This window comes from Prevotella aff. ruminicola Tc2-24 (genome assembly GCF_900110895.1).
Lineage (GTDB): Bacteria > Bacteroidota > Bacteroidia > Bacteroidales > Bacteroidaceae > Prevotella.
The window spans coordinates 57672-288357 of record NZ_FOIQ01000004.1 but is presented as its reverse complement, the minus strand read 5'-3'; the positions used below and the strand labels follow the sequence as shown (position 1 = coordinate 288357).

Sequence of the window (230686 nt, the reverse complement as noted above, 5' to 3'; positions counted from 1 at the left end):
CATCACGGTGACCGTCGCCGCGAACGGCACGCCCATGGCGTCGAACACGAAGCGCTGCAGGATCATGCACACCACATAGAAGCGGGCCACGGCGCCCGTCATCTTCGACAACAGGAAGAACGAGGCGCCCGTCTTGTACGACCGGGGCCCGAGGCGTTGTCCCAGATAGGCGTAGATGGTGGTCAGGTTCAGTCGGTAGTACAGCGGCAGAAGCACGAACGCCACGACGACATAGCCGAGGATGAATCCCAGACAGGTCTGCATATACGTCATATCGACCCGCGTCACCATGCCCGGCACGGAGATGAACGTCACGCCCGAGATGCTCGCCCCGATCATGCCGAAGGCCACCAGATACCACGGTGACTGACGGTTAGCACGGAAGAAGGTGTCGTTGTCGGCACGGTGTACCGCCAGTCGGCTGATGCCATACAGAATGGCAAAATAGACCAATATGATAACAATCATCCACATAATAGCTGCAAAGGTACACATTTTTATGAAATTCTTAATTCCCTGTTCTTAATTCTTAATTAAAAAGTGTACCTTTGCATGCGGAGAGAACAATCCTAAAACATTTAATTATGACTAAACAGAAAAAATTCATCCTCCAAGAGAGTGAGATCCCAACACAGTGGTACAACATTCAGGCAGACATGCCCAACAAACCTATGCCCCCCATCCATCCGGTCACGAAGCAGCCCTTGGGCGTCGACGACCTCGCCCACATCTTCCCCCGCGAGTGCTGTGTGCAGGAGCTCGACACCGAGCATGCATGGATAGACATTCCCGAAGAGGTATTAGAGAAATACAAATACTACCGTTCGACGCCGCTGGTACGCGCCTACGCCCTCGAGGAGGCGCTCGGCACCCCGGCCCATATCTATTTCAAGAACGAGTCCACCAACCCCCTCGGCTCGCATAAGATCAACTCAGCCCTGCCGCAGTGCTACTATGCCAAGCAGGAGGGCACGACCAATGTGACCACGGAGACGGGTGCCGGTCAGTGGGGCGCTGCCCTGAGCTATGCCGCCAAGATCTACGGTCTCGACTGTGCCGTCTATCAGGTGAAGATCACCATGCAGCAGAAGCCCTACCGCTCGTCGATCATGCGCACCTTCGGTGCTGTCGTCGAGGGCTCTCCCTCGATGTCCACCCGTGCAGGTAAGGATATCCTGACGCGCGACCCCAACCACTCCGGCTCTCTGGGCACCGCCATCTCCGAGGCCGTCGAACTGGCCACCACCACCCCCAACTGTAAGTACACGCTCGGTTCGGTGCTCAACCATGTGGCCATCCACCAGTCGATCATCGGTCTGGAGGCCGAGAAGCAGATGGCCATGGCCGGCGAGTATCCCGACATGGTGATCGCCTGCTTCGGCGGTGGCAGTAACTTCGGTGGCATCGCCTTCCCCTTCATGCGACATAACATCCTCGACGGGAAGAAGACGGAGTTCATCGCTGCCGAGCCCGACAGCTGTCCGAAGCTCACACGCGGTCAGTTCCGTTACGACTTCGGTGACGAGGCCGGTTACACGCCGCTGCTGCCCATGTACACGCTGGGCCATAACTTCAAGCCCTCCAACATCCATGCCGGTGGTCTGCGCTACCACGGTGCCGGCATGATCGTCAGTCAGCTCATCAAGGACGGCTTCATGAAGGGTGTCGACATCCCGCAGCTCGAGACCTTCGAGGCCGGCATGCTCTTCGCCCGCACCGAGGGTATCATCCCTGCGCCCGAGAGCTGTCACGCCATCGCCGCCACCATCCGCGAGGCCAACAAGTGCAAGCAGACCGGCGAGGAGAAGGTCATCCTCTTCAACCTGTCCGGTCACGGTCTGATCGACATGCCGTCGTACGACTCGTATATCAAGGGCGACCTGCAGAACTACACCGTCACCGACGAGATGATCGCAGCCAACCTGGCTGAGATCGACCAATAAAAGCCTATCGGCGAGAGCATCCTGTCAGAGGGATGCTCTCACCTTTTTGGAAAAACTACATCATGCACATCAACGAGGGTATCATCGAACAACTGGCAGCTGGCAGTCAGGAGGCTTTCCACACCGTGTACAAAGTCGCCTACCCCCAGGTACGGGCCTTCAGCAAAGGTCTGGTGAAGAATGATGCCGATGCCGACGATATCACCCAGTTGGTGTTTATCAAGCTATGGACCAAGCGGTCCATGCTGAAGGAGGTAAAGAACTTTAACACCTACCTCTACACCATCACCAAGAACACCGTTCTCAATCACCTGGCCACCCGCAAGGCCTTCACCGTCGATATCGCCGGTATGGGCGATAGGGTCACAGGCAGTGCGACGCCACAGGAACAAGTCGAGGCCCGCGACCTGCAGCTCCTGATCGACATGGTGGTCGAAAATATGCCGCCGCAACGGCAGACCATCTACAAGCTGAGTCGTGAGGAGGGCCTGAGCAACGACCAGATAGCCGAGCGACTGGGACTCCAGAAGAAAACGGTCGAGAATCACCTCAACCTGGCCTTAGGCGATATCCGGAATATGCTAAAAATTCTTATTTTATTGCTCTACGGTTGGGGGAAAAGCGGACCTTGGTGGTCTTTATTATAAAAACAGAGATATAGCGTGAGTCGATACATGCCACAGATCGTCAAGTATTTCTTCCGCCATCAGGTGTCGGACGAAATAGCTTCAAAGGTACAGGACCGTCTTGTACACACATCCCATGACCTCGATCCCGTACTCCGGGAGCTCTGGGACGAGTGCGAGGAGGCCACTGCCGACGACGCATCTACGGAGACAGCCTACCGACGGCTCCTGTCGTCGCTGCCTGGTTCATCGGGCAGCGGACGTCTGCCATGGCTGAAGATCGCGGCCATCTGGATCATCCCGTTCACGCTGATGGGTCTGGCGGCCTTCTTCTACGCCTCAGGTCTCAAACAGTCGAGATCCCTGTCCGAGGTGGTGTTCATGCATCAGTTCACGGCCTACGGCGAGCGCTGCATGGTGACCCTGCCCGACAGTTCGCGGGTATGGCTCAACGGCGGCAGCTCCCTCATCTATCCGTCGCGCTTCGTTTCGGCCGAGCGGAATGTCTGTCTCACTGGCGAGGCCTTCTTCGAGGTGACGAAAGACGCCAGTCGTCCGTTCACCGTCGATGTGAACCAGATGAAGCTGAAGGTGCTGGGCACCACGTTCAACGTGTTCTCCTACCCCGACAACCCGAAGGTCGTGGCCACCCTCGAGACGGGTAAGATCGAGATCAGCGTGGCCAACCAGAAGAAGCCCTATGTCCTGTCGCCCGACAACCAGTTGGTGCTCGACACCAAGACAGGCGACGTAGAGGTGCACGATGTCCGTGCGGCCGACTTCTCCGTCTGGCGCATCCCGGCCCTCCATTTCGACGAGGTCGAGCTCATGTATGCGTTCCAGCAAATTGCGCGCACCTACGATGTGAAGATTCATATTCAGAACAGCCGATATAATCATCAGACCATCAGAGCACACTTCAATGCCGGCGAGAGCATCGAAGGTATCATGGCCGTCATCAAGATGCTGATACCCTCGCTGAACTACGAGATCGACGGCAACGACATCTTCATCAGGTAACATTTCTTTTTACTTTATTTAACATAAACGGATTGGGTGTACACTTCACATTTATTGTCCTTTGGGTACATTAACTATTATTATTTCAATCTAATTTCAACCTAAAATGAAGGAAAGACAAAACCGAATTCTGAGACTAGCTGCTATGTTGCTACTTGGAGGCTGCCTCTCGCTTCAGGCCCAGAACGTATCGTTCAACAACGAACGGGTAACCCTGAAGAAGGCATTTGAGAAAATCGAGTCTGTAAGTAACTACCGTATTGCTTACAATGCGACGAAGTTGAACGTCAACCAGCAGGTTGTTCTGAACCAAAAGGACAAGACCGTGCCCCAGATCATGGACGAGCTGCTCAAGGGCACCGACTACACTTTCGAGATCAAAGGCCATCAGATCATCATCGTGCCGAAGAGACAGACCAAGTCGGATGCCAGGCAGAAGATCACAGGTATCGTGACCGACGAGAACGGTGAGGGCATCATCGGCGCCAGCATCACCGAGAAAGGCACAGGCAACGGAACCGTTACCGACATCAACGGCCGCTACGAGCTGACCGTACCGAAGGGAAGCACCATCCAGATCAGCTATATCGGCTATCTGACACAGCATATAAAGGTCAACAAGAATCAGATCGACATCCGTCTGACCGAGGACGCCCACAGCCTCGACGAAGTGGTGGTGGTGGGCTACGGTCAGATGAAGAAAAGCGACTTGACCGGCTCCGTATCTTCAGTGGCCGTCGACCACGACAAGGCCATCTACAATTCAGGTATCGACCACCTGCTGCAGGGTAACGCCCCCGGTGTGTATGTCAACGGCGGCGACTCGCAGCTGGGTGGACTCGTCAACGTGCGCATCCGCGGTACCTCTACCCTCAACGGTAACAAGGAACCGCTGTACGTGATCGATGGTATTATCATGAACGACGCTACCGAGGACGTCGGCAACCCCAACAGCGGTGGTGGCACAGGTAGCGACCCCGTGCAGACCACCCAGAGCGGTCTGACAGGTATCAACCCCCAGGACATCCAGAGCATCGAGGTGCTGAAAGACGCCTCTGCCACAGCCATCTACGGTAGCCGCGCCTCCAACGGTGTCGTGCTCATCACCACCAAGCAGGGTAAGAGCGGCAAGGCCAAGATCAACCTCACCACCGGTATCTCTTTCGACCGTGCCAGCAAGCACATCAACGTGCTCAACGCCGAGGAGTATATCGCCTACAGGAACGAGAAGGAAGAAGACTTCTACAAAGCCGACTTCCACCCCGAGAACCGCGACTGGCAGCGCGAGCTGTTCCACACTGCCATCACCCAGTCCTACCGTCTGTCGGCCAACGGTGGTAACGACAAGGCCAACTACTACGTGGCTGGCGGTTACCTCGACAACAAAGGTATCATCCGCAACACCGGTCTGTCACAGGCCGACCTCCGTGTGAACTACCAATACAAGCTCAACAACAACCTCGCGCTGAAGGGTACGTTCAGCATGATGCGCCGTGTGAACGACATGACCACAGGTACCGACGGACAGGGTAACCAGCGCACCAGTCTGACGCGCCATGCCGTCCTGGCCAAGCCCTTCGCCAATGTCGATCCCGAGGACGACGACGATACCGGTCTGCAGCTCACGCCGACCAACTGGCTCACCGACTATGAGGACCACTCCGAGGAGAACCGCACCATGGCGTCGATCGCCCTCGACTATAAGATCATCAAGGGTCTCACCTTCCACCTGATGGGCTCCTACGACAACCGCGACAAGACCCGTTCACGCTGGTACAGCACAGGTGTGTACACCGGCATGAAGGTGAACGGTCAGCTGGGCTACAGCGAGCTGAGAAGTCTGAAGAAAGGCCTCGAGGCCCTGTTCTACTACGACTACACCCTGAACCACGTCCATCACCTCTCAGGAACCGCCGGTGTCACCTACGAGCGTCGCGATGCCAACCGCTACGGCATGCTGGGCGAGGACTTCTCGATCCTGAGTCTGGGCATCGACGGTATCGGCTATGCCAACAAGACCTATACCAACAGTCACTCGATGACCAACGAGACCACCGCCTCATCGCTGGTCCGTATGAACTACAACTACCTCGACCGCTACCTCGTCACCCTGACAGGCCGTGTCGACGGCTCGAGCAAGTTCCAGAAAGGCAACCGCTACAGCTTCTTTCCCTCGGTGGCCCTGGCCTGGCGCGTGAACCAGGAGCAGTTCCTGAAAGACAGCCAGTGGCTCAGCAACCTGAAGGTGCGTCTGGGATGGGGTATGACCGGTAACCAGAGTATCTCAGCCTACGCCACACAGAACACCTACGGCAATGTGGAGTACTCCACAGGCTCAGGTCAGAACATCGTCGGTCTGGAGCCCAGCAAGATCGCCAACCCCGACCTGAAGTGGGAGGCCACCACACAGGTCAACGCCGGTATCGACTTCGGTGCCTTCAACAACCGCCTCACCTTCAGCATCGACGCCTACCATAAGGAGACCAACGACATCCTGCAGTCGATGAACACCGCCGTATCAACAGGCTACAGCTCGATCTACGTGAACTGCGGCTCGATCCAGAACAACGGTATCGAGGTGGCAGTCAATGCCGTGCCCGTGAGCACCAAGGACTTCACCTGGACCATCGGCGCCAACCTGTCGCACAACAAGAACCGCATCACCGACCTCGGTCTGCCCCTGACCAAGTACGGCACCGAGTTCTACGAGGCCTACTACGGCACCAACCTGTCGTACTACGCTTCGGCCGCCTTCCCTGTCAACATCTTCATCAAGGGCAAGCCCATCGGACTGTTCTGGGGCTACAAGACCAACGGTATCTTCCAGAGCGACGAGCAGGCCAACGGACTGGTGTACAACGGCGACGCCCTGAAGGCAGGCGACATCGCCTATGTCGACACCAACGAGGACGGCGTCATCAACACCGAGGACCGCGTGATCCTGGGCGACCCGAACCCCGACTTCACCTTCGGCTTCAACACGTCGCTCACCTATAAGGACTTCACCCTGTCCGCACAGTTCCACGGCTCAGTGGGCAACGAGGTGGTCAACGCCAACAAGCTCGACAATACCAATACCTACTACGACTACAACATCCTGCGCGAGGCCTACTTCGACGCATGGCGCGCCGACAAGCCCAGCACCACCTATCCGCGCATCGGTGTACCCCTGAGCGAGCTGACCGACCGTCTGATCGAGGATGGCAGTTTCCTGCGCCTGGGCAGCCTGAGCCTGACATGGAACGTGCCCGTGAAGCGCGTGAAGCTCATCAACGCCATGCAGCTCACCCTCACAGGCCGTAACCTCTTCACCATCACCAACTACTCAGGCTACAACCCCGACATCAACAGCTTCTCCAACGACCCGAAGCGTATCGGCATCGACTACGGAAGCGCACCTATCACACGCTCATACAGCTGTACACTCAATGTTACATTCTAACCCTATAAACACAGCAACAATGAAAAAGATCAATATACTGCTGGGAGCAGCACTATTCACGATAAGCAGCACCCTGTTCACGTCATGTGACGACATCCTGGAAGAGAACACCGATTCGTTCCCCTCGCAGGCAGTCATCTACTCCAACGACAAGAGTGTGGAGGCAGCCCTGACGGGATGCTACCACGGTCTGATCAGCTACAACGTGTTCCAGTCCGACTACCACACCATCTTCTGCACCGCAGGAGGCACGATGAACAACACCAGTTCGTCGTACAACGACTCCAAGGCCCAGAAGACCGAGCCCGACAACAAGTACGTCGGCCGTCACTTCAAGACCTGCTACCGTGTCATCGCCGACTGTAACGACCTGCTCAGCAAGATCGACGGCAGCGGTGCCTCCGACGTGCTCAAGACCCGTGCCAAGGGCGAGGCCCATTTCCTCAGAGGCATGATCTACTTCAACCTGGTGCGCGCCTTCGGCGGTCTGCCCCTGCGCCTCACCCCCATCACCAGCACCACACTCGACATGCCGCGCTCTACCGTCGAGGAGACCTATCAGCAGGTGGTCGCCGACCTCCAGGAGGCTGCCGAGCTGCTGCCCGAGGTGAACCCCACCGACGGCCGTCCCAACAGCTATGCCGCCCATGCCCTGCTGGCAAAGGTGTATATCACCCTGGCCAACGGCGAGGAAGGCTCCCCCTACTGGCAGAAGTGCATCGACGAGTGCATGAAGGTGTATGGCCACTACCAGCTGGTACCCCTGCAGACCCTGTACAACGCACAGAACCGCAATACGGCAGAGTCGATCATCGAGATCCAGTTCTCCGACATCAACGGCAGCACCTGGACCCAGGGCATCGCCCCCGATGTCAGCGACTTCACGCCCAACTCATCGAGCAACCCTTACGGCCGCTACCGCCCGTCGAAATATATCTTCGACACCTGGCGTGAGCAGTATCCCGGCGATCCCCGCATCGAGGAAGGAATCATCTACAACTACTACACAAAGAACGGCGGTGTCGACACCGTTGAGATCTATCCTGCCTACACCAGCGATACGGGTAGCGGCCGCATGTGGCCTTACCTCAAGAAGTTCCTCGACACCCGCTACGTGGCCCAGTACACCGCCCAGAACTTCATCTACCTGCGCTATGCCGACGTGCTGCTGATGCTCGCCGAGGCCATCAACGAGGTGAGCGGTCCCGACCAGGCCTACCAGTATGTCAACGAGGTGCTGGCCCGTGCCCGCAACAGTGCCGAGCCCGCCGCTGCGCAGCCCGCCGACTGGAGCGGCATGACCAAGGCCGAGTTCCGTCATCGCATCATGTACGAGCGTTTCTTCGAGCTGCTCGGCGAGGAGACCGAGTATTTCGACATGCGTCGCCGCGGTCCTGAGTTCCTGCTCGAGTACTGGAAGGCCCACAATGCCCATCCGGCCAACTGTCCCGAGCCGTCGTCGACCAAGTATAAGGAAGACTACTTCATCTGTACGCCGGAGATGGCCCAGCGCGCCATGCTGCTGCCCTTCCCCACGCTGGAGATCAACTCCAACAACGCCATCACCGATGCCGACCAGAACCCCGGCTACTAATCACGGAAAAAGTTTTCACATCATACATTTATGATTGATTGGTTAATGAAGGCTGCACCCCGACGATGGGGTGCAGCCTTATATGTTCACCCCCCACCCCACACGGCAGGCGCGAGGGGGTGAAGCTAGAAAATTAAAACACAGATAATCAGTTACTTATGGTGTATGCATGCAGTGCATGCACTGCATGCATACACCTAATTCCCGATTTTATTTTGTATCTTTGTTCCCAGACTTATATTGATAGCTCATGGACCAAGTACATCACATACATTTTCGCCCCCCTCCTGTGTGACAGATGGTACAGATGACAGATGGGTCCTGAATACACATGCGCGTGTACGCAGGAACTTTTGGCGGCTCGAGAGTTCCTGCGTACACGCGTGAGAAATCTTATAACCCATCTGTCATCTGTACCATCTGTCACAAATAAAAGCAGAAGAAGATTATGGAAGGGGCACGGTTGCTGAGCCTGTCGAAGCAAGGTAGTGACCCTTCCACGCCCTACTACGAAAAAGTGCTCTTTGAAATGTTGTACCTTGATAAGCGACCAGACAAGTGTGGCGCCCCCCCCAACTATGGGTGAAAGAGATAATCCCTTTCGGTGAAAGAGACGTCATCTACGACTGATGGAGATAATCCCTATAGGGGTATAGGCCCTATCTCCATGACTCGTAAACCCTATCTGAATGACTCATAGGAGGCATCTCTTTAAGCCAAAGATCCCCCCATCCACAGGAACCGTATGTGGGAGGGGGAAAAGAAAAAAGAGAGGGTTTCCCCTCTCTTCTTGTCAAACAATAACTAAAAACCTTGCATTTATACGATGTCGATCTGCCTGGAGACCTTGACTTTCTCTTCAACAACCTTCGGGAGCTCGACGGTGAGGACACCGTTGTCGACCTTCGCTGTGATCTCCTCGCGCTTGACGTCGTCGGGCAGGATCAGGGTCTGCTCGAACTTGGTGTAAGAGAACTCACGACGCAGATAGCGGGTGGTCTTGTCCTCGTCTTTCTTCTCGTTCTTGCTCTCCATCTTGATCATGAGGTTGCCCTCGTCGTTGATGTGTACGTTGAAGTCCTCCTTTTTCATGCCCGGTGCAGCAAGTTCTACGGTGTAGGACTTGTCGTTTTCTTTCACATTGATAGCTGGTGCTGTGAAGTTGGCCTTCGGCATCAGATCAACATCGAACAAATCGTTGAATACACTGGGAACCCAGTTGTTACTTCTCATCATTGGCATCATAGTTGTTACCTCCTCGTTATACTTTTAAGTTGTTAATACTATTCATTCTGAACGCGGCCTCGTTGGAGGCGTTGTTCACTGAACAGGAAGCAAGAAAAATGCCAAGGGGAAAAGATGCGTCAATCTGTCAGAATCTTACGACAGATTGACAGCGCAGCCTCGACGGAGGCGACGGACGAGATGACCACGGAACGCTTGCCGCCGGCCTCACGGAAGTTGCACTGGCGGGCATGGGTGGACACATACTGCAGGATGCGGCCGAAGGCCTCGCTCTGATAGTAGGGGCTGTCGGGGTTGCTGACGAAGTAGAAGTACATCTTCTGCTGCTTGAGCATGAGCTTCTCGATGCCCAGCTGGCGGCCACAGACACGGAGGGGAACGACACGGATGAGCTCTTCGGCGACATCGGGGATCGCGCCGAAGCGGTCTCTGAGACGACTGCGATAGGCCTCGAGCGAGGCCTCGAGGTCGTGGCGGTTGGCCAGGTTGTCGAGCTCTCGGTAGAGGAGCATACGCTCGGAGTCGTTGGGCACATACTGGTCGGGGAAATACATCTCGATGTCGGACTCGAGGGCACAGTCGTCGACCCACTGGGCGTTGACCATCGAAGACTGATCATTCTTATCTGCTGCGCTCTCGGCCTTGACAAACTCGGGTTCCTCGCTTCTCAGCTCGGCCATGGCCTGGTTCAGGATCTTCTGATAGGTCTCGTAGCCGAGGTCGGAGATGAAGCCCGACTGCTCGGCGCCGAGGAGGTTGCCGGCGCCACGGATATCGAGGTCTTGCATGGCGATATTGATGCCGGAGCCGAGGTCGGAGAAGTTCTCCAAGGCCTCGAGACGGCGGCGCGACTCGGGGTTGAGGGCGGCCAACGGGGGTGCCAGCAGGTAGCAGAAGGCCTTACGGTTGCCACGGCCCACACGGCCTCGCATCTGATGGAGGTCGGAGAGGCCGAAGTTATGGGCGCCGTTGATGATGATCGTGTTGGCATTGGGGATATCGATACCGTTCTCGACGATGGTGGTGGAGAGCAGCACGTCGTAGTCGTAGTTGGAGAAGTCGAGGATGATCTGCTCGAGCTCCTCGGGCTTCATCTGACCGTGACCGATGGCAACACGCGCGTCGGGGATATACTTATGGATCATCTCGGCGATATGGGTGAGGTCGGAGATGCGGTTGTTGACGAAATAGACCTGACCGTTGCGCGACATCTCGAAGTTGATGGCGTCGGTGATGATCTCGGCCCCGAAGGTGTGGATCTCGGTCTGGATGGGATAACGGTTGGGCGGCGGTGTCTGGATGACACTCAGGTCGCGGGCACCCACGAGGGAGAACTGCAGGGTGCGGGGGATGGGCGTGGCCGACATCGTGAGGGTGTCGACGCTGGACTTCATCTGGCGCAGCTTCTCCTTGGTGGAGACACCGAACTTCTGCTCCTCGTCGATGATGAGCAGGCCGAGGTCCTTGAACACGACGCTCTTGCCGATGAGCTTCTGGGTGCCGATGAGGATATCGATCTTACCGTCGGCCAGGTCCTTGAGCAGGGCCGTGGTCTGCTTGGTGCTCCGCGCACGGGTGAGGTAGTCGACCCGCACGGGCATGTCCTTCAGACGACCGGCAAAGGTGCGGAAGTGCTGGTAGGCCAGTACGGTGGTCGGCACGAGCACAGCCACCTGCTTGCCGTCGGTGGCGGCCTTGAAGGCGGCACGCACGGCCACCTCGGTCTTGCCGAAGCCCACATCGCCACAGACGAGGCGGTCCATCGGACGGGCGCGCTCCATGTCGGCCTTCACATCCTGGGTGGCCTTCAGCTGGTCGGGCGTATCCTCGTAGAGGAAGCTGGCCTCGAGCTCGTGCTGCATATAGGTGTCGTGACTGAAGGCGAAGCCTTTCTCACGGCGGCGCTTGGCGTAGAGCTTGATGAGGTCGCGGGCGATATCCTTGATATGTTTCTTGGTGCGTTCCTTCAGGCGCTCCCACTGACCGGTGCCCAGGGTGGAGAGACGGGGTGGCTCACCATTGTCCTGCGACTTGTATTTCGCCACCTTATAGAGGGAGTGGATAGACACGTAGATACTGTCGCCTCGCTGGTACAGGATCTTGATCATCTCCTGATAACCGTCGCCCTGCGGCATCCGCACCAGACCGCCGAACTTACCGACGCCGTGATCGACATGCACGACATAGTCGCCGATCTCGAACTGCTGGATCTCCTTCAGCGTCAGCGCCATCTTACCACTGCGGGCCTTGTCGCTCTTCAGACTGTACTTATGGAAACGGTCGAAGATCTGATGGTCGGTGAAGACACAGACGCGCAGGTCGTCGTCGACGAAGCCTTCGTGGAGGGTCTTGTCCACCGGCGTGAACACTTCTGTCTGCGGGCGCTCACCGCCCTTGGAGGGGTCGGCGGAGGTCAGGATCTCCTTCAGGCGCTCGTTCTGCTTCTGACTGTCGGCAAGGACGAAGATACGATAACCCTGAAGGAGGTAGTCGTCGAACGCCTTCGTCAGCAGCTCGAAGTTCTTATGGAACAGCGGTTGGGTGGTGATATTGAAGCGGACCGTGGACTGGGACTGGGATGACGGACGATGGCCGAACTCCACCCGACGGAACGTCTCGGCATCAGTCATGAACTGTGCCCCCGTGATGAGCTGCGACTCCTTCCGGAACTGGCGCTCGATCTCGCGCTGCTCCATCTCCGTGGCGGCCTCCAACTGCTCCAGTCGGGCCTGTGAGGAGAAGCCTTCCTGATAGGCACGGTCGATGGCATCGCGCACATAGAGATAGTCCTTGACCACCAAGACCACCTGTCTGGGCACGAACGAGAGGAAAGGCTCCTTGTTCTCGGTGGAGACGGCCAACTCGGGCACGATCTCGATACGGTCGCGCCGGTCCTTCGACAGCTGGTCCTCGACCTCAAAGGTACGGATGGAGTCGATATCGTCGCCGAAGAAGTCGATACGGTAGGGATACTCACAGCTATAGGAATAGACGTCGAGGATGGAACCGCGAAGGGCGAACTGACCCGGCTCATAGACGTAGTCGACCTCCTTGAAGCCGAAGCCACGAAGGGTGGTCTCGATCTCCGACACGGCGATGGTCTGGTCTTTCTCCAGGACGAGAGTCCGGGTGTCGAGGGCCTGTTTGGATACCACCATCTCGGCCAACGCCTCCGGATAGGTCACGATATACAGGGCGGACGACTCCTGACTGTCGGCAGAGAGGCGCGCCAGCACTTCCGTGCGGAGGATCTCACTGGCCGCATCGCGCTGGGCGTACTTGATGGAACGGCGGTAACTGGAGGGGAAGAACAGCACGTCGCGGTTGCCTAACAACTGGGTGAGGTCGTGGTAGAAATAACCGGCCTCCTCGGCATCCTGGAGGATGAAAAGCAGCGGGGCCTTGACCCTCGGTGCCAGACAGCCGAAGAGCATGGATGACGAGGAGCCCAACAAGCCCTCGAGGAAAATCGTCTTCACCGAAGATTTCCCTAACAGATCTACCACCGCCGACACCTGCGGCAAACGGGTATAGACACTTTCTAATTCCTGTATATTCATCAGAACCGACTGCAAAGGTACGGAGAAAATAAGAATTAAGAGTTAAGAATTGAGAAAAAAAGTAGGACGACCGTAAAAAAACGCGACTCGTTGACCTTTATTCTAATTTAATTCGTATCTTTGCAGCACCAAACCATTAAAAACGATGTACGAAAGCGACAGCATAGTCATCATACCAACCTACAACGAGAAGGAGAACATTGAGAAGATCATCCGCGCAGTGTTTGCCCTTGACAAATGTTTCCATATTCTTGTGATCGACGACGGCTCGCCCGACGGGACGGCAGCCATTGTCAGAGGACTCATGGCCACGGAGTTCGGCCCCCGGCTCTTCCTCCTGGAACGGAGCGGGAAGCAAGGGCTCGGCACCGCCTATATCACCGGGTTCAAGTGGGCTTTGGCACACGACTATGAATATATCTTCGAGATGGATGCCGACTTCAGTCATGACCCGAACGACCTGCCCCGGCTCTATGCGGCCTGCCATGACGAAGGTAACGACATGGCCATCGGCTCACGCTATGTGACAGGTGTCAACGTGGTGAACTGGCCCATAGGCCGGGTGCTGATGAGCTACTTCGCATCGAAATACGTGCGTCTCGTCACCGGCTTCCTGGTTCATGACACCACCGCCGGCTTCGTGTGCTACAAACGGCGGGTGCTGCAGACCATCGAGCTCGACAAGATACGCTTCAAGGGGTATGCGTTCCAGATTGAGATGAAGTACACGGCCTACAAGATCGGATTCAAGATCAAGGAGGTGTCGGTGATCTTCGTCAACCGTCAGGAGGGCACCAGTAAGATGTCGGGCGGCATCTTCGGTGAGGCTTTCCTGGGTGTGATGAAGCTGCGCTGGGACGGATGGACACGGAAATACCCCAAACCCATTGAAAACTGAACCATATGATGACCTTTCTATATAGGATTTATCAGTTACTGATCGGTCTGCCTATCGTGGTGATCCTGACGATCATCACCGCCCTGACAGTGGGTATCGGCACGACCATCGGCGACGGTCATTTCTGGGGATACTATCCCGGACGCTGGTGGGCGAAGCTCATCCTGAAGGTGCTGCTGATACCCGTCAAGGTGGAGGGGCGCGAGCACCTGGAGAAAGACCAGAGCTATGTGTTCGTGGCCAATCACCAGGGATCGTTCGACATCTTCCTGATCTACGGTCATCTGGGACGTAACTTCAAATGGATGATGAAGCACCAACTGAAGAAGATGCCCTTCGTGGGCTTTGCCTGTCAGAAATCCCACCAGATATTCGTGGACAAACGGGGACCGAGTAAGGTACGCAAGACCTACGAGGACGCCCGTGAGATTCTGCAAGAGGGTTACAGTGTGGTGGTCTTCCCAGAGGGATCGCGCACCTTCACCGGGCATATGGGTCTGTTCAGGAAAGGGGCCTTCGCCCTGGCCGACGAGCTGCAGCTGCCCGTCGTACCGCTGACCATCAACGGCTCGTTTAACATCCTTCCAAGGATGCGCGACGGCAAATGGATCAAATGGCACCCGCTGTGTCTGACCATCCACCAGGCCATCTACCCTGTGGGCAAAGGACCGGACAATGTCAATGCCACCTTGCGACAGGCCTACGACTCGGTGATGTCGGCGCTGGTGCCTGAATACCAAGGATACGTGGAAAACCCTGACCAGTAATCGCGTTCATGATTGCCAGAGCTCCTTATCTCTTTCTGCTGCTGATCATCGTTCCGGATCTTTATCTGGACTATCATTACTGGCGTCGCAGACACACCATGTGGCAACGCCTACTACGCTGGTTGCCCACCATCGTACTGGTGGCCTATACGCTGTTCCTCACCTACGAGAAGAGCTTCATCCCCGACAACCCGATCATCGTCTATATATACATCCTGCTGCTAGGTCTGATTGCCATCCCGAAGCTGGTGTTCGTGCTGTTCTCCATGGCAGGCCTAGGACTCTGTAAGCTGCTGCATCGGCGTATCAACATCGGCAATCTGATCGGTGCGCTCTGCGTGCCGCTCATCTGGTATGTGGTCATCTACGGCAGCTTCGTCGGTTTCGGGAAGCTGGAGGTCAACCGCACCGTGTTCGTCGCGCCGGACCTGCCGGAGGCCTTTGACGGTTACCGACTGGTGCTGTTCGCCGACGCCCATGTGGGCACCTACGCGAAAGGGAGACAGTGGATACTCAAACAGGCCATCGACAGTATCAACGCCCAGCGCCCCGACCTGATCGTGTTCGCCGGCGACCTGCAGAACATACACCCGCAGGAGGTCTACCAGCACCTGGACATCCTGAGTTCGCTCAAGGCCAAGGACGGTGTCCTCTCGGTGCTGGGCAACCACGACTACGCCGAATACCTGGCGTGTGACGAGGTGACGAAGGTGGCCAACTGCCGTGAGACCAGGAGTCTGGAACAGCAGATGGGGTGGACCCTGCTGCTGAACGAGAACCGTACCATCGCACGAGGCAACGACCAGATCACGATAGCCGGCATGGAGAACGACGGCGACGGGAAGCGGTCGCCACGGAAAGGAGATATCACCAAGACACTGGACGGTGTGGCCGACGGTGCCTTCATCGTCATGGTAGAGCATGACCCTTCGGCCTGGCGACGGAAGATCATCCCTGACCACCGGGCTCAGCTGACCCTCAGCGGTCATACCCACGCCGGACAGATCAAGTTGTTCGGATGGTGTCCGTTGTCACTGACGGGAAAAGAGGTCAACGGCTGGTATCAGGAAGGACGGCAGTCGCTCTTTGTGACAGCCGGTCTGGGCGCTCTCGTCCCCTTCCGTTTCGGAGCCACGGGCGAGATCGTCGTGATCACCCTGAAGAAAGGTTAGAGGTTAGATGCGAGGAAGCGACGGACGACCTCAACAGGAAGACCACGGCGGGAGGCATAGTCGCGGAGCTGGTCTTCGCCGATCTTTCCCAGATTGAAATAGCGGGCCTGGGGATGAGAGAACATGAAACCGCTGACACTGGCATGGGGCTTCATGGCCCCACTCTCTGTGAGACGTATCCCGATCTGTTTCATATCCAACAGTTCATCGAGCATGAAGTTCAGACTGGTATCCGGTAAGGACGGATAACCGACAGCCGGACGGATGCCCTGGAACCTCTCTATCTGCATCTCCGCAATCGTCAGGCACTCGTCCTTGGCATAGCCCCAATACGTCTTTCTCACCTCCTCATGCATACGCTCGGCGGCCGCCTCGGCCAGACGGTCGGCCAGGAGCTGTACCATCATCTTCTGATAGGGATCGTTATCAAAATCGGTCTCCAGTCCCATATCCACGGACGTGGCAAAGACCCCGAGACGGTCTTTCACGCCGGAGGAAAGCGGACGGAGGAAATCAGCCAGACAGAGATTAGGTTGTCCGACAGACGTCGGACGTTGTTGGCGCAACAAAGGGATCCGGGAACGCCCGATGACAATATCATCGCCATCGCCATTGGCATCGCATATCTCGAACAAGGCATACACATGATAACGGTCTTCCAACTCGGTGAGACAGGTCTCTGCCTCATGCTGCAAGCGGGCCTTCTCCGTGGGATCCTTCACCTGCCAGGCGAAGAAGAAATAAGGCCAGTTGACATAAGGCGTCAACGTTGAGATATCGTAAACCAGTCTCATCTGTCAACGCCATTGTCGCCTCGTTCCCTGGAGAACAGCACCGGTTGACCGACATAGTCTGTATCCACCTGTCCCTGTCGGTAAACGGTGTGTCCATTACACAGGGTCTGTTCTACACGCCACAGATACATGTGACCTTCCATCGGACTCCAACCGCATTTGCTCTGGATATGCTCTTTCGTCACCGTCCAACCGGTATTCGGGCGGACCAGTACGATATCCGCCTGATAGCCTTCACGCAGGAACCCCCTGCGCTGCACATCGAAGAGACGTGCGGGATGATGACACATCAGTTCTACAAGTCGTCCCAGACTGAGTATCCCCTGGTCCACCAGCTCTAACATGGTGACCAACGAGAACTGGATCATGGGCATGCCACTGGCTGCTTTCACGCAGCCGCCCTCCTTCTGCGAGAGCAGATGAGGCGCATGGTCAGTCCCAATGACGGCGATCCGTCCATCGCTCAACGCGTCGCGTAAGGCATCACGGTCACGCTGGGTCTTGACAGCCGGATTACACTTGATACGTGTTCCAAGAGAGACATAGTCTCTGTCGCAGAAATACAGATGCGAGACCGTGGCCTCGGCGGTGATCTGCGGGCATCGGGCGCTGTTCACCGTCCACGGCTCAAACAGCGACAGCTCCCTGGCCGTCGTCACATGAGCGACATGAAGACGGGTATGATGCTTCCTGGCCAGTTCGACAGCCAGACGGGTACTCTCATAGCAGGCCTCCTCACTACGGATCTCCGGGTGATGGGTCACCTTCGGGTCATCGCCATACTTCTCGACCGCCAGTGCCATATTCCGGTTGATCATCTCTGTATCCTCGCAATGCGTCATGACTGGAAGCGCTGCCGACGCGAAAATACGGTCTAACGCATCCCGACGGTCGACCAGCATATTCCCCGTCGAACTGCCCATAAAGAGTTTGATACCGGGAATCCGGGTCGGGTCGAGACGGTCGAAGAGCGCCACATTATCGTTGGTCGCACCAAAGAAGAACGAATAGTTCACATGACTCTTCGCTGCCGCCAACACGAACTTTTCCTCCAGAGCCTCCAGCGTGGTGGTCTGCGGAACCGTGTTCGGCATATCGAAATAGGTGGTCACCCCGCCCGCTGCTGCCGCACGACTCTCGGTGTCGATATCGGCCTTGGCCGTGAGTCCCGGCTCACGGAAATGGACATGATCGTCGATCACACCGGGCATAACGAAACATCCCGAAGCATCGATCACGTCGTCGAACGATGCTTCGGGAATTGTATGTCCTTGAACAACACGGGCTATCCGCTCATCCTCTATGATCAAGGAGCCTTCGAATATCTTCCCCTCGTTGACGAGGGTTCCCCCGTGTATGAGTATCTTCATTTCTGAGGCAGATTGAGAGACGGCATCTGCAATGAGTCGGGAGCCTGCGGGGGCGTCTGCGACGCCGGAGCCTGAGAAGTAGCAGCATCCTCTACCAGCCCATTCTGACGGGCCTGTATCTCGTTCGCCGTCTGGTAGTACTGCTTCACGTATGGGTCGTCCTTGAATTTCTTCGTGGCCTTGCTCATGATATCCTCGATCTGTGGGGTCAGCACAGGATAAGCATAGCTGCTGGTCATCATCATGAAGACCCCAGGACCCAATATATTGTCAAAGTTCTCTACGATGAAATTCGTGACCAGACTGTCTTCCTGTTGTGACAGGCGGGCTGCCTCGACAGAGAGCTGACGGTTGATGACGGCCTCGTCGACGCCATCAAGCAACATACGACTCTGCTTATGGGAAAGCTCGTTCATCTCACTGCCCAACTGATCGTGACGATGGATAAACTCATATAGCTTGTCGTTCAGAGGCGTACCACTGACCACCCGACTGGTATTATCAATACGGATCTCAATCTCGCCTTTCTCGATGACAACCGGCATCATCAGCGGTTCGTCATCCATATACAGATTGGCTAACTTGACGGTATCCAGAATACCAGAGAAATGGAACTTGCCATGCACGACATCGCAGGAATCCATATTCTTCAGTTCCTGATCCTTTACCGTCTTCAGATAAAGCTTACTGCCATCGAGAGACGACACAGAGGAAGAACCCTGGATAGAATAGGACTCAGCACAGGATGCGAACGCAACTATGACGACGAATGCATATAGAATCTTGCTCATAAATATTTATTTCGTGGCGCAAATGTACAACGATATATTGAAGTAGAAAAAAAAATTTGCGCATTTTAAAACAAATGCGCAATCTTTTATAGTTTTTTTGCCTCTTTAGCCAGCTCTTGGTCTATTCTGTGCATAGAATACAACTGCAGAATGGCTGCAACCAAAAGCGTGATAACCCATTTGTTATAAATATACTGAACGTATGCAAACTGACTCAAACCGAAAAAATTTGTTAAATTGGCGAACATCAGAAGGGCGGTCAGCAGGAACAGGAAATCACTGAGAAGCATCATCCGACGCAGACGACGGATCACGAAATTGTTTCCCTCATAGCGCTGCAGCATCTGCATGGACGTAAAGCAGACAGCTCCCACCGCATATATGTATGGTGCACTCTTCCATGCCAACAGACTGGTGCCGGCACCGATCACCATCAACACGGCGCCCAACAGGAACACCGCATTCAGTATATTATTCAGTTTCCTCATGATCATTAATGGATTCAGGAGTACGATCGTCATCGCTCAATACAAAGATATCCTCGTCGTCGGCTTTCATGAAATAACGCTCACGGGCGATCTTCTCCATCGCCTTAGGATTGGTCTCCAACTCCCGGATCTGCGCCTGATCGCGCTGGAATTCAGCGTTGTACCTCTCCGTCTCCTCCGTCAGTTCGTCGATACGCTGGAGATTCTTGATGTGACTCCAGACACTGTTCTCGTCAAGGAAGCCGACAATCAATACACCAGCGACACACACCACCGAATATTTCAGGAACTGCGACCGCCAGACACGTAACAGGAAAGTCTTTATACGACCCAATACTTTCATTCTCCTACTATTTTGATGGCAAAGGTACATAAAAAAGAGTGAAATGCAAAAAGGTTTTATCTTTTTTTGCTACATAAATACTAATATGTTTGTTAGTTTAAAAATAAAATACATATCTTTGCACAAGAAACGTCAATTGATAAAAGAAATGAAAATCAGAACGATACTTGGGTATTCTTATCGGGTGATAGAGGTTTTGTTTATACTCTATATTTCCGCTTGTGTGTTTGCTGGGTGCAAAGGCTCTTCGAAAAAGAATCTGTTAAAGATTGCGGCAATGACAGAAGAGGACTACAGACTGAGTGATGAACAAAAGATAATGGTTCGTAACAGCAATGAATTCGCTGTCAATCTTTTCAAGAAAATTTGCGAGGAAAGAGAAGATTCGAATGTCTTCGTCTCGACTACTGGCATGTTATATTCATTGAACATCATCAACAATGGTGCATCAGGTCAAACCCAACAAGAGATATGCCATGCCTTAAACATTGTACCAACTGATGTGGAGCGTATTAATAATCTCTGCCGCAGATTCATGATTGGTCAGGCAAAAGTGACAGAGCACGAATTCCTTGGTCCCACATCGTACATGAGAACCGCCACTCTATTCCAAGCAGGGGAGGACATAGACATCAGCAAATCCTTTCAAGAGGTTTTGGAATATGACTATTTTGCAGGTATCATCAAAGGCAAAATAGATAATGCCATGAAGCAGAAAATAAAAAAATGGTGCGCAGAAAAGACAGAGGGATTGATTAAAGACTTCAATATCAAAGAGAATGGCAAAGACTCAGCTACCTTATTGGTAGCGAACTATTTCAACGGAAGATGGGTTCAGGAGTTTGATAAAGGAAGCACGAAAGAAGAACCTTTTTACGGTGGAACCAGTCCGAAGGTAAACATGATGAATATGAAGGAATGTGAGAAAGTTTTCAGTTATGCAAAACTCGACGACTATTCCATGCTGAAGATACCTTATGTAGGAGGCTACGCGCTCTACATAATTCTTCCTGACAAGGCAGACGGACTTACTGCATTGCTGCAATCTCTTGAAGGGAGAAAAATCCGATATGCCATGTCTTGTTTGAAGTCGTATGATCACGTTTATATAAAAATCCCCAAATTTGAGGTTGACTATACGTTCAAGGCAAACGAATGTCTAGCATCGTTGGGCATCAAGAAGCTGTTTAGTAATGATTCTCAATTGACCCGCATTCAATCACGTCCGATGAAGGTAATAGAAATCTTACAAAGCAGCAAAGTCATTCTGGACGAAGACGGAACGCGAGCTGGTGCCATTACATCTACTTCATTTGCAACTTTGAGTTCGCTCATGCATCCCACAGAGGCCTATTTCTATGCCGACCATCCCTTTGCCTATATCATAGCCGATCCCTTTGGCAACTACTGCTTTATGGGCACCTTCTGGGGAAATGAATAAAAGTACAATCATTATAAGAGCTTATATGAAGAGAATCGGGCTTGTTACTATATCAGTGTTACTGGGCATAGGAATATTTGCCCTTTCATTACAAGGCTGTAAGAATAAAAAGAAATCAGATGAAGCAAATGATCTTGTAGTCAACAAAAAGCCCCAAATAAAGGTAACAAAAACTTTTCATACGATAAAAAATAGTCACGGAGAAATCTCATATCAATGGAAGAAATCCGACAGCTTATATGCCCATGCTTCTACTAAGGAGCTAATAGAACTTGCTGCGAATCATGATGATAAGATCGAACGCTTGGTAGCTTTTCGTGCTCTTTTAATGAAGAATCCACATGAGGCAGTTAACTTGGCCATTTCTGAGATAGATGACACTACTAATGTGACAACGACAGACGGCAATTGCGGACAAGAGGATATTGTATCTAATGTAAGAATCGGTATGATACAATATGAAAGAAATCATTATAAAGTATCTCTGGCAGATTCTATGCGCATTGATAGTGCACTACTGTTTTCAAATCATTCTCCAAAATTTGGTTACATGTCTCATCTTTACCACAAGCTACCTGCAAAGCCAGAATTTGAGAAACGCCTGCTACAATTACACGAGCAGGATCAATATGCATTGATAGCTTTGGCAAGATATCATAGAGAAGATATAAAACAAGAGATTATCCGATTGATTTCCCAAATAGACAAAAAGATTAATATCTCTAATCGTGATACTATCCGCACTGCATTAGATGCTGTTACAGCATGGCCGTCGGAATCATACAAGCAACAAGTACGAAAAAAATGTCAGTATATACTTAATAAAGCTGATACATATGGTTGCTATCGTAGCGCTTTGGGAGCTTTAATGGCCTATAATGATAAGTGGAGCTACAATTTTATAGACAAGACTTTGTCAAAAGCCAAACAAGATAAACAAGTATTCTACGGCATTAGATTGGATTTTCTTATGGCATATAAAGACAATCCTCTTCCATTATTCAAACCATTGATACAGAAATATAACATCACAAAGGATTAGAAATATTTAAAATAAAAAAGGAAAAGGCAAAGTGGTCAAAATGACCATTTTGACCACATTTTATCACCCCCACCCCATGCCCGAAGGAAAATGGAGGTTTGAATAAAATAAAGCAGGACTTTGCTCGGAGGAAACTGTATTCGGGGCCGGATGCCGAGGAATAAAAAGCACCACGACGGCATAACACGCATGATTCAGCCCCAAACATCATAGTGACGGATGGGGTTTGATGGGGAAAGTGAAATAGGTATCGGGGAAAGGCTCGTCCTTCAGGGTAAAGTGCCACCACTCGGTGTCGAAAGGCTTGAAGCCGTGACGGAGCATGGCTTGACGTAGGATCATGCGGTTTCTGAACTGCTGCTCTGTGATGCTGCGTTTCGGATTGGCAGGACTCTTCGAATTGTCGCCTGTGTATTCGCCCGTCTCAGGATTGCCGCAGAAGTCGGGATGACTCTCAGGACCGAACCAGTCGAAGGTGCCGCCCATATCGATTTCTTTCTCCGTATTCATGTCGAAGAGCGTCAGGTCGAGGGTAGAGCCACGGGTATGACCACTCTTCAGACAGATGTAGTCTTGAGGAAAGAGTACGCTCTTGTCGAGGTCGGGATAGAAGTAGGGCTTCATCAGTGTGTCGGCGATGTCCTCGGCCCAGCGCACGAAGTGGTCTACACCCTTCTGCGGGCGGTAGGCATCGTAGATCTTCAGTCGATACCCTAGTTTCATAACGTCATCACTCACAGCCTTCAGACTGTCAGCAGCCTGCTTGGTGAGCAGTGCTATCGGTTCGTCATAGCCATCGATACGGGTACCCACAAAGTTGTACGTTCCAAAATAACGTATCTCCAGAATGGCATCGGGTACCACATCCGTAATTGTCACAAACTGACTGGCATCGTCAGTCGCGCTGACCGTCGTACTTTTCTTCGTGTCCGAAAAGCAGGACACCATCGTCATGCCGCAGATTGTCAGGATGGCGGCGATCATCCATCGCTTTGTCTTATTCATCTCCATATTCTCGCATGCTTTTGTGTGCAAAGATACAAATAAAAATGAGAGAAAAGGCATAAGAAATAAGTGAACTTATTTTGTTCTGCGCTCATTTTTATGCAACTTTGCGACAAAAGTCGCGAAGTTACATGCACTCGGCATAAAAAAATAAGTGAACTTATTTTGTTCTGCGCTCGTTTTTATGTAACTTTGCAGGGAAATTAAATCTGCAATTCATGGAATATATCGTTTCTGCCAGGAAATACCGCCCGATGACCTTCGACGCGGTTGTCGGGCAAGCCGCCCTGACAACGACGCTCAAGAATGCCATCAAGAGCGGGAAGTTGGCACACGCCTATCTGTTCTGCGGACCACGAGGCGTGGGTAAGACCACCTGCGCCCGTATCTTCGCCAAGGCCATCAACTGCCAGAACCCGACAGCTGAGGGAGAGGCATGTAATGAATGTGAGAGCTGTCAGTCGTTCAACGAGCAACGCTCACTGAACATCTTTGAGCTCGACGCTGCCAGTAACAACTCCGTGGAGCACATCAAGACGCTCATGGAACAGACCCGGATCCCACCGCAACTGGGCCGTTACAAGGTGTTCATCATTGACGAGGTACATATGCTCTCCACAGCAGCCTTCAACGCTTTTCTGAAAACCCTTGAAGAGCCGCCCGCACACGTCATCTTCATCCTTGCGACGACCGAGAAGCATAAGATTCTGCCAACCATCCTCAGTCGTTGTCAGATATACGACTTTGAGCGGATGACCATCAGGAACACGGTCGACCACCTGAAGCATGTTGCCGAGAAAGAAGGTATCACCTACGAGGAACAGGCCCTGGCCGTCATTGCAGAGAAGGCCGACGGTGGTATGCGCGACGCCCTGTCGATCTTCGACCAGGCCGCCTCTTTCTGTCAGGGTAACATTACCTATGATAAGGTGATCGAAGACCTGAACGTGCTCGACTCGGAGAACTATTTCAAGATCATAGACCTGAGCATCGAGAACAAGGTCGGCGACATCATGATACTGCTCAACAGTGTGATCAACAAAGGCTTTGACGGTGGTCTGCTCATCCAAGGCCTCGCCAAGCACGTGCGTAATGTGCTGATGGCCAAGGATCCACAGACGCTCTCATTACTGGAGGTCAGCGACCAGCAGCGCCAGCGCTATCAGGAGCAGGCCAAACGATGCGAGACACCGTTCCTCTACCAGGCACTCCGACTGATGAACCAGTGCGACATCAACTACCGCCAGTCGTCTAACAAGCGGTTGCTGGTGGAACTGACACTCATAGAGATCGCCCAGATCACACAGTCGGATGACGACGGTGCCAGTGCGGGGCGCCGCCCCAGAAGATTAAAAACCCTGTTTAAGAACCTGATACGACAGTCTCAGTCCAAGGCAGCAGCTCCGCAGGTGGCTGCGGCTGAGCCTGTCGTGTCTCCCCAGACTGTTGTCTCCCAAGTCTCGGAAAAGTCCGAGCAACCCAAGAATGCCTCTAACCCCGTAAAGCCAGGCATCTCCCTGAAAGGGCTCGGTTATTCATGGAGAAACCTTCGTCAGCAAGGTAAGCCGACGAAGATGAATATCATCCCTGGAACCGTTAACACGACCATCAAGCAAGAGACAGATGCCGTCTTCTCTCAGGAAGACCTGGAACTGCAATGGATGTCTATGTGCAATCGCATGCCTCAGAAATACAGCAGCATTGCCACACGCATGAAGAACATGACACCTGTCGTCTCCGACACGTCTCAGGTAACCGTCACCGTTGACAATGATCTCATCAAGGACGAGATGGAGCAATTCAAGAATAGGATTGTCAGAACACTGGCGGATAATCTGCATAACAGTCAGATCACCCTGACCATCCTCGTTGCCGAGCGTCCTGAGCATGTAAAGGTGCTCACCCGTCGTGAGCAGTTCGAGCTGATGAGCAAAGAAAATCCTGCCGTAGAGAAACTACGGCAGGCATTCGGATTGGAACTGGCCTGACAGAGGCCCGTTCCTTATTCCTTCAGATACTTCTTAATAGTCTTCAGACAGACCTCTCCGCTGACAGGCTTTGAGAGGAAATCATCACACCCTGCTGACAAGGCCAACTGACGGTCGCTATCGAAAGCATTAGCCGTCAAGGCGATGATCGGGAGATCAGGATGCTTCTCCTTGATGATCTTCGTGGCCTCCAGACCGTCCATCAAAGGCATCTTCACATCCATCAGCACGATATCGAAACCACCTGCCTCGATCATGTCAACAGCCTCCTGACCATTCTTGGCCCTTTCATACTGATAGTCCTTCTTCAAGATGTACGACATCAGGATGAAGTTGCTGTCATTGTCTTCTGCTACTAATATTCTCTTCATATGGTTTTGCTTTGATTAGTTTTTCTTCCACAACTTGCTCATATCCTCCAAGGTCTTTCCCTTTGTCTCAGGAACAAGACGCCATACGAACAGGGCGGCGATCACACAGATAATGCCATACAAACCATAGGTGAACCAGTGGCCGAAGTCATCACCTGCCGTCAGATGCATATTGAACATCGGAACGAACGTCGAGCTGACGATGAAATTGAAGATCCACTGGAAAGCGACGGCAATGGCCACCGCAGCGCCACGAATGGTATTGGGGAAGATCTCTGCGATAAGCACCCAGGTGATGGGGCCCCATGAGAACATAAACGATGCCGAGTAGATAAGCAGTGAGGCGGCAGTCACCAACTCCAGTCCTGCGTGACCAAATGTCACCGCAACACCGAAAGCACCAAGAGCCATACCTAACGAGCCACAGATGAGCAGCGGCTTACGACCCAGCTTCTCAACGGTGAAGATGGCGACAAGCGTAAACAGGATGTTGATAACACCCATGAACACGGTGATAACCATCGGGTTCTCCATACCCATATCGCCGAAGATACGCGGAGCATAATAGAGCACAGCATTAATGCCGACAGCCTGCTGGAACACGCTGAGCATGATACCGATGAAGATACACATGGCACCATAGGTCATCAGCTTCTCGGTCTTCACGACCATCGTATCCTTGATGTCCTGCAGGATCTGGACAGCCTTAGCCGACCCATTGATCTTTGCCAAGATCCCCTCAGCCTTCTGATCCTGACCGATGCTCACGAGGTAACGCGGCGTCTCAGGCACGAAGCAGATGAGCAGGGCGAAGAGTCCGGCGGGAACAGCCTCGGAACCGAACATATAGCGCCAGCCTGTCGTCACCGTCCACTGAGCGGCGGGATTGATGGATGCAATACCTTTTCCCATCTCCTCTACCAACGGCTGGATATGATCGCCAAGGATGAAGAAGTTCACGAAGTAAACGACCAGCTGACCGAAGATGATAGCGAACTGGTTCCAGCTGACAAGCATACCACGTATATTCGAAGGGGCAACCTCACCGATATACATCGGGCAGATGGCAGAAGCCAGACCGACACCGATACCTCCGATCACTCTATATATATTAAAGGTAATAAGCAGTGAGTAGGTGGGCACTCCATGTTTGAAAAACAAGAACTCAGGTTCCATGCTTCCCAAAGCAGAAATGAAGAATAACAGGCCTGCGACGATCAGTGACTTCTTACGTCCCAGGTTAGTAGCCAGGAAGCCAGAGAGGGCAGAACCGATGATACATCCGATGAGTGCCGAAGCCGATGTGAAGCCGTGCCATCCGTCTGTATAGGTGAAATCCTTTGATTCCATGAAGAAAGCCTGAAGTCCCTTCTCGGCGCCAGAGATCACCGCCGTATCATATCCGAACAACAGACCGCCCAACACGGCGACCATCACAATTGAAATAAGGTAGGCCTTGCTACCTTGTTCTGTTTTTTGATTAATCATATCTATTTGTTTTAAGTTTATCTTCTCCCCCTCTTCTTTCAATTGTTTGCAAAAATAAGCCTTTTTGATGAAATCACCAAAATAAATCGCCTTTTAACCTTATTTTTTTGATAAAATTTTCGCACATCAGGTTTTTTACGTAATTTTGTAGCCACTAGCAACTAATCAAAAACGATATGAGGAAATTAACAACAATCTCACTGCTTGCCATCAGTCTGACCGCAGCAGCACAGACACATGTCATAGACGTCAACACTAAAAAACTTGGAGCACCCATACAGCCGACCATGTACGGACTCTTTTTTGAAGACATCAACTACGCCGCCGACGGAGGTCTGTATGGCGAACTCGTCAAGAACCGTTCTTTTGAATTCCCCGACAGGCTGATGGGCTGGGAGGCCTTCGGTACCTTCGAGGTAAAAGATGACGGCCCATTCGAGCGCTGTCCACACTACATTGAACTGCGTGATCCCCGTCATGGTGATCGCCGTTCAGGCATCAGCAACAACGGATTCTTCGGCATCGGTCTGCACGAGGGAGAAGACTACCGTTTCTCCGTCTGGGCCAAGACGCCACAAGACAGTGCACGGATCATCGTACAGTTCATCGATCGTGCCACGATGGAGGAGCATCAGGAGTTTGCAGAAGCAAGACTGACCATCAAGGGTAACGAGTGGAAGCAATATGAGCTCGTACTGAAGTCGCCCCGTACCATCCAGAAGGCACAACTGCGCATCTTCCTTGACGGAAAGAACACGGTAGACCTAGAGCATATATCACTCTTCCCTGTCAACACCTTCAAGAACCGCAAGAACGGCATGCGCCGTGACCTTGCCCAAGCTCTTGCCGACGAGAAGCCCGGGTTGCTGCGCTTCCCCGGTGGTTGTATTGTAGAGGGTGTTGATCTCGCCACACGCTACCAGTGGAAGAACACCATCGGTCCGGTGGAGAACCGTCCTCTGAACGAGAACCGTTGGGAGTATAGTTTCCCTTATCGTTTCTTTCCTGACTATTTCCAAAGCTACGGACTGGGCTTTTTCGAGTTCTTCCAGCTTTCAGAAGATATCGGAGCAGAACCGTTGCCCGTGCTCAATGTGGGTATGGCCTGTCAGTTCCAGAACTGGAACGATGAGAGTGCCCATGTTCCCTTGGATCAGTTGCAGCCATACATCCAAGACTGTCTCGACCTGATTGAGTTCGCCAACGGTCCTGTCGATTCTGAATGGGGAAAGAAGCGTGCAGAGATGGGGCACCCGGAACCATTCAACATGAAATACATCGGTGTGGGTAATGAGCAATGGGACGATATGTACTTCAAGCGTCTGGAGCCCTTTGTGGCGGCTATCCGTGCCAAATATCCCCATATCAAGATTATCGGTACCAGCGGTCCCGACTCCGAAGGAAAGATGTTCGAGAAAGGATGGGAGGCTATGAGGAAACAGAAGGCCGACCTCGTCGACGAGCATTTCTACCGTAACGAAGACTGGTTCCTTGGTAATGCAGCTGGCAAAGCCAGATACGGCGACAATTGCGGTGGTCTGCGCTACGAGAACTACGACCGCAAGGGGCCGAAGGTCTTTGCCGGAGAATATGCCTGTCATGGAAAAGGCAAGAAATGGAATCACTATGAGGCCTCTATCCTTGAGGCTGGTTTCATGACCGATCTGGAGCGCAATGCCGACGTGGTCTATATGACAGCCTATGCCCCACTCTTCGCACATGTTGAGGGTTGGCAGTGGCGTCCCGATCTCATCTGGTACGATAACACCCGTATGTTCAAGTCGTGCAGCTACTACGTGCAGCAGATGTATGCGACGAACAAAGGTACCCATGTGTTGACGACGACCATGGACAAGCAGTTTGTGGCCGGTCAGGAGGGACAAGACGGTCTTTTCGCCAGCAGTGTGTTCGATAAGAACACCGGTGAGATCATCGTAAAAGTCATCAACACCTCCAAGCAGACACAGTCTGTCGCATTGAATCTTCTGGGGCTCAAGGGTGAGCATACCGCGAGAACCATCACCTTATGCCACGATGGTATGGACGACGAGAATACGCTTGACAATCCCGAGTTGATCACCCCCCAAGAAGGCACCATTCTGTGTGAGGCCGGCAAAAAGAACACCATACTCAACGACCAACTGCAACAGATGTCCTTCCGTGTTTACAAGATTAAATAGCTTACACTATGAATACTAAGTTTTTTTCTTTACTTCTGAGTCTGCTGTTCTGCTGTGCCGTTGCCCATGCACAGGAAGCGCAGAAGAGTGCCCTACAGCAACGCGCTGAGGCCGACAATGAGAAAGGCGATATCGCCAGTGCCCGTTTTCATTTCATCCGTGCCTTCGAAGATTATGCCGGCAAGGGACAGATCAGACAAGGTGTAGAGTGTGGTACAAAGGCGACAGCCCTGTACTACAAAGAGAACTATTACAAGGAAGCCTTCGACTTGCTGCAGCGTATCGAACAAGCCATCCAGTCAAAAGAACAGGATGGTTCTAAGAAGGCAGCACTGAAATATCTGACCGTCAAGGAGCGTCTGGAGATGTATATCAGGATGAGACGTAGCGCCAACGCACTCGACCAGATTAACGCCATGGAAACCCTGGCCAATGCGACAGGAGATGAGAGCGTCAAGAACGACCTGCTCTATAATAAAGCGATCTACTATTACACCTTCGGACAGAATGCGCAGGGTAATGCCGTCTTTAAGGAGATGGCCGACAAGTTGACCGCCTCGAAAGAGTACGACAAGGTTGATCAGGTTTACCAGACACTTATCGCCAACGGGCGCAAAGCCGGCAACGCCAATCTCGTGGCACAGTCATATAGCAGTTATCTCGCTTGGAAAGACTCTGCCAACGCCCTGAAGCATGCCGACGAGATCGGGGCTCTGAAGAAACAGATTGCCGACAACGAAGCCGCTATCTCAGAGAAAGACAGTTCGCTGACCTCACGTCAACTGATTATCATCGGACTCTGCATTCTGGCTGCCGCACTGGCTGCCGCATTGGCGATAGGTGCTGTCGTACTCCTCCGTTTCATTGCCCTGACCCGCAAGCAGAAGAAAACGATCCGTCAGGCAAACGAGAACAACGCACTGAAGGCTAAGTTTATCAGTAACATCTCCGCCCAGTTGGACCCGACCCTCCAGAAACTCGACAGTCGAGCTCCAGAAGTAAAGGCACTGATGGACTTCTCCAAACATATCCAGACACTATCGGAGTTGGAGAATACAGCCGGAGAGGTGGAGTTGGAAGAAACCCAGGTTCAACCGTTCTGTGAGAGTCTGGCCGACAAAGTGCGCGACAAGGTTAAGAGTGGAGTCACCCTGACAGTGAACGCGCCAAGCATGAGTGCCATGATCAATCAAGATTACGTATCCCACATCCTGTTGCATCTTCTGAACAATGCCGCCGAATATACGCCAGAGGGCGGAAAGATATGGCTGGACTACAAGAAGCGTGGCGCACATGTACACCAGTTCCTTGTGTCGGACACAGGACAAGGCATACCAGAAGAGAAACGAGAAGAGATATTCAAGCCTTTCCGTGAGATCAGAGACCTGACGACCGGCGACGGTCTTGGGCTACCGATCTGTAAGCAGATGGCTATCAACATGAATGGAGACCTTGATATCGATCCTGAGTTCACCAAAGGAACCCGTTTCGTGCTGAACCTGCACACCTAAGATCTCAGACAGATATTGATATGATACTCGCCAATCAGCAGATGACTGATTGGCGAGTCTTTATTTATCCAGATTCTTTCTCCTATACTCCCATAGTTCCAGAGAGTTGATAATGTTCTGCCATAACACGTAGCACCCGGCACCGACCGAAGCAACAGGGTTCAGATACATATAGGCCACCCATATACTCAAGGCCGTATTCTTCTGGAAGAGAGCCTGTCCACTATTGATTTCCTCACCAAGATGTCGCCCGATACCACGTCCTACCAGGAACTGTACGAAACAGAGTATCAAGCTGAGCACGGCAATCATCACAAGCAGTGTCAGGGTGGCCTGACTATGAACGATATTACGAACCGTGACGCCCGACGTGATACATAATGAGACCGACCATAGATAAAAGGAGAGATCTGGTATCGAGACAATCCACTGACAAAGCCGTTTGGCGTAATGCTGCACCAGCCAACCAAGGATAAGCGGTAGAACAAGCACGATTGCCACTTTCTCAAGAATAATAGCAAAAGCGCTCCAGAAGTCAACATGAGCCGTATGTTCTAACAACGGGAACACTGCAGGAATCATAACAGCGGAAGTCAGTGAGGAGATAACGACAAACGCCGTCATCGTATTGATATTGCCTCCTAATTTGCCCGTCACAACCGGTGATGCGGAAGCCGTCGGACCAATGATACAGGTAAGCACACTCTCCCATAGGATTTTCTGTTCCGGAACGGCATCGACAAGGAATACGATCCAACAATTTATGGCAACAAGCAGCATTTGGGCCACTAACACACCGACATGCCAACGATGGGGCTTCATCTGATGGAAATCCACCCGGCAGAAAGTAGAAAACAAGGTCAGGAAGACCGCCATGGGAAAGACGGCATCAATGACTGGTCCCATGATGTTACCCACGGTATCGAGTTGAGGAACCCAGTAAAAGATAAGATAGACCAACGAGCCGACGGCTATCGCCACAGGCAGGGTCCAGTTCTTAATAAATCGTATTATACTCATAAAACCGATTGCAAAAGTACGAAAATTAAAGAACTTACATTCAGAAACAACAGCTTTTTCTTTGTTTTACCTTCCTTTTTTTTCGTAACTCTGCGGTCTTCGACCGCGAAGTTACTACGTCTCGGCAAAAAAAGAAACAAGTTTCTTTGTTTTGCGCTCGACTTTTAGCAACCTTGCCATCAGAGATGGCGAAGTTACATGCACTCGGAAATGAAAAGAAAACAAGTTTTTCTTTTGCATTTCTCTCGTTTTTTCGTAACTTTGCACACAAATATACATTTCCACAAATGAGCGTAACAGGATTTATCCACCAAGATATAGACAGTCGGCGTTTTTCTTTTGAAGTGCTTCCACCCCTGAAAGGGACAGGCACGGAGAAGTTGTTTACCGACATTGATAAGCTCAGGGAGTTTGACCCTGCTTACATCAATATCACTACACACCACTCTGAGTTTGTTTACAAAGAACTGGCTAACGGACAGTTCGAGCGCCATCGCGTTCGCCGTCGACCAGGGACAGTGGCCATTGCTGCTGCCATACAACAGAAATACGGGATTCCTGTACAACCACATGTGATCTGTAGCGGTGCCACCATCGAGGATATCGAATACGAGTTGCTCGACCTGCAATTCCTCGGCATCAGTGATCTGCTGTTGTTAAGAGGCGACAAGGCAAAGGAAGACAGTCGTTTTATGGTTACCCCCGGTGGCCATGCCCATACGACAGACCTCATACAACAGGTCGTGCGCTTCAACGAGGGTTTCTTCGCAGACGGCACACCAATCAAGAATCCTGGGAAGCCCTTCGATTATGGCGTTGCCTGCTATCCTGAGAAGCATGAAGAAGCGCCCAATCTGGAGATGGACATGCAATATCTGAAAGAAAAACAGGATCTGGGGGCGCAATACGCAGTAACCCAGTTGTTTTACGATAACGACAAGTTCTTCGCCTTTGTGGAGAAAGCCAGAGCTATGGGCATCACCATTCCCATTATCCCCGGTATTAAGCCCTTTGCCAAACTCAGTCAGCTAACAGTTGTGCCAAAGACTTTCCACTGTGATATCCCCGAGCCGCTGGCCAAGGAGATTGTGAAGTGTAAGACTGACGAGGATGCCAAACAGTTGGGCATTGAATGGACCACGGCACAATGCAGAGAACTATATGACCACGGCATCCATAACATACATTTCTATACCGTCTCGGCAGTAGACAGTGTATGCGAGGTTGTCAAGGAACTAAACAAGCGATAAGCCTGATGAAATTCTGTGAGGTGATCGGTCAGAAAGAGGCGCAGAAGCGACTAATACAGATGGTTGAAGAAGGCCATCTGCCACATGCCATGATGCTCTGCGGTCCACAAGGAAGCGGAAAACTGGCATTGGCAACGGCCTTTGCCTGTTATCTGCTGGAACAACCGACGATCAACGGGCAACAGGTCTCTGACAGCACCAAGGCGATGCTGGCAAAATTGGAGCACCCTGATCTGCACTTCACATACCCCACCATCAAACTGTCCTCGATGAGCACCGAACACAAACCCGTGAGCGATGACTTCGCAAAAGAGTGGCATGAGCTGATCATGGAAAGTCCCTATTTCACTATGGATGCATGGATGCAGGCTATGGGTGGTGAGAACCAGCAGGCCATCATCACCGCCGGCGAAAGCGATGATCTGGTGCGCAAACTGAGTCTGAAATCCAGTCAAGGAGGCTATAAGGTGAGCGTCATCTGGTTACCAGAACGCATGAACATCGAATGTGCCAACAAACTGTTGAAACTCATTGAAGAGCCACCACAGCAAACCGTATTCATTATGGTCTGCGAGGAACCAGACAAGCTCCTAGAGACAATCCGTAGTCGCGTTCAGCGCATTGACATCCGCAGGACCGACAATGAAGATATCCGTCAGGCACTCATCACGCAAAGAGGCATTGGCGAAGAGGCTGCCCTCCGCATCAGTCGGTTGGCTAACGGTGACTGGCTAAAAGCACTGGAAGCGCTGCAGGCAGGGGCTGAGAACGAACTGTTCCTTGACATGTTTATCATGCTGATGCGACTGGCATACCTGCGTAAGATCAAAGACCTACGCAAATGGAGTGAGCAAATGGCAGGTATGGGGCGTGAGAAACAGAAACGATGGCTCAGTTTCTTCCTTCGCATGACAAGGGAGAATTTCATGTATAACTTCCAGAACGAGGAACTGTGTTACATGACCCAGCGGGAGGAGGAGTTTGCGAAGAACTTTGCACGTTTTATCAACGAGAAGAATATCCTGCCCATCAGCGATCTGGCCAATCTCGCTATCCGTGACATCGGACAGAATGCCAATGCGAAGATTGTGTTTTTCGACTTCGCACTACAGATGATCGTCCTGCTCGTACAAAAGTGATAATATAATTATATCGATATATATGACAGAAAAGACAAAGGAATTGCCCGTCAAGGTCGGATGTGACCGAGGACTGTGCCACGCGGCAGTTGGCCGCCAAGACCGCCAGTTGAACACCTACGACTGGTTGGCTGATGTACCAGGCAATGCCGATACCACCGATCTGGTGGAAGTACAATTCAAGCACACCCGCAAGGGATACTATCATAATGTTAACAACCTGGAACTGAAGAAAGGCGACATCGTAGCCGTGGAAGCCAGTCCCGGACATGATATCGGTGTGGTGACCCTGACCGGACGACTTGTGAAGCTACAGTTGAAGAAGGCCAATCTCAAGTCGGCCGACGACATCAAGCGAATCTACCGCTTGGCTCGGCCTGCTGACATGGAGAAATACCACGAGGCCAAGGCGCGTGAGCATGCGACCATGATTGAGAGTCGTCAGATTGCCAAAGGTCTGGGGCTCGACATGAAAATTGGCGACGTGGAATATCAAGGCGATGGCAATAAAGCCATCTTCTACTATATCGCAGACGAACGAGTTGACTTCCGTCAGCTCATCAAAGACCTGGCTGCCGCCTTCCACGTACGAATTGAGATGAAGCAGATCGGTGCCCGACAGGAAGCTGGTCGTATCGGAGGTACAGGTCCCTGTGGACGTGAGCTCTGTTGTGCCACATGGATGAAGAACTTCATCTCAGTAAGCACAAACGCAGCTCGTTTTCAGGATATCTCCTTGAATCCACAGAAACTGGCGGGAATGTGCGCCAAACTGAAATGCTGTCTGAATTATGAGGTCGATGATTACGTTGAGGCAGGCAAGCGACTTCCCAGCAAAGAAGTGATCCTCCAGACACAGGATGCCGACTACCACCTATTCAAGAGCGACATTCTCGCAGGGCTGGTCACCTACTCCACCGATAAGAACATTGCTGCAAACCTGGAAACGATTTCTGCCCAGCGTGCCAAACAGATTATCGAGATGAACCGCAGAGGCGAGAAGCCACTCTCCCTACAGGAAGATGGTGGAAAACCAGCGGAAGCAAAACATCATATTGATCTTGCCGGCGGCGACATCAGTAGATTTGACAAGGCCAAGAAAAAGAAAAAGAAGAAGTCTGGCAACGGCCGTCCTAATAATGGTAACAACGGCAATAACAGAAGAAGAGACGACAGAAGAGAGCACGGGCAGCGTCATGACAACTCATAGATACCGGACGGTCTTTCTAGTCCTTGCGGTTGCCTTGTGCACGATTGCCTGCAACCGCAGGACAGTCTACAGCCACTATGAGCATACCCCCATCAGCGGCTGGGAGAAGAACGACACACTTCACTTTAGCATCAGTCCTCTGGAAGAACCGGGCACCTATCACGAAGAGATCGGACTTCGTATCGACAACTCCTATCCGTTCATGAGCCTCTGTCTTGTTGTCGAGGAAACGGTTTTTCCTTTAGGATATACCACAAGACATGTCGTCAACTGTAACCTGATAGACAAGAATGGGACCATCAAGGGAAACGGTGTCAGCTATTTCCAATACAACTTCCCCGTCAACGACTTACAACTCAATAAAGGTGACTCGCTCCATATCTGTGTGATGCATAACATGAAACGTGAGATCATGCCAGGCATCGCCGATATCGGCATCAGTCTGACAAGGAAATAGCAGAGAAGGTATTATGTTCGTATCAGATTCCTGCCCGCATCAATACGTAGGAAGATAAAGAGCAACAACGTGAATCCCCATAGGGAGGAACCGCCATAACTAAAGAATGGCAGTGGAATGCCAATTACCGGTGTCAAGCCCAGCACCATGCCCACATTGATAAAGACATGGAAGAGGAAGATGCTCAACACACAATAGCCATAGACACGTCCAAAGCGATGGTTCTGTCGCTCTGACAGATGAATCAGTCGTAGGATCAGAGCCAGGAAGAGCAATAAGACCCCTGCAGACCCAACGAAACCTTCCTCCTCACCTACCGTACAAAAGATAAAGTCTGTATCCTGCTCCGGCACGAACTTTAGTTTCGTCTGCGTTCCATTCAAGAACCCTTTTCCCTCTAGTCCACCAGAGCCGATGGCTATCTCACTCTGATGCACATTGTAGCCAGCTCCTTTCAAGTCTTCCTCCAGACCCAGCAGCACGTTGATACGTACACGCTGATGCGGCTCCATGACCTCGTTCAGCATATAATCGGCCAGATTGAAGAACACCATAGAACCGAGGGCAAACAAAGCGATCCAGGCATAGTTCCTGATGCGGGTAGCCAGCGCCAACCAAAGCAGATAACCAATCAACAGCACACAAACCACCAACTCAATATATGTGACATCAAAAGGTATCACATATATAGAGAAGAGGAGTCCCACAACGGTCACCCCTAAACATATGGAGAAGAGTCGGATCGCATTGCGGTTTTCCTTACAGTATATCCATACCATGGCGGCAGAGAATAACTGGATCAAGAGAAGAACGACGAATTTTCCAACTGAAGTAGGTGTCTGCCACAACATCGTATCAGCATATCGGATACCAACCACGAAATAGATCACCATCGCCAATCCTGTGAACAACACACTCCCAGGCATCCCCTCACGATAGAACATCAAGAAGAATGCCAGATAGACAAGAGCCGAACCCGTCTCACGCTGCAGCACGATAAAAAGCATCGGCACCAATATCACAGCCAGCGTAGCAGCAAAATGCCGCCAGTTCTGGATATTATAGCCATAGGTACTCATCAACTTCGCCAACGCCAACGCTGTGGCAAACTTGGCGAACTCCGCCGGCTGCAGACGGAGAGGTCCAAGCACCAGCCACGATCGGGAGCCCTTGATAGAATGAGGGTTGAAGATTGTGGCAAAGAGGAGTAGTAGCATGACCCCGAAGATGATGAAGGCAAACATATCATAATAACGATCATCAAGCATCAGCAGCACAAATCCCAGTACGATCGACGTACCGATCCATACAATCTGCATGCCAGAACGGGTGTCAAGACTAAAGATGTCTGCATCACCATAGGTATAGCTCGCACCACAGACACTGACCCATCCGAAGGTGAGCAGGGCTATATAGATAATGATTGTCCACCAGTCAAGAGAGCGTAACACCCCTTTCTGCTTATCTGTCCGTTGTACCATATGCTATTCTGCGCTCCTGGATAGACTTCGCCTTTGCCTGCGAGGCCTCCGAGAGCTTACCTTTAAGATATTGTTCCATGATCAAGCCACCGATAGGTACTCCATAGGTAGCACCCCAGCCGCCATTCTCCACATAGACCGCCACGGCAATCTTCGGCTGATCCATCGGAGCAAAACCCATAAAGACAGAGTGGTCATGCCCACGGTTCTGAGCCGTTCCGGTCTTACCACATGCCACAAAATCATACTTACCCAGTTCGTGACATGTACCGCCAAGCACCGACGACCGCATACCCTGTACCACATAGTCGTAGGCTTTACGATCAGCCTTGGTGACATGACGACGCGTGTAGGTCGTATCAAGAGGTTCCCCCTGTACCTTCCGCACAACGTGAGGTACATAGTAATATCCACGATTGGCAATGGTAGCACCAAGATTGGCGATCTGCAAGGGAGTTGCCGTCACCTCACCCTGACCGATGGCGATACTGATAATCGTCAGTCCGTTCCATGAACCCTTATATGCCTTATCGTAGAACATGGCATTAGGAATCATACCACGCTTCTCACTAGGCAGGTCTATGCCAAGCTTATAGCCGAATCCCATGCTCACCATATAGTCACGCCATGTGTTCATGGCATTCTGCACCGACCCGTATTTCGCCTTATTGCCAATCATGTGATAGAGTCCCCAGCAGAAGAAACCGTTACAAGAGGTACTCAGAGCCGGCACAAGAGGCAGAGGAGCAGCATGACCGTGACAACCGACATGCAGTCCCTTGAAGTTAAAGCCATGGGAACAAGGATACATCGTCGACTGAGTGATGATACCCTCCGACATAAATGTCAGTCCTTGTGTCGTCTTGAAAGTAGAACCAGGAGGATACTGTCCCATCACACTACGGTTCAGAAGTGGTTTCCACACATTCTGACTGAGTTGACGATGATTCTTACTGCGCTGGCGACCTACCATCATGCGAGGATCATACGACGGCGACGAGACCATACAAAGCACCTCACCAGTAGACGGTTCGATGGCCACGATACTGCCGATCTTGCCCTCCATCAGGCGCTCTCCCAACTCCTGCAGACTGGCATCGATACTAAGCGTCAGGTTCTTTCCTGGTACGGCACGATGATCGAGTTCTCCGTTCTTATATCTTCCTTGGACACGGCCATGCGCATCACGGAGCAGAATCTGGATGCCCTTCTCACCACGCAGTTCCTTTTCATACCTACGCTCCACGCCCGACTTCCCGATATAGTCACCAGGCTGGTAGTAGTCGTCCTCCTCGATATCCGCAGGAGAGGCCTCAGCCACGTCGCCCAGCACATGAGCCGCCATGGGATACTGGTACTGTCGCACGCTACGCTTCTGCACATAGAAACCAGGAAAGCGGAACATCTTCTCCTGAAAGACACTAAAGTCCTTGTCGCTAAGCTGACTGATAAACAACTGCTGAGTGAAACGCGAGTAACCAGGATTACGGTTACGATCCTTCATGATGGTCATCCGACGATCGAACTCTTCCTTTGTAATGCCCAACGCATGACAGAACTCCGTCGTATCAATCCTGTCCTTTGCCTCGTTCATCACCACCATAATGTCATAGGATGGTTGGTTATACACCAGCAGTTTCCCATGGCGGTCAGTGATATTACCGCGTGAAGGATACTCGATCTTCTTCAGGAAGGCATTGGAGTCGGCACTCTTCTTATAATCGTCGCTCGTAATCTGGAGTGTGAACAGACGGATGATATAGATGACCACAATCAGTACAGCCACCCCGCCAATCACATAACGCCTATACCCAAGACCGTAATCCTTCACTTCGAGCGAACACTTTCAATAGCTACAATCAATACTAACGTCAGGATGGCACTGCCGGCGGCACGCATAAGCCAATGTGCCCAATTGAAGAAGTTGAATGTCTCCAAGGCATAGAACACAAGACAATAAAGCGATACCATGACAGTACAGAGAATAAAAAACTTGCCCACACCTAAGGTTGCTGCCGACGAGGCCAGGTTATCCGCAGAATCCCTCGGGACAAACAGTTCCAACAAGTATGGCTGGACAACAGCCATCAGTGTCATCGAGCCCGCAGCCAGTCCCGGTGTGTTAGAGAACACGTCGATGAGCAGTCCGAGGGCAAAACACCATAGCAAGATCTGCCATTTCGGAGAACTGCGCCGAAAGGTAATGACAAAGAACACATAGAGCAACGGTGTTGCCACATCAAACAGATGAATACGGTTCAGTATCAGCACCTGAGCCAGCCACAACGCCACAAACATGATCAACCGGTTAAGTAATTCTATGGCCATGCTATTTGTCTATTTCTGTTTGATATTGATAGAATCACGAGCGGCCTGCATCAGTACAGCACGCTCAGCAATACTCTTGTCACTGATCACACAGACATCGCGTACACAGCCGAAATCAGTGCTGAGTCGCACCTTCAACTTATACGACAGTCCGTCATGAGAGTTATATACCTGCTCGATCTTGCCAACCAGCACACCAGAAGGGAATATCGACGAGAAGCCGCTGGTGACGACCCACTCACCCAGACTGAACTTCGCATGACGAGGCACATCCTCCACATATGCCACAGAAGGATCGCCGCCATACCAGCGAAGATAACCGAAATAGCCGCGGTTACGGATCGAACAACTGATGCGCGACGAAGAAGCGTTCAACACGGGGATGACCACTGAGTAGTGCTCTGAGACGAGATAGACCACGCCTACCACACCGTTTCCGCAAGCCACTCCCATATCCACCTCTACACCGTCGGCACGGCCCTTATCGATGGTCATCAGGTTTTCTTCCCTGTTCAGGGAGTTGTCAACCACTTTAGCAGGAATCAGTTTATACTGACTCAGGAACTGAAGCTCATCGCGCTCCATCACCGTTGTATCCTTCGTCAGATCCGTATACAGTCGCCGTAACTGGTCTACCTGACGTTCCAGATAGATGTTACGGAGTGCCAGTTCCTTATTGGCCTTTGACATAGAGAAGAACGAGGTCACCTCACTCTCCCACTGATAGATTTTGCCGACCATGGCATTGGCCGACGACAGCCAGACACTACCCTGATAGCTGTTGTACTGAAACAACAGAACACCACTGGCCACTTCCAATAAGATGAAAATAAACCAGTGATGATACTTTCTCAGGAAATCCAGCAGGTTGCGCATTTCCGGATTATCTCATCAAGAACGAGAACCTATCTACATTCTTCAATGCGATACCAGCACCCTTAGCCACGCTGTGGAGAGGATCCTCAGGTACATGGAACTGGATATGCATCTTATCGGTGAGACGTTTGTCAAGACCACGCAACAGAGCGCCACCACCTGCCAGATAGATACCGTTCTTCACGATATCGGCATAAAGCTCGGGAGGTGTGTTCTCCAATGCCGACAGTACAGCGTTCTCAATCTTCGAGACCGTTTTGTCAAGACAGTGAGCAATCTCCTGATAGCATACAGGCACCTCCATAGGCAGGGCTGTGATACGGTTAGGACCGTGTACCACAAAGTCCTCAGGAGCATCCTCACCCAGATCGGTCAAGGCAGAACCCACATGAATCTTGATACGCTCGGCCATACGCTCACTGACCTTCACGTTATGCTGACGATACATATACTCCTGAATGTCGGCTGTCAGGTCGTCGCCAGCCGTACGGATGGAGTTATTGCTGACGATACCACCGAGTGAGATCACGGCGATCTCCGTCGATCCACCACCGATATCGACAATCATATTACCTTCTGGAGCCTCCACGTCGATGCCAATACCGATAGCAGCAGCCATCGGCTCGAAAATCAGATAGACGTCACGCCCATCGGCATGCTCCGCAGAGTCGCGCACAGCACGGAGCTCCACCTCGGTAGAACCAGAGGGGACACCGATTACCATACGGAGTGAAGGTGAGAACAGACGGCTACCCGTGTGCACCATCTTAATCAGGCCACGCATCATCTGCTCACAAGCAGAGAAGTCGGCAATCACACCGTCGCGCAGCGGACGGATGGTACGAATGTTCTCATGAGTCTTCTCATACATCATCTTTGCCTCATTACCGACAGCAATCATCTTATCGGTACGGCGGTCAAGAGCAACGACCGACGGCTCGTCAACCACGATCTTATCATCGCTGATGATAATCGTATTGGCAGTACCCAAGTCCATTGCAATCTCCTGGACAAAACTAAAAAATCCCATTATAGTCTTTATATTTCTATTCTAAATACTTAATCTCAATTATTTTGCGAACCAGCTATGGATGGCCGTATCGTAATGTGAGCTCACGCCGAAGGCACGGGTGGCAAACATTCGACGATCCTCGATGTCTGTCTGAGCACCCTTCTTGTTGAGGATATCGAGGAGTACACTGTATTCAGCCTTGCTCGGTACGATCACCACGTCCTTGAAGTTCTTGGCTCCAGCACGGATCAGAGAGATGCCACCGATATCGATCTTCTCGATGATGTCAGCCTCAGAAGCACCACTGGCAACCGTCTGCTCGAAGGGATAGAGATCCACGATGACCAAGTCGATCTCAGGAATCTCATACTGCTTCATCTGCTCGATGTCACCCTCGTTCTCACGACGTGCGAGAATACCTCCGAACACTTTCGGGTGAAGCGTCTTCACACGTCCGCCGAGGATAGAAGGATAGGTTGTCACATCCTCTACCTTCTGGCACTCATAGCCGAGTGACTCTATAAACTTCTGTGTACCACCGGTTGACAGGAACTTCACGCCCTCATCATTCAGTTTCTTAAGCAACTCATCAAGTCCGTCTTTGTGGAATACCGACACCAATGCGGTCTTAATCTTCTTTGTATCAGCCATATTTTTTCTTATAACGTTATAATAAAATGCGCTATTTTAATTTCGCGTGCAAAGATACAAAAAGAAAACGGATTAATCCTCATTTTCAGTATGAAAAATAGATTAACCCGTGTTAAAAATAAGATACGTCAATCAGGCCACAATGCTAATCAAGATGGAACACCTCCTGAATGGGTATCGTGACAGGCGAATTGTCTGGATTCACCTCCATGATATCGGCCATCATATCCCACCATTTCTGCGTGATGGGATCCACATTATCCGTATCCTGAGAATTACCATCACCACTACATTCCTGATAGCCGAAGAGGATGTTAGTGTCCTTATCCCAATAGATGGAATAATTGCTCACTCCGCCGTCCTTAATCATTCTGACCAGTTCGGGCCAGATGGCCGCATGGCGCCGTTCATACTCTTTCTCACAACCAGGTTTCAGGTACATCTTAAACGCGAATCGTTTCATATCTATTATCTCTTTTGATTGTTTTCTGCTGCCTACAGGCCTCATCTAATTCCCGTCAGGTTTCGTCATATCCATTCTATCGGCAGGGTACCAGATAAAAGCTCTAGAACTGTCAGGATATTTTGGGCTGTAATCTATCCAATCCGACCGAAGATTCCTCACGATAGGGAGCGCCAATTGCCTCATCCCCATCACCACCATCTTCGACACCTCATAGGCACCATAAGGATTAAAATGCGTATTGTCTGCCAAAGCCTGATCCTGCCCAGGGAATGTTCCGGCCGGATAGTGCACCAAGGCCCTTTTGCTGCCCTCGTAACCCAGTGTCTCAAAGAAATCGCGCGTCATCTCATGTAGTTCTATCACCGGAACGCCCTCACGCTGAGCCACAGCACGCATCGCATCAGGATAGTCAAGGTGTGTTTCCTGAATCCGACTTCTGGTCGTCTCGTCAAAGAAACGACGCTGAGTTGGCGTTACGAACACCAGGTGTCCGCCCTTCTCCCTGACCCGATCCACGAAGATCTTCAACTGATAAGAGAAATGGTAATATGCGCCATCGCCCGGCCCTTTCTCCTTCTGGTCATTATGTCCGAACTCACAGAACACATAGTCATCTTTTTTCATCATAGAAAGAACCTTCTCCAGACGATTACCTGCAATAAACGTACGAGCACTCAGTCCACTCTCCGCATGGTTGGATATAGCGACCTTATCTGTAAACCAGCGGGGAATCATCTGTCCCCAACTGGCATATGGCTCCTGCTCCTGATCGACCACCGTGGAGTTTCCACATAGGAAGACGGTGACAGCCGTGGTGTCACGTTCTATACGAACAGATCTTACCGCAGGTCTTGCGCCATTGAACTCCAGCGTCAGCTGGTCGTCCCAGTTCAGATACGTCAGTTCACGAGGCTTCAGTCTCACCCTCATCGCATCCGTAATCCTTGGCGATCGTTTGTTCACGATGAAGCTATAAGTCTCGTATTCCCCTTTCCGCGTTACGGCGCTCTCCACCATCAGGCGACGCGACTCAGCCCTTACCACGGTCTGCGCCGCCCTTTTCCGAGAGCCCAGCGTCACCGTCACCTTGTAGTTTCCGTCCTCCACAGGCACGGAGAAGTAGAATGGCTTATCGCTCACCTTATTCAATATGCTATCCACGATTGTCTGAGCATACGTCCCCATCGGACACGCCAATACCAACAGACACAGCATTGCAGGTCGTGTGATCATCCTCACACCCCTACAATGCCGTCTGCCATCAAAACCTAAACGTTTCATTCCGTTATCTCACTCATCATAACAATTCATGGCAAAGATACATCATATCCGCAGAAACGAACTTTGTTTTTTGATATTCTAACTCGAAACTTTGTTCCGATTGACATTTCCTCATGGTTGGCCACTCCACGAAGCATCACAAAAAAAGCCCCACACTCACCAAGGAGTGTGGAGCCTTTCTTCTTTATGGCTTATGTAATTAATATCCAGGATTCTGCATAGCCTGTTTCTGTTCTGCAGTCAGACTAGAACCATCCTCGTTTGTAATATCATTGAGGAACGACTGCGGAATAGGACGATAGTAGTGCTTTGAGGGATCGAAGTTACCAATACCCTGACCTGCGCCATCGTTGAATGCATGCCAACGGGCATCGAGCGTACGAGTACGTACGAGATCCTCATAACGGTGTCCCTCGCCGATCAACTCACGGCTACGCTCGTCGAGCAGGAAGCACATCATCTTCTCGGCATTAGAGTTACAGTTAAGAGCCTTGTAGATACGCTGCTCGTTAGGCATGTTATAGACATCATCAACACTGTTCAGATGCATCACGCTCTTAGTCTCTGCCGTGGTCTCTGCAATATTGTTCGACTCATAGTAGGTATTCTCGTCAGTGTAGATGGCACCATCAAGATTGGCGACACCTGTTCCAAGAGAATTATTCTTATAAGCCTGACCACCATCAGGACTCTTCGAACGATCTTCGCCAGCATAGTATCCAGCACGGTCGCGAAGCATGTTCAGATAAACGAGAGCATTAGCATACTGAGCCTCTCCCTGACGGATATAGGCCTCGGCAACCATCAAGGCGTCCTCTGCCGAACGGGCTGTGATGGCATCACGACAACCGAACTGAGAGTTATAACCATTACGAGAACCGTCACGATACTTTGAGAGAGCCACACTGCGGTTATGAGGATAAAGCGTGTAGTAGTTACCTGTACGCTCCTCCTTCTTAACGTTCCAGCTGAACGACTCGTCAGCATAGTAACGGATGAAGGTATGGGTATTCTCCAGCTTACCCTCTTTCAGCACACCGAGTTGAGAACGCGTTCCGTCAATATCGGTGAAACGCTTATCCTCAGGAGCATTGACGATATACTTGATGCCGATCTCGCCACCCTTGAAACGCCCTTCACTGGCCTGAGCACCTTCAGGGAAATAGGCAGCCTGCGAGGCATCCCACTTAGGAGCGTCACCACTCTTGTTGCAGCCGTAGCAAGTGATGAACGACTTCCAGAAGCGAGAGTCGTTCACACGGTCAAACACTTCCATGGCATATTCCGTAGCACTGACATAGCAGAACTCACGACCACCAGAGATATCACGAACACAACCTGCGAGGTTCTGGTAAACAGAAGGATAGCAGAGGCTCATCTGGTTACCGAAACGTCCCCATGAGTCGCTGTTATCAGAGAACTGGGCAGCCAGCACCACCTCACTGACGCTCTCATTGACATCATTGGGCTTGGTGTAGTTCCACAGATCGAGGAAATTAGCACACAAGGGATGAGCAGCAAGCACCTCCTTACCATACTTGATCACAGCTTCGAGGTCACCACTCTTATAGGCGCCATTCCAACTGTCGCAGCCCTCAGAGGCACGGAAGAGGTGAGCCTTTGCCAGGAAGTGGGCGGCAGCACTCTTGGTGATACGACCGATCTGACTGGCAGTGGTAGGCAACAGATTGTAAGCCTGCTCAAAGTCTGAGATAATCTGTTTGTAGCACTCCTCCTCAGAAGCACGTGTGAAGTAAGTCTGGATCTTTCCGTTGGCTGGTTCCACTTTCAGGGGAACACCACCGAAAAGCTTCACAAGCTCGAAGTAGCCATAGGCACGCAGGAAGTAACCTTCACCCAGACGGGTGTTATAGTTTGCGTTCGACTGATTATAATACAGAGGCGTATTCTGAATAACGATGTTAGTCTGCTCTATCAGTCCATAATAGGTGTTCCATACCGTAGCCAGATCACCCTGAGTAGAGTTCAAGGATGAACTATAGTGGTTGTAGTCGGCCATATCGTTGTTACCGCCTGTAAACTCGTCGATACCCATGTGCCACATCTTATAGGCCCACTGGTACTCATAACGGAACTTCAAGGTCTGATAGGCACCTGTCACAAGGGCATCGATGCCATCCTGTGTCTTGAAGTACTCAGTATCGTGCTGAGTAATCTGTGTCTCATCGAGGAAATCCTCCTTACAAGACGACACCCCCACCGTACCGGCAATCAGTGCCGCAAGAAAAATTTTATTGAGTTTCATATTGCTATCTTCTTTTAGAATCCAATGTTAAGACCAAACACCCAGCTTCGGATAGTAGTTGTAGTACCAAAGTGTCTGGCATTGTTATCATAGTTCATCATATCTGTATCCAGCCAGTCGCACTTTGAATAAATTGTGAATGGGTTCATGGCCTGGACATAGAGCTTCAAAGAGTTGATGCCAAGGGGAGCCAACTGCTTTCCGGTGAAGTTGTAGCCCAGGGAGATGTTACGCATCTTAATGTAAGAGCCGTCCTGATAGTTCATAGAACTAGCATAGGTATCCTGTGACTGACCATTAGTACCAGGTCCATAATACTCTGCGTTCTCGTTTTCACCGGCTACCCAGTAGTCGAGCTTACGCATGGCATAACGACCGTCGAGGTTAACTGAACCCTGAGGAACGGTGAACTTCCAGCGAGCGAAGATGAAGCAAGAGAGTTCCCACTCCTTATAAGTGAAGGTGTTGCGCCAACCGCCTGACCAACGAGGACGAATCTTACCTACAATAGTACGGTCGTTGTTACCATCGATCTTATCATCTGTATTCAGATCCTTAACTCGGATCTGACCAGGCTTACGGCCATACACAGCAGCCTGCTCAGCCTCAGAGGTCTTCCAAATGCCATCATAGACATAGTCATAATAGACACCGATTTCCTCACCGACAAACCAGTTTTTGTTGATATTCTCAGTTACGCCGTTAGCCAGTTTCTCGATCTTATTGCGATCAAGCGACCAAGAAAGAATGGTGCTCCACTCGAAGTCCTTGGTCTTCACGGGCAGGGCATTAATCTGCAGGTCGATACCCCAACCAGAAGTCTCACCGACATTAGCCATTGTTGCGAGATAACCATTGGGTGAAGGAATGCTGGTTGCCATCAGCAGGTCCTTTGTCTTCGTGGTATACACGTCAACGGCACCACCCAGACGTCCGGAGAGGAAGCTATAGTCAAGACCGAAGTTCCACTGATAAGTCCTCTCCCAGCTCAGGTTCTTGTTAGCCATAAGAGCAGGATTCTTCGCGTTCGGGTCAGAAGGAACATAGCCAACATCCGTCTTATCGCCCCACGTATATGTGAGGTCCTGAACAGAGCCCTTCGTAGCATAAGGAGTAATGGCAGCATTACCAGAGACACCCCATCCGACACGGAATTTCAACTGGTCGATCCATTTTATGTTCCGCATGAACTTCTCCTGTTCCATGCGCCAACCAAGAGATAGTGATGGGAAGCTAGCCCACTTGTGACCCTCAGACAACTGAGAGGCACCATCCCAACGCATAGAAGCAGTAAGCAGATAACGGTCCATCAGCGAATAGTTGATACGAGCCATATAAGAAGTCATCGAAGACTCTGTCAGACCTGTAGAATAGTCAGTAGGATCATTCTTGGAGTGAGCATTGTACCAGAGTTCCTCTGCAGTAGCCACGTTAGCACGGATATTACCTCCCTCATAATGATAGTCGGAAGCCGACTGCAACAGAGTAACACCAATGCTGTGGATGTCGGCGATCGTTTTGTTATAGCTGACGATATTATCAAGCGTCCATGCCACACGCTGATAGGGATTATAGACAATCTGGTTGCGACCTGCGCCGTTAATACCCTCAGCGGCATTCGCTGTACCAAGACGGAAGTACTGGAGTTCAGGTCCGAACTGGATACGATAGCTCAGGCCCTCTAATGGCAACCAGATCTTACCGAAGTCGAGCTGAGCATATGCACTACCGTTGATACGGAAGTTCTTACGCTGGTTCTTGGTATAGTTCAACTCGTCAATGGGGTTCTGGATATTCACATCACCTGTAGGATACTCGATGAAATTGCCATTCGCATCGTAAGGCACAGACCAAGGCAGCATACCACGCAGGGCGTTGTAGTAGTCACCTGCACCAGTGGTCGACTTCGTGAAGCTATAACCATACTCCTGCGTACCATAAGAAGCATTCATCGTCATACCCATGGTGAAGTAAGGCAGGACCTTACCCTCGAACGAGGTGTTGAATGTGAAGCGCTGGTAGCTCTGACCAGGTGTTACACCCTTCTCGTTCAGATAACCAAATGAGCCATAGCCCTTGAACTTATCCGTACCACCTGAAGCACTCAGTGTATGCTCCTGGGCAATACCCGTGCGCTTACCTTCGCTCTCCCAGTCATAAGAACCCACCTTTGAGTAGTCGAAAGAAGAGTGGTCTGCACTCCAGCCCTTCTCGATATTGGCCCAAGAAGCAGGCACATTACCATAGAGCTTATAGTCAAGATCGTAGTTAGGTGTACCGTCGCCATATGCACCACTATTATAATAGGCATAGCGAGAGTACTTCAGCCATTCGGCTGCGTTCATCATCTCAGATACATTATGAAGTGAGGAGACGGTCAGAGTTCCTGAATAGTTCATAGTCACCTTACCCTCCTTACCTTTCTTGGTCGTCACGAGCACCACGCCGTTAGCACCACGGCTACCGTAGATAGCTGTTGAGGAAGCGTCCTTCAACACCTCGATCGACTCGATGTCGGCAGGGTTGAGATTCTCGATACCAGCGTTCTGGATGATCATACCATCGACCACATAGAGCGGGTCGTTTTTTGCACCATCAGATCCACCGATGGAACGCTGACCGCGAACCGTAATGGAGCCCACCTCACCAGGACGCTGGCTATTGGTGATATCCACACCGGCAGCCTTACCCTGCATAGCCTGCAAAGCATTGCTCACAGGCATCTGGGTCAGTTCCTTGGAATCGATGTGTGCCAGCGCACCTGTCACGTCGCTTTTCTTCTGGACACCGTATCCTACCACGACGACCTCGTCGAGCAGCTGACGGTCTTCCTCAAGCGTCACGTTGATCTGTGTCTTTCCTGCCACGGATATCGTCTGGTTGCGATACCCCACATAGGAGATCAAAAGGTTAGCATTCTCGGGTGTGTTCTTAATGATAAAGTTTCCGTCAAGGTCGGTCACTGTACCAGTAGAAGTTCCCTTCACAATGACGCTGGCTCCGATAATCGGTTCACCGGCAGCATCAACTACAGTTCCCGACACCTGCTTCTGGGCGAATGCACTAGACGTGCAGAGCACCATCAAGGCCAAGAACATCAGTCGGTGGAGCACAGATACGCCCCTCCCGAACTTGTCTGTAACATAAAGTTTTCTCATACAGTTAATGGTTAGTAAAATTAGTAAGAGTTGTTAAAGTGAAGGCAAAGGTAACATTTTCTCCCAATTTCCATATACAATATTTCTGCAAATACCCAAATAAATCAAAAATCAAAGAAGAAAATCAAAAATTAGGGGTCGGCTCCTATGAACCGACCCCATTTGGTCTCTATACCTGATAATGATGATGCCTAAATCAGGTTCATTCCCAGCTTCTTGCAGGCCTGACGCATATCGTCGGGCCAGATGCTGGCCTGTATCTCACCGATATGTCCTTTATGGAGCAACACCATGCACAGACGGCTCTGTCCGATACCGCCGCCGATGGAGAGCGGCAGCTTGTCGTTGAGCAGTTGCTGATGGAAGTAAAGCTGTTCGCGCTCCTCCTTGCCCTCCATCTTCAATTGACGGAGCAGGGAGTCCTTGTCGACACGGATACCCATCGACGACAGTTCGAACGAGCGTCCCAGCACAGGATACCATATCAGGATATCACCGTTCAGGCCCTGCTTACCGTTCTCGGCCACCGTCGACCAGTCGTCATAGTCTGGTGCACGTCCGTCGTGCTTCTCGCCATTCGACAGTTTACCGCCTATACCTATTATAAATACGGCACCGTAAGCCTCACAGATGGCATCCTCACGCTCCTTTGGCGATTTATCCGGATACATCTTCAACAGTTCCTCGGCATGGATGAAGTGGATCTTCTCAGGCAGGAAAGGCTTGATCTGCGGATACGTCTCACAGGTGAGATACTCCGTACGACGGATAGCCGCATAGATACGCTCTACCACATTCTTCAGGAAGGAGAGCGTACGATCCTCCTTGCGTATCACGGCCTCCCAGTCCCACTGATCCACATAGAGCGAGTGCAGGTTGTCGAGTTCCTCATCGGCACGGATAGCATTCATATCTGTATAAATGCCGTAGCCAGGTTCTATCTTGTATTCGGCCAGACTCAGCCGCTTCCATTTGGCCAGCGAGTGAACCACCTCAGCCTGTGCGTCACCCAGATCCTTGATAGGGAACGACACTGCCCGCTCCACGCCATTCAGGTCGTCGTTGATGCCAAGTCCCTTAAGCACGAACAGAGGAGCCGTCACGCGGCGCAGTCTCAGTTCTGTAGAAAGGTTCTGCTGAAAGAATTCCTTGATTAGTTTGATACCCTGCTCAGTCTGCTTCATATCAAGCAGCGCCTCATATTTCACAGGTTTGATGATTTGTCCCATATTTTAGATGATACTTAATTCTAGTTTATAGCTGTGGCATTTGCCGCTGCAAAGGTACACATTTATTATTAAAACGCAAGCGAAAAGAAACAATTATTTTGCAAAATGACACAAATTGATAATATCCGCTAACATTTTGCACGAGCGGAAGCCCGTTAACAAATCATAATTCTTAATTCCTTATTCTTCATTCTTAATTAATAGTCGTACCTTTGCATACGCTTTTCAAAAGCAGGGTCCCGTAGCTTAGCTGAATAGAGCGTCAGATTCCGGTTCTGAAGGTCTTGGGTTTGAATCCCAACGGGATCACGAAGGAAAAAGGAGAATTAAATATGAAAGTTCACTTTCAAATATTTAAGGCTCCTTTTTTCTTTGTAGGATGGCAGGCGCCAGCCTACGGGAAAGACGAAGTCAATCCCAACGGGATCACATAGGATGGCAGGCGCCAGCCTACGGGAAAGACGAAGTCAATTCCAACAATGAAACCTATTTCTTCAATTTCTCTACCACTTCCAAATCCGCTGGCAACCACTTCACACTATCAAGTTCATCTTTCGACAACCACCGTGCCGCTTCATGCTCGTTCAGATGCAGCGCCTCCATTAGTAGCGAACAAAGATAGCAGTGCATGGTTAGAGAAAAATTTGGATAATCATACTCCACCATACAAAGAAACTCATCCACGCTGATCTCCGTAGACAGCTCCTCTCGGATCTCCCGTATCAGAGCCTTCTCCGGCGTTTCCCCGGCCTCCATCTTTCCCCCAGGAAACTCCCACCAGTCCTTCCACTCACCATATCCCCGCTGAGTGGCGAATATCTGATCTCCCTTACGAATAATTGCAGCTACTACTTCTATTTGTTTCATTACAGTTCATATTTTATCAATTAGAAAGATAGAACACCGTATCCATCAGGCTGTGATAGGCATAATAGATTCCATTGAGGATATTCCAGTTAGAGGTCTTTTCTACATTCATATGGAATTCTTAAATTATACATATTCTTCTCTTGTAAAACTCCATTTACGTTCACACTTTCTCCCCTCAATAGGCTTATATTCCAATTCCGATTTTGATAGAAATACATTTTGACGTGTTTTTCCTGGATTTATTCTTGATTCTCGTGGAGAATCTACCCATTTTATATCATTGCTATTTCCAAGAGGGAAGCCATTTAATAATGTATAAAGATAGGTAGATTGTGTATTATACCTATAATCAGTATACTTTCTAAACATACTTTTGGCATCTTTTGAATCATCAACTTTTTCCCATTTTAAATACGAGCCATCGTTGGCTATTATTTCATAGGATCTAATCAAAGCTGATGCTCTATATTCTCCTATTTCGCTTTCAAAGGAGATATCAAAGCCTGAAGAATGTGCATGTAAAAACATAAGAGGGAAATATGGAACCTCTTCTAAATCTCTTCCATTTCGATGATATACAATGGGGTCATGTATTCCGTTTTCCTTCTCGCTATGAAAATAGAATTCAACAGTCCTAATATACACCTTGTAATCATTACGAACGTTAATATAACCGCCATAAAGAAATACAGGAGCAAGTCTTTCAAAAAGGCTCTGAAGTTCTGTTTCATTTGAGACTTTGTTAGCTGTAGTCTCAAAGTCTTTTAAGGCATCAATTAATCTTGTCATATTTATTATTGATAATTATTTACTAATGAGTTGTTAGAATTCTGTGCAAAGGTACAGTCGAAAATACCCTGTGACCAAAAATTTTTAGTTAAGACTTACAAATAATTCCGAAATAGCTATTTATGACTGATAGTTGTTATGAATCGAGCCAAGCACAGCCAGAGGCTTCTCTTGCAGAAACTCCTTAATAGTTGCTATATACAAACATCTATTTACTTGATTATTGTTCGGCATAATTCGATGAGTATATTGCTGCAAAAATACAAATTTCATTTCAGAATATCATACTTTTTCTGCCTTTTCTAAATCATGGAGGCGACAAAGGTACATCAACGCCCTTCAACGGGGTCATTTGGCAGTCGGCCGAGGTGAAGGCTTCAAGCCCCCATACGTACTTCTCTCATCGAGAGAGAAGGTAGTATGAGGGGCGGTTTGAAGCGACCTTCACCGAGGCCCCAACCAACGAGAACGGCTAAAAAGCGTTTTTTATCATTCGACGACGGTTTTCCTATGACTTGGCCGGTTTCAACAGCCCGACAGGGGCTCTTGGAGGGGGTCAGAAGGGGTCCAATTGTTAAACTTTGCTAACAGAAATGAAAGTTTTCGGGTTTCTTGCCATTTTCCGTGATAACTGTTGTCACGGACCCTATTTTTGTTTGTTGTATCTTTGCAGCGTGAACAGAATAGCTATGCTGTCTAACAACAAAAAATGGGGGTGATGACAACCGGGGCAGAAAAGCGATGTTTGACATTCTGAGACAATATCCATATGACTTAGGGGATGCAACCCTATGACTTAGCAAGCCTAAATCTATGACTTAGGGGATGCAACCCTATGACATAGCTGGCCTGACCCTATGACTTAGGGGACGCAACCCTATGGCATAGCAGGCCAATACGCGACGGTTACAATCATTTCATTCCATTGACGAATCACAACATGCGCTCCGAGCACGAGCCTCGTCGTTCCCACGCTCATCTGCCTGCTGTTCTTCGCCCTGCTGAACCACTGGCTGGCACGACAGTACCACCAGAAGGGTCACGCCTGATGTCAAGAAAAAGTTCATTTTCAGTTCAGTCGCAATAGACTTTTAGTTTGCCCGGAGTAACGATTGGGTTTACTCCGACCAAACCCGCCTCTTTATAGTTGACGAGATAATCTCCAAGACTGTAAGGAATGGCACTTACGAGAGAAAGAGATAATCCCTTATAGGGTATAGAGATAATCCCTTTCACTCGTAAACCCTATCTCCACGACTCATAGACCCTATCTCTTTGAGGGAAAGATCCCCCCTCTTTCTTACATAGGCATAACCGCCTCATTATCAAGCTAATAGCAAAATCACCCCAAACTCGCGCCTACGCTCTCATCTCCGATGTTCTTGACCTCGGCCCAAGTCATAAGCAACACTTTGTCGGGGAAATTCTAAGTAATTTCCCCTTTCCTAAGATATTATGTACACAAAGATTCTTTATTTCACCAAAAAATTTGTATATTTGCGATGATTTTCACGAGTTGATCCTAAAACATATATCATAACACATGTCAACAGAAGATTTACAGAAACGAACAACCGTCAATATACAGGAGAAGGCCAACCTCATTTGGGCCATAGCCGATAAACTGGTGGGAACCTATAAACCCCACGAGTATGGCAATGTCATCTTGCCCATGTGTGTCATCAAGCGCTTCTCTGATACGCTGGCCCCCACCAAGGAGGCGGTGCTGAAGGCCAATGACCTTTGCGAGCAGCGGGGACTGGCCGTAAGAAAGGGCTTTCTGACTACTGCCTCCGGCTATGACTTTTATAATGTCTCTCCCTTTACGTTTGAGGGGTTGCTGTCAGATGCAGATAATATTGCCGACAACTTCCGCAGTTACCTGAACCATTTTTCTGAGAATGTGGTGGATATCATCGAGAAGTTCGATTTCGACAAGGAAATCACAAAACTCGACCACAACGGCATCCTCTACAATGTGATTCAGGAGTTCTGCTCAAAGAAAGCCTATATGGGTGCCGACGAGATCAGCGCGGTCGATATGGGATACATCTTCGAAGAACTGGTACGCAAGTTCTCTGAGAGTTATGACGAGCAGGCAGGAGCCCACTTCACCGCTCGCGACATCATCTATCTGATGGCAGAGATGCTGGTGGCTCCGCAACGCGACCAACTTGAAAAAGAGGGTGTAACGGCTACTGTCTACGATATGGCGATGGGTACCAGTCAGATGCTCGACTGTCTCTCTGAAAAGTTGTTGGCGATCGACCCTGAGGCACAGATCACCGAGTTCGGACAGGAGCTAAACGAGCAGACCTTCGCCATTGCCAAGGCCAATGTGCTGATCAAGGGTGGCGATGCAGAAAATATGCGTCACGGCAACACCCTGAGCGATGATAAATTCGAGGGCTACACCTTCGATTATATCATCTCGAATCCGCCCTTTGGCATTGAGTGGAAGAACGAGAAGAGCAAGGTGGAGGAAGAGCACAAGCGTGGCGATGCAGGTCGCTTTGCCCCTGGCTTGCCTGCCATTGGCGACAGTCAGCAGTTGTTTATGCTCAATGGCATTGCCAAGCTGAAAGATACGGGGCGTATGGCGATTATTCAGAACGGCTCACCATTATTCAAGGGTGATGCTGGTAGTGGCGAAAGCAATATCCGTGGTTATCTGCTCGACAACGACTGGCTGGAAGCCATCGTGCAGATTCCCAACGATATGTTCTACAACACGGGTATTGCCACCTACATCTGGATTGTCACCAAAGACAAGCAGCCAGAGCGCACAGGCAAGGTGCAGTTGATTGATGCCAGCAAGTGCTGCGAGAAGCGTCGCAAGTCGTTGGGCAACAAGCGCAATGAGTTTACCGACCGCTGCATCGACCTGATAGCCAATGCTTATATGGCTTTTGAGGATGGCGTGTATGAAGACGGTGAACTGACTGTAGAAAGCAAGGTGAAGGACTGCGACGACTTCAAGTTCACCAAGGTGGCTATCAAACTGCCAGAAAAAAAGAAAGACACAGAGAATGTGCCCTTCAAGGAAGACATCGAGGCCTATATGCAAAAGAATGTCTATCCCTACGCACCAGAGGCAAAGGTGGACATGAAAGCCAGCAAGATAGGCTACGAAATTCCTTTCACCCGTGAGTTCTATAAATATGTGGCACCTCGCAAGAGCGAAGAAATCTTTGCCCATCTGCAGGAGCTGGAGCAGCAGGAGAGTGCGTTAATGGCTAAAATCATGGGACGATGAGCTGGGAAATGAAACATAGCGGCATTGAGTGGATTGGCGAGATTCCGAAGGAGTGGAAATACTCTTTCCTTAAATATATTTACATATTTGAAAAAGGAAAGAACGCTCAACAATATACAAAAGATTATATTGGTATTCATCCAGGTGTATTTCCTGTATATAGTGGACAAACAGAAAACGAGGGTGTGATGGGGTGTATTGACACTTTTGATTATGATATTGATGAATGTCTATTTACAACAACAGTCGGTGCAAAAGTCATGACTCCAAAGATTCTGAGGGGGCGTTTTTCGCTTTCTCAGAACTGTTTGATTATGAAAAAGAAGAAATTGGATATCAATAATACATTTTTCTACTTTTTATTGATTTCACTGTTCGACTATCAAAAATCACTTATTCCATCCCATATGCAACCTTCTTTACGAATAGAAGACTTGAATACCTATTCATTCTATCTTCCATCTCCCTCTGAGCAGCAAAAGATAGCCAACTATTTAGATAAGGTATGTGGTGAGGTGGATGAGATGATAGCCCTGCAAGAGCAGATGATAGAGGAACTGAAAGCCTATAAGCAATCTGTCATCACCGAGGCTGTCACCAAAGGCCTAAATCCTGATGTGCCTATGAAGGATAGTGGGATTGATTGGATTGGAGAAGTGCCAGAGCATTGGAACCTACATCAATTTAGAAGAATCTTTGTGATTAAGAAAATCATAGCGGGCACATTGGGATATGATGTTTTATCTGTAACTCAAAATGGTATAAAAGTTAAAGACCTTACAAAGAACGAGGGACAAATAGCTCAAGACTATTCAAAATATCAGTTAGTAGATGTACATGATTATGTTATGAATCACATGGACTTATTGACTGGTTACGTTGATTGTTCAAAACAAGTTGGAGTGACGAGTCCTGATTATCGTGTCTTTAGAGCAATAGATAAAACTCAAATATCCCTGTCTTATTACTTGAAAATTTTCCAAACATGCTATAAAGAAAAGATCTTTTATCATCTTGGACAAGGTGTTTCTGGTATGGGAAGATGGAGACTTCCAGCTGACCAATTGAAGTTGTTTTATTTACCAATGCCTCCTCTCTCCGAGCAACAATCCATCGCCTCCTATCTTGACACTAAATGCGCAGAAATCGATGCTCTGATAGCTATTAAGCAAGCGAAGATAGAGGAGCTGAAGGACTATAAAAAGAGCGTGATATACGAATATGTAACTGGTAAAAAAGAAGTGATATAATTATGGATTGGAGTTTCTTGAACATATTTAAAAAAGCCGATTTTAATACTTTGATGTTTTCATTGGCAGTAACGGGTTGGATATTATTATATTACCACCCAGACATCATCTATTTTAAAATCATTGCATTATTGTGCTCGATTTATTGTATTAGTAGGTTCATCGTTCATCTGTATAATGCTTATCAAATAAGGAAAGTGAACAAAGCAAATGCAAAATATGATCAAGAGCAAAATGTCAAAAGAACGCATGATAGAGAATTGCAGGCTCAATTTGTGTATGATAGATTGAGCAGAAATGACCAAGAACTATTGCAAGAAGTTATAAATAAAAGTGAAAAGAGTTGTTATCCCGATGTATATATTATCAAAGATAAACTCTCGAATTGTATGTTTATCTCACAGGTTCAGATGATTCTGTTTGGTGATGATATGATTAATAGTTGGATTAGTATAAATGAATCTTCGGATTCATATAGTATCATTATAAAATCGCCACTTAATACTATAATAGAAAGTAAATTAAACAAATAGTGTGTATGAGCAAGAATCCTCAGATATTTCATGGCGAATGGTGGGTGCCGGCGAAGGCTGATCCAACCAATAGCATATTTATGACTTTGCCAGAAGGCGGTGAGAGTAAATATACTGGTACCTTGACATATTATGGGGATAAAGATTCCACTTTGGAAATATACCATGTGCCCAGTGGTTATCATTATAGCCATTATGAGTATAATAAGGTTCTATGGGGTAGAGATTCTAATGGTAATATCTTTACGTTGTTTAATGTTGCCATGAGAGAAACACGTGGTTTCGATTTCACGAACGTAACATATGCCGTAGGAGTAATACTTACCGGTGAGCATGTTCTATCACCAACTGAAGATTGGACAAAAAAATGTGTAGTCTACTTTCCATATTTGAATAATTGGATGTTTAACGAAACACAGCATTTTGTTACTGCGAACTTTGGAGAAAACAGTTTCCAATTAAATGCTGCATTTAATGAAAGAAAGTTATCTGATGTTACTATTGACAATGGAACTCATTTGGAATTATTCCATAGAAATGAAATTGAAAGTAGTATAGAAGGATATAAAATCAATATGAAACCTTTCTTTGAGATCGAAACACCCCAACCAAAATCTTTAGGTTATTATTTAAAATTAATAAGTGAGTTTGAACAGTTCCTTTCAGTTGCATTATATACTGAGCAACATTGTTCGGAAGTAGAGTTTTTGGACAGAAATGGGGACATTAGAGAAACCTGTAAGTTGTTGGTAAAACAAGAACCTTCAGAAGATCCTGCTTTTTCATCATTGATAAAGTTTGTTCAACTAAAAGATAAACTACCTTCAATGTTGTCCTTATGGCATGATAATTTTGATAAGGTTGCACCAATAAGTGGTTATCTGATTGATTCTCTTCAGAAAAAAAATCGGTTTGATGTGCCAGATTTCCTAATTATTGCTCAGGCGTTGGACGGATATTATAAAAGGTTTGTAAATGAAAAGAATATAATAGGTCGTCGTGGATATGAACTTGGGATAAAAACATTGCTTGAACAATTTAAAGATGTGGATTGTGTACGGAAATGTAAAATAGACCCCAAAGTACTAACGCAATCTCGAGATAAATATTCTCATCTTTTATTAGATAAAGATAAACCTTTTGCGGTAGAGGGCTGGGACTTGTATTGGCTGACCGAAAAATGCAAGATATTGCTTACTTGCTGCATACTCAATATGTTGGGACTGACTAACAAGGAAATCAATCTTTGTTGTGAGCAGTCGCCAATATCACAGATAATAGATTCATTTCCTCTTGAAATAGATTAGCGTATGGAAACGAAAGAGAAGAATTTCGAACAGGATATTGAGAGCTGGCTGCTGGGTGAAGGCGGCTATGTGAAGGGCAATATGTGGACCTATGACAAGAAAAAGGCCATAGACATGTCTACCCTTATTGAGTTTATCGAGAAGACACAACCCAAACAATGGGAACGCTATATGAATATCTATGGCGAACAGGCTCGACAGCAGCTCTATAAGATATTCCAGAGCAATGTGGCGCAAAATGGTTTGATATATGTGCTGCGAAATGGTATCAAAGACCGCGGCATCGGATTGAAGTTCGTCTATTTCGAGCCTGCATCAGGACTGAATGAGGAGTTGGTTGAGAAATACAAGGCCAATATCCTGACAGAAACCCGTCAGTTCTTTTATTCGGCAGAGAACAAAAACTCCATCGATATGGTGCTGTCTGTAAACGGAATCCCCCTCGTGGCCTTGGAACTGAAAAACCAGTTCACTAATCAGACGGTGGAGAACTCCAAACACCAATATATGTACGATCGCGACCCCAAAGAACCCTTGTTCCAGTTCAACAACCGCATACTGGCTTACTTCGGCGTGGATCTGGAGGAGGTGATTATGACCACCGAGTTGAAAGGCGAAAACACGTTCTTCCTGCCATTCAATCAGGGCAGTAATGGTGCTGGTAATATTGGTGATGGTGGCAATCCTGCCAATCCTGATGGCTATCCAACAAGTTATTTGTGGGAAAAGGTGCTGCGTAGGGATATGCTGCTGGCACTGCTGCAACGCTATATCAGTCTGCAGGTAGAGAAGAAGGTGAAGTTGGTGAATGGCAAGAAGGTAACCACAGAATCGAAGAAGATCATCTTCCCACGTTATCATCAGTTGGATGTTGTAGAAAAGCTGATTGCCGACACGAAGGCCCAGAAGGAGGGCAAGAGTTGGTTGCTCCAGCATAGTGCCGGTAGTGGAAAGTCGAACTCCATTGCCTGGCTCACCTACAGGTTAGCATCGCTGCATAACCTGGAAGATAAAGAGATGTTCCAGTCGGTGTTTGTGGTGACAGACCGAAGGATTCTGAACAATCAGTTGCAAGACACCATCCTGGGCTTCGACCATAAGTTGGGACAGATAGAGACCATCACGGATAGCGATAACTCTTCGAAACTGAAGGATGCCATCAACGACAAGAAACGTATCATCATTACGACTATTCATCGTTTCCCACTCATCTATAAAGAACTGGACGGACATGCTCAGAAGAATTTTGCTATTGTGATTGACGAGGCTCACAGTTCGCAGAGCGGTAAGAGTGCAGAGAAACTGAAAGAGGCGCTGGCCGATACTGACGAGGCGCTGAGAGAGATGGCGGCATGGGAAGAGAAGACGGAAGAAGAGCTGAAGGACAGCATGGATGTGATGACAGAAACGCTGTTGGCACAGGGCAAGCACAAGAACCTCTATTTCTACGCCTTCACGGCTACGCCCAAGCCAAAGACGCTACAGACCTTTGGCGTGATGAAAACTGATGGTACCTATGATGCCTTCCATCATTATTCCATGCGTCAGGCCATCGACGAGGGCTTTATCCTTGATGTATTAAAGTACTATACCACCATCGAGACGAGTTACGAGATAGCCAAAGCCATATCGGAGAATCCTGAGTATGAGGAAATGCCAGCTACGAGGGCCATCAAGAACTATCACGACACGCACGGCTTTGTGTTGCAGCAGAAAATAGAAGTAATGGTGGAGAAGTTGCGTGATATTACGCTTTCGAAGATTGACGGCCAGGCCAAAGCCATGATTGTGTCGCCATCGAGAGCCCATGCGGTGAGGTATCTGTTCCTACTGAAGGAGTATTGCAAGAAGATGGGCTACGATGATGTGCGTCCGCTGATTGCATTCTCTGGTACTGTGAAATATCAGGGCGAGGAATATACGGAGAGCAAACTGAACAGCACGGATGAGCAGAAGATATCGGAGAAGCAGTTGCCGCTGTTCTTCAATAGCGATATGTATAATGTGTTGATTGTGGCTGATAAGTACCAGACGGGCTTTGATGAGCCGTTGCTGCATACGATGTTCGTGGATAAGAAACTGCGAGGCGTAAAGGCCGTGCAGACGCTGTCACGACTGAATCGGAGTCATAAGGGAAAGACGGACACTTATATTCTGGACTTTATCAATACGGCTGATGACATCAAGAAGTCGTTCCAGCCGTTCTATGAGGAAACCCTGCTGAGCGATGCCGTGGATGTGAACGTGGTGTATGAATACGACACGGAGTTGAAGAAATATCATCTGTGGAACACTGACGATGAGGAGAAGGTCTATCAGATCTACGCCAAGCGCAAGCAAGGCGACAAGGATATGGGTAAACTGGCTTCGGCTCTGAAACCAGCCCTGCAAGCGTATGAAACTCTGGTGGAGGACGAACAGTTTAAGGTCCGCTCGTTGCTGAAGAACTTCATCCGCTTCTATGCCTATATGGCGCAGGTGGTGCGCACGTTCGATAGAGAACTGTATAAGTCTTATATCTTTGCGGAGTTCTTCTATCGGATTATTCCAAAGAAAGCGCACGAGAAAGTAGATCTGAGCAACAAACTGGCACTGATCAATAACAAACTGACTGAGACCTTTTCTGGATCCATTGAACTGAAGCCAACGGAGAAAGACAAGACGGTGAATCCTGAAAAGGGCACACAAGGTAAGAAACCTGAAGAAAAGACAGACTTGCTGGCAAATATCATCGAGAAGATTAACATCATGTATGCCGGCAAGTTCACGGAGGCCGACAGGGTGATTGTGGAAACCATCTACGACAAGATGGTGAGATCTGGCAAGGCCCTGAAGAAACAGGCCAAGAACAACGACGCCCAGATGTTCGAGACCAGCATTTTCCCCAAAGAGTTCGACAAGGTGGCGCAGAAGTGCTATATGGAACAGATGGATGCCTTCTCGAAGCTCTTCGAGGATGAGCAGTTCTATAAGCGCGTGATGAGCGAAATGGCCAAGGCCATGTATCTGAACTACAGGAACACTCCTATCGGAGAGGTGAAGGAGATCAACATGCAGGATGTTGAAGAAGACTCTCTTCAAGGAATGGCTGCAGAGCCACTCTCTAAACCCAAAGAGGATTAATGAGATTGATTGCTCAAGAGATATAGTGCCCCCGAAAGATTGTGATTTATCTTTCGGGGGCATTATATAGATTAAAGAATACTAATCTTTCTTGGCCGTGAGGCGAAGGAACTCGGCACGGGCCTTGGCCAACTGGTCGAGGAACTCCCGACTGGTGTGGAGGGCGGCACAGGCGGCACCTGCGGCCAGGCGGCCTGCGTCGATATCGCTCTGCCAGTGGGCGCCGACGATGACGCGGCTGTCGCCATACATCATACCACGGGCCAGGATGGTGTCGGCTGCTGCCGGATTGATCTCGGAGAGCAACAGGGCGGCACTCCATCCGCGGATGGTATGACCAGAGGGATAGGAGCCGTTGTGGACGAGGCCGGGCTCCTCGTGGCGGGTGAGCATATGCTCGTGCATGCGCTGGAACGGACGTTTCCGTCTGTAGAACCACTTGGCCTTGCCGCCAATCTGGTCGCAGGTCTTGATGCTTCTCTCCATCAGGGTATAGATCTCGGGGGTCTTCTCCTTGGTGATCTCCATACCGAAGGGCACATAATAGGCTGCAAGGGTGGAGTCGATATCCCAGACGGCATCGCGGATGGCGATGGCAGCACGGACGGAGTCGAGACGCTGGGTCTTGCCCCACATATAACGCATGATATCGTGAACGAACGCCTCGCTGGTAGTATCAGGAGGGGCAGGCAACCACTTCAGAAGGTCGGGCAGCTGTCTCACTGACAGATAGGGCTTGGATTCTTGTTTGTCGGCACTCTGGGCCTGAGCCGTCATACCGCAGAAAAGAAGGATGACAATAAGCATCCAGAGAGGTTTCTGTTTCATCGTTATTGTTTTTGTTGTTTTAATATTTAATAGTTGACTGTGAGTTGCAAAGATACGACAAAAAAAGATCTTATTTCACTTTTCCCCCAAAAAACAGATAAAAAGAGGATTTTCCTCGTTTATCTGATTCCTTTTTCGTATTTTTGCAACCGATATGGATATTACTGAACGTTTTTTAAACTATACGAAGTTCGACACGCAGTCATCGGAAGAGAGCGACAGCGTGCCCAGTACCCCCAAACAACTTGTTTTCGCAGAATACCTGAAGAAGGAGCTTGAGGACGAGGGCCTCAGCAACGTAGAGATGGACGAGAAGGGCTATATCTACGCCACACTGAAGGCCAACACCAAGGGTGACATCCCTACCATCGGCTTCATATCGCACTATGACACCAGTCCCGACTGCTCTGGCGCCGACATCAAGCCCAGCATCGTCAGGAACTACGACGGCTCGGACATCCTGCTCTCCGAGGGCATCGTCAGCAGTCCGAAGAAATTCCCTGAGCTGCTGAAGCACGTGGGCGAAGACCTGATCGTCACCGACGGACACACGCTGCTGGGAGCCGACGACAAGGCCGGCATCGCCGAGATCGTTCAGGCGATGTGCTATCTGCGCGACCACCAGGAGATTCCTCATGGGAATATCCGCATCGCCTTCAACCCCGACGAGGAGATAGGCATGGGTGCCCACCATTTCGACGTAGAGAAGTTCGGCTGTGAGTGGGCCTACACGATGGACGGCGGCGACGTGGGCGAGCTGGAGTTCGAGAACTTCAACGCTGCCAGCGCGAAGATTCATATCAAGGGCGTGAGCGTGCACCCGGGCTATGCCAAGGGGAAGATGGTGAATGCCAACAACCTGGCCGCTGAGTTTGCCAGGCTGCTGCCCGAGGACGAGACGCCAGAGGCCACTGAGGGCTATCAGGGCTTCTACCATCTGCTGGGCATCCAGTCGAACGTCGAGGGGGCCAAGCTGAGCTATATCATCCGTGACCACGACCGTGAGCAGTTCGAGGACCGCAAGCGCATGATGCTGAGCTGCGTCGAGCAGATGAACGAGAAATACGGTGAGGGAACGGTGACAGCCGAGATCAAGGACCAATATTACAATATGAAGGAGAAGATCGATCCACAGATGCATGTGATCGACCTGGTGTTACACGCCATGCAGGACTGTGGTGTGGCGCCTAAGGTGAAACCTATCCGTGGCGGCACGGATGGTGCCCAACTGTCCTTCAAGGGTCTGCCCTGCCCCAACATCTTCGCTGGAGGCGTGAACTTCCACGGACCTTATGAGTTTGTGAGCATCCAGTCGATGGAGAAAGCCATGCAGGTCGTCGTGAAGATCTGCGAGCTGACGGCTGGCTTCAACGACTGATCGTCAGGTGTCGAGGAGGGCGGCCAACGAGTCGCGCTCTCCTACCACCCAGATGATGTCGCCTACCTGGAACTTCCTGTTGGGTCTGTAGGCCGAAAGGCTTTCCTTTCCCTCTTCAAGACCCACGACCATACAACTGTAGGTCTCACGGATACCACTCTCGATGAGTGTCTTTCCGATAAACGGACTGTCGCTGGCAATGATCAGTTGGCGTAGCTTCATCTCGCGCTTCTCCAACTCAGGGTCAACGCCCCACTGCTCTCTCTCCATGGCTTCGCGGAAGGCCGTGAACTGCGCATCACTACCAATCACCTGAAGGACATCACCAGGGAAGATGACACAGTCGCCATCAGGGATATTGATGCGACGACCACCACGCAGAATGCTACTCACATGGACACCATACTTCTGACCGAAGTTCAGCTGCTTCAGCGTACTACCCATCCAGGTCGAGTTAGACGGCACCTCGAAGTCGGCGATGTGAATATCACGATCCAGCAGGCGCCCCTCATAGAGCGGACGTTTCTTTCCATGCACCTGGGCCTCGATATCACGTGAACGGAGGTTCTGGATAAAGAGCCGCTCCAGAGCGATGCTACGATGCTTGATGCGGCGCGACAAGATGATCAGGATGATGACCACGAAGCCGATGGTGATCATCAGAGCGTTGGTGAAACGACTCAGATAGTTACAGATATAGAAGATGAAACTGACGGCAATCAGTATGCGCACCAGTATCGTGAACAGCAACGGGAAATAGTTGCGGCTGCTCTCCTTCCACAAACCCTTGAACTCCTCGCTATGATTCTTCTTCATGACCATGGCACGGAGGAAGGGAGAGATCATAAGTACGGTGAGGATGCCTGTGATGGCATTGGCATACCAATGCAGTTCCCATCCTGGCAGCAGTTTCCGCATAAAGGGCAGCACGAAGGTGAACATCAGGACGATGGTGGCCGACGACAGGATGGAATAGATCAGTGTGTTGATAGTCATCTGCGTGAGCAAACGCTTCCACTTGCTCTGCTCCTGGGTATGAGGATGACTCATCGACATATGGTTAAGCGAACGGACCATTCGTTCGGACAGATGATGCTCCAGATGGTTATAGGCTGGGGTGGCCAAGCGTATCATATATGGGGTGAGGAACGTGGTGATGACGGAGACGGCCACGACCACAGGATATAGGAAATGACTGATCACACCCAACGACAAGCCCAACGAGGCGATGATAAACGAGAACTCACCGATCTGCGACATGGAGAAGCCACAACGCATGGCCGACTTCAGCGACTCACCGCCCAGCATGAAGGAGAAGGTGCCGAACACGGCCTGACCGATCAGGATCGTCAGCACCAGCACGACTATCGGCAGGGCATAGTCGACCAGGATCCTCGGATCGACAAGCATACCCACCGACACGAAGAACACAGCACCGAAGAGGTTCTTCACTGGCTCGACCAGGCGCTCGATACGCTCGGCCTCGACGGTCTCGGCCAAGATGCTTCCCATGATGAACGCACCAAAGGCGGAACTGAAGCCGACCTTCGTGGAGAAGACGGCCATGGCACAGCACAGTCCTAAGGAGACGACCAACAGCACCTCGCCATTGATCAGACGACGGACAGAACGCAGGAACAACGGTACGGCGAAGATGCCCACGACCAGCCATAGCACCAGGAAGAAACCGATACGCACCACGGCCTCAAGCATCTGACCACCCTCGAGGTCCTGTCCTCGGGCGATGGCACTCAGCATCACCATCATTACGATGGCCAGAATATCCTCGAGTATCAGCACACTCATTACCAGTCCGGCAAACTGCTGCTGGCGCAGACCCAGATCGTCGAAGGCCTTATAGATAATCGTCGTCGACGACATGGCCAGCATACCGCCCAGGAAGATACAGTCCATCTTCTCCCAGCCGAAGGAATGTCCCACACAGACTCCAAGTATCGACATACAGAAGATGATGGTACAGGTAGAGATGACAGGTGAGGCGCCCATCTTCAGGATCTTCTTAAACGAGAAGTCCAGTCCTAAGGAGAACAAGAGGAACATCACACCGATGTCGGCCCACAGATGGATATTGGCAGAGTCGACCACAGAGGTCGTATAAGGCATGTTAGGACTCACCAGGAAGCCGGCCACGATATAGCCCAGCACAAGCGGCTGTCTTAACTTCTTGAATATAAGCGTCACGATACCGGCCACCATCAGGATCAGGGCCAGGTCTTGAATCATCGTCGGGAGTGCTGCCATTCTTATCAGCTATCAAGTAGGATCTATCAATACCACTGCACGGCGTTCGAGAAGCCACTGCGCTTGTCGTACTTCAGAGCATCGGTGAGCGTCGAAGCGTTACACCTGAACGAGAAGTTATAGCTGGTAATAGGAGCCAGCGTAACACTACACGACATGTTGAAGCAATGCAGGTCGCGGTTCAACGAGGCCGTGGTCATGGATATCTTCTTATAGTCGAAGTCATAACCTGAGGAGAAAGAGATGTTCCATCCATCACTGATTCGCAGACTACCGCTGATGTTCAGGTTCTGGGAGAACGTATATGGATAGCGCATCGTCTTCTTGTTGAATCGCTTCACGTCGGTATCCTCACGCATGGTCACACCATAACTGAGGCTGATATTCCATGGCATCTTGAATGCCAGATAGCCATCCTCGTCGGTCTCGGCCTTGGACGACTCTTTCGACTGTACGTGCTTGGCTCGCTCCATCTCCTTGTCGATGTTGGAGTCGAGGTCGTCAAGATCGTCGTCGTCCTCTTCTTCCGCCTTTTTCTTCTTCTCTACCTTCTCGCCTCTCAGCCATTTGAAGAGGTTGCCCACCTTCTCGTTGTTGAGCGTATAGCTGATATTCTGCGATATACCCTGGAAACGACCGATCTTTCCACGCTCCCAATAGGTCTTGGTGTCGCTCAACCGGGGATTGCCCACACTGTCGAGTTCATAGACATACGAAGCGAATGAACCTTTCAGACTCAAGGTATAACTCTTCGAGAGCTTCAGGCGCAGGGAGACATCAAGCGGACTCAAGGGTTGGATCTTGGAAGAGAAGTTATAACTCATACCAAGACCGAACTCGTCGATCAGACTGATCTTCTTATAACCCGTAGAATCATCATCAGACTTGACCTTCATCTCCAGATTGTTCGACAGATTCACGGAAAGAGAACCGCTCTTACCTTTACCCGGCACACCGTAGAGACCGTTCTGGAAAGGCGAATACTCCACCTCCGTCACATTACCGTCCAGGTCGGTCTTCATATATTTCTTGTAGTAACCATAACGACTGGCACTGAAGTCGGGAGCATGACTATAGCTGATGGTCGGTGTAAACACATGGCGGATAGCCTGGACCTTATCTCCGAAGAGCTTACGGTTGGGAATCCAGAAGCCGTACACATCGGTCGTCGCAGTCACATTGAAGTTCCAGTTGTATACGTTATAGAAACCGCTCAACGTATCCGTGACCTCTCGCTGATGCTCCGTATCCCACGACTTATGTATCTTATTGAGATAGGTACGGTCGGTCAGGTTGAACGAAGGACTGATATTCAGGAAACCGAAGAGCGTGAGATCGGCCTTGATAGGTATCGAGTGCGACATGCCGTTTTTCCAGTCCTTACTCAGACTGGAGTTCAACAACAGGTCTTCCTTGGTGAGAATCTTGTTCTCCAAGCGCCCGGTATATGACATCGAGATCTTCTCGTACCATCGTTGTGCGCCTGCCGCCTTCTTCCGTTTGAAGGGATAGAAGCGCGAGATGAAGATATCCAGACCAGGCAGTGTCACACCGATAGTAGAGTCACGCATATTCTGTTCAAGGTTCATCGTCGAGCTGAGTGTCATGCCAATGCTGGAGAAGCCCGTGCTCCACGCTACAGAAGAGGTGCGCTTCGACTGTGCCAGTCTCTGCGGGTTATACAGCGATGTCAGGTTATTCCGCTCATAGCCGACAGAAGAGAAATTGACGTTTGCAGAGAGCGTGCTGAAGGGGTTGGCCTTCGGATCCTGCTGATGCCGCCAAGTCAGCTTGAAGCTGTTCGTCTTCATATAATCCGGCATATTCTTCTCGCCAGTGACCGTCGATTGATAACTGGCAAAGAAGGATCCTGAATAGCGATAGCGCTTCTTATAGTTCGAGGCTGCCGAGAGGCCCCATGAGCCTTTCGTATAGATCTCACCCAAGAGCTTCAGGTCCACCTTATCGCTCAGCGCAAGGTAATAACCGCCATCGCGCAGATAGAAGCCGCGCGACATCTCATCGCCATAGGTCGGCATGATGATACCACTGGAATAGCTCTTCGTAAAGGGGAAGAAGCCGTAAGGGATGGCCAGAGGCAGCGGCACATCGGCCACCACGAGATAAGCCGGACCGAACACCACGTCCTTACCCGGACGTACCTTGGCCCTCGACAAGGCCAGATAGAAGTCGGGATGGGGATCGTCGCAGGTGGTATAACGGCCATGCTCGAGGAACATCTCGCCATTGGCACCACGCTTCGACAACTTACTGGTCAGGTAACCTTCCTCCTGCTGGGTATACACCTCGGTAATCAGACCCTTCTTCGTCTTGAAGTTAAAGGCCATGGTATCGCTCTCATATTCGTCGCTGCCCATCTTGAAGACCGGTGTCTTGGCCAACTGATGGGTCGTGGTGTCTATCGAGCCCGTCGCATGCACCAGGCTACTGTCGAGGCTCATATAGATCTTATCGCTCGAGAGGTCCATATTCTGGTATTTCACCGTCGACTCTCCAAAAAGGTGAGCCAGACCAGACTCCGCCTCATAGGTCAGGGAGTCGTTGGCCGAATACTCTACAGGCGAGTCGATACCACTCTTCCTGCTCCGGTTGATACTGTCAAGCGCCAACGAGTCGTCGATAGCCTTGTTATGCCTGTAAATAGCCAATTCCAGAGAGTCCATCGTGGTGGTATCGCGTTTCATCCTGGCTGCGGCGGCGGCACTCCGCCTCAACAGGGTATCAACAGGAACGGACACCGTCGTATCAGTCGGGATGCTGTCATTGGTCCCATAGACAGGTGCCTTGGAGACAAAAGACAACGATCCTTCCGCCATCACCACGATGATGACGAAAAGCATCAGAATCAGGGCTGATTTCCTTTTCACGGTGCAAAGGTACTAATAAAATAAGAATTAAGAATTAAGAGTTAAGAAAAATTGCCTCAGCAGTTGTAAATTTCTTAATTCTTAACGCTTACCTCTCGACTATTCGAACATGTCTACCCAACGGAAGAAACGCTTCAAGCCGGCCTCACCAAACTTCTCCAGACTACGGGCCGTCTGCTCTACCGTGCGTTCCATCTCAGGATGACTCTTGGAATAGAACTTGTCTGCATAGCAGACCACTTGCTCCTCCAAGGTCTCGGGCTCATAGCAGCCGTCCAAGGGAAGGGGCAGCTGCTGACGGATGATCTGCTCCCTGCTGATGCCCGTTCCTGTATGGCGCTCACAGACCTGAGCGTGGCGTACGAATCCCTCTTCACGTAACATCCGTCCACCGATAATACCATGACAGATATAGGGCTCCGGCCCAAAACACTCGATGGCAGGCGCATCACAAGCCAGAATACCAATGTCATGGAGCATGGCAGCCTCGTACAGGAAATCCACGTCGAGCTTCAGCTCCGGATGGGCACTGGCGATACGCTGACAACGATCGGCCACCTGTCGGCTATGTGTAAGCAATATCCGCCGGAGTTCATTCTCCGACGGATAATACTTGTCAATGATTTTCTGATAGTCCATATCTTCTGCTTAACACAGATCACGCCTCACGCTCTATCCAAGCGATGGTGTCACCCTGACGAATATTCTGTCCGGGCTTCACACTGATGTCAACCAGCTTACCGCCAAGGGCTGCGGGAATCTCAACGATTTCACCCCATTTCGTCTGCAGGTAGCAGAAGGTATCTCCCTCCTTGTATTTCTGACCGATGAACGGCTCCACGCACGGTGCCATCACACCTTCACCACCGAAGCTCCAGAAGAGCTGTCCGGCCAGAGGCGACTTCACGGCATCGGCCTTGGCATGCTTCAGGGCATCGATCTCTTCCTTCGAGATCTTACCACCACCAAGCTTCGCATCCTTCGCCTTCTGCAGGTCGGCCAGGAACTGCTTCTTAGCCTGTCCACTCTTGAAGGCGCGGTACTGCTCGGGGTGCATAGCCAACTCGAAGAGCTCCTCGTTGTCTTTGCCGTAGTCCCATCCGTTCTCGTCCATCTCCTTCTTGAAGTCGTCAAGGGCATTGCTGAGCAGAGTATGGGCATCGACATCGGTAAACTCGCGACCCTGCTTCTTAGCCAGTTCCACAAGCTCCGGATCGATGGTACCAGGAATCTTTCCGCTCTTACCGAGGATCATACCCCACATGGCATCGTCCATCATCACGAAACGCCCCTTGCCCTGTTCGATGGTGAGCAGGTTCATCAGCGCGATGTTCTTCACATACTGAGAGAACGGTGTCACCAATGGGGGATAACCCACGCGCGGCCAAACATATTCCACCTCGTTGAAGAGCTTCACGAGCATATCGTCCATCGTCAACTCGGCCTCACCCTTCTGCTGGCGCAGCTTGTTGATCATAGACTGGATGCCTCCCAGGTCGGCCATCATCGATCCCATCATACCACCGGGGAGTCCGCAGCCGAGCAGCAGGCTCGACATATGCTTGTTGGCAGGATTGATGAAGTAGCCAAGCCATTCGTCGATGAACTCCTGGGTCAGCGTACGGGCCTGCATATAGGCATTCATATTCAGATCAGCCACCTCGAAGCCTTCGTTCTTCAGCATCGACTGTACTGAGATGATATCCGGATGAACCTTACCCCAAGAGAGCGGCTCAATGGCGGTATCGATGATGTCGGCACCGTTGTTGCACACCTCCAGGATACTAGCCATAGAAAGACCAGGACCGGAATGACCATGATACTGGATGATGATATCGGGATGGTTGGTCTTGATAGCCTTCGTCAGTGCGCCCAGCATGGCAGGCTGACCGATACCGGCCATATCCTTCAGACAGATCTCCTCTGCGCCTGCGGCAATCACCTCATCGGCGATCCTGCTGTAGTACTCTACCGTATGTACAGGTGAAGTGGTGATGCAGAGCGTAGCCTGCGGTGTCATACCACCCTCCTTGGCCCACTTGATACTCGGGAGAATGTTTCGGGTGTCGTTCAGACCACAGAAAATACGGGTGATATCCACGCCCTGTGCGTGCTTTACCTTGTACATCAAGGCACGTACATCATCGGGCACAGGATACATACGCAGTGCGTTCAGACCACGATCGAGCATGTGGGTCTTGATGCCCACCTCGTTGAATGGTTTACAGAATGTGCGCACGGCATCATTAGGATTCTCACCAGCCATCAGGTTCACCTGCTCGAAGGCACCACCATTAGTCTCAACGCGACTAAAGCAGCCCATATCAATGATTACCGGAGCGATGCGCTCCAACTGATCCTTACGTGGCTGGAACTTACCTGAAGACTGCCACATGTCCCGATATACGAGACTGAACTGTATTTTCTTCTTAGCCATAATTATACTGACAATAGTTTTTTGAGGTGCAAAAATAACAAATAAAATCGAATTGGGCGAATTTTAGTCATTCTTTTTTTCAAATATCGCTCTTTTTCAGGCACAGACAGAAAAACGGCCTCCCTTCTTTCGGGAGACCGTCTGTCTGTCTTAGCGAGCCTGATAGTTGAGCAGGCGCTGCTCTGCCATCTGTTCGTATTTTGTGCCTGGACGTCCGTAGTTGGCATAGGGATAGATGCTGATGCCACCACGGGGTGTGAAGAGTCCTATCACCTCTATATACTTCGGATCCATCAAGCGGACCAGATCCTTCATAATGATATTCACACAGTCTTCGTGGAAGTCGCCATGGTTCCTGAAACTGAACAGATAGAGCTTCAAGCTCTTCGACTCCACCATCCGCTCACCCGGGATATACATGATCTTGATCTCCGCGAAGTCGGGCTGTCCCGTGATAGGACAAAGCGAAGTGAACTCCGGACAGTTAAACTGTACCCAATAGTCGTTATCTGGATGCTTGTTGACGAAGGTCTCCAACACCTCAGGCGCATAGTCCATCCTATAGGCCGTATTCTTGCCCAATGCCTGTAACTTGTCTTCTCTCATATCAGTTCTTGATCTTGAAAATATTGTAGTTGATATCCTTGTCGTACACGTCCTCATGGTCGTGGGCCTTCGTGAACTTCACGACACGAATGGTCATAGGCAGAGCCACAATCTCGTAAGAGGTCTTGAGCAGCACCTGCGAGATGACCAGCGACGGCATCTCCTCCCAGGGGATCACCCAGCCCAGAGCCAGCGGGAAGAAGATAAGGGAGTCGGTCAGCTCACCGAACACCGTACTTAAGATGGCGCGGGCCGAGAAGTCTCTGGTGAATCCATTCGAGTCGGCAGACCGTCTTTCCTTTGCCGACAACTTCATCCGACTCATCACATATGCATTGATAAACGAGCCAGCCAGGAAGGCGATGAACGATGCGGCCGCGATACGGGGGGCCAATCCGAAGATCTGATGGAATCCCTCCTGACCATCCCAATAGGCGGCACCGGGGATGGCATCGGCGATAGCTCCGAACAGCACAAACAGGAAGTTCATGGCGAACCCGAGCCAGATGAGCAGACGCGTACGACTATAGCCCCACACCTCGCATACAACATCGTTGATGATATAACTCACGGGGAACACAATCAGTCCCGCCGTCACATTCACCGGACCAAACGAGATCTGTTTGGTCTCCAACACGTTTGCCGTGATCAGGCAAACGCAGAACAGTATGCCGTAAGACATGAACAGCACACTGACCTTCTGATCATTCTTTTGTTTCATTATTCTTGTTTTGTTTAAGGGGGTTCTACAAGTACCCCTGTGTTTTTTTTACAACAGATAGAGCAGCCAAGCCATATAGGCAAGGAATCCCAATACCAGCAAGGCACCCTCACGGCGCGAGACGGCATACTTTGTATAAGCGAACAGCCAGAGGATGCCGACACTCACCAGCATCATCATCAGATCGACAATCGTGATACCCATGATGCGCATCGGGTGAACCACTGCCGTCGTTCCCAGAATCAGCAGGATATTAAACACGTTGGAGCCTATCACATTACCAATGGCAATAGACGAGCGTCCCTTGTAGGCTGCGACGACACTCGTGGCCAACTCAGGCAACGATGTACCGCCTGCCACGATGGTCAGACCGATAACACTCTGACGAACACCATAGCGATGAGCCACATACGAGGCCGCATCGACAAACAGGTTACTGCCGATAATCAGACAGGCAAGTCCCAATGCGATGAAGGCAAGATTCCGCCATAGTTTGGAATAGTCCTTGGGCAGTTCACTGTTCTCGTCCAGTTCCTCAGGAGTAGGCATCAGACCGTCGTTCTTCGCTGCCCGGAACGTATAAATCATGAAGACCAGGAAACCTGCCAACAGGATGATTCCGTCGGAACGGCTGATATCGTTTCCCCACAGGTGAGGAGAGTTCATATCGTCGAAGCACAACGCGAACAGCATGAAAGAGGCCACCACAGCAAACGGGATATCCTTCTTGACCGTTGTCTTCGACACGACCATCGGAGCCACCAGCGCCGAACAGCCTACAATGAGCATGGTGTTGAATATGTTCGAACCGATCACATTACCTACAGCCAGATCTGACGTACCTTTCAAGGCAGACACCAAGCTGACAAAGAGTTCGGGTGCCGACGTACCGGCAGCCACAATCGTCAGACCAATCACGATCTCCGGCACACGCATACCACGGGCCAAGGATGAGGCTCCCTCCGTCAGGCGATCCGCGCCCCAGAGCACAAGAGCCACGCCAACAATAATGTACACAATATTCAGCAACATACCCTATTCCATTTCGTTGATAAACGCATCCATCGCACGACGGTCTTTCTTGGTTGGCCGTCCTGTGCCCCTTGCACGATCCACAAAACCACTGATACGATTCATCTCCAGTAGTTCGTACTGATCAGGGGGTGTCACATTCTCATAGATCTCAGGCAAGAGCTTAGCACCTACCCGCTGTTCTATCGTCTTCAGAATTTTAAAAGAGTAAGTCACCGGCGGCTTGCGCACAGAGACTGTCTCACCAGCCTTCACCATATGCGAGGGCTTCACATTCATACCTCCTATTGTGACCCGACCGTTCTTACACGCATCGGCAGCAATAGAACGTGTCTTAAAGATCCGTGCGGCCCACAGCCACTTGTCAACCCTGGCTTCGTCCATGCTTTCCCAATTTATTAAACTGGTTCATGGTGATATCTATGCCAGCCAAGACAAAACTACGGATAATCTCCACACCCAGATCGATGGCAGGCTGAAGCTCCTTGAGCTCATCCTCGCTATAACGCCCCAGAACCCAGTCGACCTGCATGCCACGGGGGAAATCGTTTCCGATACCCATACGAAGGCGCGCATAGTTCTGTCCTATTAACTGTTGGATATGTCCCAAGCCGTTATGTCCACCATTTGAACCGTTGCCCTTCAAACGGAACTCTCCCAACGGAAGCGCTACGTCATCACTGATAACCAGCAGACGGTTCTGTTCGATATTTTCCTTGTTCAGCCAGTACCTGACTGCATTCCCACTGAGGTTCATGAACGTAGAGGGCTTAAGCAGGAACACCTTACGCCCCTTGACCGACGTCTCGGCCACAAAACCGTACCGTCGGTCTTCAAAATGAATATTGGATGCCTTCGCAAAAGCATCCAATACCATAAATCCCGTATTGTGGCGGGTCAGTTCGTATTCATCACCGACATTGCCCAGACCAACAATCAAGTATTTGTCCATTCCCTACAGTACTAAGGAATTTACACTTAACCAGCGTTCTCAGCTGCGGCAGCTGCAGAACGTGAAGCACGTGTAGCCTTCACTGAGCATACAACAACCTGTGCAGGAGTAGCAATCTCCAGACCCTCGAACGACAGGTCGGCAACCTTAATGGCCTTACCCAGGTTCAAGTTGGTCACGTCGATATTAAGTACCTCGGGGATCTGCTTGTAAGGAGCGGTAACGTTCAGCTTACGCTCAGCCAGATTCAGCTTACCACCGTCACGAACACCCTGTGCAAGACCATTGAGCTTAACAGGAATACCGATGGTGATGGGCTTCTCCTCGCTTACCTCATAGAAATCCACATGGAGCAGAGCATCGCTTGTGGGATGGAACTGAAGCTCCTTCATAACAGCCTTGTGGGCCTCACCGTCGATGGTCAGGTTCACAACATAGACATGAGGAGTGTAGACAGCCTTACGGAGCTGGGATGCGGGGATAGCAAATGCCAGAGCCTCGGGCAGACCATTCTCGCCTTTCTTCTCACCATAGAGGTTACAGGGAACAAGACCCTCCTTACGCAACTCTTTCGTTGCCTTCTTACCGGTAGTGGCACGCTTCTGACCACTTACGCTAATTTCTTTCATAATTGTGTTACTCTAAATTAAGTTTAAAACTGTTTTGCTTAATTCGCCATCACACGAGAATATCGTAGTGCTTTGAGAAAAAGCGGTGCAAAGGTAGCACTTTTTTGCTTACCAACCAAATATTTGCCTAAAAAACAACATTTTTACTCTATTTTATAGTCTCTTTCTTGCATGGTAGCGGAAAAATATCTATCTTTGCACTTAGATTCAATCATTTTAAAGGTAAAAAACTAAATAAAAGCATCAAGTGAGATGATTAATAGGGAAATTATTAGAATTAAGATCGTTCAGTTAACCTACGCTTACTATCAAAACGGTAACAAGAACATCGACTCGGCTGAAAAGGAACTTTTCTTCAGTCTCTCAAAGGCATATGACCTTTACAACTATCTGCTAGCTTTGATTGTCGCTGTCACTAAGGAAGCCGGACGCAGGCTGGAGGTGGCACAGGCGCGCGCCAAGCGTGAAGGGACGAAAGAGCCATCGCAGAAATTCGTATACAACCGATTCGCACTGCAGTTGAGTGAGATCAAAGCTCTTAACGACTTCATGAGTACTCAGAAGATGACGTGGGAAGACTCTGCCATGTTCTTGGGACAACTTTTCGAGCAGATTGAGTCTAGCGACATCTATCAGGAATATATGAACAGCGAGGAGGACAGCTACGAGGCCGACCGCGAGTTATGGCGCAAGTTGTATCGTACCTTCATCCAAGACAACCAGGATCTGGATTCACTCCTGGAAGACCAGAGCCTGTACTGGAACGACGACAAGGAGATCGTCGACACCTTCGTCCTGAAGACCATCAAGCGCTTCAATGAGCAAAACGGTGCCAAGGAGGAACTCCTGCCGGAATGGGACAGCGAGGAAGAGAAGGAGTTCGCACGCAAACTATTCCGTTCGGCCATCCTCAACGCAGACGAATACCAGCACTACATGAGTGAAGCCTCTCGCAACTGGGACTTCTCCCGTCTCGCCTATATGGACGTGATCCTCATGCAGATTGCCATTGCAGAAATGATGACCTTTCCCAATATTCCCATTAGCGTCACCATTAACGAATATGTTGATATTGCCAAGCTGTATTCCACCTACAAGAGCGGAGGCTACATCAATGGTATGCTCGACAGCATCGCACGTAACCTGATCCGCACCGGTCGACTGATGAAGCACATTGATCCGGTCAAGAACCAGAAATACGGCAAGGAGAAGACGGCCAGCGCAAGAGCGCCTCACAAGCAGGGCAAGCCCACCAAGACAAGACCTCGCATCAAGAAAGAAGAGCCGACGGGAGAGACTATCTCTGATGTCACAGACATTCAGGAGATCAAAAAAGAGATTGAAGAACTCAAAAACAATAAATAAAAACAAAAAACATGACAAGTATTGTATTAGCCGCACAGGCATCACAGGGAGGTGGTATGAGTTTTATCATCATGATGGTCGCTATCTTCGCTATCATGTGGTTTTTCATGATCAGACCTCAGCAGAAGAAACAGAAAGAGATCCAGAAGTTCCAGAACGAACTGGCAGAGGGTCAGCAGGTCATCACTGGCGGTGGCATCTATGGCACTGTCAAAAGCATCGACCTCGCCAAGAACACTGTTGAAGTGAAGATCGCACGTGATGTCGTCATCACGGTCGACAAGAGCTATGTCTTCAAAGACACAGCCAACACGCCTGTGCAGAAATAACACAAGCAAGGGATGAGAATCGGCAAGATATGGCGGTTCATCAGAGGTTTCCTGTTTAGTAACACCAACAGGGAATTTCTGGTATTCTGCTTCTTTCTCGCATTGTCGGGCGTCTTCTGGCTATCACAGACGCTGAGCGATACCTACGAGAAAGAGTTCGCCATTCCCGTGTCTGTCATCGGCATCCCCAAGAACGCCGTGCTTACCTCCGACGAGACTGACACCGTCAAGGTCACCATCCGTGATAAGGGTATCACACTCCTTACCTACCAATATAGTGACTTGTTCAAGAAGCTGAACTTCGACTTCAAGACGTTCTCTCACAACAACGGCAAAGGCAACGTGACCGCCACAGACATCCAGAAGGTTGTATATAAACAACTGAACGCCAGTTCCAAAATCATCAGCATCAAACCTGAGAAGTTGGAATTCTATTACAACTATGGCAGTAAGAAAAGGGTACCTGTCAGATGGAGCGGACGTGTCATTCCTGAAGAGCTCTACTTCATCTCTGGAGTAGAGTATTCTCCTGACAGCATTACCATCTATGCGGCCAACGAGAAGCTCGACAGCATCAACATGGTATACACCGAGTCGTTGAACTATGCGAACTTCCGCGACACGCTTGTCGTGAACTGTCAGTTGGCTAAGATGAAAGGGGTCAAGATGGTGCCCGACCACATCAAGGTTAGTTTCCTGACCGATGTACTGACGGAAGAGCGTATCGAGGGTATTCCCGTCAAAGGCATCAATATGCCGGAGGGAAAGACCCTGCGTACTTTCCCAGCGAAAGTCGCAGTCAGCTTTGTTACAGGTGTAAGCGTCTATCGGAATCTTCGTCCAGAAGACTTCACCGTTGTCGCCGACTATCGTGATCTGACGAAACACCCTTCGGAGAAATGTCACATCTATCTGAAGAACGTGCCCAACGGCATCTCACGCGCTCATCTGGAGACGACACTTGTTGACTACCTCATCGAATCGCAGGAAGAATGAAGATCGGGATCGCCGGAGGGATCGGAAGTGGAAAAAGCTACGTATGTAGCCGTTTACAAGAGAGAGGCATCACTGTCTATGACTGCGATCGGGCTGCCAAGCATCTGATTCGCACATCACCAGATATCCGTCAGAGACTCTCAGCCCTCATCGGACCAGAGACCTACGACACAGAAGGGCAACTGAACAAGGCGGCCGTCGCCAAGTTTCTGTTAGCCTCCGAGGAGAATGCCAAAGCCATTGACAGCATCGTGCACCCTGCCGTGTTTCAGGACTTCTTAGACAGTGGAATACAGTGGATGGAAAGCGCACTGATGTATGAGTCTGGCATAGCACGCCTCGTCGACCGCGTCGTAGTAGTCACAGCACCTAAGGAGGTCCGTATCCGACGCGTGATGAAACGCGACGGCATCTCACGACAGAAAGTGCTGGAGTGGATGGGAAGACAGATGTCACAGAAAGAGGTGCGCAGATTGGCCGACTACGAGATCATTAATGACGGAAAGGCAGACGTAGATGCACAACTGGACCATCTCCTGTCTGACCTTCAGATTCAAACAGATTATTAACAACAACTAATTAGAGAATACATGCAACAGACAATTTTAGCAATTTCCGGGAAGCCCGGTCTTTACAAACTCGTATCAAGAGGAAAGAACAACCTGATTGTCGAGGCGCTCGATGCGACACACCGTCGTCTGCCAGCCTTTGCCACCGACAGGATCACATCACTGGCCGACATTGCCATGTTCACTGAGACAGACGATGTTCCCTTGATGGACGTACTTGAGAACCTCAAGACACTCGAAGGCGGAAAGAAAGCCAGCATCAACGAGAAGAAAGCCTCTGGCGCTGAGTTGCAGGACTACTTCACGAAGGTTCTGCCGGAGTGGGATCGTGATCGTGTGCATAACAGCGATATCAAGAAGCTCATCACCTGGTATAATATCCTTGTGGAAAATGGTGTCACAGACTTCAAGGAAGAGATGTCACCCACAGAAGGCGACAACGTCGACGACAGGAAATAAAGAACAGAAACAGATTACAAAAAGAATCCCACCAATTGGTGGGATTCTTTGTTTATATTAGAAGTTAGAAGCGTCCTGGGCCACCGAAGCCGCCACCACGAGGACCGCCGCCACGAGGACCTGCACCGCCACGAGGACCTGCACCGCCACGAGGACCTGCACCACCACGAGGACCGCCACCGAAGGGACCGCCAAAGCCACCACGGGCACCTCTTCCGCCGAAGACATTCAGACGATAGATCACGTGCACCATGCCATAGCTGGTGATGGCATTATACTCCGTATCACTACGCTGCATCTCAGAAATCATACGACTCACGGTCGACTGCTGCTTCAAGATATCATAGAGCTGCAGTGAGATGGTCAGTGCATTTCCCTTCAGGAAGCTCTGTGAGATCTGTGCATTCCATATCAGCTCATTGGTGTTCATCGACTTGTCGCTATAACCACGACGGCTCTGCATATTCATGTTGGTTGTGAGCGACGTACCCCAAGGAGCCGTCACGCCTACCATACCGCCATAAGAGAACATCCAAGTATCGAGGTTGTTGTTCGGCTGGAGCTTACTGCGAGAGTGGTTGTAGTTCAATGAGCCGTTCAGCTCCACCTCCAACCATTCGTTACGATAGCTACCTGCCAGACGCTCGCCGATGCCCATCGTATTAGTAGAGCTCTTCTGAGAATCAGACTTCATATCGACACTGACGAATCCCACACGACGATTATAGCTCAGATTCGTGAAAGCGTTCACATTGTAGAAGCCGGCAGAGTCGACTGCGGTATTGAACATGAAGCCCAAATTACCATTCCAGTTACCATTCACATTCACTGGTTGTGTGATCGTAGCACCTCTTGACTTGTCAAGCGTCGTCTTGTTGGCAATAGAATTGCTGGTCGTCGAGAAGTTCACGAAGGTCATCACAGCCCGCTGGTGCTTCTGGAAATAGTCATTATAGAAGAGGGTGAAGTTCTGGGTGAACGAGGGCTTCAGACCTGGGTTACCCTTTGTGATACGCAGATAGTCGCTATCGTCCTCGATATCAAGCAGATCGCTCATCGACGGCTGCTGACTACGTCCACGATAGGTGAAGCGCAACTGACCCGTCATAGACTTCTTCCAACGGAAGTCAAGAGTCGGCGTGAAGTTGACCACCGTACGCGTCGTATCTGCATGAACGCCCTGATAGTCCTGCATGAAATGTGTCTTCTGAGGAATCACCTGGAAACCGATATTGAAATTATAGGCAGGACGAACGATGCGCAGCATCACCTCACCAGTATGGATATAGTTCTTATATTCCGACTTACGACTCAGTTTCACATCCTCATACATATCAAGAGGATTAGCCAGTCGACCCAGATATGCATCCCAGTTACGATAGGTAGGAACAATACCGGAATAGTCGACACCTGTCAGACTATAGGTAGCACGATCGCTCTTCGTAAAGCTGTACTGGTATGTATAGCTGAACTGCAAGTACACCTGACGCATGATAGGCTCACTGTAGGTCATTCTCGCACTATAGCCCCAGCGATCCTCTGGCGTCACACTATAGCGGTTAGTCTGTTTGATAGAGTCGCTCGTACCCAAATAGTTCATCAGTTGGAACATCTCCGTGAAGTCATTGCTCATCGATTTGCTCCTACCCTCGCTCCAATTACCATTCAACTGCAAGGTGATGTTACGCCCTCTGTTGTTCAGGCGTCTGTTGAACTGCAACATACCACCGAGATTCTTCGAGGAATCATAGCTGATACCATCCTGCTCACTGAAGTTCTTCACGAAGCCATACTTCTGTGCAAGTTCCTTCACCGATGCCAAAGGATCGTCAACATAGTCATAGGGGTTCTTGTCGAAAGTAGCTCTCGTACTGGAGTTAGCACCATCACTGACGTTATATCTGAAGTTCGGACGGAATAAGATGTTCGTCATTGAGTCGGGCTGCCACTCCAGACGCATCTGCGCGTTCCAGCCGTCTGAGCGCGAATACTGGTTCCGTCGGCTGTTACCAAACTGAGACACGTTCTCACCGAAGATATCCTCCGTAGAACTCTTGGAGAACACGTCACCATCACTGTGGTTCCAGCGCACACTACCATCCAACCTCAGCTTATTGGTCTTCTCGTAGTTGATATTGACACCTGTCATCTTCATGGCAGTCAGTCCCTGACGTCCCATGCCGAAGCGTCCGCCTCCGCCACCACCAGGGAAGCCCATATCGTTGGTGTTATTAGCATTGGTCATCATCATCAGGTTCAAGCCGTCACTCATCAAGCCACCAAAGATACGACCTGCATAACGATGCTCTGTACCAGCTCCCAGGTCGGCGTTCAACATGAATCCTTTGTTCATACCCGGTTTAACGCCGAAGTCGAGCACGGTCTCCTCCTCACCGTCCTCAATGCCTGATACACGAGCAAGGTCACTCTGTCTGTCGTAGGCCTTGATACGATCGATGATATTGGTGGGCAGGTTCTTCAAGGCCGTCTTGGTGTCGCCCGTCATGAACTCTTTACCCTCCACGAGGATTTTCTTCACCTCCTTACCATTAATCTTAATAGAACCGTCGTCGCTGACCTCGGCACCAGGCAGTCGTCTCACCAGTTCCTCAACCACCGATCCCTCTGGGGTACGGAAGGCATTGGCGTTGTAGACAAAGGTATCGGCCTTCAGTGTCACCTTCGATGCATGTGCCGTCACAGTGGCACCCTTCAACATGATGGCATCGGGAGCCAGTGAGATAGTGCCGGCATGATAGTCCTTACCATCCTTGATTGAGATCTTCTTCGTGTAGGTCTTGAAGCCCACGAATGTCACTCTCAGCGTATATGTACCATCGCCAGGGGCTGTAATGGAAAAATAACCTTCTGTGTTGGTTAATGCATTGGATACTACTTTCTCACCACTCAACAGAGATGCGGTCGCCTGTATAACGGCTTCTTTTGTGTCTTGTTCAATAACCTTTCCCGTTACCTTGTGCTGGGCGAACAGCGTGACTGTCATCGACAGAAAGACAGTCAGAATCATTAGTTTTCTCATTCTATCTTTAGTTTTTTTTGAACTTTTGACGCAACCCGCAACGGAAAGTTTAATAAGCGAGTTGCATTTTTTTCTTAAATATGATGTAATTTATGAAAATTTATCGTATCTTTGTCGGCGAATCAATAAAGACAGACCCGAACCATTAAAAGATGACCCGACAAGAAGTCGTTATATCCGATCAGCTTGAACAAGCACTCACAACAGCCATGAAAAAATGTGAGTACGACCGTGTGTTTATTCTTGCAGACGAAACGACGGAAAGACTCTGTGTCCCCGCCATCGAGAAGGTCGACGGTCTGGGGAGCGCTTACCATATCGTGATCGGAGCCACCGATGCCTGTAAGACACTCTGTTCCCTGACGCACGTGTGGGAGGAACTGGGCAAAGGTGGAGGCACACGTCACTCCTTATTAATAAATATAGGTGGAGGTATGGTGACGGATCTTGGAGGTTTTGCAGCTTCTACCTTCAAACGAGGTATCAGCTATATCAACATCCCTACCACGCTTCTTGCCATGGTTGATGCCTCTGTCGGTGGAAAGACAGGTATCAACTTCGGAGGACTGAAAAACGAGATTGGTGTATTCAGCAATGCTCACACCGTTATCCTCGACACTCAGTTCCTTCAGACACTCGACAGAGAGAATATCTGTTCCGGCTATGCAGAAATGCTTAAGCACGGTCTGATCTCTGGCGAACAGATGTGGGCAGAACTCATCACCTTCGATCTGGAGCAGCCAGATCTTGCAAAGCTCAGACAGATGGTGGCCGACAGCGTTGCTGTGAAGGAGCGCATCGTCGAGGAAGACCCCACAGAACAGGGCATCCGTAAGGCTCTGAACCTCGGTCACACCGCAGGTCATGCCTTTGAGTCTTTCGCTCTCAGACACAAGCCTGTACTCCATGGCTATGCTGTTGCCTGGGGCCTGATATGCGAGCTCTACCTGAGTACTGTCAAGACAGGATTCCCATCGGACAAGATGCGGCAGACGGTCAGTTTCATCAAAGAGCACTATGGTAAGATGACCATCACCTGCGACGACTACCCCGATCTCTTCGAGCTCATGACTCACGACAAGAAGAACACCTCGGGCATCATCAACTTCACGCTGCTTGGAGGTATCGGAGACATCCGTATCAACCAGACGGCCACAAAAGAAGAAATATTCGAGGCACTCGACTTCTACAGAGAGTGCTGACAACCCGATAAGTTACCAATCAACTTAATAATAGACCTAATCATATTACTAACTAATCGCAGATAGGGTTGCTCGTGAGAGTGACCCTATCTCACTTTATATCATGTAACCTTTTCTTTTCCAAAGTATCTTTTTTCTTCCATATGATACAAAGATGAGACAAAACCCACTATTTTTGAGCCCATTTTGAAAGTCGTTTATCCATGATTATTGTATTTTTGTCGTTATAAGCACAACCAAATCTATTCATTCACTTAAAAAACCAAGACTTATGAAGAAACTTTCTACCCTTACCCTCGTGCTACTCACCTGCTTAGGAGCATCAGCACAGGTTCTCTCACCTCTAAGCGGCAAGACAAGAACAGCCACAGACATCCCCCTTGTTTACGAGGTGGAGAACACAGGTGAGAATGTTCACCCCGTCCTGCCGACCAAGGCTGAGGGACGCAGGATTGACCCTCTGCCAGACCCTCTGGAGTGGTCTGACGGCAGCGGACGTGCCACAGACTTTTCCGACTGGGCACAGCGAAGAGGCGAGATTGCCAAGGAGATCCAGCATTACGAGATCGGCACCAAGCCTGCCGTCGCTTCCTCGGCCGTCACTGCCAAGATGGATGTCGACACACTCAGGGTGACAGTCACCATCAACGGCGAAGCACTGGAGCTCAGTGCGACCATCCACTACCCCTCGACAGGAGAGGCCCCCTATCCTTTGATGATCGGCATGGACAATATCAGTCTGACGAACACGCTCATCACGTCAAGACCTATCGCCTACATGAACTTCTCGTCGTCACAGGTCAATGGCTACAGTCAGTTCTTCGACTCTGGCAAGCGCGAGTTCGAGCGCCTCTATCCTGAGCTGGTAGGAAACGGAGCCTACAGCGAATGGGCGTGGGGACTGAGTCGTCTAATCGACGGTCTCCAGCAGCTTGGTCCTGAGGTCTCTAAGATCGACACCAAGCATATCGGTGTCACAGGATGCTCCTACGCTGGTAAAATGGCCCTTTTCTGCGGAGCCTTCGACGAGCGAATCGCCCTGACCATCGCCCAGGAACCAGGTGGTGGTGGCGCTGCCGCATGGCGTTTCTCACGCGTTCTCAACAAGGATGTTCTCAATGCCGGTGATTCTGGTGTGGAGAGTCTCGACCGTACCGACTACCACTGGTTCATGGAGAAACTGAAGAACGAATACGGAGGCAAGGATGTCTCCTACCTTCCCTACGACCATCATGAGCTGGCTGCGATGGTGTGCCCACGTGCTCTGTTGATGCTTGGCAACCCCACACAGATATGGCTGGCCGACCAGTCGGGTTTTGTCTCCATGAATGCCGCAGCAAAGGTATGGGAGCAATACGGCATCGGCGACCGTGTAGGCTATTCCTTCGTTAGCGACCACGGCCATTGTCAGTTGCCGGAGACTCAAGAGCCTGAGGTCGAGGCCTATCTAGACCGTTTCCTGCTCGGCAAAGAAGATGTCAACACAAACGTACGTATCGCCTCCGACTTCTACCTGTCTACTGCCAACGGCACAAAGGTGGTTGCACCAGAAGCCGATCTCGACTGGTGGATGGGCTGGTGGGGCGTCCGTGAGCCGGCAGAGTTTGTGGAGCAGACCTACGTGCCTAACGGTCCTGCCATCGGCACCAAGGAACAACTGCCACTGCTCACGAACTGGTCGAGTTCCGTCACAGGTGATGCTGCCGCCGATGGTAAGATCTACAGCGGCACCGCCACATTCTCCGGCCAATGGGGCGAGATTGGAGGTTCTGGCTGGGGCTGCGATGTCAACCAAGGCACCAAGCACATCATCACCGTCAAGACCTCAGAGCCACTACCAGAAGGCCTGCAATGGAAGATTTCCCTCAGAGACGAGTTTGGAGAAGCACAGGCAGAGATGTATCCGCCCATCCAGGCAGGTGTCAACGAGCTGGTCTATGAGTTGACCACCAGCTATACCTATTTTGCCATCCAGCGCTATGGACAGGAACGGCTCACCGTTCCCTTCGAAAGCGTCACACGCGAGGTCGTGGAGAACACAGAAAGCAGTATCCGCGCCATCGACAACGACGATCAGAAGAAGGTCGTCAGTCGACAGATCTATTCTATCGCAGGCATGCCCCGCAAGAATCTCGCCAAAGGAGTTAACATTTGCAACGAGCAGTTAGAAGACGGGCATACGCGCACTAAGAAAGTTATTGTAAAATAGAGTACCTCGCAATCTCTAATATCCGCTGACGGGCAGGCTTTCCAGTCTCCGTCAGCGGTATTTTGTCTACATGGATATAGCCACGAGGGCGGAGGTATCCGCTCAGCACCGTCTCACAGACCGTGCGCGCCTCGTCAACCGTCCCCTCTGTCAGCAACACCACGATCTCGCCGAACTTTGTATCCGGACACTTAGTGATGATATAGGGCGCCGAGAGATGAGGGCGCAACAGGCGCTCCACCTCCTCCGCCTGGATCTTAATGCCACCAGAGCAGATCACATTATCCTTCCTTCCGAGGATACGGAAGCGCCCCCCCTGTTCCGTCTGTACCAGTTCGACGATATCATTGGTTACGAGACGTTCCGCGCACACCTCCGGAGCATCGATAACCAGACAGTCGTCTGCCGACACACTGACACCCACCGATGGGAACGGCGTATACCAGTCTGATGCCTCAGGCCCGTTGATGCGACGGAGTGCGATATGCGAGAGGGTCTCCGTCATACCATAGGTGCTCCACACGGCATTGGGGAAGTCCTTCAGTCCTTCAGTCAACGACACGTCGATAGCCCCACCTCCGATAATCAGATGTCGTATCCTTCTCAGACGCTCGCGCTCCTCGTCAACCTGTAATGCGTTGTAAACCTGCAAGGGCACCATGGCAGCGAAGGTGAGCACGTCATCCTCAGCGACAGACTTCTGAAGCGGATGCCCCGAGGGTTGAACCGTCACCAGTCGCAGACCACGTTCCAGGGCCCGCACCACCATCATCTTACCAGCGATATAGTCGAGCGACATACAGAGCAGGGCCGTGTCACCTTTGCGCAGACCGAGAAAGTCGTTCGTACGACGGGCCGAGGCCAGCATCCGTTGCTTCTCCACGAGCATCGGCTTCGGTGCGCCCGTACTACCACTGGTCTGCACGCGCACATAAGGCGAGGCGTTATTCCACTCCTCAAGGAACTGGTCTAACGACATCGCCATAGTCTGTCGCCACGTATCTCAAGTGGCATCGGGATATTATCAGTGAACAACTGGCCCGTTCCCAACCCCTGCGGCATACCGATATGGTCGCCATACACCTCCGAAGCAAACTGGGCGATGGCGTTCAGACCGATATTACTCTCCAGAGCCGAGGTAATCCATGAGCCAATACCTAGATCGGCCGCAATGCCAATCCACTCTCTGCACCCCATCATACCACCATGGAGTGAGGGTTTCAGGATGATATATCGTGGTTTGACCATCCCAAGCATATGACGCTTCATTTCCGGATCATTAATGCCTATCAGCTCTTCGTCGAGTGCGATGGGCAGGGGCGACTCCCTACAGAGCTCAGCCATATACCCCCACTGTCCGGCCTTGATGGGCTGCTCGATAGAATGGATATTATACTGCGATAACAACTCCAGCTTATAGAGCGCCTCCTGATAAGGGAAGGCCCCATTGGCATCCAATCGCAATTCCACCTCATGATGCGTGAAGCGAGCCCGTATCCGTCTCACCAGATCCAGTTCCTGCTCGAAGTCGATGGCTCCGATCTTCAGTTTCACACAATGGAAGCCCTGTTCGAGTTTCTCTTCCATCCGACGGAGCATCTCATCATAATTACCCATCCATACCAGTCCGTTGATGGGTATGCCCTCCTCACCCCGACTGAAGGACGTGTCAAAGAGTCTGTCTCCCAACTTCAGATTGAGCAAGGCCGTCTCCAGTCCGAAGAGCATCGAGGGGTAGTCGCGCAGGTAGTCGTAGTTCACGATACCCGTGTCGCAGACCTCCTCGCACACCTTACTCAATATACTCTGATACCTCTCATCCTCCAAGGCATCACAACTCAGATCAGGCAGGGGCGCACACTCCCCTACTCCCTGACGCTCCCCGTCAGAGAGCAGCACCAGCCAGATTTTACGCGTGGTATACACACCTCTGGATGTCCCTGCTGGCTGCTTAAAATGCAGCACTCTTTTCTCTATTCTGTATTTCATTGTTATAAGTTTTCTGGAGTCGGGAGACAGCTCCCTGAGATCAACATCCTATGGCAGCTTCGGATATTTCTTGAAGTCAGGCTTCCGCTTCTCGAGGAACGCCTTTCCTCCCTCCTGCGCCTCGTCGAGGAAGTAGTACAGCATCGTACAGTCGCCAGCCAGCTCCTGGATGCCCGCCTGTCCGTCGAGCTCGGCGTTCAGTCCGGCCTTGATCATACGCAATGCCAGCGGCGAGCGCTCCATCATAATCTCCGCCCACTCCACGCACTCGTCCTCGAGACGCTCGATGGGTACCACCTTGTTCACCATCCCCATCTCCTCGGCCTCCTTGGCCGTGTACTGCCTACAGAGGAACCATATCTCGCGGGCTTTCTTCTGTCCCACGATCCGCGCGAGGTACGACGAGCCGAAGCCCGCATCAAACGAGCCCACCTTAGGTCCCGTCTGTCCGAAGATGGCATTCTCCGAGGCGATGGTCAGGTCGCACACCAGATGCAGCACATGACCGCCGCCGATGGCATAGCCGTTCACCATGGCAATGACGGGCTTGGGCAGGCGCCGTATCTGCATCTGCACGTCGAGCACACTCAGACGTGGTACACCCTCCTCGTCGACATAGCCGCCCCGTCCCTTCACATGCATATCGCCCCCCGAGCAGAAGGCATGCTTCACGTCGGCGAGCTGCTGTCCCTCTGGCACCTCCGACATGGCACCTGTCAACAGCACCACACTGATGTCCTGCATCTCCCTGCACAACGAGAAGGCCTGCGATAGCTCCCAGGTGGTCTTCGGCGTAAAAGCGTTGCGGTAACGCGGTCTGTTGATGGTGATCTTCGCGATACCGTTATATTCCTCGAACAGTATTTCCTTAAACTCCTTGATAGTTTTCCACTGTCTCATAGCTTCAAATTTTTACTTGTTTCAATGATTCATAATAGTCCTTGACGACACGCGTATCCTCATCGACATCCGTGAACACCTCCAGCAGCATGGGGCGTCTGCTCTTCGAGTCGACCAACTTTTCGATACCCTTCTTCAGATCCCTCATGCTTTTTACCTTCATGTAGTCCACCTTGTTCTGCGCACAGATACCCTCTGCCGTGGTGTGGTGCTTGGCAGCCACGAGCGTGTCGCGCGCCTCACTGTTCTCCAGACCCTTCAGCGTGTTGAAGATACCCCCACGTCCGTTGTTCAGCAAAAGGATACGCAGGTTCCCGCGCAGGTTCTGGTTCCACAGCGCATTCTGGTCGTAGAAGAAACTCAGGTCGCCGATGACACAGAACACCTTCTTGTCCGTCACGCACGAGAAGCCAGCCGCCGTCGACAGCGACCCGTCGATGCCGTTCACGCCCCGATTACAGAACACCTCATGCTCGGCATAGGTGTTCGCCAGACGGATGGCCGTCGAGTTCGCGTAATGCACGTACATATCCTCAGCCTGGCCGATCTTCTTCTCAAACAGTTTCACGGCCGCCATCTGCGAATAGTCAGGCTGGTAGGCATTCACGTGATCCCTGATCCTGTCCAACAAATCTTTCCACTTCTCCACGAAGTCAATCTTCCGCACTTCCAGCACCGTAGTCAGATAGTCCTCCACATCACTGCGGCAACCCTCGATGACATATGTCAGGTTCATGAATGGGTCGGCCATCGTTCCCGCCTCGTTCACCAGCCAGCTCTCCTTGGCCCTTCTCAGGTATTGCTTCAGGCGCTTGCTCACGACAGAGCCACCCATGTTCAGCACGAAGTCGGGTGTGTAGCTCTCATCATCGGCCACGAGATACACGGCCTCGTCCATCAGCGCGTTCAACGGCTGCCCACTAAGCAGCAGCGGTCGTTCGGCCTGCAGGAAGTGCAGGGTGACAGCGGCAGCCTCGTCTTCCGAGAGTTCGTTGGCTGTGCAGTCGATCTCCCGTTCCTCAGGCAACTTCTTGACGGTGAACTCGAACAACGGCTCCGTAATGGGCACGTTGATATGTACGGGGCCACCGCCGTGATGCAATGTCTCCAGCAGCGCCTCGTTCACCAAACGGTTACAATACCAGTGTTCTTCCTCATTGTGCGGCTCAGGCAGCGTCACCGCCTTGCGCACGAACCGTCCGAGAGCATCAGGCTGTGGCAACGTCTGTCCGTCCAACTGGTCTATCCACTGCGGCGGACGGTCGGCCGACACCACGATCAGCGGTGCGCACTGATAATACGCCTCCGCAACGGCAGGTATCAGGTTTAACAAGGCTGTGCCACTGGTCACACACACGATCACAGGCAAGTTCTCACCGAGCGCCATGCCCAAGGCATAGAAGCCCGCTGAGCGCTCGTCAGTCACAGGGATGCACGTGATCTCAGGGCACTCGTTGAGGTTGTGCACGATGGCTGCGTTCCTACTACCTGGGCACACTACGGCGTGCCTCACTCCAAACGTCGACAGCAGTGACGTCAGGATGTTCACATTTTCTTTATTGCTATACATAGTATCACAATTTAAAATTTAACAATAAAATGAATTAATATGATAATTGATTATCCAATATTCGTCTCATGGTCTCCATCTTCGCCTCTGTCTCCTGCCACTCCAGTTCCTCGGAGCTCTCCTTCAGCAGTCCACCACCGGCATAAAGCCGATAGCCGTCCCTCGCGATGTTCATGCACCGCAGCGACACATAGAGGTGTGTCTCCATCTCACCGATCATCCCCATGAATCCCGAGTAGTAGCGCCGAGGGGTATGCTCGTTATGGGTGATGAAACGGAAGGCCTCGCGCTTGGGCAGTCCGCAGACCGCCGGAGTGGGATGGAGCACCTGCAACAGGTCGCCGATATGCTGGTTGTCAGGGAGCGTAAACGTGAAGTCGCTCCTCAGGTGCACCAGGTCGGCCGCCCGAACCGTCCGAGGCCCCTCCTCGTGGAATTCGCTGGTAAACTGCTCCAGGCACTCCGTGATATATGTGGTCACGATACGCTGCTCCTGGATGTTCTTCGTGGTCCACGTGGCTGTCTCTCCCTCGCCTGCCAGACTCTCGCCTTCCAGTCGCATGGTACCAGCCAGAGCGATGGTGCGCCAGTGGTTATCCTGTCCTTCCAACAAGATCTCAGGCGTGGCCGTCAGCCAACAGCCGCTCTTGGCCGTCCAGACAAGGGCGATGAACATACGCGGATAGCGCTCACAGGCCCTCATGAACAGCGCCTCGGGCGACAGCGCCTCTGTCTGCGGCTCGTCGGCACACCGTGCCAGCACGATCTTCTGGAAAGTGCCCATGCACAGCTGCGCGTGGAAATTAGCAAAGTCGATAGCGTACGAGTCTCTGCTACCCCCGGCCGTCGGAACTGCGTCCAAAGGCGGTATCGCCCCTTGCAGTCCCGTGATGCCCTCGCGCAGATCGACGATCGTCACCTCGTCAGGTCGTATCAGCAGGATGGGCTGTCCCGTCTTCACCTCAAAGGGCGCCATCACGAACCCCTGTCGCCCGTTCAGCTCCTGACAGGCCTTCAACTCCGTGGGCTCCCCTGTCGTCTGACGGACGCAGGTTGCCTCCATGGCATAAGGCAGTCGGAAAAGTGCGAATCCTGTCATCCCTTCTTCTGTCTGATGATATAGTTCGTCACTCGGACATTCGAGATCAACTCTCCCGAGGTATCCTTGATATCCACGTTCCACACATGCAGGGTCTTGCCTTTATGCAACATCCGCGCATAGGCCGTCACGGTATCCCCTTCGGCTACGGCCTTCACATGACTGCCGCTGACCTCTATGCCCACACAAGCGCAGTGCGGACAGAGCGCCGACGAGCCCACGCCCGCCACGTTCTCCGCCAATGCCAGCGATGCACCGCCGCTCAGGAAGCCGAAAGGCTGCCTGTTGCGCTCGTCGACTCTCATCCTTGCCATACAAGTATCAACCTCGGGAGTGGAGATGAACTCCATCCCGAGGGCGGTACTCAGATTCGGTTTCTGCTCTATGATTTCTTTGATTCTATCTACGTTCATTTTTATTTAAACAGTGAATATTCTGGTACGCTCCATGCCAGAGCACTCGCTCCCAGCACATCGCGCTCACGATCGTCCAGTTTCGATGTCAGCAACTTCACCTTTCCGCGAAGGTTGCCAAACACATGTTCCTCCATCGACTCATAAGCCGGATCCGTCAGCCATCTGCCAGCCTTCGAGATGCCACCCGTCAGGATGAACGCCTCAGGGTCGATGAGCGAGGCATAGTTGGCCAGTCCGATGCCCAGCATGTAACCCGTGCGCCGGAACACCTCGATGGCCATTTCGTCGCCCTTGTTACAGCAGTCGCAGATGGTACGCGGCGACAATTTCTCCAACTCGCGCAACATTGACGGACCACTGTTCTCGGCCAACACCTCCTGGGCGGTGTTCACGATGCCTGCAGCACCCACATACGACTCCAGACAGCCCTCGTGCCCACAAGCACACTTTCGTCCGTGATCCACGATACACGTATGACCGAACTCACCCGCGAAGCCCAGATGCCCCTGATGGTCCCTGCCCGACGAGAAGAAACAGCTGCCCACACCCACGCCCAGGCTCACCAATACGAAGTTCGACATGCCGTGCGCATTGCCGAAGGTATACTCGCCCAGCGCCGATATATGCGCGTCGTTCGATAGTCCCACGGCCAGTCCCAGTCTGTCGCGCAGCATCGCTGCCAGAGGTATCATCCCCTTCCACGGCAGGTTGGCCGCATTCTCGATACAGCCCGATACCGGACTGGCACTCGGTGAGCTCACGCCGATCGAGCGGATGGTCTCATAGCCTCCGTTCTCCTCGACCTGCATCACGATGCGCTCACTGAGCACTGTCACAAATTGGTTAATGTCAGGATAGTCTTCCGTAGAGAAGGAATTCTCCGCCAGGATATTCCCGCGGATATCCACGATTGCATAGGTAGTACGTTCATTGCTGATATCGACACCAACAACTCTTGTCTTGATATTAAACTCTTCCACAGTTTTAGTAAAGTATTATGATATAGTTGACTTATTTGAACAGCGAGTACTCCTTCACGTCCCATGCCAGAGCACTGGCGCCCAGCACGTCGCGCTCGCCTTCCTTGAGGATCGAGACGAGTATTCGTGTCTTGTTTTTGATATTCTGGAAAACGTGCTCATCAAACGAGGCGCGCATGGGCTTGAGCAGCCATTTGCCTGCCGCCGTCATGTCGCCCGTCAGAATGATGGCTTCCGGATTCAGTATCGAGGCATAGTTAGCCAGTCCGAGTCCCAGCATATCACCCACGCGACGGAAGGCCTCGATGGCCAGCTTGTCACCCTTGTCGCAGCAGGCCGCTATCGAAGCGATATCCTTCTGGCACAGATCGGTCAGCATCGTGGGCTCGTCGGCCTCCGCCATCAGCTCGTCGATGGTGGTCAGCAGTCCCCTGACCGAGCAGTAGGTCTCCAGACAGCCCTTGCGCCCGCAGCCGCACTGGCGTCCGTTCACCTCGACACAAGTATGTCCGAACTCACCTGCAAAGCCGTTATATCCCAAGTGCGGATGCCCGTTACTGAAGAAGCAACTTCCCAGTCCGCCGTGACTAATCGACACCACGACGAAGTCCTGCATCCCATGCGCACTGCCGTAGGCCTTCTCGCCCAGGGCCGTGATATGCGCATCGTTGGCCACAGCCACCGCCAGTCCCAGTCTGTCGCGCAGCATCGCTGCCAGTGGTATCACGCCCTTCCATGGCATGTTCGCCGCGTTCTCTATACAACCCGTCACCGAACTGGCGCTAGGCACGCTCACGCCGATGGAGCGCACCGTCTCGTAGCCGCCGTTCTCCTCGACCAGCATCATCACCTTGTCGCTCAACGCCTTCACATAGTCGTTGATATCCGGATAATCAGAGGTGACGAACCGATCCTGAGCCACGATTTCTCCCCTGACATCCACCACCGCGAAGGTAGTCCTTGAAAGACGGATATCGATACCTACCACACGTGTTTTAATCTGATCCACGATCTCAACACCATCTACTTGATCCATTGCCACCATAACTGAATTAGATTACTGTTTACTACTTAAATAATGAATACTCTTTCGCCTCCCATGCCAGCACACTGGCGCCCAGTACGTCGTGGGTCTCGTCGTCTAGCTCCGAGAGGAGGAACTGCACATGTCCAGAGATATTGGGGAAAACATACGATTCAAACGCCTTCTTGGCCGGCTCAAGCAGCCAGTCGCCTGCCTTCGACACGCCCCCAGCGAAGATAAACGCCTCGGGGTCTACGAGCGACGCATAGTTGGCCAGGCCCATGCCCAGCACCTCGCCTGTACGACGATACACCTCCTGTGCCAGTTTGTCACCCTGCTCACAGAAGGCTGTGATCATCTTGGGTGTCAGCTCTTCCACGCCCCTCATCAGCGAGGGCTCAGTGGTCTCGCTCATCAACTCACGAGCCGTCTGCACGATCCCACGCGCACCCGTGTACGTCTCTAGACACCCGTGGTTGCCGCAGCCGCACTGTCGACCGTCCAGCGCCACACACGTATGTCCGATCTCACCGCCCATACCGTCGTTGCCCTGGTGCGCTACACCGTTCGAGAAGAAGCAGCTGCCCATGCCACTACCCAGCGTGATCAGCACGAAGTTCTGCATGCCGTGAGCGCAGCCGAAAGCATGCTCACCTAAGGCTATCGCGTGCGCATCGTTGGCCACGGCCACAGCCAGTCCTAATCGTCCGCGCAGCATCGCTGCCAAGGGTATCACCCCTTTCCACGGCAGGTTGGCTGAGTTGATGATACACCCCGTCATATAACTGGCACTGGGTGCACTGATGCCCACCGCGCGGATGGTCTCATAGCCCCCGTTCTGTTCCACCAGATCGAGGATATGTCCGCTCAATGCGCTCACGAACCCATGCACGTCAGGATAGTCATTGGTAGGAAAACTCTTCTTGGCGAAGATATCCCCTTTGGCATCCACGACAGCATAGGTTGTCTCCTCCAGACTGATGTCTACGCCGACAACACGCTTTTTGACCGCTGCTTGATCCATTATGATTTTTTAGTTACTGTTTGGCAAATATATACATTTTTCACAAACCCACCAAATCTTTCGTCTATTTTTTTTATTTTTCACAAATATCTTCCCGCTTCCTAAGCCTGTCGTGCTCATCCTCAGGTCGCTCGCGACCAACGGGATGCCATATCCGAATCATGATTTCGGACGAGCAAGAAAAAACGGATATATTTTTTGAAAAAGATTATTTCTAGGGAAGTACATTCCGCCTTGATTGGACAATTGGACAATTGGACAAAATGTTTTTTCTTTGTCGTAACCAAGACAAAGAAAGGAAATAATTAATATTATATATATTATATTAATTATATTATATATTATAATATATAATATAATTAAATTATTGTCATTATTACTGTCTATTCCAATCGAATTTTAGTTTTGTCCAATTGTCCAATTTTGATTCAACGTTTTTCAGGGCAAGACGGTCTAAGGCCTCAGTAAAGCAAATATTGGTAGAATAAATTTACAAAATCGTCACTTCCGAAGGTGCGGCTACAGAAGGCTCCCTGCAGCGTCGCAGTTGGCTCGGAGGAAAACGGGTGTTTCATCGGCGGAGATTCCTACTTTCCCCGAAGGAAACTCCGAGGGCGCTGAAACGCCCTGAAATCGGGGCCTTACGCTCCTCCAAGCACCTGATAAATTTTGTTTACTTCCGTTAGGAACGTACGATTATTTTCCTTCGCGGTCATGTTTATAATATAAAAATGTTTGGTACTTACCCTGGAAAAATGTATCTTTATGATAGAATTCGCGAAGTTACACGCACTCGGAAATGAAAAGAAAACAAGTTTTTCTTTTGCATTTCTCTCGTTTTTTCGTAACTTTGCGATAGAAATCGCGAAGTTACTTGTACTCGGCATAAAAAATAAGTGAACTTATTTTGTTCTGCGCTCGTTTTTTCGTAACCTTGCCATCAAAGATGGCGAAGTTACCCCGTCTCGGCAAAAAAAAGAAACGAGTTTCTTTGTTTTGCGCTCGACTTTTCGTAACTTTGCACCCAAATAGCAAATATTCGAATATTAGACATGAACGTTTTAGAGTTAAGTGAACAAGAAATCGGCAGGCGACAGAGCCTGCAGGAACTGCGCAACATGGGTATCGACCCGTACCCTGCCGCAGAATATCCCACCAACGCCTTCAGCACCGACATCAAGGAGGAGTTCAAGGACGACGAGGAGCGCGAGGTGGTGATCGCTGGTCGTATGATGAGCCGCCGTGTGATGGGTAAGGCTAGCTTCGCAGAGCTACAGGATAGCAAAGGAAGAATCCAGGTGTATGTGACCCGCGACGATATCTGCCCGGGCGAGAACAAGGATCTTTATAATAATGTATTCAAACGCCTGCTCGACATCGGTGACTTCATCGGTGTGAAGGGTAAGGTGTTCCGCACTCAGACGGGTGAGATCAGCGTGCACGCCTCGGAACTGACACTGCTCTCGAAGAGTCTGAAGCCGCTGCCAATCGTGAAATACAAGGACGGCGTGGCATATGATAAGTTTGATGACCCGGAGCTGCGCTACCGTCAGCGCTACGTGGACTTGGTGGTGAACGAGGGCGTGAAGGACACGTTCCTGCAGCGTGCCACCGTGATACGCACCTTGCGCCGCGTGCTCGACGAGGCAGGCTACACGGAGGTGGAGACACCGACGCTGCAGATGATTGCGGGCGGTGCCTCAGCACGGCCGTTCATCACGCACTTCAACGCGCTCGACCAGGATATGTACATGCGTATCGCCACGGAGCTTTACCTGAAGCGTCTGATCGTGGGCGGCTTCGAGGGTGTGTACGAGATCGGCAAGAACTTCCGCAACGAGGGTATGGACCGTAACCACAACCCGGAGTTCACGTGCATGGAGCTGTATGTGCAGTATAAGGACTACAACTGGATGATGTCGTTCACAGAGAAGCTGCTTGAGACGATCTGTATCGCCGTGAACGGTAAGCCGGAGCGTGAGATCGACGGTAACATCGTGAGCTTCAAGGCGCCCTATCGCCGACTGCCGATCCTCGAGGCTATCGAGGAGAAGACAGGCTTCGACTGCAACGGTAAGAGCGAGGAGGAGATCCGTGCGTTCTGTCTGTCGAAGGGCATGGACGTGGATGAGACCATGGGTAAGGGTAAGCTGATCGACGAGCTGTTCGGCGAGTTCTGCGAGGGCACGTTCATCCAGCCGACGTTCATCACCGACTACCCCGTGGAGATGTCGCCGCTGACGAAGATGCACCGCAGTAAGCCGGGACTGACCGAGCGTTTCGAGCTGATGGTAAACGGTAAGGAGCTGGCTAACGCCTACTCGGAGCTGAACGACCCCATCGACCAGGAGGAGCGCTTCGTGGAACAGATGAGACTGGCCGACAAGGGCGACGACGAGGCGATGATCATCGATCAGGACTTCCTGCGCGCACTGCAGTACGGCATGCCTCCTACCAGTGGTATCGGCATCGGCATCGACCGTCTGGTAATGCTCATGACGGGTAAGACATTCATCCAGGAGGTGCTGTTCTTCCCGCAGATGAAGCCGGAGAAGAAGATGCCGCAGAGCAGCGTGGCCGAGTGGGCCGAGATCGGCGTAGGCGAGGACTGGGTGCCCGTACTGCGCAAGGCGGGCTTCAACCTGATCTCGAACATCAAGGACGAGAAGGCACAGGGCCTGCAGCAGAAGATCGGCGACATCGTGAAGAAATACAAGCTGGAACTGCAGAAGCCTTCTGTCGATGATATCGCCAAGTGGATCGAAGCCGCAAATAAGTAATCATAAGTTCAAAGTTTAAAGATCAAAGTTCAAAGTGTTTGACTGTGGGAAGATAGCGATTATCGGAGGCGGTAGCTGGGCTACGGCGATTGCCAAGATCGTGGTGGGACATACGCACCACATCGGCTGGTATATGCGACGCGACGACCGTATCGACGACTTCCGTCGACTGGGTCATAACCCGGCCTACCTGACCAGTGTGCACTTCAACATCGACGAGATTGCCTTCGACAGCGACCTGAACCGTATCGCCCAGCAATACGACACACTGGTGTTCGTGACACCGTCGCCCTACCTGAAGAGTCATCTGAAGAAGTTGAGGACGCGACTGCGCGACAAGTTCATACTGACGGCCATCAAGGGTATCGTGCCCGACGAGAACCTGGTATGCTCGGAATACTTCCATCAGGTATACGACGTGCCCTACGAGAACCTGGCATGCATCGGTGGACCGTCACATGCCGAGGAGGTGGCCATGGACCGACTGAGCTACCTGACCGTGGGATGTGCCGACAGAGAGAAGGCGCAGGCGTTCTGCGACGTGCTCTCGAGCGATGTGATCAAGACGAAGACATCGACGGACGTGATCGGCATCGAGTACTCGTCGGTACTGAAGAACGTGTATGCCATCGCTGCGGGTATCTGTAGTGGACTGAAATACGGTGACAACTTCCAGGCGGTGCTCATGTCGAACGCCGTACAGGAGATGAGTCGTTTCCTGACGGCCGTACACCCCATCGAGCGTAATCCATACGACTCGGTGTACCTGGGCGACCTGCTCGTGACAGGCTACTCGAACTTCTCGCGTAACCGCACCTTCGGAACGATGATCGGAAAGGGTTACAGCGTGAAGTCGGCACAGATCGAGATGGAGATGATTGCGGAGGGCTACTTCGGTACCAAGTGCATGAAGGAGATCAACCGCCACTACCATGTGAACATGCCGATACTCGACGCTGTGTACAATATTCTGTATGAGCGTATCTCACCGCAGATAGAGATCAAGTTGCTCACCGATAGTTTCAGATAATATGTGGCTTTTAACACAAAACATATAACTAAATTCAATAATTTAACAAAACAATGAAGAATATCAGTCTTGACATCACAAAGGCCGCCTGTTTCCTTGAGGCTGGCGCAGTAAAGGCTTTCGAACCCAAAGTGAAGGCCGCTCAACAGGCTCTCGAGGACGGCACTTGTCCTGGTAACGATTTCCTGGGATGGCTACACCTGCCATCCAGCATCACACCAGCTTTCATCGACGAACTGCAGCAGTGTGCCAACACGCTCCGCGACAACTGCGAGGTGGTGGTGGTGGCCGGTATCGGCGGCTCCTACCTGGGAGCGCGTGCCGTCATCGAGGCACTGAGCAACAGCTTTGCTTGGCTGGTGAAGGATCAGAAGAACCCCACCATCCTCTATGCAGGCAATAATATCGGTGAGGACTATCTGTTCGAGCTCACTGAGTATCTGAAGGACAAGAAGTTCGGTGTGATCAATATCTCCAAGAGTGGTACGACCACTGAGACGGCCCTGACGTTCCGTCTGCTGAAAAAGCAGTGCGAGGCACAGCGCGGTAAGGACGAGGCCAAGAAGGTGATCGTGGCCATCACAGACGCTAAGCGTGGTGCTGCCCGCTCGTGCGCCGACAAGGAGGGTTACAAGAGTTTCATCATCCCAGACAACGTGGGTGGCCGTTTCTCGGTGCTCACACCAGTGGGTCTGCTGCCTATCGCCTGTGCCGGTTTCGACATCAAGGAGTTGGTGGCTGGTGCCCAGGACATGGAGAAGGCTTGTGGTAAGGACGTGCCCTTCGAGGAGAACCCTGCCGCCCAGTATGCCGCCGTGCGCAACGGTCTGTACCAGAACGGTAAGAAGATCGAGATCATGGTGAACTTCCAGCCGAAGCTCCACTTCATGAGTGAGTGGTGGAAGCAGCTCTACGGCGAGAGCGAGGGTAAGGACAAGAAGGGTATCTTCCCCGCCAGCGTCGACTTCACCACCGACCTGCACTCGATGGGCCAGTGGATACAGGACGGCGAGCGCACCATCTTCGAGACGGTGATCAGCGTGGAGGAGCCTGAGAAGAAACTGCTGTTCCCCAGCGACGAGGAGAACCTGGACGGACTGAACTTCCTCGCTGGCAAGCGCGTAGACGAGGTGAACAAGATGGCTGAGTTGGGTACTCGTCTGGCTCACGTCGACGGTGGTGTACCTAACATCCGTATCACCATGCCGCGCCTGAACGAGCGCTACCTCGGACAGCTGATCTACTTCTTCGAGATCGGTTGTGGCATCAGCGGAAATGTGCTGGGTGTAAATCCGTTCAACCAGCCCGGTGTAGAGGCTTATAAAAAGAACATGTTCGCCCTGCTCGACAAACCTGGATATGAGGCTGACAGCAAGGCCATCAAAGAACGGCTCGCTGCGGAGTAATGTACGAACTGGCGAAAAAGAAATACTTAGAGGAACACGGCTTTGAGGCACTCCGCCCCAAAGCCGTGCTCTTTGACATGGACGGGGTTCTCTACGACTCTATGCCTAACCATGCCATCGCCTGGCAGGAATCGATGGCGCAACTGGGACTGCAGATGACGGCCGACGATGCGTATGCCACGGAGGGCGCACGTGGCATCGACACGATCCGCGTAATGGTGAGTCTGCAACAGAAACGGGAGATCGACGAGGCGGAGGCACAACGGATGTACGACGTGAAGAGTCGTATATTCCACAGTCTGCCTGAGGCCCCCATCATGCCTGGCATCCTGGAACTGATGGGTAAGATCAAGGCGGCAGGACTACAGATCGGCATCGTGACAGGCAGTGGACAGCGGCCGCTCATCCAACGGATACTCAAGGACTTCGACGGATTTGTGGACGAGGCGCACATCACCACGGCCTACGACGTGAAACGGGGAAAGCCCAATGCTGACCCGTATCTCGTGGGACTGCAGAAGGCGGGAGGACTCATGCCCTACGAGGCTATCGTCGTGGAGAACGCACCGCTGGGCGTAAGGGCCGGCTATGCAGCTCGCATCTTCACCGTGGCCGTGAACACGGGACCGTTGGCCGACGAGATACTGCTTGAGGCGGGGGCGAACCTTCTGTTCCCCTCGATGCAGACGTTCTGCGACCACTGGCACGAGCTGGTGGCCGAAGAGCTATAAAAGAATAAGGTGAAGGATCAGATCTCTTCGTCGTCATCACCGTTGGTGTCCAACTGACTGTCGCGACGGATGGCGACCTCGCCCTGACTGCTCACAGTGACCACCAAGGGGATATACTCATCGGTCTGAGGAAGACACACGCTGCTGGCGAAGACCAGACGAGCACCGTCGACCTTGTCGAAGACAAAACCTTCGAGGATGCCCCCCTCACGATAGTCGCCATCGAGATAAGCATCGAATGAGGACTTGGTGAAACTACGACTGAAGAATACACTGCCGTCGGCACGGATGACACGGAGGCTGACATGATTGTCGACATATTTCTGACCTGTCTCGTCGACGGCCATGCGCAGACTGTCGTCGGGGGTACGGTCGATGACCACCTGATAGCTCTTGTCGAGCCACATCACATCCTTGGTCTGGCGATAGGACTGCATCTTAACAGGTCCCTTGGGCTTTGGAGCCTCTGTCGTCGTGACAATGATATCCTTGGTCTCACTCTTCTTTCCTCCGCAGCCCACAAGCACCAACGTGCCTAATACGACTGCCACTAATACGCTATTCTTCATACTGTCTTAGTCTGTTTACTGAGCGCAAAGGTACACCTTTTTTTTATATTACACAAAAAAAGCCCACCTTTTTCGGGGTGGGCCTTTAGGTTCGCTTACCTAAATAAAAAATTAACGAATTATCACTATTTATCACCGTTCTTGATATCAGATTCTTTTATAACAGTAACCACTCTTTTGACGGAAGGAAACCACAAAAAGTTTAATCGTTTTAGAAAAAAACATGCTCGTATTTAATATTTTGACATTTTTTTACTACCTTTGCCTTTGTTTTCGATGTTAAATCAAAACAAAAGATGAAAAAATTCATCCTATCTAGTTTAGTTGTAGTGGCGGTCGTCGCCCTCGTCTCCTGTCAGGGTCATTCAGAACAGGAGAACGGGAGCGGCGACCCCGTCACATCCTACCAGGGAGTGGACACGGTGCCGATGCTCATCATGCAGATACAGAAATGCGCCAGACTCTACACGGCGGAGTATCATGTGCACAAGATCGTGACGCACGACGACGTGCTGCGACTGAAGGGCTCGATCCTGCAGCGCTCGTTCAACATACCGCTGCCGTTGGGCGACAGGAAGATCGCCATTCCCATCGACGCGAAACTGAAGGCATATATCGACTTAAGCGCGTTCTCAGAGAAGAACATCGAGCGCCATGGAGAGAGGATCACGGTGACACTGCCTGACCCTCAGGTGGTGATGACGAGCTCGAAGATAGACCAGGAGAACATCAAACAGTATGTGGCACTGGCAAGGGCGCACTTCAGCGACAGGGAAATGACGAACTACGAGCAACAGGGACGGGCGGCCATCATAGAGAGCATCCCACAACTGGGAATACTCGAGACGGCTCGGGCCAACACAGCGAAGGTGCTGGTGCCCATGCTCACGGAGATGGGATTCAAGGAGGAGAACATCACCATCGCCTTCCGCAAACAGTATAACACTGGCGACATGATACAGTTGCTGAAGATGGAGGATTAAAGACGACTCGGTATGAAAGAATTCATGAAAACTTTGAATTTACTCAGGATGGGGTTGGTGCTCTTCGTGGCGGCCCTCCTCATCGTGGCGATCTTCTGGCTGAGGAGTCTGAGCAAGGACAACCATATAGACTTCGGCACAGACGACCAGATAGACGTGACACCCACACAGATACAAAGCATCAAGGCCATCGGCGAATGGGAGTTCCTGGCCGTGAGCACGGAGGAGATGGTGGATACCATACGCAAGGGTTTCCTAAGCAATGACGAGTTGGTGCGTATCTACTACGGAACAGCGCGCCTAGGGGTGAACATGCATCAGGTGGAGCCGGGATGGATCAAGACCAGCGGCGACACGGTGGTGATGACACTGCCGAAGATAGGACTGCTGGACAAGGACTTCATCGACGAGGCGCGCACAAAATCGTTCTACGAAAGCGGCAAATGGAAGCCGGCTGACCGTGAGGCGCTCTACAGGAAGGCCTACGCGCGAATGGTGAAGCACTGTATGACGAAAGAGAACATCCGTACGGCAGAGCTGAACGCCCAGCGACAGATGGAGAACATGATGCGCTCAATGGGGTTCAACCATATCGCCATCACATTCAAGAAATAGAAACGACAACCACGAACAACCAACATAAGACTAGATAATGCAATGCCTGAATGATTTCCTGACGGAGGTGAGCGGACTGCTCTGGGGATGGCCGATGATCATCCTGTTGCTGGGCACACACTTGTTTCTGACCATCCGTCTGCGATTCCCACAGAGACATATCTTCAAGGCCATACGACTGTCAGTAAAGAGAGACCCTGACGCCACAGGCGACGTGTCGCAGTTCGGGGCCCTGGCCACAGCACTGGCGGCCACCATCGGCACTGGTAACATCATCGGCGTGGCCACGGCCATTGCCCTGGGAGGTCCTGGGGCCGTTCTATGGTGCTGGCTGACGGGTGTGTTCGGCATCGCCACGAAATATGCGGAGGGACTGCTCGCCATCAAGTATCGCGTGAAGACCAAGAACGGGAAGATGCTGGGCGGTCCGATGTATGCCCTGGAGCGTGGACTGGGTTGGCGATGGCTCGCCATCCTGTTTGCCGTCTTCACAGCCCTGGCTGCCTTCGGCATCGGCAACACGGTACAGGCAAACGCCATCGCCACGGTGGCTCAGGAGTCGTACGGGGTATCGCCTTACATCACAGGAACCATCGTATGTCTGCTCACGGGGGCCGTGGTGCTGGGAGGCGTGAAGAGCATCGCCCGCGTGTGTGGTATGCTCGTGCCTGTGATGGCGTTCTTCTACGTGGCTGGCTGTGTGTATATCCTCTTCGTAAACGCGGACTATCTGGGGGCTGCGCTCCGTATGATCGTGCTGTCGGCCTTCAGTCCGGAGGCAGCAGGTGGCGGTTTCGTGGGCTCAACGGTGATGATGGCCGCACGCTTCGGCATCGCCAGAGGCCTGTTCTCGAACGAGTCGGGCATGGGATCGGCTCCTATCGTGGCAGCCGCGGCACAGACCAAGAACCCTGTGCGACAGGCGCTCGTCTCGTCGAGCGGCACATTCTGGGACACGGTGGTGATATGCGCCCTCACAGGACTGGTAATCGTGAGCAGCGTGATCGCATACCCTGATATCGACTTCTCCAACGGGGCCACTCTGACGAAGGCGGCCTTCTCGAAGATACCTTATGTGGGAACGCCCCTACTGACGTTCGGACTGCTGACGTTCTCGTTCTCGACCATCCTCGGATGGTGCTACTACGGCGAACGGGCCGTCGAGTATTTCAAAGGAAGACAATGGGTAAAGGGCTATCGCGTGATCTATATCACGGCCGTTTTCGTGGGTAGCGTGATGAACCTCGCACTGGTATGGAACCTGGCCGACTGCATGAACGCACTTATGGCCATACCCAATCTGATATCTCTATTGTGTCTCAATGGCATCATTGTCCACGAGACGCGCAAATACCTCTGGAAAGGAAGACTGGATAAGGCGATGTAACAGACTCGTCAGATCTGTTTGTTACGATCGATTCGTCAGAGTCTGACGCACTCAACGACGGTCAAAACGTCGCCCAAGACCTTGAAACGGACGTCAAGGTTGAGGAAGGGCATGCCATAGACACGCTCAGGATCGTCGTGGTACTGAGGACGGGGGTCTTGTGCCAGCGTGGCCTTTAGCACCGCCAAATCGGCAGATGAGAACAAGGTGGCCACAGCATCGGGCACACAGACCTGCAGTTCGCGCCAGACCTCACGATCGACGAAGCCACTGCGAGCATCGGGGTGGGCATCAGCATAGGCGACATAGGGTTTGATGTCGTAGATAGGGGTTCCATCCATCAGGTCGGCACCTCGCACATGGATTACGGGACCAAGATGGGAATCATCCTCCACCCTATCGAGACGTACACAGGAGAGTCCGAGGTTGTTGGGACGGAAGGGGGAACGGGTGGCGAAGACACCCATACGACGGTTGCCACCCAGACGCGGAGGACGGACGGTGAGGCGCTGGGCGGAGGCTTTGTGGCCGTTCTCTGAGAACTCCCAGATGAGCCACAGGAAATCGAAATCGTCAAGTCCTCTGACGGCCTCCGCCTGACGATAGTCAGGGGTGAAGACGATACGCCCCGGCAGGTCGATGACGAGGCCACTCTGACGGGGAATGCCGAACTTCGACTTCAACGGAGAGTGGAAATGGGCTATGGGACGGATTTCCATGAGTGGCCAAAATTACGGTAAATTATGGAGAAAGAGAAAAAAAATTCCGATTTTCCTTCTCTCTTTAAAATATTTTTGTATTTTTGTCCCAACAATCTAAGGAAAAATTATGAGAAAGGTACTACTATTAGCCTTATTGACGTTGTGCCTTAACATCGAGAGTGCAGGTGTGGATCGCACGAAGGATGCGGTTTATCTGGCCTTGCGCGACTCCGTTCATCATTCTTTCAATGATGGCGACTGTGACCGTTTCTTTCATGCCGTGAGTAAACTGGAGGATTACCTACTTAGTCAGAACGACCTGCACGAGTATTACACCCAGCGGTGTAATGAAATCGTCTTCCTCATGAATCAACAGAAGATCTATGAGGCATACAGGAAAGCCAGACAGCTATCGAAGGAACTGAGGGAGCGTAAGCTCGATAAAGAGATGTATATGGCCGTCAACATGATGGGACATATCAACAGATACTGTGGTAACAACGAGGCGGCCAAACAATGTTTCTACCAAGTTATCGACATGATGGAGAAGGAGGGCTATCAAGCCAGTATACCACCCATCTACATGAACATCGTCAATGTGGCAATCGGCGACGACCCAGAGGAGGCTCAGCTGCTGATGGACAAGGCCAAGAAGATTGCTGAGGAATACGCACCAGAGAGGGTGTTCGACATCGAGACGCGTAAGTCGGTAAGCTACTTCAATAATGGCGACATCAAGACCTTCTTGAAAGGCTACCAGGCATACAGGGAGGGCGTGGCGAAAGGACTGTCATCTGTACACGGCCGACTGATGGAGGTCTATTACCTCGCTGCACAAGGACGTACGGACGAGGCGGTGAAGATGGCCAAGGAGGAATTGAGTGACGACGGCTACGATGTCATCACGATGATCTACGAGAAGGCGGGACGATGGAAAGATGCCTATCAGACACTGAGGAAGGGTAATGTGGTCAACGATTCCATCGTCAACGTGGTGCTAATCAACAGCATGCAGGGTATCGAGGACGAGATGGAGCTCTACGAGGCCAAACGACAGACTGATCGGAACAGGTTCATCGGACTATCGCTGATCATCCTACTCTTGCTATTACTCTCGGCTGCCCTCACCTACATCGTACTGGCACGTCGTCGCCACATGAGCCAGTTGAAGAGTGCCTACAACCACGCCTTAGAGTCGGACAAGATGAAGACGGCCTTCATACAGAACGTGAGTCACGAGGTGCGCACCCCCCCTGAACATCATCAGTGGCTTTGCCCAGGTGATCGCCGACCCAGAGTTGGCCCCTAGCACCAAGGATCGTCAGGAGATTGCGAAGATGATGCGCAAGAACACGAAACTCATCACTTCGCTCGTCGATGAGATGCTGATGCTTTCGCTTAATGAGGCTGAGGGCAGTGCCAGAAAGGACGACAAGGTCGAGGTGAACGACTTGCTGCGCGACCTGTTGCAGGAGAACCAAAGTATCGTCCAGTACGGGGTAGCGCTGCACTTTGAGACTCAGGTGGATGATGACTTCGCATTCATGACCAACGAGAATATGCTGAAGAATATCGTTAACGCCCTGATTGACAATGCCGCCAAGAACACGGAGAAAGGCTCGATCACCCTGAAGGCCGACGCCAACGAAGAGGTGTTCACGCTCACCGTTGAGGACACTGGCTGTGGCATACCGCCCAACGAGGCCGAACGTGTATTCGAACGGTTCGTGAAACTCAATACGTTCAAGGAAGGTATCGGACTGGGGCTGTCACTCTGTAGGACGCTCGCAGAACGACTGAGTGGTAGCATCCGACTGGACACCACCTACACCCAAGGGGCGCGCTTCGTCGTCACGATTCCCATCCCTGTCGTACAGGATTAGACAAAGGCCCGTAAGAGTTATCGTAGCAGGAGAGAGAGATGATATGAGGCCAACAAAAAATCCCACCGTCTGGTGGGATTATTTTATCCAAGATATTTCATCAGGATTTTCGCATGCCCGCTGTCGTGCAGCTTGGCGATGCTCTTTTCACGGATCTGGCGCACACGCTCACGGGTCAAGCCCATCTCGGCACCAATCTCCTCCAGACCACGCTCCTGACAACCAATGCCGAAACACTCCTTGACAATCTTCAGCTCACGGTCTTTCAACACGTTGCGAAGCACATTGTCTAAGTCGGATGTCAGCGACTCGTAATCGACATGCTTGTCTGTACGCGAGTCCTCACCAGAGCTGAGCATGTCAGCCATAGAATTGTCGTCGTCCTCGCCAAAGGGCGCGTCAATACTCATGTGGTGACTGTCTGCTTTAGCGGTCTGCTCAATTTTCGACTCATCAATCTGAGTCAGTTCTGCCAACTCTGTCACAGAGGGGCGACGCTGATGAATCTGCTCGAAACGGTTAATCTCTTGATTAATCTTGCTCAGAGCTCCACTCTGGTTCAACGGAAGACGTACAATACGACTCTGCTCCGCGATAGCCTGCAGGATACTCTGGCGAATCCACCATACGGCATAAGAGATAAACTTAAATCCGCGCGTTTCGTCAAACTTCTCAGCAGCTTTTACCAGTCCGATATTTCCCTCGTCAATCAGGTCGGTCAGTGTCAGACCCTGATGCTGATACTGCTTGGCTACAGAAACGACAAAACGGAGGTTGGCTGTCACCAGACGCTCCTTCGCACGCTCACCCTCAGGACCACCCCTACGGATAGCCTGGGCCAATTCAATCTCCTCATCAATGGTCACAAGGGGCTGACGACCGATCTCTACAAGGTATTTATCAAGTGCTTCACTCGATCGGTTGGTAATGCTCTTTTGAATCTTTAATTGCCTCATATAATCCTTGTTACTCTGAAAAAGTGCGCAAAAGTACAAAAAAAATCGACAAGTTTCGCTTTTCTATCGTTACGATACGCGTTATTTATAATTATTTAACCAAAGAAAGGCACTTGAACGTCTCTATTTGATATCTTCTGGGTAAAAAAGCAATATAGCAGATAGTTTTGCCTCCTATTTCTCGACAGTAAATGTGACTACACCAGGCTGCAACGTGGCCGACTTGGCCGTGATGGAGCCATTGCCTGTAGCCACCACCATGCACTTACCGAAGAAAGCCTTGCGATGGGGCGTTGGAAGGCGACCGTCGACAGACGGAACAACGCGAAATCTCTCCATCGAGGTCTGACTGCCGTTGTCTGTTCCCAGCACCTCACCATCACCCTCATAAATGAAACAGATCTGATCCTCTGCCCAAGGACAGAGGTTACCATCCCTATCCACCACCTCGGCCATGATGAATATGGTCGATTGCCCCTGATAGTCGACAGACAGTCGGATATGATCAGGTGCGCCAGCCGTCTTGATGATCTGCTCGCATACCACCTTCCCGTCTTTCCGCGATACAGCCTTCACCTCACCAGGATCAAATGTTACACGCCATCCCACATGATACGCTGTACAGAGAGGATCATCCTTGCTGGCGGTCTTTCTCTTCACACCCTGGCTCTTGCCATTGACGAATAGTTCCACTTCATCGGCATTATTGTAGTAGCACCACATATCAATCTCATCGCCAGGCACCCAGTTCCAGTGGGGAAAGAGATGCAGCACGGGCTTGGTGGTCCACTCACTCTGATACATATAATAGGTATCCTTGGGGAAGCCGGCGAGGTCGATCAGTCCGAAATACGAGCTACGAGCAGGGAAGCCATAGGGCGTAGGTTCACCGATATAATCGAAGCCCGTCCAGATGAACTGTCCACCCACATAAGGTGTGTGTTTCACCACATCCCACGTTTCCTCATGCGTTGAACTCCACGAGGCATGCATGTTATCGTAGGCCGAACACATATACGACGGATCGGTATAAGGTAGCCACCACTCCTTCGGCGCTACATAGACAGAGTCTGAGGGCATCATATAGTTGCCTCGCGTCTGCAGAGCACTCACACTCTCGGAGAAGATGAAAGGCTTGTCAGGGAAGTCCTGCGGCACATCCTTCACCCACTGGTGGTGGTAGTTAAAGCCGATAATGTCGATAGCGCCACTCTTGAAGAGGTGGTTGTTGGGCGAGGGTTCGTTGCAGCCTGCCGTGATGGGGCGCGAGGTGTCGTAGCGTTTCACAATCTCAGCGAGATGCTGGGTGAGCAGGCTCTGCACCGAGAGTTCGTTGTCCTTGGCCAGTGTCGACTCATCGTGACCCGCATTCAGTATCAGGTTAGCCTGCTCGAGGGTCAAGGTGTCCGCCTCGGCAGAGGACCACTGCTCAAGCACCTCGTTGCCAATGCTCCACATCAGGATCGACGGATGGTTACGGTCGCGCATGACGAGGTCGGAGAGATCGCGCTCGTGCCACTCGTCGAAGAAACGTGCATAGTCGTTCTGGGTCTTCTTGCGTCGCCACATATCAAAACTCTCGTCCATCACGATGAGACCCATCGTATCGCACATGTTTAACAATTCTGGGGCTGGAGGATTATGCGAGCAACGGATAGCGTTCACACCCATCGCCTTCAGCTTCGTGAGCTTACGATGCAGGGCATCCTCGTTGAGGGCAGCCCCCAGACAACCGAAGTCATGATGCTCGCACACGCCGTTGAGCTTGAAGTTTTTACCGTTGAGCCAAAAGCCTGTCCGAGGGTCGAAGCGGAAATCACGAAAGCCCGTCGTGGTCTCATAGATATCTACCACCTTTCCTCTCACTTTCACCTCCGTACGCACCTTGTATGTATTAGGGGCATCGCACGACCAGAGCAGGGGTTTGGTAACTGTTATGGTCGACCTCAAACCCCTCGACCTACCGACAACACGTCCGTTGGAATCCATCAGCGTGTTCTCAACTGTCCCCGCGCCATCAAGCGATACCCCAATATCGAGACGCCCCTTTCCCTTGACCACACGGGCATCGGCATATACGCCCCAGTGCTTCACGTGGACAGGATGGGTCTGTGTAAGCCACACATGACGATAGATACCACAGCCAGAGTACCAGCGGGAGTTGGGCTGATCGGAGTTGTCGACACGCACGGCCACCACATTCTCCCCCTGATGCACATAGGGGGTGATATCATACTCGAAGGTCGAATAACCATAAGGCCGGAATCCCACCTCCTGTCCATTGACATAGACCGTGGAGTTCATATATACCCCATCGAACTCCAGAAAGAATCGGCTCCCCTTAGGAGACGGATCGGCAGAGATCTGGAAGTGCTTGCGATACCACCCTATCCCACCAGGCAGGGCACCGCCACTTGCGCCACTAGGGTTTCCCACATAAAAGTCACCCTCTATCGCCCAGTCGTGAGGCACATTAAGATGACGCCAAGCGCTATCGTCGTAATCCACCTCCGACATCTGGACAGAGTCGGCCAAAAGAAAAAGCCAGTCAGCATCAAGAATCTGACGCTGACGGGCTTGTATCGTTGTCAGTCCGCAAAAGGCACAGACAAGACAAAAGAGAGTCCTCATAACTTCACACTTACGGCCTTTCCATTATACTGCACTATCTTACCCTCTGGATTGTCGAGATTCAGAGGCTTCGGAGCGTCCTTAGAGACCAGCACCACATTGAAACGACGGTTCTTCAGCATACCAGGGAAGCTACCCTTACGAGTGCCGAACGATACGGTCTTGGAAGCATCATCATAGGTAATATCGATCGTGGCATACTTCCCCTTCTCGTAATTGTAGTTCGTCCCCTCATCCTCATAAAGTTGGAACGAACCGTCCTGTCCCGCATAGACGTAGAGGTTGATAAGCTCGGCAGACTTCTCGTCGCTCCACTCCATCTCTGGTCCGAAGGGGATGATAGCACCCTCGCGCACGAAGACAGGTATCTGCTCGTAAGGCGCATCAACCACCAGGCGCTGTCCACCATCGACATACTCGTTGGTGTAGAGGTTATACCAACCACACTGCTTAGGGAAGTAGACAGAACGGTTGCGCGCCTTATAATATCCCACAGGACAAGCCATCAGCGCAGGTCCGAACATCCACTGGTTTCCGATATTCTCCACCTCACGATCGCCATTGAAGTCCATCACCAATGCACGCATCAAAGTATAATCCTTGAAGTGAGCCCATCCAGCCATCGAGTACAGATAAGGCATCAAACGATAGCGCAGACGATCGTAATAGACGAACGACTTGTAAGCAGGATGCTCGTCAGGAGCGATATTCCATATCTCGCGCAAAGGCCACTGACCATGAGAGCGGAAGAGCGGGATAAAGGTACCAAACTGATTCCATCGTGTCTGCAGTTCGCGCCACTCCTTCAGGTCTTCGTTCTCTACCTTGGTGCGGTCATAGAGTTGTTGGGCAGCCACATAACGGTTTTCTACGCAGAAGCCGCCCTGGTCCATGCCCCAGAAGGGAATGCCTGACATCGAGTAGTTCAGACCTGCCGTCATCTGGGCACGCATATCCTCCCAACGAGTACCTATATCACCACTCCATGTGGCTGTCGAGAAGCGCTGTTCACCAGCGAAACCGCTACGAGTAAGCAGGAACACACGCGGCTCATTCTTCTTACCCTTCCACACAGAGCGCTGACCATGATAGATGGCATCTGCATTCACTGTCGAATAGGCGTTGAAGTATTCTGTGGATGTTCCTAAGGCAGTAGGACCACTGAGCGCCTTACGATACCACATCGGGGTACAGTCGCGCACATTAGGCTCTGAGGCATCCATCCACCAGGCATCGACACCAGGCACGCCATTCTTATTATATTTCGTATACAGGTTCTCGTCCATCTGACGCCAGAACATCTTCCGTGCCCCCTCGTCGTAAGCATCGTAGAAGCCATTCGTATAACCAGGTCCCACCCAGTCGTGGATATCGTCCGTAGGCGACTGGACATACATCCATCCCTTAGCATCCAATTCCTTGTAATGATCTGTATTCACATAGAACTTCGGCCATACGCTGATCATAAAGCGGCCATGCATCGCATGTACGCTGTCAAGCATCGCCTGCGGATCAGGGAAGCGCGAAGCCTCAAACTGATGACTGCCCCACTGGTCCTCTGGCCAGTAGTTCCAGTCTTGTACGATATTGTCAATGGGGATATGACGTTTACGGAACTCTGCCAATGTCCCCTCGATCTCATCAGAGGTTTTGTAGCGCTCCCGACTCTGCCAGAAGCCCAAGACCCACTTGGGATAGAGAGTGGCCTTACCTGTCAGGGTGCGATAGCCTGAAACCACCTGGTCGAGGTTCTCACCAGCAATGAAGTAATAGTCCATATCCTTGGCCATCTCACTCCATACAGAGAGCTGCTCGCGATCCTCCTTGCTACGGGGTTCTGCCACACGCAGACCGCAATAGGCCTCACCACCATCAGGGCGCCACTCTATGCGCAACTGCACCCGCTTGCCTTTTTGCAGCTCGACAGCAAACTTATAGGCATTGGGGTTCCAGGCTGTGCGCCAACGCTCCGGCACCACCTCCTTGCCATCAATATACACCTTCACATAACCAGAGTAGTAAAGGATAAACTGATAAAGTTGTGACTTACCTTTGCACTTACCACAACACTCAGGCTCGATAAAACCTTCGTAGGTGACGTTAGCTCCCAACAGGTTGATACCCTTGGGGAAATTCTTGATCCCCCCCTGATCTGTCTTGAGGGCGATGGCCGATTTCTCTGGCGTACCATATTCATAATAAATGCTGTCCTCATCGCGAACCAGTCGCTTTCCGAGAGCATCGACATAGGTTCCTGTCAGATGACCTTCCTTGCCCGTACGATCATAGAGCTTAAAGGCACGGTTCAGTTGCAGATAATCGTTAGGGTTACCAAAACGGCAGTAGCTATAGCTGTCCCAAAGTAGACCGTAGTTCTTGTTAGAGAGCACAAAAGGTATCGACACCTTGGTGTTATACTGGAACAAATCCTCGTTCTTACCTTTCATATTGAACTCCTCACTCTGGTGCTGACCAAGACCATAAAAAGCCTCATCCTCTGGGCTGTCAAACTTCATCTGCCACGACAAACCATGTTTCTGTTCCTCAGGTACAGTATAGCCCGTTTTCATACCTAACTCGCGCTCAGGCACAGTAAAATCCCAGAACTTCTTGCCATCCTTGGCTTCCTTCAACAATGGTTTGTCGTTGGCATCAAAGAAAGCTACTTCGCCCGTGGCCTTTGACACCACAGCCGTCACGTTCTTGGCTTTAACGACCACCGTCTCGCCCTCTTCGCTCACAGAATAAGACCCTTTAGGAGGAGCTGTTTGCGGCACAATCATCAACGAGGCAGGCTTCTCGGGCAGCACATCCTTCGACGTAGCACGCACCCGGATGATATGGTTGTTAATTACTTCCAGACAGATCACCTTTGCCTGACCTCCGTCAGGACGGATTGTCACACCATGAGCGGTTGTCTGCACCGTTGCCGCTATCATCTCGGCAGTCATCAACAGTGCAGCCGTCATCATCAAAAATTTCTTCATAAAATAATTTCGTAGTTTATAGTTAATCTTTATTCTCTTCTTCATCCATGAGCACAGCTTCCTCAACATCCGCATTCTCTAACGGCAGGGTGATCGTGAACACAGAACCACCTCCGGCATTATTGTCGCCTGTGACAGTACCACCATGAGCCGTCACGATATCCTTCACGACAGAAAGACATACGCCAGGATCATCATCGCTCACCACAGGATCGAACATATGCTCCTTGGCACCCTCTGGCAGTCCGACACCATTATCCGAGATTCGGATAGTACCGTGAGAAGGTGTCTTATCGACAAACACCTTGATGCGGCAGTCCTTAGGCGAGAACATCACCGAGTTGTTCAGCAGGATCTGTACAGCCTGGCCCAACTGCTCACGGTCAAACTCAACCATCAGATCTTGTGCCAAGGGAAAGAACGAGAACTTCAGGCGTTTGCCTGCTGGGGCCTTGAACTGTGCGCACTGCTCTTTCATGAACGCCTGCAGGTCGGCAGGCTCCTTGTGCAGTTCACCGAGTCCCCAAGACTGAGGTTCTGGTTCTGATGCCGTCTCCTGCTCCTGAACGATGCTGTTCTGCATCTGAGCCTTCATCTCATTCATCCACTGTTTCTTCATCATCTCCATGCGTAACTGCTCGCGCTCCATCTGGTCGGCATGGCGACCCAAGAAGCGGCGGCGCCACAGGTAGACACCTAGTCCTACACAGAACAAGAAGAGTAGCAGTATCCAACGGTTACGCAATAGTGGTGGTGTGATGGTAATCTCCAGGGTCGACTCGATGCCTCCCATCGTACCGTCCTCGTTGAGCATCCTCACGTGCAGTGTATAACTGCCATGATGCAGCGACATATAGGTGATATTAGGGTCGTTCTCCTCTGTCTTGATCCAGCGGTCACTGAAGCCTTCGAGCATATAGACGAAACGGGAGGGGTTGTGTATCTCACCTTTGTCGGTAGCCAACTGGATGGTAAAATGATTCTCGTCATAACGCAACGTGAGCTCACGACATTCGTTGAGCGCCTTCTTCAAGATGACACGCCCATCGTACTCCTGTCCGACACCCATCTCTTGTCCAAAGAGCTTCAGCCCACTGAAGATCGGCTTCTCCGTGTTGTCGACATTTGCAACGAGTTTGGGGTTGATGACATCCACGCCTCCAAGTCCACCCACGAGTATAAGACCGTCCTTCGTACAACTGATGGAACGCTGGTTATACGGTCCCTGCTGGAGACCATCCTTATTGCTGAAGCTCCGCACGGAGAAAGTCCACTCGCCATCATCCTCCTTCACGGCTACGACATTCGAGATACCATGCTCCGTCACAACCCACATATTATGCTGGTTATCCTCAACAAGACCCACCACACTGGAGCCGAACAGACCCGTGTTCATATCGAGCATGGTCTGCTTACCCGTCTTCGGGTTGACGATACAACAGCCCGCCGTTGAACCATGCCACAACAGTCCACGACTGTCCTCCAACAGACAGGTGGTTGTGGCCATGGCTGCCGGCTGTCCAGGAACAGTAGGTATTGTCATGTTGATGATCTTTCCGCTCACAGGGTTTATCAGCGAGTAGAAAGCAGAATGCCCTACCATCAGCCAACCCTTATTGTTCCATACGGCGGAGGTCATAAAGTTCTCTGGCAGGATGGAGTTATACGAGTTGAAGGTCTCAAACTTTCCCGATCTCAGGTCCAGCTTCTGCACACCGCTACCTAAGGTACCGACCCAGATATTCCCCCACTTATCCTCCGTGACCGACCACACGTTATTATTCAGTAGTCCGCCATCAGCATTCGAAGCCTGGTAATTGTGTATTTGATCACCAGCGATATGTATCAGTCCTCCGTTATAAGTTCCGAACCATACAGACCCATCCTTGGCTGCACACGATGACACCATGATGTCGGAAGCGAAACCATTGTGCGCCTTGTCGTAGACCACACTCTCACCTGTCTGCGGGTTATACTTGATCACACCTCTGTTGTCGGAACCCAGCCAGTAGTTACCCAGCATGTCTTCCGCCGTGGTGTTGATATCACCCATCTCGAGGGTGTTGAAGCCCAGAAGCTTCTCGATATACTGGTTCAGACCACTACGGTAGGAGGCGATCCACATACTGCCGTTCTTGTCGAGCAGCAGTCGCTTGACGGTGTTCTCGCTGAGCGAAGTCTGGTCGTACTTATTGTTCAGGAACTGCTTCACCATCTTTGTCTCCGGATCAATCACGAACAAGCCCTCATGGTCGGTAGCCACCCAGAGCCAACCGCGCTGGTCCATGCACACGTCCCACACCTGCAGGTTTTCCGGCAGTGAGCCGATGCCCATAGCATTGAGATAGCCGTTAAGCGAGTTATACCACTTCTTTTCTTTCTGGTGGTAGACGAACACCCTCGTCGATATCACCCAGATATTACTGCGCTTATCCACATAGACATTGTATGCCTGACTCGTCTGTCCACCGTTCTGTCGCATCCAATTGTCCTTCTTCACCACGGTGCCGTTATCACCATCGAGCACCACCAACTCACCGTCGCTGGAAGTAGCTACCAGTCTGTCGCCCCACTCGCCAAACGACGACAGCCAGAACTCCTTAGGCATCTCGCCCTCGCCATAGCCATATCTGATCAGCTTCAGTTTATTTTTCTTGGGATTCAGGCAGTAGATACCCTCGTCGTAGGTCTTTACCCAGATACGCTTTCTGGAGTCGATATAGAAACGGTCGATACCGCCTTTGATGCGCCACTTGGCCAGCTCCGTCATCGGGTTTCTGTTCACGCGTTCAGTCACGGGGTCGAAGATACTATAGTTCATACCCTGCTTCAGCCACAGTCTGCCCTTGGCATCCTCCCATATTTGGTCCACATAGTTGTTGCGGAGCGTCGTCGTGTCGTTCGGATCAGAGTAATAGGTATGGAAGCGGTAGCCATCGTAGCGGTTCAGCCCATACGATGTCCCCATCCATATAAAACCTTTGGAATCCTGGAACAGACAGTTGATCGTGGAGTTCGACAGACCATCGCGCGTATCGAGGCGACGAAACTTCATATCTGGTATCATCGTGGAGCCTGCTGTCATTATCAGGCACCACCCTAGCAGTAAGACGGTCAACAGTTTCTTCATACAAAAAGCATTAGGTCGTTAATTCGCTACAAATTTAGGAATTTTTTGCGAAACGCACAAATAATTAAGAGAAAAAGCGCTTATATATGAGAGAAAATGTGTACCTTTGCACCAGCAAAAACAGGAAAAGACAAACACAAGAGTAATGAATAGTTGATAATAAGTTAGTTAGAAAACATGGAAGCCAAGACTGTCGTGAGACACTCTTGGTTTTTTTGTTCCCCCTGACCACAAAAGACCTATTTTACCTGTGATCTGATATAGTCGAGCAGATAGAGCACTTCGGTCTGGTTGTCGAAATGATAACGCTTATAATCGTCGCAGGTTATCAGGATATCAGGTATTACTTGTTTGGCGTTCGGATCGTTGGCAGGCAGGAACAGTTGCATGGAGTTGGATATCGACCCTTCGAGCTTCGTCCGTGGAAGAGAAAAGTGTGTCACCTCCATATAGGTGTTTGGAGCCTGACCACTGGGAACACCCACGATCTTCGCTCCCATCTTCCATAGGTAGAACATATAATGGAAGGCTGCGCTGAACGTGTTGGCATCAGTCAGCACATACACCTGCTTGGGGGTATAAACAGGTCGTCCGTTCTGCTTGGCGAGTTTGTTCTTCACACTGCTCATGCAACTCTTAACGAACTGCGCACGTCGCTCGTCAGTCACCGCTTGTGTTTCCTCGTCGCTCTCAAAGAAGGTATAGTCACCATACTCGTAGTCCGCATGGTTCTCGGCATTGAACTGTTCGAGCGTCATGTTGATCTTCTGCAGATAGAGTGGCGACACCAGTCGATAGAAATAGTTCTGGAAGTTTTTCTGCAGATAGTCGTCGCCCCACAGCTGATAGAGTGTGGGTAGCGTGATGGGCGTCCACCCGCCACCATTGCCTCTCAGGTCGATGATCAGGTTCTCGCTCTGGTGATGCTTCATCTGCAGGAGCATCTTCTCAAATTCCTCCGAGAACGACGGCATACTGGAGATGGCCTCGAGGGTGTCAGTAGGCATCTTCTGATGGAACACGTTATCATAGCAGTATTTCAGGTCGTCGTAGAAGTCCATCCCCGTCTGACGCATATATTCTATGTTGTCACGAGCCATGATACTGCTCGCGCGGAAGTACATCGTGTTCTTCTGCTTGTCCACGAATGCGAAAGCCAGATTATCCGTTGGGAAACGATGGTCTAGTGTTGGCTTCACGTTATACCATTCCTTCCACTGTTCAACGGGGATGAGCGCCAATGGCAGTCGCACAACCTTTCCTTCCGGACTCATCAGATGATAGGTGATGGTATCCTGACGAAGATTTGGAATGATCCTGCCGAGCACCACAGGCTGATGACCGCGCGTACAGATGTTCGCCAGTTTGCCGATCTCATTCTCCGCAGGGTACAGTTTCAGCATCTCCTCGCCCAGCACCTTCGTCTGGATGTTCTCAATGGCCATGAGTCTGCTGCCAATCAGGTGCTGGTATTCCCGAGGCAGACGACTGACGATCACACCATCGCCGGCCGCCTTGAAACGGATGGGAACAAGTCTGTCAAAACTCTGTCGCCCTGGATAGTAGATCTGCGTATGACCATCCCTCAGCGGTGCGAGGAAAGCCCTGATACGCCAACACAGTTCCTCACTATTCGTCACACTGTCTTGTTCCAGATCCCAGACCGTCTCAGCGGCAGCCCGATGGAAATACACCTTACCGCCATAGTTCGTATAGGGATCAGGGTGCGTGGTCTCCAGTTGATGAACGAAACAGCGGAAATCCGCTACGATAGAGTCATTGGGTAATTGTGCTTGCACGAGTGTCGCTGCCGACAGCATAGTCAGCAGGAGCAGGGCACGTCTGCTCTGTCTTACGTTATTCATATCGTTTCTTTGTTAGTTTAATCATCTTGTCTGTCTTTTAGACCCAGAAAACGATCAAACCCAAACCCCAAAGCCCTGTTTTTTTTGATTTTTTCACAGACCAGCGTCCAGAAACTTCTCTGGCGGACGCGTCAGATATAGTATTCGGCAGCGTCGACCAGACCAGCCCTCAGGGCGTACCTCGTGGCCTCGTGCACCGTGTTCACGCCGATCTTCCTGAAGATGTTCTTTCTGTGTGTGTTCACCGTATGGAAGCTCGAGAAGCGCTTCTCGGCAATCTCCCTGGTGGTCATGCCGAGGGCTATATCCTTCAGAATCTCCAGTTCCGTGGGTGTGAGCTTCACATCCTCCGACGAGTGACTGACCACAGGTGTCAGCAGGATCTCCGTCATACGCTGACAGATATAGCGTTGCCGCCGCATGGCATACTGTATACACTCCCTGATCTCCTGCAGGGGCGACTCCTTCATCAGCACACTGAAACGGGTGCTCACAGCTATGGCACGCCTCACGAACTCCGTCGACAGGTCGACACTGAACAATATCCAGTGCACCTGCGGGAAGCGCTCGTGCAGGATCTCCAGCTCTTCGATGTCGTTAATATCGAAGAGCGTATAGTCAAGCACTACGACGGCATCGCCCGCCTGCTTCAGTCGTTCGATGAGCTCCGTCTTGTCCGTCGCCTGTTTCCATGTGGCGTCAAGACTGTCGCACAGGTACATCAGTCCTGCCCTTGTGATATCCTGGTTGTCTGCTAATACGATCTGCATATGTTTGATGGTTGTTATTTAGAACGAGGCACGGAAGGTCAGTCTCACCCCATGCTTGTGGGCCGTCGGCAACTCGAGATAGTTCAGTCGCCGCACATACTCCACGTGCAGGATCTTGAAGATATTATGCACACCGAGCGACAGTTCCCAGTAGGGACGGTTCTTGTCCATGATATAACAGCCCTCTGGGAACATCATAAGCACGTCACTGCCCTGATTCTCGGCCAGGTAGGGGTTATTCTTATCCGTGAGCATCCCCCACAGGCATTTCACGCCGATGAACTCGCGCCATTTCAGGCGCTGCAGCAGAGGTATGCGGTTGAATATCTTTCCGTTGAGGTCCCATCGTATCTCGGCCGAGGCATAGCGGTCATTCAAGAACTCCATATTGTTGATGAGGTTGAACGTCTCGTCCTCAAGGATATACGAGAGGTTGGCCACAGGCATGATAAGCAGCGGATAGGGCACGCGGTCCCATTGAGCGCCGAACTTGATGCGCGCATCAAACTTTCCCCAGTTCATGGGCAGCCACAGACGCTTGTACACCTCACCCTCGGTGAAGTTGTACTTGTACTCGCCCCCTAGCACGTTCTTGAAGCCCATCGTGTGCTGGAGACGGAACACGGGGTTATCGAGGTTCAGCGGCCAACGGTGCTTCTTCGTGTTGATATAGCTCTCGCCAGGAGCATAGCGGAATCCCACCGTCGCCTCCGTATAACGGATATGTCCGAGCTGGCGGTGGTCGGAGAGTCGTTCAAGGGCGATATTGCCAATGGGTGCCACCTCTTCCGTCTTCACGTTGGCAAACCAGTAGGTGCCAAACTCCTGCTCGAAGTCGAAACTGAGCTGCTGACGGTTGTAGAGGAACATCTTGTCGACCTTGCTCCACTTGAATGAAGTGAACATGTTATCCTTGTCCGTACGAATGAACTTATCGCTAGGCATGGCCACGTCGCGCATCGTACTGAAGCAGAAGGCCTGTCGCGGGAACTCACGGGGCAGGTATCCCGGCTTGTTAAGTGTCCATGTGATGTCGGCACCATAGTAGTTCTGATGATGCTCCAAGCCATAGGCGTAATAACCCTTCAAGAAGAGGTGCGGATGCAGGAAGGCCGTCGACTGGGCACTGGCACGCAGGCGCAGCTTATCGTAGAAGTTCTGCGACACGATGGTGTTCACTGGTCCGATGTCGACCTTACTGGGGTTGGCCGTCTCGACGAAGTTTTCGATGAGCGACTTGATGCCGAAGACCACCAGCTTGAAACCCTTGATGTTCGACAGGTTCTTCACGAACTGATCCATGTCGTTCTCGCCCTTAGTGAGCTCCACCTGTCGGTACTCGTTCCAGAAGTCGTCGCCCCGCATCTCGGCATAGGCGTCCTTCAGCTCCGTGCGCTTGCCGCGCAACAACTGTTTAGGAATCTCGTCGAAGGCAAAGTCGGTACGACGGTTGGTGCGTATCACCACCACCTTTCCGAGCGACTTCGTCACCTGAAGCTCACAGATCATGTCGTCAACAGAGAGCACCCACTCGCCCGTAGGCAACTTGCTATACTCCTGGAAGCACTGCAGATTATCCACCCAGTTCACCTCACTGGTCTTGGGGATGGTCAGGTTCACGCGTTTCACCTGGTACGACGAGTCGGCCAGCACGAACAACTGTCCGCGGAAGCCCATGTCTATCTGGTTGTTAGGGGTAAAGTCGAGCTGTATGCAGCGCTCGCCGCTGATCTCGAGAGTATCTGTGATATAGAAGCGGTAGAAGGCGATGGCATCACGCCCGATAGGACTGGTGAAGGGATATTGGAACAGTCGTACGTTGTCCTCGTAGATATCGATGTCCGTGAACACCTCCTTCAGCACCGACGTGAGGATGTCACCCGTCTGGAAATAGTCGTTCACACCTGAGGAGTTCTCACCCTTGATGATGGTCTTCTCCGTATGCGGATCCTTGCGGTAGAGCTTCTGCGACACCTTCTCCTCCACCGATACGGGCAGGATGAGTTTGTCGTTATACTGACACATCTCCACCTGATTCAGTAGCCACGGGTGCTTCTTGAACATACCCGTCTCCATAGCCTCTGGCTTCAGGTCGTTCAGTCCCAGCGTGATCTTCTCGTAGTGGTTATACTGGTAGTAGTCGTGCGTCCTGAGATCGCTTTTCTTCTTGGCAGCGATCACTTTCCGCATCAGCTCCACGGCCGGATTATTCTTCCTACTGTAGCGCGACTTCCGCTTGGAGTTGATCACCACCTCCTTCAGTTTCTTTGTGTCGGGCTTCAGACGTATCACCAGGTGATTGGGTGTGCTCGAGGTGATGGTGATCACCTGCGACACATAGCCCACCGAACTGATGGTCAGTCGCCATCCGTTGTGACGTTCAATCTTGAATTTGCCCTCCGCATTGCTCGGCACGGCCACCTTACCGCGATACACAGCACTGGCGTAAGGCACAGGTCCACCGTCCGTCGCATCGAGTATCTCACCCGTGATCTGGGCCCGCATACCCACGACGATCATCAGCAGCACTATAATCAGTAAAAATCTTTTGTTCTTCAATCTTCTGTCCACTAAAATCATATACCTATTTACAACCAAGGTGCAAAGGTACACAATCGCCATCTAAAAAACGCTGATACTCAAAATAGTTTTGCCATTTTTATATTTTTTTATGCCTGAAAAGAACATAATTCAAATTAATATCGTAATTTTGCAAACTATATGAAGCAACCGCCATTACTACCCGTCATCATCGGAACAGGCTTCGGAGCCGGCTTCTGGCCGTGGGGACCTGGCACGGCTGGTGCCGTGGTAGCCACCGTTATCTGGTGGGCGCTGGGCTCAGTACTCAGTCCCGTTGCTCTCACCGTCGTCACAGCCCTGCTCGTCGTTCTGTTCACCGTTCTCGGTACCTGGGCCACAGCCCGTCTGCAGCCCTTCTGGGGCGACGACCCCAGTCGGGTGGTCGTCGACGAGATGGTAGGCGTATGGATCCCCCTGCTGCTGGCAGCCGATCCCCATTACCGCCTGTGGTGGGCATTGGCAGCGCTACTGCTGTTCCGTGTCTTCGACATCGTCAAGCCCTTCGGCATCCGCCGCCTCGACCGTCGTCGCGGTGCGCTCTGGGTGATGCTCGACGATGTGGCGGCAGGCCTCTATTCCGCCCTTGTGCTGGGCCTTATCATCCTGATCACCTATGCCTATACGTCGTGAGCTCTGGACCTTCTGTAAAGCGCAACTGACGGCCCAATTGGCCTCGGCAGTCGACTTCTGCGTGTCGCTGTTCCTGGCCGAGGTATGCGGGGTGTGGTATCTCTACTCCACCTTTCTCGGCGCACTGAGCGGCGGTGTGGTCAACTGCATCACCAACTACCGTTGGGTGTTCCATGCCGAGGGCCTGAAGAAACGCAACGTGGCCGGTAAGTACTTCCTGGTGTGGACGGGCAGCATCCTGCTCAACACCGCTGGCACCTATCTGCTTACCGAACTGTCAGGTCAGCACTTCGTCTATGCCAAACTGGTGGTGGCCGTGGCCGTGGGGTTCCTGTGGAACTACCAGTTGCAGCGGCTCTTCGTCTACCGCGACACCCACCTCATCGACCGTATCAAGAGAAGACCATATAACAAACAAGACATACAAGCATGAACTACAGAGACTTCCTTCAGAAAGTGATCTACCATGTGATCAACCCGCTCATCAGCGCCCTGATCAAGTTGCACATCACCCCTAACATCATCACCTTCGTCGGTCTGCTGCTCAACCTGCTGGCTACGGCCCTGTTCATCTATGCCGCCGTCTATGCACCGCAGCAGCTCAATCTAATAGGCTGGGGCGGAGCCGTCATCCTCTTCGCCGGCCTGTTCGACATGATCGACGGTCGTCTGGCCCGCGTGGGAGGCATGCAGAGCACCTTCGGTGCCCTGTGGGACTCCACCCTCGACCGCTACAGCGAGTTGTTCACCCTGTTCGGCATCGCTATCTACCTGCTACTCAACGGCTATGTATGGAGCGGTGTCGTCACCTTCGCGGCCATGGTAGGCTCCGTCATGGTGAGCTATGTGCGTGCCCGTGCCGAGGGCCTCGCCATCGAGTGTAAGGTAGGGTTCATGCAGCGTCCCGAGCGCGTGGTTGTCACAAGTGTCGGTGCCCTACTCTGCGGCTGCTGCGCCGACGGTGTGTCGTTCGATCCGCTGTGGCTGCTCATCGTACCCATGTACCTCATCGCCATCCTGGCCAATATCACGGCTTTCTGGCGCATCGCCCACTGCTACCGAGTGTTGAACGAGCGCGACCACCAGAAAGCATGAAGTGGTTCGACCTACATAGTCTCTCCCGTGGTGAGGCGCTCACCTGTGTGGTGCTCGCCCTGCTGTTCCTGACAGCCACTGGCCTGTTCATCGGCCTGCGCCCCGAGCACCTGCTCATCACGGGTCTGTTCGTCGTCCTGTTCTTCGCCGCCCCCGCCACGCGCCGCCTGGCCGTGGCCCTGTTGCCCTTCGTGCTCTTCGGCATCTCCTACGACTGGATGCGACTCGTACCCAACTACGAGGTGAACCCCATCGACACCCGTCCTCTCTACGAGGCCGAGCGTGCTCTCTTCGGGATCACCGCTGACGGTCAGTGCCTCATCCCAGGCGAGTACTTCAACGCCCACCACTGGTCCGTGGCCGATCTGCTGGCCGGTCTCTTCTACCTCTGTTGGGTGCCCGTGCCCATCGCCTTCGGCCTGTGGCTTTATTTCAGTGGCCAGCGCCGTCACTACCTGCGCTTCGCCGTCGCCTTCCTGTTCGTCAACCTACTGGGATTCCTCTTCTACTACGTGCACCCTGCGGCACCACCCTGGTATGTGCTCAACTACGGCTTCGAGCCCATCCTCAGCACCCCCGGCAACGTCGCCGGTCTGTCGCGCTTCCAGGACCTCACCGGCCTCTACGTCTTCGACGGTCTGTATAGTAAGAATGCCAACATCTTCGCCGCCGTGCCCTCACTGCACGCCGCCTATATGCTCATCGCGTTCGTCTATGCCGTCATCAGTCGCCAGCGCAAGACCCTCCTGGTGGTCTTCGCCATCATCACGGTGGGCATCTGGGCCACGGCCGTCTATACCTGCCACCACTACATCATCGATGTGCTGTTAGGCATCGCCTGTGCCCTGGTAGGCATCGCCCTCTTCGAATGGGTGCTTTTGCGCATCCCTCCCGTCACCCGTTTCTTCCACCGCTATGTCCGCTACATCGCTGTCCCTGAGCCTGTCAAAGGGACACCACACAATAATTAGATTTACTAACCATTAACAAACAGATTCACACAATGAAAAAGAATCAGAACATTAACTTGAACGATTCAAAGAAGAAGCAACAGTACGCTAAGCCATCGATGCAAACCGTCAACACGAGCCCAACAGGTTTTCTCTGCATCAGCGGCGAATGGGGACTTATAGATTAGGAAGCCTCATCTGTAACAGAATTCATTAGAGATACCCTTCGATATATCTTTACAAACGACCGCTCATAACTCGCGTGGTGATCAGGAACATGATAATGAGCACCGTACACACGAGTTATGGACGGTTTTTCGTATATAACTGATAGCGAATACGTTATACTGCCACAGCATAGAGGGTAGGATTTTACAGTCAAAGAGATAGGGTCTATGAGTCGTGGAGATAGGGTTTACGAGTGTAAGAGATAATCCCTATACCCTATAAGAGATTATCTCCTTCTCTCGTAAGTGCCATTCCTTACGGTTGTGGAGATCATCTCTTTGACTGTAAAGAGGCGGGGGTACCCGGAGTAGGGCCTTTCTCTATTCCGAGTGGACCAAAAGTTCATTGTAATGGGACTAAAAGGAACAAAAGAGGCCCCCTCGTTTTTCTAGTTTGCAACTTTAGGCGAACACTTTTTTAGGCACTTTTCTAGGACAAAACGAAGAGGAGGAGTTGGGTACACGCTCTTCGGCTTGTCCTTCGACAAGCGCAGGAGGCACTCAAGGATCATGGAGGAAGGGATTATCATAGAGGCCGCTTGGGGACTGCCCTTCGACAAGCTCAGGGACCGCCTTTGACGGGATTGGAGGCGCCCTTCGACAGGCTTTGGGGCGCACTTCGACAGGCTCAGGGACCGCCGTCGACGGGATCAAGGGGCATAAATAAAAGGGGCCGGCTCTCACGAGTCAGCCCTTTCATCAATCATGAAATGTAAACATTAATCTTACAATAAGTATTATTAACAGTATTTTCTAAACTCCAAATATCTCTCTTCTCGTTTGCAAATATACTCAAAACAATTGAAGTACACAAGTTTTGAGCCGTTTTTTTTCTTATCAACATCATTTTTTATCTGAGACCCGCAAGAATATACAGGAAAAACAACAGCTGCAAACGGAGAAACGCGAAAGCAGACACCAATAACACAACTGGCTCAGAGACAGAAAAAGAAAAAGGGGCAGGCTCTCACGAGTCCACCCCTCTCCAACAAAATTGTATTGTTTACTATTTACTCCTGTTTATTTTTTTTATTATTCTTAGTCAATCTCCTCGTCGGCCTCGTAGCCGCCCATCTCACGGATGGCATTCTTCAGCATTGTGTACTGCTGGTAGAGATGGTTCACGGCCTCCTCGCCCTGCGTGTAGTCGTGCATGGGCGATTTGAGGAAGAACGACAGGAAGCGTTGCGTGCCGTAACGGCCGGCACGGGCGGCCAGGTCGCTCAGCAGACAGAGATCGAGGCAGAGCGGCGCAGCGAGGATGGAATCGCGGCAGAGGAAGTTGATCTTGATCTGCATGGGATAGCCCATCCATCCGAAGATATCGATATTGTCCCATCCCTCCTTGTTGTCGTTGCGCGGGGGATAGTAGTTGATTCGTACCTTATGATAGTACTGAGTATCCTCGTCGTTTCCATGGCCGTAGAGGTCGGGCTGCACGTCGGGCTTAAGGATGGTCTCAAGGGTGGAGAGCTTCGACACTTCCTTGGTACGGAAGTTGGCGGGCTCGTCGAGTACCAGTCCGTCGCGGTTACCGAGGATATTGGTGGAGAACCAGCCGCTGAGACCCAGGCAACGGGTGCCGATGATCGGGGCGAAGCCCGACTTCACGAGGGTCTGTCCGGTCTTGAAGTCCTTGCCGGCAATCGGCATACGGGTCTTCTCGGCCAACTCCCACATGGCGGGGATATCGACGGTGGTATTAGGAGCGCCCATGATGAAGGGGGCGCCCTCGCTCAGGGCGGCGTAGGCATAGCACATCGACGGGGCGACATGGGCACGGTCGTCAGCCTTCATGGCGGCCTCGAGGTCGCTCAGGCGGTAGTGCACCTGCTCGTCGACGGGCACGTATATCTCGGTGGAAGCGGCCCAGAGCACGACGATGCGCGCACAGCCGTTCTGCTGCTTGAAGCTACGGATATCCTCGCGCAGCGCCTCGACCATCTCCCAACGGGTCTTGCAGTCTTTCACGTTGTCGCCGTCAAGACGCTTGGCGTAGTTCTTATCGAAAGCGGCCTTCATCGGCACGATCTTCTCCAGTTCGTCGCGCACAGGCTCGATGTCCTTCTCCTTGAGCACCTCGGCATACATGGCAGCCTGGTAGGCATTCTGGGGATAGACATCCCAGCATCCGAAGACGATGTCGCTCAGCTTGGCGAGGGGAACGATATCCTTGTAGGGCAGATACTGCTTGTCGGCACCACGACCGATGCGGATCTTATCGTACTGGGTCATCGACCCCACGGGCTTTGCCAACCCCTTACGGGTCATCAGGACTCCTGTCATAAACGTAGTGGCGACAGCACCGTTGCCCACCACCAAGATTCCCAGCTTTCCTTCTGCTGGCTTCACATTTGTCTTTACCATTTTATAATATCTTTGTTTTACGTTTGGTTAATTCAGCATAACAAGGACCTTAAAAGGTTATTGCCCACCTTTGACACGGCAAAGATAGGCAATAATTATGAGAAACCAAAACTTTTTCGGGAAATTTATTTTCCAACATACAATTTGTCGATGTCGATGTCGCCAGAGCCACGCTTCTGACTGGAGAGATGCCGCAGGCTTCCCTTGAGCTCGATGTCGCCAGAGCCATACAGTTCACAGTTTGCACTGTTGCAGCCGTCAGCAAAGTCGACCTTGATGTCGCCAGAGCCCTTCAGCAAGAGCGATGTGGTGTCCACCATATGCTGCCTGATGTCGATGTCGCCAGAGCCGACGAGCTCTACCGTCGTAGCCTGGGTCTCAAGGCGCTGGATATCGACGTCGCCAGAGCCGACGAGTTCGACATGGCAACGGTCACAGAGCAAGTCGTAGATATCAACGTCGCCAGAACCGCGCAGGTCGACATTAATGATGTCGGTATCAATGCGGTGCTCGCTGATGAAGTCGCCAGAACCTTTCAAATAGATGCCCACAAGGTCGGGCGAGGTGACGTGGATAACGGGCTGTGAGCCTGTGGTGATGACAACATTGACGGGGCCCACCTTACTGCGGTTACGGATGCGGAGGGTACCGTATTCGACCTCGGTGATGATACGCTCCACGGCATCTGCCTTACCCTCGACCCGCACGGAGAAGGTGTCGGCCTGGGTGTAATATACGGTGGGCGAGCCACTGATCTCTATCTCCTCGAAGCCCTTCAGGTTTCTGGTCTCCACGACTTTCTTGCCATCGAACGCCAGTGTCCTCGTTACCTCTACGCATGAGCTCAAACTCATGGCCATCAGCAGCAATGCACTGACCTGTAGTATTCTTACTTGTTTCATTTCTTTCTCTTTTAGGGGTTACTTTGTATGTTTGACGCAGGCGGCGTCGGAAAAGTTGCAAGACACATCGTTTATTTTCATCACATCAGAGGCAGACGTACCCAGAACGTGGAACCATGTCCCAGACGCGTCTCCACACCGATGGTGCCGCCCAGACTCTTGGCATAGGTCCTGGCCATGGCCAGACCGAGGCCCGTACCTGGCACGTACTCGTCGAGCTTGACGAAACGCTCGAAGATACGATCTTTGTCCTCTTCGGGGATGCCCTTACCTGTGTCACGCACCCAGATACGTACATGCTCGCCGTCCTGGAGTTCGTAGCCCAGGGTGATACTACCGCTCTCGGTGAACTTCACGGCATTCTGCATGAAGTGGTTGATGATCTCGGTGAGCTTGGAGACATCGGTGGTGAGCATCAGCTCGGCATAGGGGAACTCGGTGGCCACGACCACGGCCGTACGGTCGACGACGGGAGCCGTATGGTCGGCGATACGGCGCAGAAGGGCGTTCAGCTCCGTCTGCGAACGCACCAGACTCTGTCCCTCGGCTTCGACCTTCGACATACTGACCAGTCCGTCGATGACGCGCAGCAGTTTCTGGTTGTTGTTCTGTATCTCGCGGATGAGATGGTTACGGTCCTCGGCATTATCGACCATCGGTAATACATCGGCAAAGCCTACGATGGCATTCAGCGGCGTACGGATCTCATGACCCATATTGGCCAGGAAGGCCGTCTTCAAGCGGTCGCTCTCCTCGGCTTTGTTACGGGCACTAATAAGAGCCTCTTCCAACTGTTTCCTGCGGTCGATGCGCATCGTGGCGCCCAGGATTCGTGAGGGGTTGCCTTCCTCGTCGCGCTCGACGACGGTGCCGTAGCTCTCTTCCCAATAGGTAAGTCCTGCGATACTGGTCTTCACCTGATATTGCTCATGATAGGAGGTGCTGCGACCCGTGCAGAGGTCGTCGAGGGCCACACGCACACGCTGACGGTCGGCTCTGCCCACCATGGCCATGATGATCTCGACAGGGGTGTCGGGAGCCGGCACATAATTGTCCTGTCCCTCACGGAAGTCGCTCTCGATGGTGAGCGTACGACTGGCAGCATCGATATGCCATGTGCAGAGCTTCATGGCGCGCAAGATGAACTCGTACTCGATATTGCCCTGACGCACCTTCTCCAGCTCAGCCAGCTCACTACGGATCTTCTTGCCCGTACGCAGCTGAACGAACACGGCAATGACCAAAGCGATAAACAATAGGATTCCTACCACCCACACCAGGGGGTACAGGTACATGTCTTCCCAGGAGACCATCAGCAGCATTCTAAGCATAGTTTTAAGTTATTCTTCGCAAAAATACAACTTAATTTCGAATAATATCACTTTTCGACGACGATTTTTACTATTTTCCTCCTATTTTTAATAATTAACAAACAAAATGCGCTGTTTTCCATTAACTTGTATTAACTTTGCAGTCGGAATTCCCAAAACGGTCACGGAAGTGATGCCGGACCGCGACAAGGTACTAAGAAATCATGAAACAGAATTATGAAGCAAACCCTGCTCACACAGATGAGCAGGAACTGATCGCCAAGACGTTTATGGGACTGGAACCTGTACTGGCGAAGGAGCTGACCCAACTGGGGGCTAACAATGTGAAGATTGGTAGACGAATGGTCTCGTTTACTGGTGACAAGGAAATGATGTATCGTGCCAACTTTCAGTTGCACACCGCAATCAGAATTCTCAAACCCATCCGCCACTTCAAGGCAAGAAGCGCTGATGATGTGTATGAGGAAATCAAGAAAATAGACTGGACAGAATTCCTGACGACGGAGAAGACCTTCGCCGTCGATGCAGTGGTGTTCTCCGAGGAGTTCCGCCACTCGAAGTTCGTGTCATACAAGGTGAAGGATGCCATCGTGGACCAGTTCCGCGAGGCTACGGGCAAACGGCCTAACATCTCGGTGGCAAACCCCGACATTCGCCTGAACATACACGTGGCCGAGGACAAGTGTACGCTGAGTCTCGACTCCAGCGGTGAGTCGCTGCATCGCAGAGGCTACCGTCAGGAGAGCGTGGAGGCACCACTCAACGAGGTGCTGGCCGCCGGCATGATCCTCATGTCGGGATGGCAGGGCGACACCGACTTCATCGACCCAATGTGCGGATCGGGCACACTGCTCATCGAGGCAGCCCTCATCGCCAAGAACATGGCTCCTGGTCTGTTCAGGAAAGAATACGCTTTCGAGAAATGGCCCGACTTCGACTCTGAGCTCTTCGACCGCATCTACAACGACGAGAGTCAGGAGCGTGAGTTCAACCACCATATCTACGGCTACGATATCGACATGAAGGCCGTGAACACGGCCCTGCTCAACGTGAAAGCGGCGGGACTGACCAGCGTCATCACCGTGAAGCAGCAGGACTTCAAGGCATTCACACAGCCTGCCAACAAAAGCATCATCATCACCAACCCACCCTACGGCGAGCGTATCTCAACGCCCGATCTGCTGGGCACCTATAAGATGATCGGCGAACGACTGAAGCACCAGTTCCTGAACAACGACGCCTGGGTGCTCTCCTATCGTGAGGAGTGCTTCGACCAGATAGGCCTGAAACCCAGCATCAAGATTCCACTCTACAACGGATCGCTGGAGTGCGAGTTCCGCAAATACCAGATCTTTGACGGTAAACTGAAGAACTTCCGTCAGGAGGGCGGTGTCGTGAAGACGGAGGACGAGAAACGGCAGATGGCCGAGAAGCACCGCTTCAAGAAGAACCGTGAGTTCAAGCAGCGTCTGGAGGAGACTGAGCAGAACGAGGAGAGCGATATCCGCTCGTTCACCTTCCACCGTCACGACCTGGAAAACGACAAGCGTAATGAGCGCAGAAGTCGCAGGGAGGGTGGCCGTGAGGACCGCGAAGAGCGCAGAGACCGCAAGGGCGGCTATAAGAGCAGTCCGAACAGAGGTGGTCATGAGCGTTTCGACCGCAGCGGTAAGAGCCGTTCATTCGGCAAAGGCAAAGATTTCGGAAAGAAAAGGAGATTCAACGATGACGAGGATTAAGCAACTGCTGACCATGGCTCTGCTCCTGGCAGTCGCAACAACAATGAGTGCACAAGACAAACTATTCACCCTTGAGGACCTGAACTTCGGAGGTACGAACTACCGTCGCATGCTACCCAAGAACATGTGGCTGACATGGTGGGGCGAGCAGCTGATGTATCAGGATGCTGAGGAGGGCGGCTCCATCGATGCCAAAGGCAATAGGGAAGTGCTCTTCACGCTTGAGGAGATCAACAAGATCACAGCCGACAACGGCATCACGTTCCACAGCGCGATGAATGCCAGCTATCCTTATCCGGACCAGTCGCTTGTGCTTCTGGACAACGGTACGGAGCGTGTGCTCTACGACTTCAAGAAGAAGAGCGTGGCATGGCGACAGGACAGCAAGGGACAGTTGTATGCCGACTGGAACAAGGTGTCCAGAGCGGTGGCCTATGTGAGCGACGACCAACTTTATGTCACTGACGGACAAGGACAGACCTGTCACATCAGCGATGACGGCAGCAGGGAGATCGTATACGGACAGTCCGTACACCGTAATGAGTTCGGTATCGAGAAGGGCACGTTCTGGAGTCCTGACGGACAACGGCTGGCTTTCTACCGTATGGACCAGTCGATGGTGACGGACTATCCACAGGTGAATATCTTCCCAAGGACGGCGACCTATGAGCCCGACAAATATCCGATGGCTGGTATGACCAGTCACGAGGTGACCGTCGGCGTCTATGATACAGCTGCCCACAAGACCATCTACCTTAAGACGCCTTCTTCGGAGGAAACTGGAGAGGCATGCTACTTCACGAACATCGCGTGGAGCCCCGATGCCAAGACCATCTATATGTTCGAATTGAACAGAGCACAGAACGATTGTCGTCTGGTAGCCTACAACGCCGTGACAGGTGAGCGTCTCGGTGAACTGTATCGCGAAGTATCCGACAAATACGTAGAGCCGCTGCATCCCATCAGTTTCCTGCCATGGGATAACACGAAGTTTGTTATGCAGAGTCAGAAAGACGGCTACAACCATCTCTATCTGTTCGACACCAAAGGACGGGAGGTGAAACAGCTCACCACTGGTCCCTGGGTGGTCACTGACGTACTGGGATTCAACCAGAAAGGCAAAAGCATTATCTATATATCCAACGAGAAAGACCCGCTACAGAGAAACATCTACAGCGTGAACGTAGCCAACGGTAAGCGCACCCTACTCGACAAAGGCATCGGCGCCGTGCAGTCGGCCCAGCTCTCTGCCGCAGGTGAACAGGTGGTCGACAAATACTCGGCTCCCGACATCCCGCGGAACATCGAGGTGATAGCCACAGCTAAAGGAAAGGGCTACCAACTGCTCGCTGCCGAGGATCCATGGAAAGGCTACCAGCAGCCGCTCTTCGAATGCGGAAGCATCAAGGCGGCCGATGGGGTAACGGACCTTTACTACCGCATGGTGAAGCCAGCCGACTTCGACCCTGCGAAGAAATATCCGACGGTGGTCTACGTATACGGCGGACCGCACGCCCATAACGTCGAGGCCTCATGGCACTGGTACAGTCGCTCGTGGGAGACGTACATGGCACAGAAGGGTTATGTGCTCTTCATCCTCGACAACAGGGGATCGGAGGATCGCGGACGTGACTTCGAGCAGGCGACCTTCCACCGCTTAGGACAGGTGGAGATGCAAGACCAGATGAAGGGTGTGGAGTTCCTGAAGAGCCTGCCCTATGTCGATGCCGACCGTCTGGGCGTACATGGTTGGTCGTACGGCGGTTTTATGACCATCTCACTGATGACCCACTACCCGGATGTGTTCAAGGTGGGTGTGGCAGGCGGACCTGTTATCGATTGGAAATGGTACGAAGTGATGTACGGCGAGCGCTATATGGGTACGCCTGAGAGCAACCCTGAGGGCTATGCGACCTGCAGCCTCATCCCACAGGCGAAGAACCTGAAAGGGAAACTGCAGATCATTGTGGGTTACAACGACCCCACGGTGGTGCCTCAGCATGCCCTGTCGTTCCTCGACGCTTGCGTGAAGGCCGGCACCCAGCTCGATTTCTTCGCCTACCCTGGTGAGGAGCATAATATGCGCGGCCACGCCAGTGTTCATCTACATGAGCGCATCACCCAGTATTTCGAGGACTACCTGAAGTAGTCTGCCTGTTTGTAGTTGATAGTTTATAGTAAAATGAAGATATTATTGTTAGGAAGTGGCGGACGTGAGCACGCCTTAGCATGGAAAATCGCTCAGAGCAACAAGTGTGAGAAACTGTATATCGCCCCAGGCAACGCGGGCACCTCTGACTGCGGCGAGAACATCGCCATGAAGGCCGATGATTTCGAGGCCATCAAGCAGTTCGTGGCAGAGAAGCGCGTCGACATGGTGGTGGTAGGTCCTGAAGATCCATTGGTAAAGGGTATCTACGACGACCTGAAGAACGACCCGCGCACCAAAGACGTGCCTGTGATAGGTCCTTCGAAGGCTGGTGCCGTGCTCGAGGGCTCGAAGGATTTCGCTAAGGGTTTCATGCAGCGTCACAACATCCCTACAGCCCGCTATCAGACCTTCGACGGTGAGCATCTGGAGGAGGGACTGCGGTTTCTGGAGACGCTCGAGGCACCTTACGTGCTGAAGGCCGACGGTCTCTGCGCTGGTAAGGGTGTTCTCATCCTCCCCACCCTCGAGGAGGCCAGGAAAGAGTTGAAGGAGATGCTGGGCGGTATGTTCGGCACAGCCTCGGCACAGGTGGTCATCGAGGAGTTCCTCAGCGGTATCGAATGTTCTGTGTTCGTACTGACTGACGGACAGCACTATAAGATACTACCCGAAGCTAAGGACTATAAGCGTATCGGTGAGCACGACACAGGTCTGAACACTGGCGGCATGGGCAGCGTCACCCCCGTACCTTTCGCCACCAAGGAGTGGATGCAGAAGGTGGAGGACCGTATCATCCGTCCTACCGTCGAGGGTCTGGCCGCTGAGCATATCGACTATAAGGGCTTCATCTTCTTCGGACTGATCAACGTGAAGGGCGAGCCAATGGTCATCGAATACAACTGTCGTATGGGCGACCCTGAGACGGAGAGCGTCATGCTCCGTCTGAAGAGCGACATCGTCGACCTGTTCGAGGGTGTGGCCGAAGGGAACCTCGACCAGCGCACCATCGAGTTTGATCCGCGCTCGGCCGTATGTGTTATGATGGTGAGCGGCGGTTATCCGCAGGCATACCAGAAGGGCTATCCCATCACGGGCATCGACCAGGTGAAAGGCTCTATCGTCTTCCACAGCGGCACGGCCATGAAGGACGGACAGGTGGTGACTGCCGGTGGGCGCGTCATCGCGGTATCTTCATACGGCAAGGACAAGGCCGAGGCATTGCAGAAATCCTTCGAGGAAGCACAGAAGATACAATTTACAGACAAGTATTTCCGTCGTGACATCGGAGCCGACCTGTAGACCATGAAACGGTTACAGAACCAGATAGCAGGAAGCCGCTATACCCTTCCCGTCACCATGATCTACGGGGCGTTGGTATGGTTGTTGGCAGGACTCATACAGCATCAGTGGTGGTTACAGTTCGCCCTCTTCAACGTGGCGGCACTGCTCATGCTGGAGTTTACCAACATCAACGTGCTGATTCGTATCTACAGTCGTTCGGTATCCTCGGCATTCGTCATGCTGTCGTGCGCGGCTGTCTTCCTGTTTCCCTCAACGGCAGGAGCCGCCATACAACTTATCCTCATCGCGTCGCTGATTACCTTGTTCAGATGCTATCAGGACAAGGTGTCGACGGGCTGGACGTTTTACGCGTTCCTTTGTCTCGGACTGGCTAGCGTCATCGACATCCACGTCGTCTATCTGCTGCCTGCCTACTGGATCATCATGGCATGGCATCTCTATTCCATGAGCTGGCGCACGTTCCTAGCATCCATTCTCGGACTGATCGCGCCCTACTGGTTCATGCTGGCGTGGCTGTTCTTCCTGGGCGAGGAAGGGTGGCCGTTAGCAGGGGCACACTTCGCTGCTCTCGGCGATGTGATGTTCCCCATCGACTATACAGTGCTGTCGCTGCCGAGAATCTTGTTCTTCGTCCTGATGGTGGGACTGGGCATCACGGGGACAGTGCACTTCGTACGCACCAGTTCACGTGATAAGATCAGAACCCGTCAGTTGTACTATAGCTTTATCCTGTTGGGAACGGTGGCCATCCTCCTGTTGGCGCTACAGCCTCAACTCTACGATCTCATGATACGCGTCCTGCTGATCACGACCAGTCCGCTGATAGGACACTTCGTGGCACTGACCTCCACTAAGGTGACCAACATCGCGTTCCTCACTATCGTCGCTGTGGTACTGGCACTCACCGTCTACTGTCTATGGATGTAATCATCACCTTCCTGAGCCAGTACGGCTACTGGGGCATGCTACTGGCGGCCTTCCTGGCTGGCAGTTTCTTTCCGTTCTCCAGTGAGGCCGTCATGATAGGCTTGATGGCCACAGGACTCGACCCCTGGGGACTGATGGTCTATGGCACTATCGGCAACGTGCTGGGCAGCATCCTCAACTACAGCGTGGGAAGGATGGGAAGGATGGAATGGATAGAGAGATACCTGCACGTGAAGAAGGAAAGTCTGGAGAAGGCGCATCGCATGCTGGCAGGCCGCGGTGCCTGGATGGGCTTCTTCGCATTCCTGCCTGTGCTGGGCAGTGCCATCACCATCGCATTGGGACTGATGCGCTCGAACATCGTCATCACGTTCATAGCCATCACATTGGGTAAGATATTCCGCTATATCCTCCTGATCGAGGGCGCTGGTTTGTTTATGTAAGTTAATTATCAGTATCCGTTCTATATTTTCGATAATAATTCGTACCTTTGCCCGTAATTTTATGAATAAACGATAAAACAAGAAATCAATCATATGAGACAATTCTTTGCAGAGCAAAACGGTCGTGCCAGCTATAGACTGGTGGACAATGTGCTTGGATGGCTCACATTTCTGATAGCAGCCGTCGTCTATTGCTCTACGATCGAACCGACAGCCAGCTTCTGGGACTGTCCGGAGTTTATCACAACAGGTTATAAACTGGAGATCGGCCATCCCCCTGGGGCTCCTTTCTTCATGCTGACGGCCAACCTCTTCTCGCAGTTTGCCAGTGACGCCACTCAAGTGGCACGCATGGTGAACACGATGAGCGCCCTGCTCTCGGCCACCTGTATCCTGTTCCTGTTCTGGAGTATCACCCATCTGACACGTCGTCTGCTCATCAGCAACTGGAATGAGCTGACATTGCCCAAGATGATAGCCATCGAGGCCTCTGGTCTTGTGGGAGCATTGATCTACACCTTCAGTGACACGTTCTGGTTCTCTGCTGTCGAAGGCGAGGTTTATGCTTACTCCTCTGCTTTCACGGCCGTTGTATTCTGGCTGATCCTCAAATGGGACGACCATGCCGACGAGCCTCACTCAGACCGTTGGCTGATTCTCATCATGTACATGACAGGACTCTCTATCGGTGTACACCTGCTGAACCTACTGTGTGTGCCTGCCATCGGCCTCGTATGGTACTATCGCCGATTCCCGAATGCCAACCTCAAGGGCTCGCTGATTGCACTGGCCATCTCGCTCGTCATCCTGGCAGCCGTGCTGTATGGTGTCGTACCTGGTATTATCACCGTAGGCGGCTGGTTCGAGCTGTTCTTCGTCAACACCCTCGGCCTACCGTTCAATACTGGTGAGATCATCTATATTATCCTGCTCGTCGCCTGCGTCATCTGGGCCGTCTACGAGACACAGACCCAGAAGCACAGTCTGAAGATACAGAACATCGCCTTCCTGCTGGCCGTTGGTATGCTCGGCATCCCGTTCTACGGCTGGGGCTGGTCGGCATTCATCATCGGCGTCATCGTATTGGCAGTCCTGTGGTTCGTCCTGCAGATGAAGAGAGACAAGGTCGCCCTCATCAGCGCACGTATCAAGAACACCACGCTACTCTGTATGCTGATGCTGATGATCGGCTACTCGACATACGCCCTGATTGTGATCCGCTCCTCGGCTAACCCGCCGATGGACCAGAACTCGCCAGAGGATATCTTCACTCTGGGCGACTACCTCGGACGCGACCAGTATGGACAGCGCCCACTGCTTTACGGACAGGCCTACACCTCACAGGTGGCCCTGACTACCGACGGTCAGTACTGTCGGCCCGTCATGTCGAAGGGCAAGCCCGTCTACCAACGTAAGGAGAAGGCATCGGCCAATGAGAAGGACTCATACTTCGTGGTACGTACGAAGGATGAATACAAATACGCCCAGAACATGCTCTTCCCACGTATGTATGATGCAGGTCATGCCTCAGCCTACGAGTCATGGATGGGCGGTGTCGACGGTACGGAAGTGCCTTACGACCGCTGCGGCGAACCCATGACCGTGAAGATGCCCACACAACTGGAGAACATCCGATTCTTCCTGAGCTACCAGTGTAACTTCATGTACTGGCGTTACTTCATGTGGAACTTCGCTGGTCGACAGAACGATATCCAGGGCAACGGAGAACTGGAGCACGGTAACTGGATCACTGGTATCCCCTTCATCGACAACGTACGTCTGGGCGACCAGTCATTGCTACCTGACGACCTGAAGGAGAACAAGGGTCATAACGTGTTCTACTGCATGCCGCTCATCCTGGGTCTCCTCGGCCTCTTCTGGCAGGCATGGTACACCCGCAGGCGCAAGGAGATGGTCAACGGCACGGAGAAGACGGTGGACGACCCCATCGGCATCCGCCAGTTCTGGGTGGTGTTCTTCCTCTTCTTCATGACAGGACTCGCCATCGTCATCTACCTGAACCAGACACCTATGCAGCCACGCGAGCGCGACTACGCCTATGCAGGCTCGTTCTATGCCTTCGCGATCTGGTGCGGTATGGGTGTGGCCGCCATCATCAACTGGCTCACGAGAAAGCTCCAGCTGACAGGTAAACAGGGAGAGACCATCATCGCCGCTATTGTAGGTATCGTCTGCCTCATCGTCCCCATCCAGATGGCCTCCCAGACATGGGATGACCACGACCGCTCTGGTCGCTACTGCTGCCGTGACTTCGGACAGAACTACCTGATGACGCTCCAGGAAGAAGGTAACCCCGTCATTTTCACCAATGGCGACAACGACACCTTCCCCCTGTGGTATAACCAGGATACGGAGGGTGTACGCACGGATGCCCGTGTCTGCAACCTCTCCTATCTGCAGACAGATTGGTACATCGACCAGATGGTCCGTCCTGCATACAACTCGCCATCACTACCTATCACATGGAACCGTCTCGAATACTGTGCAGGCACCAACGAATATGTACAGGTAGACCCGTCGCTCAAGGAACAGGTGCTCCAGCTCTATCGTGAGCAGCCTGAGGCAGCCCGCAAGCAGTTTGGCGACGAGCCCTTCGAGCTGAAGAACATCCTGAAGAACTGGGTACGCGCCAAGGAGAAAGAGTTCCACGTCATCCCCACCGATACCATCTATGTGACCATCGACAAGGAGGCTGTGCGTAAGAGTAAGATGATGATGGCCAGCGACTCCATCCCCGACCGCATGGTGATCTCGTTGAAAGGAAAGGGCGCGCTCTACAAAGGCGACCTGATGATGCTCGAGATCATCGCCAATGCCAACTGGACTCGTCCCATCTACGTAGCCACCACCGTAGGTTCTGAGAACTATATGAACCTGGGCGACAACTTCGTACAGGAGGGTCTTGCCAACCGCATCACGCCTTTCACCACGAACGCGCCAGGAGCGAAGAACTTCGACACAGAGAAGACCTATAACAACGTGATGAAGAAGTTCAAATTCGGCGGCATCGAGCAGCCAGGTATCTACCTCGACGAGACCGTCATGCGTATGTGCTACACCCACCGCCGTCTGATGGCCTCCCTGGCCTTGAACCTGATTCAGGAGGGACAGGACGAGAAGGCCAAAGAGGTGCTCGCCAAGAGCGAGAAGGCGATCCCCGACTATAATGTGCCACACGATTTCCAGAGCGGCTCGCTCGATCTGGCACGCGGCTATGCGCTGACAGGTCAGGACAAGAAAGCCCAGCAGCTGATCGACATCCTGTGGAAGAAAGCGTCGCAGTATCTGACATGGTACTACTCGCTCGACGGCATGCGCTTCGAGAGCTCACAGCACGACTGTCTGATACAGCTCTATATCGCAGAACAGTTGCTGCAAGTGCAGGAGACCATCGACAGCGAGAAGGCTAAGAAGATGGATCTGCGTATCCAGCAGCTCACCAAGCAGTTCCATGCCAAGGGTGGCAGATTCGAATATTAAGAGGAAACCAGCATGTTCATAGAACAACCAGCCATCTATCTCCGCTGGCTATATCCCAAAGCCTTCTGGAGGATGAACCGTCGTGAAAGGGCAGTCTATCTGACCTTTGACGACGGTCCTATCCCAGAGGCCACCCCCTTCATCCTTGATACGCTCAAGCAGTTTGATATCAAGGCCACCTTCTTTATGGTGGGCGACAACGTACGGAAATATCCCGACCTGTATGAGCGGATCGTTGCAGAAGGTCATCAGGTAGGCAACCACACCCATAACCATATCAGTGGGTTCCGTCATACCATCAAAGAGTACAACTACAATATCGAGAAGGCCAACGCCTATATCAAGAGCCGCTATTTCCGTCCGCCTCATGGTTGGATGCGCACTGGTCAGTACGCATGGGTCAGCAGGAAGTTCAAGGTGGTCATGTGGGATCTTGTGACACGCGACTATTCTAAGTGGATGACTGCAGAGGATGTGGTGAACAACGTGAAGCACTACGCCCGCAATGGCTCTATCATCACCTTCCACGACTCCCTGAAATCGATAGATAAGCTTCGTACGGCCCTACCAGAGAGTCTTCAGTGGCTGAAGGAAGAGGGCTACATCTTCAAGGTCTTCCCTTAGTCGACCCCAACCCAAGTTAAACTTCTAAACACTATTATAAAAATGAAAAAACTACTTACCATTTCCTTATTTGTATCATTCGCTATGACAATGAATGCCCAGCCCAAGCTAAGTGCCAACAACATCGACGAGGTGCTTCAGGCTATGACCCTTGAAGAGAAAGCCAAACTGCTCGTCGGAGGAGCCAACAATTTCTTTGGTGCAGGAGCCGTCGTAGGCGGTGAGGCAGACCTTGTGGCAGGTGCCGCAGGAACCTCGCCAGCCATTCCCCGTCTCGGCATCCCTGCCACCGTACTGACAGACGGTCCTGCCGGCGTACGTATCGACCCCACACGCAAGGGCACAGACAAGACCTACTATGCCACGGCCTTCCCTATCGGCAGTTGTCTGGCTTCCACCTGGAACACCGAGCTTGTAGGCAAGGTGGGCGAAGCCATCGGTAACGAGACCAAGGAATACCGCTGCGACGTCATCCTCGGCCCTGGCATGAACCTACACCGCAACCCCCTCTGCGGTCGTAACTTCGAATATTACTCCGAAGACCCTCTGCTGACAGGTAAGATCGCCGCCGCCTATATCAACGGTGTGCAGAGTCAGGGCGCAGGCGTCTCGGCCAAGCATTTTGCCGTAAACTCCCAGGAGACAGACCGCACGAGCGTCGACGAGCGCGTCAGTCAGCGTGCCGCCCGTGAGCTCTACCTCCGCGGCTTCGAGATTGCCGTCCGCGAGAGTAACCCCTGGACCATCATGGCCTCGTATAACAAGATCAACGGCGAGTTCTCGATGGGCAACCACGACCTGCTCACCAAGATCCTCCGTGACGACTGGGGCTTCAAAGGAATCGTGATGACCGACTGGATCGGCATCCGCGAGGGACTCCCCACCATCCGTGAGGTACAGGCAGGCAACGACCTCATGGAACCTGGTCAGCCGGCTCAGGTACAGGAGATCATCGACGGTGTAAAAAACGGTAGTCTCGACATCGCCGATGTCGATCGTAACGTGCGCCGCATGCTTGAGTACATTGTCAAAACCCCGAGTTTCCACCAGTATCCCGCCAGCAATGCCCCCGACTTCAAGGCTCATGCTGCCATCACCCGACAGACAGCCGCCGAAGGTATCGTTCTTCTGAAGAATAACGGCACACTGCCTTGGAAGAAAGGTGTAATCAAAACGGTTGCCCTGTTTGGCGAGAACTCCTACGATTTCCTCTCTGGCGGAACAGGTTCTGGCTGTGTTCACCCCCCTTATGTGGTTGACATGCTGGAAGGACTGCAGAATGTAGGCATCAGCTCTTCGCCCACACTCACTGATATCTATCGCAAATACATCGAATATGCCAAGGTGAAGTTCCAAGCCGAGCGCCACCCCGCCAAATGGTACCAGAGTGAGTATTTCGGTCAGCAGAAATATCCTGAGATCGGTATCTCACCCATCGCCGTCAACAATGAAGTAAAGCATGCCGACGCTGCCATCATCACCATCGGACGCCAGGCTGGTGAAGGTGTCGACCGCGACATCGACACGGAGTTCAACCTTATCCCTGAGGAGCGTGCCCTGATCACGGATGTCTGCAACGCTTTCCATGCTGCTGGCAAGCCTGTCATCGTAATCATCAACTCAGGAAGTGTCATCGAGACAGCCTCTTGGAGCGCCTATCCTGATGCTATTCTCTGTGCATGGCAACCTGGCATGGAAGGTGGCAACTCGATTGCCGATCTGCTCACAGGTAAGGTGAACCCCTCTGGAAAGCTTACCATGACATGGCCCATCTCTGCCACTGATCATGCCTCTACGAAGGATTTCCCTGGCAATATTGACTTTTATACTTTCAAGGATATGGCTGCCAACAAGCGTCCTATCCCAGGACATGCCTACACAAACCATGAGGAAGACATCTATGTGGGCTACCGCTATTTCGACACCTTCCAGAAGAATGTAGCCTATCCCTTCGGTTTCGGACTGAGCTACACAACGTTCAGTTTTGCTAAACCTGTGGTGAAGGCCAAAGGAAAAGATGCCGTCGAAGTGTGTGTCACCGTTAAGAATACAGGAAGTATAACGGGTAAAGAGGTGGCTCAGGTCTATGTTCAGGCTCCCAAAGGAAAGCTTGCGAAACCTACTCAAGAACTGAAAGCCTTTGCCAAGACACGTGAGTTGAAGCCTGGCGAGAGCCAGGTTCTCACCATGGTGATTCCTGTGCGCGACCTAGCCAGTTTCGACGAGGCAGGTTCGCAGTGGCTCACAGAAGCTGGCACCTATACGTTCCGTATCGGCAATAGCAGCCGTGACATTACTGCCACAGCGACACTGAAGCTCTCGGAATACACAGAGAAGACAACGAATGCTCTTGCTCCTCAACAGTCACTCAATCTGTTGAAGCAATAAGCATCTGTTCCTATCGTCTGTCGCGTTAATACACGAACAGACGATAGGAACGGATAGAACCAGGTGCCGACTGTTCGGCACGAGGGAGATAATCAAAACCCGTCAGGATCTGTTCACTGCCAAGGTCGATGACCATCAAGTGCGGAAGAGCAGATCCTTTTTCTGTGCGCCAATACGTAGACTCCTGCAGGTCGAACACCTTGTCGGCCGTGTTGTTCCCACGAAGGATATCCTCGCTGTCGGCATACTTCACCGTCCACGCCTCACGACTGATTCGAGCCCCCTGGGCATTGAGGGCATAGACCTCTGCCACGGCCACCTCGTCACCACCCGTCTGGGTGGAGAGCGCCTGAAGAGCGATATAACGTCCCCGTACTGGCTGGTCGAAACGTACGGTCTGCCAACCGTTGCCAGCCACGAACTGACCCTCGGCCACAGGCGTGGCAGAGTTCAGGTCTGGCTTGTCGCCAGGGTTATTATGCGTGCGTGTCTTCTCTATATTCAACTTATCCAGTTCCGGACGGTTCTGTCCGAACAACGTCGGATAGACAGACATCTGTTCCACCTTGGTCTCCTTCGGCCTCCGGAGAAAACGTCCTGCGCGCTTTTTCTTGTTCGCCTTATCCAGAGCCTTCAGAGCCGACGGATAGTAAGCCCGCAGCGATGGCCCCACCACGTCGAGGACGATCACCTCATTCTTTCCCTTCTTAAGCCAGCAGCCAGGCACATAGAGCGTCTGCTGCGGGCCGATAGACCAGAACCGTCCGATGGGATGTCCGTTGACATAGACCTGTCCTTTTCCGAAAGCCTCCATATTCAGATACGTATCACCCACCCTGTTCAACTGGAAATAACCCCGATAGTAGCCAGAGCCTTTGTAAGGAGCAGGCAGCTCGGTCACCTGACCGTTCCCTGCCATCTCATTCCTCATGGCCTTGGCGGTGGCCAGCGCCTTGACAGCCGTCTGATAGTCATCAGGTATCGTCATGATGGTCCAACGGCGCAGGTCCCATGTCAGCTCATGGCCGTCAACCTCGGCAGTGATGGTCACACTCTTAGTGATACCTTTATAGTCCTTGATAGCCCGTCCAAAGTTGATACGCCCCATCGCCTCCAGGAGGATCTTCAGCTCCTGACCTTTCCTGACAGCCGGCAGACGGAGACTCCTCTCATTACGCACACGATCGATCTTGCCGATATAAGTCGTATCGATGAACACCTGAGCATAGTCATGACAATCGTTCAGCGTGAGCACACTCTCCTGCGGAATCTCAGGCAGCACCGTCTGGTAGATCATCGAGCCCCAGCCCTGATCCATCTCCTCCATGGTACGCAGCTCACTGTCCATCACCAGCGAGTCGACACCCAACAAGATGTCAGCCCGTTCCGTCAACTCAAACGGCGGAATACTGATAAGACCGTTAGGGAACGGCGGTCGCTTGGGCAATGGCTCGTCACTGTATTTCTGCAGCACCTCACGCAACTTGACGAACTTCTCCGTCTGAGCACCATGCTCGTTGATGGGCGCATCATAGTCGTAAGAGGTGACATCCGGTGCGAAGCCCGGACTGTTGGCCCCCGCCCAATGTCCGAACGAAGTACCCCCATGAGTCATATAAAGAGAGAAGCTGATGCCCTTCGACAACATCTCGTCGATACCGTCGACCATATCCTTGGCAGGACGCGTCTCATGCCGTGCTCCCCACTTATCGAACCAGCCGCTCCAGAACTCCGAGCACATCTTCGGTGCATCAGGACGGAGTTCACCCAGACGACGGAACTGCTCGTCGATGTTCGCGCCCGTGCCGAAATTCATCGTCCACACCAGATCGTCGAGCCCGTTCTTCTCGAAGTTACTGCTCCAATCGCACTGGAACATCACAGGCGCGCCAGAGCCCCAGGCATCGCGCACCATGTCACGTATCGCAGAGATATAAGGCTTGTCCTCACCATAAGAGCCATATTCGTTCTCCACCTGTACCATGATGATAGGTCCCCCGTTACGGATGCTCAGCGGTGCCAACTGGCGTGCCACCTGCTGCTCGAAGAGCCTGACACGCTCCATGAAGTAAGGATCCTGCTCCCTCAGTCGGATATCCTTCTTCTTCAGCAGCCACCAGGGCAGACCGCCCATCTCCCACTCCGCACAGACATACGGTCCGGGACGCACGATGACATACATCCCGTTCTGCTGGGCCAATCGACAGAACGCTGCCACATCATTATTCTCGGAGAAGTCGAACTGTCCCTCGCGCTGTTCATGGATATTCCAGAACACATAGATGCAGAGCGTGTTCATGCCCAACGACTTACACAGTTGGATACGATGCTCCCAGTAGGCACGCGGGATACGTGGGTAATGCACTTCCGCTGCCTTGATAACGAAAGGCTTGCCGTCAAGGAGGAAGGTCTTGTGGCCCACGGTGAAGTCGGCGGCCCTCATGGTCTGGGGTACGAAGAACATGCCGGCCATCACAACCGACAGTAACACATTTCTGATAAAGAACTTACACGTCATATATTTGTCTTAGCTACAGTTTTCGCATGCAAATTTAGCGTAAAAAAATGACATTGCAGGGAAATTATCAATCATTTATGGTCTTTGATGATGATTTTTGAAGATTTTATTGTACTTTTGCCATACATATGAAGAAACTGACATTACTGATCATGACCTGCCTCGTCATGGGCCAAGTCCAGGCCGAGGACGGTAGTCGACTGTGGCTGCGCTACCAATCTGTCGACAAAGCAAAAGTGAACGGACCCGCATGTATCGCTGCCGACGAGCTGCGGAAGTATTTCCGAGGCGACGAGGTGACCCTTGCCATCGATCCCACCATCGAGGCCGAGGCCTTCAAGATAGAAGGGACGACCATCTCCGCCAAGGACGAGACAGGCCTGCTGTACGGTGCCTACACCCTACTGAGGGAGCCTGCCACCCAAGGCTATCAGAAGCCCTACTTCAAGTACCGTATCCTGAACCACTGGGACAACCTCGACGGCACGATCGAGCGCGGCTATGCTGGTCGTAGCATCTTCTGGGACCTCGACGGCGACCAACCGAAGGCCATCGATGCCGCCCTCGTCAGAGCCTATGCCAGAGCCAACGCCTCGATAGGCATCAACGGCACCGTGCTCAACAATGTCAATGCCTCCCCAAGAATTCTGTCGCCTCTATATATAAATAAGGTGAAAGAGATCGCCGCCATCCTGCGCCCCTACGGTATCAAGGTCTATCTGTCCGTCAACTTCGCCTCGCCGATGGCCCTAGGCGGTCTTCAGACCGCCGACCCCCTGAACGCGAAGGTGAAGACCTGGTGGAAAGCCAAGGCCAAGGAGATTTATCGTGAGATTCCCGACTTCGGCGGCTTCCTCGTGAAAGCCAACTCCGAGGGTCAGCCTGGTCCTGGCGACTACCATAGAACCCATGCCCAGGGTGCCAATATGCTGGCCGATGCCGTGGCCCCCTACGGCGGCATCATCATGTGGCGCTCGTTTGTCTATGGTGCCAACCACAAGGGCGAGGACCGTGTGAAGCAGGCCGTTTCCGAGTTCATCAACGACGACGGACTGTTCCGCTCGAACGTGATCCTCCAGTCCAAGAACGGACCGCTCGACTTCCAGCCGCGCGAGCCCTATGCCCCCATCTTCGACAATATGCACAAGACCCCCCAGATGGCCGAGCTGCAGATCACCCAGGAGTATCTCGGACAGTCGCGCCACCTGGTGTACCTCGCCCCGATGTGGCGCGAGTTCTTCGGCTATGTAGCCCCCGCCCGTCTGGTGGGCGTCGCAGGTGTGGCGAATATCGGCTTAGACAAGAACTGGTGCGGTCATCACTTCTCGCAGGCCAACTGGTATGCCTTCGGTCGTCTGGCCTGGGACCCCACCCTGAAAAGCGAGCAGATCGCCGACGAATGGCTCTCCGCCACGTTCGATATCGACGACAGTCACCGCACCCCGTTGCTCAGCATGATGCTACGCAGTCGTGAGGCCTGCGTCGACTACATGATGCCCTTGGGTCTGCACCATATCTTCAAGTTCGACCACCACTACGGTCCCGAGCCCGACGGCTACATCGCCCACTACCCCCTCGAGTGGTGCCCCGTGTACTACCATCAGGCCGACTCCGCAGGCATCGGTTTCGACCGCAGTCATACCGGCACCGATGCCACCTCGCAGTACCGTGAGCCCTACTGCTCGCTCTACGACGACCTGACCACCTGTCCCGAGCGCTACCTGCTCTGGTTCCATCATGTGCCATGGACCTACCGCACCAACAGCGGCCGCACCCTCATCGATGAGCTGACCTACCGTTACGGCCGTGGAGTCAAAGAGGTGGAGAGCTTCATCGATATCTGGCACAACAGCAAGCCGACCATCGACGAGCAGCGCTGGCAGGAGGTCGACGAGCGCCTGCAGCACCAGTTGGAGAATGCCCGCGAATGGCAGAAGACCTGTCTCGACTACTTCGGCAGCTTCGCCAGGAAATAAAGCCAAGGAATAAAGTCAGGAAATAACACAAAGCCATCAAAACAAACATCCCGCCAGCAACGCTGAGCGGGATGTGTTATTTTCAGATGGTTATCTCCCCAGAGCCTAAGCAACGGTGGTGATGCTCATCGTAGACCACACAGAACTGTCCCGGGGCCACCCCGTGTATCCGTTCCTTGGCATGCACGATATAGCTGCCAGCGCCCGTCTGCTCCAGTGTCGCCGCCAGATAGCCAGGCGTATGCCGGATCTTGAACGTGATCGCCGCCCCCGTCGTCTGCGCACCGAACACCTCGTCCAACGGTCGTGTCAGTGCATGGAAATCATGGATGGGGAAGTCCTGCTTATAAGCTGTCTCGGGGTCGTAGCCATGAGACACGTAGAGGATGTTCCTCTCCACATCCTTCTTGACCACGAACCACGGTCCGCCGCCGAATCCCATACCCTTGCGCTGACCGATGGTATGGAACCACAGACCCTTGTGCTCACCGATGCGCCTGCCCGTCTCCAGCTCTATCACGTCGCCAGGGTTCTCACCCAGGTAGCGCCGTATATAGTCGTTGTAGTTGATCTTCCCTAAGAAGCATATCCCCTGCGAGTCCTTGCGCTTGGCATTGACCAGATGCTCGCGTTCGGCTATCTGGCGCACCTCGTCCTTCACATAATGACCGATGGGAAAGAGCGCCTTCCTCAGTTGCCAGTCGTAGATCTGCGCCAGGAAGTCCGTCTGGTCCTTCACCGGATCCGGACTGGTCACCAGCCATTTGCGTCCCTCGTCGTCTATCTCCGTCTGTGCATAGTGCCCTGTAGCAAAGAGATCGTAGTCGTGTCCGCGCTTCTCCTCGAAGGCACCGAACTTAATCAGTCTGTTGCACATCACATCCGGGTTGGGGGTCAGTCCGGCCCTCACCTTGTCCATCGTGTATCTCGTCACCTGGTCCCAGTACTCACGGTGACAGTCGATCACCTCCAGCCGGCAACCGTACTTATGCGCCACGGCCGTGGCCATCTCCAGGTCCTCCTCACTGGAACAGTCCCATTCCTCTTCCTCCTCCGGACCTATCTTGATATAGAAGCAGTCGGGATGCAGTCCGAGTCGTGCGAACTCGTACACCACCACACTGCTGTCCACGCCGCCCGAGAGCAGCACCGCTATCCGCTTACCTTCCAGTTCGTTGATATTCATGGTGGCAAAGGTACGAACTTTTTTCGTAATTCTTGTTAAAAAACACAAGAAATCCATTGTCCATTCAAAAACAATACATATCTTTGCGATATCAAAATGATATCACATAACAAATAACTAAACGCATAGAATTATGGATCAAAAAGAGTTTACTTTCAAAGGAAGCGTACAGAACGGTTTCCTGATGCTTTTCGCCAACATCGCCATCACAGTCCTGTCAATCATAGGTATCGTCCGTGGCATCATCCTGCTCGACAGCACCAGCGGTGCCACAGGCGGTTGGATGCTTGTCAGCAGCATCATCCTGCTCATCATCAGCCTCATCATGTGGTTCGGCTTCCTGATGCTGGAACCCAACGAGGCCAAGGTGACCACTTGGTTCGGCAAGTACAGCGGCACGTTCGCCCAGACGGGTTTCTTCTGGATCAACCCCTTCTACGGCACGAAGAAGGTGTCGCTCCGCGCTCGTAACCTCGACGCCGAGCCCATCAAGGTCAACGACAAGACGGGCAACCCCGTCATGATCGGTCTAGTGCTCGTATGGAAGCTGAAAGACACCTACAAGGCCCTCTTCGAGGTCGACTCGCAGACGATGGCCTCGAACCCCAACACCGTCGGCTCAGACACCAAGGGACTGATGAACGCCCTCGAGAACTTCGTACGTGTGCAGAGCGACGCTGCCCTGCGCCAGGTGGCGGGCCAGTATGCCTACGACGACGAGGACACGAAGATCGGCGAGCCCACGTTGCGCTCGAGTGCCAACGAGGTGAACGAGCAACTGGAGCAGAAACTCGACGAACGCCTGGCCCTTGCCGGCATCGAGGTGGTCGAGGCACGTATCAACTACCTGGCCTATGCCCCTGAGATCGCTGCCGTGATGCTGCGCCGCCAACAGGCGTCGGCCATCATCACCGCCCGTGAGAAGATCGTCGAGGGTGCTGTCTCGATGGTGAAGATGGCGCTCGACAAACTCTCCAACGAGGCTATCGTCGACCTCGACGACGACAAGAAGGCTGCCATGGTCAGCAACCTGCTCGTGGTGCTCTGTGGCGACGATGCCGCTCAGCCGGTCGTGAACACGGGAACGTTGAATCATTGATCTTTGAACTTTATGGGGGAGAAGAAGAAATCCACGAAGAGCTTTATCCTACGTGTCGATGCCGACACGATGGACGCGATAGAGGCCTGGGCTGCGGACGAGTTCCGCAGCACCAACGGCCAACTGCAGTGGATCATCACCGAGGCCCTGCGCAAGGCCAAGCGCCTACCTAAGAAGAAACCAACAGACCCGGAAAACCATGAACATGAATAAATTACTTACCCTCTTCCTGAGAGGTCAACACACAAATAACACCACCTCTGAGAGGATCCGAGTCGGCAGAACCCTCGAGGGTACCGTCTTCGAACTGACGTTCGTCGTGCTGCTCATCATCGTGTGGGCCCTGCTTATCTATTTCCTCAGACAGACCCCCGACATCGTGCCCACCCATTTCGGTCCGTCAGGCAAGGCCGATGCCCACGGCTCTAAGTACATCATCCTGGTCATCTGCATCATCATGTCACTGATGGGTGTCGGACTGATGATCGGTGCCTACCACCCCCAGAAAGGCACGTCGCTGAAGATCGAGACCCCGCGACAAGTATTGCTGGTCACCCGTATGCTGCGCCTCTTAGGCCTGATGTCCCCAATCCTCTCGTTCGCCATCGGTTGGACCTCACTGGCATCCGTCCGTCATGGTGGTCCAAATGTCGTGCCCATCCTCATCGCGGTAGGCATCATGGTCGCCATCTCCCTCATCTTCCCCTTCCTGATCCTCAGGTCCAAGTCGTAACCCCACGTTGCTTCGACAAGCCCCATATATCTTGACAAAAGGACGCTCATAACTCGCACGGAGGTCAAGACCACAAGAATGAGACCCATATACGCGAGTTTTGAGCCTCTTTTATATTCAACTGATATTAAACAAGTTACGCATCTACAAAATAGGGGTAGGATCTTACGCTCAAAGAGATAGGGTCTATGAGTCGTGGAGATAGGGTTCACGAGTGAAGGAGATAATCTCTTATAGGGTATAGGGATTATCTCCTTCTCTCGTAAGTGCCATTCCTTACCGTCATGGAGATAATCTCTTTGACTGTTAGAAGGCACCCCTACCTAGAGTTGCCCCCTTCTCTACGTCGAGCAGGGCAAAAAGGGATTAAAAGAGCCCCTCGGTTTTTCTAGTTTGCAACATTAGAGAAACACTTTTTTAATCACTTTTTCACGACAAAACACGTGAGGGCCCTTTGATAGGCATTGTCCCTTCGACAGGCTCAGGGACCGTAGGGGTGTGGTCTAGGACCATATCTCTTTAAAGATGCTTCTTGGGATAGAGGGCGTTCCACCAAGTGGAGTCGCCCTTAAGCCAGCGGGCGAACCAGGCCATTTGCGTGGCAAGCCACTTCTCGCGCTTGGCATAGTCGAGGATATGGTGGTTCTCGCCTTCGACCTCGACGAGGGCAACCTCGCGGCCAAGGAGCTTCAGAGCCGTGAACATCTGAAGACTCTCAATCAGGGGCACATTGGTGTCGGCATTGCCATGCAGCAACAGCAACGGGGTGTGGATTTTGTCGGCATTGAAGAGAGGACTCTGGTCGACATAGAGCTGACGATGACTCCAGGGGTAGCTGTTGGCCATCGACACCTCGCTGTAGTTATAACCCCAGTAGCCCTCGCCCCAGTAGCTGGTATGGTTGGCGATGCCGGCATGACTGACGGCGGCGGCAAAGATGTCGGTCTGGGTCTGCAGGTACTGGGTCATGAAACCGCCATAGCTGGCACCCATGCAGCCGATCTTCGTGGCGTCGATGAAGGGATGTGTCTCGCAAATCTTCTTGGTGCCTTCGATGATGTCCTCGGCAGGTCCACGTCCGGCGGTGTTCACATGGCGTGAGGCCCACTCCTGTCCGAAGCCTGTGGCACCGCTAGGCTGTAGGATATAGGCGACGTAGCCGAGGGTGTTCCAGTACTGCGGGGCATAAGGCGACTCGAAGTAGCGTGACACGGGTGAGCAGCCACCATAGTAATAGACAATCATCGGGTATTTCTTCGTGGCATCGAAATCCTTCGGCAGGTAGAGGCGACCATAGACCTTGTCGCCGCGTGAGTTCACGAAGTCCCAGTCCTGACAGGTGCCCACCTGGGCATCGCCCAGGGCCGTCCGTCCGTCGAAGATGGTGTGGTTCTTCTTCGTCTTCAGGTTCATGACATAGCCAGAGGCGGGCTCCATGGTCTTATACGACAGGTAAGCGATCATGGGAGCATGCTCGGCCATGTCGAAACGATAGGTGTCATCGCCGGAGATGGGAAGCTGACGGATGGCACCGCTCTTGGGGTTCAGTGCGAACAGGTTGACATAGTCGCGGTCCTCGGCCGTGAAATAGATCTGGCCGTCGTGCTTCGACCAGGTGGCAGTCCCCACTGAGGGGTCGAAATCCTTCGTCAGGGGGGTTATCTTCTTAGTGGCGATATCGTAGAGGAAGAACTCGTTCTCCGTCATGCTCGGCGTGACACTGTCGGGCAACTGACAGCCGATGCGGTCGAAGGCCTCGGGTGTGCCAGAGAAGAGGATCTGGGAGCCATCGGGAGAGAAGCAGCCGCTGCCGATAAAGCCCTCGTTGACGAAGAGGGTGTCGGCAGCGAGGGTCTTGGCATCCACCACCATGACGTCGCACACCTCGGTGGGGCGGCGGCTCAGACGGGTATAGGCCGCACCGACCAACAGCTTCGTACCGTCGGCTGAGATGTCCTGCAGACTGGTGGTCTTATGACCGAAGGTGACACGCTGGGAGATGCCTGTGGCGAGGTCGTAACGGCTCAGGTAGGTGCGATCGCGCCAGCCTGGCTGACGGTCGTCCATCTCAAGCACCTCGAACACGCCAGGGTCTTCCTTGGGACCTTCTTCCTTCACGGAGAGAATGAGATAGTCCTCCGTCGGACTAACGGTGAAGTCGCCCTCAGGGATATCGCTGGCGAAACGACTCTGACAACCCGTGAGGGGATCCACCTGATAGAGGTTGCGCTGGCCATTCTCCTTGCGCTCCTCGAGCCAGGCTACCGTACGGGGCATCCATCTGACACTATGGGGGAGCATGGAGAGCAGGCGCCCTGTCTTGGTGTCGCGCAGCTCATAACTCCAGCGCGACGTGCCGCCACGGTCGGTGGTCTGGTAGGCCACCATGACATAGGCACCATCGGCCGAGAGGCGCATGTCGCGCACACGCTTTCCGTCGAAGAGGTCGTGCGACATATAGGGGTGGCTCTTGTCGAGGGTAGCGACGACAGGGATATTGGCATCGATCGACACACGGATAGAGTCGGTATCGTTGGGCTCGACCAGGTATCTGATGGCGAAGGTATGATGCTCGGGAGACAGGCTCAGGTCGCCTGAGGCCTCGGCACCGTCGATGAACAGCTGGTGGTTGCGGGGCCCTTTCACCTCGATCTTTCCTTTCAGGTAGTCGGTGTTGTTCACGTAGAACGTAAGTAGGCCGACACTCTTGCTGTCGGTCAGAGACGGGAGGACAGCGCCTGAGAAGCTTTTGTCAGTGGGCGACGTCAGTGAGAGCGCACTGAGCCATGACGACTCGGCGAACGCTTTCCCCTGCACATCGACGGTGTCGAGGACTACGGGTTGTGACACGGCATAGGGGCCTGCCAGATTAAACTGACGGATCTCGCTCTTGGTCTGGCCATAGACGGGGGCTGTGCAGAAGACGCCGACAGCTACCATCGTGAGAAAAGATAATTTCATCATAGTTCGTTTCCTGTAAATTTTTGCCTGCAAAGATACAAAATCTTTTCCTTTATCCTTCATTCTTCTGAAAGAAAAGTTGTACCTTTGTGCCGCTATTTAACGACGAACCTAAATGCACCGTATAAAACATATTTTCGCTATCGCACTGACACTGACTGCCCAGACATCATGGGCACAAGAACAGCGCGGCCACTTGGTAATCAACGAACTGATGCAGTCGAACATCGACGGTATCATGGACGATCTGAGAGAGTTTCCCGACTCTTGGGTTGAGGTGTATAACCCTGACTCGGTGGCCGTGAACCTGAAAGACTATCAGATAGGGGGCACCAACCGCCCGCAACAGGCATACCAACTGCCTGACAAGGTGGTCGGCGCAAAGCAGCATGTCGTCATCTACTGCGACAAGGAGGGACAGAAGATGCACACCAACTTCCGACTGGAGTCGGGGAAGAACTGCGAGGTGTATCTCTTCAAAGACGGACAGGTGGTGGACCAGGTGAGCGGACTGAAGAAGCAGCCGGCTCCTGGCATCGCCTACGGACGGAAGGACGACGGCGGCGAGGAGTGGGGCTACCAGCTTACCCCTACCCCTGAGGCGGTCAACTGCGGCAGGGTATGTGCGCACGACCATATCCTCGGACATCCTGTGTTCAGCAGGGACGGACAAGTGTTCACGAGTCAGCAACAGGTACAGCTCACCCTGACAGTGCCGGAGGACTCGCCTGAAGGGACAATCATCTGCTACACCACTGACGGGACGGAGCCTGACACGACGAGCACAAGATATGTGGCGCCGATAGACATCAACACCAACAGGGTGATACGGGCCAGACTGTTCTGCAACGGATGGCTGTCGCCACGGTCGACCACTCACTCGTATATTTTCTTCACACGACGGCTGACACTGCCTGTGGTCTCGATAGTCACGAACAGCAGGTATCTGGATAGCTCGTATATGGGCATCTTCACCAACAACTCCAATGGGAACAGGAAGGACTGGCGGCGACCTATCAACATCGAGTACTTCACGGAGGGGAATACCCCAAGCCAACTGAACCTGTTGTGCGAGACGAGGGTAGCCGGAGGGGCCACGCGCAGCGCCACCAAGAAATCGATGGCTATTTACGCCCACAAACGGTTTGGTACGAAACGGTTCGAGCATGAGTTCTTCCCGGATCAGCGCCCTGGCATCACTGACTATAAGTCGCTCGTGCTTCGTAATGCCGGCAACGACTTCGACTACCTGTATATGCGGGATGCCATCGTACAGCGTACCATGGCCGAGCATGCCGATCTGGACTGGCAGGCGTGGCAGCCCGCCATCGTCTATATCAACGGCAACTACCACGGCATACTGAACATCCGTGAACGGGGCAACGAGGATAATGTGTACACGAACCATGACGGTCTGGAGGATATCGACCTCATAGAGAACTGGAGCGACCTGAAGGAGGGCTCGTGGGAGAACTACAACCAGTTCAAGGCTTTCTACTCGCAGGATGGACATACGATGGAGGAATACGAGCAGTGGATGGACTGTCAAGAGTTCATCAACCTGATGGCCATGAACCTGTACTTCAACAACCTCGACTTCCCTGGCAACAATATCATCATGTGGCGACCTAGGGCCGAAGGTGGGCGCTGGCGCTGGATTGCCAAGGATGCCGACTTCACGCTGGGACTGTACGACGAGAAGGTGGACTACAAGATCCTGAAATGGCTATACAACCCACACATTGACCACGCCCGCGACTGGGGAGCCAACAGTGAGAAGGCCACGCTGCTGTTCCGCCAGCTGATGGAAGACGCTGACTTCCGTCGTGAGTTCATCGACCGCTGTGCCATCTACATGGGCGACTTCATGAACGAGAGGGGAATACGTGCCATCTGGGATCCGATGTACGACAAGATCCGATACGAATATCCCAACCACCGGAAGCTGATCAACCAGTGGTGGCCTGTGTACAACGATGAGCTGACTCATGCCCGTAACTGGCTGGAAAAACGCACGAACGAGTTCTATACACAGCTCGGCAACTTCTATCACCTGGGTAATGCCATCCCCCTGATCATCAACAAAGATGGGGAGGCGACGCAGAATATCCGGCTTTCGTTCAACGGCGTCCGTCTATCGAACGAGGTGTTCAACGGACGGTTCTATGCCGACAGGGTAATCTCGCTCGAGGGCGGGGCGGGCGAAGGACAGATGATCAGCGGATGGCATATCAAGAAAGTCGCGGGCAGCTCTGTGACTGAGGAGTTTGTGGCAGGCGAGAAGCTGTCGATGGCCATGCCGGCATGTAACAGTCTGACGATCACGGCTGCCATCGTACCTGGGCAGACAGGCATCAGCACACTCAGGAGCGATGCGACGTACCCGCAGGGCATCTACGACCTAAGTGGCAGGAAGGTGCGTATAGGTACCACGAGCCTCGACGGACTGCCGAAGGGTGTCTATATCGTCAACGGGAAGAAGGTGGTCAAGACGAGATAAAAGAGAAACAAATATCGCGAGACTTAATAGGCCTCGCGATATTTGCTTTCTTCCTTGTCATTCAGCATGGAGAGGTAACTCTGATAACGGCTCTGGGCGATGTAATGCTTCTCGAGCGCCTGAAGAACAGCGCAACCTGGCTCATGGGTATGGGTGCAGTTCGAGAAACGGCACTCCTTGGAGAAACGGAAGATCTCCTTGAAATAGCTCGTCAGTTCCTCGGGCTCCATGTCAAACGTACCGAAGCCCTTGATGCCTGGGGTGTCGATCAGATAAGACGGCTTCTGGTCATCTAACGAGATCATCTCGGAGAAGGTGGTCGTGTGTTGACCAGTATTATGGGCATCGCTGATCTCTGCCGTACGGAGACATACACCAGGGACCAGGCGGTTGATCAGGGTCGACTTGCCCACGCCACTGTTGCCGCTGAGCAGGGTGATCTTTCCATCGAGTAGGGGCCGCAAAACCTCCACACCCTCGCCCGTCTCTGCCGAGATGGCGAAGCACTGATAGCCCACGTTCTCGTACAACGCAATCATCATCTCCTGATAGCGCCGCTCCTCGGCATCCAACAGGTCGGTCTTGTTGAAGATGAGCATGACGGGAACACGATAGGCCTCAGCCGAGGCGAGAAAGCGGTCGATAAACGTCGTGGACGTCTGGGGACGGTTCACCGTGACAACCAAGAACGCCTGATCGACGTTCGCCGCGATGATATGACTCTGCTTGGAGAGGTTCTGCGATTTCCGGATAATATAGTTACGGCGATCATCAATCGATGTGATGAACGCCGTACCTTCTTGGTTGGGTACCAACTCCACATGGTCGCCCACCGCCACAGGGTTGGTGCTGCGGATGCCCTTGAGTCGGAAATTACCCTTTATCTTACTCTCGATCAGCTGTCCGTCGTCTGTGCGGACGGTGTACCAGCTCCCGGTATTCTTGACGACGAGGCCTTTCATCCTACACCGTCATGATCTCCTTGTTCTTAGCGGCAATCAACTCATCGATCCGCTTGATGTACTTGTCGTGGATCTTCTGGAGCTCCTGCTCTGCGTCTTTCTCATTGTCTTCAGAAAGACCATCCTTTACCGCTTTCTTCAACTTATCCTTGATGTCGGCACGCACATTACGAACTTCTACCTTGGCCTTCTCAGCAATCTTATTACACTGCTTGGCCAGCTCTCTACGACGCTCCTCTGTAGGAACGGGGATGTTCAGGCGTATCACCTCACCGTTATTCTCTGGCGTGATGCCAACATCTGAGTCCATGATGGCCTTCTCGATGTTACGGATCTCCTTACGGTCCCAAGGCTTGATGGCGATGGTACGTGCATCGGGCACGCTGACGTTAGCCACCTGGTTCAGGGGCACCCTACTGCCATAAACCTCCACACGAACTGCGTCGAGAATGGCGACATTGGCACGACCTGCACGGATACGATTCAACTCTTCCTCCAGGTACATGGCGGCCATCTCCATCCTCTCCTCACTCGACTTCAAAGTTTCTTTTACATCTAACATAATCTTAATACGTTCTAGTTTTTCTGTTGACAAAGATATGCTTTTTCCCCGATATCTCCAAGCGTTTTACACTTTTTATCATCATTTTCGCTATTATATAAATAGGTGGAAAGTGCCAGAACAACGAAATACCATCATTGTGGTATATGATTTAACCCACTTGTGCTATTACAGAGAACGATTTTTCGTCGTACCTTTGCACCAGAATAATAAACCAATACAGTTAAGAATATGGCTAAAATCGCAAAGAAACTGACCGATCTGATCGGCAACACCCCTCTGCTGGAGCTCACGAAGTTCTCAGAGGCCAAGGGACTCAAGAATCCTGTCATCGCTAAGATTGAGTACTTCAATCCTGGTGGTAGTGTAAAAGACCGCATCGCACTGGCGATGATCGAAGATGCAGAACAGAAGGGACTGCTGAAGCCTGGGGCTACCATCATCGAGCCTACCAGCGGAAACACGGGTGTAGGACTGGCATTGGTAGCGGCTGTGAAAGGTTATAAGCTGATTCTGACCATGCCTGAGACCATGAGCATCGAGCGCAGAAACCTGGTAAAAGCCTACGGGGCTGAGGTACGTCTGACCAGTGGCAAGGACGGTATGCCTGGTGCCATCAAGGCCGCAGAGGAGTTGCGCGACTCCATACCTGGAAGCATCATCCTGCAGCAGTTCGAGAATCCTGCCAACCCCGCCAAGCACTATGCCACAACGGGGCCAGAGGTCTGGGCACAGACTGACGGAAAGGTGGACATCTTCGTCGCTGGTGTAGGTACAGGCGGTACCGTTTCTGGTATCGCGAAATACCTCAAGGAGCAGAACCCGAATATCAAGGTAATTGCCGTGGAGCCTAAGTCGTCGCCAGTACTGAACGGTGGGCAGAGCGGTCCTCATAAGATTCAGGGTATCGGCGCCGGCTTTGTACCCAAGACCTATAACGGTACACTGATCGACGAGGTGTTCGACGTGGAGAACGACGATGCCATCCGCGCTGGTCGTGAGCTGGCCAAATACGACGGTCTGCTGGTAGGCATCTCTTCCGGAGCCGCTGCTTATGCCGCCTCGGAGATCGCCAAACGCCCAGAGAACAAAGACAAGACCATCGTCACCTTGCTCCCCGACACGGGCGAGAGATACCTGTCGACCGTTCTCTACGCTTTTGAGGAATACCCACTTTAGCCCTTATAGATTGAAGATTTGAGCACAATTTGCCTCTTAACTAGGCAAATTGTGCTTTTTTTTATATAAATATTCTTTTTTTCAATCAGATTATATTATCTTTGCAGCTATTACTACAAGACCAGCCAATAATATGCGTATTCACATATATCTCGCCAGGATAAGCATGTGCAGCGTCTTCTTACTAGAAGGCATAACAGCAAGGGCACAGTCTGAAAAAATCCTGGATGCTTTCGATATTCACCATACACTCGCCTACCTGATAGCCATCTTCCTGATCATGCTCTTTGTCATGATCTTCGCCAATCGGATTTATTATTACCGTGAACAGGAAGCAGGTGCGGAAGCCAGACGGATTAATGCCCAACTGTCGATGGTCCTCGCCTCGAACAAGACACAGACATGGGTATACGACATCTCGCAACACGTGTTCAAGGTTTATACAGACGATAATAAGGAGCTCAGCTTCTTTCCCTTTGACTTTGCACAGAACTACGACCCCAGTGATGTCGGCTCCATAAGGAATACGATTAAGTCGATGACGGCTGGCGAGACCCTGTCGGAGTCTTTCCTCATCAAAGGACCTATACCAAAAGATGCAGAGACAGAGCAACGGATCTACGATGTCAACGTGTCTGTGTTGCGCCATGACAAGCATCATCGTCCAACTGCCTTGCTGGGTATCCAGCACGATATCACCGAAGAGAAAAAGAACGGCGAGAAAGTCAGGAAACTGATGCTACGCTACCACAATGTCTTCAACTCCTCGCTGGTCGACATGATCTTCTATGATGCCGACGGATATCTGACGGAGATCAACGATAAGGCCTGTGAGACGTTCTGCATATCAGACCGCGACTCACTACTGAGAAGGAGGATCAAGATTACCGACATCCCTGCCTACAAGGACCTGGACATTGAGCACTTGGATCATCTGCTGTGCTCATCCATCACCAATATCGACAAGGTGAAGAGAGAGGACGAGAAGGTTCCGGAGGTTCTGCTAAGAGGCACGATCTATTATGAGGTATCGGTGAGAGCCCTCCGCAACGAGGACGGCAGTCTGAGGGGCATCGTCACAGCCGGACGAAATATCACGGAGATGGTGGAGTCACACCATCACGAGCGTCAGATGAGCAGACAGCTGAAGACGACGACCAAAGATATTCAGACTTATATAGACAATATCAACTACTCGTTGAAGGCGAGCAACGTGCAACTGATGAGCTACAACCCAGAGACTCATATTCTAGAGCTCTTCAGTGATCTGAGCAAGGCTCAGTATCGGTTGACGGAACTGCGCGCCATCGCTTTGCTCAAAGAGGACAGCCATCGAAGAGCCAGAGGCTACTTCCGTCGCATGGACCAACGGCAGAGGCAGACCTTCACTTGTACGTTCCCAACGATCATGCGCGACAGCCGAGGAAGAGACATCTATCTGTCTTTCCATATCATGCCAATCTTTGATGCCGACGGACACGTAACCCATTATTTCGGCATGTGTCGTAACGAGACAGAGATCACCTATACAGAACTGCAACTGCAGGAGGAAACGGCCAAGGCACAGGATGCCGAGCAACTGAAGAACACCTTTCTGCTCAATATGAGCTATGAGTTAAGGACGCCATTGAATGCCGTTCTCGGCTTCGCGGAACTTTACAACAATGAGCATAGCATCGAGGATGAGCCTATCTTTGCAGAAGAGATCAGGAAGAATACCAACGTGCTGTTACGGCTGATCGATGATATCCTGTTCATATCACGGCTGGATGCTCATATGATTGAGCTTAATTATCAGGAATGTGATTTCGTGCCACTGTTCGAAGGCTGGTGCTATATGGGATGGAGCGCCCTATCTCCCGAGGTAAAGGTCAGCGTGGATAATCCCTATAACCACCTGAACGTCATCATAGACCAACAGAATCTCGGGATGGTCGTCCAAAAGCTCTGTGCCAATGCGCTCTATACGACTCACGAAGGAAGAGTAAGGGCTAAATGCGAATACCGCCATGGTGAGCTGATGATTACCATCGAGGATACTGGCACAGGTTTTACTGCCGAGGCTAAAGAACGGCTCTTCAATCGCTTTGAGCGAGAAACGGAGCACGGACATCCTGGTACAGGGCTCGATCTGCCCATCGTCAAGGAACTTCTGCAACAGATGGGGGGAACGATAGAACTGCAAACAGCGCCAGGCAAGGGTAGCACCTTCTATGTCAGTGTACCTTGCGAGATGACCAGTCTGGAGAAGAAGGCCGAAATAATCATATAAGGACCAGAAAAAAGATGATGACACTACTAACAAACATATTACTGTATATCCACCATAACCCTGGCATCGAAGGCGTATCCCTGCTGATGGTTATATCGGCCGTCGTCGCCTTCCTGCTTGTATGGGCGGTCACCCATATCAGCATCATGCGAATACGGCATAATGCCCGACGAGTAAAGGATCTGGCGTTAATCATGCAACAGACGCTGAACGTCAGCAGGAACGATGTGATCCGATTATCCATACAAGAGAGGTATGCGTATAACATGCATGGTAACTTCTTGCCAGAAAAAGGACTCAGCTATCAAGAGAGCCTCGAGTACATTCATCCTGATGACCGTCAGATATACATCGACTTTCTACAGCGACTGATAAAGAATGGCCATACCGAGGAATGTATGTTCCGATGGGATCTTAACAGAGGTGACGGACAACCCTACTGGCGATTTATCCAGGATATCGGTATTGTAGAGTTTGCCGACAAAAGGAGAAGGATGCCTACCAATATCTTCTGCACGCTCACCGACAAGACGGATCAGGTGTTGCTGGAACGCCAGGAGAACCAGATGACTGACAAGTACCGTATGATCTTTGAGCAGCCTATCGCCGGACTGGCCTTCTACGACAAAGAAGGCCACTTGATAACAGCCAATCGTAAGATGCGGGAGATCCTGAGGTTCCAATCCGAGGACGATCCTTTCTATTTCAACCGTACCATCTACGACATGCCCACTTTCAGGGAGGTGCTGAACAACCGTCATGTGGAGGAGCTGTATTTCTGCACCAAGAGCGTTATCATTGAACGGGGTGTCAACTGCTACACGGAGCTTCGACTACACCCTATCTACGATGAGAAGAAAGAACTTGTCTATATCACGTTCTCCATCCGAGACATCACACAGGAAAGAGAGCTCTACCTGCAAAACAAGAAGAACGACAAGGAGATACGTGACACCAACGAGAAGATCCAACAATATGAGGGAGAGCTGCAGTATCTGATGGACAACTGCGACATGCGCTTCTGGCGCTGTTCTTTTGTCAACAATGAAGTGACCTTCTATAGAGGACTCAGCAGACCAGAGAGAAAGATCACACTTGAGCACTTCCAGAGTTGTCTTATCACAACATCCGACACCAGCAAGCTGCTGTTCGAACATCCGGAGGCCGCCTTCAATAAACCACGGAACTTCCTCTGCAATACACGTCCGCTCTTCCACGAAAGCGATGAGCCTCAGTGGAACATCATCGATAGTGTACCTTATTATGATGGAAACAATCAATTCGTAGGTTGCTACGGCATCATCCGCAACGTCACTGTTCTCATCAAGAAACAAGAACAACTGAAACAGGAGACAGAACGGGCCAACGATTCCGGCAGGAGGAAAAGCGTATTCATGGCGAATATGACACATGAGATTCGTACGCCACTCAACGCCATCGTGGGTTTCTCTGATGTGCTCCCCATGCTGACGACCCCAGAAGAGAAGAAAGAGATCACACGAGTCATCATGAACAACTGTGATATTCTGCTCCGTCTGATCAACGATATCCTTGCGGTATCGTCTCTGGAGACAAACGGTATCCATGTGCAGCCAACGACTACCGACTTCGCTAAGGACTTCAACGACATCTGCAACTCTCTGGCACAACGTGTGCAGGAGCCAAAGGTGCAATACATCATAGACAACCCATACGAGTCGTTCATCACCAAGATTGACAAAGGACGTATACAGCAGGTCATCACGAACTTTGTGACAAACGCCATCAAATATACCCATGAAGGGCATATCAAGGTGGGATATGAATATCAAGAGAAAGACGGCGGTGGACTGTATATCTTTTGTGAAGATACTGGAGTTGGCATTCCAAAGGAATATCAGGAAAAGGTATTCGACCGTTTTGTCAAACTCAACGACTTTATTCAGGGAACGGGCTTAGGCCTTAGTATCTGCAAGGCTATTGCCGAGGGATGCCACGGAGATATCGGCATCCTTTCGGAAGGAGAAGGACAAGGATCCACATTCTGGCTGTGGATTCCATGTCAACGGGAAGAGACCATCAAAGAAAGCGACCAAGCATCCGACAATACATGAAGAAACTCACGATTCTGATACTGCTTCTGTGCACTCTGTCTGCTATAGCTGAAGAGAAAGCCGATTATGCTAGATCCTACTCGACAGAACGTCCGTTGATCTACGAAGACGCATGGGATCTGTGGCCTTATGTTTTCCTAAACGAGAACGGTGAGCCTGACGGTTATAATGTCGATCTCCTGAAACTAATCTTTAAAGAACTGGACATACCCTATATTATCAAGCTGAAGCCTACGTTGGAAGCCCAGAAAGACTTACAGGAAGGGAGATCAGACCTGATGCTCCGAATGGATGCGAGCTTCTCAAGGGGAAACTCCTCGTACAGCAAGTCTATCGTCCAACTTTTCACTCACAGTATCGTATCGCCAAAGGGCAAGAACTTAGGTATCAGAAACGAGCACGATCTGGCGGGACACACCATCATTGTACACGAAGGGAGTTTCAGTCACCACTATATCAAGGACCACAACCTGGCCAAAGAGATTGAGGCGTACAACGACATGAAAGAAGCCACCCAGAAGGTCAGCGCCAAGAGAGAGGGTGTCATCCTGTGGAACACGATGTCGTTGAAATGGTTACTCTGGAGATATCACCTGGACAACCTTGAGATTACACCTATTGATCTTCCTTACGGAGAGTATAAGTTCATGTCGAAAGACCTGAACCTGCTTGCCCGTATCGACAGTGTTTTCTCTGTCCTCCGTGCCACAGAACGGTTACAGCCAATCCAGAATAAGTGGTTCTACCCTAACAGGAAAGAGACAGGTATCCCCTCTTGGATATGGCAACTCATCTCTGCCTTGGCACTCTTCGCCGTCCTCGTACTTGGCTACTATATCTTCTACAGACTACAGGAACGTAAGATGACCAGGAATGTGCAAAGGAACAACGAACGGCTCACCCTGATTATGCGAACCAGTCGTGTCAGATTCTGGACCTACCATGTTGCCACGCAGATATTCACGGTCATGGACCAGCACGGAAAGCCGCAACGAGAATACTCCTCTCTTGAGTTCTCACGCCGATACAGTGCTGATGACTTCCTCCATCTGAACCAAGCCTTGAAACAAGTTATAGAAGACAAGGTACACACCATAGCCCTTGACATCAGGTCCAGACAGGATGATGGAGAAGAACGCGACTACAGCATCAAGCTCTCTGTCTTCCAACGTGACAAGGACAAGAAACCAACGGTTATTATCTGCTCAGGGAACGACAAGACTGACGAGCACACCCGCATGCGGAAGATTCAGGATACAAAGCTACGATATCAGTCAATCTTTGAGACGGCTATGGTTGATATGGTATATTACGATAGCAACGGTATTCTCTATGACCTAAATAACAAAGCATGCGAGACCTTCGGCACCAACCGCAAGGAGTTGTTAGCCAAGCGGATATCCATTGCCGACGTAACAGGTATTCACGACCTTCAAGCTGACGATCTCGATTATTTCTATGCCACACAGATCATTCCGCCAGATGAAGAAGGACACAACGGTAAACTGTGGAGACGCAAGGAGAAAAGCTATTATGAACAGCAGCTGATTCCTGTTCATGACGATGACGGTCAGTTGCTCGGTATCTATGGTACAGGCCGCGACATCACAGAGGTTGCGAACTCCTACCATCAACAACAGGAGAACATCAAACTATTGCAGGAAGCTAATGACGAGGTAAGAGGATATATACAAAACATCGACTATGCCATGAGTGTAGGCGGTATCCGCATTGGCAGATACCAGCCGACCACCCATACACTCACCATCTACCGAGAAGCCGAGTCGCCTGAGTTTACGCTCACACAGACCCGTCTGCTGGCACTTGTTCACGAACAGTCCAGAAAACTCGTTCAGCAAGCTCTCCACAGTATGGATAATCAGACCGCGACAGTCATCCATGCGGATGTCAAGACCATTCTCAGGAAGAACGGTTCTCCTCTATATCTGCAGTTCCATTTCATCCCTCTCCACGAGACCGGTCACGGTGTTAACGAGTATTTTGGTGTCTGCCGCGACATCAGCGAACTAAAATCAGCAGAGGCCAAACTTGCGGAAGAGACACTCCGTGCACAAGAGGTGGAAGTAATCAAGAACGCCTTCCTGCGGAACATGAGCTATGAGATTCGAACACCACTCAATACGGTGGTAGGCTTCTCCGAACTCTTTGAGATGGAGCATTCCGAGGAAGATGAAGCCGTGTTCATTCATGAGATCAAGACCAACTCCGACAAACTGCTCCAATTGATAAACGATATCCTGTTCATCTCTCGCCTGGATGCAGACATGGTCGCCATCACCCCTGCTCCCATCGACTTTGCGGCCGTCTTTGACGGAAAATGCGAGTCGGCATGGGCCAGTGATCGTAAGCCAGGTGTGGAGTATGTTGTCCAGAATCCCTACAAACGGTTGATTATCGATATTGATGACACGAACTTCTCAATGATTCTGGAGAAGATTATCAAGAATGCCGTCCAGCATACCGCCTCAGGAAAGGTGTTGGCACGCTATGATTATATCGGCGACCGACTAGTCGTATCGATAGAAGATAACGGAAGTGGCATCCCCGAGTCTCTTCAAAAGCACATCTTCGAACGATTTGTTACAGGAGGCGACATGGGAACAGGCCTTGGCCTAAGCATCTGTCACGAATTGACCCAACGCATGGGGGGAGCCATTCGTCTCAAATCTGTCGAGGGCAAAGGAACAACGGTCTGGTTCTCTATACCATGTAAGGCCTCGGAAATTGAAAGGAAGTAGAAAGAAGGAGGAAGAAGACATGACAAGAAAACCATTCATACGTTACATCACAGTGTTAGTGCTGCTCCTCGGTTGCACTCATATCGCTCATGCGCAATTAAAAAAAGCATACGACGCCGAGACCCCTCTGGTCATTGCCTGTAACTGGGACATGGCTCCTTACGAATTCAATAATGAAGGAGAACCTGACGGCTATAACATCCAACTACTGGGAACCATCCTCGACAAGCTTCAGATTCAATACAAGGTACTGATGACAGAAGGGGAAGAGGCTATGGCCGCCTTCGAGAGGCACGAGGCAGACATTATCATTGATCCGGGTTACCGATATCATGGGCGTCCCTATGTTCTCTCGCATAGTATCATAGATTATTACCGCGTCAAGGTGGCTACTTACAAAAAGGTCCAACCACTTGTTGCACTCAGTCATCTGACGAAGAAAGATACTGTCATCTTAAAAGAGAATGATTATGCCTCCAACCAGATTGTCACGGGCAACTTACTTGAGTCGCCCTACAAGTATCTCTCGCCCAAAACCGCTCTAGCAGACATCAGCAAAGGAGAGCACAAATACTTCATTTGGAGTGAAGCACAGCTGAAATGGACCATCAGGAAACTGACACTCGATAATATCGTACTCAGCGATGTTGACATTCCAGACGGAGAGTTCCACATCGTGGGCTATGACAAAGAGCTGATAAATGCCATCGACGATGAATACGCACGACTAGAACAGTTAGGAGAACTGGAGAAAATCCACGACCAGTGGTTCCATCCGGAACGTGTACATAACGACACGTCGCCCTTGGCTCTGATCATCCTAACTGGTATTATCATTGTCACTGTTATCGCCCTGTTACTGAGTCGACTGATCCATGCCCGCGTCAGAGCCGCAGTACGCCAATCCGTTGAGATCAACCAGATGATGGAGCAGGCTCTCAACATGGGAAACTTCTACATCATAGAGTATGATCTCCACACAAGACACGCCAAGAATATCTACGGTGACCATCTGCCGGAGGAAGGCATGGATATAGAAGAACTCATCAAGCATTTCCACCCTGACGACAGAAAGGGATCAGGACACGATGCCATGGTGAAAAAAGCAGAGCGCAGTCGACAGTGGGCCGTCAGTCGCCGTTGGAATGCCGGAACAGAGGCGGCACCTATCTGGAGATACCTGCGTGGCAATACTGTTGTTGAATACGAAGACGGAAAGCCGCGCTACATCGTATATTCCATTAAAGATATCAGTAAGGAAATCGAGGAGGAGCGTGTGAACAGTGAGACAGCAAGTAAATACTTGAAGATGTTCGGTACGAACCTCGTCGCCATGTCGATCTACGACAAGAATGGAATCCTTCTTGACACCAATGAGAATATGAAGCGCCTCTGCGATTTCGACGAGCAGATTGAAGCATACTTTCATCAGGTGTGTCTGTTTGATGTTCCACTTCTCAAAGGTCAGTTCGACCCTAAAAGTCATGAGAATTTCCACGTATGTCAGAAAATGCACTACCCAGAGTATGGCATTGACAAGTATATCGAGTTCAAGGTACGTCCTACCTTTGACAACAATGATGAACTGCGATTCTATGTGGTGACAGCACGCGATCTGTCAGAAGAGCGTATTATGTATCTGGAGCAGCGTCGTCACGATGCAAATATACAAAAAGCCAATGAGACCATCAGTCACTACGAGAAGCAGTTAAACTACTTGTTGGAGAACAGTCAGATGTTCATCTGGCATTTTGATCCGGAAAAGAATGTCATCAACTTCACCCGCACTACTCACAAGACAGAATATCATGAGACGCTTGAAGAGTTTTTCAAAGGTGTTGATGAGAAAGATCGTGAGACGCTCCTCAACGGTATCAAGGAGTGTGTGGCGACTAAGAAGCCCTATAATGCCATCCACCGTTACAAGTATACCCCACTTGAGGAAGAAACGGTGTGGTATTCCATCAGTGGTGTTCCGACCTTTGACAAAGATGGTACATTAATCAAATACTTCGGCATCGCACGTAATATCACGAATCTGATGGTTACACAACAGAAACTCATAGAAGAAACGAAACGTGCGGAAGACTCTGGCAAGATGAAGAGTGCGTTCCTTGCCAATATGACCCATGAGATCCGGACACCATTGAATGCCATTGTGGGCTTCAGTGACCTGTTACCCGTGGTTGACAGTTCTGAGGAACGGATGGAGTTCATTCGCATCATCCGTAATAACTGTGAGATGCTCATGCGCCTGATCAATGATATTCTTGAAGCATCTAACATGGGACAATCATTAGCCATCAAACCTACAAAGGTGGATTTTGCGACGGCATTTGATGACATCTGTCAGACACTGGCGCAACGAGTACAAGGTCCTCATGTGAAGTTCATCAAAGACAACCCATACACGACTTATCCTGCGACCCTTGATATCGGACGAATTCAACAGGTACTTACGAACTTCGTGACAAATGCCGTAAAATATACTCGCGAAGGATATATTAAAGTGGGCTATCATGAAGAGGATGGAGGCATCTATTACTATTGCGAGGATACAGGTGCCGGCATCCCCAAAGAAAAACAGGACTCGGTCTTCGAACGATTTGTCAAACTCAACGACTTTGTTCAAGGTACGGGCCTTGGACTCAGTATCTGCAAAGCCATCGCTGAACACTGTGGTGGAAAGATCGGTGTCACATCAGAAGGTTCTGGACAAGGTTCCAGGTTCTGGCTGTGGACACCGCGAGATATCACATCTTAAAAAGAAACAGCCATGCAAACAAGTAAATATCTTCTTGCAAACGAGCGTGATGCCCAATGGGGACTCTCTGTCAGCACCGTTGGCTACGAGGAGATTGCACCAGATGATTCCTATCCAACGATAGGACATGCCGACGGCTACTACTTCAACGTGGAGAAAGGTCGTATACTGAATGAATACCAGTTGCTCTATAACCCTGAAGGAAGTGGGATCTTCGAAAGTGCCCATTGCCCCCCTACCCGTCTGAAGGCCGGCGATATGTTCTTGCTATTCCCGGGAGAGTGGCACACCTACCATCCCGATGCCAGAACAGGCTGGAAAAGTCACTGGATAGGATTCAAGGGAAGAAATATGGACGACCGTGTCAAAGCGGGCTTCCTTACTGTGGAAAAGCCCATCTATCACATCGGCTACTCCGCAGAGATCGAACATCTCTATAGACGAGCCTATGAGGCCGCCATTGAAGAGGCGGCCTACTCCCAGCAGGTCATGGCAGGTATCGTCAACAACCTCATCGGACTTATGTACTCGCTCGAAAGAAATATCGAGTTAGGCAAGAACCAGACGCAGGTGAACATGGTCAACAAAGCACGTCTTCGAATCCGTGAATCGCTGGAAAGCAATCTCACCATTCAGCAAGTGGCAGAGGAGATGGGGGTCAGCTACAGCAACTTCCGTAAACTCTTCAAAGAATATACTGGTCTTTCGCCGGCAACTTACCAACAAGAACTCAGACTACAACGTGCCAAGGAACTTCTGACGACCACCGATTATAGCATCAAGGAGATCGCCTACCGTCTGAACTTCGAGAGTCCAGATTATTTCTCCGCCAAATTTAAGGCAAAGATGGGCTGTAAGCCCAGCGAAGTCAAAAGCAAATAGGCTTCAGAACAGAAGCATACGCTGCAGCCAGTAAACAAGAATACCCGCGAGATAGCCCACAAAGGCAATCCACGTAATCTTCTTCATATACCAGCCAAAGGTAATCTTCTCCAGTCCCATGACGACGACACCTGCGGCAGAGCCGATAATCAGCATGGAACCGCCGACACCTGCGCAATAGGCCAACAGTTGCCAGAAGATACCGTCGACAGCCATCGCCCCTTCTGCTACTACGGGATACATACCCATACAACCCGCCACCAACGGCACATTGTCGACAATCGAAGATAAGATTCCGATAATACCGTTAATAACATAGTAGTTACCTGCGAATGCCTCGTTAAGTCCCTCACCTAGGGCAGTAAGAACGCCAACCTCTTGCAGCACAGCCACCGCCATAAGAATGCCAAGGAAGAACATGATCGTTGAGAGGTCGATCTTCGATAACAGGTCACTAACGCGCTTTGCCATCGTATCGTCTTCGGCAGTATTATAGTGGAAGATCTCCGTCACAGTCCACAGAACACCAAGGACCAGAAGGATACCCATAAATGGTGGCAGGTGAGTAATTGTCTTAAAGACCGGTACGAAGCAGAGACCACCCACGCCAAGCCAGAAAATGGTATAACGTTGTTTCTTCGTGAACAGACTTACATCGGCTTTCGGCAGGTTCTGCTCTTTGTCGAATTTTCCTTGGAGTTGATACTGAAGGATAAAAGCCGGCACCAACATAGAAACAAGCGAAGGAATAAATATCTCAGTAAGCACCCCTTGCGTGGTAATCACCCCTTTAATCCATAGCATGATAGTCGTGACATCTCCAATAGGCGAGAATGCACCTCCAGAATTGGCTGATATAATAACCAACGCGGCATAGATCATGCGGTCCTCTCGACTCTGTACAAGTTTTCGCAAAACCATAATCATAACGATCGATGTCGTCAGATTATCAAGAATGGCAGAGAGAAAGAAGGTCATAAAGGCCATCCGCCACATGAGTTTCCGCTTGGAGCGTGTTTTCATCGTATCACGAACGAAGTTGAAGCCCCCATTCGAATCAACGATTTCAACAATAGTCATGGCTCCCATCAGGAAGAAAAGCGTACCAGCAGCATCACCCAGATGATGTTCTATCACCTCACTGATATGATGCATTATCTCACTTCCTCCGACCTCTGGATAATATGATGCTGGTCCCATCATCAGCAGAGTCCAGCAGCACACACACATCAGCAGCGCAATAGCTGCCTTATTAATTCTTGTCAGACTTTCCAAAGCGATACAGAGGTATCCTATACAGAAAATAACGACGATCAATACTGTTAATGTCGACATAGCGTTTTTATGATATTTAAAATGACGGTGCAAAGGTACGAAAAAGACATGAGAAATAAAAGGTATAAAGTAAAAAAAAGCTGTTTATCAAAAATTCATGTGCAAAAATCAAATAGTCATGGTAGGCTGATTGAAAATCCTGTACCTTTGCCATCAATTCATCCAACTGCTAATCAAATCAGGAAACAAAATGAAAAGCAAGAATTATTTCTTTGCGGTCGACTTGGGTGCTACCAGTGGCAGAACCATCATCGGAAGTATAGAAAACGGTTCTCTCACTCTGGAAGAGATTACCCGTTTTCATAATCACCTTATTGAACAGGGTGGGCATTTTTATTGGGACATCCATGCGCTCTACCTTGAAATGATAAGTGGTCTGAGAGAGGTGGTTAGACGAGACATCAAGATTACCAGTATCGGAATTGACACCTGGGGCGTAGATTTTGTGATGATCGGTGACGACGACGCCATCCTCAGGAATCCTCGTGCATACCGAGATCCTATCACCTTTAATGCCATGAACGATTACCTCAGGCAGGTTATATCGAAGAGAGAAATATACGACATCACGGGTATCCAGCTCATGAACTTCAACACGCTTTTCCAACTCTATGCCATGAGACAGGAAAAGAACTCCGCCTTGAATAGCACAAAAGAAATCCTATTCATGCCTGACGCTCTAAGTTGGATGCTTACTGGCAAGAAGGTCTGCGAGTATACTATCGCCTCAACGTCTCAGTTGTTGGATCCAAGGACGAAACAGTTTGACGAGCGGCTTCTGGACAGTCTTGCACTGGCCCAAAACACGTTTGGGAAGATGGTGGATCCCGGTACTGTTATTGGTACACTGACCGAAGAGGCACAACGACTGACCGGACTTGGTCCTGTGCCCGTGATTGCCGTTGCTGGTCATGACACAGGAAGTGCCGTTGCAGCTGTTCCTGCTAAGAATGAACGGTTTGCCTATCTTTCCAGTGGCACTTGGAGCCTGATGGGCATCGAAACAAAAGCCCCCATCATTAATGACCTGAGTTATGAACGTAATTTTACCAATGAAGGAGGTATAGAAGGAACGACTCGTTTTCTGAAAAACATCTGTGGAATGTGGCTCTATGAGTGTTGCCGTAAGGAATGGACCGATGCCGTGAGAAGCCTCTCTCATCCCGAGTTACAGGGTTCTGCCATGAAAGCAGAGGCGTTCCGCTCTCTCATCAACCCTGATGATATCATGTTTGCTAATCCTACTTCGATGATTGAAGCCATCCAGAGCTATTGTCGCCAAACAAGGCAACCTATTCCAGAGACGCCGGCAGAGATCTGCCGTTGTATCTTCGACTCACTGGCCTTACGTTACCGTCAAGTGTTTCTGTGGCTGCGAGAGTTTGCCAATCAAAAATCGACGGCCGATGGCCATAAGTTAGATACCATTGATGTACTTCACATTATCGGTGGTGGGTCACAGAACAAATATCTAAACCAGTTCACCGCAAATGCCACAGGTACGACCGTCTTGGCCGGACCTCAAGAAGGCACCGCCATTGGCAACATCATGCTCCAGGCCAAAACCGCTGGACTGGTCAAAGACATCTGGGAAATGCGCCAGATTATCGCCAACAGTATTGAACTTGTGAGGTTCGAACCTACAGATAAGGACATTTGGGATCTTGCCTATGACAAATATCTCAGGGTCACAAAACGATAAGAATTCATTAATACATTATAAGAAACAAACTCTATGAAAGCAGATCTAATTGAAAAAGCGTATGCCGTAGCGAAAGAGCGCTATGCCGCTATCGGTATCGACACCGACGCCGTACTTGACAAGCTTCAGAAGCAACAGATATCCCTGCACTGCTGGCAAACCGACGATGTTGTCGGTTTTGAGCGTAATGAGGCACTCAGCGGCGGAATACAGACTACGGGAAACTATCCTGGTCGTGCCCGCAATATTGATGAGGTACGCCAGGACATTGAGTTCGTAAAGACCCTAATTGCTGGCAATCACCGTTTGAACCTCCATGAAATCTACGGTGACTTCGGAGGGCAATTCGTTGATCGCGACCAGGTGGAAGTAAAACATTTCCAAAGTTGGATTGACTGGGCAAAAGAGAATAACATGAAACTCGATTTCAATTCCACCTCATTCTCACATCCTAAGAGCGGCGAACTGACCCTCTCAAATCCCGACAAAGGTATTCGTGATTTCTGGATTGAACACACAAAGCGCTGCCGACATATCGCTGATGCGATGGGTAAGGCCCAGAACGATCCCTGTATCATGAACATCTGGGTACACGATGGTTCCAAGGACATCCCCGTTCAGCGCAAGAAATACCGTGAGATTCTAGCCTCATCACTCGATGAGATTATGACGGAGAAACTTGATGGTGTCAAAAACTGCTTCGAAGCAAAATTGTTCGGCATTGGACTTGAAAGCTATACTGTTGGGTCGCACGACTTCTACACAGCCTATTGCGCTACCCGCAAACAGATGTACACCCTTGACACCGGGCACTACGAGCCGACCGAAAACGTTAGCGATTTTGTTTCCACTCTGCTGATGTACGTACCCGAACTCATGCTGCATGTATCACGTCCTGTACGTTGGGACTCGGACCACGTTACCATCATGAACGACCAGACCCTCGACCTCTTCAAGGAGCTTGTCCGTTGCGACGCTCTTGACCGCGCCCATGTTGGCTTGGATTATTTTGACGCCAGCATCAATCGCATCGGTGCATACATCATCGGTACTCGTGCCACACAGAAATGCATCCTGCAGGCACTACTTGAGCCAAAAGCTAAGTTATGCGAGTATGAGGACAACGGCCAGAATTTTGAGCGTCTTGCTCTAATGGAGGAGGCCAAGAGCATGCCATTCGGTGCTGTATTCGACTACTTCAACCTGAAGAATAATGTACCTGTTGGCGAAGAATACATCGCAGCCATTCAACAATACGAGAAAAATGTTACTTCAAAAAGATAACAATTACGACGACTAAAACGATGATGTTATGAATATTATCATTGGTTTGTTCATCATTGCCATCGGTGCATTCTGCCAAAGCAGTTGTTACGTTCCCATCAACAAGATCAAAGATTGGTCATGGGAGTCGTATTGGGTTATACAAGGTGTGTTTGCTTGGCTAATACTGCCTTTTCTCGGTGCACTGTTGGCCGTACCGGCAGGGCACTCCCTTTGGGAACTGTTCACTACAGAACAGTCGTTCAACATATGGATGACCATCTTCTTTGGTGTGCTTTGGGGTATAGGTGGACTGACATTTGGTCTCTCCATGCGTTACCTTGGTGTAGCTCTCGGACAGTCGATAGCCCTCGGCACCTGTGCTGGTCTTGGGACTATTCTCGGACCTGTTTTACTCAACATTTTCTTCCCGGATCTCAATGCGTTGGAATCGTTGACATTCGCCGTCATTCTCGGTGTTGTTGTAACCCTTATTGGCATTGCCATCATTGGCATTGCCGGCTCAATGAAAGCGGCCACGCTTTCGGAGGAAGAGAAGAAAGCCGCCGTAAAAGACTTCAATTTCCCAAAAGGACTTGCGATTGCTTTGTTGGCAGGTTTCATGAGCGGATGCTTCAATGTAGGATTGGAGTTCGGCAAGGGCATTAATTTCGGTGAGTTGACAGCCCCCATGTATCGCACACTACCAGCTACGCTACTCGTCACCTTAGGAGGTTTCATCACCAATGCCATTTATTGTTTCTGGCAGAACCAGAAGAATGGCACATGGGGCGACTACAAGAAGACTGCCGTTTGGGGCAATAACCTATTGTTCTGTCTGTTGGCCGGCACATTATGGTACTCGCAGTTCTTTGGGCTAGCTCTTGGCAAAGGCTTTCTCGCCGAGTCGCCAACACTACTTACACTTGCGTTCTGTATTCTGATGGCTCTCAACGTTGTCTTCTCCAATGTCTGGGGCATCATCCTTAAGGAATGGAAGGGTTGTTCACAGAAGACGATCATCGTACTCACCATTGGTATTGTGGTGCTTGTCATCTCCTGTTTTCTTCCCCAACTAATCTGATATACAACCAGTTCATAAAAAAATCCTGAAATATTTGTATGTTTCAGGATTTTTTTCATACCTTTGCAAACGGGATTATAGGATTCCCATGCGTTGCTAACATTATCTCTAAACTAAAAAACGAAAGACCAATGAAATCATTTCTTGTATCTTTTCTCACCATCGTATATGGTTTATTGACCTTGTGCAGTTGCGGCAAGGAAGTATTAATCGAGGATTCGGATGAAGCGAATAGTCGTCTGACAATCCAGACACGTGGAATCGACGATTCGGAAGATACCTTCATCGCGACCCCCGTCAGACTCTATGTATTCGCCTCTGATGGGAAATGTGTTACAATCCAGACACTTGAGGATGAGGAGACACCTTTCTCCATTGACCTGCCAGTAGGCGTATATGACATATATGCCATTGGTGGGGCAGAAGATAGTCGACTAGTCCTACCAACACAAGAAAATGCATCCAAGACATCCATCATCCGCCCCCAGGAAGGAAAAATGCTTGACGATCTGATGACAGGGCATGCTACGGTCACACTTTCTGCCAATGACACCAATCTATTGACATTGGGTATGGAGCGTAAGGTCATACGCATCAAAAGCATTGTCATCAAAGACGTACCAGACATGGTTACAGATGTCAGCGTGAGCATCTCACCCCTCTATGAGTCACTTTTGCTGAACGGAAGTTGGCAGGGAGAGAACGGCAGTATTACTATACCTTTGAAGAGGCAGACGGACGGAAGCACCTGGAAAGAGAGAATAGCTGATATCTATGCCATGCCGTCAGTCGGTAAACCAACCATCACCGTAAACATCGGTAACAACCACTACTCATACACCTGTGCCGAGGAACTGACTGCCAACTACAAGATCAACATTGAAGGTCAGTATGCCGATAACCACTATGGCTCTAACGTGAGACTCAGCGGGACGATGACAGGGGTGACCTGGGCTGGAGAAAAATCTATTAAATTCCGTTTCGACGAGACAGGCAGCAAAAACCTGACAGACGACGATGATGAAGAAGAAGAAGAAGAAACAACAGTCTCGAACAACACTCTCAAAGCTGGTTCTTTCTACAAAGAATGCTATGTGCTAGCAGTGAATGGCAACCAAGTTACACTATTATCTCCGCTAAAAGAAAACAGGTTTCTAGAGACCAACGACTCCCAAAACGTTAAGGAAGAAAAAATAAAGGCAAGACTTGCAGAATGGACCGTTAACGGAATTGATGCAACGTGGAGGCTTCCGACCCTTTCAGAAGCGATACTTCTCTATGCCGCGAAAGACGCGAGGTATCCAAACGGTGCAAAAGTCATCTTCTTTATGAATAGTGCCAATAAAGCCAGTTACCTATATGACAACGGCAACTCCTATGCATGTTTCAGCGATAATTCTGGGGAAATAGAACTCAATAAGGACATCGCATCAATTGCATATCTCCGTCCCGTGACCACAATCACTTTCTAAGGACAATATATCTCAAAAAAGATCCTCAGAACATCACTGCTCCGAGGATCATCTTGATTATATATATTTAGTAGTTGTTTGTTTCCTTACCTCGGCAAGTTAAATGCCCGTGTCATCTCTGCCATCTGTTCATCACTCATACCCTCAGGCTCAAAACCCATGGCACGGGCATTGATATAGATCTTGGCACTCTTCGAGAGCACATCTATCTGATCAAAAGCATCCATGACATCAAGTCCCTTAGCGAAAACGCCATGTTTTTCCCACATTACGACATCATAGTCCTCCAACTCCTTCAATGTTGCATCCGCCAATTCTTTAGAACCTGGTAAGGTGTAGGGAACAATACCTAGACCTAATGGACAGAATGCCTTCGTCTCAGGAATCATGGACCACAAGATTTTGGTCAGCACATCCTTAGCGAGAAAAGTCCTATTGTGGCTCATCGCAACCAACTCGATAGGATGTGTATGAACTGTTGCCTTATAACTGCTTCCTGTTTCTATCAGACGGGCATGGACAGTCAAATGACTAGGTAACTCGCTCGTAGGCATGACCATCTGATCGGCAACAATCACATAGGAGGCGCAATCGTCGAGAATACGGATGATACTACCATTAGCCATTGGCCAACGAGCCAAATCACGCATACGCTTACCCGTTCCTTTACAATAGAAATAACATCCCTTCAAGGCAGGGAGCGTAACACCAATCGGCTTCACATCGCTGATTGCCGGCAGCCGGGCTATCTCATCATCGGCATACGCTGTGACGTTAACTGTGATATTACCACCGTTACGTTCAGCCCAACCATTCTGCCACAGATATCCTGCCACCTCTGCGACTTTATCTATCTCCGCCTTCAAAGACGGACGTCTTTCCAATATACTCTTCATGCCTCTATAAATATAAAAGGTGATGCAAAGGTAGTCCGAATTATAGGCAACCGACCACAATATTTGATATTTGAGCCCCAATTTATGATTTTTCATTTGATTTAAATCAATCTCCGAGGAAAAACTGGAAAAAATTTGGAGTTCCGCTCAAATTGCACTATCTTTGTAGCCACATATGAACAACAACCTACAAGAGACCAAGTGGAGTGAGAATGTGATATTGGTTGACGCTGATTACGTTGATAAAGTTGCATTTGACCTTATTGTGAACTTCGAGCGGATGATAGGACGTCGGATACCCAAAGCCGACTTTGCCAGATGGATAGACTGTGTCGCTCTTGATGGAGGAATCCGCGAAGGAGAGCATGAAACATTGGTTGTATTGATTCATCGGAAAGGAAGAGGAAATATGGAGAACTTTACACCAGGCAACTATGCTGAAGAGTTGAATGGAAAAGCATTCAAGGATCACCTCGGTGAGTTCTCCATTAGCGCCTATCCCATAGAGGATATCGCCGGAGGGGAAGATTTTTTCACGGAAATCTTGCAACTGACAGCCGCTCAGAAAGAGGTGCGTAGGATCATGGTCATACCCAATGCCGAAGATAACACCTTTCAGCAGGTACGTGAAGCACTCAACCGACTGGATGACGACGAAAAACGAATTACAGTCTTCGCCATGCAGCCAATGCCTGGAGGGAATTATCGTCAGGAAATACTTGGGTATTCGCTGATGGCTGCATTAGGGATTTCCTCTGCGGAGCTGAACGAAGTCAGTTAGTGGTTAGATGTTTTGAACTAACCAAGAACGGGATGCAAGAGAACTGAGTGAAAGAATCGTTGGATTAATACAGAGTAGACATAAATGGGAAAAGAATACAGACTTGACAGAGATTTTCGAGAGGATTTAGCTTCCAAAAAGACTGGGGAGCAAACGGACACCTTCCGTGACTTCTGACTTGCTCGGCGAAATAATCCTGTACAACAAACTATTAAAGATGAGGAATTAACAATGGGAAGAGTATTAATGATTGGCGCCGGAGGCGTTGCTACGGTGGCGGCATTCAAGATTGCGCAGAATGCTGACGTTTTTACAGACTTCATGATAGCTAGCCGTCGTAAGGCTAAGTGTGATAAGATTGTGGCGGATATCCATAAGGCAGGCTACGATATGGACATCAAGACAGCACAGGTTGATGCCGATGATGTGGAACAACTGAAGGCTCTCTTCTGTGACTACAAGCCAGAACTTGTTATCAACCTGGCCCTACCCTATCAGGATCTCACCATTATGGATGCCTGTCTCGCATGTGGTTGCAACTACCTTGATACGGCCAACTACGAGCCGAAGGATGAGGCACACTTCGAATACTCCTGGCAATGGGCTTACAAAGACCGCTTCGAGCAGGCTGGTCTGACAGCGATTCTTGGCTGTGGTTTCGACCCAGGTGTCAGTGGTGTATATACGGCCTATGCCGCCAAGCATCATTTCGACGAGATCCATTATCTCGACATCGTCGATTGTAACGCAGGTGATCATCATCATGCCTTCGCAACGAACTTCAATCCGGAAATCAACATCCGGGAAATCACCCAGAAAGGACTCTATTATAAGGACGGGCAGTGGATTGAGACCGAGCCACTTGAGATTCACAAGCCCCTGACTTACCCCAATATCGGTCCGCGTGAGAGTTATCTGTTGCACCATGAGGAGCTGGAATCGCTTGTCAAAAACTATCCGACCATTAAGCAAGGACGTTTCTGGATGACCTTCGGCGAACAATACTTGAAGCATCTTGACGTGATTCAGAACATCGGTATGAGTCGTATTGATGAGATTGAATATGAGGCGCCACTCGCTGATGGCTCAGGAAAAACTGCCAAGGTAAAAATAGTACCCCTGCAGTTCCTAAAGGCCGTTCTGCCAAATCCGCAAGACCTAGGTGAGAATTACGAGGGAGAGACCTCTATCGGTTGCCGCATCCGTGGTATCAAAGACGGGAAAGAACACACCTACTACGTATACAACAACTGTAAGCATCAGGAGGCATATAAGGAAACTGGTATGCAGGGTGTAAGCTATACCACTGGCGTACCTGCCATGATTGGTGCCATGATGTTTATCAAAGGCATATGGAAGAAGCCTGGTGTTTGGAACGTAGAGGATTTCGATCCCGATCCTTTCATGGAGCAACTCAACAAGCAAGGACTCCCTTGGCACGAAGTGTTCGACGGAGACCTGGAACTATAATTTATAACGCTTAAATTTAAAAAACTATGGCAAAAGAAGAAACGATGAGCCCTCAGGAGGGCAAGTTAAAAGCCTTACAGGCAGCCATGTCGAAGATTGAAAAAGACTTCGGCAAAGGCTCCATCATGAGAATGGGTGACGAACAGATTGAAAACGTAGAGGTAATCCCAACAGGAAGTATTGGTCTGAATGCTGCACTTGGTGTAGGTGGTTATCCCAAGGGAAGAATCATTGAGATCTTTGGCCCTGAGTCATCTGGTAAGACCACGCTTGCTATTCATGCTATCGCTGAGGCGCAGAAAGCCGGTGGTATCGCTGCCTTCATTGATGCAGAGCATGCCTTCGACCGTTTCTATGCAGAGAAATTGGGCGTAGACATCAAAAACCTGTATGTCTCACAGCCAGACAATGGTGAGCAGGCTTTGGAGATTGCCGATCAACTAATCCGATCATCGGCCATTGATATTATCGTCATCGACTCCGTTGCCGCCCTGACACCAAAGAAAGAGATTGAGGGTGACATGGGTGACTCTGCCGTCGGTCTACAAGCGCGACTGATGAGTCAGGCGCTTAGGAAGCTGACATCAACCATTTCAAAGACGAATACCACATGTATCTTCATCAACCAGTTGCGCGAGAAGATTGGTATCATGTTTGGTAACCCGGAGACGACTACAGGTGGTAATGCACTGAAGTTCTATGCTTCCGTCCGTCTGGATATCCGCAAGTCATCTGTCATCAAAGATGGTGATGAAGTGATAGGAAGCCTCACCAAGGTAAAGGTCGTTAAGAACAAGGTGGCACCTCCCTTCCGTCGCTGTGAATTTGAGATTCTCTTCGGAGAAGGCATCTCAAAGATTGGTGAGATCGTTGATCTCGGCGTCGAATATGGTCTCATCAAGAAGAGCGGTTCGTGGTTCTTCTATCAGGATTCCAAACTGGCACAGGGTCGTGATGCCACAAAAGAATTGCTGAAAGACAATCCTGAACTTTGCGAAGAGTTGGAGGCACAGATTATGCAAGCCATCTCCGACAAAAAGTAAAAGTCCGTTAATAAGCAAATAATAATCAGAGCCGCCCTTATAGGACGGCTCTGATTATTATCGTATAGATTAAGAGCTTTTCTCTCGCACAAAGCCTGACTATTTGCGTCTAACGACTTTACGCTTATTACCAGTTACCTTCTTGGCTACAGGGAGATCCTTGGTCGTAGTCTTGAACACAGCACCAGATCCATCGAAGTCAACATGCAACTGTTTGTTATTTGAGCGATTATATATCCAACGATACTGACCATTATCAAAATGCTCTACCTTATCAGGCTCACCTGCAGCCAGCATCGTCTCATCCTCAGAGAAGCCGATACCCACATGCCCGACACGAATCATGCTACGGCTCGTCTCCGTGGTCTGTACATTCTTACCAGGACCTGGAGCAAAGAGATATGAGAAGTAATCATCAGGCTCTTCCACGAAATCATCTGAGCTACCAGCCAATCCCTTCCTGTCAAGAGTCACATCCTTATAGAAATAAGTACCTAGGATGGTGCTCTTCAACTTCACAGTAAACTTGGTATCAGCCTTATGAGGTGTAATTGACTCAATCTGATAACCTGTCAGGCGCGGGATATTCTGAGTTTTCTTTGTAGTCTCGTTAAGCATCTTCGTTGGGAACTTCGTATGAATGACACGGCCAACAAAAGCTTTGTAATTATAGCTGTTGACTGCCATAATGTCATCCACCAACTCGAAGGAGTTTCCAAACAGATGTTTTGTGTTATCCATGATGAACTCATCATCACGCATACCACTATTGGTTTTCGAGATAGCCACATTCTGAAAGAACTCATTACCGTTCTTGTCCTCAACGATAATTTTCACGGGGAAGCTACGCGTCCCGACTCCAACAGCTGTCACTTTCACCTCCATATCCTTATCGACTGTCACCTCTTGGAATCCGTCGCCATCGACTTCCGTATCAACGAAGAAATGCTGTGTCTTGGTGTAAAGCGTCTTACCCATCAGTTTCTCTCGGGCTATATCCACATCACCCAGATAAGCCAGCGTCGGCACACCGAGCTTGCCATAGCAATAGTCCTCAAAGGAACCGTTCGGTATCTCGTAATAATACTCTTTGTTATTATCTGGACAGAAGAAGTTGATCCGCGAATGACCATCTAGACTCTCACTGTGACCTTTGTAAATCATGATCTTATGCTTCAAAGGCATACTGCTCACATCCTTACCTGTAGCGACATCTGTGAAAGTCTTCACCACTAAATCATATTTCTCTGGCAGAACCATAAACTTCATGCCCTCCTCCCAATCACAGAGGCTATAGAACCTAAAATTCTGACTAATAAAGTCGCGAGCGGCCTCATCCTCCTCTTGCATACCAAACTGTCCGCCCTCCATCTGAGTCTGAGCCTTTTTCTTAGCACCACGGGTCTTCACGATGTAAGGGTTTTCCTGAGCCGTAGCTGCCAAAAACAGGAAAGCCATACAGGTTGTCAAAAAAGTCTTCTTCATTTTTATCTATAGTTTTAAATGTAGAATTATGGTTGCAAAGATAAGTCAAATCATGCGAATATCCAAATTTTATGTGCCAAAATGACGTGACAAAAAACATTTTTCCTGAAAAAAGTCATTTTGGCACATGCTTTGCAATCAAATCTGTGACATCTTATTGGCTATCAGCCTGAGATTAACAAACATGTAACATTAAATAATATTAGAATATGGGAAAGATTATTGGAATTGACTTAGGAACAACAAACAGTTGCGTTGCCGTTTTCGAGGGTAACGAGCCTGTTGTGATTGCCAACAGCGAAGGTAAGCGTACGACTCCTTCTGTTGTAGGTTTTGTTGAGAACGGCGAGCGTAAGATCGGTGACCCTGCCAAGCGTCAGGCCATCACCAATCCAAAGAACACCGTTTACAGTATCAAGCGTTTCATGGGTGAGAACTGGCAGCAGACAGAGAAAGAGATTTCTCGTGTGCCTTATACCGTTGTCAACGAGGGTGGCTATCCCCGTGTCGACATCAACGGCCGTAAGTACACGCCACAGGAGATTTCCGCTATGGTACTGCAGAAGATGAAGAAGACCGCCGAGGACTATCTTGGTCAGGAGGTGACAGATGCAGTGATTACCGTACCTGCCTACTTCTCCGACTCTCAGCGTCAGGCCACCAAAGAGGCTGGTCAAATTGCCGGTCTTAACGTAAAGCGTATCGTCAATGAGCCCACAGCAGCCGCTCTGGCTTATGGTGTAGATAAGGCTAACAAGGATATGAAGATTGCCGTATTCGACCTCGGTGGTGGTACATTCGATATCTCCATCCTCGAGTTCGGTGGTGGCGTTTTCGAGGTGCTCTCTACCAATGGTGACACACATCTTGGTGGTGACGACTTCGACCAAGTGATTATCGACTGGTTGGTTCAGGAGTTCAAGAACGACGAGGGTGCCAATCTGAAAGATGACCCCATGGCCATGCAGCGCCTGAAGGAGGCTGCCGAGAAGGCTAAGATCGAGTTGTCTTCAAGCACCTCTACCGAGATTAACCTGCCTTATATCATGCCTGTGGCCGGTGTACCTAAGCACCTGGTGAAGACTCTCACACGTGCGAAGTTCGAGCAGTTGGCTCACGACCTCATCCAGGCCTGTCTGGCTCCGTGTCAGAAGGCAATGGCTGATGCGAAATTGAGTACAGCCGATATCGACGAGGTGATTCTCGTAGGTGGTTCAAGCCGTATCCCCGCTGTGCAGACGCTGGTGAAGAACTATTTCGGCAAGGAGCCATCAAAGGGTGTGAACCCTGATGAGGTGGTAGCCGTTGGTGCCTCAATCCAGGGTGCTATCCTGAACAAGGAAGGTGGCGTAGGCGACATCGTACTGCTTGACGTGACTCCGCTGACACTGGGTATCGAGACCATGGGTGGCGTAATGACCAAGTTGATCGAGGCCAACACAACCATTCCTTGCAAGAAGAGCGAGGTATTCTCTACCGCAGCTGACAACCAGACAGAGGTGACCATCCACGTACTGCAGGGTGAGCGTCCGATGGCTGCTCAGAACAAGAGCATCGGCCAGTTCAATCTGACAGGCATCGCTCCTGCCCGTCGTGGTATTCCTCAGATCGAGGTGACCTTCGACATCGATGCCAACGGTATTCTGAAAGTATCTGCCAAGGATAAGGCTACAGGCAAGGAGCAGGCTATCCGCATCGAGGCTTCGTCAGGTCTGTCACAGGACGAGATCAATCGCATGAAGGCTGAGGCCGAGCAGAACGCAGAAAACGACAAGAAAGAGCGCGAGCGTGTCGACAAGTTGAATCAAGCTGACTCTATGATTTTCCAGACAGAGAATCAGCTGAACGAGTTGGGCGACAAGATTCCTGCTGATCACAAGCCCGCCATCGAGCAGGCTCTCCAGCAGTTGAAAGATGCCCACAAGGCAGGCGACGTGGCAGCTATCGAGACCGCCATCGCAGCCCTCAACCAAGCTTGGCAGACCGCCTCACAGCAGATGTACCAGCAGGCAGGTCCTCAGCCTGGAGCCGACGCAGGTCAACAGCAGGCCAACAACCAGCAGACTGGTGGCACCGACGAGACCATTCAAGACGCTGACTTCGAGGAGGTTAAGTAAACCAATAGTTAAGTTGGAATTCACATTCCAACGATATAACAGAAAGCGTGCAGTCTTTTGACTACACGCTTTTTTTTGCTTCATAACACAGAACTACAACTTTATCCCATACTTTACAATCTGTTCTTCCATCATCTTATCTGGCATGAATCGGAGAAGAGTCTTCGTAATGGTATTGAGCATCGACTGACGAATGTAATCCTCTCGAATATAAAGCGACACTCGACGTTGCGACAAATGGTCGCCTTCTATTCGACGCACGTTTCCGCGTTGCTTGTCAGACAGAAAAGGCAGATGCATCTCTGGGATAATCGTAAAACCACCATTCTCATCAACGATGCGAATAAGTGTATCTATACTCCCAGCCTCATAGACATGCCGCCCTTTGGTTCTGGCCTTGCAGAAGCTGAAAGCGCTCTCACGAAGACACTGCGCTTCTTTCATCACCCACATCTTCTCATGCTCTAGGTTCTCTGGTCTGAAGACAGGTAGTTTGCGCCAACAGTGCTCTGACAGATACACCATGAATCGCTCCGTATAAAGTGGTATCTCCAACACACCCTGTCGCATATTCCCACTGATAGCGATACCTGCATCCAGATGCCCTAACAACAATTCGTTTAGCATCGCATCTGTCTTCAGTTCCATGACACGAAGCTTGACTGACGGATAGTCCTCCACATAATGCCTAATAAACTTCGGCAGGATATAAGGGGCGATGGTTGGTCCTATAGCCAACAACAGTTCTCCCGCTATGCTACCTTTGTCCTCGTTGACCAACCATGTTATACGCTCGGCCTCCGCAATGGTGCGCTCGGCTTGCCGTATGATTTTCTCGCCACTAGATGTTGGTTGCACACTTTTGTTGCTGCGCTCGAAGATACGGACATCAAGTTCTTCTTCCAGCTTCACCAGCATAGCACTCAGCGTAGGCTGTGAGATACCACAAGCATCTGCAGCTTTGGCAAAATTGCGATAGCGGTTGATCGCCACGATGTATTTCAGCTGTTGTAATGTCATGTTTCCTTGTTTTACAATAGACAATATCGATGCAAAGATAGAAAAATTAGTTCATGTATCTATCATTTTCTTCGTATTTTTGCAATCGCATTAGAAATCATTCACATAAGTGGGTTCAAATGAAAACCAAATCAGAAAACATTATGGAACAGAAGAAGAACAAGAAACTATTTCATCGTCATTTCGAGACTCCAGGACGGCCGCTCTACTGGATTCTCTTCGCATACCTCGTCGTGGGTTGGTTCTACCCAGTGATCGGACTGGTTGCCCTCATCTGTATAATCGGCCCCGTACTGACATCCATCTGGCGAGGACGTTTCTGGTGCGGTCACGTATGCCCTCGTGGCAGCATGTACGACCGTCTGCTCTCAAGGTACTCGCCCCACAAGCCCATCCCCCAGTTTGTACGCTCCTCTGGTTTCCGGCTGTTTATGGTACTTTTTATTTTCACGATGTTTGGTATCCAGTTGAGCTTCGCCAAGAGCTGGAGTGACGTAGGACGCGTGTTTTGGACCATCATCCTCACGACCACCATCGTTGGCATCATTTTGTCGTTCATCTACGCACCTCGTACATGGTGCAGTTTCTGTCCGATGGGCACCATCTCCAGATGGGTAGCGCCCAAGAAGCTACCACTGCCAAAAGCATTCACCAACATCCATGTCAGCAGTGCCTGTCATATGAAGTGCAAAAGCTGCGCTCGCGTCTGTCCGATGCAGCTCACCCCCTACGACTCTCGTGGCGAGGCCGTAGGCTATCTGCATCCCGATTGCATCAAGTGCGGCAAGTGCACAATGGCCTGTCCTTCGAAGATTATGGAATTACGCAAATAAACAGCAATCATCAGGAGTCCGCATAAGCGATATGCTTATGCGGACTCTTTTCGCACATCTGAGATGTGTACCTCCACTGCTTCCCCTGAGAGCAACAATATAGCCCAAGCCTTTACGAAAATAAAACATTTTTCAAAAAAGCGTCACGTATTTGGAGCAACTCGACAAATAATCCGTATCTTTGTAGCCGCTATGAAGATGGTTAAGAACAGCGAGCTGCTCCTTTCCTATATCCGTGAGGGACGCACGATGACTCGGCGCGAGAAGCTCTGGCTCATCGTGAGCCTGAGTATTCCCTCAATCCTTGCACAGATATCAGCCACGGTGATGTTCTTCATCGATGCCTCGATGGTGGGTCATCTGGGTGCGAAGGCATCAGCAGCCATCGGTCTGGTGGAGTCGACGGGGTGGCTGTTGGGAGGACTGGCTTCGGCGGCTAACATGGGTTTCTCTGTTCAGGTGGCTCACTTCATAGGCGCCAACGACTTCGAGGCTGCGAGGAGAGTGCTCCGCCAGTCGCTCGTCTGCTGTCTCGTATGGAGCCTTATTATCTCTATCACGGCCATCGGCATCGCCCCCTTCCTTCCCTATTGGATCGGAGGATCAGAAGAGATCGCGCACGATGCTTCGCTTTACTTCGCCATCATCGGACTGGCAGGAATTTTCTTCCAGATGGAAGGACTAGCCGGCTCAATGCTGAAGTGCTCTGGCAACATGAAGATCCCCAGCATCCTGAACATCGGCATGTGCCTGATGGACGTGGTGTTCAACTTCGTCTTCATCTATGTGCTCGACATGGGAGTGAAGGGTGCAGCCATGGGAACAGGACTGGCAGAACTGGTCACTGCTGCCTTGATGCTGTACTTCCTACTCTACCGATCGAAGATGCTCTCGCTCATAGGACGACCAGGCTCCTTCAAACCAAGGTCCAACACTGTACGGACAGCCTTTAAGATAGGAGCTCCGATGGGACTCCAGCACCTGCTGATGGGCTCAGCCCAGATCGTGAGCACTCTCATCGTGGCTCCTCTGGGAACAGTGGCCATCGCAGCCCACTCACTGGCCATCACCGTCGAGAGTCTCTGTTATATGCCTGGCTACGGCACTGCCGAGGCCGCCACAACGCTGGTAGGACAAGGCATCGGAGCCGGACAAAAGGCTCTGACACGCTCATTCGCTAGGATGTCTGTAGGACTGGGTATCACAGTGATGACTGTCATGGGCATGCTGATGTGGCTCTTCGCTCCAGAGTTGATGGCACTGATGTCGCCTGTCGAAGAGGTCATCACCCTTGGCTCCCAGATACTCCGCATCGAGGCCTGGGCAGAGCCGATGTTCGCTGCTGCCATCGTGATCAACGGTGTGTTCATTGGTGCTGGCGACACACTGATTCCTGCTGTGATGAGCCTTTGCTCGATGTGGTTCGTACGCCTGACTCTCGCAGCCTCGTTCGCTCCCAAGTATGGACTAAAGGGCGTGTGGACTGCAATGGCCATCGAACTGACCTTCCGCGGCAGTATTTTCCTAACCCGTCTCTTCAAAGGTGGATGGGCCGACAAACTGAATCTACAAAAAACCGAAAACAAATAGCCAAAAACATTAGAATATGACAACTAAAGTACAAAGATTATTAAGAGTCCTGTCGATCATGACACTTCTGTCACCATCGACAGCCCTCGCACAGACCAAGAACACAGAAGTACTTCTCGAGACAACCGCAGGTAACATCCGCATCGCTCTCTACGATGAGACACCACAGACACGCGACAATTTCCTAAAGGTTACCAAGATGGGCACCTATGACTCTCTGCTCGTTCATCGAGTGATCAAGGACTTCATGATGCAGAGCGGCGATATCAACAGCAAACATGCCAAACCAGGAGAACTTCTCGGCACAGGCGACTACGACTACACCACAGAGGCTGAGTTCCGTCTGCCACAGATATTCCACCGTCGAGGGGTTGTGGCCATGGCTCGTGAGGGTGACAAGGAAAACCCTGAGAGGCGTAGCGCTGCCTGTCAGTTCTACATCGTTTGGGGAAAGATCTGTGACGACAAACGTCTGGACTATATCCAACAGAAACTGGATTCCATAACACAGGGAGAGGTGATACTAACCCCAGAGATGAGGGAAGTCTACAAGACCTATGGCGGCACGCCCCATCTCGATGGGCAATACACAGTGTTCGGCGAAGTGACGGAAGGTATGGACGTGGTGGAAAAGATTCTGACGACAGAGACAGACAAGAACGATCGTCCGTTGGAGGATATCCGTATCCTGAAAGCCACAGTGACAAAGGATCTGCCACAGGCAGCACCTCAGAAGAAGAAAACGACCACCAAGGTCATCGTCAGAAGAAATACGCGGAAGAAATAAATACAAAAAAAAGCCGCTCAAGGGTCATCAACGACTCAGGGGCGGCACCAACAATCTATGAATAACTAAAAACCTTTTCTAAAAAAAACGGAGTGTCACCACTACGTTTGTTATCCTTACTTACAAACCTTTTCTAACACCTTAGAAATACCTATCTCCAATCAAATTCAATAAACCTAAAACCTAAATTCTAACTAACTATTAACTCTAACTAACCTAAACCAATCTTTTACCTAAACTAATACCACTGTATCGTGTCTGTGTTTCTATTAAAGAGTCATCATCTCTGATTGACAATGCAAAGGTACGACGATTTTTGCAACCCACAATGGATTGTTATGCACTTTTGGCGAAAAAACGCATTTCTTTTGATGTATGTCAAGTGATTGTGTGCGAACACAATCAAATTGTGCTCGATAACAGAACTTTTTTCACCTTATTCGTCAGTTCAATGAACTGGGGAATAGACAATTGCTCAGGTCGCAGAGTCATCATCTGATCCTCAAAGAAAGATGTAGGAGCAGGATGAGCAGCGTCGAACAACTGACGAAGGGAGACGCGCAGCATCTTCCGCCTCTGATTGAACACCGTCTTGACAACACGCTTGAAGAGCTGTTCATCACATCCCAGGTCGGTCACCTCGTTACGTGTCATACGGATGACAGCCGACTTCACCTTTGGCGGTGGATTGAACACATTCTCGTCGACAGTGAAAAGATACTCAACATGGTACCATGCCTGAATAAGTACAGAAAGGATACCATACTGTTTGTTACCTGGCTGCGAAGCGATACGGAGGGCGACCTCACGCTGGATCATACCTGTACAACAAGGTATCAGGTCTTTGTTGTCGAGCATCTTGAAGAAGATCTGCGAGGAGATGTCGTAAGGATAGTTGCCCGTCAGCACGAACTGTTGTCCGTCAAAGACCTCACGCAGATCCATTCTCAGGAAATCGCCACCTATTATATTATTAATAAGACGTGGGAAGTTCTCATGCAGATAGGCCACAGACTCGCGATCAATCTCGACCACCTTAAAAGGGCGAGGTTTCTCCACAAGATACTGTGTCATCACTCCCATACCTGGACCAACCTCCAAGACAGGCAGTTCTGGACAGGCGTCCACAGTATCGGCTATCGCCTTGGCGATATTCAGGTCAGTCAGAAAATGCTGACCAAGATTCTTCTTAGGTCTTACTTGTTTCATGGGTGCAAATTTAAGATAATTCGTGCGGAATACCAAACAAAAGCAGAAAAAAGACGGGCGGAGCTCACGCCCTACCCGTCTCTTCTATGCTTTCTTTGTTACTCTCTCAAGTTATTTTAAGCCTAAGTTAATGTCGTTGTTCACCTTCACGGCCTCAGCAATACATACAGCAACAACAAATGTTACCAAAAATAATACTGTCATAATTAATTTCCTTTCTTTTAATTCTATATATGTTATCCTAAAAACGATGCAAAGGTACGACTGTTTGCGCACACAGCCAAGATTCCCGAATACAAAAGCCATAAAAACAGGCATTTAGTTGACAAGCATCAAGTCGGACAAGACATATCACTCCACGGAACGACCGTTCGGAAATATCCAAATAAATTTGGAATTTCGATCTCTTATTCGTACCTTTGCAGCTATGGAAACAAAGACCATCGTCACCAATACCACGAAGATTGTCTTCCCCATCCTGCTGGGTGGGGTCATTCTGTATTGGATGTATCGGGGTGAAGACTTCACCCGTCTTCAGCATGTGCTGACAGACGAGATGAATTGGGCATGGATGCTGTTGTCTTTTCCCTTCGGCATACTCGCACAGATGTTCCGTGGATGGCGATGGCGCCAGACCTTGGAGCCGCTCGGCGAGCGCCCCAGGACCTCAACGAGCCTCTATGCCGTGTTCCTCTCTTATGCCGTGAGTCTGGTCATACCCCGTATCGGTGAGTTTACGCGTTGCGGCATCCTCAAACGCTACGATGGCATCTCGTTCTCCAAGGCCTTAGGGACCGTTGTGACAGAACGTGCCATCGACACCCTCTTGATTGGCGGCATCACAGGACTGACGTTACTGTTCCAACTGAGTGTGTTCGGCACCTTCTTTGACCAGACTGGTACCAGTCTGGACTCTATTCTCCACAATTTCTCATTGACCGGCTACCTCGTCACTGTCGTCTGTATCGTGGCCATCCTGATTCTTCTGCATATTCTGCTTAGGAGCCTTAATATATATAGTAAGGTGAAAGCCACCGCCGGAGGCATCTGGCAAGGCATCATCTCACTGAAGGATGTCAAGAACCTGCCGTTGTTCATCTTCTACACGATAGGCATCTGGGGCAGTTATTTCCTGCACTATTACCTGACATTCTTCTGCTTCGACTTTACAGAACACCTGGGACTGGCCTGTGCGATGGTGACCTTCGTTGTCGGATCCATTGCCGTCATCGTGCCGACCCCCAATGGTGCTGGTCCGTGGCATTTCGCTGTGAAGACCATGCTGATACTATATGGCGTGGTCGACGAACACGCGCTCTACTTTGTACTGATCGTGCACACCGTACAGACCATGCTGGTCGTGGCTCTTGGCATCTATGCCTGGGCCGCCCTTTCATTCACAAAACGTATAACCCTAAAAACAACATAGCTATGAGCGAAATCAAGAACCTGAAGCCAGAATGTATCTGGCGCAATTTCTACAAGTTGACACAAGTACCCCGTCCAAGCGGACATCTGGAAAAGATCCAGCAGTTCCTGCTCGAGTTCGGAAAAGAAGCTGGTGTTGAGGTCTTCAAGGATCCCGCCAATAATATCGTAATGCGCAAGGCAGCATCACCAGGTATGGAGAATCGCAAAGGTGTCATCCTACAGGCCCATATGGACATGGTGCCCCAGAAGACGCCAGAGTCGAAGCACAACTTCGAGACCGATCCCATAGAGCCATGGATCGACGGCGAGTGGGTGAAGGCCAAGGGTACCACCCTCGGCGCCGACAACGGTCTGGGCGTAGCCGCCATCATGGCCGTGATGGAAGACAAGACCTTGAAGCACGGTCCTATCGATGCTCTGATCACAGCCGACGAGGAGACTGGCATGTATGGTGCCAACGACCTGCCCGAGAACGAGTTGCAGGGCGATATCCTGATGAACCTCGACTCCGAGACCTGGGGTAAGTTCGTCATTGGTAGTGCAGGAGGCATCGACGTGACAGCCACACTGGAGTATAAGGAGGCAGAGACCGATCCTGAGGATGTAGCTGTGAAGGTAACCCTGAAAGGATTACGTGGTGGTCACTCAGGACTGGAGATCCACGAGGGTCGCGCCAATGCCAACAAGCAGATGGCACGCTTCGTCCGCGAGGTCATCGAGACCGAAGAGGCTCGCCTCGTCAGTTGGCATGGCGGCAACATGCGCAATGCCATCCCCTTCAAAGCCGAGGTCGTTTTGACCCTGCCGAAGGAGAACGTAGACGATCTGAAGCAGACCGTCGCAGACTGGAAAGAACTCCTCATCGACGAGTTCAAGGGTATCGAGAGCGGTATCGAATTCTACGTGGAAGACGTGGAGACTCCGAAGACAGAGGTTCCTGAGGAGATCCAGGACAACCTGATCAACGCGATCCACGCCTGTCACGATGGTGTGGTACGTATGATCCCCAGCTATCCCGACGTTGTGGAGACCTCCAGCAACCTCGCCATCATCGACATCGAGAATGGTAAGGCAGCACTGAAGATCCTGGCTCGCAGCAGTCGTGAGGACATGAAGGACTATATCGTCGACACTTTGGATAGCTGCTTCTCCATGGCTGGCATGAAGGTAGAGACAGCAGGAAGCTACGGCGGTTGGGACCCGAACCCCGACTCAGAGATTCTGAACCTGTTGTTGAAGGAGTATAAGGAACTGTTCGACGAGGACGGCATCGTACAAGTTGACCATGCTGGTCTGGAATGCTCAGTCATCCTCGGCAAGTATCCTTGGTTGGATGTGGTCAGTCTCGGTCCTACGATGAAGTCGCCTCATACGACCACCGAGCGCGCCCTCATCAAGACCGTTGAACCCTTCTGGACGCTCCTGAAGAAGACTCTTGAGGACATCCCGGTGAAATAAGAGAGCGTATTAAGAGTTAAGGAAAAAATGCACAACTCATGCATTTTCCTTAACTCTTAACTTATTTTATCTTCGAAATTCTTTTTTTTACGCTCGACTTTTCGTAACTTTGTCATCACGGATGACGAAATTACTCCGTCTTAGCAAAAAAAGAAAAGATTTTCTTTGTTTTGCGCTCGACTTTTCGTAACTTTGCACCCGATTAAACCAAATTATTAACAAAAATGGACGACTACCCGGCGGATAATTACAATTTGTAAAGGCGGGGGATAGCGAGCAAAGCAGCTAATCCCTTTGCCGCTAAATTGGCTAACAGCTTAAAAAGGATTAGCAAAATGAAGACTTACTGGAACACTGCAGGTGGACTGACCCAGCTCAACGAGTGGCAGCCCAATTGTTGGATACAGGTGACGTGTCCGACAGAGGAAGACCAGCATATGCTGGAGAAGCAATTCAATATTCCCGACTATTTCATGAGCGACATCAGCGATACCGATGAGCGTGCCCGTTACGAGTACGACGACGGATGGATGCTGATCATCCTCCGTATCCCCTATGTCAAGGAGATACGATCCAGGACGCCATATACCACCGTACCTTTGGGAATCATCCACAAACGCGACGTCACCATCACCGTCTGCTATTACGAGACGAACATGATGATCGACTTCGTCAGCTTCCAACAGAAACGCAACGTGGGTTTCACCGACCATGTGGACATGATCTTCCGACTCTTCCTCAGCAGTGCCGTCTGGTACCTGAAGCGCCTGAAGCAGATCTCCATGCTCATCGATAAGGCCAAGCGCAACCTCGACCGTGAGGTGAACAACGAGAGCCTCATCGGCCTGAGTCGTCTGCAAGACTCGCTCACCTACTTCCAGACATCCATCCGTGGTAACGAGAACCTGCTGTCGAAGCTGAAGTTCAAACTGCAGATCGACGAGCTCGATGCCGACCTGATCGAAGACGTGAACATCGAGATGTCGCAGGCCCGTGAGACCACCAGCATCTATTCCGACATTCTGGAGTCGACCATGGACACCTACAGCAGCATCATTAATAATAATATGAATACCGTGATGCGTACGCTGACGTCCGTCACCATCATCATGATGATACCGACCCTGATTACCTCTATGTTCGGTATGAACCTTATCAACGGCATGGAAGCGAAATCATGGGGATTCATATTCGCCATCCTGATTTCCGGAGCCATCTCTGGCATCGCGTGGTGGATTTTCCGACATAAGCGACTTGTATAAAAAGTGACTGAAAACGAGGAGTGAAGCGTAAATAGCAAATAGTTAAAAAAGTAAAAAACGTTGCAACTTTTTACGCTTCACTCTTCGCTTTTCACTTCTTTTTAGTAATTTTGAGCCCAAATGCGATGATGCGCCGCATCATTATACTGAATGTCAATAACTAAAAAGTTAAATGATGGACTCTCAAGAAAATGCCCTCGAACTGGGCAAAAACGAAGTAATCAAGGAAGAAGTTACCCCTCAGCAGGCTGAAGAGCCAATAGCAGAGAACGCTTCTCAAGTAGCAACCGAGGAAGTATCCACACCTGCGGAAGAGCCAGCGGAACAGCCCCAGAAGGTCTATGAGACCAAGGCCGAGGTTCTGGCCCGTATCCAGGAGATTGCCCACGGCGACGAGGCGCCTCAGAAGGAGGAGGTAGACTATCTGAAGACTGTGTTCTACAAGTTGCACATTGCCGAGCGCGAAGCCAACCTGAAGGCGTATATCGACGCAGGCGGCGACCCCGAGCTGTATCAGATCTCCCCTGATGAAAAAGAAGAGGCCTTCAAGGCAGAGATGGGCATCATCAAGGAAAAACGCGCCAAAATCTTCAAAGAGCAGGAAGCTGAGAAGCAGGAGAACCTGACAAAGAAGCTTGACATCATCGAGAAGATCAAATCAATGATCACCACACCCGAGGAAGCCAACAAGAGCTATCAGGAGTTCAAGGCGCTTCAGCAGCAATGGCGTGAGATCAAGAACGTACCCGCAGAAAAGGCTAACGAGCTGTGGCGTAACTACCAGCTCTATGTCGAGCAGTTCTACGACATGCTCCGTCTGAACAGTGAGGCACGCGAATATGATTTCAAGAAGAACCTCGAACTGAAGACCGGTCTGTGCGAGGCAGCAGAGAAGTTGGCCGAGGAGGAAGATGTGATCAGTGCCTTCCACCAGCTACAGAAGCTGCATCAGGAATATCGCGAGATCGGTCCGGTATCCAAGGAACTGCGCGAGGAGATATGGAACCGCTTCAAGGCCGCCTCGACAGTCATCAACAAGCGTCACCAGCAGCACTTCGAGGGCATCCGTGCCAAGGAGGAAGAGAACCTGGCCCGTAAGACAGCTCTCTGCGAGAAGGTAGAGGCTATTGCCGCAGAAGAGAACAAGGGCAGCGGCGACTGGGAGAAGCACACCAAGGCCATTATCGATATCCAGGCCGAGTGGAAGACCATCGGCTTCGCACCGCAGAAGATGAACGTGAAGATCTTCGAGCGCTTCCGTGCCGCCTGCGATGATTTCTTCGGTCGTAAGGCAGAATATTTCAAGTCACTGAAAGATACGTTCAAGGAAAATGCAGATAAGAAACGCGCACTCATCGAGAAGGCCAAGGCCCTGCAGGATTCCACGGAATGGAAATCGACCAGCGACAAGCTCATCGCCCTGCAGAAAGAATGGAAGACCATCGGCATGGTTCCCAAGAAGTTGGGCGACCAGTTATGGGAGGAGTTCCTCGGAGCCTGCAACAAGTTCTTTGAGGCTCGTAATGCCGCCGGAGCCGGACAGCGTGGAGAAGAGCATACCAACCTCAGCAAGAAACGTGAGGTCATCGAGAAGCTCAAGGCTGTGGCCGAGGAGACGGGTGAGGATATCCAGGAGAAGGTACAGAAGCTCGTTGAAGAGTACAATGCCATCGGTCATGTGCCCTATAAAGAGAAGGATAAGATCTACGAGGAGTATCATGCCGTTCTCGACAAACTGTATAAGGAACTGAACATCAGTGTGGCCAAGCGCCGTCTGAGCAACTTCAAGCAGACCATCAAGCAGGTGGCCGAGCGTGGCGAGAACGCCCTCGACAACGAGCGTTCACGTCTGTTCCGCCAGTACGAGGCCCTCAAGCAGGAGATACAGACCTATGAGAACAACCTCGGTTTCCTGAATGCCTCCTCCAAGAAAGGCAACAGTCTCATTGACGAGATGAACCGGAAGGTGCAGAAACTCAAGGATGACATGAACCTCGTCAAGGAGAAGATCAAAGCCATCGACGCAGAGAACAAGCAATAAGATAAAAGAAAAAGAGATTTCCATTTGGGAAATCTCTTTTCTTTTGTTGGGGTACTCGGACTCGAACCAAGAATGACAGGACCAGAATCTGTAGTGTTACCATTACACCATACCCCAAAATCAGCGCATCAGGACATCCGTATCCCGTTTTGCGGATGCAAAGGTACTACTTTTTCTGGAACCGACAAAATTTTTAGCCGTTTTTTTATCAAAAAGAGATAAAAAGGTACTTTTCCACCCGTGTTTGCCCCCGCCGACCTTCCCATGACCAGTAAGCCTTGGATTGTAGCCGTATCCAGGAAATGAAAATAAATCCTAATTTATTTTGCATTTCACTCGATTTGCTGTACCTTTGTCGAATAAATCACATAATCATATTTAATGGAGCAAACAAAACCATCAGGGCGTAAAGCCACCTCACCCAGCGAGGAACTTGTCAAGACGATCACAGAAGCCATCCAGGAAAAGAAAGGAAGTAGCATTGTCGTTGCAGACCTCAGGAAAATAGAAGGAACCATCTGCCAATATTTCATTATCTGTCAAGGCAACTCGCCCTCCCAGGTCGAGGCCATCACAGAGTCTGTCAGCGACTTTGCCCGTGAGCGCCTGCATGAAAAGCCCGCCCATGTGGTAGGACTGGAGAACGCGCAGTGGGTCGCCATGGACTACAGCGATGTACTGGTTCACATCTTCCTGCCCGACGTACGCGAATACTATGATCTGGAACATCTCTGGGAAGATGCACCTCTGACCAGGATTCCCGACCTAGACTAAACAAACCATCCAAAACAATAACACAACAAAGAAAGAGCATATGGACAATAGGAACAATCAGATACCCGGAAACAACGGACCGAAGATGAACATGCCCAGATTCAACATGACCTGGATCTACATCCTCGCATTCGTTGTGCTGGGCCTACTCTATTTTTCCAGTGGCGGTCCCACCAACAGTAGCATCGCCAAGAACACCTCATACTCCGACTTCAAGGACATGGTCAACCACGGCTATGCCTCAAAGATCGTGATCAACAAGAGCGAGAGCGTCCTCAAGATGTATGTCAAGCCCGAACATATCCGCGATGTGTTCCATCAGGGCACCCAACAGACAGGCACCGACCCGTATCTGGAGGTGGAGTTCGGCTCCGTCGATCAGGTAGAGCCGTTCATCGAGAAGGCCAAGGAAGAGAAGAAGTTCACCGGCGACCTGGTCTATGAGAACCAGAAAGACAACGGTCTGTTCACAACACTCCTCTACAACTTCCTGCCCATCCTATTCATTGTAGGATTATGGATCTTCCTCATGCGCCGTATGGGCAGTGGAGGCATGGGTGGCGGAGGCGGTGTCTTCAACGTCGGCAAGTCGAAAGCCAAGATGTACGAGAAAGGTGGCGAATTGGGTATCACCTTCAAGGATGTGGCTGGTCAGGCCGGAGCCAAGCAAGAAATCCAGGAGATTGTGGAGTTCCTGAAGAACCCGCAGAAATATACCGAACTGGGTGGTAAGATCCCCAAGGGCGCCTTGCTCGTCGGTCCTCCGGGAACAGGAAAGACCCTGCTTGCCAAGGCCGTTGCCGGTGAGGCCGGCGTACCCTTCTTCTCGATGTCGGGTTCCGACTTCGTGGAGATGTTCGTTGGTGTCGGTGCCAGTCGTGTGCGCGACCTCTTCCAACAAGCGAAGACCAAGTCGCCCTGCATCATCTTCATCGACGAGATCGATGCCGTAGGCCGTGCCCGTAGTAAGAACCCCGCCATGGGCGGTAACGACGAGCGAGAGAACACACTGAACGCCCTGCTCACGGAGATGGACGGTTTCGGAACGAACAGTGGTGTGATCATCCTGGCGGCCACCAACCGTGCCGACATGCTCGACTCCGCCCTGCTGCGTGCCGGACGCTTCGACCGACAGATCCATGTCGACCTGCCCGACCTCAACGAGCGGAAAGAAGTGTTCAAGGTTCACCTGAAGCCCGTCAAGATCGACGACAGTGTCGACATCGACTTCCTGGCCCGTCAGACCCCGGGATTCTCAGGTGCCGATATCGCCAACGTATGTAACGAGGCAGCCCTGATAGCCGCCCGCCACGATAGTAAGTCGGTCAAGAAACAAGACTTCCTCGATGCCGTCGACCGTATCATCGGTGGACTGGAGAAGAAGACGAAGGTGATGACTGAGGCCGAGAAGCGCTCTATCGCCATCCACGAGGCTGGTCATGCCACCATCTCATGGTTTACCGAGCATGCCAACCCACTGGTGAAGGTCAGCATCGTACCAAGGGGTCAGGCCCTTGGTGCTGCCTGGTACCTGCCCGAGGAGCGTGTCATCCAGACCAAGGAGGCCATGCTCGACGAGATGTGCTCACTGCTTGGCGGTCGTGCCGCCGAAGACCTTTTCATCGGCAGCATCTCCACTGGAGCCATGAACGACCTGGAGCGCGTCACCAAACAAGCATACGGCATGATCGCCTATGCCGGCATGAGCGACAAGCTACCGAACGTCTGCTACTACAACAACACAGAGTACCAGTTCCAGCGCCCCTATTCCGAGACGACAGCCAAGACGATGGACGATGAAGTGCTGAAGATGATCAACACGCAATACGAGCGTGCCAAGAGCATCCTGAGCGAGCATGCCGAGGGCCATGCCCAACTGGCACAGCTGCTGATCGACCGTGAGGTGATCTTCGCCGACGACGTGGAGAAGATCTTCGGTAAGCGTCCCTGGACCAGTCGTGCCGAGGAGTTGCTCGAGGCTCAGCAGCGCGCCGACGCCGAGCGCATGGCCGAGGAGCGCGCCCGTCAGTTGGAGGCCGAGGCCGCCAAGAAGCAAGAGACGGAAGCAGGCGAAGAGAACAACGAAGAAACCAACAGTAAGGAGTAAGATATGAGGAATTTTATCGTCAGAACCATCACGGCGGTATTTTTCGTGGCCGCCATCGTAACATGTTTCCTACGTCCGGAGGCCATGGCGTTTCTCTTTGCCGTTGTCACCGGACTCACCATCTGGGAGTTCACCGGACTGGTCAACGAGAGAGAGCACGTCGCCATCAACCGTCTGATCTGCACCGTAGCCGGCGTCTACTTCTTCCTGGCCATGATGGGCTACAATAGCGGCATCACATCCTCCGGCGTGTTCATCCCCTACCTCATCTCCATCATCTACCTGTTGATTGCCGAGCTCTATCTGAAACAAGAAGATCCCGTCAGCAACTGGGCCTATACGATGATGAGTCAGCTTTACATCGCCCTGCCGTTCTCCCTGTTGAATGTGCTGGCCTTCCGTGCCGTGGGCGATGGCATCTGCTACACCTATCTGATACCCCTCTCCGTGTTCGTCTTCCTCTGGATCAACGACACCGGCGCCTACCTCTGCGGTTCCCTTCTGGGCAAGCATAAGCTGTTTCCGCGTATCTCACCGGGAAAGAGCTGGGAAGGCTCCGTCGGTGGTGGCATCCTCGTGATGGTCATCGCCGTATTGGTGTGGTACCTCACAGAGCAGTATGGTGTCAACGATCTCCAGCTGAGCGCCGTCGAATGGGCCGGTCTCGGACTGACGGTGGTTGTTTTCGGCACCTGGGGCGACCTTGTGGAGTCGCTCTTCAAGCGTACCCTCGGCATCAAGGACAGTGGTCACATCCTTCCCGGTCACGGTGGAATGCTCGACCGCTTCGACTCGTCCTTGTTGGCCATCCCCGCAGCCGTGGTCTATCTCTACACGCTGACCATCCTGTAAGACAACACACATACCAGAATAAGCAGGCGGTTTCTCTTGAGTGAGAAGCCGCCTGTTTTTCATATGATTACCTATATGCCCTGCTGTGATATATCTTTACAAATGGGCGCGCATAGCTTGCGTGGTGGGCTGGAACATGGGAATGTGGGGTGTAGACGCGAGTTTTGAATCGTTTTCATAATTGGCTGATAATAAGACGATTACGCCCACACAAGGAAGGGGTGGGATTTTACGGTCATGGAGATAGGGTCTATGAGTCGTGGAGATAGGGTTCACGAGTGTAAGAGATAATCTCTATACCCTATAAGGGATTATCTCTTTCTCTCGTAAGTGCCATTCCTTACAGTCGTGGAACCTATCTCTTCAACTGTAAAGAGGCATCCCTACCCGGAGTAGGGTCGTTCTCCACTCCAGATAGGTCGAAAGTATACCATAATAGGGCAAAAAGGGACTATAAGAGGCCCCTTGGTTTTTCTAGTTCGCAACTTCTGACGAACACTTTTTTAGGCACTTTTTTAGGACAAAACGCCACCGAAGACTTACTTCCTGTCGTAGCGGACAGCAAATGTCGGCTTATAGGTGTTCTCCACGGTGAGCGTGATGAAACCACCGTCGGTCTCAAACTTCGCCACCTTATGATCATCCCCATGCTTCGGCATGTTAGGCCAGCTGCCCAACTCCTTCTCGAACTGGTCGCGCATCTGCTGCCAGAGTTTCCGGGTACTGTCGTTGGTAGAGATCTTGTAGTTCTCCTGCAACGCCACCAGCTGTCCCTCCTTCTGGGCAATCGAAATGCGATAGTTCGTGCTGGGGTTGGCCATCACGACCAGACCACTCGCAGAGTCCGACTTGGCGGAGTCTACATAAAAACCACGAGCCTGCATAGAGTCGCAGAAGGTTTGGAACGGCAGTCCCATGGACAGACCGCGATACGACAGTTCTTTCTTCTCCCCACTACAAGCGCACAGGGCGGCAAATGCCACGATCGCAAAAATAATCTTCTTCATCGTTGTCAATCATTTGTGATTTCGCGACAAATTTACAATATTTTTTTTATTTCCGTTTATTCTTGACAACTATTTCTATTTTTTTCATACCTTTGCACACATGTTTTCAGCAGGTATACTATTATCCGCACTTTTCATGCTATCCTCGGCAGAGGAAGACTCCATCCGCACAGAACGGTTGGAGGAGGTGGTGATCACCTCGAACTCAGCCCGGCAACGCATACAGAACGTGCAGACGGGTGCCGAGGTGCTGCAACTGGAGAACCTGACATCGGCGCCGCAACTGTTTGGCGAGAACGATATCATGCGCTCCATCCAACTGTTGCCCGGTGTCAAGGCCGAGAGCGATGCCTCCAGCGGCTTCCAGGTACGAGGCGGCACATCGGCACAGAACCAGGTGCTGTTCGACAATGCCCCCGTCTACAACGTAGGACATATGGGCGGCCTCTTCTCTGCCTTCAACGACGATGCCCTGGCGGCCGGCACACTCTACAAAGGACTGCTGCCCGCCCAGTACGGCGGTGCCTCGTCGGCCGTGCTCGACATCACGGGACGAACAGGCAACAGGAACGGCTGGCATGGTAGTACCACCATCGGTCTGCTCTCCGCCAAAGGGACCGTCGAAGGTCCGATCGTCAAGAACAAGGCATCGTTCCTGGTGACCGCCAGACGCACCTATATGGATATGTTCCTGAAGTTGTCGGACGACTATAAGAACAACACCCTGTACTTCTACGATGTCAACGCAAAGCTCGACTGGACGTTGAACGCCCGCAACCAACTCTTCCTGACCTTCTTCACCGGTTACGACAAGACCGCCATAGACAAGATGGTCGATATCCGTTGGGGAAACAGGAGTGCCAGTCTGAAGTGGCTGCACCATTTCAACGGAGGCTCCAACGCACAGACCACCTTATATTATAGTGACTACCAGACAGACAATGGGGTGGACTTCGAAGGGTTCAACCTCACCTACAAAGGACATATCCGACAAGGGAGCATCCGACAAGACTTCCACCTCGCACTGGGCGAGCATCAGCTCAAGGCAGGCATCCAGAGTTCGCTGCTCAACGTGAAGTCGGCCGAGTGGGTGATCGTCAGCAAGCACGACAAGGAGGAGCGGCGTGCATGGGAGAACGCCGCATGGCTCAACGGCACACTGCACATCTCCGAGGCGCTCTCCGCCTCCCTCGGTCTGCGCCTGTCGACCTTCTCTCCCCTCGGCGGTTCGCTGTATTACGACATCGCCCCCGACGGCACCATCGACTGGTACTACAACTACGGTAGGAACGAGATCGTAAAGACCTACGCCACCCTGGAGCCACGCGCCAGCATCAGCTATCAGGCCACAGGACAGACCAGTATCAAACTGGGCTATGCCCGTACCTCACAGCATATCCACGCCCTGCGCAACCAGAGCACGTCGACACCCTTCGACCGCTACACCATCAGCAGTAATATCGTGAAGCCCGAGGTGGCCGATCAGGTCAGTGCCGGTCTCTATACGATGACTGCGACACAAGACTACGACTTCTCACTGGAGGCCTACTACCGTAAGACAGACCATGTGATCGACTACCGCGACGGGAAATCGTTCGGCAGTGAGATCGAGATCGAACGACTGGTGCTGCCCGGCGAGGGGAAGAGCTACGGCATGGAGCTGTGCGCCCGAAAGAACAACGGGAAACTGACGGGATGGCTGGCCTATACCCTGTCGTGGTCGAAGACCCGCATCGACGGCATCAACGGCGGCAGATGGTACGACGCGAGCAACGACCGTCGGCACGACGTCAACCTCGTGGCGTCGTACAGGCTCTCAGACCGATGGTCGTTCAACGCCGCCTGGGTGTTCAACAGCGGACAGGCCTTCACCGCCCCCAGTGGTAAGTACCAGATCATGGACAACTGGGTGTACTACTATGCCGAGCGTAACGGCTACCGAGCCCCCGACTACCATCGTCTGGACGTGAGTGCCATCTGGACCAAGAAACGGTCGTGGTGCACCCAACAGTGGGTGTTCGGCATCTACAACCTCTACAACAGGTATAACCCCTACCTCATCAACTTCGAGGACAGTCAGGACGGCAACCGTACCCGGGCCGTCCAGTATTCGCTCTTCGGCATCATCCCTTCTGTATCACTCAATATCAAGTTCTGACCCTATGCGTAATCTTCCACTTCTGTTCATCCTCATCGGCCTGCTCTGCTCTTGTGAGAAAGAGATTGCAATAGACTATCATCAGGTCGATCCGCTCTACGTCGTAGAGGCTTCGGTCTCGGATGAAGGGATGACAGCTCGCATCACTCAGACGTGTGACATGAACGACAACACGACGAGCAGTCATATCAGTCAGGCTACCGTCACCATATCCGGCAGCGACGGAACGACGACGGCACTCAGATACACAAAGAACGGCTACTACAAGGCCGACGCCACAGGTACGCCCGGGGTGACCTACCGGATAGACATCGACCTCGACGGCCAGCACTTCTCCTCCACATCGACCATGCAGAAGAAGCCTCAGCTGAATAAGTTCCGCTTTCTCTGGAAGAAGATCATGACAGAGAGGTTTCTGATGAGCGAGCTGCTCTTCCAGGATATCCCCAACGAGGCGAACTGGTACTTCATTCATCTCTACCGGAACAACATCGCATACAGATGGTCGGTATGCCGCGACGATATGGATCCCAACAAGGAACTGCAACAGTTCTTCAGCTTCGACCGGGAAGGAAGTACCGGCGATGATATGCTACAGGAGGGTGACCGTCTTCATCTGGAGATACGGGCCATCGACCAGCGTGCCTACGACTACCTGTACTCCATGCAGCTGATGGAGAACACTGGCACGAATCCTATACAGAACTTCACCGGCGGTTGTCTGGGCTACTTCTCCGCCTACAGTCAGGTGAGTTACGACTGTGTGTACCATGCCACAGACGTGGAAGAAGCAGAATAAGTATCAGTCTATGGTCTTCCGGAGTACCAGCGTGACCGTCAGACGACCGTCATCACCGACGAACTGCAACTGCATCGTATCGTCTGTGAACAACAGCACCTGTGCGGTAAGGGCCAGCTGATAGCCATCGCCGCCCTCCAGCTTCAGGTTATGGTTGTCACACTGATATCGTCCCTCAAGGATGATGTCGCCCGTCTCGTCTGTAGAGAAGAACGTGCCCTTACGCATCATCCCATTATAGCTTCCGTCAGCACGGAAAACGAACTTGTCGAAGGCGAGCTCCATCGTCAGATCGCCTTCGACAAGCATATCGCCCTCATTCGTCCCTAACTGCCAGGTACCGACAATCACCTCGCCCAGACGGCGCCCGTCATCATCGCCACCACTGCACGACAGTAGCAGGAGAAAGAAGAGCAGAGAACAAACGGCTCTCAGTCTCATTTCACATTGCCGACCTTCACCAGATACTCGGCAATCTGCACGGCATTCAGGGCAGCACCCTTACGGATCTGGTCACCAGAAAGCCAGAAGGTAAGACCACAGTCATCGCTCAGGTCCTTACGCACACGACCGACGTAGATATCGTCCTTGCCGGCTGTCTCCAGCGGCATCGGATAAGTGAGGGTGGTGGGATCGTCCTTCAGCGTACAACCGGGAGCAGCGGCGATGGCCTTCTGAGCCTCCTCGACGCTGATGGGCTTCTCGGTCTCGATCCATACAGACTCAGAGTGAGAACGCAACGACGATACACGGACACACATGGCCGAGCACTTGGCATCGGTGTGCATGATCTTACGGGTCTCGTTGAACATCTTCATCTCTTCCTTCGTGTAACCATTGGGCTGGAACACGTCGATCTGAGGAATCACGTTATAGGCGAGCTGATGGGCGAACTTCTTGACGGTCTTCACCTCACCCTCTTCAACCATCTCCTTATACTGCTGCTGCAGCTCTGCCATGGCAGCTGCACCGGCTCCAGAGGCACTCTGGTAAGAGGCCACGTGGATACGCTTGATATGACTGATCTGCTCCAACGGCTGAAGCACCACGACCATCATGATGGTCGTACAGTTCGGGTTGGCGATAATACCACGGGGACGGTTCAGGGCATCCTCGGCATTGCACTCGGGCACTACCAAGGGTACATCATCATCCATACGGAAAGCACTGGAATTGTCGATCATCACGGCACCATACTTAGTGATGGTCTCCGCGAACTCCTTCGACGTGCCGGCGCCGGCACTGGTGAACGCGATGTCCACATCCTTGAAATCATCGTTATGCTGAAGTAACTTCACTTCAATCTCCTTTCCCTTAAAGGTGTACTTTCGACCGGCACTACGCTCTGATCCGAACAATACCAACTCATCCATCGGGAAGTTTCTCTCATCAAGGATTCGCAGGAACTCCTGTCCTACGGCACCGCTTGCACCTACAATTGCTACTTTCATCTTGCCTAATTCTATCTTTTGTTGATTACTAGGCTGCAAAATTACGAAAAGTCGAGCGCAATACAAAAGAAATACATTTCTTTTTTTGCCGAGACGGAGTAATTTCGCCATCTTTGATGGCAATATTACGAAAAGTCGAGCGCAATACAAAAGAATTTATTCTTTTTTTATTTCCTAATTATTTTTTATTCGTACCTTTGCAGACAGAATGACCCTACTAGCGACATATTTCCCAATAACCGACCCTACACTGATTTTCTTTGTAGTCCTGTTGATCATTCTGCTTGCCCCGATCGTCATGAGCAAGCTCCGTATCCCACACATCATCGGAATGGTGTTGGCAGGTGTGCTGATCGGACAGTACGGTCTGAACATCCTGGAGCGCGACAACTCGTTTGAGCTCTTCGGACGTGTCGGCCTGTATTATATCATGTTCCTCGCTGGACTGGAGATGGACACGGACGGTGTCAGGAAGCGTTCAAAGCATTTCGTCCTCTTCGGACTGTTCACCTTCCTCGTTCCCTTCGTGATGACATACATTATGGCACTGACCATCCTGGACTACTCTTCGTCGGCGTCGTTTCTTCTGGGATGTATCATGGCATCGAACACACTGATTGCCTACCCTATCATATGCCGCTACGGTCTTCAGAAACATACGAGTGTCACGCTGAGTGTCGGCTCTTCCATGATATCGCTGTTCATGGCCCTCGTCATGCTGGCCGCCTTGTCCGGCTCGTTCGACGGAGATAGCGGGTGGCAGTTCTGGCTGCTGTTCCTTCTGAAGTTCGCAGCGTTCTGTGTGGGCAGCGTGGTCCTGATTCCTAAACTGACACGTTACTTCCTGCGCCGTTACAGCGATGCCGTCATGCAGTATATCTTCGTGCTCGGCGTGATGTTCCTGAGTGCGTCGCTGACCTCGCTGATCGGCATCGAAGGGGTGTTCGGAGCGTTCTTCTCCGGACTGATCCTGAACAGATACATCCCCCACGTGTCGCCACTGATGAACCGCATCGAGTTCATCGGTAATGCCCTGTTCATTCCCTATTTCCTGATCGGTGTGGGCATGCTCATCAATGTGCGCACCCTGTTCTCAGGTATAGAGATGGCGTGGATCGTGTTCCTCATCGTTTTCTTCGGTACCTTCGGCAAGGCTGTCGCAGCCTACCTGTCGAGTCTGATACTACGACTCTCGAAAGCCGACGGTAACATGATGTTCGGTCTGACCTCCGCCCATGCGGCAGGTGCCATCGCCATGGTCATGGTCGGCATGCGTCTGGAGGTTGCCCCCGGTGAGTACCTGATCAATAACGACATGCTGAACGGTGTCGTGATGATGATACTCTTCACCTGCATCATCAGTACGATGATGACCGAGCATGCATCCAAACAGATTATCCTGCAAGAGAAGAGTCACCTGACAGCGGAAGCCCCGAAGGACGATGACGAGAAGATTCTGCTCTGTGTGAAGTACCCGGATATTGCGCCACAGCTGCTCGACCTCTCCACGCTGATGCGTAACCAACGGTTGAAGCGCGACCTGGTGGCACTCAACGTGGTCTACGACGACCAGAACAGTAGTACGGCCCGGGCTCAGGGTCTCCGTCTGTTGGAGCATCTGCAACAGCAGGCCAGTGCCGCTGATGTCGGTATGCAGACACAGGTCCGTCTTGCCACCAACATCGCCAACGGCATCAAGCACGCCTTCCGGGAGTTCGCCTGCTCGGAGATCATCATGGGTATGCACGTCCATACCGACATCAACCCTCGTTTCTGGGGTGAGTTCATCCAGAGTCTGTATAACGGTCTGAACCGACAGATCGTCCTGACCCGTTTCGTGCAACCGATGTCCACGCTCCGACGTATCCAAGTGGCCGTCCCCTCGCGGGCAGAGTTCGAGCCTGGTTTCCACCGGTGGCTGGAACGACTGAGTCGACTGGCCGGCCAGTTAGACTGCCGCATCCAGTTCCATGGTCGTAACGAGTCGCTCGCGCTGATTGCAGAGTATATCAACAACCGGCATCCGAACGTGCGGGCGGAATATACGCCAATGGGGCACTGGAACGAACTGCCCCAGTTGGCATCCGGCATCGCGAAGGATCATCTCTTCGTGGTGGTGACCGCCCGAAAGGGTACTATCTCCTATAAGACGGCCTTGGAGCGTCTGCCTGATGAGCTGCAGAAGTTCTTCTCCGGCAAGAACCTCATGATCATCTTCCCCGACCAGTTCGGCAACACGAAGGACGACCGTATGAGCTTCACCGAGGCGCAGCACCATGAGGAGAAGAGTATCTATGATACTATCCTACGTTGGATCCATAGAAAGAAATGAAAGATATGATTGACATCAGAAATATCACCAAAAGCTTCGGATCGCTACAAGTACTGAAAGGTATCGATCTGCATATCGACAAAGGTGAGGTGGTGAGCATCGTCGGCCCCAGTGGTGCCGGCAAGACCACACTGCTTCAGATCATCGGCACGCTCGACCGCCCCGACACCGGCTCTGTGACGGTTGACGGTATCGACGTGACCTCGCTCTCGTCGAAGAAGCTCTCTGACTTCCGGAACCAGCATCTCGGCTTCGTGTTCCAGTTCCATCAGTTGCTCCCTGAGTTCACGGCCATCGAGAACATCATGATCCCGGCTTATATCGCCGGCATGTCGCATAAACAGGCGAGACAACGGGCAAAGGAACTGCTCGAGTTCATGGGACTGGCCGACCGTGCCAGTCATAAGCCCAACGAGCTGTCGGGTGGAGAGAAGCAGCGCGTAGCCGTGGCCCGCGCACTGGTCAACCACCCGGCCGTGATCCTTGCCGACGAACCTTCCGGCTCTCTCGACACAAAGAACAAGGAAGAGCTGCACCAGTTGTTCTTTGACCTTCGCGACAAGTTCGGACAGACCTTTGTCATCGTCACACACGACGAGCAACTGGCGGCCATCACCGACCGTACCATTCACCTAAAAGACGGACTCATATGCTCAGACTCGGAGACTACAACACCCTCAGAATAGTCAAGTCGGTAGACTTCGGACTTTATCTCGACGGTGGAGAAGAAGGTGAGATCCTGCTTCCCCAGCGTTATGTGACCAAGAACATGCATATCGGCGACGATATCGAAGTGTTCATCTACCTCGACCAGGAGGAGCGACCTGTGGCTACCACGGAGCATCCCTATGCCAAGGTGGGCCAGTTTGCCAGTCTTGAGGTGGCCTGGGTGAATCAGTTTGGCGCCTTCCTGAACTGGGGACTGATGAAAGACCTCTTCTGTCCTTTCCGTGAACAGAAGAAAAGGATGGAACAGGGGAACCATTATATCGTATATATTAAGGTGGATGAGGATAGCTACCGCTTGATGGCTACCGCGAAGATCGACAAGTATCTCGAGATACCAACCATCAACGACCTGCCGGCGCTGACTCATGGTACGGAGGTGGACATTCTGATATGGCAGAAGACCGACCTCGGCTTCAAGGTGATCGTCAATAACCGCTTTCAGGGACAGATCTATGAGAACCAGATCTTCCAACCCCTGCACAGCGGCATGCGCTTAAAAGCCTATGTGGACCATGTACGTGAAGACGGGAAGATCGACCTGACCCTTCATCAGAGCGGCAGACAGCACGCCCTCGACTTCGCCGAGGTGTTGCTGCGCTACCTCTATGAGAACGATGGTTATTGCAATCTGGGCGACAAGTCGCCTGCCGAACTTATTTACGATCGTTTCCAGGTTTCTAAGAAAGCCTTCAAGAAGGCCATCGGCGACCTGTATAAGCGTCGTCTGATCACGATTGAAGAGGATGGGAATGGCATCCGTCTCGCTTAGTCGGGCCGCCTTCAGATCTTACCTCTCATGATAGCACTCTCACTTGAGTTCAGGTTGTACTTAGGCGACTTGTTCACTTTCTTGCCATAATCAATCGTCAGGATCACCTTCGCTGTCAGATACTGTTTTTGCAGACCACTGATAAGAGAGGACTGGTAATCATAAATGTCTGTATCGATTCTCCTGACAGTTTTGCTGTTCCGTAGGAATATATGATTGGCGACGACCTCGACAGCCATGTTCTTATGCGACCACTCCACGCCCATATCATATTCCCAGGGGACGTGGACGTATATCTGATTATTCAGGATCTCCTTATAGGGGGTGTTGCATGACATCGAGAATAAGAAATCCTTCACATACCAGTTTGCCAACAGCCCCATCTTCAACGTGTTCTGATGTATATTGGCAGGTCCACTTATAGACGTATATTGGTAGTCGCCATTGACGCGCAGATTAAAAGAGGATGTCGGCTTATAGGTGGTGGACAGACTGAAAGCTGTAGTACGATAACGGGCATCACTTGAGTAAGTATTGATCATCCTGTTTCCTTCCGTCAGATAATCATTAACTATCGCATGGTTAAGATACATATAGGAACCCGTCAGACCGACGGTCACCTTCTTGTGATTGTACATATAAGTCAACATAGGTTGCAGGATAACGGAGTTATCCATATCCACATTTCCCCGACGAATCATAAAGCGGTCTATCTGTTGACTCGTATGATTAACTGTATTCAATGAAGGATGGGTGTTGCCCAAAGCAAAACGTAACTGTAGTCTTTGAGATTTGTCAATCAGGTAGGCGGCCGAAAGGTTGATCCTTGGGGTAACATGCTTGATGGCATCATACCCCTGCAACTGATAAACAAGATAGGACACCCCCGGATTGGCATTGAGCATGAACTGAGTTCCGAAGCGTTTCCCATAATTAGCAAACAGAATGGTCTCTGAGGAATGGAGTTTCTGCTTGCCACTTTCGTTCACATCGTTTGACAACTGACTGATATGTATATATTCATGGAGACTGAATGTAAGCTGTGCCTTATGCGGAAGCATGGTCGTGTAGTTGGCATTCAGTTTCACATAGTAATAATCTTCCTTCGAGTGGTATGGGTAACTGGCATCTTGTTCTGTATAGCTTCTATCATACTTGTTGCGCGAGTAGTAACTATCAAGCATGACTTCAAAGTTCCTTTTAGGAGACATCGTTCGCTGGTAATACACAGACAAGGTTGGCTTCACGCTGCGAAAGAGATCCTTCTGCGCAAAACGAACGGAAGAAAGAAGTCCATCCGAATAGGTAATACGACCTTGGTCGACAAAATCGGAAGACGAGCTGCTCTCTATACCACCACGCAACATCCATGTACGTTCTTTTGTTGACTGACTGATGCTGGCGATGCCGTATTTGTTGATCGTACGGTCTCCCCCATCCTGATAGCGGCTCTCTTTGTTGACAACATAATCCGGGAAGGAATACGTTTCCTTTTCCTCTGCCTCGTTTTTAGGACTTTTGATATTATATCCAGCCCAGAGGTTCAGGTTGTAGTCTTTAAAAGAATACTTAGAGATCCCGTTATAATCGCCCAACAAGAAGCCCAGCCCTTGTCTGGCATCCAGCTGCGTATAACCTCCATCATGATAGTCTTTCAAGATATAGTTGATAGAGGCGGCATCTTTGGCGAACTTACCTGTCGGCATATCATAATACTCAATACGGGCTATATCCTTGGGACGCAATGATTCCACCTCTCGTGGGCTCACCTCCCGGCCATTGATATAAAGGGTGGCATCACCAGCAGGGGTGCTTACCCTTCCCTCTTTTCTGATGACGGTTACCCCAGGTAGCATCATATGACGTAACAGGTCATATCCCGTATGGGCATGCCTACGCTGTTGTTGCGTAGGCACGCCAACGATATGATTGTCCTTCACAGAAAGGTAACTTGCATGGACAACGACCTCTTGCAGATATTGTTCACGAGCGATGGAGTCCGTGTCTGCTCTTACCTCTTGGGCATTTAGACATGTACATATGTGTAAAAACAATGCACTAATATAAAATGCCTTTTTAATCATTTGATCTTTGTATCGATATATCTTACCAAGAAATCCTTCAGATTCTGCTTCATGACTATGCACTGGTTATTTGACGTGAATATCCTATTGTAGGGACATCCGCCATTGCATATAGGGAAATAAAAACACTGCTTACACTCCTCAGACTCCAACGGGTCGTTATCCAACAGGTACTTCAATACGAGCCTGTTTGAGAACGAGAAGTCCGTCACACTTCCTACCGACTTTTCCTTGACGCCGATATCATTCCAGCATTTATATAGCTCTCCCTCCGGGCCAATCACGAAGCTGTTGATATGCCGTGCACTGCACTCGCCAAAGGAAGAGCTGGGGTATAACGAGATAGGTATCTTATATTGATCGTATTGCTTCAGAACGAACTTCACCTTGTCACACTGCATCATGCATTTATTATTGGACACTTCTGAAAAATCGTCTGTCACATAACCGGGATGAATATTTATATGATAATCCCCAAACCTGTCTTTAAGAAAATGATATAGCTCGTGGTATTCATCTTCGTTAGATTTGTCTACATTAACCCTTAATGATACCCTAACCTCAGGATACTCTTGAAACAAAGTCGTGAGGTTCTTTATAATAACCTGGAAGCTGTCTTTATTTGTACAATGCGGACGGCGCTGGTTATGGGTTTCCTCCAAACCATCTATGGTTATCTGAACGCCCTTGACCTTATACCGTTTAAATGCCTGGACGACCTCTGAGTTCATGAGATAACCATTGGTGATGATAAACGCCTCATAATTATCAAACATTTCCATGAACTTCTCAGATAACTGTTTGATAAAATCAAACATGAGTAGCGGTTCCCCACCATACCATGTCACACGCAGATATTTCGTGTTCTTGAACGACTTCACGAAACCAAGAATATCAGAAATCGACTGATCGACCGATTTTGACACCTTTTTCTCAATACCGCCTTCGTAACAATATCCACATCGGAAATTACATGCAGTAGTTGGCGCAATGGTCAGTGAAAGGTATTTGTTATTATATCTCGATAGAGATCTTTCCAGTTTTATCTGATTATAGATATCTGCGTTGTCTTCGACTACGATACATTCTTTTTGGAGTTGATCCTGGACAGCCTGCGGTACAGCATCGAAATCGCCCCTTTGACATGCCTCCAAGATCGCCTTCTTATCCTCCTTCACTTCCATCAAGTTATTTGTATACGAATTATACAAATAAGTAGTATTGTCTTTATCAAAAAGATAATTATAAATTGACCAAACCATGATAATCAAAAAAAGATAAGGTAAGAGCATCTTCCGGCTTTAACCCTTCAACGCCCTTACCTCTGTAAGTGAATTTAGCAGAGATTGCTTTTGCAAGTACAGTCAGGAGCGCAATTCCATGCATCACAATCTGACCAAGGATCGCAGAAATCTCTTCCTGCGTAATCGATCATTTTGAACTTTTCTCTACCACCCAAAATCTGCCCCATAGCATCTTTTGCAAGACGCAGATCAAACTCATTCTGTGCATCATTTTTCTCAATGATGTTAAAAATAGAATCTTTCATAGATCTATAGAAACTAATAAACACCTACTCTTTTAGCTTTTCGGTTTCCGCTATTGTTTTCGCAATTGACAGCAAAAATAGTTATTTTGTTTCAAACTTACAAATTTTTAAAGGTCATATTTGAGTTATTCACGAGAATAACCAACCATTTCATGTTATCTGGCATAGGAAAGCAGAATCTCGTCGTCAGCGATGTGGCCCAACAGCTTTTTCAGGATTTCCCTTGCCTTCAGTTTCTCCGATGGGCGCAACAGGTTATAATCGTGAATGATTTCCTTCACTTCCGTCAGTTCTTCAATCAGCTGCGGGTCAACGGCGGAATAAATCTCACCAGCCAGCATTTTCTCTTTCTCTGTCATCGCTTATTCTCCTATATTTGCTATACCATAACGGGTGCAAAGGTACGAGTAAAGATTGATACGAAGATTTTTCCCTACTCACAAATAGGGGAAAATCCCCTCCATATTATGATTTTTCCTTTGTAAACCTCGCTAAAAGTTCCGAACTTTGCACTGTGAACAAGAAACAAAATGTCAAACTCTAAAGTATACTGGCAGTTCGACAAGCCATTCCATTTTGAATTAGAACGATAAAACATGGGAACAATGAAGCATGTATTTTTACTCTTGGCGTTTCTGATTTCTGGAGCCCTTCCCCAGCAGGCGCAAACACCAAAGCCGGAGATCAAGATACTGATGGAGATTCGGCCTGAGGTGAACTACGTGACACATCTCTACACGCTGGCGGAACTGGGATTCTCTGACTCAGCGTATGCTGCGAAATATGGCAACACATTTCCGCAGGCAGCTATCGACACCTTGCAGAAGTACAAGGACTACCTGACCTTCGGACAAGGCGAGGGAGGCATGTTGGCCTGGCCATTCTTCTTTGGTGTTTCGGCAGAAAACATACCCAATGTCGACTCAATGCGAGTGGCCATGAATATAGTGATGAACGAAGGTAGGAAAGCAAATGCACCAGCCGACGTGATGGCTGCTGTCCGTGCTATCGCCGACGTGTATGTAACTCACTACGACGCTTATCTCAAGAACGTCTATCCACAAGTGAAGGCTGACATGGAGGAGCGTCGGCAACTGCTGAGCCAGAAGATGCAGGAGCTGTCGTTCGTCAAGGATTGGGAACGGGTGACGGGCTATACTTGGCGTCGTGGCGATTATCACTGGCTGCTCTATCGTGCAGGCCATAAAGGTCCTTCGTACAATAATCTGAACGACAGCACCAACACCGTCTGGTATAATCAGGACATCGACTACCAGCTGGCGATGTTCAGTCATGAGTTCGGCATCTTCCTGATGCAGGACAGCATCGACCCCATCGTGGAGGAAATGAAAGTCTACACACGGAAGCTCGATTCAAAGCGCGACCTGACCTACGTGCCCTGGAGTGCCTTCGAGAGTCTGGCCTGCTGGTACAACTGCAAAATTGCAGGCCGTGAGACTGCCGACTATCGTTCCTTCGGCAAGGCCGACGTGCAGACATTCTGCCAGATATTCGATCGCCTGTCGAAGGAGGGCATCAACGATCCCGCAGAAGTCTATCGCAAGGGAATTATGGAGTATTTAAAAATAAATGAATAAAAAACGGCTTTTATATCTGGACAATCTGAAGGTGTGCCTGACGGTGCTAGTGATATTCCACCACGCCGGTCAGGCATACGGCGATGGTGGCGACTGGGCCTATCAGGGGAGCCAAGGTGTTTGTGCAGAAGAAACTCATCCGCCTGGGTATTCCGCTTTTGTTGATGGGTGGACTGATATCTATTTTATCAGGCAAGCCGGAGATTGGGCACATGTGGTTTTGCTTGGCTCGAAAAGATGGGTAACACAACGGGAATCATTTCGCTTGCAATAGGATGTGCCTTGGCATTAGGCATCTATCTTCGTGATGGCGGAGCATGGAACGCTTTCGTTACAGAGTGGTTTGGTATCTACATTACATGCAGTAGTTGGAGCAATGGTCAGTGAAAGGTATTTGTTATTATATCTCGATAGCGATCTTTCCAGTTTTATCTGATTATAGATATCTGCGTTGTCTTCGACTACTTATCCTCCTTCACTTCCATCAAGTTATTTGTATACGAATTATACAAATAAGTCGTATTGTCTTTATCAAAAAGATAATTATAAATTGACCAAACCATGATAATCAAAAAAAGATAAGGTAAGAGCATCTTCCGGCTTTACCCCTTCAACGCCCTTACCTCTGTAAGTGAATTTAGCAGAGATTGCTTCTGCAAGTACAGTCAGGACCGCAATGCCATGCGTCGCAATCTGACCAAGGACCGCAAGGTTTTTGCATCCTACCGCCCATAATCTGTCCCATAGCATCGTTTGTCAGATGCTGATCAAATTTCTCATGAGCATCATTCTGCTCGATGAACTTGAAAATAGAATCTTTCATAAATCTAAAATTAATAAACACCTACTCTTTTAGCTTTTCGGTTTCCGCTAATGTTTTCGCAATTGACAGCAAAAATAGTCACTTTTTTTCAAACTCACAAATTATTAAAGGTCTTATTTGAGCTATTCACGAGAATAACCAACCGTTTCATGTTATCTGGCATAGGAAAGCAGAATCCCCCGATGCTTTTGTGCATCGAGGGATTCTATATAGGTTCAAACTTACGTTGATATTCTTAGAACTCAGCGCTCTTCGGTGTTCTCGGGAACGGGATGACGTCGCGGATGTTCTGCATACCTGTTACAAACAGAATCAGACGCTCGAAGCCAAGACCGAAGCCGGCATGCGGACAGGTTCCCCAACGACGGGTATCGATGTACCACCACAGGTGGGTCTTATCCATCTGACGACGCTCAATCTCACCCATCAGTTTGTCGTAGCTCTCCTCACGCACCGAACCACCGATGATCTCACCGATCTGCGGGAACAGCACGTCGGTACCCTGCATGGTAGGACCAGGAGCCACAGCACCCTTGTAACCTACAGAACCGCCATCGGCTGTATCCTGGTTCTGTTTCATATAGAACGACTTGAAAGCACGGGGGTAGTCAGTCATGATGACGGGCTTCTTAAAGTGCTCCTCCACGAGGTAGCGCTCATGCTCACTAGCCAAGTCGTCGCCCCAGTTGCAGGGGAACTCGAACTTCTTACCGTTCTTAATAGCCTCCTGCAGGATCTTGATACCCTCAGTATAAGGCAGACGAACAAAAGTATCCTTCAAGACACCCTCCAGACGTTCAATCAGGGTCTTGTCGATCATCTGATTCAGGAACTGCAGATCGTCCTTACAGTTATCGAGAGCCCAACGGACACAGTACTTGATGAAGTCTTCTTCAAGATCCATCAACTCTTCCTGATCGATGAATGCCACCTCGGGTTCCACCATCCAGAACTCTGCCAGATGGCGCGGGGTGTTGGAATTCTCTGCACGGAAAGTGGGACCGAAAGTATAGATAGCGCCCAGTGCCGTAGCGCCTAACTCACCCTCTAACTGTCCAGATACCGTCAGCGATGTCTGCTCGCCAAAGAAATCATCATCATAGATGATCTTACCATTCTCGTCTTTCTTCAGATCGTAGAGGTTCTTTGTGGTAACCTGGAACATGTTGCCAGCACCCTCACAATCACTTGCCGTGATCAGCGGTGTATGGAAATAGAAGAAGCCATGCTCATGGAAATAGGTATGGATAGCCATCGCCATGTTATGACGGATACGCATCACAGCCCCGAAGGTATTGGTACGCAGACGCATGTGGGCGTTCTTACGCATCACCTCAAAGCTCTGACCCTTCTTCTGCATCGGATAGTCGTTGCCACAGAGACCATACACCTCTAGGTGTGTGGCCTGTATCTCACTCGACTGTCCGGCACCCTGACTCTCTACCAGTGTTCCCTCAGCACAGATACAGCTACCCGTAGTGATCTGTTTCAACTGCTCCTCGTCAAACTTTGTCGGATCAACCACGATCTGCACGTTCTTAATGGTTGAACCGTCGTTCAGGGCGATAAAGTCAACGGCCTTCGAGCTGCGGTGCGTACGCACCCAACCTTTTACACAGATGTCCTTACCATATTCCGTGCTCTTCAGCACATCGATAATCTTTGTTCGTTTCATCGTTTTTTGTTATCTTTAATGCAGCGGACTACAGTTTTCAAGTCCTGTAGTCCGCTGCTAAATATCCTTATTCATATGCACCCATGCGAAGGCGATCGACCTCCTCCTCTGTGAGGTAACGCCAGTCGCCACGGCGCAGGTTCTTTTTGGTCAGACCGGCAAACTGTACACGGTCGAGTTTCTGCACACGATAGCCGAGTGCCTCGAAGATACGGCGTACGATACGGTTCTTGCCGCTGTGGATCTCAATGCCCACCTGCTTCTTGTCTGTCGGACTGGCATACTGCACATCGTCGGCCTTGATCTCACCATCCTCGAGCTGCACGCCCTCGGCAATCTGCTGAAGATCACGGGCTGTGACATTCTTATCGAGATATACATGATAGATCTTCTTCTTCAGATACTTCGGATGTGTCAACTTCGAAGCGAGATCACCATCGTTGGTCAGCAAGAGCACACCTGTCGTGTTACGGTCGAGACGACCTACAGGATAGATACGCTCCGGACATGCGTTCTTCACAAGATCCATCACAGTCTTGCGCTGCTGGGGATCATCGCTGGTGGTCACATAATCCTTCGGTTTGTTAAGCAACACATACACCTTCTTCTCGATGGTTACAGGCTGATCGTGGAACTTCACCTCATCGGTACGCAGGATCTTGGTTCCCAGTTCTGTGACGATCTCGCCATTCACGGTTACGACACCTGCCTGGATGAACTCATCAGCCTCACGACGACTGCAGATACCTGCGTTTGCCAAGAACTTATTCAGACGCAACGGCTCATTGGGATCATAGTTGACCTCCTTGTACTCAATGCGTTTCTTCATGCTATACTTAGCATTCGGATCATAGTCGGCTGAGTGCTGGCGCGGTCCTTTCTTATAAGCTGAACCGTACGGTTTGCTGTAGGGTTTCTGATAATTTGGGTTATAACCGCCCTGACGAGGCTGATAGCCACCCTCCTGACGGGGACGGTAGCCACCCTGACGGGGTTGATAGCCACCTTCTTGACGAGGACGATAACCACCCTGACGAGGCTGATAGCCACCTTCCTGACGAGGCTGATAGCCACCCTCCTGACGGGGACGATAGCCACCCTGCCCTTGACGAGGCTGATAGCCACCCTCCTGACGAGGACGATAACCACCCTCCTGACGAGGCTGATAACCGCCGTTATAGTTGTTGCGGGGACGGTAACCGCCGCGCTGTGTATTTGCGCTCTGCAGACCGGCACCGAAGCCCTCCGGACGGAAGCCACCTTCATCGTTGTCGTGGTTGTTGAAACTTGGACGCTCAAAAGTTGGGCGCTGTCCTGTATGTATACGCGGGCGTGGTGAACGGCCCGTGCGGTATTCTTTCTGGAAGCCTTCCTGATTCTGTGTTTCTTCCTGCTTTTTCTCGTTGTTCTCGAAATCCATGCTAATAACTTTGTTTAAATACTTATTAATAAATTGTTGGTTGATTAGATTCCCGTATAAGAGGATGGCGTAATCGCGCGAAGCTCCTCTTTGACATCCTCACTGACTTCCAGGGTCTCAATAAAGTGACGGATCTTCTCGCCAGTCAGTTTCTCATTCGTTCTCGTCAGTGCTTTCAGCGTCTCATAAGGATTCGGATATGCCTCACGGCGGAGAATCGTCTGAATAGCCTCAGCCACGACTGCCCAGGTATTGTCAAGATCTTCCTGCAATTTCTCCTCGTTAAGGATCAGCTTACGCAGTCCCTTCAGGGTGCTCTGGAAAGCAATAAGCGCATGTCCCATAGGTACTCCGACATTACGCAGTACAGTCGAGTCGGTGAGGTCACGCTGCAGTCGGCTTACAGGCAGTTTGGCTGCCAGGAACTGCAAGATAGCATTCGCAATACCCAGATTACCCTCGGAGTTCTCATAGTCGATCGGGTTTACCTTATGCGGCATGGCACTACTACCCACCTCACCGGCTTTGATCTTCTGCTTGAAGTAATCCATGGAGATATACATCCAGAAATCACGATCCAGATCAATCACGATCGTATTGATACGACGCATCGCATCGAAGATGGCGCCCAGCCAGTCATAATTGGAGATCTGAGTGGTATACTGCTCGCGCTCAAGACCGAGTTTCTCGCTGACGAAGCTGTTGCCGAACTCACGCCAGTCATATTGCGGATAGGCCACATGATGGGCATTGTAATTACCAGTAGCACCACCGAACTTTGCCGTGACAGGAATCTCCTTCAGAGAGCGTAACTGCTCCTCCAGACGATAGACATAGACCATGATCTCTTTTCCCAGACGGGTTGGAGATGCCGGTTGACCGTGGGTCTTGGCAAGCATCGGGATATTCTTCCACTGCTCAGCATAATCGTGCAATTGCTCAATCAGTTCACTGACAAGCGGATAATATACGTCCTCCAAGGCCTCTTTCACGGAAAGAGGAACACTGGTATTATTAATATCTTGGGAAGTCAGACCAAAATGAATAAACTCCTTATACCGTTCAAAGCCACCAATGGCATCGAGCCTTTCCTTGATAAAGTACTCTACGGCTTTCACATCATGATTGGTTACCTTCTCAATTTCCTTCACACGCTGGGCATCAGCGGGTGAGAACTGGCGGTATATGTCACGGAGTTGGTCAAACAGTTGATGGTTGATGTCCTGCAGCTGTGGTAAAGGTAACTCGCAAAGGGTAATGAAGTATTCTATTTCAACACGCACTCTATAGCGAATCAACGCATACTCTGAGAAATACTCTGCCAACGGCTCTGTCTTACTCCTATAACGGCCATCAATAGGCGAAATGGCTGTCAACAAACTTAAATCCATTCTTAAACTAAACCAAAAAATTCGATAATTATCTATTCAATAAAAGCGCTTCGGCCCCAACCGCAACCTCCACGGCTGCAGAAGGACCTGTTTTGTGTCGTGGGCGTTGACGGATTCGAACCGCCGACCCTCTGCTTGTAAGGCAGATGCTCTAAACCAGCTGAGCTAAACGCCCTTCGTGCCTCCACACACATGCATTTTTATGCGGATGCAAAGGTACACTAAAAAAACGAAACCGCAAAATTTCCCGAAAGAAATTTCACGGTTTCACCTATATTATAACTGATACAGGTCGCTATCGGCCATCAACTCCACTTTTTTCTCTGCCAATATCCTCTCACAAGCCTCCAGATCCGTAGGACGAATGACGACTGTTGCCACATCACCATTGGCGAAAGAGTACATATACTCAATGAACACGCCATTGTCGGATAGATGTTTCAGAACAACAGCCAGCGAGCCACTGGTGTTAGGACAGATAAAGCCGATGACATCCGTAAGTTTCACAGCAAAGTGAGCCTCTTTCAATACCTGATAGGCCTTGTCTGGATCTGATACGATACAACGCAGGATACCAAAGTCACTGTTATCGGCAATACTCATGGCAGACAGATTAATACCTGCAGCTCCCAGGACCTCAGTCACCTCTGTCAGTCGTCCAGACTTGTTCTCAAGGAAAACGGATAATTGTTTTGCTTTCATACTCTTTATAGTTTAAGTTTCTTATCAGATTTTTCTATTATCTATCACACGCTTGGCCTTTCCTGTTGAGCGCTCAATACCCTTCGGCTCAACAAGTTTCACCTTGAAGCCAAGGCCGATCACACTGCGCAGCTCACCTTCCAGCTTCTTTTGCAGACCGACCATCGTCGCCATATCATCAGTGAAATACTCTTCCTTCACCTCGACCTTCAACTCTGACGTGTCCGTATTGTTGACACGGTCAACGGTCAACAGGAAGTGAGGCTCATACTCAGGCAGCTTCAGGATGACATCCTCGATCTGCGACGGGAACACGTTCACACCACGGATAATCAGCATATCATCGCATCTGCCAAGGATGCGGTCCATGCGAACGAGCGTGCGCCCGCACTCACATTTCTCATAATGAAGGGCCGTCAGATCGTGAGTCCGATAACGGAGAAGCGGCATACCCTCTTTCGTCAGATGGGTAAAGGTCAGCTCACCAAAAGAGCCCTCCGGCAGTGGCTCGCCCGTATTCGGATCCAAGATCTCAGGATAGAAATAGTCTTCATTGAGGTGTGTTCCATGCTGACATTCACACTCATAGCCGACGCCAGGACCGGCAATCTCGCTCAGTCCATAGATATCATAAGCCTTGATGCCCAAGGTCTGTTCCAGCTTTACACGCATCTTCTCCGTCCACGGCTCAGCACCGAAGACGCCAACCTTCAGCTTAAACTCATCACGAGGCCATTCACACTCCTGCATGGCTTCACCAAGGAACATCGCATACGAAGGAGTACAACACAGGATCGTCGTACCGAAATCATGCATCAGCGTCATCTGCTTCTGGGTGTTTCCAGAAGAGATAGGGATTACACTGGCACCGATATTCGTCGCACCATCGTGAGCACCCAGACCTCCCGTAAAGAGACCATAGCCATAAGCCACCTGGAAGATATCATCTTTTCCTGCGCCATAGGCCGTGAAAGCACGACTAATGGCCTCTGACCACATGGCCAGATCCTTTCTGGTATAAAGCACGACCACAGGCTTTCCCGTAGTACCTGAAGAGGCATGAATGCGTACGATCTGACTCATCGGCACAGCCGCCAGACCGAAAGGATAGTTGTCACGTAAGTCCAACTTGTTGGTAAACGGCAACTTAACGATATCGTCGATACCCTTGATATCACCAGGTTCCAATCCCATCTCCTGGAACTTCTTCCGATAAAAGGGGGTGTTGTGATACACATACTCTGCCATTTTCACCAAACGGCGACTCTGGATTTCACGAAGCTGTTCGCGATCCATGCATTCTACGCTTTCATTCCAAATCATTGTCTTTAATTTAGTATTTGTTGATGTTCTCGTATGACCTCCATTCCTTTCAAGGTGTAAAGGTAATGCAAAACGCGCAAAATACAAAATAAAAGCCCATTTATTTTTTACATTCCATATTATTACATTATTTATGCAACATAAAAAAGAGAATCCACAGCATCATTCAAAGGGACCAATAAAAAACGCTTCACCCTTTCAAGTGAAGCGTTATGTCTTTTTGTGGGCGTTGACGGATTCGAACCGCCGACCCTCTGCTTGTAAGGCAGATGCTCTAAACCAGCTGAGCTAAACGCCCTCGTTTCATTTTTGCGGGTGCAAAGGTACTGCTAAATATTGAGAACACGAAAACAATAAGAAGAAATCTTTTGAAATTTAACTCTTTTTAAGTATTCAACCTAAAAGATGCTCAATATCTGCCTGAGGAAGAATGCAAAGAATAGCCTTTCCGTCGGGTGTGTAGTTTACGTTAGAACAGGCGAAGAGCTCATTGATGACGGTCTCCATTTCCTCGTTACTAAGTATCTGTCCATAAGGAATGGCAGCACTACGCGCCAAACTCAATGCCAGTTGCGCATTCAATGTCGACAACTGTCCACGGACACCGTTTACGTCTTCTACCATCTGACATAGGAGACGGACAGGATCGATGCCTTCTATACCTGCAGGAACACCGTTGATAGCGAAGCTGTTACCACCAAGATCACTCAGATCGAAGCCGACATTTGTCAGATCAGGCATAATCTTAGTCAGAACCACCGCATCAGAAGGAGCCAATCGAACCGTTTCCGGGAAGAGCAGTTTCTGTGTACTGGCGGCATGCTTGTCCAGCTGTTCCATATAGCGGTCATATAAGATACGGATATCTGCACGATGCTGATCGATAATCATCAGTCCAGACTTAACCGCAGTCATCAAGTACTTTCCTTTATACTGATAGTGGACTGGCGACTTCTCAGAAAGGAAATCCGAGGAGACAGGCGGCACATCAGTCGTCTCTGGGACATCAAAGACGTTTCCCTCTTCTGACATCCCCTCAAGATCATACTCTGCTTTCGCGCCTTCATAAAGTGCCTCCCAGTTATCTGGAACTCGGGAAGCGACACGTGACCCAAAGGTCTCTGCCCCACCCGTATGTTTTCCTTTTCCCTGATTAAATGGGTTATAGTCGGGATTATACTGGGGTTGCGGGGGAGCAATATGACTGGCAGGATCATACACAGGGATATCAGGACATCCCTGTGTGTCAAAATCAATCGACGGAACCTCACAGAATTTCCCGATAGCATCGCGGACGGCAGCCGTCAGGATCTGCCAGACGGCCTGTTCGTTCTCAAACTTGATCTCAGTCTTCGTCGGATGGATGTTCACATCAATATCAGAAGGCTCAACCTCGAAATAGAGAAAATAAGGAACCTGCATCCCTTCTGGAATCAGACGCCCATAAGCAGAAATCACCGCCTTATGGAAATACGGATGCTTCATGTATCGACCGTTGACAAAGAAATAGTCATGTCCACTTTTCTTTCTCGCAGCCTCAGGCTTACCAACAAAGCCCGTAACGGTACACATAGCCGTATGGACGTCAACGGGCAGAAGATCCTGATTGTATTGTTTGCCAAACACATCCATGATACGCTGGCGCAGACTGCCAGGTTTCAGGTTCAGCATCTCCGTGCCATTATGATGTAGCGTAAAATGAATCTCCGGATAAACGAGTACGATCCGCTCAAAAGCGACAAGGATATTACTCAGCTCCGTCGCATTCGACTTCAGGAATTTCCGACGAGCCGGGACATTGAAGAACAGATTCTCCACCTTGAAGTTACTTCCTACCGGACAGGAGACAGGTTCTTGGCCAGCCACTTTTGAGCCCGCGATCAGCAGACGAGTACCTATCTCATCCTCCTGTCTTCTTGTCTGAAGCTCCACCTGAGCCACAGCTGCGATAGAGGCCAGGGCCTCACCACGGAAGCCCATCGTATGCAAGGCGAAGAGGTCGTCTGCCTGTCTGATCTTAGAGGTGGCATGACGTTCGAAACTCATACGAGCATCGATCTCGGACATACCCTTTCCGTCATCAATAACCTGAATACAAGTCCTACCGGCATCCACAACCATCACGTGGATGGTCTTGGCATCAGCGTCCACAGCGTTCTCGACCAACTCCTTGATGACAGAAGCCGGTCGCTGGATTACCTCACCAGCTGCAATCTGGTTGGCAACACTATCTGGAAGCAGACGGATCAGGTCACTCATGCTTACTCCTCCAATGAAAGATATCGTCACGGTTAAGCGGACGAACGCCATCGTACCACATAAAACCCGGAAGGCGCTTACGATCCGCAGGTATCTGATTCAACGGATACATCGTACCACTGGTCTTAGGCGTCCATACACGTTGGAGCTTCCGGTCCTTCAGGAACATTCGCAGCTCGGTGGTCTCCTGATAATTATAGATAATAGGAATCGAGTCGCCCTCCTCAAAATAGTAGCCGATGAGTACATTATCCTTCGCACGTGCCTCATGGATATTCCCATCAACGAAGAATGCGAACATCTCTTTCGACGACACCTGATTATAACAGGTCGTATCCGTCCGTAACTGTTGTATAGAGAAACAGTTGCCAATGATATGAGCACGATCGATAACGGAGTCTCTCAGGAACACCTCTATCCTATCGCCGACAAGTTGCTGGTTGTCGTTCCAGACGATCGGGTCATAATACATCGTCATACAGGAATCCTGCGAGTTGTAGACCAAGGAATCGCAGACGGCCTGTACATCGGTACGATAAGCACGTACATGACGGAAGGCATGTATCTTCCGATATACGGAATCTGTCTCGATATTAAAGGTTACCACCTTAAATGTATCGGCATGCATGAAAAGCGAGTCTCCCTGGGAATAGTCAATTGCCACGGCGCTATCGGTACATAAGGCATAGCCTGTATTCTCGTAATACTCGCCATAGTTGCCTGTCAGTTTATTCTTATTGAGCGAATCAACATAGACGACGTGACGGAATGCCTGACTGACCCCTTCCTTACTATCGTAATAGACGCTATCCCCCACCAGCATCTTACCACCATTGGTCAATACCGAACGGTTCATCAGACGGGCGCGGTCGTTTTTCGTATCATAGTAGCCTTGTTCCGAGTAGATATGACTCTCACCGGAAGTGATATCAGACGGACCAACGATATGAGCCATCGAGAGACGGGTATCATAGTAAAGTGTGTCGGTAGTGAGATAGAACTTCGGACTCTTCATCTTGACGTCGTAGTTGAATACCGACATCTTACTCTTCGTATTATACTCTCCCCAATCTGAGGTCAGCGTCGTCGCACCGTCTATCATCTTACCGCCTTCGAAGAAATAAGCGTTATCATAGAGACGGTCGAAATCAAGACTATCCGTATAAAGCGTCGTCTTACGGTGCTTGAGGACCACATTATACCGCGCTCGAGCCATCTGCTCGTTCCCGTCATAATAGGCATAGTCGCTCAGCAGGGAAAGCGTGTCTCCCTGATACATCCTCACATGTCCGAAAGCTTCAAAGGAATTGCTTGCCTCATAGAAATAGGCGCTATCACAGTAGAGCCGGGCACCCCGATGGGTGAAATGCACCTTCCCGTTCAGGATGGTTGCATCAGGATTCTTCATCTGGTCGAAATGCAGCAGATCTGCATGGACAAGATAGACACGCGTGTCCTGCACTCTTGCTTTTCGAGCCGGGCGCCTCCGCTGTCTCGCCGGCGCGGCAATAGTGGCCAGACAAAGAATAGCGAACAAAGCAATAACTATGGTCTTCGTTTTGGACATGGTCATTTAATCCATCCCTCATATTCAAACTGACAGTCCTTGTAATCGTCATTCAAACGGGTATAGACACTTTTAATCTTATTGACAACCCACTGATGGATGCGGTCATTCTGGCGGCGCTGTAGCACCACATCCTTCAACGTCTGGAAGTCTTCAGAGATAGAAGCCTTATGACCATCTATGCGGTTCTTCAACTTAACCACCACACAGACCGTCTTTCCGCGCTGGTTGATCATCTTGAAGGCACGAGACACCTGCCCCACCTGCATCGTATCCACCACCTTAGCCACCTCGGGCGGCAGGTCCTGCATACGGAAACGAGATGTAATGCGCCCCGTCTGTACGTCGTTATTCGACATCAGTCCCTTGTTATTACGGGTATCCTTATCATCAGACAAGTGCGCTGCAGCATCCTCAAAAGTGAACTTACCGTCCCGAATATCCACAGCCATGGAATCCAGCCGGACAAGTGCCTTCTCAATAGACTCCTGGGAGACGATCGGTTTACGGAGGATATGTCGGACGTTCACTTTCTCACCACGTTTCTCTACCAACTGAATGATATGGAATCCGAATTCCGACTCCACAATCTTTGAGACCTTCTTCGGGTCTGTCAGGTTGAACGCCACAGACGCAAAGGCAGGATCGAGAGTGCCTCGTCCCGCAAAGCCGATCTCACCACCACGACGTGCCGATTCCGGATCCTCGGAGTAGAGGCGTGCCAAAGTCTGGAACGTGGCGTCACCACGATTCACACGATCGGTATATTCACGAAGTTCCTCCTTGACACGATTCAGTTCTTCCGTCTCCACGCGCGGGGTCTGTTGGATAATCTGCACCTCCACCTCCGTAGGAACGAAAGGAAGACTATCCTGCGGCATCTCCTTGAAATAACGACGGACCTCCGCAGGAGTCACTGAGATATCCTCCACCAGTTTACGCTTCATCTTCTGAACCATCTGACGGTCTTTCATCTCTTCGCGCAGTTCATTACGGATCTGCGTAAGAGTCTGGTGCTTGTACTCCTCCAGACGTTCGCGAGAGCCGTCAACCATATCCAGCCAACCGTTAATGGTCATCTCTACCTGCTGTGCCACCTCGGCATCAGTCACCTCGACACTATCGATTTCTGCTTGATGTTTAAACAACTTCTGTACAGCGATCTGCTCTGGTATCGCACAATCAGGATCCCCGTTCCACTTCACGCCTTCCATCGAGGCCTGTATGCGCATAGCCTCAACATCAGACTTCAAGATGGCCTCATCGCCAACGACCCAAATCACTTCATCGACAACGCTCCCTATGGAATCGTTCTTTTCTTGACTATGAGTACCAGGAATGGCCGGCATGGCGATGCCAATCAAGGGAGTCGCCACAATCACTATGGGAAAAACTTTCTTGAATAAATTCATGGATGTTGGTTTATTGTTTTCAATACTTCATAATCTATCTGTACAGGGTAATGCCGACGCAGGGATGCCACCCATTCGCTTTCCAGCATATCCTGATAATCTTCAACAACTTTCTCACGCACATCAGTATAGTCATCCGGATACTTCTTCAGTTTCTTACCAAAGACAGCATCAATCGGATAATCAGGATAGACCTGCTGAGAGTGAGAACGGACCTTGAACACCATCTGGTCCACAACCGGATTATCGCCAAGCTTAAAAATCCCCTTTTCAACCCGGATACGAATCACGGAATCAGGATTAAACGTCTGGCGCAGCGCATCCTCCCACTGCTCAAATGGCAAGGATTTCACACATCGCCTGACCGCCTTGACATCGCTCTTGGTCTTAACATGATAAGCCATACCCTTATAGCGGGGTTCACTCCATGCATAGTCCTTCTTATGCTTTCTGAACCATGTGCGCAAGCCTTCTTCATCCTCTGCAGCCCGTTTCCACACCTTCTGATTGCTGATCTCATAAAGCAAAAGACCATCATGATACTCTTGCATGAGGTACTTCATATCTGAATCAGCAGTAGCCAGAGAGTCGGCGCGCATGTCCATCAGCTGTGCCTCCGTCAGTGTGCCCTTTGAGTCTCTCACTGTCTGCGCCACCTTCTGTGCTGCTATCGCATCACGAATGCCCTGTTGCTCAATGGCATAAACGATATCTTCTTTCAAGGAGTCGAAAGGTTCCAATTGTTTCCGATCCCTCATCAACACGATATGATAGCCCTCAGGCGAGAGGAAAGGACGACTCATCTCCCCTTTCTGTAACGAGTACGCCACCTCTTCAAACTCCTTGAAGGTCTGATGAGGCGCCATCCACGGGAGCAGTCCCCCTTGTCGGGCGGAACCAGGATCCTGCGACACCTTGCCTGCCATTTCAGCGAAGTCAGCACCCGCCAGCAAAGCACGATAGACAGAATCCGCACGCAGACTCGCCATCTCCTGCTCACGCACAGACGCTTTGGTAGAAAGACGTATCAGGATATGAGCAGGCCGTACCAATCCACGAGGTCCGACCATCTCCTTGGTATCGATGTAAATACGTCTTGCCTCTTCCAAGACATCCGCATCGGTCACAAGTGTGGGACGTACCTGCTGATTCCTATACATGGCATATTCTTCCTTGAAGGAAGACAAAGTATCCAGTCTCGCGTCCAAAGCTGCGGCGACCTTCAACTTATAATTCACAAACAGTTCCACATACTCCTCTACCGTCAACTTATCAGCGATCCCTTCCCCATTGTTCTTGTTATAAGAGTATTCAAACTCAGAACGGGTAACAGGTACACCATTCACCGTCATCACGATCGGCTCTTTCTGAGCCATGGCGACGACAGCGGTTAACAGTATGGCGACAAGCAGCGGAAGTTTTCTCATCAATCGTTGGGTCTTGAGTAATTCGGAGCCTCACTTGTGATCGTAATGTCATGCGGATGGCTCTCGTTCACACCTGCATTAGTGATACGGGTGAACTTCGCATCATGCAGTTTCTCGATGGTAGCAGCACCACAATAGCCCATACCCGAGCGCAAGCCACCCACCATCTGGTAGATCACCTCCTGAACCGTTCCTTTATAAGGCACACGACCAGCAATACCCTCAGGTACCAGTTTCTTCACCTCCTTGGTCTCACCCTGGAAATAGCGGTCCTTTGAACCATGCTTCTGCTCCATCGCCTCCAGAGAGCCCATACCACGATAGCTCTTGAACTTACGTCCATTATAAATAATCGTGTCACCAGGACTCTCTTCTGTGCCTGCGACAAGTGATCCGATCATGACGCAGCTTCCTCCCGCAGCCAGAGCCTTTACGATATCTCCCGAATAGCGCAGACCACCATCGGCGATAAGAGGAACACCCGTTCCCTTCAAGGCGCTATACACATCATAGACGGCACTCAACTGAGGAACGCCCACACCTGCCACGACACGTGTCGTACAGATAGAGCCTGGGCCGATGCCCACCTTCACACTGTCTGCACCATTGGCAACCAGCATCTTGGCGGCCTCACCGGTAGCCACGTTACCGACTACAATATCAATGTTGGGGAAACATTTCTTAGCCTCGACAAGTTTCTCGATCACGGACTTAGAATGACCGTGAGCCGTATCAATCACGATGGCATCGGCACCGGCATCGACCAAGGCCTGCATGCGCTCCAGGGTATCGACGGTAACACCGACACCGGCAGCGACGCGCAAGCGCCCCTTCTCATCCTTACAGGCCATCGGCTTATCCTTAGCCTTCGTGATATCCTTATACGTGATCAGACCTATCAGACGGTTATCCTTGTCGACAACGGGCAACTTCTCGATCTTGTTCTCCTGGAGGATCTGCGCAGCAGCCGTCAAGTCCGTCTGCTGATGAGTCGTCACCAGGTTATCCTTCGACATGATCTCCTCCACGGGACGGTCCAGACGACGCTCGAAACGCAGGTCACGGTTGGTCACGATACCCACGAGATGTTTCTCCTCATCCACCACAGGGATACCACCGATATGATACTCCGACATGATATCCATTGCCTGAGACACCGTAGAGCCCAGCGGAATCGTAACCGGATCATAGATCATACCATTCTCCGCGCGCTTCACAATAGCCACCTGACGAGCCTGGTCTTCTATCGACATATTCTTATGAATGACACCGATACCTCCTTCACGGGCAATGGCTATAGCCATCTGCGACTCCGTAACCGTATCCATCGCCGCTGTAACAAACGGGATGTTCAACTCGATATTCCGAGAAAAACGGGTTTTCAACTCTACTGTTTTGGGCAGCACTTCAGAATAAGCGGGGATTAACAGGACGTCGTCGAATGTCAGTCCGTCCATGACGATTTTGTCTGCAATAAATGAAGCCATAAATACACTTTCTTTAAAATATTGCATGCAAAGGTAGTCATTTTCCACCACATCGCATTCGCTTTTTAGGAAAAAGTCACCTTATTAATGCAAATTAACCAAAAAGGGAGAGGGCAGGCACCTTTTAGAGAATCAATTTGCCATCTCGGAAAGGAATTTGATGCGTACCAATCGGATCTCGTCTTCCGAATATTCGCCACCCAATTCTTTCTGCGCAATACTCAATTTATCTGTATCTGATTCACAAAAATAATCATAGATGTCGTCAATATGATCTTCATCCATCACGTCTTCCAGGAAATAGTCGATATTCAGTTTCGTGCCACTATAGACGATCGCCTCTATCTCATCTAGAAGTGCATCAAACTCGATGCCCTGTGCCGCAGCGATATCATCAAGAGCCACTTGACGATCTATGCTCTGGATGATCTTCACTTTCAGCATAGACTTCTTGGCAACAGTGCGAACCCGCATGTCAGCCTGACGCTCAATACTGTTTTCCTCACAATACGTCTTGATGAGATCCACGAACTCCTGAGCATACGGTTGCTTCACCTTTCCTTCGCCGACACCCTGGATATTCTTCAGTTCATCCAGCGTGACAGGGTAGTCCGTAGCCATCTGCTCTAATGACACATCCTGGAAGATCACATACGGTGGACGCTGCATACGCTTGGACACTTTCTTCCGAAGATCCCGCAGCATCGCACTCAACGTCGGATCAAGCGCACTGATGCCACTTTCATGGTCAATAGTATCCTCATCGTCAACGAACTCAGCATCCTTCACAATCATAAACGACTGAGGAGACTTCAGATACTTCTTTCCTGCCGAGGTAACCTTCAGCAGTCCGTAGTTCTCGACTTCCTTCTTCAGATATCCAGCGATCAGAGCCTGACGAATCACCGGGTTCCAGATCTTCTCATCATCATCAGACCCGGCACCGAACGACTCCAGCTCCTCATGATGGTGTGCGAGTATCTCTTCCGTCTCCTTGCCTATGATAAAATCGATGATATAGTCTGCCCGGAACCGTTCTTTCACCGACAAGACGGCATTCAGCACGATCACCAACTGCTCCTGAGCCTCGATCTTCGTCTTCGGGTGGAGACAGTTGTCACAGTTTCCACAGTTGTCCTTGGGGTACACCTCTCCGAAATAGTGCAACAGCATCTTCCGGCGACAGACCGATGTCTCGGCATAGGCAGCAGTCTCCACTAAGAGCTGACGCCCGATATCCTGTTCTGCGACAGGCTTTCCCTCCATGAACTTATCCAGCTTCTGAAGATCCTTATATGAATAGAACGCGATACACAGGCCCTCGCCGCCGTCACGGCCGGCACGTCCTGTCTCCTGGTAATACCCTTCCAGGGATTTCGGGATATCATAATGGATGACGAACCGCACGTCCGGCTTGTCTATTCCCATGCCAAAGGCAATCGTTGCCACGATGACATCGATATTCTCCATCAAGAACTCGTCTTGTGTCGTAGAACGGGTGACAGAGTCCAGACCTGCATGATAGGCTGCCGCTTTGATGTCGTTTGCCTGTAAGACGGCGGCCAGCTCCTCAACCTTCTTCCTGGAAAGGCAATAGATAATACCACTCTTCCCCGGATGTTGCTTGATGAACTTGATGATATCCTTGTCTACATCCTTCGTCTTCGGGCGCACCTCATAATACAGATTCGGCCGATTGAACGAGCTCTTGAACTCTGCAGCATCGACGATGCCAAGATTTTTCTT

176 protein-coding genes and 4 tRNA genes (2 of these 180 only partly in view) are annotated in these 230686 nt (G+C 51.0%); 89 read left to right on the top strand and 91 right to left on the bottom strand.

Going from position 1 to position 230686, the window contains the following annotated elements:
- Window positions 1-474 carry the beginning of a sodium:solute symporter gene (locus tag BMY63_RS09320; protein ID WP_091916192.1) on the bottom strand. 963 nt of this gene lie to the left of the window's left edge, so the window shows 474 of its 1437 coding nt (coding positions 1-474); it begins with the start codon at window positions 472-474; its stop codon lies off the left edge, out of view.
- Window positions 475-584: 110 nt separating this feature from the next.
- On the opposite strand from BMY63_RS09320, the gene BMY63_RS09315 reads away from it, so the two are divergent.
- The 5 genes from BMY63_RS09315 (at window position 585) to BMY63_RS09295 (ending at window position 8625) form a co-directional block, all read left to right on the top strand.
- Window positions 585-1943 carry a TrpB-like pyridoxal phosphate-dependent enzyme gene (locus BMY63_RS09315; RefSeq protein WP_091900750.1) on the top strand — a complete coding sequence of 453 codons (1359 nt, stop codon included), beginning with the start codon at window positions 585-587 and terminating at the stop codon, window positions 1941-1943.
- Window positions 1944-1975: 32 nt separating this feature from the next.
- On the top strand, window positions 1976-2590 hold the full coding sequence (locus BMY63_RS09310) for an RNA polymerase sigma-70 factor (RefSeq protein ID WP_256218988.1): 615 nt from the start codon (window positions 1976-1978) through the stop codon (window positions 2588-2590).
- Window positions 2591-2605: 15 nt separating this feature from the next.
- A complete protein-coding gene (locus BMY63_RS09305; protein ID WP_143065762.1) occupies window positions 2606-3589 on the top strand; it encodes a FecR family protein in 984 nt (327 codons plus the stop codon).
- 106 nt (window positions 3590-3695) lie between these two features.
- A complete protein-coding gene (locus BMY63_RS09300; RefSeq protein WP_091916178.1) occupies window positions 3696-7031 on the top strand; it encodes a TonB-dependent receptor in 3336 nt (1111 codons plus the stop codon).
- 19 nt (window positions 7032-7050) lie between these two features.
- On the top strand, window positions 7051-8625 hold the full coding sequence (locus BMY63_RS09295; protein WP_177178421.1) for a RagB/SusD family nutrient uptake outer membrane protein: 1575 nt from the start codon (window positions 7051-7053) through the stop codon (window positions 8623-8625).
- An 819-nt stretch (window positions 8626-9444) separates the two neighbouring features.
- Here BMY63_RS09295 and BMY63_RS09290 read toward each other — a convergent pair.
- Window positions 9445-9870, bottom strand: a complete 426-nt coding sequence (locus tag BMY63_RS09290) for an Hsp20/alpha crystallin family protein (protein WP_091916173.1) — start codon at window positions 9868-9870, stop codon at window positions 9445-9447.
- A 119-nt stretch (window positions 9871-9989) separates the two neighbouring features.
- Window positions 9990-13430, bottom strand: a complete 3441-nt coding sequence (gene mfd, locus BMY63_RS09285; RefSeq protein ID WP_091916171.1) for a transcription-repair coupling factor — start codon at window positions 13428-13430, stop codon at window positions 9990-9992.
- 145 nt (window positions 13431-13575) lie between these two features.
- On the opposite strand from mfd, the gene BMY63_RS09280 reads away from it, so the two are divergent.
- Genes BMY63_RS09280 through BMY63_RS09270 form a run of 3 tightly spaced genes read left to right on the top strand, consistent with a single transcriptional unit; the run spans window position 13576 to window position 16267 of the window.
- The gene (locus BMY63_RS09280; protein ID WP_091900766.1) at window positions 13576-14328 is read left to right on the top strand and encodes a polyprenol monophosphomannose synthase; all 753 of its coding nucleotides are present in this window, start codon (window positions 13576-13578) and stop codon (window positions 14326-14328) included.
- Between the two features lie 8 nt (window positions 14329-14336).
- Window positions 14337-15095, top strand: coding sequence for a lysophospholipid acyltransferase family protein (locus BMY63_RS09275; RefSeq protein ID WP_091901129.1), 759 nt, complete (start codon window positions 14337-14339; stop codon window positions 15093-15095).
- Window positions 15096-15103: 8 nt separating this feature from the next.
- The gene (locus BMY63_RS09270; protein WP_091916169.1) at window positions 15104-16267 is read left to right on the top strand and encodes a metallophosphoesterase; all 1164 of its coding nucleotides are present in this window, start codon (window positions 15104-15106) and stop codon (window positions 16265-16267) included.
- Here BMY63_RS09270 and BMY63_RS09265 read toward each other — a convergent pair.
- The 5 genes from BMY63_RS09265 to BMY63_RS09245 all read right to left on the bottom strand — a co-directional run bounded on the left by BMY63_RS09265 (window position 16264) and on the right by BMY63_RS09245 (window position 20053).
- Entirely contained in the window at window positions 16264-17061 is a 798-nt protein-coding gene (locus BMY63_RS09265; protein WP_091916167.1) for a vitamin B12 dependent-methionine synthase activation domain-containing protein, read from the bottom strand. The genes BMY63_RS09270 and BMY63_RS09265 overlap by 4 nt on opposite strands.
- On the bottom strand, window positions 17058-18431 hold the full coding sequence (locus tag BMY63_RS09260) for a dihydroorotase (RefSeq protein WP_091916165.1): 1374 nt from the start codon (window positions 18429-18431) through the stop codon (window positions 17058-17060). The genes BMY63_RS09265 and BMY63_RS09260 overlap by 4 nt, the downstream gene beginning before the upstream one ends.
- On the bottom strand, window positions 18428-19222 hold the full coding sequence (locus BMY63_RS09255) for a DUF4369 domain-containing protein (protein WP_091916163.1): 795 nt from the start codon (window positions 19220-19222) through the stop codon (window positions 18428-18430). The genes BMY63_RS09260 and BMY63_RS09255 overlap by 4 nt, the downstream gene beginning before the upstream one ends.
- A gap of 86 nt (window positions 19223-19308) precedes the next feature.
- Window positions 19309-19710, bottom strand: coding sequence for a hypothetical protein (locus BMY63_RS09250; RefSeq protein ID WP_091916250.1), 402 nt, complete (start codon window positions 19708-19710; stop codon window positions 19309-19311).
- On the bottom strand, window positions 19694-20053 hold the full coding sequence (locus tag BMY63_RS09245) for an FtsB family cell division protein (RefSeq protein WP_091916161.1): 360 nt from the start codon (window positions 20051-20053) through the stop codon (window positions 19694-19696). The genes BMY63_RS09250 and BMY63_RS09245 overlap by 17 nt, the downstream gene beginning before the upstream one ends.
- Window positions 20054-20201: 148 nt before the next feature.
- Here BMY63_RS09245 and BMY63_RS09240 point away from each other — a divergent pair, with 148 nt between their 5' ends.
- Together BMY63_RS09240 and BMY63_RS09235 are read left to right on the top strand one after the other, a co-directional pair.
- Window positions 20202-21494 carry a serpin family protein gene (locus tag BMY63_RS09240; protein WP_177178419.1) on the top strand — a complete coding sequence of 431 codons (1293 nt, stop codon included), beginning with the start codon at window positions 20202-20204 and terminating at the stop codon, window positions 21492-21494.
- Window positions 21487-22536 carry a hypothetical protein gene (locus BMY63_RS09235; RefSeq protein WP_091900783.1) on the top strand — a complete coding sequence of 350 codons (1050 nt, stop codon included), beginning with the start codon at window positions 21487-21489 and terminating at the stop codon, window positions 22534-22536. The genes BMY63_RS09240 and BMY63_RS09235 overlap by 8 nt, the downstream gene beginning before the upstream one ends.
- A 207-nt stretch (window positions 22537-22743) precedes the next feature.
- Here BMY63_RS09235 and BMY63_RS09230 read toward each other — a convergent pair whose 3' ends face one another.
- The gene (locus tag BMY63_RS09230; RefSeq protein ID WP_091901133.1) at window positions 22744-23541 is read right to left on the bottom strand and encodes a M15 family metallopeptidase; all 798 of its coding nucleotides are present in this window, start codon (window positions 23539-23541) and stop codon (window positions 22744-22746) included.
- A 218-nt stretch (window positions 23542-23759) separates the two neighbouring features.
- Here BMY63_RS09230 and BMY63_RS09225 point away from each other — a divergent pair, with 218 nt between their 5' ends.
- Window positions 23760-25529: a DNA polymerase III subunit gamma/tau gene (locus BMY63_RS09225; RefSeq protein WP_091916157.1), complete on the top strand. Its 1770-nt coding sequence runs from the start codon at window positions 23760-23762 to the stop codon at window positions 25527-25529.
- Between the two features lie 14 nt (window positions 25530-25543).
- On the opposite strand, the gene BMY63_RS09220 is transcribed toward BMY63_RS09225, so the two are convergent.
- Both BMY63_RS09220 and xylE read right to left on the bottom strand, forming a co-directional pair.
- Window positions 25544-25900, bottom strand: coding sequence for a response regulator (locus BMY63_RS09220; RefSeq protein WP_091900787.1), 357 nt, complete (start codon window positions 25898-25900; stop codon window positions 25544-25546).
- Window positions 25901-25915: 15 nt separating this feature from the next.
- A complete protein-coding gene (xylE, locus tag BMY63_RS09215) occupies window positions 25916-27388 on the bottom strand; it encodes a D-xylose transporter XylE (RefSeq protein WP_177178418.1) in 1473 nt (490 codons plus the stop codon).
- Between the two features lie 176 nt (window positions 27389-27564).
- Between xylE and BMY63_RS09210 the strand changes: the two genes are divergently transcribed.
- Both BMY63_RS09210 and BMY63_RS09205 read left to right on the top strand, forming a co-directional pair.
- Window positions 27565-29568, top strand: a complete 2004-nt coding sequence (locus BMY63_RS09210) for an alpha-L-arabinofuranosidase C-terminal domain-containing protein (RefSeq protein ID WP_091916155.1) — start codon at window positions 27565-27567, stop codon at window positions 29566-29568.
- An 8-nt stretch (window positions 29569-29576) separates the two neighbouring features.
- Complete coding sequence (locus BMY63_RS09205) at window positions 29577-31079, top strand: sensor histidine kinase (RefSeq protein WP_091916153.1); 1503 nt, start codon at window positions 29577-29579, stop codon at window positions 31077-31079.
- A 60-nt stretch (window positions 31080-31139) separates the two neighbouring features.
- Here BMY63_RS09205 and BMY63_RS09200 read toward each other — a convergent pair whose 3' ends face one another.
- Window positions 31140-32099, bottom strand: coding sequence for a bile acid:sodium symporter (locus BMY63_RS09200; RefSeq protein ID WP_091916151.1), 960 nt, complete (start codon window positions 32097-32099; stop codon window positions 31140-31142).
- A 287-nt stretch (window positions 32100-32386) separates the two neighbouring features.
- On the opposite strand from BMY63_RS09200, the gene BMY63_RS09195 reads away from it, so the two are divergent.
- From BMY63_RS09195 to BMY63_RS09180, 4 genes are read left to right on the top strand one after another with little or no spacing between them, the layout of a single operon-like run.
- On the top strand, window positions 32387-33349 hold the full coding sequence (locus BMY63_RS09195) for a methylenetetrahydrofolate reductase (protein ID WP_091916149.1): 963 nt from the start codon (window positions 32387-32389) through the stop codon (window positions 33347-33349).
- A 5-nt stretch (window positions 33350-33354) separates the two neighbouring features.
- A complete protein-coding gene (locus tag BMY63_RS09190; protein ID WP_091916147.1) occupies window positions 33355-34488 on the top strand; it encodes a DNA polymerase III subunit in 1134 nt (377 codons plus the stop codon).
- 22 nt (window positions 34489-34510) lie between these two features.
- Window positions 34511-35698 (top strand): PSP1 domain-containing protein, encoded by a 1188-nt coding sequence (locus BMY63_RS09185; protein ID WP_091916145.1) that lies wholly within the window; start codon window positions 34511-34513, stop codon window positions 35696-35698.
- A complete protein-coding gene (locus tag BMY63_RS09180; RefSeq protein WP_091916143.1) occupies window positions 35685-36155 on the top strand; it encodes a gliding motility lipoprotein GldH in 471 nt (156 codons plus the stop codon). Before BMY63_RS09185 ends, BMY63_RS09180 begins: the two co-directional genes overlap by 14 nt.
- An 11-nt stretch (window positions 36156-36166) precedes the next feature.
- Here BMY63_RS09180 and rodA read toward each other — a convergent pair whose 3' ends face one another.
- The 11 genes from rodA to asnA all read right to left on the bottom strand — a co-directional run bounded on the left by rodA (window position 36167) and on the right by asnA (window position 50903).
- Window positions 36167-37636, bottom strand: coding sequence for a rod shape-determining protein RodA (rodA, locus tag BMY63_RS09175; RefSeq protein WP_091916141.1), 1470 nt, complete (start codon window positions 37634-37636; stop codon window positions 36167-36169).
- A complete protein-coding gene (gene mrdA, locus BMY63_RS09170) occupies window positions 37617-39467 on the bottom strand; it encodes a penicillin-binding protein 2 (protein ID WP_091900806.1) in 1851 nt (616 codons plus the stop codon). The genes rodA and mrdA overlap by 20 nt, the downstream gene beginning before the upstream one ends.
- Window positions 39464-39964: a rod shape-determining protein MreD gene (gene mreD, locus BMY63_RS09165; RefSeq protein ID WP_091916129.1), complete on the bottom strand. Its 501-nt coding sequence runs from the start codon at window positions 39962-39964 to the stop codon at window positions 39464-39466. The genes mrdA and mreD overlap by 4 nt, the downstream gene beginning before the upstream one ends.
- A 9-nt stretch (window positions 39965-39973) precedes the next feature.
- A complete protein-coding gene (mreC, locus tag BMY63_RS09160) occupies window positions 39974-40840 on the bottom strand; it encodes a rod shape-determining protein MreC (RefSeq protein ID WP_091916127.1) in 867 nt (288 codons plus the stop codon).
- 7 nt (window positions 40841-40847) lie between these two features.
- Window positions 40848-41870 (bottom strand): rod shape-determining protein, encoded by a 1023-nt coding sequence (locus BMY63_RS09155; RefSeq protein ID WP_091900814.1) that lies wholly within the window; start codon window positions 41868-41870, stop codon window positions 40848-40850.
- A 39-nt stretch (window positions 41871-41909) separates the two neighbouring features.
- Complete coding sequence (locus tag BMY63_RS09150; protein WP_091916125.1) at window positions 41910-42503, bottom strand: IMP cyclohydrolase; 594 nt, start codon at window positions 42501-42503, stop codon at window positions 41910-41912.
- 145 nt (window positions 42504-42648) lie between these two features.
- Window positions 42649-42966 (bottom strand): L-rhamnose mutarotase, encoded by a 318-nt coding sequence (gene rhaM / locus BMY63_RS09145; protein WP_091901137.1) that lies wholly within the window; start codon window positions 42964-42966, stop codon window positions 42649-42651.
- Window positions 42967-43011: 45 nt separating this feature from the next.
- Window positions 43012-44154, bottom strand: coding sequence for a rhamnogalacturonan acetylesterase (locus BMY63_RS09140; RefSeq protein WP_256218993.1), 1143 nt, complete (start codon window positions 44152-44154; stop codon window positions 43012-43014).
- Between the two features lie 295 nt (window positions 44155-44449).
- A complete protein-coding gene (locus tag BMY63_RS09135) occupies window positions 44450-46516 on the bottom strand; it encodes a RagB/SusD family nutrient uptake outer membrane protein (protein ID WP_091916121.1) in 2067 nt (688 codons plus the stop codon).
- Window positions 46517-46530: 14 nt separating this feature from the next.
- Window positions 46531-49674: a SusC/RagA family TonB-linked outer membrane protein gene (locus BMY63_RS09130; RefSeq protein ID WP_091916119.1), complete on the bottom strand. Its 3144-nt coding sequence runs from the start codon at window positions 49672-49674 to the stop codon at window positions 46531-46533.
- A 191-nt stretch (window positions 49675-49865) separates the two neighbouring features.
- Window positions 49866-50903, bottom strand: coding sequence for an aspartate--ammonia ligase (asnA, locus tag BMY63_RS09125; RefSeq protein WP_091900825.1), 1038 nt, complete (start codon window positions 50901-50903; stop codon window positions 49866-49868).
- Between the two features lie 235 nt (window positions 50904-51138).
- On the opposite strand from asnA, the gene BMY63_RS09120 reads away from it, so the two are divergent.
- Window positions 51139-51212, top strand: a tRNA-Arg gene (locus BMY63_RS09120).
- 177 nt (window positions 51213-51389) lie between these two features.
- Here the strand turns inward: BMY63_RS09120 and BMY63_RS09115 are convergent.
- The 3 genes from BMY63_RS09115 to BMY63_RS12345 form a co-directional block, all read right to left on the bottom strand.
- A complete protein-coding gene (locus BMY63_RS09115; RefSeq protein ID WP_091916117.1) occupies window positions 51390-51770 on the bottom strand; it encodes a (deoxy)nucleoside triphosphate pyrophosphohydrolase in 381 nt (126 codons plus the stop codon).
- A 126-nt stretch (window positions 51771-51896) separates the two neighbouring features.
- Complete coding sequence (locus tag BMY63_RS09110; protein ID WP_091916114.1) at window positions 51897-52562, bottom strand: hypothetical protein; 666 nt, start codon at window positions 52560-52562, stop codon at window positions 51897-51899.
- A gap of 917 nt (window positions 52563-53479) precedes the next feature.
- Window positions 53480-53629 (bottom strand): hypothetical protein, encoded by a 150-nt coding sequence (locus BMY63_RS12345; RefSeq protein WP_176771085.1) that lies wholly within the window; start codon window positions 53627-53629, stop codon window positions 53480-53482.
- A gap of 476 nt (window positions 53630-54105) precedes the next feature.
- Here BMY63_RS12345 and BMY63_RS09105 point away from each other — a divergent pair, with 476 nt between their 5' ends.
- Genes BMY63_RS09105 through BMY63_RS09085 form a run of 5 tightly spaced genes read left to right on the top strand, consistent with a single transcriptional unit; the run spans window position 54106 to window position 62031 of the window.
- On the top strand, window positions 54106-55818 hold the full coding sequence (locus tag BMY63_RS09105; protein ID WP_091916112.1) for a type I restriction-modification system subunit M: 1713 nt from the start codon (window positions 54106-54108) through the stop codon (window positions 55816-55818).
- Complete coding sequence (locus BMY63_RS09100; RefSeq protein ID WP_091916110.1) at window positions 55815-57068, top strand: restriction endonuclease subunit S; 1254 nt, start codon at window positions 55815-55817, stop codon at window positions 57066-57068. Before BMY63_RS09105 ends, BMY63_RS09100 begins: the two co-directional genes overlap by 4 nt.
- 2 nt (window positions 57069-57070) lie before the next feature.
- A complete protein-coding gene (locus BMY63_RS09095; RefSeq protein ID WP_091916108.1) occupies window positions 57071-57601 on the top strand; it encodes a hypothetical protein in 531 nt (176 codons plus the stop codon).
- A 5-nt stretch (window positions 57602-57606) separates the two neighbouring features.
- Window positions 57607-58908 carry an ApeA N-terminal domain 1-containing protein gene (locus BMY63_RS09090; protein ID WP_091916106.1) on the top strand — a complete coding sequence of 434 codons (1302 nt, stop codon included), beginning with the start codon at window positions 57607-57609 and terminating at the stop codon, window positions 58906-58908.
- 3 nt (window positions 58909-58911) lie between these two features.
- Complete coding sequence (locus tag BMY63_RS09085; RefSeq protein ID WP_091900860.1) at window positions 58912-62031, top strand: type I restriction endonuclease subunit R; 3120 nt, start codon at window positions 58912-58914, stop codon at window positions 62029-62031.
- Window positions 62032-62112: 81 nt separating this feature from the next.
- On the opposite strand, the gene BMY63_RS09080 is transcribed toward BMY63_RS09085, so the two are convergent.
- The gene (locus BMY63_RS09080; protein WP_091916104.1) at window positions 62113-62859 is read right to left on the bottom strand and encodes an acid phosphatase; all 747 of its coding nucleotides are present in this window, start codon (window positions 62857-62859) and stop codon (window positions 62113-62115) included.
- Window positions 62860-63013: 154 nt separating this feature from the next.
- On the opposite strand from BMY63_RS09080, the gene pepT reads away from it, so the two are divergent.
- A complete protein-coding gene (pepT, locus tag BMY63_RS09075; protein WP_091916102.1) occupies window positions 63014-64237 on the top strand; it encodes a peptidase T in 1224 nt (407 codons plus the stop codon).
- Between the two features lie 3 nt (window positions 64238-64240).
- Here the strand turns inward: pepT and BMY63_RS09070 are convergent, their stop codons facing one another.
- The 10 genes from BMY63_RS09070 to BMY63_RS09025 all read right to left on the bottom strand — a co-directional run bounded on the left by BMY63_RS09070 (window position 64241) and on the right by BMY63_RS09025 (window position 75764).
- Complete coding sequence (locus BMY63_RS09070) at window positions 64241-66499, bottom strand: cation:proton antiporter (RefSeq protein ID WP_091900866.1); 2259 nt, start codon at window positions 66497-66499, stop codon at window positions 64241-64243.
- Between the two features lie 26 nt (window positions 66500-66525).
- Window positions 66526-69387, bottom strand: coding sequence for a putative LPS assembly protein LptD (locus BMY63_RS09065; protein WP_091916100.1), 2862 nt, complete (start codon window positions 69385-69387; stop codon window positions 66526-66528).
- Between the two features lie 99 nt (window positions 69388-69486).
- On the bottom strand, window positions 69487-70026 hold the full coding sequence (locus BMY63_RS09060) for an HD domain-containing protein (protein WP_091916098.1): 540 nt from the start codon (window positions 70024-70026) through the stop codon (window positions 69487-69489).
- 19 nt (window positions 70027-70045) lie between these two features.
- Window positions 70046-71824: an oxaloacetate decarboxylase gene (locus BMY63_RS09055; protein WP_091916096.1), complete on the bottom strand. Its 1779-nt coding sequence runs from the start codon at window positions 71822-71824 to the stop codon at window positions 70046-70048.
- Window positions 71825-71974: 150 nt separating this feature from the next.
- Window positions 71975-72430, bottom strand: coding sequence for a preQ(1) synthase (queF, locus tag BMY63_RS09050; RefSeq protein ID WP_091916094.1), 456 nt, complete (start codon window positions 72428-72430; stop codon window positions 71975-71977).
- A gap of 1 nt (window position 72431) precedes the next feature.
- Complete coding sequence (locus BMY63_RS09045) at window positions 72432-73151, bottom strand: queuosine precursor transporter (RefSeq protein ID WP_091916092.1); 720 nt, start codon at window positions 73149-73151, stop codon at window positions 72432-72434.
- 48 nt (window positions 73152-73199) lie between these two features.
- Entirely contained in the window at window positions 73200-74183 is a 984-nt protein-coding gene (locus tag BMY63_RS09040) for a calcium/sodium antiporter (RefSeq protein ID WP_091916090.1), read from the bottom strand.
- A gap of 3 nt (window positions 74184-74186) precedes the next feature.
- Window positions 74187-74567, bottom strand: coding sequence for an RNA-binding S4 domain-containing protein (locus tag BMY63_RS09035; protein WP_091916088.1), 381 nt, complete (start codon window positions 74565-74567; stop codon window positions 74187-74189).
- Complete coding sequence (gene pth, locus BMY63_RS09030) at window positions 74548-75135, bottom strand: aminoacyl-tRNA hydrolase (RefSeq protein WP_091916086.1); 588 nt, start codon at window positions 75133-75135, stop codon at window positions 74548-74550. Before pth ends, BMY63_RS09035 begins: the two co-directional genes overlap by 20 nt.
- A gap of 26 nt (window positions 75136-75161) precedes the next feature.
- A complete protein-coding gene (locus BMY63_RS09025; protein WP_091900886.1) occupies window positions 75162-75764 on the bottom strand; it encodes a 50S ribosomal protein L25/general stress protein Ctc in 603 nt (200 codons plus the stop codon).
- A gap of 252 nt (window positions 75765-76016) precedes the next feature.
- On the opposite strand from BMY63_RS09025, the gene nusB reads away from it, so the two are divergent.
- From nusB to BMY63_RS09000, 5 genes are read left to right on the top strand one after another with little or no spacing between them, the layout of a single operon-like run.
- The gene (nusB, locus tag BMY63_RS09020; RefSeq protein WP_091916084.1) at window positions 76017-77129 is read left to right on the top strand and encodes a transcription antitermination factor NusB; all 1113 of its coding nucleotides are present in this window, start codon (window positions 76017-76019) and stop codon (window positions 77127-77129) included.
- An 11-nt stretch (window positions 77130-77140) separates the two neighbouring features.
- Window positions 77141-77458: a preprotein translocase subunit YajC gene (yajC, locus tag BMY63_RS09015; protein WP_091900890.1), complete on the top strand. Its 318-nt coding sequence runs from the start codon at window positions 77141-77143 to the stop codon at window positions 77456-77458.
- Window positions 77459-77470: 12 nt separating this feature from the next.
- On the top strand, window positions 77471-78454 hold the full coding sequence (locus tag BMY63_RS09010; RefSeq protein WP_091916083.1) for a CdaR family protein: 984 nt from the start codon (window positions 77471-77473) through the stop codon (window positions 78452-78454).
- Window positions 78451-79023 carry a dephospho-CoA kinase gene (gene coaE, locus BMY63_RS09005; RefSeq protein ID WP_091916081.1) on the top strand — a complete coding sequence of 191 codons (573 nt, stop codon included), beginning with the start codon at window positions 78451-78453 and terminating at the stop codon, window positions 79021-79023. Before BMY63_RS09010 ends, coaE begins: the two co-directional genes overlap by 4 nt.
- Before the next feature lie 21 nt (window positions 79024-79044).
- Complete coding sequence (locus tag BMY63_RS09000) at window positions 79045-79482, top strand: DUF5606 family protein (protein ID WP_091900894.1); 438 nt, start codon at window positions 79045-79047, stop codon at window positions 79480-79482.
- Between the two features lie 64 nt (window positions 79483-79546).
- Here the strand turns inward: BMY63_RS09000 and BMY63_RS08995 are convergent, their stop codons facing one another.
- The gene (locus BMY63_RS08995) at window positions 79547-82522 is read right to left on the bottom strand and encodes a TonB-dependent receptor (protein WP_091916079.1); all 2976 of its coding nucleotides are present in this window, start codon (window positions 82520-82522) and stop codon (window positions 79547-79549) included.
- A gap of 152 nt (window positions 82523-82674) precedes the next feature.
- On the opposite strand from BMY63_RS08995, the gene aroB reads away from it, so the two are divergent.
- Both aroB and BMY63_RS12340 read left to right on the top strand, forming a co-directional pair.
- On the top strand, window positions 82675-83724 hold the full coding sequence (gene aroB / locus BMY63_RS08990; protein ID WP_091916077.1) for a 3-dehydroquinate synthase: 1050 nt from the start codon (window positions 82675-82677) through the stop codon (window positions 83722-83724).
- 271 nt (window positions 83725-83995) lie between these two features.
- Window positions 83996-85933 (top strand): glucuronyl esterase domain-containing protein, encoded by a 1938-nt coding sequence (locus BMY63_RS12340; RefSeq protein WP_177178417.1) that lies wholly within the window; start codon window positions 83996-83998, stop codon window positions 85931-85933.
- On the opposite strand, the gene BMY63_RS08980 is transcribed toward BMY63_RS12340, so the two are convergent.
- Genes BMY63_RS08980 through BMY63_RS08940 form a run of 9 tightly spaced genes read right to left on the bottom strand, consistent with a single transcriptional unit; the run spans window position 85920 to window position 94935 of the window.
- Window positions 85920-86912 (bottom strand): AMP-binding protein, encoded by a 993-nt coding sequence (locus tag BMY63_RS08980; protein WP_091916075.1) that lies wholly within the window; start codon window positions 86910-86912, stop codon window positions 85920-85922. The two genes, BMY63_RS12340 and BMY63_RS08980, sit on opposite strands and share 14 nt — an antisense overlap.
- Window positions 86903-87922: an o-succinylbenzoate synthase gene (menC, locus tag BMY63_RS08975; protein WP_091916073.1), complete on the bottom strand. Its 1020-nt coding sequence runs from the start codon at window positions 87920-87922 to the stop codon at window positions 86903-86905. Before menC ends, BMY63_RS08980 begins: the two co-directional genes overlap by 10 nt.
- Window positions 87923-87970: 48 nt before the next feature.
- Window positions 87971-88822: a 1,4-dihydroxy-2-naphthoyl-CoA synthase gene (gene menB, locus BMY63_RS08970; RefSeq protein ID WP_091900899.1), complete on the bottom strand. Its 852-nt coding sequence runs from the start codon at window positions 88820-88822 to the stop codon at window positions 87971-87973.
- A 4-nt stretch (window positions 88823-88826) separates the two neighbouring features.
- The gene (gene menD / locus BMY63_RS08965; RefSeq protein ID WP_091916071.1) at window positions 88827-90392 is read right to left on the bottom strand and encodes a 2-succinyl-5-enolpyruvyl-6-hydroxy-3-cyclohexene-1-carboxylate synthase; all 1566 of its coding nucleotides are present in this window, start codon (window positions 90390-90392) and stop codon (window positions 88827-88829) included.
- Between the two features lie 34 nt (window positions 90393-90426).
- Window positions 90427-91491 carry an isochorismate synthase gene (locus tag BMY63_RS08960; RefSeq protein ID WP_091916069.1) on the bottom strand — a complete coding sequence of 355 codons (1065 nt, stop codon included), beginning with the start codon at window positions 91489-91491 and terminating at the stop codon, window positions 90427-90429.
- Window positions 91488-91904, bottom strand: a complete 417-nt coding sequence (locus tag BMY63_RS08955) for a PaaI family thioesterase (RefSeq protein ID WP_091900902.1) — start codon at window positions 91902-91904, stop codon at window positions 91488-91490. The genes BMY63_RS08960 and BMY63_RS08955 overlap by 4 nt, the downstream gene beginning before the upstream one ends.
- A 2-nt stretch (window positions 91905-91906) precedes the next feature.
- The gene (locus tag BMY63_RS08950) at window positions 91907-92887 is read right to left on the bottom strand and encodes an ROK family protein (protein WP_091900903.1); all 981 of its coding nucleotides are present in this window, start codon (window positions 92885-92887) and stop codon (window positions 91907-91909) included.
- A gap of 31 nt (window positions 92888-92918) precedes the next feature.
- Window positions 92919-93923, bottom strand: a complete 1005-nt coding sequence (locus tag BMY63_RS08945; protein ID WP_091916248.1) for an ROK family protein — start codon at window positions 93921-93923, stop codon at window positions 92919-92921.
- A gap of 31 nt (window positions 93924-93954) precedes the next feature.
- Complete coding sequence (locus BMY63_RS08940; RefSeq protein ID WP_091916067.1) at window positions 93955-94935, bottom strand: ROK family protein; 981 nt, start codon at window positions 94933-94935, stop codon at window positions 93955-93957.
- A 1052-nt stretch (window positions 94936-95987) separates the two neighbouring features.
- On the opposite strand from BMY63_RS08940, the gene lysS reads away from it, so the two are divergent.
- Genes lysS through BMY63_RS08920 form a run of 4 tightly spaced genes read left to right on the top strand, consistent with a single transcriptional unit; the run spans window position 95988 to window position 100882 of the window.
- Window positions 95988-97715 carry a lysine--tRNA ligase gene (gene lysS, locus BMY63_RS08935; RefSeq protein ID WP_091916065.1) on the top strand — a complete coding sequence of 576 codons (1728 nt, stop codon included), beginning with the start codon at window positions 95988-95990 and terminating at the stop codon, window positions 97713-97715.
- 34 nt (window positions 97716-97749) lie between these two features.
- Complete coding sequence (locus BMY63_RS08930) at window positions 97750-98745, top strand: NAD(P)H-dependent glycerol-3-phosphate dehydrogenase (RefSeq protein ID WP_091900906.1); 996 nt, start codon at window positions 97750-97752, stop codon at window positions 98743-98745.
- Window positions 98746-98798: 53 nt separating this feature from the next.
- Window positions 98799-100151, top strand: coding sequence for a glucose-6-phosphate isomerase (locus tag BMY63_RS08925; protein WP_091900907.1), 1353 nt, complete (start codon window positions 98799-98801; stop codon window positions 100149-100151).
- Complete coding sequence (locus tag BMY63_RS08920) at window positions 100151-100882, top strand: inorganic diphosphatase (protein WP_091900908.1); 732 nt, start codon at window positions 100151-100153, stop codon at window positions 100880-100882. Before BMY63_RS08925 ends, BMY63_RS08920 begins: the two co-directional genes overlap by 1 nt.
- A gap of 17 nt (window positions 100883-100899) precedes the next feature.
- On the opposite strand, the gene BMY63_RS08915 is transcribed toward BMY63_RS08920, so the two are convergent.
- Window positions 100900-101451, bottom strand: a complete 552-nt coding sequence (locus BMY63_RS08915; RefSeq protein WP_091916063.1) for a DUF4738 domain-containing protein — start codon at window positions 101449-101451, stop codon at window positions 100900-100902.
- Window positions 101452-101747: 296 nt separating this feature from the next.
- Between BMY63_RS08915 and BMY63_RS08910 the strand changes: the two genes are divergently transcribed.
- Genes BMY63_RS08910 through BMY63_RS08900 form a run of 3 tightly spaced genes read left to right on the top strand, consistent with a single transcriptional unit; the run spans window position 101748 to window position 104436 of the window.
- Complete coding sequence (locus tag BMY63_RS08910; protein WP_091900910.1) at window positions 101748-102434, top strand: DUF4230 domain-containing protein; 687 nt, start codon at window positions 101748-101750, stop codon at window positions 102432-102434.
- 24 nt (window positions 102435-102458) lie between these two features.
- Window positions 102459-103049 (top strand): DUF4230 domain-containing protein, encoded by a 591-nt coding sequence (locus tag BMY63_RS08905; protein WP_256218987.1) that lies wholly within the window; start codon window positions 102459-102461, stop codon window positions 103047-103049.
- A 37-nt stretch (window positions 103050-103086) separates the two neighbouring features.
- Entirely contained in the window at window positions 103087-104436 is a 1350-nt protein-coding gene (locus BMY63_RS08900) for an alanine/glycine:cation symporter family protein (RefSeq protein ID WP_091916059.1), read from the top strand.
- 35 nt (window positions 104437-104471) lie between these two features.
- On the opposite strand, the gene tsaA is transcribed toward BMY63_RS08900, so the two are convergent.
- Window positions 104472-105155 (bottom strand): tRNA (N6-threonylcarbamoyladenosine(37)-N6)-methyltransferase TrmO, encoded by a 684-nt coding sequence (tsaA, locus tag BMY63_RS08895; protein WP_091916057.1) that lies wholly within the window; start codon window positions 105153-105155, stop codon window positions 104472-104474.
- Between the two features lie 109 nt (window positions 105156-105264).
- Between tsaA and BMY63_RS08890 the strand changes: the two genes are divergently transcribed.
- Both BMY63_RS08890 and BMY63_RS08885 read left to right on the top strand, forming a co-directional pair.
- Complete coding sequence (locus tag BMY63_RS08890) at window positions 105265-106446, top strand: sensor histidine kinase family protein (protein WP_091916055.1); 1182 nt, start codon at window positions 105265-105267, stop codon at window positions 106444-106446.
- Window positions 106418-107020 carry a sensor histidine kinase gene (locus BMY63_RS08885; protein ID WP_091916054.1) on the top strand — a complete coding sequence of 201 codons (603 nt, stop codon included), beginning with the start codon at window positions 106418-106420 and terminating at the stop codon, window positions 107018-107020. The genes BMY63_RS08890 and BMY63_RS08885 overlap by 29 nt, the downstream gene beginning before the upstream one ends.
- An 83-nt stretch (window positions 107021-107103) precedes the next feature.
- Here BMY63_RS08885 and BMY63_RS08880 read toward each other — a convergent pair whose 3' ends face one another.
- The 7 genes from BMY63_RS08880 to BMY63_RS08850 all read right to left on the bottom strand — a co-directional run bounded on the left by BMY63_RS08880 (window position 107104) and on the right by BMY63_RS08850 (window position 121918).
- Window positions 107104-107976 (bottom strand): sigma-70 family RNA polymerase sigma factor, encoded by an 873-nt coding sequence (locus BMY63_RS08880; RefSeq protein WP_091900915.1) that lies wholly within the window; start codon window positions 107974-107976, stop codon window positions 107104-107106.
- A 174-nt stretch (window positions 107977-108150) separates the two neighbouring features.
- The gene (locus BMY63_RS08875; RefSeq protein ID WP_091916052.1) at window positions 108151-110607 is read right to left on the bottom strand and encodes a glycoside hydrolase family 2 TIM barrel-domain containing protein; all 2457 of its coding nucleotides are present in this window, start codon (window positions 110605-110607) and stop codon (window positions 108151-108153) included.
- Window positions 110604-113594 (bottom strand): TIM-barrel domain-containing protein, encoded by a 2991-nt coding sequence (locus BMY63_RS08870; protein ID WP_091916247.1) that lies wholly within the window; start codon window positions 113592-113594, stop codon window positions 110604-110606. The genes BMY63_RS08875 and BMY63_RS08870 overlap by 4 nt, the downstream gene beginning before the upstream one ends.
- A 22-nt stretch (window positions 113595-113616) precedes the next feature.
- On the bottom strand, window positions 113617-116724 hold the full coding sequence (locus tag BMY63_RS08865; protein ID WP_091916050.1) for a two-component regulator propeller domain-containing protein: 3108 nt from the start codon (window positions 116722-116724) through the stop codon (window positions 113617-113619).
- A 239-nt stretch (window positions 116725-116963) separates the two neighbouring features.
- On the bottom strand, window positions 116964-118589 hold the full coding sequence (locus BMY63_RS08860; RefSeq protein WP_091916048.1) for a S41 family peptidase: 1626 nt from the start codon (window positions 118587-118589) through the stop codon (window positions 116964-116966).
- A 131-nt stretch (window positions 118590-118720) separates the two neighbouring features.
- A complete protein-coding gene (locus BMY63_RS08855; protein ID WP_091916046.1) occupies window positions 118721-119359 on the bottom strand; it encodes a response regulator transcription factor in 639 nt (212 codons plus the stop codon).
- Window positions 119360-119377: 18 nt separating this feature from the next.
- On the bottom strand, window positions 119378-121918 hold the full coding sequence (locus BMY63_RS08850) for a DUF5686 family protein (RefSeq protein ID WP_371113582.1): 2541 nt from the start codon (window positions 121916-121918) through the stop codon (window positions 119378-119380).
- A 162-nt stretch (window positions 121919-122080) separates the two neighbouring features.
- Between BMY63_RS08850 and BMY63_RS08845 the strand changes: the two genes are divergently transcribed.
- From BMY63_RS08845 to BMY63_RS12465, 5 genes are all read left to right on the top strand, one after another.
- Window positions 122081-122572 carry a phosphatidylglycerophosphatase A family protein gene (locus tag BMY63_RS08845; protein WP_091916042.1) on the top strand — a complete coding sequence of 164 codons (492 nt, stop codon included), beginning with the start codon at window positions 122081-122083 and terminating at the stop codon, window positions 122570-122572.
- Window positions 122556-123005, top strand: a complete 450-nt coding sequence (locus BMY63_RS08840; RefSeq protein WP_091900922.1) for a GtrA family protein — start codon at window positions 122556-122558, stop codon at window positions 123003-123005. Before BMY63_RS08845 ends, BMY63_RS08840 begins: the two co-directional genes overlap by 17 nt.
- Entirely contained in the window at window positions 123002-123667 is a 666-nt protein-coding gene (locus BMY63_RS08835; RefSeq protein ID WP_091900923.1) for a CDP-alcohol phosphatidyltransferase family protein, read from the top strand. Before BMY63_RS08840 ends, BMY63_RS08835 begins: the two co-directional genes overlap by 4 nt.
- Window positions 123668-123840: 173 nt before the next feature.
- Window positions 123841-124638 (top strand): phosphatase PAP2 family protein, encoded by a 798-nt coding sequence (locus BMY63_RS08830; protein WP_256218986.1) that lies wholly within the window; start codon window positions 123841-123843, stop codon window positions 124636-124638.
- 32 nt (window positions 124639-124670) lie between these two features.
- Window positions 124671-124805 carry a hypothetical protein gene (locus BMY63_RS12465; RefSeq protein ID WP_256218985.1) on the top strand — a complete coding sequence of 45 codons (135 nt, stop codon included), beginning with the start codon at window positions 124671-124673 and terminating at the stop codon, window positions 124803-124805.
- A gap of 1077 nt (window positions 124806-125882) precedes the next feature.
- Here the strand turns inward: BMY63_RS12465 and BMY63_RS08825 are convergent.
- From BMY63_RS08825 to BMY63_RS08815, 3 genes are all read right to left on the bottom strand, one after another.
- The gene (locus BMY63_RS08825; RefSeq protein WP_091916039.1) at window positions 125883-127211 is read right to left on the bottom strand and encodes an inositol-3-phosphate synthase; all 1329 of its coding nucleotides are present in this window, start codon (window positions 127209-127211) and stop codon (window positions 125883-125885) included.
- Window positions 127212-127336: 125 nt separating this feature from the next.
- Window positions 127337-128113 carry a head GIN domain-containing protein gene (locus BMY63_RS08820; protein ID WP_091916037.1) on the bottom strand — a complete coding sequence of 259 codons (777 nt, stop codon included), beginning with the start codon at window positions 128111-128113 and terminating at the stop codon, window positions 127337-127339.
- An 80-nt stretch (window positions 128114-128193) separates the two neighbouring features.
- The gene (locus BMY63_RS08815) at window positions 128194-129444 is read right to left on the bottom strand and encodes a sensor histidine kinase (RefSeq protein WP_091916035.1); all 1251 of its coding nucleotides are present in this window, start codon (window positions 129442-129444) and stop codon (window positions 128194-128196) included.
- A 203-nt stretch (window positions 129445-129647) separates the two neighbouring features.
- Here BMY63_RS08815 and BMY63_RS08810 point away from each other — a divergent pair, with 203 nt between their 5' ends.
- The 8 genes from BMY63_RS08810 (at window position 129648) to BMY63_RS08775 (ending at window position 142520) form a co-directional block, all read left to right on the top strand.
- Window positions 129648-131183: a THUMP domain-containing class I SAM-dependent RNA methyltransferase gene (locus BMY63_RS08810; RefSeq protein ID WP_091900928.1), complete on the top strand. Its 1536-nt coding sequence runs from the start codon at window positions 129648-129650 to the stop codon at window positions 131181-131183.
- Window positions 131170-133332 (top strand): S9 family peptidase, encoded by a 2163-nt coding sequence (locus BMY63_RS08805; protein ID WP_091916033.1) that lies wholly within the window; start codon window positions 131170-131172, stop codon window positions 133330-133332. Before BMY63_RS08810 ends, BMY63_RS08805 begins: the two co-directional genes overlap by 14 nt.
- Before the next feature lie 33 nt (window positions 133333-133365).
- A complete protein-coding gene (gene purD, locus BMY63_RS08800) occupies window positions 133366-134634 on the top strand; it encodes a phosphoribosylamine--glycine ligase (RefSeq protein ID WP_091900930.1) in 1269 nt (422 codons plus the stop codon).
- Between the two features lie 3 nt (window positions 134635-134637).
- The gene (locus BMY63_RS08795; protein ID WP_091916031.1) at window positions 134638-135564 is read left to right on the top strand and encodes a hypothetical protein; all 927 of its coding nucleotides are present in this window, start codon (window positions 134638-134640) and stop codon (window positions 135562-135564) included.
- The gene (locus tag BMY63_RS08790; protein WP_091900932.1) at window positions 135555-136007 is read left to right on the top strand and encodes a YqaA family protein; all 453 of its coding nucleotides are present in this window, start codon (window positions 135555-135557) and stop codon (window positions 136005-136007) included. The genes BMY63_RS08795 and BMY63_RS08790 overlap by 10 nt, the downstream gene beginning before the upstream one ends.
- A gap of 93 nt (window positions 136008-136100) precedes the next feature.
- Window positions 136101-139508: a glycosyltransferase family 117 protein gene (locus BMY63_RS08785; protein WP_091916029.1), complete on the top strand. Its 3408-nt coding sequence runs from the start codon at window positions 136101-136103 to the stop codon at window positions 139506-139508.
- A gap of 12 nt (window positions 139509-139520) precedes the next feature.
- On the top strand, window positions 139521-140132 hold the full coding sequence (locus tag BMY63_RS08780) for a polysaccharide deacetylase family protein (protein WP_091900934.1): 612 nt from the start codon (window positions 139521-139523) through the stop codon (window positions 140130-140132).
- A gap of 42 nt (window positions 140133-140174) precedes the next feature.
- Window positions 140175-142520 (top strand): glycoside hydrolase family 3 C-terminal domain-containing protein, encoded by a 2346-nt coding sequence (locus BMY63_RS08775; protein WP_256218984.1) that lies wholly within the window; start codon window positions 140175-140177, stop codon window positions 142518-142520.
- A 25-nt stretch (window positions 142521-142545) separates the two neighbouring features.
- Here the strand turns inward: BMY63_RS08775 and BMY63_RS08770 are convergent, their stop codons facing one another.
- Complete coding sequence (locus BMY63_RS08770) at window positions 142546-144993, bottom strand: beta-galactosidase (protein WP_371113583.1); 2448 nt, start codon at window positions 144991-144993, stop codon at window positions 142546-142548.
- A 173-nt stretch (window positions 144994-145166) separates the two neighbouring features.
- On the opposite strand from BMY63_RS08770, the gene BMY63_RS08765 reads away from it, so the two are divergent.
- Entirely contained in the window at window positions 145167-147014 is a 1848-nt protein-coding gene (locus tag BMY63_RS08765) for an alpha-glucuronidase (RefSeq protein WP_091916023.1), read from the top strand.
- A gap of 82 nt (window positions 147015-147096) precedes the next feature.
- Here BMY63_RS08765 and mnmA read toward each other — a convergent pair whose 3' ends face one another.
- Window positions 147097-148200 carry a tRNA 2-thiouridine(34) synthase MnmA gene (gene mnmA / locus BMY63_RS08760; protein ID WP_091916021.1) on the bottom strand — a complete coding sequence of 368 codons (1104 nt, stop codon included), beginning with the start codon at window positions 148198-148200 and terminating at the stop codon, window positions 147097-147099.
- Window positions 148201-148333: 133 nt separating this feature from the next.
- On the opposite strand from mnmA, the gene BMY63_RS08755 reads away from it, so the two are divergent.
- The 3 genes from BMY63_RS08755 to BMY63_RS08745 are packed head-to-tail and all read left to right on the top strand — an operon-like array spanning window position 148334 to window position 150032.
- The gene (locus tag BMY63_RS08755) at window positions 148334-149299 is read left to right on the top strand and encodes an SPFH domain-containing protein (protein ID WP_091900939.1); all 966 of its coding nucleotides are present in this window, start codon (window positions 148334-148336) and stop codon (window positions 149297-149299) included.
- A 12-nt stretch (window positions 149300-149311) separates the two neighbouring features.
- Entirely contained in the window at window positions 149312-149512 is a 201-nt protein-coding gene (locus BMY63_RS08750) for a type II toxin-antitoxin system antitoxin (RefSeq protein ID WP_091916019.1), read from the top strand.
- Window positions 149505-150032, top strand: a complete 528-nt coding sequence (locus BMY63_RS08745) for a DUF1648 domain-containing protein (RefSeq protein ID WP_177178416.1) — start codon at window positions 149505-149507, stop codon at window positions 150030-150032. The genes BMY63_RS08750 and BMY63_RS08745 overlap by 8 nt, the downstream gene beginning before the upstream one ends.
- A 519-nt stretch (window positions 150033-150551) precedes the next feature.
- On the opposite strand, the gene BMY63_RS08740 is transcribed toward BMY63_RS08745, so the two are convergent.
- Window positions 150552-152996 carry an alpha/beta hydrolase family protein gene (locus BMY63_RS08740; RefSeq protein ID WP_177178415.1) on the bottom strand — a complete coding sequence of 815 codons (2445 nt, stop codon included), beginning with the start codon at window positions 152994-152996 and terminating at the stop codon, window positions 150552-150554.
- Between the two features lie 112 nt (window positions 152997-153108).
- On the opposite strand from BMY63_RS08740, the gene BMY63_RS08735 reads away from it, so the two are divergent.
- On the top strand, window positions 153109-155493 hold the full coding sequence (locus BMY63_RS08735; protein ID WP_091916014.1) for a CotH kinase family protein: 2385 nt from the start codon (window positions 153109-153111) through the stop codon (window positions 155491-155493).
- 23 nt (window positions 155494-155516) lie between these two features.
- Here the strand turns inward: BMY63_RS08735 and rsgA are convergent, their stop codons facing one another.
- Window positions 155517-156455, bottom strand: coding sequence for a ribosome small subunit-dependent GTPase A (gene rsgA / locus BMY63_RS08730; RefSeq protein WP_091916012.1), 939 nt, complete (start codon window positions 156453-156455; stop codon window positions 155517-155519).
- Between the two features lies 1 nt (window position 156456).
- A complete protein-coding gene (frr, locus tag BMY63_RS08725; RefSeq protein ID WP_091900945.1) occupies window positions 156457-157017 on the bottom strand; it encodes a ribosome recycling factor in 561 nt (186 codons plus the stop codon).
- Between the two features lie 231 nt (window positions 157018-157248).
- Here frr and cysK point away from each other — a divergent pair, with 231 nt between their 5' ends.
- The 6 genes from cysK to BMY63_RS08695 all read left to right on the top strand — a co-directional run bounded on the left by cysK (window position 157249) and on the right by BMY63_RS08695 (window position 168966).
- Window positions 157249-158196, top strand: a complete 948-nt coding sequence (cysK, locus tag BMY63_RS08720) for a cysteine synthase A (RefSeq protein ID WP_091916010.1) — start codon at window positions 157249-157251, stop codon at window positions 158194-158196.
- Window positions 158197-158329: 133 nt separating this feature from the next.
- Window positions 158330-160468, top strand: a complete 2139-nt coding sequence (locus tag BMY63_RS08715) for a sensor histidine kinase (RefSeq protein ID WP_091916008.1) — start codon at window positions 158330-158332, stop codon at window positions 160466-160468.
- A 14-nt stretch (window positions 160469-160482) separates the two neighbouring features.
- Complete coding sequence (locus BMY63_RS08710; protein ID WP_091916006.1) at window positions 160483-162561, top strand: ATP-binding protein; 2079 nt, start codon at window positions 160483-160485, stop codon at window positions 162559-162561.
- Window positions 162558-165320, top strand: a complete 2763-nt coding sequence (locus BMY63_RS08705) for an ATP-binding protein (protein ID WP_177178414.1) — start codon at window positions 162558-162560, stop codon at window positions 165318-165320. The genes BMY63_RS08710 and BMY63_RS08705 overlap by 4 nt, the downstream gene beginning before the upstream one ends.
- 19 nt (window positions 165321-165339) lie before the next feature.
- Window positions 165340-168084, top strand: a complete 2745-nt coding sequence (locus BMY63_RS08700) for an ATP-binding protein (RefSeq protein ID WP_143065761.1) — start codon at window positions 165340-165342, stop codon at window positions 168082-168084.
- Window positions 168085-168096: 12 nt separating this feature from the next.
- Window positions 168097-168966 (top strand): AraC family transcriptional regulator, encoded by an 870-nt coding sequence (locus BMY63_RS08695; protein ID WP_091900951.1) that lies wholly within the window; start codon window positions 168097-168099, stop codon window positions 168964-168966.
- Between the two features lie 3 nt (window positions 168967-168969).
- Here the strand turns inward: BMY63_RS08695 and nhaD are convergent, their stop codons facing one another.
- Window positions 168970-170301 (bottom strand): sodium:proton antiporter NhaD, encoded by a 1332-nt coding sequence (gene nhaD / locus BMY63_RS08690; RefSeq protein ID WP_091916001.1) that lies wholly within the window; start codon window positions 170299-170301, stop codon window positions 168970-168972.
- A gap of 190 nt (window positions 170302-170491) precedes the next feature.
- Here nhaD and BMY63_RS08685 point away from each other — a divergent pair, with 190 nt between their 5' ends.
- From BMY63_RS08685 to BMY63_RS08670, 4 genes are all read left to right on the top strand, one after another.
- On the top strand, window positions 170492-172003 hold the full coding sequence (locus BMY63_RS08685; protein ID WP_091915999.1) for a rhamnulokinase: 1512 nt from the start codon (window positions 170492-170494) through the stop codon (window positions 172001-172003).
- 33 nt (window positions 172004-172036) lie between these two features.
- Entirely contained in the window at window positions 172037-173287 is a 1251-nt protein-coding gene (locus BMY63_RS08680; protein ID WP_091900954.1) for an L-rhamnose isomerase, read from the top strand.
- Window positions 173288-173315: 28 nt separating this feature from the next.
- Window positions 173316-174350 carry an L-rhamnose/proton symporter RhaT gene (locus BMY63_RS08675; protein ID WP_091900955.1) on the top strand — a complete coding sequence of 345 codons (1035 nt, stop codon included), beginning with the start codon at window positions 173316-173318 and terminating at the stop codon, window positions 174348-174350.
- Between the two features lie 131 nt (window positions 174351-174481).
- Entirely contained in the window at window positions 174482-175822 is a 1341-nt protein-coding gene (locus BMY63_RS08670; protein ID WP_177178413.1) for a FimB/Mfa2 family fimbrial subunit, read from the top strand.
- Window positions 175823-175908: 86 nt separating this feature from the next.
- On the opposite strand, the gene rhaD is transcribed toward BMY63_RS08670, so the two are convergent.
- A complete protein-coding gene (gene rhaD, locus BMY63_RS08665) occupies window positions 175909-176718 on the bottom strand; it encodes a rhamnulose-1-phosphate aldolase (protein ID WP_091900958.1) in 810 nt (269 codons plus the stop codon).
- A 175-nt stretch (window positions 176719-176893) separates the two neighbouring features.
- Between rhaD and BMY63_RS08660 the strand changes: the two genes are divergently transcribed.
- The 3 genes from BMY63_RS08660 to recA all read left to right on the top strand — a co-directional run bounded on the left by BMY63_RS08660 (window position 176894) and on the right by recA (window position 180012).
- Entirely contained in the window at window positions 176894-177499 is a 606-nt protein-coding gene (locus BMY63_RS08660; RefSeq protein ID WP_091900959.1) for a DUF6621 family protein, read from the top strand.
- Between the two features lie 231 nt (window positions 177500-177730).
- Window positions 177731-178969 carry a saccharopine dehydrogenase family protein gene (locus tag BMY63_RS08655; RefSeq protein WP_091900960.1) on the top strand — a complete coding sequence of 413 codons (1239 nt, stop codon included), beginning with the start codon at window positions 177731-177733 and terminating at the stop codon, window positions 178967-178969.
- A gap of 26 nt (window positions 178970-178995) precedes the next feature.
- Window positions 178996-180012, top strand: coding sequence for a recombinase RecA (gene recA, locus BMY63_RS08650; RefSeq protein ID WP_091900961.1), 1017 nt, complete (start codon window positions 178996-178998; stop codon window positions 180010-180012).
- Between the two features lie 99 nt (window positions 180013-180111).
- Here the strand turns inward: recA and BMY63_RS08645 are convergent, their stop codons facing one another.
- Complete coding sequence (locus BMY63_RS08645) at window positions 180112-181497, bottom strand: hypothetical protein (RefSeq protein ID WP_091915995.1); 1386 nt, start codon at window positions 181495-181497, stop codon at window positions 180112-180114.
- 209 nt (window positions 181498-181706) lie between these two features.
- Between BMY63_RS08645 and dnaK the strand changes: the two genes are divergently transcribed.
- Complete coding sequence (dnaK, locus tag BMY63_RS08640) at window positions 181707-183614, top strand: molecular chaperone DnaK (protein WP_091915993.1); 1908 nt, start codon at window positions 181707-181709, stop codon at window positions 183612-183614.
- A 93-nt stretch (window positions 183615-183707) separates the two neighbouring features.
- Here the strand turns inward: dnaK and BMY63_RS08635 are convergent, their stop codons facing one another.
- Entirely contained in the window at window positions 183708-184634 is a 927-nt protein-coding gene (locus tag BMY63_RS08635) for a LysR family transcriptional regulator (protein ID WP_091915991.1), read from the bottom strand.
- Window positions 184635-184777: 143 nt separating this feature from the next.
- Between BMY63_RS08635 and BMY63_RS08630 the strand changes: the two genes are divergently transcribed.
- From BMY63_RS08630 to BMY63_RS08620, 3 genes are all read left to right on the top strand, one after another.
- The gene (locus BMY63_RS08630) at window positions 184778-185467 is read left to right on the top strand and encodes a 4Fe-4S binding protein (RefSeq protein ID WP_091916246.1); all 690 of its coding nucleotides are present in this window, start codon (window positions 184778-184780) and stop codon (window positions 185465-185467) included.
- A 192-nt stretch (window positions 185468-185659) separates the two neighbouring features.
- Window positions 185660-187057 (top strand): MATE family efflux transporter, encoded by a 1398-nt coding sequence (locus tag BMY63_RS08625; RefSeq protein ID WP_091915989.1) that lies wholly within the window; start codon window positions 185660-185662, stop codon window positions 187055-187057.
- 16 nt (window positions 187058-187073) lie between these two features.
- Window positions 187074-187844, top strand: coding sequence for a peptidylprolyl isomerase (locus BMY63_RS08620; RefSeq protein ID WP_091915987.1), 771 nt, complete (start codon window positions 187074-187076; stop codon window positions 187842-187844).
- 402 nt (window positions 187845-188246) lie between these two features.
- Here the strand turns inward: BMY63_RS08620 and rsmA are convergent, their stop codons facing one another.
- On the bottom strand, window positions 188247-189053 hold the full coding sequence (gene rsmA, locus BMY63_RS08615) for a 16S rRNA (adenine(1518)-N(6)/adenine(1519)-N(6))-dimethyltransferase RsmA (RefSeq protein ID WP_091915985.1): 807 nt from the start codon (window positions 189051-189053) through the stop codon (window positions 188247-188249).
- A gap of 427 nt (window positions 189054-189480) precedes the next feature.
- On the opposite strand from rsmA, the gene BMY63_RS08605 reads away from it, so the two are divergent.
- The 4 genes from BMY63_RS08605 (at window position 189481) to BMY63_RS08590 (ending at window position 195245) form a co-directional block, all read left to right on the top strand.
- Window positions 189481-190482, top strand: coding sequence for a lysylphosphatidylglycerol synthase transmembrane domain-containing protein (locus tag BMY63_RS08605; RefSeq protein ID WP_091915982.1), 1002 nt, complete (start codon window positions 189481-189483; stop codon window positions 190480-190482).
- Between the two features lie 2 nt (window positions 190483-190484).
- Window positions 190485-191942 (top strand): aminoacyl-histidine dipeptidase, encoded by a 1458-nt coding sequence (locus BMY63_RS08600; RefSeq protein ID WP_091915980.1) that lies wholly within the window; start codon window positions 190485-190487, stop codon window positions 191940-191942.
- 335 nt (window positions 191943-192277) lie between these two features.
- Window positions 192278-193204, top strand: a complete 927-nt coding sequence (locus BMY63_RS08595) for a magnesium transporter CorA family protein (protein WP_091900978.1) — start codon at window positions 192278-192280, stop codon at window positions 193202-193204.
- Window positions 193205-193376: 172 nt separating this feature from the next.
- Window positions 193377-195245: a DUF349 domain-containing protein gene (locus BMY63_RS08590; protein ID WP_091915978.1), complete on the top strand. Its 1869-nt coding sequence runs from the start codon at window positions 193377-193379 to the stop codon at window positions 195243-195245.
- 46 nt (window positions 195246-195291) lie between these two features.
- Here BMY63_RS08590 and BMY63_RS08585 read toward each other — a convergent pair.
- Window positions 195292-195362, bottom strand: a tRNA-Gln gene (locus BMY63_RS08585).
- Between the two features lie 264 nt (window positions 195363-195626).
- Between BMY63_RS08585 and rsfS the strand changes: the two genes are divergently transcribed.
- From rsfS to BMY63_RS08570, 3 genes are read left to right on the top strand one after another with little or no spacing between them, the layout of a single operon-like run.
- Window positions 195627-196019, top strand: coding sequence for a ribosome silencing factor (gene rsfS, locus BMY63_RS08580; RefSeq protein WP_091915977.1), 393 nt, complete (start codon window positions 195627-195629; stop codon window positions 196017-196019).
- 40 nt (window positions 196020-196059) lie between these two features.
- Window positions 196060-198126, top strand: coding sequence for an ATP-dependent zinc metalloprotease FtsH (gene ftsH, locus BMY63_RS08575; RefSeq protein ID WP_091915975.1), 2067 nt, complete (start codon window positions 196060-196062; stop codon window positions 198124-198126).
- 3 nt (window positions 198127-198129) lie between these two features.
- A complete protein-coding gene (locus tag BMY63_RS08570) occupies window positions 198130-198978 on the top strand; it encodes a phosphatidate cytidylyltransferase (RefSeq protein ID WP_091915972.1) in 849 nt (282 codons plus the stop codon).
- A 539-nt stretch (window positions 198979-199517) separates the two neighbouring features.
- Here BMY63_RS08570 and BMY63_RS08565 read toward each other — a convergent pair.
- Window positions 199518-199985: a membrane lipoprotein lipid attachment site-containing protein gene (locus BMY63_RS08565; RefSeq protein WP_091900988.1), complete on the bottom strand. Its 468-nt coding sequence runs from the start codon at window positions 199983-199985 to the stop codon at window positions 199518-199520.
- Between the two features lie 100 nt (window positions 199986-200085).
- Between BMY63_RS08565 and BMY63_RS08560 the strand changes: the two genes are divergently transcribed.
- Both BMY63_RS08560 and BMY63_RS08555 read left to right on the top strand, forming a co-directional pair.
- Entirely contained in the window at window positions 200086-202143 is a 2058-nt protein-coding gene (locus BMY63_RS08560) for a TonB-dependent receptor plug domain-containing protein (protein WP_091915970.1), read from the top strand.
- Window positions 202144-202147: 4 nt separating this feature from the next.
- A complete protein-coding gene (locus tag BMY63_RS08555) occupies window positions 202148-202942 on the top strand; it encodes a DUF4249 domain-containing protein (protein ID WP_091915968.1) in 795 nt (264 codons plus the stop codon).
- A 3-nt stretch (window positions 202943-202945) separates the two neighbouring features.
- On the opposite strand, the gene BMY63_RS08550 is transcribed toward BMY63_RS08555, so the two are convergent.
- Both BMY63_RS08550 and BMY63_RS08545 read right to left on the bottom strand, forming a co-directional pair.
- Complete coding sequence (locus BMY63_RS08550; protein ID WP_091915966.1) at window positions 202946-203383, bottom strand: lipocalin-like domain-containing protein; 438 nt, start codon at window positions 203381-203383, stop codon at window positions 202946-202948.
- A complete protein-coding gene (locus tag BMY63_RS08545) occupies window positions 203380-204393 on the bottom strand; it encodes an aspartate-semialdehyde dehydrogenase (protein WP_091916243.1) in 1014 nt (337 codons plus the stop codon). The genes BMY63_RS08550 and BMY63_RS08545 overlap by 4 nt, the downstream gene beginning before the upstream one ends.
- Before the next feature lie 208 nt (window positions 204394-204601).
- Between BMY63_RS08545 and BMY63_RS08540 the strand changes: the two genes are divergently transcribed.
- Genes BMY63_RS08540 through BMY63_RS08530 form a run of 3 tightly spaced genes read left to right on the top strand, consistent with a single transcriptional unit; the run spans window position 204602 to window position 208223 of the window.
- Entirely contained in the window at window positions 204602-206725 is a 2124-nt protein-coding gene (locus BMY63_RS08540; protein ID WP_091915964.1) for a cation:proton antiporter, read from the top strand.
- Window positions 206726-206730: 5 nt separating this feature from the next.
- Window positions 206731-207411 carry an ABC transporter ATP-binding protein gene (locus tag BMY63_RS08535; protein WP_091901147.1) on the top strand — a complete coding sequence of 227 codons (681 nt, stop codon included), beginning with the start codon at window positions 206731-206733 and terminating at the stop codon, window positions 207409-207411.
- On the top strand, window positions 207375-208223 hold the full coding sequence (locus tag BMY63_RS08530; protein WP_091915961.1) for a CvfB family protein: 849 nt from the start codon (window positions 207375-207377) through the stop codon (window positions 208221-208223). The genes BMY63_RS08535 and BMY63_RS08530 overlap by 37 nt, the downstream gene beginning before the upstream one ends.
- An 11-nt stretch (window positions 208224-208234) precedes the next feature.
- Here BMY63_RS08530 and BMY63_RS08525 read toward each other — a convergent pair whose 3' ends face one another.
- The 4 genes from BMY63_RS08525 to BMY63_RS08510 form a co-directional block, all read right to left on the bottom strand.
- Window positions 208235-210163: a TonB-dependent receptor gene (locus BMY63_RS08525; RefSeq protein WP_091915959.1), complete on the bottom strand. Its 1929-nt coding sequence runs from the start codon at window positions 210161-210163 to the stop codon at window positions 208235-208237.
- Between the two features lie 140 nt (window positions 210164-210303).
- Window positions 210304-211491: a radical SAM/SPASM domain-containing protein gene (locus BMY63_RS08520; protein WP_256218990.1), complete on the bottom strand. Its 1188-nt coding sequence runs from the start codon at window positions 211489-211491 to the stop codon at window positions 210304-210306.
- Between the two features lie 152 nt (window positions 211492-211643).
- The gene (locus BMY63_RS08515; protein ID WP_091915955.1) at window positions 211644-211856 is read right to left on the bottom strand and encodes a hypothetical protein; all 213 of its coding nucleotides are present in this window, start codon (window positions 211854-211856) and stop codon (window positions 211644-211646) included.
- A 155-nt stretch (window positions 211857-212011) separates the two neighbouring features.
- On the bottom strand, window positions 212012-212215 hold the full coding sequence (locus tag BMY63_RS08510) for a maltose acetyltransferase domain-containing protein (RefSeq protein ID WP_256218983.1): 204 nt from the start codon (window positions 212213-212215) through the stop codon (window positions 212012-212014).
- Between the two features lie 246 nt (window positions 212216-212461).
- Between BMY63_RS08510 and BMY63_RS08505 the strand changes: the two genes are divergently transcribed.
- The gene (locus BMY63_RS08505) at window positions 212462-213454 is read left to right on the top strand and encodes a hypothetical protein (protein ID WP_091901007.1); all 993 of its coding nucleotides are present in this window, start codon (window positions 212462-212464) and stop codon (window positions 213452-213454) included.
- 237 nt (window positions 213455-213691) lie between these two features.
- Window positions 213692-213841 carry a hypothetical protein gene (locus tag BMY63_RS12335; protein WP_176771093.1) on the top strand — a complete coding sequence of 50 codons (150 nt, stop codon included), beginning with the start codon at window positions 213692-213694 and terminating at the stop codon, window positions 213839-213841.
- Between the two features lie 250 nt (window positions 213842-214091).
- Here BMY63_RS12335 and BMY63_RS12200 read toward each other — a convergent pair whose 3' ends face one another.
- The 14 genes from BMY63_RS12200 to recQ all read right to left on the bottom strand — a co-directional run.
- Window positions 214092-214277: a hypothetical protein gene (locus BMY63_RS12200; protein ID WP_143065760.1), complete on the bottom strand. Its 186-nt coding sequence runs from the start codon at window positions 214275-214277 to the stop codon at window positions 214092-214094.
- 235 nt (window positions 214278-214512) lie between these two features.
- Window positions 214513-215952 (bottom strand): asparagine--tRNA ligase, encoded by a 1440-nt coding sequence (gene asnS / locus BMY63_RS08490; RefSeq protein ID WP_091915953.1) that lies wholly within the window; start codon window positions 215950-215952, stop codon window positions 214513-214515.
- A gap of 67 nt (window positions 215953-216019) precedes the next feature.
- Entirely contained in the window at window positions 216020-217372 is a 1353-nt protein-coding gene (locus BMY63_RS08485; RefSeq protein WP_176771094.1) for a pseudouridine synthase, read from the bottom strand.
- 44 nt (window positions 217373-217416) lie between these two features.
- Entirely contained in the window at window positions 217417-218763 is a 1347-nt protein-coding gene (purB, locus tag BMY63_RS08480) for an adenylosuccinate lyase (RefSeq protein ID WP_091901016.1), read from the bottom strand.
- 100 nt (window positions 218764-218863) lie between these two features.
- A tRNA-Val gene (locus BMY63_RS08475) sits at window positions 218864-218938 on the bottom strand.
- Between the two features lie 101 nt (window positions 218939-219039).
- A complete protein-coding gene (locus BMY63_RS08470) occupies window positions 219040-219465 on the bottom strand; it encodes an ACT domain-containing protein (RefSeq protein WP_091901018.1) in 426 nt (141 codons plus the stop codon).
- A gap of 24 nt (window positions 219466-219489) precedes the next feature.
- Window positions 219490-220788 (bottom strand): phenylacetate--CoA ligase family protein, encoded by a 1299-nt coding sequence (locus BMY63_RS08465; protein WP_091915951.1) that lies wholly within the window; start codon window positions 220786-220788, stop codon window positions 219490-219492.
- Between the two features lie 223 nt (window positions 220789-221011).
- A tRNA-Val gene (locus tag BMY63_RS08460) sits at window positions 221012-221086 on the bottom strand.
- Between the two features lie 95 nt (window positions 221087-221181).
- Window positions 221182-223047, bottom strand: a complete 1866-nt coding sequence (gene mutL / locus BMY63_RS08455) for a DNA mismatch repair endonuclease MutL (RefSeq protein WP_091915949.1) — start codon at window positions 223045-223047, stop codon at window positions 221182-221184.
- On the bottom strand, window positions 223040-224620 hold the full coding sequence (locus BMY63_RS08450) for an OstA-like protein (protein ID WP_256218982.1): 1581 nt from the start codon (window positions 224618-224620) through the stop codon (window positions 223040-223042). The genes mutL and BMY63_RS08450 overlap by 8 nt, the downstream gene beginning before the upstream one ends.
- A complete protein-coding gene (locus BMY63_RS08445; protein ID WP_091915947.1) occupies window positions 224617-226026 on the bottom strand; it encodes a peptidylprolyl isomerase in 1410 nt (469 codons plus the stop codon). Before BMY63_RS08445 ends, BMY63_RS08450 begins: the two co-directional genes overlap by 4 nt.
- A complete protein-coding gene (locus BMY63_RS08440) occupies window positions 226023-227453 on the bottom strand; it encodes a peptidylprolyl isomerase (protein WP_091915945.1) in 1431 nt (476 codons plus the stop codon). Before BMY63_RS08440 ends, BMY63_RS08445 begins: the two co-directional genes overlap by 4 nt.
- Window positions 227453-228940 carry an IMP dehydrogenase gene (gene guaB / locus BMY63_RS08435; RefSeq protein WP_091915943.1) on the bottom strand — a complete coding sequence of 496 codons (1488 nt, stop codon included), beginning with the start codon at window positions 228938-228940 and terminating at the stop codon, window positions 227453-227455. Before guaB ends, BMY63_RS08440 begins: the two co-directional genes overlap by 1 nt.
- Before the next feature lie 132 nt (window positions 228941-229072).
- A protein-coding gene (gene recQ, locus BMY63_RS08430; RefSeq protein WP_091915941.1) for a DNA helicase RecQ crosses the window boundary here: on the bottom strand, window positions 229073-230686 show its 3' portion. Its footprint extends 567 nt past the window's final position; 1614 of the gene's 2181 nt are visible here — the last part of the coding sequence; the start codon falls outside the window, past its right edge — the gene reads right to left on this strand; it ends in the stop codon at window positions 229073-229075.

Bases quoted from the DNA above. Each gene is read 5' to 3' on its own strand.
- BMY63_RS08670 (WP_177178413.1), top strand. From the start codon at position 174,482: ATGAAATCATTTCTTGTATCTTTTCTCACCATCGTATATGGTTTATTG.
- BMY63_RS09230 (WP_091901133.1), bottom strand. From the start codon at position 23,541: ATGAATAAGACAAAGCGATGGATGATCGCCGCCATCCTGACAATCTGC.
- cysK (WP_091916010.1), top strand. From the start codon at position 157,249: ATGGCTAAAATCGCAAAGAAACTGACCGATCTGATCGGCAACACCCCT.
- BMY63_RS08600 (WP_091915980.1), top strand. From the start codon at position 190,485: ATGAGCGAAATCAAGAACCTGAAGCCAGAATGTATCTGGCGCAATTTC.
- BMY63_RS08715 (WP_091916008.1), top strand. From the start codon at position 158,330: ATGCGTATTCACATATATCTCGCCAGGATAAGCATGTGCAGCGTCTTC.
- guaB (WP_091915943.1), bottom strand. From the start codon at position 228,940: ATGGCTTCATTTATTGCAGACAAAATCGTCATGGACGGACTGACATTC.
- BMY63_RS08630 (WP_091916246.1), top strand. From the start codon at position 184,778: ATGGAACAGAAGAAGAACAAGAAACTATTTCATCGTCATTTCGAGACT.
- BMY63_RS08780 (WP_091900934.1), top strand. From the start codon at position 139,521: ATGTTCATAGAACAACCAGCCATCTATCTCCGCTGGCTATATCCCAAA.
- BMY63_RS08625 (WP_091915989.1), top strand. From the start codon at position 185,660: ATGAAGATGGTTAAGAACAGCGAGCTGCTCCTTTCCTATATCCGTGAG.
- tsaA (WP_091916057.1), bottom strand. From the start codon at position 105,155: ATGGAAATCCGTCCCATAGCCCATTTCCACTCTCCGTTGAAGTCGAAG.
- BMY63_RS08790 (WP_091900932.1), top strand. From the start codon at position 135,555: ATGGATGTAATCATCACCTTCCTGAGCCAGTACGGCTACTGGGGCATG.
- BMY63_RS08465 (WP_091915951.1), bottom strand. From the start codon at position 220,788: ATGATTTGGAATGAAAGCGTAGAATGCATGGATCGCGAACAGCTTCGT.
- BMY63_RS08440 (WP_091915945.1), bottom strand. From the start codon at position 227,453: ATGAGAAAACTTCCGCTGCTTGTCGCCATACTGTTAACCGCTGTCGTC.
- purD (WP_091900930.1), top strand. From the start codon at position 133,366: ATGAAGATATTATTGTTAGGAAGTGGCGGACGTGAGCACGCCTTAGCA.
- BMY63_RS08705 (WP_177178414.1), top strand. From the start codon at position 162,558: ATGAAGAAACTCACGATTCTGATACTGCTTCTGTGCACTCTGTCTGCT.
- BMY63_RS08740 (WP_177178415.1), bottom strand. From the start codon at position 152,996: ATGATGAAATTATCTTTTCTCACGATGGTAGCTGTCGGCGTCTTCTGC.
- lysS (WP_091916065.1), top strand. From the start codon at position 95,988: ATGAACGTTTTAGAGTTAAGTGAACAAGAAATCGGCAGGCGACAGAGC.
- xylE (WP_177178418.1), bottom strand. From the start codon at position 27,388: ATGATTAATCAAAAAACAGAACAAGGTAGCAAGGCCTACCTTATTTCA.
- BMY63_RS09070 (WP_091900866.1), bottom strand. From the start codon at position 66,499: ATGGCAGCACTCCCGACGATGATTCAAGACCTGGCCCTGATCCTGATG.
- BMY63_RS08555 (WP_091915968.1), top strand. From the start codon at position 202,148: ATGCGTAATCTTCCACTTCTGTTCATCCTCATCGGCCTGCTCTGCTCT.
- rsmA (WP_091915985.1), bottom strand. From the start codon at position 189,053: ATGAAACAAGTAAGACCTAAGAAGAATCTTGGTCAGCATTTTCTGACT.
- BMY63_RS08910 (WP_091900910.1), top strand. From the start codon at position 101,748: ATGAAAAAATTCATCCTATCTAGTTTAGTTGTAGTGGCGGTCGTCGCC.
- yajC (WP_091900890.1), top strand. From the start codon at position 77,141: ATGACAAGTATTGTATTAGCCGCACAGGCATCACAGGGAGGTGGTATG.
- BMY63_RS08635 (WP_091915991.1), bottom strand. From the start codon at position 184,634: ATGACATTACAACAGCTGAAATACATCGTGGCGATCAACCGCTATCGC.
- BMY63_RS09240 (WP_177178419.1), top strand. From the start codon at position 20,202: ATGAAAATCAGAACGATACTTGGGTATTCTTATCGGGTGATAGAGGTT.
- BMY63_RS08755 (WP_091900939.1), top strand. From the start codon at position 148,334: ATGGATCAAAAAGAGTTTACTTTCAAAGGAAGCGTACAGAACGGTTTC.
- BMY63_RS09130 (WP_091916119.1), bottom strand. From the start codon at position 49,674: ATGAGAAAACTTTATGTTACAGACAAGTTCGGGAGGGGCGTATCTGTG.
- BMY63_RS08565 (WP_091900988.1), bottom strand. From the start codon at position 199,985: ATGAAGAAGATTATTTTTGCGATCGTGGCATTTGCCGCCCTGTGCGCT.
- BMY63_RS08560 (WP_091915970.1), top strand. From the start codon at position 200,086: ATGTTTTCAGCAGGTATACTATTATCCGCACTTTTCATGCTATCCTCG.
- coaE (WP_091916081.1), top strand. From the start codon at position 78,451: ATGAAGATCGGGATCGCCGGAGGGATCGGAAGTGGAAAAAGCTACGTA.
- BMY63_RS09260 (WP_091916165.1), bottom strand. From the start codon at position 18,431: ATGAAGATACTCATACACGGGGGAACCCTCGTCAACGAGGGGAAGATA.
- BMY63_RS08735 (WP_091916014.1), top strand. From the start codon at position 153,109: ATGCACCGTATAAAACATATTTTCGCTATCGCACTGACACTGACTGCC.
- purB (WP_091901016.1), bottom strand. From the start codon at position 218,763: ATGGATTTAAGTTTGTTGACAGCCATTTCGCCTATTGATGGCCGTTAT.
- BMY63_RS08570 (WP_091915972.1), top strand. From the start codon at position 198,130: ATGAGGAATTTTATCGTCAGAACCATCACGGCGGTATTTTTCGTGGCC.
- BMY63_RS09245 (WP_091916161.1), bottom strand. From the start codon at position 20,053: ATGAAAGTATTGGGTCGTATAAAGACTTTCCTGTTACGTGTCTGGCGG.
- BMY63_RS09190 (WP_091916147.1), top strand. From the start codon at position 33,355: ATGAAATTCTGTGAGGTGATCGGTCAGAAAGAGGCGCAGAAGCGACTA.
- recA (WP_091900961.1), top strand. From the start codon at position 178,996: ATGGCAAAAGAAGAAACGATGAGCCCTCAGGAGGGCAAGTTAAAAGCC.
- BMY63_RS08890 (WP_091916055.1), top strand. From the start codon at position 105,265: ATGAGAAAGGTACTACTATTAGCCTTATTGACGTTGTGCCTTAACATC.
- BMY63_RS08745 (WP_177178416.1), top strand. From the start codon at position 149,505: ATGAATAAATTACTTACCCTCTTCCTGAGAGGTCAACACACAAATAAC.
- BMY63_RS09000 (WP_091900894.1), top strand. From the start codon at position 79,045: ATGCAACAGACAATTTTAGCAATTTCCGGGAAGCCCGGTCTTTACAAA.
- BMY63_RS09185 (WP_091916145.1), top strand. From the start codon at position 34,511: ATGACAGAAAAGACAAAGGAATTGCCCGTCAAGGTCGGATGTGACCGA.
- BMY63_RS08660 (WP_091900959.1), top strand. From the start codon at position 176,894: ATGAACAACAACCTACAAGAGACCAAGTGGAGTGAGAATGTGATATTG.
- BMY63_RS08775 (WP_256218984.1), top strand. From the start codon at position 140,175: ATGAAAAAACTACTTACCATTTCCTTATTTGTATCATTCGCTATGACA.
- BMY63_RS08805 (WP_091916033.1), top strand. From the start codon at position 131,170: ATGACGAGGATTAAGCAACTGCTGACCATGGCTCTGCTCCTGGCAGTC.
- BMY63_RS08785 (WP_091916029.1), top strand. From the start codon at position 136,101: ATGAGACAATTCTTTGCAGAGCAAAACGGTCGTGCCAGCTATAGACTG.
- asnS (WP_091915953.1), bottom strand. From the start codon at position 215,952: ATGAAACGAACAAAGATTATCGATGTGCTGAAGAGCACGGAATATGGT.
- BMY63_RS09010 (WP_091916083.1), top strand. From the start codon at position 77,471: ATGAGAATCGGCAAGATATGGCGGTTCATCAGAGGTTTCCTGTTTAGT.
- BMY63_RS09095 (WP_091916108.1), top strand. From the start codon at position 57,071: ATGGATTGGAGTTTCTTGAACATATTTAAAAAAGCCGATTTTAATACT.
- BMY63_RS08550 (WP_091915966.1), bottom strand. From the start codon at position 203,383: ATGAGACTGAGAGCCGTTTGTTCTCTGCTCTTCTTTCTCCTGCTACTG.
- rsgA (WP_091916012.1), bottom strand. From the start codon at position 156,455: ATGAAAGGCCTCGTCGTCAAGAATACCGGGAGCTGGTACACCGTCCGC.
- BMY63_RS08960 (WP_091916069.1), bottom strand. From the start codon at position 91,491: ATGACAGGATTCGCACTTTTCCGACTGCCTTATGCCATGGAGGCAACC.
- asnA (WP_091900825.1), bottom strand. From the start codon at position 50,903: ATGGGACAAATCATCAAACCTGTGAAATATGAGGCGCTGCTTGATATG.
- BMY63_RS09055 (WP_091916096.1), bottom strand. From the start codon at position 71,824: ATGGCTAAGAAGAAAATACAGTTCAGTCTCGTATATCGGGACATGTGG.
- BMY63_RS09310 (WP_256218988.1), top strand. From the start codon at position 1,976: ATGCTCTCACCTTTTTGGAAAAACTACATCATGCACATCAACGAGGGT.
- BMY63_RS09080 (WP_091916104.1), bottom strand. From the start codon at position 62,859: ATGAAACAGAAACCTCTCTGGATGCTTATTGTCATCCTTCTTTTCTGC.
- BMY63_RS08920 (WP_091900908.1), top strand. From the start codon at position 100,151: ATGTACGAACTGGCGAAAAAGAAATACTTAGAGGAACACGGCTTTGAG.
- BMY63_RS12335 (WP_176771093.1), top strand. From the start codon at position 213,692: ATGGGTAACACAACGGGAATCATTTCGCTTGCAATAGGATGTGCCTTG.
- BMY63_RS08590 (WP_091915978.1), top strand. From the start codon at position 193,377: ATGATGGACTCTCAAGAAAATGCCCTCGAACTGGGCAAAAACGAAGTA.
- BMY63_RS08675 (WP_091900955.1), top strand. From the start codon at position 173,316: ATGAATATTATCATTGGTTTGTTCATCATTGCCATCGGTGCATTCTGC.
- BMY63_RS08680 (WP_091900954.1), top strand. From the start codon at position 172,037: ATGAAAGCAGATCTAATTGAAAAAGCGTATGCCGTAGCGAAAGAGCGC.
- BMY63_RS09035 (WP_091916088.1), bottom strand. From the start codon at position 74,567: ATGGACGAAGCCAGGGTTGACAAGTGGCTGTGGGCCGCACGGATCTTT.
- mreD (WP_091916129.1), bottom strand. From the start codon at position 39,964: ATGGCCATAGAATTACTTAACCGGTTGATCATGTTTGTGGCGTTGTGG.
- BMY63_RS08770 (WP_371113583.1), bottom strand. From the start codon at position 144,993: ATGGCCGGCATGTTCTTCGTACCCCAGACCATGAGGGCCGCCGACTTC.
- mfd (WP_091916171.1), bottom strand. From the start codon at position 13,430: ATGAATATACAGGAATTAGAAAGTGTCTATACCCGTTTGCCGCAGGTG.
- frr (WP_091900945.1), bottom strand. From the start codon at position 157,017: ATGTTAGATGTAAAAGAAACTTTGAAGTCGAGTGAGGAGAGGATGGAG.
- BMY63_RS08710 (WP_091916006.1), top strand. From the start codon at position 160,483: ATGATGACACTACTAACAAACATATTACTGTATATCCACCATAACCCT.
- BMY63_RS08900 (WP_091916059.1), top strand. From the start codon at position 103,087: ATGCAATGCCTGAATGATTTCCTGACGGAGGTGAGCGGACTGCTCTGG.
- BMY63_RS08825 (WP_091916039.1), bottom strand. From the start codon at position 127,211: ATGGTAAAGACAAATGTGAAGCCAGCAGAAGGAAAGCTGGGAATCTTG.
- BMY63_RS08840 (WP_091900922.1), top strand. From the start codon at position 122,556: ATGCCTATACGTCGTGAGCTCTGGACCTTCTGTAAAGCGCAACTGACG.
- BMY63_RS09315 (WP_091900750.1), top strand. From the start codon at position 585: ATGACTAAACAGAAAAAATTCATCCTCCAAGAGAGTGAGATCCCAACA.
- BMY63_RS08820 (WP_091916037.1), bottom strand. From the start codon at position 128,113: ATGAAACAAGTAAGAATACTACAGGTCAGTGCATTGCTGCTGATGGCC.
- BMY63_RS08980 (WP_091916075.1), bottom strand. From the start codon at position 86,912: ATGTCGTTAGACCAGTTCCTTGAGGAGTGGAATAACGCCTCGCCTTAT.
- BMY63_RS08955 (WP_091900902.1), bottom strand. From the start codon at position 91,904: ATGAACGTAGATAGAATCAAAGAAATCATAGAGCAGAAACCGAATCTG.
- BMY63_RS08515 (WP_091915955.1), bottom strand. From the start codon at position 211,856: ATGAAAGATTCTATTTTTAACATCATTGAGAAAAATGATGCACAGAAT.
- BMY63_RS08685 (WP_091915999.1), top strand. From the start codon at position 170,492: ATGAAAAGCAAGAATTATTTCTTTGCGGTCGACTTGGGTGCTACCAGT.
- BMY63_RS09180 (WP_091916143.1), top strand. From the start codon at position 35,685: ATGACAACTCATAGATACCGGACGGTCTTTCTAGTCCTTGCGGTTGCC.
- BMY63_RS08860 (WP_091916048.1), bottom strand. From the start codon at position 118,589: ATGAATAACGTAAGACAGAGCAGACGTGCCCTGCTCCTGCTGACTATG.
- BMY63_RS08835 (WP_091900923.1), top strand. From the start codon at position 123,002: ATGAACTACAGAGACTTCCTTCAGAAAGTGATCTACCATGTGATCAAC.
- BMY63_RS08795 (WP_091916031.1), top strand. From the start codon at position 134,638: ATGAAACGGTTACAGAACCAGATAGCAGGAAGCCGCTATACCCTTCCC.
- BMY63_RS08700 (WP_143065761.1), top strand. From the start codon at position 165,340: ATGACAAGAAAACCATTCATACGTTACATCACAGTGTTAGTGCTGCTC.
- BMY63_RS08870 (WP_091916247.1), bottom strand. From the start codon at position 113,594: ATGAAGAAATTTTTGATGATGACGGCTGCACTGTTGATGACTGCCGAG.
- dnaK (WP_091915993.1), top strand. From the start codon at position 181,707: ATGGGAAAGATTATTGGAATTGACTTAGGAACAACAAACAGTTGCGTT.
- BMY63_RS08695 (WP_091900951.1), top strand. From the start codon at position 168,097: ATGCAAACAAGTAAATATCTTCTTGCAAACGAGCGTGATGCCCAATGG.
- BMY63_RS09025 (WP_091900886.1), bottom strand. From the start codon at position 75,764: ATGAAAGAAATTAGCGTAAGTGGTCAGAAGCGTGCCACTACCGGTAAG.
- BMY63_RS08470 (WP_091901018.1), bottom strand. From the start codon at position 219,465: ATGAAAGCAAAACAATTATCCGTTTTCCTTGAGAACAAGTCTGGACGA.
- BMY63_RS09255 (WP_091916163.1), bottom strand. From the start codon at position 19,222: ATGAGCAAGATTCTATATGCATTCGTCGTCATAGTTGCGTTCGCATCC.
- BMY63_RS09155 (WP_091900814.1), bottom strand. From the start codon at position 41,870: ATGGGATTTTTTAGTTTTGTCCAGGAGATTGCAATGGACTTGGGTACT.
- menB (WP_091900899.1), bottom strand. From the start codon at position 88,822: ATGAGACAGTGGAAAACTATCAAGGAGTTTAAGGAAATACTGTTCGAG.
- BMY63_RS09265 (WP_091916167.1), bottom strand. From the start codon at position 17,061: ATGAGACTGGTTTACGATATCTCAACGTTGACGCCTTATGTCAACTGG.
- BMY63_RS08520 (WP_256218990.1), bottom strand. From the start codon at position 211,491: ATGGAAGTGAAGGAGGATAAGAAGGCGATCTTGGAGGCATGTCAAAGG.
- BMY63_RS08605 (WP_091915982.1), top strand. From the start codon at position 189,481: ATGGAAACAAAGACCATCGTCACCAATACCACGAAGATTGTCTTCCCC.
- BMY63_RS12465 (WP_256218985.1), top strand. From the start codon at position 124,671: ATGAAAAAGAATCAGAACATTAACTTGAACGATTCAAAGAAGAAGCAA.
- menC (WP_091916073.1), bottom strand. From the start codon at position 87,922: ATGAAATACAGAATAGAGAAAAGAGTGCTGCATTTTAAGCAGCCAGCA.
- BMY63_RS09290 (WP_091916173.1), bottom strand. From the start codon at position 9,870: ATGATGCCAATGATGAGAAGTAACAACTGGGTTCCCAGTGTATTCAAC.
- nusB (WP_091916084.1), top strand. From the start codon at position 76,017: ATGATTAATAGGGAAATTATTAGAATTAAGATCGTTCAGTTAACCTAC.
- menD (WP_091916071.1), bottom strand. From the start codon at position 90,392: ATGTATAGCAATAAAGAAAATGTGAACATCCTGACGTCACTGCTGTCG.
- BMY63_RS09220 (WP_091900787.1), bottom strand. From the start codon at position 25,900: ATGAAGAGAATATTAGTAGCAGAAGACAATGACAGCAACTTCATCCTG.
- BMY63_RS12200 (WP_143065760.1), bottom strand. From the start codon at position 214,277: ATGAAAGATTCTATTTTCAAGTTCATCGAGCAGAATGATGCTCATGAG.
- BMY63_RS08845 (WP_091916042.1), top strand. From the start codon at position 122,081: ATGAAGCAACCGCCATTACTACCCGTCATCATCGGAACAGGCTTCGGA.
- pth (WP_091916086.1), bottom strand. From the start codon at position 75,135: ATGGACAAATACTTGATTGTTGGTCTGGGCAATGTCGGTGATGAATAC.
- BMY63_RS08595 (WP_091900978.1), top strand. From the start codon at position 192,278: ATGAAGACTTACTGGAACACTGCAGGTGGACTGACCCAGCTCAACGAG.
- BMY63_RS08540 (WP_091915964.1), top strand. From the start codon at position 204,602: ATGACCCTACTAGCGACATATTTCCCAATAACCGACCCTACACTGATT.
- BMY63_RS09275 (WP_091901129.1), top strand. From the start codon at position 14,337: ATGACCTTTCTATATAGGATTTATCAGTTACTGATCGGTCTGCCTATC.
- mreC (WP_091916127.1), bottom strand. From the start codon at position 40,840: ATGCGCAACCTGCTGGATTTCCTGAGAAAGTATCATCACTGGTTTATT.
- BMY63_RS09295 (WP_177178421.1), top strand. From the start codon at position 7,051: ATGAAAAAGATCAATATACTGCTGGGAGCAGCACTATTCACGATAAGC.
- nhaD (WP_091916001.1), bottom strand. From the start codon at position 170,301: ATGTCGACATTAACAGTATTGATCGTCGTTATTTTCTGTATAGGATAC.
- BMY63_RS08450 (WP_256218982.1), bottom strand. From the start codon at position 224,620: ATGACCATGTCCAAAACGAAGACCATAGTTATTGCTTTGTTCGCTATT.
- BMY63_RS09085 (WP_091900860.1), top strand. From the start codon at position 58,912: ATGGAAACGAAAGAGAAGAATTTCGAACAGGATATTGAGAGCTGGCTG.
- rhaM (WP_091901137.1), bottom strand. From the start codon at position 42,966: ATGAAACGATTCGCGTTTAAGATGTACCTGAAACCTGGTTGTGAGAAA.
- BMY63_RS08510 (WP_256218983.1), bottom strand. From the start codon at position 212,215: ATGACAGAGAAAGAGAAAATGCTGGCTGGTGAGATTTATTCCGCCGTT.
- BMY63_RS08535 (WP_091901147.1), top strand. From the start codon at position 206,731: ATGATTGACATCAGAAATATCACCAAAAGCTTCGGATCGCTACAAGTA.
- BMY63_RS09135 (WP_091916121.1), bottom strand. From the start codon at position 46,516: ATGAAACTCAATAAAATTTTTCTTGCGGCACTGATTGCCGGTACGGTG.
- BMY63_RS08925 (WP_091900907.1), top strand. From the start codon at position 98,799: ATGAAGAATATCAGTCTTGACATCACAAAGGCCGCCTGTTTCCTTGAG.
- ftsH (WP_091915975.1), top strand. From the start codon at position 196,060: ATGGACAATAGGAACAATCAGATACCCGGAAACAACGGACCGAAGATG.
- mnmA (WP_091916021.1), bottom strand. From the start codon at position 148,200: ATGAATATCAACGAACTGGAAGGTAAGCGGATAGCGGTGCTGCTCTCG.
- BMY63_RS09270 (WP_091916169.1), top strand. From the start codon at position 15,104: ATGATTGCCAGAGCTCCTTATCTCTTTCTGCTGCTGATCATCGTTCCG.
- BMY63_RS09110 (WP_091916114.1), bottom strand. From the start codon at position 52,562: ATGACAAGATTAATTGATGCCTTAAAAGACTTTGAGACTACAGCTAAC.
- pepT (WP_091916102.1), top strand. From the start codon at position 63,014: ATGGATATTACTGAACGTTTTTTAAACTATACGAAGTTCGACACGCAG.
- BMY63_RS09200 (WP_091916151.1), bottom strand. From the start codon at position 32,099: ATGAGTATAATACGATTTATTAAGAACTGGACCCTGCCTGTGGCGATA.
- BMY63_RS09060 (WP_091916098.1), bottom strand. From the start codon at position 70,026: ATGGACTATCAGAAAATCATTGACAAGTATTATCCGTCGGAGAATGAA.
- BMY63_RS09100 (WP_091916110.1), top strand. From the start codon at position 55,815: ATGAGCTGGGAAATGAAACATAGCGGCATTGAGTGGATTGGCGAGATT.
- BMY63_RS09150 (WP_091916125.1), bottom strand. From the start codon at position 42,503: ATGGCTGATACAAAGAAGATTAAGACCGCATTGGTGTCGGTATTCCAC.
- BMY63_RS12340 (WP_177178417.1), top strand. From the start codon at position 83,996: ATGAAGAAACTTTCTACCCTTACCCTCGTGCTACTCACCTGCTTAGGA.
- BMY63_RS09205 (WP_091916153.1), top strand. From the start codon at position 29,577: ATGAATACTAAGTTTTTTTCTTTACTTCTGAGTCTGCTGTTCTGCTGT.
- BMY63_RS08815 (WP_091916035.1), bottom strand. From the start codon at position 129,444: ATGCTTAGAATGCTGCTGATGGTCTCCTGGGAAGACATGTACCTGTAC.
- rhaD (WP_091900958.1), bottom strand. From the start codon at position 176,718: ATGAAGAGTATATTGGAAAGACGTCCGTCTTTGAAGGCGGAGATAGAT.
- BMY63_RS08945 (WP_091916248.1), bottom strand. From the start codon at position 93,923: ATGGATCAAGTAGATGGTGTTGAGATCGTGGATCAGATTAAAACACGT.
- BMY63_RS08645 (WP_091915995.1), bottom strand. From the start codon at position 181,497: ATGAAGAAGACTTTTTTGACAACCTGTATGGCTTTCCTGTTTTTGGCA.
- BMY63_RS08855 (WP_091916046.1), bottom strand. From the start codon at position 119,359: ATGCAGATCGTATTAGCAGACAACCAGGATATCACAAGGGCAGGACTG.
- BMY63_RS08505 (WP_091901007.1), top strand. From the start codon at position 212,462: ATGAAGCATGTATTTTTACTCTTGGCGTTTCTGATTTCTGGAGCCCTT.
- BMY63_RS09225 (WP_091916157.1), top strand. From the start codon at position 23,760: ATGGAATATATCGTTTCTGCCAGGAAATACCGCCCGATGACCTTCGAC.
- BMY63_RS08915 (WP_091916063.1), bottom strand. From the start codon at position 101,451: ATGAAGAATAGCGTATTAGTGGCAGTCGTATTAGGCACGTTGGTGCTT.
- BMY63_RS08445 (WP_091915947.1), bottom strand. From the start codon at position 226,026: ATGAATTTATTCAAGAAAGTTTTTCCCATAGTGATTGTGGCGACTCCC.
- BMY63_RS08995 (WP_091916079.1), bottom strand. From the start codon at position 82,522: ATGAGAAAACTAATGATTCTGACTGTCTTTCTGTCGATGACAGTCACG.
- BMY63_RS09195 (WP_091916149.1), top strand. From the start codon at position 32,387: ATGAGCGTAACAGGATTTATCCACCAAGATATAGACAGTCGGCGTTTT.
- BMY63_RS08880 (WP_091900915.1), bottom strand. From the start codon at position 107,976: ATGAGGCAATTAAAGATTCAAAAGAGCATTACCAACCGATCGAGTGAA.
- BMY63_RS09090 (WP_091916106.1), top strand. From the start codon at position 57,607: ATGAGCAAGAATCCTCAGATATTTCATGGCGAATGGTGGGTGCCGGCG.
- rodA (WP_091916141.1), bottom strand. From the start codon at position 37,636: ATGGTACAACGGACAGATAAGCAGAAAGGGGTGTTACGCTCTCTTGAC.
- BMY63_RS08875 (WP_091916052.1), bottom strand. From the start codon at position 110,607: ATGAGGACTCTCTTTTGTCTTGTCTGTGCCTTTTGCGGACTGACAACG.
- BMY63_RS09105 (WP_091916112.1), top strand. From the start codon at position 54,106: ATGTCAACAGAAGATTTACAGAAACGAACAACCGTCAATATACAGGAG.
- BMY63_RS08545 (WP_091916243.1), bottom strand. From the start codon at position 204,393: ATGAAAGTAGCAATTGTAGGTGCAAGCGGTGCCGTAGGACAGGAGTTC.
- BMY63_RS09210 (WP_091916155.1), top strand. From the start codon at position 27,565: ATGAGGAAATTAACAACAATCTCACTGCTTGCCATCAGTCTGACCGCA.
- BMY63_RS09115 (WP_091916117.1), bottom strand. From the start codon at position 51,770: ATGAAACAAATAGAAGTAGTAGCTGCAATTATTCGTAAGGGAGATCAG.
- aroB (WP_091916077.1), top strand. From the start codon at position 82,675: ATGACCCGACAAGAAGTCGTTATATCCGATCAGCTTGAACAAGCACTC.
- BMY63_RS09045 (WP_091916092.1), bottom strand. From the start codon at position 73,151: ATGAAACAAAAGAATGATCAGAAGGTCAGTGTGCTGTTCATGTCTTAC.
- BMY63_RS09040 (WP_091916090.1), bottom strand. From the start codon at position 74,183: ATGTTGCTGAATATTGTGTACATTATTGTTGGCGTGGCTCTTGTGCTC.
- BMY63_RS09235 (WP_091900783.1), top strand. From the start codon at position 21,487: ATGAATAAAAGTACAATCATTATAAGAGCTTATATGAAGAGAATCGGG.
- BMY63_RS09280 (WP_091900766.1), top strand. From the start codon at position 13,576: ATGTACGAAAGCGACAGCATAGTCATCATACCAACCTACAACGAGAAG.
- BMY63_RS08530 (WP_091915961.1), top strand. From the start codon at position 207,375: ATGCTCAGACTCGGAGACTACAACACCCTCAGAATAGTCAAGTCGGTA.
- rsfS (WP_091915977.1), top strand. From the start codon at position 195,627: ATGGAGCAAACAAAACCATCAGGGCGTAAAGCCACCTCACCCAGCGAG.
- BMY63_RS08750 (WP_091916019.1), top strand. From the start codon at position 149,312: ATGGGGGAGAAGAAGAAATCCACGAAGAGCTTTATCCTACGTGTCGAT.
- BMY63_RS12345 (WP_176771085.1), bottom strand. From the start codon at position 53,629: ATGAACTTTTTCTTGACATCAGGCGTGACCCTTCTGGTGGTACTGTCG.
- BMY63_RS08765 (WP_091916023.1), top strand. From the start codon at position 145,167: ATGAAGAAACTGACATTACTGATCATGACCTGCCTCGTCATGGGCCAA.
- queF (WP_091916094.1), bottom strand. From the start codon at position 72,430: ATGAGAGAAGACAAGTTACAGGCATTGGGCAAGAATACGGCCTATAGG.
- BMY63_RS08655 (WP_091900960.1), top strand. From the start codon at position 177,731: ATGGGAAGAGTATTAATGATTGGCGCCGGAGGCGTTGCTACGGTGGCG.
- BMY63_RS09250 (WP_091916250.1), bottom strand. From the start codon at position 19,710: ATGAGGAAACTGAATAATATACTGAATGCGGTGTTCCTGTTGGGCGCC.
- BMY63_RS09140 (WP_256218993.1), bottom strand. From the start codon at position 44,154: ATGGGGACGTATGCTCAGACAATCGTGGATAGCATATTGAATAAGGTG.
- BMY63_RS08940 (WP_091916067.1), bottom strand. From the start codon at position 94,935: ATGGATCAAGCAGCGGTCAAAAAGCGTGTTGTCGGCGTAGACATCAGT.
- BMY63_RS09300 (WP_091916178.1), top strand. From the start codon at position 3,696: ATGAAGGAAAGACAAAACCGAATTCTGAGACTAGCTGCTATGTTGCTA.
- BMY63_RS08905 (WP_256218987.1), top strand. From the start codon at position 102,459: ATGAAAACTTTGAATTTACTCAGGATGGGGTTGGTGCTCTTCGTGGCG.
- BMY63_RS08865 (WP_091916050.1), bottom strand. From the start codon at position 116,724: ATGAAGAAACTGTTGACCGTCTTACTGCTAGGGTGGTGCCTGATAATG.
- BMY63_RS08810 (WP_091900928.1), top strand. From the start codon at position 129,648: ATGAAACAGAATTATGAAGCAAACCCTGCTCACACAGATGAGCAGGAA.
- mutL (WP_091915949.1), bottom strand. From the start codon at position 223,047: ATGAGTGACCTGATCCGTCTGCTTCCAGATAGTGTTGCCAACCAGATT.
- BMY63_RS08485 (WP_176771094.1), bottom strand. From the start codon at position 217,372: ATGGATTTCGAGAACAACGAGAAAAAGCAGGAAGAAACACAGAATCAG.
- BMY63_RS08620 (WP_091915987.1), top strand. From the start codon at position 187,074: ATGACAACTAAAGTACAAAGATTATTAAGAGTCCTGTCGATCATGACA.